Raw genomic sequence first — 230686 nt, 5'->3', positions numbered from 1 at the left:
GTTTAACAGATAAGTTTCCCCAGGCAATGTAAGGCGATAAGCGGCTGCAACCGGTTCTAGCTTCAATTGGTTTACTAATATGAAACATATAATTAGGAACACGATCGGAAAAGAAAGAACGCATATATTTCAATCCTGTGGTTGTACCACCTTTCTGAAAATCTCTAGTATTTAATGTTTTTAGAGGTGTGATTTCGAAATCTTTTTCAAGGTTAATTATTTCTGAAATTGTGAGTAGTTGGTTTTTCTTCGGAAGAAATAAGTGATAGTCATTATTCATGAAATTATTCCAATCTTCAAACCAAGTATTTCTATTATTTATGCCGCGAATAATGGCATTATTGGCATTTTCTAGCCAAATTATATTTTCTTTTTTACAAAATGAATGAAATTGAAGATCACGCTTAAAAGTAGATAGGATTCCTGTTTCTTGATGCGAATATACTTGAGTTATAGTATAGTGTTGCTTTAGTTTTGTAATTATAGTTTGGATACTGTCGTTAACAACCAACACTTGAGAATCTAATGATTTTAGTGTTGCATTTAAATCTTCCAGCGATTGTTTTACAAAATCCCAATGGCGTTTACTGTAATGTTTATCTTCTAGTAAAAATTTTTCAAAAGCATATAACAAAAGTACACGTTTGTTAGCTGCTAAAGCGCGCTCAATAGCCTCATTATCTTGTAAACGAAGGTCTCTTTTAAACCATACTATTTGTAGTTCTTGTTTCATAATTACTTAAGAAATCAGGTGTCTCTTTTTACCCGTTACGTGTTTAAAGGTATTTCGTGTTTTTTGCCAAACGGTTGTCTTCTACTAAAACAGAATTCATCTTCCTTAAGCTTGAGTAAGTAGCTAACCAAACAATTTAAATCAAAAATTATCTGGATTTTCAATAATTTCTTGTGCTCTCAATTTTAGCTCAAATAAAACTTCGGATTTCATTTTATCTAATAAACTATACATCATTTTCATTCTAAAAATATGACTTAATTTTTCGCGTTTATCATCTAAGAAATTCCAATACAAACTATTAAAAGGGCAGGCTTTTGGTCCAATTTTTTCCTTTTTATTATAGTAACAATCATCGCAATAATTACTCATTTTACTAATATAACTTCCGCTAGACACATAAGGTTTGGTTGCTATTTTACCACCATCGGCAAATTGGCTCATGCCTCTAGTGTTAGGTAATTGAACCCATTCCACAGCATCTACATAAATGCCTAAATACCAAGCATCGACTTCGTCTGGATTAATTTGCGTTAATAACGCATAATTGCCAGTAATCATTAATCTTTGAATATGATGAGCATACCCATTATCTAAAGAATTGGTTATTGCGCTTTTTAGACAATTCATTTTAGTATTACCAGTCCAAAAGAAATCTGGTAATGTATTTGAATTTTCTAAATAATTTAAAGTCTTATATTCTGGCATTAATGCCCAATACATGCCTCGCATATACTCTCTCCATCCAATAATTTGCCTTATAAATCCTTCTACTTGAGAAATGTTAATGTCTTCTCCATGTTTCCGCCAATAATTTAATACAGTAGTTACTATTGCTTTTGGTGAAATTAATTTACAATTCATTGCAAAAGAAATACGCGAGTGGAAAAGGTAAACTTCTTCTGTATGCATGGCATCTTGGTAGTCTCCAAAATGAATTAATAAATGCTCGCAAAAATATTTTAATTGGGATAAAGCTTGTTTCCTATTAATGGGGTATTCGAAATAGTCTGAATTAAAATGACCTATAGTCTCTACATTTTTAGATTTTATAACAGCTAAAATATCTGAAACATCGTTTTTAAAAGCCTTAAAATCAGGAATACTTTCTTTCTCTTTCCACTTATTTCTATTACTTTTATCGTAGTTCCATTTGCCACCTTCTGGTTGATTTGCAACCATTAAGACATCATGTTTTTTTCTCATGTCTCGATAAAAACTCTCCATTAGCCATTGCTTTTTATCTTTAAAAAAGCTTGCTAAATCTTGTTTTTTGGTATAGAAATGTTCTGTAGAATAGACTTGGGTTTGTAAAGGCAATGATTTACAGAATATCGAAAGTTGTTCGTCTAGTCTATATTCATCGGGTTCTTGATATTCAAATTTATCAATATCATGTTTCTCAATTAATTGTTCAAGATTATCTACGAGATTTTGAGTGTTCTGTTTGTCATTTAAATTATAATATACTACTTGACAATTTTCAGATTGTAATGTCTTTGAAAATTCTCGCATCGCAGCAAAAAAGCCTAACACCTTTTGGATGTGGTGCTTTACATAATCGGTTTCTTGTCGCATTTCAAATAAACAATACATAAAGTCTTTTTGATCGCCTTGAAACCATGAGTGTTTACTGTTAAGTTGATCACCTAATATTAATCTTAATGTTTTCAAATTTTAATATGTTGTATTTTTTATTTTATAAAGTATTCTACTGCGCTAAGACTGATATTAATTGTTTTAAAACATTGCGTCTTGTAACCACAAACGCTGATACTTGCCTGCGTTATCATAGCGTTCGGCTTGAAGTTTAACGTTGAATGTTCTATCTCGTGGATCGTTACCAACACCAGCAACGTACATCCAATTACCATAATTACTATGCACATCGTAATCAATTAACATAGATTCAAAATAGGCAGCCCCAATACGCCAATCTAGTTTAAGTGTTTTCGCAAAATAACTCGCTACGTTTTGTCTGCCGCGATTACTCATCCATCCTGTCTTTTTTAATTCTATCATATTGGCATTAACAAAAGGTTCGTTGGTTTCTCCATTAATCCATTTATTTATATCTTTTTGGTACGTATTCCATGTGTAGTCTTTATCGAGAATACCTCCAATTTTGAAAATTTTACCACCATGTTTCATAGAGATATATTTGAAATAATCTCTCCATATAAGTTCAAAAATAAGCCAATAAGTAGACTGGTTTTTAAAATGAAGGGTTTCAAATTCTTTCACTTTCCAGTAAATGGTTTTTGCACTCAAACTTCCATTTGCCAACCATGGTGAAAATTTTGAGCTAAAATCCTTTCCTATTAAACCATTTCTTGTTTTTTTGTAAACCCCTAATTTTTTAGTTTCAAAAAAATAATTATTTAAATGTTTTAAAGCTTCAGTTTCTCCACCTTTTAGCGGAAAAGCCGAATTTGGATGTTGCTTAAAATCCTCAAAACCTAAATCTTTTAAAGTAGGTACAACCGTGTTATTAATTACAGAAGTATTTTTGTTTTCTATTTTTAAAATGTCATTTTTAGGTCGAATATCACATCGCTTTTCTACATCTTTTCTGAAATTTGTGAAAACTGCTGGTAGTTTTTGAATATCGAAGTCCAAATCATCTGGATGATATAAAAACTGATTGTATTCATGGTAAATATTAAAGTCTTTATCCCAAGTATTTCTAACCAATTGAAAAACTTTATTTTCGTCTTTAGTCCATTCTTTTTGAAGGTATAGAGCATCAAAATTGTACTGCGATTCTAATTCAGCTATACACATTTCAGTATTTGCATTATAGACATATAATGGAATACCTAGATTTAATAATTGTTGTTTTAAATCTGTAACAGTTTCAATTAGGAATTTAGCTCTATATTTTTCGGTTATTTTAAAGCCAGATTTATTTTCTTTAAAGTATCTTGGTTCAAAACAATAAATTGCAATTACGGTTTCACTATTATTTATGGCATCTACTAAAGTACTGTTATCGTTTATTCTGAGGTCGTTTCTAAACCAAACTAAGCTGGTTTTATTTTGTTTCTTCGGCATTTTTCACTACAATATTTTACGTTATCCCATTCTTTGGCCCACTTTTTTCGCCATGAAAAAGGTAAGTTACAAGTGCTGCAAACTTTAGATGGTAGATTTTGTTTTTTTACTCCTTTAGGCACTTGCAAGTTTCTTTATCATGCCATTAAAGATAAAACCATGAAAAGGCAAAACACTATACCAATACAACCTACCTGCTAAACCTTTAGGCCTAAAAACGGCACGCTGATAAACTTTTCCTTTTGCCACTCTAAATTCCAGCCAAGCTTCTCCTGGTAATTTCATTTCTGCAAAAAGGAGTAAACGTTTATTTTCCTCATCAGCTAAAAGTACACGCCAAAAATCTAAAGCATCACCCGTTTTTATCGTGTTTTTATTTGTGCGTCCTCTTCGTAATCCAATACCACCAAATAACTTATCAATATAGCCACGAATTTGCCATAGAAACGTACCATAATACCATCCGTTTTCTCCTCCGATAGCACATATTTTTGCAAAAGTGCGATCTTCATCTAATACTTTTAATTCTTTAATATCTTTAAAACAACCATATTTTGGAACGTTTATGTATTTTGAAGAGATACGCTTTCTGCTACTACTACTACTACTTGCAAAAGAGTCTTTCCAGCTAGATACAATACTATTTTGCTTAATTTTTACAAATGCTAGCTCTAAAGCTTTATCATAAGACATTGGATGTACATCAAGTATTGTGTTTATTTTACTCGGTTTCCCAATGATTTCAACACCCATACTATTTACTAAAGTTCTCGCTAATTTGTACGATGTAGACGTCACAAAATACAACCAATAACTAGACAATTGAGGTGTCATGATTGGAAATGTAATAATTCTTCTTTTAAGATCTCTCGATTTTGCAAACCGCAGTAAAAGTTCTTTATACGTTAAAACTTCAGGCCCAAAAATATCGAAAGACGTATTATATATTTTTTTTTCCCCTAAACTGCGAGTTAAAAAGGATAAAACATCTCGAATTCCAATAGGTTGTGTTTTTGTATTTAACCATTTAGGAGCAACCATTACAGGTAGTTTTTCTACTAAATCTCTAATAATTTCGAATGAACTACTTCCAGAGCCTACAATAATACCTGCTTTAAAAACAGTAAGTGCGTATTTATTAGAGGCTAACATATTTTCTACATTCTTCCTAGAGAGTAGATGTTTTGAAAGCTTTGTATCGTTTGTAATTCCGCTTAAATATATAACCTGTTTACAATTCGTTTTTTCTATTGCAAGTTTAAAATTAATAGCACAATCGTTTTCCATTTGTTGAAAACTGGAAATAGAATTTGACATAGAATGGATAAGATAATACGCTGCATCTATATCTTTGGGTATATTTTTTAAAGTCTCTTTGTTTAAGAAATCGACTTCAACAACCTGAACATTGTCTTCTTCACTATATCTTTTTTCTGTTCTTAGTTTTCCTCTAACAGCACAAATTACAGTATGTCCTTGCTCTATAAGCAACGGAATAATACGTTTACCTATATAGCCAGTAGCACCTGTAACAAGTATTTTCATATTTATGTTTTTGGTCTTTGGTAAGCTAATCTTTCTTTTAATTTTGGAAATGCATAACCATCTAATCCATTAATGGTTGCTACATTTGCTTCAGATAAATTAATAAATCCATCTTGGGTTATTAATTTATCATTGATATAAAGGCCTTGAATTTCACCTAAAACTAAGATAGTATTATTTTCTTTAATAGTATATTCTCCAACAAATTTCATTTCTATTTGAATAGGAGAATACTCAACAAAAGGAGCGAAGCAGCCTTTTTTATATTCTGATGACAAGCTTGTTTTATCAAATTCTGAGGTCTCCGAATCGTATTTTGCAGAAGTATGATGTGCTTCTTGAAAATTTGATTCATGAATATGATTTATGGTGTATACTCCAGTTTTCTTAATATTTTCGTAAGTATCTCTAGTAACAGTTGTTGGTCTGCAAAAGAAGCCTAAAATTGGTGGATTAGATCCAATATGAGTAATTGAACTAAAAACGGCTACATTTTCAATGCCTTTTTTAGATTTTGTTCCAATTAAGTTTGCACTCTTAAAACCTGAACAACTGTTTATCAGGTTTATTTTGTATAAATGCTGTAAATTATTGATGTCCTCTAAACTAAAATATTGCATCTATAATGTTTTATAATTATTGATTTGAATATTCTTAGCTTTTAAATCAAACATTAAATTATACAAGCCAAAAAAGGTTCGATTTATATAGATAAAATGTTTAGATCCTCTATTACCATTCATCTTGCGTAATTCTGTGCTTTTGCTATATTTTTGCCCTAATTCCGTTATTTTTTCAAAGAATCCTGGATCAGAAAAATCGAAAACATCTTCGTGAAAAGGTTGGGTAAATAGACTAAGCATTTCATGAAATAAGTTTCTGAAGAAAGTCAATTCCTCTGCAGAATCATCTTCACGTAAAATCTCTAATTCATACATTTTAGCATCAAATATTACAGGATTGTCGATACTTTCTTTTCTAGCTAATTCAAAATATGGAACATAAAATTCATCTGGTATAATTTTCATACACCCAAAATCAATAGCTATTAAATCGCTTTCTTTTGAAACTAAAAAATTCCCAGGATGTGGATCTGCATGTACCTTTTTTAAGACGTGCATTTGGTACATGTAAAAGTCCCAAAGCGCTTGGCCTAATTTATTTGCTTTGTCTTGATCGGTATTATAAGCGGTAAATTCTGAAAGATGTTCGCCTTCCATCCAATCCATAGTGATAATACGTTCTGAAGATAATGCTTCATAGTAAGTAGGAAACTTAAGATTTGGGATATGTTTGCATGCTTTAACAATCTCTTTACTTTGCTTAATTTCGAGTAGATAATTAGTTTCTTCAACTAGTTTGTCTTCTACTTCCTTGAAGTATTTATCACTATCTTTTCCTTTAATATTAAACATTTTAATAGCAATAGGCTTTACCATTGCTAAATCACTAGAAATGCTTTCTGCGACACCTGGATATTGAATTTTCACAGCAAGTTTCTTCCCCTCTTTTTCTGCAACATGCACTTGACCAATACTGGCCGCATTTACAGAACTAGAATTAAAGGTATCGAATATTTCATTTGGTAGTTTACCAAAGTATTTTTTAAAAGTTTTAATAACTAAAGGAGGAGATAGTGGTGGAACCGAAAATTGTGCTAATGAGAATTTCTCTACGTACGCTTGAGGTAAAATACTTTTTTCCATACTAAGCATTTGTGCAACTTTAAGCGCGCTACCTTTTAACTGCTTCAATCCATCATAGATATCTTCAGCATTATTTTCGTTTAATCTTACCTTAGATTCTGCTTCAGATTTAGTTAAGCGATCTCCGTAATATTTTATGTAATTTACGCCAACTTTTGCTCCGGTTTTAACCATTTTCGAGGCACGCTGGATTTTAGAAGTTGGTATATTGTCTATCGTTTTCAATAGTAAATGTATTTTAGATTAAAATTGTATTAGGTTTGAGTTAACCGATTACATCTTTTTAATTGGATTGCGCCTTTTGTTTAAAAATAAATTTTCCAAAATCAATTAAACTTTTAACAGGAGAAACATCGAGTACATCAAAACTTGTATTTACAGACTTCTCTATAAAAATATCTGTCTTTTCAAAACTAGTCGATGTGTCATCTAACCAAAATTTAATAGTAAGTAGCAATTGAAGCCACGCCGTTTCTTTTAAGCCTCTATTTTGAATTTTTTCAAGTTGTTCTTGTTTAACATCCAACAAATCAATACCAAGATCCGCAATGTAATGCGTAAAGCTTGATTTTAACTCTTTAAGGACTTCCAATGATTTCATGCTGTTTTTATTCTTGTGTAAAGTATACACAACATAACTTCTGTTAGCAGTTAAGTTCTCGAAAAAGGTAAAGTAGTAGCTTAATAACTTGTTTCTAGGTTCAAAATCGGGATACTCTTTGCTCTTGTGTAAAGCTAACAATGTGTTGTCATGAAACGCTTTAAAAATATGTTTTTCTACAACTTCAAAAGAACTATAAAACTCATAAAATTTAGATTCATCAAAGTTATTATGTTTTGCAAAGCTGTAAACCGATTTTGGTTGCTGATTGTGTTCTAAAACGTAATCCATATAGAATGAAATGATATCATTCTGAGTAATATTTTTCTTTTTTGCCATCATATTAATTTTTAATACGATAAAGATACAAAATGTTTAACTATTTAATTAATTAGTTAAACAAATATTAACATGAGATTATGAGTTAGCAATTGCCATAGGCTCTGTCGTTTTAGTCTTTGACAAGTTTAGAACTATAAGCAGCAGTAATAGCGCCAAGAATTGGAGCAGAAATATATAACCATAAATACTGAAAGTTACCCGTAAAAAGGGCAGGAGCAATAGACCGAACAGGATTCATAGATGCTTTTGTCATAGGTCCAGCAAGCATAGCTTCTAATAAAATTACTCCACCAATAGCAATACCTGCCATTGTACCAATTTCTTTACTTCCTGTTGAGACGTTGATAATCACAAGCATTAAAAAGAAAGTTAAAATAAATTCTAAGATTGCCGCTTTGTATGGTGGAAAACGATCAGCTGGAACGGTTTCTCCTAAAAATTGACTTTCGGGGAATAAAAACCATAATAATCCACTTGCTAAAACAGCTCCAATTAGTTGCGCGAATGCATATTTTGGCACTTCTTTCCACGAAAATTTTTTTGTAATAGCGAAACCTATAGAAACAGCAGGATTGAAATGTGCTCCCGAAATATCTCCAAAGGCATAAATCATGGCCATTACAATAAGGCCCCAAACAATGGCAACACCAACGTGTGAAATACTTCCGTTAGTAATTTCGTTTATAGTCATGGCACCTGTGCCACAAAAAACCATAGCAAAAGTACCTATAGATTCGGCATAATATTTTTTCATTTATTTGACTTTAAGTTGTTGAAAAACATACTTCATTTCTGTAGCAATTTCATTAGATTTTTCAAGATATTTTTGGTCTTGAAAGTCTGTGTTATCAAAAGCTTTCGGATCGTTAAATGTAATAGGAATTCTTTTTTCTGCTCCGCTAATAAAAGGACATTCGCCATCTGCATGCGAACAGGTTAAGATTGCTGCGAAATTAGATTTAGGATTAAACGAATTGTCATACGTTTTAGAGAACCCGATAAGAGGATGCACGTTATCTGCATATTTTATACTGTAAATTGGATTATTACTTTGAGATATGATTTTGATATCGAATCCAATTTTCACAAGTGTTTTTTTTACTTTTGGAAATAAGGCAGTTGCTTCCGTTCCTCCAGAATAGCAGGTAACATTTTCTATAGAAAAGTAATTTGCCATTACTTGAGCCCAAACTTGAGATAAGTGACTGCGTCTAGAATTATGTGTGCAAATAAAATTTAAATCTATTGGTTTATTTTCCTCGCCTTTATGTTTTAAAAAAGCGATTAAGGGTTGTAAAACAACTTTACGATCATTGTTAATAATGTCAATATTTAATGCGTCTATATATTCTTTTATGTTATCAAACATATTCTAATTTTTGGTGTAAGTGCTTACTGTTGTAATGTTCTGAAATTCTATATTTATGCTAACAACATCCAGAACCTGGAGCGCAAGTGTCTTTAGTTTCTAGTTCAGAAAATTGTAGCTTTTGCTTAGGCTCAGGAACTCCGCATTTGTCTCTAGCTAAACAATCTGTAACTAAAGAAGTAAGTGCAAAAGTGTTATTTTTAAATTCTAATCCAAATTTTTCAATAGTAAATTCACCTTGATATTCTACTTCAATTTCTAGATCTTGAAGGTTTAGAGTCTTTTCAGATACATTAATAATTTGTAATAATTTTTCTGGATGTATTCTGTGATCGTAGTCATTTGCATTCCAAAGCTGAAAATTAACTTTCTTTTCTATTCGAAGTGTACCACCACAATCTATAAAGTTTTTCGAAACTTCGCCAATTTCAGTAACGTGAAAATGCTTTGGAACCAAATTTCCATTAGGAAGTTCGAAAGCAATAGTTTCTAAATTATTTAATTTATTTTTAATTTCAGATAGTGTCATGTGTTTTTATTTTAGCAACATTTATTTAAATTTTTATCATCTGCATTTAAGAAGGTATTTATTAAGTTTTTCATGTTTTTCCAGTTTTCTGGATGAATACAATAGCAAACACTTGTACCTTCTACGGTACCTTTAATTAAACCTAAAGCCTTTAATTCTTTTAAATGTTGAGAGATTGTTGGTTGTGCCAATCCTATTTCGTTTACTAAATCTCCGCACACACAAGTATTTATTTTAAATAGATGTTGAATGATAGCTACACGAGCGGGATGTCCAAAGGCTTTTGCAATTAATGCTATAGCATTTTGATTATCTGTGAACATTTCAGTTTTAATTAATCCCATTATAATTTGTTTATCGCAATGTTACGATTAATAAAATTATCAAACAAGTAATACATCCTTATTTTATGGTTTTGTTAACAATAAAAACATTCTCTAATGCGTAAATTTACGCACGTGAAAACTAACAATAACACATTTAAAATATTATGAAAAACTTATTAATGATTGCTTTAGTATTTGTAGCTTCTTTTAGTGCAAATGCTCAAATTGAAACACCGCAGCCAAGTCCATTTGCAAAAGTGGAGCAGAAAGTTGGTTTAACAGACATGACCTTAGAATATTCAAGACCAAACATGAGAGGTCGTGCTATTTTTGGAGAATTAGTACCTTTTGGTAAATTATGGAGAACAGGAGCTAATAAAAACACAATAATTTCTTTTAGTGATGATGTAATGATTGGTGGAACAGAAGTTAAAGCTGGCTCTTACGCTATATTTACTACACCAAATAAGAAATCTTGGGAGGTTGTTTTTTATGCTGACACTGAAAACTGGGGAGCACCAGGAAAATGGGACGACAGTAAAGTAGCTGCTAAAGTAACTGTAGATGTTGTAACAATGCCAATGCAAATGGAAACATTTACAATGCTTTTCGATGATTTATCTAACGATTCTGCAATATTAGGAATCTTATGGGAATCTAGTTATGTGGGAATAAAAATTGGTGTACCAACTTCAAAAAAGGTAGAAGCGGGAATTGCTAAAATTATGGCTGGACCTGGAGCTGCAGATTATTATGCTGCTGCACGTTATAATTTAGAATCTAATGGTAATATGAAGCAAGCTGTAGAATGGATTGATATGGCTATTAAGATGACTAAAGATGAGCCTAAGTTTTGGTATTTACGTCAGCAATCTTTAATCCATGCAAAAGCAGGAAACAAGAGAAAGGCAATAAAAGCTGCAAAGGCATCTTTAGCAGGAGCAAAGGAAGCAAAAAATGCTGATTATGTTAAAATGAATACAGATTCTCTTAAAGAATGGGGCGCTCTATAGATTTAATATTATAGATTTTTTATTTACGATTTCTGAATAAACTAAAAAACTCACAAGTGTAATGCTTGTGAGTTTTTTCATTTTTATAATCTGGAAAGAAACTGTTTTTAATACAATCCGTTACAGTTCATTTACACTTTTTCAAAGACCAATCTATAGTGGTCCATTATCTCTTTTTCAAAACAGACTCTGTTTGGGCTTACATTAAAAATTGCTACCAAGTGTCTAAACTCTTTATCAGTGAAATATCTAGGAATGAGTGATAGGTAGAGCCAATATTTTTTAAGGTGAAATTTTCTGAATCTCTTGCGCCATTGTGCTATGGTTTCAATATAATCCAATCTTCCACTACTTTTAGAAACTAGTTTGAATCCGGGTTTTGCACATTTCTCTACCATCTCAGGTCCATAGGGAAGCCAAGATCCGGGAAATTGTTTTACCATGAGTGCCATAACATAGGCTGCCGAGTCTTTTTTAGCATTGACATCCAACGCCTCAAATTCGATCATATTCTTACTGAAAGTCATCGTTTGCATATAAAACCGTCCTCCAACAGGCAACAAATCATAGAGCGTTTTAAAAAAGTCGCTATAGATTTCTTCTTGTTTACCTTCTTTCCATTCTTCCACCGAACAAAAATGCTCCAATCCGCCAATACAGGTAATGGCATCAAAAGTGCCAAAATCCTTTGGTTTTATATTACGACAATCTTTCACTATCACCTCAAAACCATTTTTTTGACAAGCATCGGCCTGTCCTTGCGATAGCGTTAAGCCAATACTTTTTGCACCTCTTTCTTGAACAATATAACGCGTAAAAGGCGCCCAACCACATGCCATATCAAGTACTTTGCTTTCTTTGGTAATGTTAAGGCTATCTGCTATAAATTTGTGTTTTTCTTTTTGAGCTGCTTCCAATGACATCGAAAAGTCACCATCATATTTTGCTCCACTATAATCTCCCGTTTCCCCCATACTTAAACGGAATATTTCGTCTATAGTGGTGTAGGTAAAATCTAAATCTTTTTGTTCTGCCATTTTTCTATTTCTTAATTGTAACTAACAGTTCTTTAAATATTGAAACCGTATAAATATTGAAACAACTTCAGCATAAGTGTTTTATATTAGTAGTTAGTTCAATCTCGAAGTTCGACTATTTTTTTGACAAAGTCAAGTTTAATAAATGGCACCAATAAAAGGTGGTTCTAACTTCTGTGAATTTTATTAAAGCTATTGGTCTTTTTACTTTATTCGTTGCCTTCTAATTGAAAGATGTCTTCTACAGCGGTTTTGAATAATTCGGCCAATTTTAATGCCAATACTGTAGAAGGCACATATTTGTTTTTCTCCATTGCATTAATGGTTTGCCTACTAACGCCAATTTTCTCTGCTAAACCAGCTTGTGTTAAGTCGTGAATAGCGCGTTGTACTTTTATACTATTCTTCATCACTATTGGATTTAAGTTTTAAGAAATTAAAACGGATGATAAAAAATATTAGGGGTGTAAACATATTAAATACCAGTACTGTGAAAAATGTCATATTATAAATAAAAATAGTAGCTAATAATAAGATAATATAATTAGTAATCATAGCCCAAACAAAAGAGTCTGTTCTAAGCTTATCGACAAATTCGTCTTCAATTTTTTCTTTTGATAGCGCTATTAATAAACCACCAACAATAATAGCGATAATCTCACTTAATACACCAGTTTCAATAATTGTAAAAAAGCGTATGGGATCGCTGTTTAATATTGGGTCGTCAAAAATAGATAACATTGGAAGTGTAATAGTGTCATCATCGACATTCTCTAAGAAAAATAGTAAACCTAAAACGATTCCTGGAAAAAAGAGTAGCCAACCTAAGATTTTGTATTTGTTAGGTAATAAATAATTTGATTTCATAATGATTGTTTTTTGAATGAATAATTAAATTGATTGAACAAATGCAAAGTAAACTTTACTTAATGACAAGTAAAAACGACTTTAAGTTAATTATACTTGTCTTTTTGTGAGGTTTTTTGCATAAAAAAACACAATCGGTTAGATTGTGTTTTTATAGTAGAATAGGTTGTTACTTTTGGTTACTTTTTATTTTATCAAGCTTATTTTTACGCATAAATAAATACATGGGAAATGTAAATGCAATAGCGACTAAAAAGGTTAATGGTATTAAAGCCCACCAATATTTCACTTTTAATTTTAGAGCATCTGGTATATACCAAGTAAAGAAAGCAAATAAAACAACAGTAATATCTGCAGTAATTGATTTTGCTGGAAAGGTTGTTTTTGCTTGTGCTATAAAAATAGCAATAGATGTGTCTTCGGCAGTTTGATAAAACTGAATATTAAAATACCAAGTATATGCTAGACCTAAAATGGCAATTATTAAATAAACGTATTTATATTTCATATTATACTTTTATTGTAAAAAAGAATGATTTATAAACGTAGTATTACTAACTTTTGTAATCAAGGTTAATCTTAGTTTTTATGGTGTCTAAGATTTCCATTAAATCAATACTTGATTGAAAATCCATGACATCACTTTCAGTTTTATTGGCTCTAATTAAATTATTAAAGTGATCAATTTCATAACTGTAGCCAATAGTAGAGTAGTTAAAGTCTAGTTTTATAGTTTCAATAGACACATCATTAAATACTATACTAAGCGTTGAAGCTGCGTGAAAACGACTATTTATAATTAGTTTACAGTTCTCGAAAGTGAAAATAGCTTCGGTTCGTGTATTTTCAATGATGCTACTTTTTAAATAGGCCTTAAAGGTGTTATAAGTAAATGTAATATCGCAAGACGCATCAATACCATTTTTTAACAAAACCGCTTTAGCATCTATTTTATTTGGTTTTCCTAAAATTGATAGTGAGCAGAATACGGGATAAATACCTACATCCATTAAGCTTCCGCCTCCTAGATTTTTGTTGTAAATTCTACCTTCTGGATCTATCTTTGCTTGAAATCCAAAATCTGCTTCTAACTTAATTAGTTTTCCAAACGGAATAGAATTAATTTTTTTGTTAGTAACGATTGCTTTCGCTTCTTTAAAATGTGGTAAAAAAGAAGTCCAAAGTGCTTCCATAAAAAGCGTGTTATTTTGCTTGGCAGCAGCAATCATTTTAGAAACATCTTTGCCATTTAAGGCTAAAGGTTTTTCGCATAAAACTGCTTTTTTAGAGTTTAACGCATCTATAGTATTTTCTTTGTGCAGACTATGTGGTGTTGCTATATAAACCGCATCTATGTCATCATTTTTTAGTAATTCTTCATAACTATCATAGGCATTAGCAACATTATGCTTATCGGCAAATTGATTTGCTTTAGTTAAGGTTCTTGAAGCCACAGCATAGAGTTCGCAATTTGGAACTTGCTTTATATCTGTAGCAAATTTTTCTGCTATTTTGCCTAATCCAATTACAGCCCATTTTATTTTTTGCATAGTACTATTAACTACTAGTTGTTACTTTAGAATTGTTTGACATAAAAGACTGCAACAAACATGCAATACCAATAACGATAACACATCCAATAAAATTAAGCCATAAAAAAGGTAAGTTTATTATGTCATAGTTATCCAATAAGAAAAGAGTAATCACCAAGAATTGCGTAATAAACGCAGCTACAAAAACGGCATTTGCTTTTACAAATTTAAAGAAGAATGCTAACAAAAATATACCTAATACATTTCCATAAAAAATAGAACCAATAATATTTACTAGTTGAATTAGATTCTCCGCTAGATTAGCAACACAGGCGACGCCAATGGCCAAAATTCCCCAAATTAGCGTAAACCATCTTGAAGCACTTACCATTTGCGCTTCGGTTTTTTCGCCGACGCGATGTTTGTATAAATCTATAGTTGTAGTACTCGCTAAAGCATTTAATTCGCTTGCAGTACTAGACATAGCTGCAGATAGGATTACTGCTAGTAATAAACCAATTAGTCCTCTTGGTAAATTGTGTAGTATAAAATGGATAAAAACGTAATCTTTATCATTGCTTTCCACTTTTACATTATTGGCCTCACCAGCTTTTTCAATTAAGGCTTTTCCTTTGTTTCTTAAGACATCGCTTGCTGCATTATAAGATGCAATGTCTGAAGCTTTTATATCTCCATCAGCTGAAAAATAACTGTTTATAGCGTTCTTTTTAGATTCAAAAAGGATTTTTTGTTCTTCTTGAATGGCTTTATATTTTTCGGCATATTCAGAATTTAAAACCACTTCTGTAGCTGTAGGATTAAAGTTTACAGGTGCTTGATTAAATTGATAAAACACAAAAACCATAACACCAACAAACAGAATAAAAAACTGCATTGGTATTTTTAAAAGTCCATTAAACATTAAACCTAATTGCATTTCTTTTACAGATTTTCCAGACAGGTAACGTTGCACTTGGCTTTGGTCGGTACCAAAATAGGAGAGCATTAAAAAAGTTCCACCAATCATACCTGTCCAAAAAGTATAACGGTTATTTAAATCGAAAGAAAAATCTAGGACTTCCATTTTCCCACTGGCTCCAGCAATTTCAATAGCTTTTGAAAATGATATGTCTGCTGGTAATTGATTTAATATTAATACGAAAGCGATTATCATTCCTGTGAATATCACAATCATTTGATGCTTCTGTGTTACGTTAACAGCTTTGGTTCCGCCTGAAACTGTATAAATAATAACCAAAACACCAATAATTACATTCAGTAATAATAAATTCCAACCTAAAACGGCAGATAATATAATAGCAGGAGCGAAGATTGTTATTCCAGCGGCTAATCCACGTTGAATTAGAAATAGAATTGCTGTAAGCGTTCTTGTTTTTCTATCAAATCTATCTTCTAAAAACTCGTAAGCAGTATAGACTTTTAATCTATGATATAATGGAATAAAAACCATGCAAATAACTATCATTGCAATTGGCAACCCAAAATAGAATTGCACAAAACCCATACCATCATTAAACGCTTGTCCTGGAGTAGATAAAAATGTAATTGCACTAGCTTGTGTTGCCATTACAGACAAGCCAATGGTCCACCATTTAGATTGATTTCCACCTTTTAAATAATCTTCTACGTTTTTACTTCCTCTGGTTTGAATAGTACCATAAATGACTATGGTTAATAAAGTTCCTATTAAAACAACCCAATCTAATGCTTGCATATCTTAAAATGCTTTAGTGATGAAATAAAAGGCGACAATGTACGCAGCGTTTGCGACAAGTATTAACGTGTAGAGTTTACTCCACTTGTATTTTGGTTGATTTTCTTTCATATGTTCGTTAGTTTGATATTTGTTATGCTGAGCGCAGTCGAAGCGTTTGTATTTCTAATTTTGATATACAGCGATTACATTTAGTTTAATACTGTTTTATTTCTTAATCTTAGAGTTATTAGTAATATCCTTTTTACCAATGCTTAATAGGTTTGCAAACAACCTATAAGCACCAGATACTCCAGCAGGAAACTCTCTAAAGAAACTTAAACCTGTATAGATATAATGCCCTTTACCATGTTTTGCAACTAGTAAACTTCCTGTTTTTGGTGTTTCACCTTTATCGTGCATCGATAGAATAGGAGTGAACTCTTTTGACCATTCGTTAGGAAAATATAAACCACGCTCTTGTGTCCACCCTTTAAAATCTTCTTGCGTTATCTTATTCGGGCTATTTAATACTTCGTGATTTGGGCTTAAAAAAGTAACTTCGGCAAATTCGTCTGTTACTCGGTCTCTAGAAAGTGTTAAAGGATAAGGAGCTATTTTATCGACTTTAAGTCTGTGTCTTGTGTTGTATTGTACAACCATATTACCACCATTTTTTACAAAATCGAATAAAATCTCTTGTTTAAAATTTAGGGCTTCAACTGTATTATAAGCACGAATACCAACAACGACAGCATCGAATTTCCTCAAGTGTTCTGGAGTAATTTCTTCAGGAGAAATAGTTACTACATTATAACCGATTTGTTTTAAGCTTTCTGGAACAACATCTCCAGCACCTTCTATATAAGCAATGTTTTCACCTCGCTTTTTAATATCTAAACGTACAATTCTACTTTCACTTGGTAATAAAACAGTTTGAAATGGAATGTGATCGTAATCAATTTCTATTAGTTCTTTTGTATACACTTTGTCACCAATGGTAACCTTTGTTGAAAGCAAACCTTCACTTTGGTTTTTAGGAGGAATAATAGTAAAAATGAAAGTTTGTTCTTGACCTTTATGTTCAATGTTTATTTTTTGTTGCTTTGGAAAAACACTCCAATCTTTAGGGTAATTAAATGCGATAAACCCTTCTAAATTATCACGGCCAGCTTTTACAATAACAGGAATTTCTTTTTGTGAATCGTTTTCAAAAATGATTACTTTTTCTGAAATTTTAGCTGAAGCTTCGGGTATAATTTCAAAAGGTTTATAAACTTCACCTTTAACAGGATCATTGGTTTTGTAAATAATTGGCTTTGTGAATGTAATAGGTGAGCCTTCAATGTTTAGATTAAATTGAACAGTAGCAGCTCTTATAGTTTCAGGAAGGCCAATCCAATTTTTATCTTTTACTTTATACATTCCCAAAGTTCCTTTTTCTTCTAGCCAATAGGGAACAGAATAATGATCTTCAGTTGAGACATAAAATTCTAATGCTTCTTTTTGAGAACTATTATTTTTTAAGCTGATATTCTTAAGAATAGCCTTACCATCATCCGATTTAGTTAAAGAGACCAATTCAATATTTGAATTACTTCTGTTTATAACTTCGATATTTATTTTAATTCTATTATTTAATGAGCTGAAGCTTTCTGATGCAGCTGCTTCCAAATACAATCCACTGCAAGCTGCAATTATTTCTTTTATTTCTTTGGTTTTAATTTCTTTCCAATGTTTGTCTTCTAAATTCTGAATTAAATTATAAGCGCTTACTAATTCTTTTATAGAATTTGAAGGCCTATTAAAATCGAAATCCTTTTGTACTTTCTTTAAAATATTCCCAATGGATTCTCCGCCTTTAACACGATTCCAAGACGTGTCAATACCATCGAAAACATTAGATTTATCTTTTGGTAAATCACCTTTTATTAATTCTATATATTCTGTTTGTTCGCCACGTGTTCCCGTATTTCCAAAACCTTGAGATTTATGTTGACTGCGACTTAAAGCAGCAATTTCAGTATTACTTAACCCCGAACTTGGATAAAATACACCAACATCAAAATTTAATAAATTAGTTTTATCTGCAGATTCAAACTTCTCTTTACTACCATAAAACCACCAAGAAGTATTAAAAAATTCACGTTGCGGTTGCCATGTACCATGCTCTTTAACTTGGTTTGGATATGAAGATTTGTCTCCTGCTAAATCAAAAGCTTCAACACTTAACATTGCAGAACTTGTATGATGACCATGAGTAGAACCTGGACTTCTATGATCGAAGCGGTTAATAATAATATCTGGTTTAAATTGTCGAATAGCCAAAACAACATCGCTTAACACTTCATTTTTATTCCAAATAGCTAGTGTTTCGTCTGGGTGTTTAGAATAACCAAAATCGTTAGCTCTTGTAAAACGTTGTTCTCCACCATCTGTTCGTCTTGCTGCTAATAGCTCTTGTGTTCTAATAACGCCTAATAGTTCTCTGATTTCTGGGCCAATAAGGTTTTGTCCACCATCACCACGCGTTAAAGACAAATAGGCTGTTCGTGCTTTAACACGGTTCGCCATGTAAGAAATAAGTCTTGTGTTTTCGTCGTCTGGATGTGCTGCAACATACAATACAGAACCTAAGAAATTTAGTTTTTCTATAGATTCGTATATTTCAGAAGCATTTGGTTTATTTGGTTGTTGGCCGAAGCTATTTATTGAAACTAGACAAATAAATAGGAGTGAAGTAATAATTTTTCGCATTGCTTTTCTTTGATTTGATCTCGAAAAAAGACGAGAAATCAAATATAAACAATCACATTTTTAATTAGGGATTTTAGGTTTTCTTTAACTAAATGAAAATTTAGATGATCTTTTTTATCACGCGAAGTTTGTGAGTATGCATACGTGTATCTACATTATAAATACCAGAATGATCTAATCTGTCTATTCGAACTTTACCATGTGCATGAATGATATAGTTGTCTTTCATGATAATACCAACATGGACGATATTACCTTCAGCATTATCAAAAAAGGCCAAATCTCCAGGTTCACTTTCTTCAATAAAACTTAAAGCTTCTCCTTGTGATGCTTGTTGAGAAGCGTCACGAAGTAATTTGTAGCCATTCATTTTATAAACCATTTGTGTAAAACCCGAACAGTCTATACCAAAAGGTGTCTTTCCGCCCCAAAGGTATGGCGCATTTAAATAGTTAAAAGCAGAAGTAATAAGCTGATTTTTTGCTTTCTTGCCTTCAGCAATTTCACCATCAAAAACATGCTCTAAAAGTGATAAACCATTAAGTTGTGAGCCTAAAGGGATAGAATAAAGTTGTTGGTTCTTATCTTCTATAAACTCTATTAAATCTGAAGATAATTTTGGCATTTCATCACGTAACCTATCGTAATCATCTTTTGTGATTTCGAAATATTGCTTGGTATCGATCCAGCCTTCATATTTGTCGAACGATAATCGGATTTTACACCAAGATTTACGCATTTCAATAATTTTAAACAGGTCACCATACAAAACTTGCGACACCAATTCACTGGTGTCGCTAGCTTCTAGTCTTAAAGGGACAATGCTTAAATTACAAATGCCGTATTGCATTTATTGAAAATTGAATTTATATTATTTTAGTTTTTATGTGAACACATACCAGTAAAACATCTGAGTAAGCAACTGCCAACTGAATACTCTTTTAAGAGCGTTCTAAAACCAATGCCGAAGCACCACCACCACCATTGCAAATAGCAGCTGCGCCTATTTTTGCGTTATTTTGTTCTAGTACGTTTAATAATGTAATTAATATTCTAACACCAGAACATCCTAAAGGATGACCTAAAGAAACAGCACCACCATTTACGTTTACATTACTATCGTTAAGTCCTAATATTTTCATGTTTGCTAAACCAACAACAGAAAAAGCTTCGTTAAACTCAAAGAAATCTACAGCTGCAATATCTAAACCTGCTTTATTTAATGCTTTTGGTAAAGCTATAGATGGAGCAGTTGTAAACCATTTTGGTTCGTGTGCAGCATCTGCATAACCTTTTATAGTTGCCAAAGGTTTTAAGCCTAATTCGTTTGCTTTTTCTCTACTCATTAATACCATTGCTCCAGCACCATCATTAATTGTAGAAGCATTTGCAGCAGTAACCGTTCCGTCTTTTGTAAAAGCAGCACGTAACATTGGAATTTTATCCATTCTTACGTTTTTGTACTCTTCATCTTCACTCACAATCACATCGTCTCCACGTCTTTGTGGTACAGCAACAGGAACAATTTCATTATTAAATTTTCCTGCTTCCCAAGCAGCAGCAGATCTTTTGTAAGATTGCATAGCATAAGCATCTTGGTCTTCACGAGAGAATTCATATTTTGTAGCACAAGCATCTGCACTTACTCCCATTGCTTCTTGGTCGTAAACATCTACTAAACCATCTTTTTGCATGCCATCTATCATAGCGGCAGGACCAAATTTAGTAGCACTTCTTGCGTGAAAATAATGAGGTATTAAACTCATGTTTTCCATTCCACCAGCAACAACAATCTCAGCATCTCCTAAAGCAATAGCTTGAGCAGCTTGCATAACGGTTTTCATACCGGAGGCACAAACTTTGTTAATTGTAGTACAAGGCACTGTATCTGGAATACCAGCAAAAATAGCAGCTTGCCTAGCAGGAGCTTGACCTGTGCCTGCTTGTACAACATTCCCCATTAAAACTTCTTGTACAAGTTCTGGGTTTAAATTGATTTTATCTAATGCGCCTTTTATAGCAATAGCTCCTAATTTTGGAGCTGAAACTGTGGATAAAGCACCTAAAAAACTACCAATTGGTGTTCTCGCAGCCGATACAATTACTACTTCTTTGTTCATTTTATGAGTCTTAAGTTTTGTGTGTTGCGAAAATAATCATTTTTTAGGAAAAATAAGAGCGTTATTATGATAATAACCCATAATGAAATCATAATTTATTACATTTGAATTTAAAGAAAAAAACTAATTTTAAGAATGAAGGACTTCGTAAATTTATTTTATAAAAACCATGCTTTCGTTTATAAGGTGCTTCTGTTTATTGCTACTACTTTTTTAATTGTTTATTTATTTCCTAAAAGCGGAAAATTTAAATACGACTTCGAAAAAGGAAAACCTTGGCAATCTGAAACACTTTACGCACCTTTTGATTTTGCAATTCAGAAAACAAATGAAGAATTAGATCAAGAAAAAATTCAAATTGAAAAAACTGCGATAAAGTATTTTAACCTTGACGAAACGGTAAAAGCCAATGTGTTAAAACAATTCAATGAAAATTTTAATATTTCTTTTCCCGATTCTATCTATCCATCTAAAGATGAAATTAAACGATTTGGTGAAAACCTAATCAAAACGTTTTATGAATATGGAGTTACCAACGAAGATGAGTTGATTGCGAGTAAATCTGCAGTTACTATTTTAAAAGGTCGCGTTGAAATTAGTAAAACAGACTTCTCTAACATTTATAAACAAACTCAAGTAAGACCAAAAATTGATGAAGAGTTAAAGAAGAATAACTTAGAGGACTTTGCTAAGCCATTGTCTATTCTGTTTTTCAATACTATTAAACCAAATTTAGAGTTTAATAGTGATTTATCAGACAAGGCTTTAAAAGTACGGATAAATTCTATAGCATATAACAGAGGAAGCATAGAAAAAGAAACACTTATTATTTCTAAAGGAGAAGTAGTGGAAGGTAATAAATTTTTAATTCTTAAATCTTTAGAATCCGAGTACGAGTCGCAAGTATGGAATGAGTCTAATTATAATTTAATTGTTTTTGCATACACGTTATTAGTTGCACTTGCACTGTTAATGCTATTGCTGTTTTTAAGAAAATACAGGTTAGATGTTTACGATAATAACACGAAAGTTACCTTTATTTTCTTCAATGTAATCTTTATGGTTTTATTAACGACTTTGGTGGTTAATTACGATTCTAAATACATCTACATTGTTCCAATAGCTATTTTACCATTAGTGCTTAAAGCGTTTTTCGATGCGCGATTGGGCTTGTTTACACATGTAATTACAGTACTGCTTTTAGGTTTTATTGTGCCTAACAGTTCCGAATATATGTTTTTACAAATTCTAGCAGGAATAGTAACAATATTAACAGTTTCAGAGTTATATAAACGTGCCAATTTATTTATATCTGTTGGGCAAATCACTCTTATTTATATCATAGCTTATTTTGCATTCTTTCTAATTCACGAAGGAAGTATAGAGACCTTAAAATGGGATACTTTTGGTTTGTTCGTATTATGTGGTTTGGCGACCTTATTTGTGCAACCTCTGATTTATATATATGAAAAACTCTTCGGTTTAGTTTCAGATGTATCGCTATTAGAGTTGTCAGATACTAATACGAAACTTTTAAAACGATTGTCTAATGAAGCACCAGGTACTTTTCATCATTCTCTTAATGTCGCTAATTTAGCTGAAGCGGCAGCAAACGAAATTGGAGCAAATGCAATGCTTATTAGGGTAGGAGCATTGTATCACGATATTGGTAAAATGCAAAATCCTACTTACTATACAGAGAATCAGTCTTCAGGTATTAATCCTCATGACGAATTATCTCCAAAAGAAAGTGCCAAAGTAATTGTAGATCATGTAATTAATGGCATTGAAATAGCGAAGAAAAATAATCTACCTGATCGTGTAATCGATTTTATTAGAACACATCATGGAGATAGTACTGTTTATTATTTCTATATGAAAGAAAAAGCAATAAACGATGCTATTGATATAGCGGACTTTTCTTATCCTGGACCTAAGCCTTTTAGTAAAGAAACTGCAATTTTAATGATGTGTGATAGTGTAGAAGCTGCTTCTAAAAGTTTAAAGGAACCAACATCTACAAAAATTGATAATTTTGTTGAGACTATACTAAATAAGCAAATGGATGATGGTCAATTTTTAAATGCGAACATTACTTTTAAAGAAATTCAAGCCATAAAAAAAGTGCTAAAACGCAAGCTTGCAAATATTTACCATTTACGAATAGAATATCCTGAATAAATATAAAAAAAAACGAATAAAATTGTTGCGTTATAATAGATGTTATCTTACATTTGCACCCGCAATTTATTGCAACGTTCATACAAATAATTGGAGAGGTGCCTGAGTGGCCGAAAGGAACGGTTTGCTAAATCGTCGTAGGTGGCAACACTTACCCAGGGTTCGAATCCCTGTCTCTCCGCAATATTTTTCAAGATTAATTTTTTGATAACCTTTTTCGGGGTGTAGCGTAGCCCGGTTATCGCGCCACGTTTGGGACGTGGAGGCCGCAGGTTCGAATCCTGCCACCCCGACTTTTATTAAATGCTACGGGCTCGTAGCTCAGCTGGATAGAGCACCTCCCTTCTAAGGAGGCGGTCACAGGTTCGAATCCTGTCGGGCTCACAGAATCCTTTTCATTTATTTGAAAGGGATTTCTTGTTTTAAGTCCTTTCTTAATTAAATAACTATTATCTATGGGGAAATCTGGTAGTGCTAAAAACACAAAAAATAAAGCGAAGCATACTAAGCTTATGGATAAGAAGCGTAATAAGCTAAGACAAGAGAAAATGGCAAGGAAGGAACGTTTGCGTGCTATTGTAGCGCGTTCTAAAGATAGTAGTAGCGAAGAAGAATAAAAAATTAAGGATTAGGCCTTTTTACAAATAACAGCCATTTTGTTATTATCTAAGTCGGTTGTAAAAAATAAGTAATCATCGCCACCATCTTTTAAATTGAGTTTTTCACGAATTTGTTGAACAGTGGCAGGAAAGTTTCTAGTGCTTACATTGGCTTTTGTGCTCTTAAATCCGCGTTTAAACTTCTTTTTATTGTATTCTAAAACAGTTTCTATTTTAAAACAGCGACCTGGGAAATTTACTTGTTTTGTAGAGGTATATAAATGAGAATGTTTATGTAATTTCTTTAAATTAAGTTTTTTAGCTAAAATATCAAATGCTCCAGCTTTTAAAATAGCAGCATTTGGCTCGTATAAATAGGTGAGAGGTTCGCTTAAAGAGGCGTTAGCTGGGTATTCTTCATTTAAATTAAAATCAAATATTTGGTTATTTTCTTTTGTGATATTTACAGTTTTAATTGCTATGGTGCCGTTATAATCGCGTTCTAAAATCCATAACAACTCTTTTACTTCATTCTTTACTGCTATGGAATGAATGGTTTTTACGTTGCATAGTTCTGAAATCCCAGAAGTAATATCCAATAGCGGTGATGTCTTAATCATTACATTTTTAGAATATTTAAAAAGTAGTTGTAAATGTTCTGGAACATTAGGAAGGCAATCTTTTAGTAAAAAAACTTTTCCTTTAGTATCATCTCGTCTTGAAGGATCGATGTATACCCAATCGAAATGACGTTTTTCTTGTTCTAAGGCTGTAATACCACTTTCTGCTAAGCATGTAATATTTTCTATGCCAAGCTGCTGGTAATTGTGTTTTACAATTTGAGATAAACTGTTATCGATTTCGCAATGATATACATGATCTATTCGTTTAGAGAAGTAATAACAATCGACTCCAAAACCTCCTGTTAAATCAATTAATGATTCTCCCGAGATTAAATTAGCTTTGTATTGAGCAGTGATTTCAGAGGAGGTTTGCTCTATATTTAGTTTGTTTGGGTAGTATATGTTTTCAGAAGAGATCCACGTTTTTAACTTTTTTTCACAACGTTTTTTTGCTTCTATTTGGTGTATTAATTCTTTAGTTTCTGCAGTTGAAGTTGCAATGCCTTTCAATAATAAATCACTAATATTTGAGTATAAATTACTATTTATAATTAATTGATTTTCAGTATTTAGTAATGCCTTATTCAAAGTATAGATTATATATTTTTTGTGAGTTTTTTTACTATTTTATTATCGGATAAAAACTCTTTTAAAATTACTTTTATAGCAGTATAAGCAGGAATGGCAACTATTAAACCTACAATTCCAAATAACACTCCCGCAACAAGGATAACTAAAAATATTTCTAGTGGGTGCGATTTTACACTTTTAGAAAATATAATAGGTTGGCTTAAAAAGTTATCTATTAATTGACCAATGACAAAACCAATAATAACCCATAGTGTAGCAGGCATAATAACATCATTAAAACTTTCTCCTAAATTACTTGTCATGGATAAAATAATCATTAATACACCACTTATCATTGGTCCAACATATGGTATCAAGTTTAGTAGAGCACATAAAAACGCAATTATTATTGCATTTTCTGTTCCTGAAATTAATAAGAATATGGTGTAAATAATAAATAGAATGAGGATTTGAAATATTAAACCAACAAAATACCTCGATAGCAAATCCTTTATTTTAGTAGAAGAGTTCTCCCAGCGTGATTCTTTAGTATCAGGAATGAATGTTAGTATTCCATTTGCAAACAATTTACTGTCTTTTAAAAAGAAGAATGAAATAAACAATACAGAAAACAAACCTATACTAAAACTACCTAAACCTCCAATTATTGAGTTTAAAAAGTTTGGAATAATAGAATAGTCAATTTTGGTTAAAATATTAGTATCCTTGATAGACTTTTCTACGTCTATATGTTTAAGATCAAAATAGGCAACAGTTTCGTTATATAAATACTCTGTATTCTCTTGCAATTTATTAATATCTAATAAGGATAGATTTTGACCTTGCTCAATAATTAAGGGTATAAACAGCAGTACTAGACCAACAAGTAGCCCAATTAATAAGAGCATAGTAACAATTACTGCTAATGCATTTTTAAACTTTAAACGTTGTCTTAAAAATAACACAATAGGTCTTCCTATAAGAGATATTACTGCAGCTATAGCCACATAGACTATTATAGATTGTATTTTATAAAAGAATAATAGCGTTAAAAATATGCCAACCAATATAGCAATTGCTTTTAAGATTCCGTTAGAGATTGCTTTTGAATTCATGAAGTAAAGATACAGATAGAATTAGAATTATTAAATTACTAATAATTATTTTTTTTATCAAAAATGTAAATTTGTAGTTATCGCAATGTTTATAGTATTTGATAAACTAACAATATCAATTAAAAGCTCTTATTTAAAGACAATGGGTATTGTATAATTAAAAGAATAATAGTTATTGGTTTAAATGTAAAAACCATCTCAATATAGGATGGTTTTTTTTATTTATACAAGTCGTTTTTATTCTGGTAAGTTTTTAATTATGTATTTTAAAAGTATCTTGTGAAACAAATTGTTTTTATCTCCTTTAGAACCCCGAAAGCGTCTGTCCTTAATTTTTGAAATCGAAATTAAAATATGGACTATAAAAGCCATTAAAAAAACTAAAAACACTATTAAAACAATGAGATTTTGATTCATAAATTTTCTAATTACTTCGATTTATATTAACATTTTCTATTACTTCCCGAATGGTATCATCCAAAACAAAACCATTTGAGCTATCTATAGTACCAGAAAGTGTGTCTAAATAGCATTATATAGTACTGTTTTTAACGTTTTACTGTTGGTTAATCCTTATCAAGGATGAAATTAATTTAACTGTCAATTGAAATATTTTTATCCCTTTATTAAATCACAATATTCGATGAACTACGTAAATATACGATTAAAAGACGTATAAAAAAAATAAAAGTGATTAAAATAGGATGTAATCATTGAATTGCACTTTCAATAATAATTACTATTCATCTTTAATGATAGTACTATTGTATTTTTTGTAATTGTTTTGTTATTTCATAGAGTGCAATGTTGGTTGCTTGTGCAACGTTCATACTGCTATTTTGTCCAAACATATTAACATGAAGACTATGTTGGCATTGTTTTAATATGGCTTCCGATACTCCAAAATTCTCATCACCAATAATTATTGCTATTGGTTTATCTGTTGAAAATTCAAACGCATGTATTGGTAAACTATTTTCTGTTATTTCTAAAGCAATGCATTGATAATTTGATGTTATTAAATTTATAACAGCTTCAGAAATGTTCTCAATTACTTCATATTTCACAACTTTTTCAGTCGCACGAGACGTTTTAGTCATTTTTCTCCCTAATGGAATAGCATTACCACAAAAGATGATATTTTCTATTCCAAAAGCATCTGCAATACGAAACAAGCTGCCAATATTTGAGGCATTGGTTACGTTTTCGCAAACTAAAGTGATTGGGAATGTTTTTTTGTTGAAGTTAGTGGTGTAGTGGGTGAGTTGCAAGTATATGAATCTATTTATGGTTAATTTCTTTATCTCACTCTTGATCTATTAAATGTACTTGTTTTTTTATTTTCATTAATCCAAAAATAAAATGGGATGCCTGCGGTTAAAGTAATAATATAGCCTATTCCTCAAAGTGAATTTGTAAATATAACAGCAATAACAATACCTCCAAAGATTAAATAATTATTAGGCTCAGCATGTAATCTATTTATATCTTTTTTTGTGTGATTTCCACAATGTTGACACCTTTCATTTATTTTATTTTTCCCATATTCCTGCAAAAACCCATAGCGTTCATGAGCATTAGTTTTTATGTAATTCTCTTTTTTACACGAAGAGCAATAATAGGATAATTTCAATATCTAAGGTTTAAGGTTGTCTAATTTTCAAACGCATATTTCACAATATTAGCTCCCATTTGCAAAGCTTTTAATCTAATAGCTTCAGGATCATTATGTACTTCTTGATCTTCCCAACCGTCTCCTAAATCGCTTTCAAGAGTAAATACAAGTACTAATCTATTCTCATGAAACAAACCAAATGCTTGTGGTCTTTTACCATCGTGTTCATGGATTTTTGGTAAACCTTTAGGAAATGCAAAAGCAGTTTTAAAGATCTCGTGATTTTTTGGTAATTCTTTTAATTCTTGATTTGGAAAAACTTTTTTTAATTCTTTAGTGATGTATTGTTTCATTCCATAATTATCATCAATATGCAAAAAACCACCAGAAATTAAGTAATTACGAAGGTTTTCGGCTTCATCTTCACTAAAAAAAACATTTCCGTGACCTGTCATGTGCAATAAAGGAAATTGAAAAATATCTGTACTACCAACTTCCACCGTTTCTGGCTTTTCGTTCATTTTTGTATCGATAGTCTCGTTACAGAACTTGATTAGGTTTGGCAAAGCTGTTGGGTTAGAATACCAATCTCCACCACCTTTGTATTTTAGGATTGCCAAGTCTTGAGCAACAGTAAATTGAAAACATAATGCCATTATAAGCATTATAATTACTGAAAGTGTTTTAGATTTTTCTCTACTAAATATCATATTTCAAAAATAAAAAAGAAACCAATGCAAATTGCATTTATCTTAAAATTTATATTGTTGTATAGAAAGGTTCCCAATAGATGTTTTTTACCGGTAAATAGTGTACTTGTATATCTTCGCTTTCTATTTGTTATTTGCGCATTTAGGCGACTGGCTTTATTTCGTTTTACTTTTCAGGTTTCTTATTTCAATAATCATTTTTTGAATATCCTGCTTGGCATTTGCTATAAAAATAATATCATCTTTTGTTCCTCCGTTTAGTTCAATATCTTGACCTCTTTTAGGATTGTCATAGTCATCTTTATTCTTAACGTTTGTCATTATAAAGTCAGAACCCGAATCGTGTGTTATTCCCTCAATCATTGGAATCCAATTTCCTTTAGTCGAATTATTCAGCCTACTTTCTATTTTGTTTAATTGGGATTCAGTCATATTTTTTAAGCAATAATTTGTTCTTTATATTTTTCTACGAATTCTTTTGCATCTTTCATAGATTCTGGATATTTAGCGTAATTCTGATATCCTCTAATGTCTCCGTTTGAATTCTTGAAAATTTTTTCCCAAACGTGATAATAATTAAATCTATTATCTTCCAAAAATTTCACAACATCCCATTTTTTTTTTATCAGTCTGTTTTGGTGGTTGAAACAAGTGATTTAATTCGGTCATTGGTTTTTCGCATTGTGGACAAATTGAGATACGAACCTTTCCAAATTCAAATGGTCTATTAAATGCTTTTCGGCAATCTAAACATACTTTTTTATATCCCATTTCAATTTATCTACTGCTTGTTGCCAACTCGCTATATAGCAGGCAATATGACCAATATCCCATAAATAAGTTAAGGGATGAACACTTTTATGTTGTCGGTTATCCCGTAAGATAAAAAAAGGTTACTCATTTACAAAGGCAACAGAGTGACAAGAAACAATAGCAGCAGTCTCGGTTCGTAAGCGTGTCTCTCCTAAGGTTACAGGAATAAATGTATGCTCTACTAAAGCCAATGCTATTTCTTTAATAGAAAAATCGCCTTCAGGACCAATTAATATAGTTGTCTCTTGATTAGGTTTCAGTTCTTGTTTTAGCGATTTCCTGTTAGTTTCCTCGCAGTGCGCAATAAATAAATCTCCTGTAAAATCTTGTTTTATAAAGTCTTTGTAGGCTATGGCTTCGTTTAATTTAGGCAAATAACAACTTAAAGACTGTTTCATTGCAGATTGTACTATCTTCTCGAAACGTTCTTGTTTAATATATTTGCGCTCGCTATGGTCGCAAATAATTGGTGTAATCTCTTGAATGCCAATTTCTGTAGCTTTTTCAAGAAACCACTCGTAGCGGTCGTTCATTTTTGTTGGCGCAACTGCTAGATGTAAATGGTATTTTGATGGCGTTTGAAATTGTTTCGTTTTTACTTCGGCAACACATTTTTTTATAGTATCCAAAATTATTTCAGCCGAAAACAACCAGCCGCTACCATTTGTAATGTGCATTATATCTCCAACTTTTTTACGTAAAACTTTTACAATATGTTTACTCTCTTCTTTAGAGAAAGAAAATTGCGTGGTGTTTTCGTTAATTTCAGGATTATAAAATAATTGCATTAGTCTCTAGCTTCTTGCACTTTAAGTACGTAAACTTCTTTTATTGTTTTTAGCCTGTGTGTTTTTTTTATAATATAGAATCCATTATCATCTGTAATTCCTACATCAAAAATATCATCTAATTGGTGTTTTAAATTGTTAGCTTCATCTTCAATTTCAATGGGTAACTCTCCATCTTTTACCCAACCAGAATCTCCACCTTGTATAGCATTAGTTGCCATAGAATACTTTTTTGCTAAATCTCCAAAATCGACACCTTTACTGTATTTAATCATAATTTGTTTACGGAGTCTGTAAATTTCGTCTACTGGCATCTTATTGCCATCAAAAAAAATATAGCTTATTCTATAGTGCGGTTCTTTTTCTTTTTTAATGACTTTATAATATATTTTTTTAAATTGAGTTCTTTCGGTTTTCGTGAAACCTGAAGGCATTTCTAAAAGCTCTTTTGCGAGAGAACTTTGATGCTTTTCGGTATTAAAAACCAATAATCTTATCTTTTTAGACTTTGTAGAGTTATTAGCATAGTCTTCGGCTTGCTCAAATGTTTCAATGCTTTTAAGTTCTTTTTTAGCTTTATTTTGTGCAAAAGAGCACAGCGATACACTTAGTAAAAGTAGGATTACGATTTTATTCATTATAATTGAGTATTTCATTTTAATAACACAAAAAAACGAAAAAATAAGGCTTCTATTGTAATAATTGATAAGGTTATTAACAAGGATTTTAACAACGCCATTGCTAAGAATACAGTAATCTTATGTTAGTGAGTTAGAAATTAGTTTTTTATGAATATACCGAACGCCCAAAACTAATACAGAGAACATCAATATACGCAGTGAGATTCCAAATAATATAATTTGAAACCAACTCATATTAATATTATAGATATAATAACTATCTGGTGCGTAATCGCGATGAAAAGAAGTGATTAAAATAATATAGCGCTCAATGTTTGCTCCAGAAGCCAAAGTGAAAAAGAAAATAAAAAACACTAATATGAAATTATGAATACTCTTTTTTTGATATTTATTAAGCCATAATAACTGAATTAGTAAACAGAATACAAAGGGTTGTAGTAGCATTATCCAATACGCAAACCAATAAGGTCCTGCTGCTCTCTTTGAAAATAAGCTTTGATCTTTAGTGAAGTGATAATTAGCTAAATCGAATATGTAATACAATATATATACTATGGCTACAATTCGAATAGTTTTAATAGCATATTGAAAAAAACTACGGTTGATACGTTTTATGTTTTTAAATTTGAAAACCGATAGAATATAACTTATTAGAGAGGTAAAACAAAAGCCATAAACTAGGGCGTCTAAAATGAGGGTAATAGCATTATTCATTAGATCTTTAATCGTGAGGAAGCCATGACATCACTTTTAGCAAAGTCCTTTTCTAAATACTTTAAATACCCAACAATTCCAATCATTGCAGCATTATCTGTAGTGAATTCAAATTTAGGAATATAGGTTGTCCAACCAAATTTTTGTTCACCTTCTTTTAGGGCTTTTCTAATGCCAGAATTAGCCGAAACACCACCACCGATTGCAATATGTTTTATACCAGTTTCTTTAGTTGCCAATTTTAGTTTATCCATTAAAATGCCAATAATGGTATATTGAATAGAAGCACAGATATCGTTTAGATTTTCGGCAATAAAATTTGGATTCTTTTTAACTTCTCGCTGAATAAAGTAGAGCACAGCAGTTTTAAATCCAGAAAAGCTAAAGTTTAAACCAGCAACTTTTGGCTTAGTAAATTGAAATGCTTTTGGGTTTCCTAATTGTGCACGTTTGTCTATTTCTGGACCTGCAGGATAACCTAGGCCTAATGTTTTTCCGCTTTTGTCGTAAGCTTCACCAACAGCATCATCTATAGTTTCGCCAATAACTTCCATATTAAAATGGCTATTTACTTTTACAATTTGTGTGTGGCCTCCAGAAATGGTCATGCCAAGAAATGGAAATGTTGGTTTTGTAAAACCGTCTTCAGCAATAAAATGTGCTAAAATATGTGCTTGCATATGGTTTACATCTATTAGAGGGATATCTAAACCAAAAGCCAAAGACTTGGCGAAACTAGTACCAACTAATAGCGATCCCATTAAGCCTGGGCCTCTAGTAAATGCGATAGCATGAAGCTGCTCTTTATTAATATTTGCTTCTTTTATGGCTTGATGCACAACTGGAACAATGTTTTGTTGGTGTGCGCGAGATGCTAATTCTGGAACAACACCACCAAATTCTTCATGAATTTTTTGAGTTGCTACAACATTACTTAAAACAGTGTCGTTACAAAGTACAGAAGCCGATGTGTCATCGCAAGAAGACTCAATTCCTAGAATATAAATATTTTGTTTAGACATTATATCAAATGAATTTTAAAATGATCCATAAATACTTTAAATTATATTGTGCTTAGATGAAAAATAAGTATTGTAATCAGTTATGGTTTTGTTCTGCACTATAAGTGCAATAGAAACTAATTATATAGCTTATTTTAATGTTTATTTGGTATTAGTTAATATTCGGCATTATAATTGTTAATTTTGAGTTGAATTAAACCGAAAACAAAGGTAGCTTTTTAAACTTAAATTTTTTATCAAGAAATTTCTAAAAATACTAGGCAAACTGTTAGCAATATTATTGCTACTCTTCATCATTCTGGTGTTGTTCTTTTCTATTCCCGCTGTACAAACTAAGTTAGGAAAGTATGCTACAGAATGGATTAACGAAGATTTTAAAACAGATATTAATATTGGTAAGATAGGTCTTCAGTTTAATGGAGACGTAGAGTTAAAAGAAATATTAATATGCGATTTTAAACAGAATACGCTTATTAGTGCTAAAGAATTAAATACTTCAATTTTAAATTTTAAAAATCTATTTAATGGTACTTTAGATTTTGGAGATATAGATATGGAAGGTCTTATCTTTAATGTTGTTACCTATAAAGGTGAAACAGATACTAACCTTGACGTTTTTGTTGCCAGATTCGATGATGAAAATCCAAGACTAGAAAAAAGTGAATTCCTATTGTCTTCAAGCGATGTTTCTATTTACGACGGTTTATTTAGGTTAATAGATGAAAATAAAGAGACCCCCAAGATTCTTGAATTCGATAAATTAGATATTAATGCTACTAATTTCCTTATTAATGGTAGCGATGTAAGCACACGAATAAACAAACTCTCGTTTATAGATAGTCGTGGATTGGTAATTCAAAATATGTCTACTAATTTTCAATATACGCTTGAAAATATGATCTTTGAAAACCTTAATATAAGAACAAAAAACTCTAAACTTAAAGGAAATCTAACTTTTAATTATGATAGAGAAGATTTTAAAGATTTCGAAAACAAAGTAAAAGTAGAAGCTCATTTTAGCGATGCAAATATTGCTCTCGACGAATTGAATGTCTTTTACAACGAATTTGGTGTAAATCAACATGCGCGCTTTAACACTAAAGTTTCTGGTACTTTAAACGATTTAAAACTTAGTGATTTAAGGCTAAATACAAGTGCAAGAACCAAAATCTATGGAGATATAGTTTTTAAGAACCTTTTAAATAGTGAAGAAAATAATTTCGCTATGAATGGTAATTTCTCAAACCTAACGTCAAACTATAAAGACTTAAAACGTTTATTGCCTAATGTTTTAGGAGCTTCAATTCCTTCTATATTCGATAAGTTAGGAGATTTTAATATTAAAGGAACAACCAATATTACACCAACAAAAATTAATGCAGATTTTGATATAGAAACTAATCTTGGATTTATAAAATCTAAATTAAGCATTACAAATGTTGATAATATAGATCAAGCAACATATAAAGGAAACATTATTTTCGATCAGTTTAATATTGGTGAGTTTTTAGAAGACACAAATTTAGGTGAAATATCTTCGAACTTAGATATCGATGGTTTTGGTTTCAAAAAAGAAAACTTAAGAGCTGTAATTAAAGGAGATGTATATGCCATTAAATACAATGAATATAACTACCAGAATATTATTGTAAATGGAGAATACAAACAAAGTGTATTTAATGGTAGGCTTCTTGCCAACGATACTAATCTTAAACTCGATTTTAATGGATTAGCAGATTTATCAACAAATATAAATGCTTTCGATTTTTCTGCTAATGTTGAATATGCCGATTTAAAAAAATTAAATATCTATTCGAGAGACAGCCTATCGCTTTTTAAAGGAAATGTGCAAATGAAAATAAAAGGCACAACCGTAGATGATGCTGTTGGTAATATTACTTTCAAAAAAACGAATTATAAAAATGAAATTGACGATTATTATTTTGAAGATTTTGATGTGACATCAAGTTTTAATGGTAAAGAACATATTATTAAAGTAAACTCTCCAGATATTATAAAAGGTACTATGCGTGGTGAATTCTTGTTTAAAGATGTTGCGAATTTATTCGAAAATTCTATTATGAGTATTTACACTAGCCAATCGCCAAACACTATTGAAACCGACCAGTTTATAAACTTCAACTTTAAAATTTACAATAAAATAGTAGAAGTATTTTATCCAGATATTAAATTAGGAAAAAACACCTTTGTAAGAGGCCGTGTAGAAACCGATGAGAAAGAGTTTAAACTCACTTTTAAATCTCCCAAAATAGAATGGTTAGATTATTTCGCAAATAAAATAGAAGTAGAGGTAGATAATAAAAACCCACTTTTTAACACCTATGTAGAGATCGACAGTTTATATACTAACTTCTACAACATTTCTAAATTCAATTTAATTAATGTCACTTTAAACGATACGTTATATATGCGTAGTGAATTTAAAGGAGGGGATTCTAATACAGACGAATATAACCTTAGCTTTTATCACACAATTAACGAAAAAAATAATTCTATAGTTGGTTTTAAAACGAGTGAAGTTACTTTTAGAAATAACCTTTGGAAACTTAATGAAGCTTCCGATAAATACAACAAAATTGAGATAGCTAATGGTTTCAAAGATTTTAGTATAGACCAGTTAATCTTAAGTCATAATAACGAAGAAATAAGACTCGAAGGAGCTGTAAGAGATTCTACTTATAAAGATTTAAAACTTAATTTTAAAGATGTAGATTTGGCTAAAATCACTCCTCAATTAGACAGTTTGTCTTTAGCAGGAAATGTAAATGGTAAGTTAGATTTACTTCAGAAAAACGGAATATACCTTCCAAGTTCTTCAATAACAATAGATGGTTTAGAGATTAATAGTACTTATTTCGGTTCTTTCGATGCTTATATAAAAGGGAATCAATCGCTTACTAATTATAGTGTAAAGGCAAAAATTAAAGACGATACAAAAAATGCTTTCGAAGCTATTGGAAATATCGATGTGTCTTCAAATAATCCAGTTATAGATGTAGATCTGCGCTTTAACGATTTTAACATCAATATCCTTTCGCCTTTATTAGAACCAGTTCTAAGTAATATTAGAGGAGATGTTACAGGTAAAATTGCTGTTGTTGGAAATTTAAATCAACCTAATTTTAATGGCGCTTTAAATATTAACAAGGGCGGTTTAAAAATACCATATTTAAATGTTGATTTCGATTTTGCTAATAATTCATCGGTAACTTTAGATAGTCAAAATTTTAATTTTAATGATATTAAACTAACAGATGTTAAACATGGTACAAAAGGAGTTTTAGATGGCATTGTAAGTCATGTAAACTTTGCTAAATGGAGATTAAATTTAGGCATTGAAACCGATAGACTTTTAGTGTTAGATACTAAAGCAACCGATGAGGCTCTTTATTACGGAACGGGTTTTATAAGTGGCGTTGCAAATATTTTTGGTCCAACAGAAGCACTTAGGGTAACTGCGGAAGCTGAAACTAAAAAAGGAACAGAATTCTATATTCCATTAAGCGATGTTGAATCTTTTGGAGATAATTCTTTTATTTATTTTTTAACACCTGAAGAGAAATTAGCAAAATCCAAAGGTAAAGTCATTGAATCTAAAGACATTTCTGGTTTAGAACTCTTTTTCGATTTAGATGTTACTCAAGATGCTCTAATAGAAATTGTAATGGATAAGGAGTCTGGAAGTACAATTAGAGGACGTGGAAATGGTTTTTTAAACTTTAATATTAATACTAATGGTAAGTTTAATATGTATGGTGATTTTGTGGTTCATGAAGGTGTCTACAATTTTTTATATGGTGGCGTAGTGCAAAAAGAATTTAGTGTAAAACCTTATGAAAGTACAATACAATGGAATGGAAATCCCTTAGAAGCAGAATTAAATATTCAAGCGATATACAAAACAAGAACAAATCCATCACCTTTATTAGATAGTCCTATAAATAGAGCCATTCCTGTAGAATTAGAGATTAAGTTAACAGGACGACTAGAAAGACCCGAACCGGAATTTAAATTCGAGTTTCCTAACGCAAGCTCTACTATCAAATCTGAATTAAATTACAGATTAGATTCTGATACTGATAAAGAAAACCAAGCATTATATCTATTAACAACTGGAGGGTTTAATCGACAACTACAAGATGTTAACTTCACAGGAACTATAGCAGAACGTATTAATGGGCTAATAAACGGTATTTTCACAGACTCAGATAATAAATTAAAAATTGGTTTAAATTTTGAAGCAGGACAAAGAAACCCAGAATTTAACACAGACGATCGTGTTGGTTTTACACTGCAAACTAAAATTACAGACCGTGTACTTATTAACGGTAAAGTAGGAGTACCAGTTGGAGGAGCCTCAGATTCTGTAATTGCAGGAGATGTGCAAATAGATTTCTTGTTGAATGAAGAAGGAACATTAACCGCCACGGTATTCAATAGAGAAAATAGTATTAGAAACTTTGGAGAAGAAATTGGTTATACGCAAGGTCTTGGTATTGCTTATTCTGTAGATTTTGATACTTTTGGCGAATTACTTCGAAAAATTTTTAGCAAAAAAGATAAAGAAATTACAGAAGAAGAAACTGAAGAAAAACTAGATTCTCAAGAAAAAGACAATCCACTTCCTAGTGGAATTGGCTATAAAAAGAAAGATTAATTCTTTCTCAAATATAATTAAATCGCATTATTTTTTAGCTTAAAGTAATTTACTTGTTATGAGTTAGTTTGGTCTTTCTAAAGAATCCGAAATTACTTATAAAAATTGATTTTTGGTTTTTTTACACTCATGATTCACCATCTTTTTAACCTTTTTTAAACAATTCTATTAACTAAAACGTTATAGTAAAATTACACTTGTTAATTTTTAACAAATACGTGTTATTATATAGATTTTCTTTATTAGTTTAGCTATAAACAAGGTAATTATATGTCTAAAAAGATAAAAAGAATTGGAGTAATGACCTCTGGAGGAGATGCTCCAGGAATGAATGCAGCAATAAGATCTGTTGCTAGAACTTGTGCATTTCATAATATAGAATGTGTAGGTATTTATCGTGGTTATGAAGGTATGATAGAAGGTGATTTCACAGAATTAACCGCTAGGAATGTAAAAGGTATTATAAATAAAGGAGGAACAATTTTAAAATCGGCACGCTCTAAAGAATTTAGAACAGCAGATGGCAGAAAAAAGGCGTATGCTACTTTAACAGCAAATGGAATCGATGGTTTAGTTACTATAGGTGGAGACGGAACATTTAATGGAGCACTTATTTTTAATAAGGAATACGGTTTTCCTGTTATGGGAATTCCAGGTACTATAGATAACGATATTTTTGGAACTTCGCATACATTAGGATATGATACTGCGTTAAATACAGTAGTAGATTGTATCGATAAAATTCGGGATACAGCAAGTTCTCATAACAGATTATTTTTTGTAGAAGTTATGGGCAGAGATGCTGGACACATTGCATTAAATGTAGGTATTGGAGCAGGAGCTGAAGAAATATTAATACCTGAAGAAGATTTAGGCTTAGACCGTTTGTTAGAATCTTTAAGGCGCAGTAAAAAGTCTGGAAAATCTTCTAGTATTGTTGTGGTCGCTGAAGGAGATAAAATTGGGAAAACAGTTTTTGAATTAAAAGATTATGTTGAAGAAAACATGACAGAATATGAGGTGCGTGTTTCTGTTTTAGGCCATATGCAACGTGGTGGACCTCCATCGTGCTTCGATCGTGTTTTAGCCAGTAGAATGGGAGTAAAAGCTGTAGAAAGTTTAATGGAAGGACAGTCTAATTTTATGGTTGGTTTAGTAAGCGATAAAATAGAATTGACACCTTTAGAAAACGCAGTAAAAGGTAAATCAGAAATAAATAAAGAATTAATTCGTGTGTCAGATATCATGACCACATAACATAGAAAGTAGAATTATGTCAAAATTACAATTAGGAATTAACGGATTTGGTAGAATTGGTCGTATCGTATTGAGAGCGGCAGTAAAACGTGATAACGTAGAGGTTGTTGCAATAAACGATTTATTAGATGTAGAGCATTTAGCATATTTATTAAAGTACGATTCTGTTCACGGAAGATTTGATGGTACTATTGAAGTTAAAGACGGTAACCTTGTTGTTGATGGAAAAACAATTCGAGTAACGGCAGAAAGAGATCCTAAAAAATTAAAATGGGATGAAGCAGGAGCAGATGTTGTTGCAGAATGTACAGGTATTTTTACAACTTTAGAAACAGCAGATTACCATATTCAAGGTGGTGCTAAAAAAGTAGTAATCTCTGCGCCAAGTAAAGATGCGCCAATGTTTGTAATGGGCGTAAACGATGCAGATTTAACTGCAGCGCATACTATTGTTTCAAATGCATCTTGTACAACTAACTGTTTAGCACCGATAGCTAAAGTTATTGAAGATAATTTTGGAATTGAAGAAGCTTTAATGACTACTATTCACGCGGCAACTTCTACACAATTTACAGTAGATGCACCATCACGTAAAAACTACCGTTTAGGACGTAGTGCATTAAATAATATTATTCCTTCTTCTACAGGAGCTGCAAAGGCTGTTGGAAAAGTCATTCCAGAATTGGATGGAAAATTAACAGGAATGGCATTTAGAGTTCCAACTGTAGATGTTTCTGTCGTAGATTTAACAGTAAAAACTAAAAAAGACACGTCTTTAGCAGATATTAAAGCAGCTATGAAAAAAGCAGCTAATGGTTCTATGGAAGGTGTTTTAGGATATACAGAAGATGCAGTAGTCTCTCAAGATTTTGTTAGCGAAACTAAAACAAGTGTTTTTGATGCTGATGCTTCTATCGAATTAAATTCAAAATTCTTCAAGTTAATATCTTGGTATGATAATGAGTTTGGATATTCAAATAAATTAGTAGATTTGGCTGAAAAAGTAAATAACTTATAAGCTCTAAACTATTCGATAATATTAATTAGCGTAATAGAGGTCTTTTTAAAAACTTTTATTGCGCTTTTTTATTAATTAAAGAAACTTTTAAATCATGATATTAATAGTTGATAGTGGTTCTACAAAATGCGATTGGATTGCAGTAGATAATGATGGTAATCAATTACTTGAAAAAATAAGAACCAAAGGCCTAAATCCCGCTATTCTTTCTGAGAAAAAACTAAGAAAGACCATTAAAAAAAGTAAAGTATTAAAAGCTAATCGCGAAAAAGTTACTAACGTTTATTTTTATGGTGCAGGCTGCGGTACAGAAAATCCTAGACTAACTTTAAAAATTGTGTTACAGCAGTTTTTTATAAATGCTAACATAGAAGTTAATGAAGATACTATGGCTGCTGTTTATGCAACTATTAACACGCCAAATGAAGCTGCTGTTGTTTGTATTTTAGGGACAGGATCTAATTGTAGTTATTATAATGGTGAAAAGTTAGAACAACGTGTTACATCACTTGGTTATATATTAATGGATGATGCTTCTGGGAACTATTATGGTAAACAGTTAATTCGTGATTACTATTTTAATCTCATGCCTGAAGATATTAAAATTGCATTTGCAGGTAAATATAATTTGGAAGCAGATTTTATTAAATACAACATTTATAAGCAAGCCTATCCAAACGCCTACTTAGCAAATTTTGCTGAGTTTATGATTTTGAATAAGGATTCAAAGTACATAATAGAAATGATTAAAGAGGGTATTCGCTTATTTGCGAAAAATATGATATTACAGTTTAAAGAAGAAATACAAACGGTACCTGTCCATTTTGCAGGATCTATTGCTTTTTTCTGTCAAGATGAAATAAAAGAAGTTGCTCAAGAATTAGGTTTTAAAACTGGGAATTTTGAAAGACGACCTATTGAAGGTTTGGTTAACTTTCACACACATAAATTAAATTAAATCAAAGTGCAATACATTGTGAATAAAAATCCCGATAAACACCGTTTAGCGGGATTTTTAATTCAAGAATAGTTTCTCTTTGCTTTTCCTTGAGGTTTTAGCCGAAGTTGTCATTCCTATGAAAACAAAAATCCAAATTCATAATTTTTATTTTTCCATTAATGGTTAAAATGAAACTATAAAATAGAGCTGTATATCTAACTAGTAGTTGTTTTATTCAATAAATTCTTTACTACAATTATTTTCTTACTTAACTGCAATCATACTAATCTCTACGTTTACAAATTTCGGTAAGTTTGCAACTTCAACGGTTTCACGAGCAGGAGCAGTAGCTTCAATAAAATACTCAGCATAAACTGAATTTATTGCTCCAAAGTTATTCATATCACTAATAAATATTGAAGATTTAATTACGTTTTCAAACGTCATGTCCGCAGCTGCTAGAACAGCTTTCATGTTCTCCATAACTTGTTTGGTTTCAGTTGAAATATCATCTAATACTAATGCTCCAGTTTTTGGATCTAAAGCAATTTGTCCAGATGTGTATAATGTGTTCCCACTTAAAACAGCCTGATTATAAGGTCCAATAGGAGCAGGAGCTTGTGTTGTTGTAATTATTTTTTTCATAGTGAAAAACTATTTTTATACATTCATATTGATTTGAGTATGCACTGCCCACTAAATACTAAATACTTTTTTTAAAGCCTTTGATCTGGCTGAAGGCGTTTTTCGTATTTTAAATCCTTTAATACATTAGATTTTATACCAATAAAGAAATTCCAAGAACTTTGATCACTAAAAGGAACCCATGATAAATTCATTCTCCAGCTTAATAAATCTCTAGCGAAACGTAATTGCGTAAAAGAAAAACCTTGGTTTTTAAAATCGTAACCAGAAGAAGCGCCAACACTCCAACGAGGAGAAAGCTCTATATCTCCAGAAAACATTAATGAATGAGAGGAAATATCGTTCTGTCGTTGTGCATTAGAGTAGTTTACAGCATAAGCTAAATTTAAATTCCATGGCACAGAATAGTTGTAAAGTTCACCAGGTTCTTCATCTTCTTCATTTTCGTCATCATCGCTAAAGCGTTGATCAGCAAAATCTTGAGAGCGTCCAAATAAATCATCATCACGACCACCACTGTCCAGAGTTTCATTTCGACTACGATCGCTGGTTTTAGACTTTTTATTGTTGCCTTTACTGTTTAAGCTGTAGCCCAAAGTAAGGTTAGCACTCGTTAGTCTAAATAAACTTCCACCATTGTCTATATTAAACTCATCTACTTTGTTATTGTTATTGTCAAGAGCATAAGGATCTAGTGTAGCACCAAAATTTACATTCATTTTATTCTCAAATAATTGTGTGCCACCACTCATTCTTACAGGACTAAAACGTAAAGAATCCCCAGCAAGATTATAAGAAGTTGAAAAATTCAAGTTATTTAATAATATTATTTTTTTAGGTTCTGTTTTTGTGCTGTCTTTATCTCTAACTTTAGCTTCAATATTATTACTAAGTGATAAGCCTATAGAGCTAGAATAGGTTTTGTTTGGAGCGCCAAACAGACTGCCTTCAAAACGAGAAAACTCATCTTCACGCAGGGTTTCACCATTTATATCTGTAACCTCATATGAGTCGTAATATCTATCGAAAGCAGGATTAATGTTATAACTAATACTTGGCCGAATAACATGCCTGATTGCTTTAATTTTTTTATCTTCTCCTTCTGCTTCAAAATTAAATTGTCCATAAACCGTAGTACCAAGACTAGCACCAAAATTATAAATTCTATAAGCGTCAAAACCTTTTAAATCTTCAGTTACTGTTTCGTTAGTATCTGAATCGTAAAAGCGATCTATTGTATTTAACGTCCAAGTTTCATCAAAGCTAGCGTTTGCACTCACACTAAAATAATTAAACACTTTAAAATTGGTTGTTACAGGAATAGAGTGTTTCATTCCTATTTTTGCATCATCAAACATTTCGCTCTTAAAGAAAAGAGAATCTGTAGTCTGTATTCTATTTTCTCCTCTAACATTGTACTGAAAGTTTATATTCTGAAGAATCCCTTTCTTAGAACCAACTTTAGGGGCAAAAGGATACATACGTCCAACACTAGCTTGCAAGGTTGGTAGCGTTAAGTTTATTTCTTGGGTTTGCGTGTTTTGAGAATGCGTTGCAGTTAAACTCATATTAATTTGCGGTTCGCCTTCAAAAGTCTTTGAATAGGAGACAGAAGATGCTAATGTGTTATTTAAAGTACTAGCAGCATTTACTTGATTCTGAGATTCTTGGTAATAGTTACTACTTCCTAAGTTTACTGAAGCAGAGAATCGAGAACTCGGATTAGATTTAGAGTCTTGAGTATGAGACCAACGTAAATTGTAAATAGTGGTTTTAGAATAATCAGGGAAACCACGTTCGCTATTAATTTGATTCTCGTATCTAAAACCAAAACGGCCATTAAATTTATAACGTTTTTTATAATTATTCTCTAAACGGAAACCATAACTACCATTGGTATAATAATCTCCTAAAACAGCTAAATCTACATAATCACTAATAGCAAAGTAATAGCCTCCATTTTGAAGAAAATAACCGCGATCATTTTGCTCGCCAAAACTTGGAAAGATTACACCAGACGTTTGTTTTTTACTTAAAGGAAAGTAGGCAAAAGGTACTATAATTGGGGTAGGTACGTTATAAATAAACATTTGTGCAGCGCTTGCTATTATTTTTTTATTAGGAACAAGTTTCGCTTTATCTACCATAAAATAGTACTCAGGATCTTCTTCATTTTTTGAAGTAGTAATGCGCATTCTGTTTAAAAAATATACAGAATCGTTTTCTTTTTTAGACTTTTCGGAAAATATTTTCATTCCATCTTGTTCAGTCCTTGAATTAAAAATAAGCGCTTTTTTGTTTTTAAAATTAAAAATCATAGAATCCGGCTCTACAAGATTATCTGCCTGCTTAAAAACTGGACGTTGAGAATATTCTCCAGTAGAATCTTTTAATCTTCCTGCATATATTAAATTTTTACTGTAATCTATAACTATAGTTCCAGCAGTAATTTCCATATCGAGGTAATTTACTTTAGCTTCATTGTATAAATACATTTTCTGCTCTTTTCTATTAAAAGCATTATAGTCTTTTGCGCTGTAGGTAACAACATCTTGTAAAAAAGCAGGTTTAGGCTTTATAGAATCTGTTTCAGTAGAGTCCGATTCTTTTAAAGCAATAAGTTCTTCAGTTGTAATAACAGTAAAATCGCTAGCCTTTGGAGAAGGAACAACGGTTTCAGTTTCTTTATTAGGTGTAGGCGTAATTTCTATGCTTTCACCTTTAGGATCAACTTGTGCAAAGCTAAAGGTGTTGATAAACACTGTAAAACTTAGGGCAAAAAGTATATGAATTCTATGTGTATGCAATGCTTTTGTGTGTATTTTTGTTAAAGTATGGCTAGGTTATTGAATTCCCAAAATTACATATATTTTTTATGATTAATTTATCATATCTATATAATTTGTAAATCCATACTAAACGACTGTAAAACTGGTTATATCACTATGCAAACGAGACTAAAAACACTTTTCGTATTAATTATAATAACATTAACAGTACCACTTTCTGTTAATGCACAGGCTAACTCCTCTAAATTTATGGTGGTTTTAGATGCTGGACATGGCGGAAAGGATCCAGGGAACTTAGGAAACGGTTTTATTGAGAAAAAGATTGCACTAAACATCATTTTGAAAATTGGTGCTGCTTTAGAGAAACTTCCAGATTTTAAAGTAATCTACACTAGAAAAACCGATGTCTTTATTGAACTTAGAGAAAGAGCAGCAATTGCTAACAGAGCGGATGCAGATTTGTTTGTGTCTGTGCATTGCGATTCTTATACAAATCAAGCGCACGGTGCTGGTACTTTTGTAATGAGTTTAAGTAAAAGTTCACAAAATTTAAGTACTGCAAAAAAAGAAAATGAAGTAATTTACCTTGAAGATAATTATGAGGTAAAATATTCTGGCTTTAATCCAGATAAACCAGAATCATTAATTGGAATAAGTGCACTTGCCGAAGAAAACTTAGATAATAGTATTCTAGTAGCAAATATTATTCAAGAAAAACTGATTAAATTAAAACGTAAAAACAGAAAGGTAAAACAGGATGTCTTTTGGGTACTCCATAATACTTACATGCCAAGTGTTTTGGTGGAAACAGGATTTTTAACCTATAAAAAAGAGGGCGTCTATTTAAACTCTAAGAAAGGACAAACCGAAATGGCTAAAGCAATTAAGGATGGTATTGTTAGTTATAAAAAACAAATAGATGGCAATTTTGTGGACTCCGATTTTATAATTATTGAAAACAAAGAAGAAGAAAATGCTATTTCTTCACCAGAAAAAATAATACCTAACACTGTTTTTAAAATACAAATTGCTGCAGGCTCAAAAAAAATAGAACCAAAATCTTATAACTTTAAAGGGTTAAAGGATGTTTCACGAGATAAAAACGGATCGCTTTATAAATATTTTTATGGTTATACTTCGGACATAAATAAGATTAGGAGAATGCAAAAAGAAGCCAAACAAAAAGGATTTAAAGACGCATTTATTCTTGCATATAGAGATGGGAAGCGTATAAGTTTGCAAAAAGCTTTAAATAGTGGTTCCAAATAGAATCATTCAAGTATATTTATTTTATTTTTGTTACCAAATTAAACACTTTCAATTTGAAAATATCCAGAGAAATTAAAACAGCCATATTAGCTATTGCAGGAATCGTGCTATTTATTTTTGGTTTCAGTTATTTAAAAGGCAATAATCTTTTAGAAGACACTGTAATAATATATGCTAAATACGATAATGTAGAAGGATTAAAATCATCGGCACCTGTAACCGTAAACGGTTACGCCATTGGTAAGGTATTAGATATTTATTTTGAAGATGAAAACTCTGGTGTTTTAATAGTGAAAATGAGTGTTGATACTGGTTTCAAGTTCTCTAAAAATAGTAAGGCAGAATTATTCCAAAACGGATTTATTGGTGGAAAAGAAATTCAAATTCTTCCAGCCTATGATAGTGCTGAAAATGTAAAAACGGGTGACTATCTTCAAAGTACTACAAAAGAAGGAATGATGGAATTAGTAAACGAACGTCTTACGCCATTACAAGAAAAAATAGAAAAAGTAATGAGTGAAACCGATACACTTTTAATGGGTTTTAATAATATTTTTGATGCTAAAGCGCAAGCAGATTTAAAAATTAGTATCTCAACTTTAAATGCAACAGTGTCTAGCTTTAATACTACTGCAAAATCACTAAATAGTTTAATAGATACAAATAAATCTAAATTAGATAGCACACTTTCTAATTTCGAAAAGACTTCTGGAAATCTTTCTACAATAACCAATAAAATGGCACAAGTAGATATAGCTAAAACGGTTCAAGATCTTCAAGCTACTATTAAAAAGTTTGATAATGTAATGTCAAGTATTGAAAAAGGAGAAGGCTCTATTGGTAAATTACTTAAAGATGAAAAACTATATGATAATCTTGAAGGTGCTTCAAAACAAATTGAAGAATTACTTGAGGATATGAAACTTAACCCTAAACGTTATGTTCATTTTTCTTTATTTGGAAAAAAAGCAAAACGTTACGATGAAGATGGAAATGAGATTGAAGAAAAGAAATAAACTAATTAACAACCAACAATGAATTACTTACCAAACATACTATTTGCCATTATTCTTATTGCAGGCATTGGTTACTTTGCAAGGAATGTAAAAAAATTATTCCGTAACATTAAATTAGGAAAAGCTCAAGACATAAGCGATAACAAACCACAACGTTGGAAAAACATGGCTATGATTGCTTTAGGACAAAGCAAAATGGTAAAGCGTCCTGTCTCAGGATTTTTTCATATTATAGTTTATGTCGGTTTTGTAATTATCAATATCGAAGTATTAGAAATTATAATCGATGGTGTTTTTGGTACACATAGAATAGGATCGACAATTTTACCGGCATCAGTTTATGGTTTTTTAATTTCAAGTTTCGAGATTTTAGCAACATTGGTATTTATTGCAGTTGTAGTCTTCTGGATTAGAAGAAACATTATAAAACTGAAGCGTTTTATGAGTGCAGAGATGAAAGGATGGCCAAAAAATGATGGTAATTTTATTTTGTATTTTGAAATGGTTTTAATGACACTGTTTTTAGTTATGAATGCTACAGACAGTTCATTTCAAGCTTTAGAATCTGGAAATATTATTAGCCAATATATCGCTCCATTATTTGGCGATAATCCAGAAACACTGCACATTATAGAAAGAAGCGCATGGTGGCTTCATATTATAGGTATTTTAATATTCTTAAATTACCTCTATTTCTCTAAACATTTGCACATATTATTAGCATTCCCAAATACTTATTTTGGAAAGCTAACACCAAAAGGACAATTTCCAAATAACGATTTGGTAACCAGTGAAGTAAAACTCATGATGGACCCAGATGCGGATCCTTATGCCGCACCGCCAGAAGGTGCTACAGACGAGCCTCCAGCAAAATTTGGAGCAAGCGATGTTCAAGATTTAAGTTGGCTAAACTTACTTAACGCATATTCATGTACAGAATGTGGTCGATGTACAAGCGAATGCCCGGCAAATCTAACAGGTAAAAAACTATCGCCTCGTAAAATAATGATGGACACCAGAGACCGTCTAGAAGAAGTGGGTAAAAATATAGATGCTAATAATGGAACCTTTGTAGACGATGGTAAGCAACTACTAAACGACTATATAACACCAGAAGAATTGTGGGCTTGTACCAGCTGTAATGCCTGTGTAGAGGCTTGCCCAATAAGCATCGACCCATTAAACATTATTATGGAAATGCGAAGCTATCTCGTAATGGAGGAAAGTGCAGCACCTATGGAGCTTAATAATATGATGACCAATATAGAAAACAACGGAGCACCTTGGCCATACAACCAAATGGACAGGTTAAACTGGAAAGACGAATAGTATAATTTGGGCGTTACCTAAAGGTCGCGCTTTCCGCTATATCTTTTTTTTAAGCTGAACATGTTTCAGTATTTTAATAATAATATTTGTTTTTCGAAATAGAGATGAGACTTAAAAGAATCAAAAAAAAGGATGCCGCATCAATCGCTAACGCGCGAATACTAGTTAACTATAGTATTTAAAAACTAAGTTTTAACTATTAAAAAGATGACCAAATAAACAAAAAAAAGAACAACAAGTAAAAACAATGAAACAAACACTTAAATACTCACTATTATTCGTGCTATTTGTATGTTGTACAATGGTTTCAGCTCAAGATTATAGAAAAGATTCTTTACAAATAAAAGTCTATACAGAAATTGAATATAAAGCAGGAATACCAATAGCCATAAAATTAAAAAAAGTCTTTTGCGATTACTGTTCCAAAACGCAGTTAGATTTATTAGGCAAAGATGCTGTTAGACGCACAGAAAGTGAGAAAAACGATCCAAAAAACAAATTAAAAGACGGCAAAAAAAAGATAGCAATATATATAAGAATTGCTAAAAAAGATTTTGCAAGAATAAGAGAAGACGAGTAACAACTCATACAAACAAATTATCATGAGCGAACAACTAATAGTGCCAACAATGGCAGAAATGATGGCCGAAGGCAAGCAACCAGATATTCTTTTTTGGGTGGGTTCTGCTGGAAGTTACGATGATAGAGCAAAGAAAATAACAAAAGCATTTGTTAAAATATTAAACAAAGCGCAAGTAAATTTTGCGGTCTTAGGTACAGAAGAAAGTGCAACAGGAGATCTTGCTAAAAGATCAGGAAATGAGTTTTTGTTTCAAATGCAGGCTGTAATGAATATTGAAGTCTTAAATGCTTACGAAGTAAAGCGAATAGTAACTTGTGATCCGCATTCTTTTAACTGTTTAAAAAATGAATATCCTGGTTTAGGTGGAAAATACGAAGTATTACATCATACGCAATTTATAAAAGAATTAATTAGTTCTAAGAAACTTGAAATTAAAGATAGCGACTACAAAGGAAAACGTATCACTTTTCATGATCCTTGTTATTTAGGAAGAGCAAATTCAGAGTATGAGGCACCTAGAGATGTTTTAAAAACCTTAAACGCTACTTTATTAGAAATGAAACGTAGTAAATCTACAGCTTTATGTTGTGGAGCAGGAGGAGCACAAATGTTTAAAGAACCAGAAAAAGGTGATAAAGATATTAACGAACTTCGTACTGAAGATGCGCTCAAAACCAATCCAGATATTATTGCAACAGGTTGTCCTTATTGCATGACAATGATGTCTGACGGTGTAAAAGTTAAAGAAAGAGAGCACGATATTAAAGTCATGGATGTTGCAGAGTTAATTGCAAGTTCTCAAGGTTTATAAACATGCCTTTGTTAGAAAAAATTAAAAATTCACTAAAATTAGGAGTTATTTATGGGCTTATTTTTGCCGGTGGATTTTATATTTATGATGCTTTTAACGATAAACCTTTCGATTTAAATAAGTTTGTATTCAATTTTATAATATTTACCATATTAATGGTTGTAAAAGAGATTTATTTAATTAATAAAAGAGAAAAGAATAACAATGGCACTAAGTAAAAAAACAAAAACTAGAATTTTATTTGGTTTTACCACTGGACTGATTACTTCAATACTTGTTTTCTTTTTGGACTTATTTACAAACGAACCAACTCAATTATATAAATACATATTCTATTTTATAAGTACTACTATTATTAGTGCAACAATTGTAGGTTATTTTGCTATTAAGAAAGACACTAAAAAAGAATAGTTATGTTTACTAATTTAGAAATTGATATCGACGCGCTTCCAAAAACGGAGGATGTTAAACTTAGACCTATTTCTAAAAGTTATTTAAAAATACTTTTCATAAATATTTTTATCCAGTATGGAATTCTATTTGGAATTTTAACTCTAGGACGTATCTTTATTAAGGAGGAAAGGATTTTGAATGTATTTTGGTATGCTATTTCGCTTTTACTCATATTGTTTATATTCCAATCTATTATTAGTGTTCTAAGTTTTAAAAAGCGTGGTTATGCATTAAGAACACATGATATTATATATGGTAAAGGCTTACTAAACTATAAAAAAACAACAGTTCCTTTTATTAGAATACAACATCTAGAAACCAAACAAAGTTTTATAGCAAAGAAATTTAATTTAGCCTCGCTGCACGTATATACGGCAGGTGAGTCTGGTGGAGATTTAGCTATAAACGGACTTACTTTAGCAGAAGCAACACGCATAAACGAGCTATTAACCACCAAGATTAATTAAGTGTTCGACTTTCAAAATCCATCAAGACAATCTATTAGAGGTATAGCTGTGCTTTTTGGATTTAATAGCTATAAAATAATAAAAAGCCTATTTCTTGCAATTGCAGCATTTTCCTATAGCTTTATAAAAAACGGAAAGGTATTTGGCTTGTCACAAAACAAGATTGTTTTTGTTATTGCACTTGTTTTTTTATTCATTTTATTCCGATCAATACTTGAATATCTAAATTTTAAATTTCATATAGTTGGTGACGATTTTATGCTTTCAAAAGGCATTTTAAATAAAGAGAAAATAACAGTCTCAAAATCGAAAATTCAAAATATCTACATCAGGCAAAATATTCTTCAGCAAATAATAAATGTTGTACAACTCGATATTGAAACTGCAGGAGATGCTAAAGCCGAAGTTAAAATTACTGCATTGAGTAGAAATAAGGCTAAAGCACTTAAAGAAGAATTACTTTCACATGTCAATACTCTAAACAAAACGGAAACTGTTCTTGAAAATAGAATAGAACAACAGGTTTACTATAAAGCCTCAATTAAAAAACTAGTATTAGAAGGTTTTAGTGAAAACCACATTAAGAGTTTCTTAATTATAGCAGGATTTGTTGGTGGGTTATATTCTACTTACGAAGATTTTATAGCAGAAATTAAATTAAATGATAAATTTGATGCACTAATTATTCAAAATGAAAATTCAATTGGTGCTTTAATATTTACAAGTCTTGCAATCTTACTAATGACACTTCTCATATCAATACTCTTTTCAATAGTAAAAACTTTTTTACTCAATTTCGAATTGCAAGTTATTGAGCATAAAAACACAATAGAGATTAAAAAAGGATTATTTAATAAAGTAGCAATCGTTTTATCGCCAACAAGGATTCAAAATATAGAAGTAGTAAACAATAGACTAAAGCGTTACTTTGGATTAAACACCTTGCGTATAAAACAAGCAATGGTAGACAAAAAATTACAGAAACACTTCTCAATTATTGGTTTGGACCAATTACAAGTAAATTACTTAGTAGAAAAGCTTATGCAGCGGTTTTCTCCAATTTTAGAGAATGGAAAACCAGAGCGGTATTATATTCGTGTTTTATTTTTAATAGCACTTATACCTATTGTATTATTTAATGCTATTGGTTTTTTAATATTAGAAAATCAGTTTTGGATAATTAATCTTTTTATAATTCCATTACTAGCTTTAATGATCTATTGGAAATACCAAAAAGCATACTATAACTTAAACGATAACATGCTAATTGTAGGAAGCGGTTCTATTTCAACAATAACAGAATTACTTGAAACACATAAAATTCAAGCTGTATCGACAAATCAGACAGTGTTTCAAAAATTAAGAAACATTGCAACTGTAAAAGTGTACACGGCTTCAAAAGTTACCGAAATCCTGTATGTTAAAGAAAGTAGAGCAAATGCTATTGTTAATTTCTTATTATATCAAGTGGAGTCACAGCGTAAAGATTGGATGTAAAATGCTATTTTTGCACTAATAAATTTTTATATAAAATGCTAGTAGACTTCAATACACTTCCAGACCACTCTAAAATATGGATATATCAAGCCAATCGTTCTTTTTCTGAAACAGAATTAGAAGCCATAAAAGGTAAATTAAACATCTTTGTTACCAATTGGGCTGCTCATGGAAGCGATTTAAACGCAGGTTTCGATATTAGGTATAAACGTTTTATTATTCTAGCAATAGATCAAGACACTCAAGCCGCAACAGGTTGTAGTATAGATGCATCAGTACATTTTATTCAACAATTAGAAAAAGAATACACGGTCGATTTAATGGATAAAATGAATGTATCCTATAAACAAGGAGAGTTTGTGGCTTATAAAACATTAACAGATTTTAGAGCCATGGCGAAGCAAAAAGCAGTCTCTAAAAACACTATTGTTTTTAATAATTTGGTTACTAATATTGCAGAGTTAAACGAAAATTGGGAGGTACCAGCAAGCGATAGTTGGCATAATAGATTTCTAAACTAAACCTACTAATTTACAGTAATTTCTCAGCGTGCTTATGAAGAACGAAATCTTCTTATTAAATATTTCAGGTCAAGATAAACCAGGATTAACATCAAGTTTAACGGCTGTTTTAGCTGAGTCTGGTGCAAAAGTTCTTGATATTGGGCAAGCTAATATTCACGATACCTTGTCTTTAGGTATACTATTCGAAATAGAATCTGGAGTAAATTCTTCACCGGTTTTAAAAGATTTACTCTTTAAATCTTATGAGCTTGGTATTCAAGCTAAGTTTACACCAATTACATTAGAAAACTATGAAAAATGGGTAACGCTTCAAGGTAAAGACCGTTACATTATTACCATTTTAGGAGAGCGACTTTCAGCTGAACAAATTTCTATGGTAACTCAGGTTGTTTCAGAAATGAATCTAAACATAGATGCTATAAAACGCTTAACTGGTAGAACATCACTTGTTAATAAAGAAGAATATCCAAGAGCGTCTATTCAGTTATCCATACGAGGAAAAATTGAAGATAAAACTGATTTCACAAAAAAAATGATGGAAATATCGCGTTCATTAGACGTTGATATTGCTTTTCAAGAGGATAATATTTTTAGAAGAAACAGACGTTTAGTGTGTTTCGATATGGATTCTACATTAATACAAACCGAAGTTATTGATGAATTAGCAGAATTAGCAGGCGTTGGAGCAGAGGTAAGAGCGATTACCGAATCTGCAATGCAAGGTGAAATCGATTTTAATGAGAGTTTTAAAAAACGGATGAAACTTTTAAAAGGCTTAGACGAATCGGTATTACAAAACGTAGCTGAAAAATTACCAATTACAAAAGGAGCCAAACGCCTTATTGATACCTTGCATTATTATGGTTTTAAAACGGCTATATTATCTGGTGGTTTTACTTATTTCGGACATTATTTACAGAAAAAATTAGATATCGATTATGTTTATGCCAATCAATTAGAAATTAAAGATGGTCGTTTAACTGGTGGTTATCTTGGTGCTATTGTAGATGGTAACAAAAAGGCAGAATATTTACAGTTACTTGCAGACAAAGAAGGTTTAAATATTAGCCAAACCATCGCTGTTGGTGACGGTGCAAATGACTTAGCTATGCTAAATCTAGCAGGTTTAGGTATTGCATTTCATGCAAAACCAAAGGTAAAAGACAATGCGCAAAGCTCAATATCAAGTATTGGGTTAGATGGTGTATTGTATTTGTTGGGTTATCATGATCGCCATATTGATTTGGTTGAATAGGTTTCCTTCTTAAAAAAATCACTTTATTTGACTATATAAGGGATTATTTTGTCGTGTCGTTTCGACACAGAATCCAACCTTTATTATACAAAAAGATTATAAAAAAAACACTAACCATACTTTCTTTACTACTAGTTATATTTTCTTGTAAATAATGTCCGAACTTAGTTTTAACACCAACTACAACATCAGTAAATACAGTAACTACTTGCGGAGCTCTTGGAGGTATTTTTATTGGTGATGTAACCTTGACAACCCAAGAAGAAGTCGATGTTTTTGGGTCTTTAGGTTTTACAGAAATAACGGGTTTTCTTAAAATTGAAGGAGCAACCATAAATAGTATTGTAGTATTAAATAACATTGCGACTATTGGAGGAGATTTACAAATTCGTAATAACGATTTATTAACAAGTTTAACTGGGCTAAATAGCTTAACAACTATTTCAGGGTTTATGTCGATTACAAATAATCCTTCGCTAATAAATTTAGGAGGTTTAGAAAATATAACATCTATTGATCAGACTTTTAGTATTAGTAATAACGATTTATTAATCAATTTAACAGCTTTAGAAGCTTTAACTTCTGTTGAAGGCACTCTTAGTGTATCCGATAATGATTCTCTAATCAATTTGTTTGGTTTAGAAAACCTTACTTCTGTTGGTAGTAGTATTCTTATTCATAGTAATGTTTCATTAACTAATCTAGTTGGTTTAGAAAGTATAACTTCTGTTTTTGGAACATTATCTATTTATAATAATACATCATTAAATAGTTTAGAAGTTTTAGAAAGTATAACTTCTATTGGTGGATTATATCTTAGTACTAATCCGTCATTAAGCAGTTTGTTAGGTTTTCAAAATATAACGTCCAATACCGGAGAATTAAATATTTATGATAATGATGCATTAACTAATTTAACAGATTTAGAAAATATAACATCTATTGCTGGATATGTAAGTATTTCTTATAATGATTCATTAACTACTTTAGCAGGTTTAGAAAATATAATTACTATTGGTGAATATCTACAGATTATAGGTAATGATTTATTAACTAATTTAAACAGCCTAACTTCTGTCAATGGACTATCAATTAACGGCAATGATGTATTAACTAGCTTAGAAGGTTTAGGTAATTTAACATTTGTGAATGGAGGACTACGTATTACTAACAATAACTCATTAATTAGTTTAACTGGTTTAGAAAGTATGAGTTCTGTTGATGGAAAATTACAAATAACTAATAATAGTATATTAACAAATTTAATTGGTTTAGATAATATAAATTCTGTTGGTGGAGACTTATTAATTAACCTTAATGCTTCATTAAATAGTTTAACAGGTTTAGAGAACTTAATTACTGTTTCAGAGAATATAATTATTGGAATTGACTCTTCAAGCTCAACCTCAAGTCCAAATCCAAATCTTACAGATTTTTGTGCTTTAACAAATGTATTTACAAATGGTACTTATAGTACTGTTGATATTGCTAATAACCAATACAACCCAACAGTACAGGATATTATTGATGGTAATTGCAGTCAGTAATTAGTTAACAACTTTCTTCATAAAATATACATAAAAGACTTTATTTAAAAGGCTAGAAATACTAATTTGGCATAGATTTAGTTGTACACTATTATAGCAACTCAAATTTATAAATTTTTATGCGCAAATTAATTCAACTACTTACTTTAACCTTAATAACATCTACTATTTACGCTCAGGAGACAAGCAATCCTTTGTTGGCGAAAGATATAGAAGGACAAACAAAATGGGTAGATAGCGTTTATAATTCATTAACATTAAATGAAAAAATTTCGCAATTATATATGGTTCAGGTTTTTTCTAGTCAAACCGAAGCAGAAAAAGCAAAAGTCCTCAATTTAATTAAGAAAAATAAAATAGGAGGTATTATCTATACAAAAGGAGGTCCTTATCGTCAAGCTAAACTAAATAACGAATTACAAGCGGCTTCCCAAACACCTATGCTTATTGGTATGGATGCCGAATGGGGATTAAGCATGCGTTTAGATTCTACATACGCATTTCCTTGGAACATGACGCTTGGTGCTGTAAAAGACAGGGGTTTAATAGAACAAACAGGACGGCAACTAGGAGAACATTGTAAGCGATTAGGTGTTCATTTTAATTTTGCACCAGTTGTAGATATTAACACCAATCCTAACAACCCTATAATTGGAAACCGTTCGTTTGGAGAAGACAGAGACAACGTAACCGAAAAAGCAGCAGCTTTTATGAAAGGGATGCAAAGTGCAGGTGTTTTGGCTAATGCTAAACATTTCCCAGGTCATGGTGATACGGCAGTCGATTCGCATTTGACTTTACCAACCGTTACTTTCGATGAAAAACGAATAGATTCTGTAGAATTGTATCCATACAAAACATTGATAAAAGAAGGATTATCGAGTGTCATGGTAGCGCATTTAAATATTCCAAGTCTAGAGCCGCGAAAAGATTATCCATCTTCTATATCTAAAAATGTTGTCTCAACTATTTTAAAAGAAAAGCTAGGCTTTAAAGGTCTTATTTTTACTGATGCTTTAACAATGAAAGGAGCAGCAGATTATAAGTTCGAAGGTCTAGATGGTATTGCAGAGGGTTCTACAAATACAGTTGGAAATATCGATTTAGCAGCTTTTCTAGCTGGAAATGATGTGATGTTAATGTCTGTTGATCCTGAATCTGGTATAGCAAAACTTGAAAAAGCTTTTAATAAAGGTTTAATTACAGAAGACCGTTTAGCGCATTCAGTAAAAAAGGTATTACAAGCAAAATATAAAGTGGGATTAAATAATTACAAACCTATTTCCACTATCAATTTAAGTAACGATTTAAATCGTTTACGTGATGATGTTTTATATGAAAAGCTAATGGAGCAAGCCATTACCATAGCGCGTGATTCATCTAATTTGTTACCATTACGTCATTTAGAAACTAAAAAAATAGCTTACGTTAAGCTTGGAGATGATGATGGTAAACCTTTTTTAAATGCATTAAAAAAGTATGCTCAAGTTCATGAAATTAAAGCTAATAATTTAAGCAATTTAATAGCTAAACTTCAAAATTATAATACTGTAATTGTTGGCTTTCATAAGTCGAATGCTAATCCGTGGAAATCTTATCAATTTTCAGATACAGAACTTACTTGGTTATACGAGATGGCAAGAACGAATACTGTAATTCTTGATATTTTTGCAAAACCTTATGCTTTACTAGATTTACAAACAGTTACTAATATTGAAAGTGTAGTTGTAAGTTATCAAAATAGCAAAATAGCACAAGAAACGTCTGCCGAAATTATCTTTGGAGCATTGGCAGCCAAAGGAACATTGCCAGTTTCAGCGGGTCCCTTTTTTAAATTAGGTGCTGGAGTGAAAACTAATTCATTAGAGCGTTTAGGTTATAGTATTCCAGAACGCGTAGGATTAAGTTCTGAGCGCTTAAAAAAGATAGATTCTATTGCAAACCATGCTGTTAATGCTGGAATGACTCCGGGAATTCAGCTAATAGTAGCAAGAAAAGGAAAAGTGGTTTACAATAAAAACTTTGGAAAACATACTTATGATGAAGGAGCAGAAGCTGTAAAAGGTGATGATATTTATGATATTGCTTCATTAACCAAGATTGTAGCAACTTTACCATTACTTATGGAAATGGAAGAGCAAGGTATTATATCGCTAAACACTAAACTTTCTGAGATACTTCCATATTACAAAAAATCTAATAAAAAAGACATTACCATTAAGAAAATGCTCTCTCATTACGCACAACTCAAACCTTGGATTCCCTTTTATTACAAAACTTTAGATTCGGTTACAAAGCAACCATCAGCAAAATATTATCGTAAAACGGCATCAGGTAAATTTAACATAAAAGTAGCGAATGACCTTTATATGCGTGAGGATTACAAAGATTCCATTCCTGAAATAATTAAAGAAACGGATTTATTATTGCGTTTACGTTATCGCTATAGCGATTTGCCATATTATATTCTTAAACAATATATTGAAGGGCATTATAACAAACCATTAAACGAATTAGTTCAAGATCATTTTTACAAATCATTAGGCGCAAATAACACAATTTATAATCCATACAAAACGATTAGTAATAAACGTATTGTGCCATCCGAAGAGGATGATTATTATCGTTTTCAAAAAGTGCATGGCCATGTTCATGATATGGGAGCAGCAATGCAAGATGGTGTTGGAGGACATGCAGGTGTTTTTAGTAATGCGAACGACATTGCTAAAATCATGCAAATGTATTTGCAAAAAGGCTTTTATGGAGGTGTAAGGTATTTAAAACCAGAAACTATAGATAAGTTTAACACTTGTTATTATTGCGATAAAAAGGTAAGAAGAGGAATTGGTTTCGATAAACCTCAATTAGATGAATCTGGACCAACATGTGGTTGTTTATCTATGAAAAGTTTTGGTCATTCAGGGTTTACAGGGACTTACACTTGGGCAGATCCGGACGAAGAAATAGTCTATGTTTTTATGGCCAATAGAACCTATCCTTCCTCTAAAGGGAAAAACATGTTACTTCGTGCTGATATTAGAACCAATATTCAAGAAGCTATTTATGAGGCGATTATAGAATAAATGCTTAAAACCACAAGTATTTTGAGTTGTAAAGCCAAATTCAATTGTAAGTATTTATCATTTTAACTACTAATATATAATAGTTTAAAAGTGAGTAGTAACGTCTCTCCATTTTTTTTTTAAAGGGGAATGAATTTTGATTTTTCCAATTGAAAATCAAAAAAGAGGGAAATTTAAAAGTTTAATTTAAAAGATACCTGCATTCGCAGGCATAAAATATGAAAATAGGCATTGTTTGTTATCCAACATTTGGAGGAAGTGGAGTAGTAGCTACAGAATTAGGTTTAGAACTTTCTAAACGTGGTCATACCATTCATTTTATAACTTATAACCAACCTGTTCGCTTAGAGCTTTTAGGAAACAATATTCATTATCACGAAGTTAATGTTCCAGAATATCCATTATTTCATTACCAACCTTATGAATTGGCTTTATCGAGTAAATTAGTCGATATGGTAAAGCTTCATAAAATTGAAATACTCCATGTACATTATGCTATTCCGCATGCTTACGCTGCTTATATGGCTCAAAAAATGTTAAGAGAAGAAGATCTTTATGTGCCCATTGTTACAACGCTCCATGGTACAGATATTACCTTAGTTGGTAACCACCCATTTTACAAACCTGCAGTAACCTTTAGTATTAATAAATCTGATGCTGTTACCGCAGTTTCTCAAAGTTTAAAAGATGATACGCTTCGTTTATTTGATATTAAAAAAGAAATAAATGTAGTCACTAACTTTATTGACTTAAAGAAGTTTGATCACAATTTTACAGATTGCCAGCGCGCCATGATGGCAAGTGATGACGAAAAAATAATTACCCATATTAGTAATTTAAGAGAGGTTAAACGTATTCCAGATGTTATCAAAATTTTCTATAACGTTCAAAAGGAAATACCAGCAAAATTAATGATGGTTGGTGAAGGTCCAGAACGAGAACCAGCAGAACAATTGTGTAGAAAACTAGGCATTAGCGACAAAGTAGTTTTCTTTGGAAATAGTAATGAAATAGATAGAATCCTATGTTTTAGTGATTTGTTTTTGTTACCAAGTGAAACAGAAAGCTTTGGTTTATCTGCTTTAGAGGCCATGGCATCTGGTGTACCTGTAATTTCTAGTAACACAGGTGGAATTCCTGAAGTTAACGAAGAAGGCTTTTCTGGCTATTTAAGCAATGTTGGAGATGTTGAAGAAATGAGTAAAAATGCAATTATGGTTTTAAAAGATGAAACACTTTTGTCTAAACTTAAGCTAAATGCTAGAGCACAAGCAAGTAAATTTGACATACATAATATAGTACCACAATATGAAGCTATTTATGAAGAAACACTGAAAACATGTTTATTTACACAGAAACTATAGTTAATCAGAAAGAATTGCTCCAGGCTTAACCTTGAGGATAGTTGTTTATAAGAAATTATTTATTTACTGGCTTTTAAACGGTTTTGTTGGTCTTTTTGCATTCCGACTATCATCTTTTATATACGTTTTATATTCTTCGGCATATTCTGGATCACTTCCATAATATAACTCTACCAATTGATCTGTCGATAAAGAATATATTAGTAGGCCAAATCCACCAATTATTATGAACCTTAAATAGTTCTCTTTTAAAAACTGTTTGCGTTTAATAAAAAATAATAGGATTACTATTGATAATAGAAAACCTAGAAAAGATAAGGCAATACCTAAGTTTACTTGTCCATAAGGCCAAAACTGTAATTTAAACAGACTGTTTATTACAACAAATGACAATACAAAACCAGTTCCAACAGCTCCAAATAGTCTTAATTTAGAAATAGACTTATAAGATTCTTTTTTTAAAGCTGCTCTTAATCCCATAGAGTTAAGCAATGCGAATCCAAACCAAAAATAGAGCATAGATAAGAACAAAATACCAAAGGTTAATATTTCGCTAGCATACGGCCAATGCATTAATCTAAAAACGAATCCCATTCCAATAATAAAAACAAAAAGTAGCTCAACTTTCTTCATGTAAAAAGTGTTTGACGTAAATAAACAAAATCCATATTAATTATTTTTATACTTGATTTATTATTTTATTCTAATAACTAATCAATTCAAAAAATAAATGATAACTTTCTATTCTAATCAACCAATGTATTATGAACAGAAAATCCTTCCTTAATCTAACTGCTAGAGCAGGCTTATTTCTTGGTGTAACACCATCTTTAATTGCTTGTGCAAACGATGAGAAATCTGAAAAAGAAATACTAGCCCAACTTCTAAAATCTGAAAAAGTACTGGGTACAGCCGTAAATTTATCAACGGAAGCTATCAGTAAAGTACGTGTTGGAATTATAGGCATGGGAAATAGAGGTAGTGTTCTTATTCAAATGTTTGAATATTTAATTAAAAACAATCATGCCGAAATTGTTGCACTCTCAGATATGAGCGAGAAAAAACTTCAAAAAAATCAAGAATATTTAAAAACCATTCAAGATAAAGAAGCGACGTTATATTTTAAAGATAAAGACGATTGGAAGAACCTCGCAAAACGAGATGATATCGATTTAATTCTTATCGCAACACCTTGGGATTACCACACAGAGATGTCTGTTTTCGGCATGGAACAAGGTAAGCATGTGGCTTGTGAGCAACCTATGGCAATGACATTAAAAGAGTGTTGGGAACTTATAGAAGTTGCAGAACGCACAAAAAAGCATTGTATGTACATGGAAAACTGTTGCTTTAATGGCGAGGAACTTTGGGTGCTAAATATGATTGATCAAGGCGTTTTTGGTGATATTAATCATGCAGAAGGAGCCTACATTCACGATTTGCGTAAACACATGTTGGATGACACTTATTATGAAGAACAATGGCGAATAAAACATCACCAAACAACAAATGCTAACCTTTATACAGGACACGGTTTAGGACCCGTAAGTATGTATATGGATATTGGAAGAGGAGATAATTACGACCATTTGGTAAGTATGAGTTCTCGTGAGCAAAGTCTAAGTATTGCTGCAAAAAAGGAAAATTTTAAAGGACCAGAATTTGTTTGTGGAGACATGAACACTACGCTAATTAAAACAAAGAAGGGTAAAACCATTATGCTCCAGTTCGATACGCATACAGGTAGACCATACTCAAGATTAAATACAGTTACGGGCACAAAAGCAGTGCACGAAGGTTATCCATCGCGTTTATATGTTGGACATGACGATTTGCAATGGTCTCATGGCTGGTTAAGGGATGAAGATTATAAAACGTATCGTGAGAAATACGATCATCCACTTTGGAAAAAGCTAAAAGAACAAATAGATGCTAATGCAGTTGGGCATGGAGGAATGGATTTTGTAATGGTTTACAGGCTTATTCGCTGTTTAAATCAAGGAATACCTCTTGATATAAATTTATACGATAGTGTTATGTGGAGCGCTATTACACCTTTATCAGAATTATCTGTTGCTAACCAAAGTGCTAGCATAAAAATCCCAGACTTTACCGGTGGAACGTGGGATAAACAACGTAAACCTGAAGTTTTAAGAGATATCCTTTAAATCAAAAGCAGCATTAGTAATAGTGATTATCTTATTGTAGTTTTTAATGACACTTTTTACTAAAGCAAATTGATTTTTCGTACGTACGAGATTATGATTTTTGTACGCTGTTTTGTAGTATTTATCATTGTTTAGAAAGTCGGTTAAAAATCGTAATCCCATAATATAGATTATGGTTTTAATGCCTAATGGTAAATATTTAATTTCAGTTTTAGTTAATAGTTTTTGTGTGTAAATAGCGTAACCTTTACAATAGGCTTTGTAATAATCTAGTTGAATTGCTATAGTATCGAAATTATCATTATCTTCTTCGGCATTGGAACAAATAGAGCGAATAGAGTCTCCAAAATCAAAATGAACAATCCCAGGCATTACTGTGTCTAAATCAATGATAGCAAGACCTTTATTGTTTTTATCAAATAGTGCGTTAGATAACTTAGTATCGTTATGTGTAACTCTTATAGGAAATGCACTTTCGTTTTTTAATGTAGCTAGTTTGCACATTTCAGATTGATGTTCTACTACAAAATCTATTTCATTTTGTGCTTCTTTTTTTCTCTCTTCGGAAGCATTAAGTAGTGCTTCATTAAATTGATTCAATCTTAAAGGAACACTATGAAAATCTTTAAGCGTTTCTTTAATGTCTAAATTTGATGCATTTGCTGTTAAAACTAAAAAGCTTCCATATAGTTTACCCGCTTCAAAAACAACATCTTTGTTTGGCGCTTTATCGAAAGTAATAGCATCAGGAATATAGTTTTGAAGATTCCAATAGTTCTGTTCTTTATCTTTTACATAAAAATCACCACGTTCGCTTTTAACAAATTGAGCACTTGTAATATTTAAGTCAATTACTTTTAGTCTTTTATTTATTAATTCGCTAATCTTAATTTTGTTTTCAATTAATCCAACAACATCTTTAAAAACATAACTATTTAGTTTCTGTAAAACAAAGTTAGTATTTGTATTTGTTGTTACGAGATAAGTGCTATTTATGTGTCCAGAATTTAAAGTGCTAATATTTTCAATTATGCCTTCTATACAAAACTGATTCGTAATTAATTTTAGTTTTTCTACCATAATAACTCCGGATAAATGTTCTCATTAGTTAACTTCTTAACCCTTTTTTTTACTTCAATAGCATCCTCTTCATAAGTAACACCATACCATTGAGAATCTGTAGGCAACATAGTAAACTGCTGTGTTGACTTATTAATAGAGGCATCTACCACAGTAGCTATATAAAATTCTTTTGTGTTATTATTGCCATAATTATTTAAAAACAAATTGAACTCAGCTTCAGCAAAGTCAAAAATAGTAGCTGTAAATCCCCAAAAGTTCATGGAGACAATTGCTTCTTCATGTATTTCAATTTCAGATTTATCTGCATTTTTATAAAATAAATCCTGGTCTTTTTTATAGATTTGAGTTCTTTCAATAATGGTCCTTAAACTATTGTTTTTATTTAAAAAACATTCACCACGAGAAACGTAACCATTTTTAGATAATGTATTTCCAAGCTTATATCCAATAAAATAATGCTGATTGTTATTATTAGAAAATAAAGCGTTATACATAAGAGTAAATGCAGAACGTCCATAAAAATCGTCTGCGTTAATAAGCGCAAAATTATTTTTCACGGTAGTTTTTAGCATTAAAAGTGCCTGCCCAGTACCAAAAGGTTTTTGTCTCTCAGGATATTTTTTTTCTAATATTGATGATTCTTGTACAATAAATTCTATAGTAATATCAGTTGGTAACTTGCTAGTATAACGTTGCTTGAAAATCTCAAGTGTTTGCTTACTCACGATAATAACAATGGTGTTAAAGCCTACAGAAATAGCGTCAAAAATAGAATAATCTAAAATTGAATAGTTGTTACTACTTATAGAATATAATTGCTTTAAACTCCCAAAACGAGAACCTAAACCAGCTGCCATAATTGCAAGTGTTCTCTTTTCTATCATTTATATAAAATTACAAACATAAATAAACAAAAAAAACACCTCATTAGAGGTGTTTTTTATAATTATAATGGCAATTACATTTTAGCCTTAGCAATTACAAGATCACTAATATCTGTGCTTTCTTCAGCATATAATATAATACTATTTCCATCAATTTCGGAATTAATAATATGTGTAAAATTATTTTCTTTAGCAACTGTTCTAATTAATTCTCCAATTCTTTTATAAATAGGTCTTAGGAGTTCATTCTTTTTGTAATCTATAGCAGTTTGCATATCGACTTCGAAACCTTGAATACCTTGTTCTATTCTTAATAAATCAGTTTGCGTTTTCTTTTTTACTGCCTCAATAAGTGTTGTTTCAGTTTTTTTATAGTCTTCCATTTTTACATTGTAGTCTGTTACAATAGAGTCTCTAGTCTTCTGTAATTTATCTAATATTACATCTAAATCCGCTTGAGCCTTTGCTGTTTCAGGCATATTTCCTAAAATGTATTCAATATCGGCAAAACCAACTTTAATATTTGTTTGCCCGAAAGCAGTAAAAGCTATGAGATTAAATAAAATAATCGAAAGTATTGTTTTTTGTTTCATTGAAAATTTATTTCATTTCCGCATTAGCGCAAATATTATTAATGTTTATAGAATTGTTTTAATTGTAAAAGCAACAACCTTGCCGCAATAAAAAACCATTCCAAATTTATATCTGAAATTGTTTTGCAAAAATACTATATTTTTTAGTTATTAGAATTGATATCTTAGACCTAAAGCAATATCAAAATCTACAGTAATATCAAAACCATCTCTAAAATCTCCAAGACCTAATTCAGGTCTAAAATCTAAACAGAATAGCCACGGACTATCAAAATTATATTCAATACCAATATTTCCAGAAGTAAAAACAAAAGTTTCATTATCTACAGCATTGTTTTTTAAACTATAAAACCCAACGCCGCCACCAACACCAGTATACCAATTAAAGTTACCATCAAATGCCCAAACCCACTGGTATATCCCAGTGAGTTTAAAACCATCAAAGTTATTTCCAGAACGCCAACCAAAATCAGCTTCCAATCTATTATTGCCACCTAAAGCACGTTGATAAGAAATTTCGGTTCCAAAGCCATCTCTATCACCAATCCTTAATCCTATTGCATTTTCAGATACTTCCTGTGCAATTACGGTAATGCCAAATCCTAAACTAGCTATTACTAATAAAAATGCTTTTTTCATTTGTTCAGTTCTTTGTTACAAAAATACAATTTGCATAAAAATATGTCACAATTATAACGTCATTGTATAGTTATTAATTGTTGAGATGTCTTAAATTTGATAACCAATATGAGCGATAAAATCAATAATTCGGCATTAAATATTTTAGAAAAAAGTCTTGAAGGCGAATTGCATTTTAGTGATTTAATGAAACGACTTTATGCCACAGATGCTTCTGTTTATCGTATGTTGCCTTTAGCGGTTGCTTTCCCAAAATCTAATAATGATCTTAAAAAAATAATAGCATTTGCAACAAAACAAGGCACTTCAGTAATACCCAGAACAGCAGGTACCTCTTTGGCAGGACAGTGTGTAGGAAAAGGTATTGTAGTTGATGTTTCCAAATACTTTACTAAGATTTTAAATATAGACGAGACGGCACAAACGGTTACAGTAGAACCAGGAGTAGTTAGAGACGAACTTAATAATTACTTGAAGCCTTTTGGCTTGTTTTTTGGTCCAAATACATCAACTTCAAACCGTTGTATGATTGGAGGAATGGTTGGTAATAATTCTTCAGGAACGACTTCAATTCAATACGGAGTAACACGAGATAAAGTAATAGCTCTTAAAACCATTTTAAGTGACGGAAGTGAAGTTGCTTTTTCGAAATTATCTCAAGAAGCACTTCAAAATAAAACAGCATTACATAGTCTGGAAGGTCATATTTACAAGATGATTACAAATGAATTGTCCTCTGAAAGTGCAAAAAATGAAATACTAAACAACTTTCCAAAACCAGAAATACATAGAAGGAATACAGGTTACGCTATAGATAAACTTGTTAATACATCTGAAGCTTTTAATCTTTGTAAATTACTTACTGGTAGCGAAGGTACTTTAGCTTTTAGTACAGAAATTACTCTAAAACTAGACAAACTGCCGCCAAGTGAAAGTATTATGGTTGCAGCACATTTTAGATCTATTAATGATTGTTTAAAAGCTGTAGAGCCAGTAATGCAGCATAATTTGTTTACTTGTGAAATGATGGATAAAACCATATTAGATTGTACAAAAAACAATAAAACACAAACTGAAAACAGGCAATTTATATCTGGTGATCCTGAAGCCATCTTAATGTGTGAAGTAAAAGCCGAAAATTTTGAAGATGTACAGACTCAGGCCAATAAACTAATAAAGACATTAGAGGAATCTGGTTTAAGTTATGCGAATATTAGTTTGAAAAATGAAGACACAGATAAAGCAAACGAACTTAGAAAAGCGGGCTTAGGTTTACTAGGGAATATTATAGGCGATAAAAAAGCCGTGGCTTGTATAGAAGATACTGCTGTTGCGCTACCAGATTTAACTAATTACATTTCGGAATTTACTTTATTAATGAAAGGCTACAAACAAGAAGCTGTGTATTATGCGCATGCTGGAGCAGGAGAAATTCATTTACGACCAATATTGAATCTAAAAAAAGGAGAAGATGTAACGTTATTTAGAAAAATAACAACAGATGTCGCCGCTTTAGTTAAAAAATATAAAGGCTCCTTTAGTGGTGAACATGGTGATGGTATTGTACGTGCAGAGTTCTTGAATTACATGATTGGTGATGTAAATTACCAATTTTTAAAACGTATTAAATCTACTTTCGATCCACAAAACATATTTAATCCAGGAAAAATTGTAGACGCATTTCCAATGGATAAAAACCTGCGTTATCAAGTAGATAGAGTAGAACCTGAAATAGAGACTTTACTTGATTTCTCTGGGTCTCAAGGCATCTTGCGTGAAGCAGAAAAATGCAATGGCTCTGGTGATTGTAGAAAACTTCCCGAATTTGGCGGTACAATGTGTCCAAGTTATCGTGCTACAAGAGACGAAAAAGATACCACACGAGCGAGAGCAAATGCATTACGCGAATATTTAACACACTCAGAAAAGGCAAATAAATTTAATCATGAAGAATTAAAAGATGTTTTCGACTTATGTTTGAGCTGTAAAGCTTGCGGAAGTGAATGTCCAAGTAGTGTTGATGTTGCCACTTTAAAAGCAGAATTTGAATACCAATACCAGAAAGTTAATGGTGTGCCTTTAAGAACAAAATTATTTGCTTACAACAACGCATTAAATACTATTGGAAGTAAATTTTCTGGACTCACAAACTTTATGTTTTCTAATGGTTTTACGTCTTCAGTACTTAAAAAAGCTATAGGTGTTTCTAGTAAAAGAAGTCTTCCTTTAATTTCAAGTAAAAGTTTATATAGAGAGTATCAAGTTATTAAAAATAAAGAAGTTAATAGTAAATACATTAAGTCAGTGTATTTATTTAACGATGAGTTCACCAACTATTTAGATACTCCAATTGGAATAGATGCCATTACACTTTTACAAGCGTTAAATTACGAAGTGAAGTTGATAAAAAGCAGTGAATCTGGACGTGCTTTTTTATCAAAAGGATTATTAGAGCACGCTAAAAAAGCAGCAAATAAAAATGTTGAAATTTATAAAGATCTCATTTCAAACGAAACTCCACTTTTGGGTATTGAACCTTCAGCAATTTTAACATTTAAAGATGAGTATCTCAAATTAGCAGACGATAATACTTCAGCAAAAACAATAGCAACACATACTTATTTAATTGAAGAGTTCTTAAGTAATGAAATTGCTATAGGAAACATTAAAGCTTCTCAATTCACTTCCGAAGTAAAAACTATTAAATTTCATGGGCATTGCCACCAAAAAGCAATTAGCAATCAAATACATAGTTTCAATGTTTTAAATCTACCTATAAACTATAAAGTAACCATTATACCGAGTGGTTGTTGTGGTATGGCAGGAAGTTTTGGTTACGAAAAAGAACATTACGATATAAGTATGCAAATAGGAGAGCAAACATTGTTTCCCGCTATTAGAAATGCTGATTCAGAAACAACTATTTCTGCAAATGGAACAAGTTGCAGGCATCAAATAAAGGACGGCACGCAACGTCATGCGCTACACCCAATTAGTGTATTGAGAGCTGCTTTAAAACAACAAATCACCTAACTTTAAATTAGGTGATTTGTTATTAAGTAGACTGCTTTAATTAGTTTAAAAGGTAACCATCTATCTCTTGGTTGTTAGTAATAGTAACACTAGTTGGTAAACCAATATCAATACTTAATCCTTCTAAAAATAAAATAAAAGAAGCATTAATAGTATAACCTTGTGTTGCATCTGCTTTTATAAGACCAACATTTTTAGAGAAATAATAATCTATAGACATTACATCTTGAGCATCTAAAACACTTCTAGTTATTTGCTGCCCTAATACACTAAAAGTAGCAGTAACTTCCATGTTTAAACTCATATTAGATTTTATAACATCATTAAAAACTTCACCATCTACCGTCAAAGTATTGCTAGAATTTAATTTTGTTGTCGAAAGCGTATAATTTATAGTTAATGGAATCATAGTTCCATTTAAATCTAAAGTTTCAGTTTCAGATCCAGAATTAGTAAATAATTCTTCATTAACAGCAGCATTTAAGTTATATAATTCCGCATTATTAATAACAATAGCGGTGTCAAAAAAATCTGAAAGCTCTTCAGGCACTTCAATACTACCATTATATAATAAGCTATCATCGGTTCTCGTTAAATTACCATTAACTAAAAACGTGCTCATAGTACCATTGGAAGGAGTTGTTCCATTATTAGCTTCTAAAGTAAAGTTATTTCCTGTTGTAGAATTTACAGTAAGTAAATCTGTTTCAGTAAAATCCAAAGTGGCATCTTCAGAATTAGTACTTTCTACATTATAAATCCATAAATCGTTTAAATTAGAAGGAAAATAATTCCCAGTTAATAATGGGACAGCAACTGGCTCAGGTGTACTATCATCATTACTACTACATGAAACAAATAGTAGTGCTGTGAATAGGATAAAAAATGCGTTTAATCTTTTCATAATAAATATTTAAATATTTTCTGTAAATGTAAAATATTTAAAAGAATATTTAATAAAGTAATGCACAATTTTTGTTTCTGTAATATAACTTTTACATTAGCGTAAATTAAATTTTTATGGCAGGAAATTCCTTTGGAAAACTATTTAATCTCACCACATTTGGTGAGTCTCATGGCATTGCCATTGGTGGAGTAATAGATGGTTGTCCTTCAAATATAGTATTAGATTTTGAAGCGATTCAAAATGAAATGAATAGACGTAAACCTGGTCAATCTTCTATTGTTACCCAACGTAAAGAACCAGACGAAGTCAAGTTTTTATCTGGAATATTTGAAGGTAAAACTACAGGAACTCCTATAGGATTTGTTATTGAAAATGCTAATCAGAAATCTAATGATTATTCGCATATTAAAGATTCTTATCGCCCTAGTCATGCAGATTATGTGTACGATAAAAAATACGGTCATCGCGATTATCGTGGTGGTGGGCGAAGTTCTGCAAGAGAAACAGCAAGTAGAGTCGTTGCAGGAGCGATTGCTAAGCAAGTATTAAAGGATATTAAAATTAATGCGTTTACGTCTTCGGTTGGAGACATTTTTATTGATAAACCCTATCAAGATTTAGATTTCTCTAAAATAGAATCTAACGACATTAGGTGCCCAGATCAAGACATTGCAGAAAAAATGATTGCTCGCGTTAAAGAAATACGAAAAGAAGGCGATACTATTGGTGGTACAATTACTTGTGTTATACAAAATGTACCGGTAGGTTTAGGTGAGCCCGTTTTCGATAAATTACATGCAGATTTGGGAAAAGCTATGCTTTCTATAAATGCTGTAAAAGGGTTTGAATATGGAAGTGGTTTTTGTGGCGCTAAAATGAAAGGTAGTGAGCATAACGATTTGTATCACAACGATGGCACAACCAAAACCAATTTATCTGGTGGAATTCAAGGCGGAATAAGTAACGGAATGGATATTTATTTTAGAGTTGCTTTTAAGCCTGTGGCCACAATAATGCAAAAACAAGAGACAATAAATAAGGATGGCAATACAGTAGAAATGCAAGGCAAAGGACGACATGATCCTTGTGTTTTACCAAGAGCAGTGCCTATCGTTGAAGCAATGGCTGCTTTGGTTTTAGCCGATTTTTGGTTGCTGAATAAGATGTATTAAGTTGAATTTGGGAGAACGGAATAAAGAAAAACGAAAGGATGAGCCATTAACAAGTTCTGAATGGTTGACGTTTTTTCTGCTTCCTTTTAGAAAAAAAGGTGATTGGGATTTTGAGAATACAGATAGATTTAATGAGATTGAAGAAGAAAGGTTTGAAAAATTTGGGTTTCAAAGAAAACAGAAAGAATCTTCTTTAGCTCGAGCTTATGGTTTTATATCCTATTTAATGATTACCATTATTATCATATCTTTAATCTTCTTATAATTTTGCAATAATAGTTCGAATGAAACTTGATATTTACTATACAGCGCTAAAAACGTATGACTCAGATAATAAAAACGGATTCAGTTGGGAGGAGTATAAAAAGTTCTCTGAAATAAATCATTTAAAAGAACTAGTTTCACTGGATGGAATTTTAAATGGATTAGCATTTATACCCGATTTAGACGCTTCGGAAGAGTGGAAATATATGGTTACTGAAAACGGCATGGTCATGTTCTTTTTCAATAATTTAGAATATGTTTTAAGTAAAGTTAATCATTTAGAATTCTTTAATTTATTAGCTGTAATTAAAGAACCAACAAAAGAGAAAGCAGATTTAAGTACTACGTATGATTTTATAGGCTATGATTTAATCGGAATAGGAGGAGATGTTAGTGCTTTAACTAACTGTGGTGGTTTTGACGAGACCTTTTTGCCAAATGATTTAAACGCTTATGGGCTAATCTCTGAATATGATAAAGCTAAAAAAATATTGAAAGAATTGCCAATTAATAATCCAGAAGAACAACATGCAGATTGTAATCTTTATGAAGTTTGGAGGCATAAAATAATAGGAAGAAAAACTAACTAACTAACTAACTAACTAACTAATTAATAAGATTTCTGCCTTCGCGGAAATAAATAAAAAACGGTATGAAACTAGCACTACACTGGAAAATTATAATAGGAATGGTATTAGGTATCATCTTTGGATTCATTATGAATGCTTATGATGGAAAAGAATTTGTTTCAGATTGGATAGCACCTTTTGGAAAAATATTTATTAACCTATTAAAGCTAATTGCTGTACCGTTAATTCTAGCCTCTTTAATTAAAGGAATTTCAGATTTAAAAGACATTTCTAAAATTAAAACAATGGGATTAAGAACCATTGCTATTTATATAGGGACCACACTAATTGCCATTGTTATTGGTTTAACTATAGTAAACACGGTTAAACCGGGAGCTGGAATGTCTCAAGAAACTATTGAGAAAATTAAAATGAAATATGAGAATGATGCTGGTGTTACAGACAAATTAGCAAAAGCCACAGCTCAAAATGATGCAGGACCATTACAGGCTTTAGTAGATATTTTTCCAAGCAATATATTTGTTTCTTTAGGAGAAGCAAAAATGCTTCAGATTATATTCTTTGCATTATTTGTTGGTATTTGCTTACTATTAATTCCGAAGAAAAAGGCAAAACCATTAATAAAATTTTTCGACTCGTTAAATGAAGTCGTAATGAAGATGGTAGATTTAATCATGCTATTTGCTCCTTACGCAGTGTTTGCATTAATGGCAAACGTAATTATTGCCTTCGACGACACCGAAATCCTATTAAAACTATTAAACTATGCTTTTTGTGTTGTTGCAGGTTTAGCACTAATGATTGGTTTCTATTTAATTCTAATTAAAGTATATACCAAAAAATCACCACTTTGGTTTTTAAGACAAATATCACCAGCTCAATTATTAGCTTTTTCAACAAGTTCCAGTGCTGCAACGTTACCTGTAACTATGGAGCGTGTGGAAGAACATTTAGGTGTGGATAAAGAAGTCTCTGGTTTTGTATTACCTGTTGGAGCAACAGTAAATATGGATGGAACCAGTTTATACCAAGGTATTGCTGCAGTGTTTATTATGCAAGTTATTTGGCCAGAAGGTTTAACATTTACTAACCAATTAGTTATTGTTGCCACAGCGTTATTAGCCTCAATTGGTAGTGCTGCTGTACCAAGTGCAGGAATGGTTATGCTAGTAATTGTTTTAGAATCTATTGGTTTTCCTGCGGAATTATTACCAATAGGATTGGCATTAATTTTTGCAGTAGATAGACCTTTAGATATGTGTAGAACAGTTGTAAACGTTACTGGAGACGCTACAGTTTCTATGATAGTTGCTAAATCTTTAGGAAAGCTACACGACCCTAAACCAAAAGAATGGGATGATAATTATGATGCTGTAAAGTAAGCAGAAAACACATTTTTTATTTAAAAAAACGTAGTAAATCCCTTATCCATAGCGTAGTCGAAGGATCTCAATATATTTAAATATTGTTAAGAACAAATCAGAGGGTCTCTCATTATTTTAAGATATCCTGAATTTTCACTACGACTATTAACCTAATGCTTTAGCAGGAAGTAGAGCAAAAGTATTTTGAAATAATAAATTATATGTCAAAAATCACAACATTAGAAAATATAGTTTCTGTAGCATGGTTAAACAATCATTTACAGGATGAAAACCTACTTGTTTTCGATGCTACAATTTCTAAAGTTGTTGGTAATATTTCGGCTTTATCAAATACTCAAATTCCTGGTGCTCAATTTTTCGATATTAAGAAAAAATTTAGTGTTAGTAATGCGCCATTTCCTAATACAATTCCTTCAGAATTACAATTTGAAGAAAATACGCAAGCATTAGGTGTAAATAATGATTCTACGATTGTTATTTACGACGCTCTAGGTATTTATTCTAGTGCAAGAGCTTGGTGGTTGTTTAAAACCTTTGGCTTTAAAAACGTTGCTATTTTAGATGGTGGTTTACCAGAATGGAAAACTAAAGGTTTTCCATTAGAAGATAAAGCAATACACAAAACACATAATAAAGGAAACTTTAAAGCAGAATACAAATCGAGTAATGCTGTGACTTTCGAATCTTTAGAATCCATTTCTAAAGATGACACTTATAAAATTATTGATGCAAGATCTAGTGATCGTTTTAATTGTATTGTCGCAGAGCCTAGAAATGGCTTAAGACGTGGAACAATACCATCATCGTCAAACCTCCCTTTTAACCAAGTTTTAAATAGTAATAAGCTAAAATCTAAGGCAGAATTAAAATCTATTTTTGCTAGTCTAGCAAAAGAAAACCAGCATTTGGTGTTTTCTTGTGGCTCTGGAATTACAGCTTCTGTTTTAGCATTAGCGGCGACTGTTGCTGGTTATAAAAACAGTGTTTACGACGGTTCATGGACAGAGTACGGGAGTTTAACAATAGCATAGATTAATACAAAAAAGCCTCTATTTTAAACATAAACTTAACCTTTCTAATGATTTAAGAGGAACACACTAGTTGTATCGATAATCAACCTAAAAAAAGTCTCAAAACTAATACCTATCCTTTCAGTAACCATTAACTGAAGCTTCTAAAGTCTAGACTAAAAACCCTAAAAGAACTTACTCGTTCTTAATTCACAGGAATTAAGGTAAACTAATTGCATTATGCTTTGAGACTCAAACTAATCTCAATAGCATAAATATACAAGCGATTTATTCTTTTTAAAAAGAAAAATGAGTGAAATTATGCTTTCAATACGTGAGTAGTACTTTTTAATTAGGGAACAAGCTTATGTATTCTCGTGTTAGGAGATAATCTCACCAATAAACTTAGCCTTTAGTTCTGGAGTAGGAATCCAGCACGATTCTTTAGTACCATACCATTTATAGCGATTCTTAGCTATAAAATCGTAAACCCGATTACGAATAAAAGGAGGAACGATTATAAATACAAACATGAAACTCTGTGGAAAACCTAAACTTTTAGCAATGTGCAAAGCTGCCGAAGATTTAATCTTTAAAGATTCCTTTTCAGGAGAATAGAGTAGTATAGAGTCTGTTTTTGAAGGATCAATTTTAAAATGAGAAATTACTTGCTTCCCAACATCACTTTGTAATGCTGCAAACATAAAAACATTGTTTTTATCATGATTAATCACATACTGAACCGAGGCGCTGCAAAGGTTACAAACACCATCGAATAGGATTAATTTTTTGTCTTTTGGAAGTTGTTCTATCACGATACAAAAATACGAATTTAATATGTAAAGCAGTTTATATTAAATTGTCAGTTCGAGTAAAATTTTCTTTTAGAATTTTGTATCGAGAACTTTTTTATGTGACTTCTCGATACCATTTGTTCGTTCCTCTCAAATCACTCGAAGTGACAAGTAGAGTTTATAAGCATACGAATTAGAGTTTGATTGTCAGTTCGAGTAAAATTTTCTTTTAGAATTTTGTATCGAGAACTTTTTTATGTGACTTCTCGATACCATTTGTTCGTTCCTCTCAAATCACTCGAATTGACAAGTAGAGTTTATAAGCATACGAATTAGAGTTTGATTGTCAGTTCGAGTAAAATTCTCTTTTAGAATTTTGTATCGAGAACCTTTATATGTGACTTCTCGGTACAATTCGTTCGTTCCTCTCAAATCACTCGAAGTGACAAACATATTGCATTCCATTCCACGAAGAGTAATCTTTTGAATTAAGTTCTTACATCATGAGATTGCAACGGCGTTCCTTCGTCTCTTCTCGCAATGACACTAAAATTTTAAAACAACCGAATAAGCACTGCCGACCGAACACTGCTTACTTTTTCTTAACAGCCTCAACCAACTCCAATACATCGACATTTACATTGGTAGTAAACATTCCATAATTTACCACAGCTTTCTTTTTTTCAAGTTTATCGATAGTACCAACTGCACGACCATCTTGCATGCGCACGCGGTCTCCAATTTTAAGGATGTGCTTTGGTTGTACTGGTTTTAGTTTTTCTTTGGCCTTAGCATCTTTCTTTTTTTTACGTATAACTTCAACTTTCTTTTCAACTTCTTGAATGACTTGCTTTTCTTTTACTTTTTCAACTTTTGCTTGTTTAACAGTTACTTTTTTACGCTTAGAATTTTCAATTTGAACCAAACGGAACAATTCTGCCATTAAATTTTTTTTCTTTTTATCGTTAAAAAACTTCTCCGAAATATCATTAACCTTTTGTCCTAAGTAAATTAAACGCTGATTACTATCATACAATTCTTGGTAGTTCTCAAGTTTCTTTTGAACCTTAGCATTTCTTTCTTCAAGCTTATCGGCTTCGGTTTGTTTTTTCTTTTCGTTAACTTTTAAAGATTCACTCGTTTTTTCAAGTTTCGCACGTTGCTTTTGCAGCTTTGCAATCGTCGCATCAAAACGGATTTTAGAGCGTTCAATTTTCTTTTTAGATCGGTTAATTAAACTATAAGGAATCCCGTTTTTCTGTGCAACCTCGAACGTAAAAGAGCTTCCTGCTTGACCTAAAGCCAGTTTATACATGGGTTCTAACGTGCGTTCATCGAACATCATGTTCGCATTAATCATTTCATCTTTCTCGTTGGCTAACATTTTAAGATTGGCGTAATGCGTTGTGATTATACCAAAAGCATTTCTAGCATAAAATTCTTCTAAAAAGGTTTCGGCTAAAGCACCACCCAATTCTGGATCAGAACCTGTTCCAAATTCATCAATTAAAAACAAAGTGTTTTGGTTTACTTTCTTTAAAAAGTAATTCATTTGTTTTAAGCGATAACTATAGGTACTTAAATGATTCTCTATCGATTGGTTATCTCCAATATCTGTTAGTATGCGATCGAAAACAGTAACAACACTACGCTCGTGAACAGGAATAAGCATCCCACTTTGAATCATCAATTGCAGTAATCCTACCGTTTTTAAAGTAATACTTTTTCCACCAGCATTGGGTCCAGAAATAACGATAATGCGACTCTCTTGCTTGAGTTCTATGGTCTGCGGAAAGGTTTTTTCTTTCTTCGCTACATTGTTTAAATAAAGTATAGGATGGTAAGCATCACGCAAGTACAATTGCTTGGTATCGCTTATTTCTGGTAAAATACCATCCATAGATTTCGCGTATTTTGCCTTAGCTGCAATAATATCTATATCTATTAAAAAGGCTTGGTAGTGTTCTATTAACGGTAAAAATTCGCGTAAAAAATTAGTCACTTCTTTTAAAATACGAACCACTTCTTCGCCTTCTTCGTATTCTAAATTATTAAGTTCGCGTGTGTGTTGCAACGTGGTTTCTGGCTCTATATAAACAATACTTCCTGTTCTACTGCCTCCCATTATTGCACCTTTAACCTTACGTCTGTACATGGCTTTTACAGCAAGTACGCGTTTGTTTTCGACTACAGATTCTCGAATATCGTCAAGATAATCTAGAGTATGGTATTGGTTTAATGCTGAAGCAAAACTAGAATTAATTTTACCTTTTAGCTTATTCATGGTTTGCCTAATCTCATTAAGTAGAGCAGAGGCATTGTCTTTTACATCTCCAAAACGATCAACTATACTGTCTATTCTTTCTATAATAACAGTGGTGACTTCTATGCGTTGCGAGAAGTGTTTTAAGTTTGGATAATATTCTTCGAATTTATTTAGAAATTTAACGATCTCGTTTGCTGTTAGCGAAATAGAGATTATTTTCTTTAAACTATGCGTTTCTAAATAGGTGTTTTCTATACGTAATAATTGTAATTCTTTGGTAATCGCGTCGAAACCATGGTTCGGTATGCGATTGCCATTATCAAACGACGATACATATTCGTTGGTGAGCTGTAACGCATTTAGTAATTCTGCTTTGTCATGAAAAGGCTCTATTTTAAGCGCTTTTTGGTTAGCCAAACTCGTAACGCAATACGCGCTAACTTGTTCTAAAACCGTTGCGAATTCTAAATCTTGTAATGTTTTTTTGTGAATGTTTATCATACTCTCATTCCTGCGTAGACAGGAATCTCATCAATTATTTCTATTTCTTTTTCTTAGCGGAACAAAGTTACGGAATAGAAGTGAGAATAGGAATTCTGTGCTGATTCGCTTAACGTTTTTTAGAAACAAATGGTTAAAGAAGTCTAAGCATTATAAAAGCGCAAGGTTTTAAAACTTGCGCTGCACTCACTATTAGTTATTAGAAACTTTTAACTAGTCTTCTGGCTCTTTATTGCTTTGTTCTTTTATAGTACGCTACTATACTCGCTTTTACCAAAGTATTGTTCCAAAGGTAATACCCAACGACAGCCGGATTGGTGTTTTCTTTTAATCCCAGCGTATCTGTTTTTAAAGCATAAACAGTAATAATATATTGGTGTAAACCATGACCTTCTGGAGGACAAGGCCCACCATAACCATTCATTCCATAATCTGTTATACTTTGTATAGCACCTTCGGGCGTTAAGTTAAGATCAATATTTCCTGCGCCAGAAAGTAGTTCTGTTGTCGTATTTGGAATATCAAAAACTACCCAATGCCACCAACCACTTCCTGTAGGCGCGTCTGGATCGTACATGGTTACTGCAAAGCTTTTAGTGCCTTCAGGTGCATTTTTCCAGGACAGTTGCGGCGATTGGTTTTCTCCAGTACAACCAAAGCCATTAAATTCTTCGTTAATAGTTGCTTCTCCACCTAAATCTTGACTTGATAATGTAAATGTGGATTGGGCAAATGCGGTAGTTGATAACAGTACTAATAGTCCTAAAATAAGGTTTGATTTTTTCATAAGATTTGTTTTAATTAAGATACAAATCTAAGTATGAAAACCTAACATCTTATGTTTCGTTTAGGTCAAAAAGTAGTGCTAAAAGTTCAATTTGATTGGTATTGTTTTGGAGTCACTCCAAATTTTACTTTAAAAGCGTGAATGAAATTTGAAAGATTTTCATAGCCAATAGCCTCAAAAATATCTGAAGGGCGTTTCGATTTATTTTTTAATAGAAAAGCCGAATGGTCAAGTCTTTGCTCTTGAAACCACTTACTTGGTGCCCTTTGAAAGTGTTTTTCAAATTCTCTTTTAAAAGTTGATACACTCATATTCGATAAAAATGATAATTCTTTTAGCGTTAATTTAGTTAAACGATTACTCTCAACCACCTGAATAAATTTTTGAGTTTGATTATCACTGTTTTCAATTAAGGCGTACAAAAAATCGACACCTTTAGTTTCCATAAGATAGAGCATAATTTCATTAAATTTAGCTTCTAAAATATGTTTCTGAATCGTTTTTGATAGCGTAGAAATCTCTAAAATACTTTTTACAAATGTTTTTATAAAGGAATCGTAATCAAAAGAATAGGTAGAAAAATAGGTTTTACATGCCGTAGGCTTAAGCTCGAATTTTCTTATAAATTTTAATACGGCGTCATTAGAGAAAAAGAGTAACACACTGCTATACGACTCTTGAACATTAGAAAGCTTTTCTGTCATTAAACAATGTCCAGATTTCATTAATAGAAATTGAGCATTAGTAATGGCGTATGAAGAATTATCGAAAAAGACTTCTTTTGTGCCTTCTTGAAGGAAACTAAAGGTATTTTTATTGAGTATGATGTGTTGCTTGGAAATTTCCTGAGTGCTCTCATAATTATAAACCGCAATAGAAAGCGCGGCATTCAAATCTAAATCATCTGGTAAGGTAATTGTTTTCATTGCTATTTCATGCGCTTTTAGATGCTCTGGTGCATTTATTGTAATAGGTGATCACCTTAACATTAGGCGCAAGGTACGCTGTTATTTTTAAATGATACTTTCTGCTATACGCTGTAATAAAAAGGTTTCTCGTGCAATAGACAGGCCTTTTTTAGCACTTGTAGCCATCGTATTTTTATTATGTTTAATCGCGTCATGAATATTAATCCACACGGCTTTCATGCCATTGTTTATTTCGTAAGATTCCATTCTCGATTCACCAAGCGCATTGTTAATGTTGCAAGTATAGCAATAAGAAATCATATGTTGTATGTCGTAGTCTGCCTTATACCAAGGTCTGTACTCTTCGTAAGCCCCAAATGGTTTTATGTTTTTAATTGCTGTAGCTCCAGTTTCTTCATTAAGCTCTCGCATCATTCCCGATATTTTATCTTCGCCATGCTCTAAGCCGCCACCAGGAAGACTGTAATCTTCATATCTTTCTGTATACAATAGTAAAATTTCGTCTCCTTCAATGCCGATACCTCTAGTTGCTAACCTTGTGAAAACAGATTTATTTTCTAAAGTTTTGACTTCTGGATGGTAATGGGTTTTTAAAATGTGCATTTGGGAGGAATCTATTTTTTGTGAAGTAGGAGAGTAGTGGTTATTTGTTTACTTCTGTTTTTAATAGCTGTGGCTTTCTATGAGTAGCAAAGTTATGGAATAGAAATGACAATAAGAGTTTTGAGACGATTCGCTTAATGTTTATGTATATGGAAAGTTGCGCGTTTGAGTGCGAGGATTTTCCGAAGGAAAATTAGACGTTACAAACACGCAACGACCTTTGATTAAGCACTAAACCGAGATTATTTTTATACGGTGTTAGCTAACGTTTTTTTAATTCGGTTAGTTGGTTTGATATTCGCGCTATAAATTCAACTTTATTTTGGTCTTCATTTTCAATATCTTTTGGAATGCTTTTCTCAATTTCCGTTATAATTAGGCTTTTGTCTAAAATTAATGTTTTAGGATATGCAAAGAATCCTAAATTTTTTATATATTCCTTTGATTCAATAACGTGAGTAAAGTCAAATTCATTTGTTTTTAGAAATTCATTAACTTCATTTTGACTTTGGAAAGTAATAGATATAAAATTTACATCATTCACAAATTCTGATTTGATTTTATTTAAAAGAGGCATTTCTTCTATGCAAGGTGCACAATTACTAAACCAAAAATTTATAATGGTCGGTTTACCTTTAAGAGATTCAGAATTGAGTTTTTGACCGTTGATAAGATTTAGTTCAAATTTTGGCAACTCCTTTCCTTTTAAATCATAGATATCTCCTTTAAATAGTTCACTGGATTTTATTTTTTCTAACAGAGCGTTTTTCAACGAATCAGTTGCTTGTCCTAAAGCTGTGTTAGAAGTAAATGCGATTATTAATATTAGAATTATTCTTTGGATTCTCATGTTTTTTTTAATGCCAGCTAACTTCACACGGATAAAGTCTCGTTTCAATGGATTTTATCCATTACTAAAACGAGTGCAGTTGGGCAGTCGTGACGAGTTTTATGCGTGTGAAGTTAGTAACGAATGACGAAAGGAGTTCGTTACTAACGTTGTTGTATTTGCTTTGTTGCGTGTTTTAAGCACTTAATTTAATGAATTATTACCAACCAAGAAAGCCCGTGAGAACTTTCGCAAGTAGCTAATAAGCCAGCAATAAATTGTATACGATGTTGGCGGTAGTTTTTATTTACTAATTTCAAAGCCAATGTTTAAGTTCCTGATAATTTCTTTATCCCATGTCATTCCTTTTCTTATTGAATCGCCTACTGTTATCATTTCAATTTGATTTTTGAAAACATATCTAATAAATGTTTTTGATGAAAAATAATTACTATTTTTCTTTGTTAACAAAGGCCTAATGATAGGATTGGCATCAAAATCAGTGAAAATTGATTTTTCAGAATAATAGCCAATTAATTCAAGTCCAACAAAAATCCCATTCTGTTCTAATTTTATGAGATTGTTAGAAATGTCAAAAACTATTTCGTCTTTTTCAAATGAATTGACATCAATAGGTTCACTACTGTAAATTGAATTTGACGGTTTATTATTCTCAAGCTCGTAGATGTGCAATCTAACATATGCCTTGATATTACTGTCTTTAAGTTCTTTTTTTTCTTTTACTTTTGCAAATCCAATATGAATTTTATCAATGTAATAATTTTTTATTTCATTTGATGGATAAATGGCAGCAAGTATTTCTGACTTTGGCTGAAGAACCCAAGAGCCAAAAATGTTTGGGCTTTTTAATAATTTTAAGTTTTTAGATATGGTCTTGTTGTTAGAAACAACAACTTCATCCAATAAATTAATTTCATTAGACAAAAAAAGGGTGTCTTTAACAGTCGTAGTTTTTATTATTGCTTTTTTATAACCCAACATACTTACTTCAAAAGAATCAGTATCTATTTTATTTATATTAAAATCTCCTTTCTGGGACGTATAAAAACCGTTTTGATTAAATTTTATTACTGTGAATGATAAAGGTTTTTTTGTTAATGAATCAGCAACTATAATGTTTTGAGAAATGCCTCTAAAACAAGAAAATATTATAATAATTATTGTTAAAACTATTTTCATTTTGTTTGAATTAGAATACCTACACCCAATTTGGTTGGGTTTAGAGTAAAGTAAAGTTTTTTGATTGTTCTAATTCCGGATTATTACCAGGAGGATTAGAGCACGCATAAACATCACACTCTGTAATAATACCATCACCCTATAACAATACTTTCTGTTGCAATTCAATACCTATTAATGAAGATAGGGCAGCAGCACTTCCTGAACCGGGAATATGACTTCCTTTTCCAAATTCCTCAAGCAATTTACTTGTTGGTCATTCGAGAAATTTTGTAATTTATTTTTGTTTTTTACTCATTTATTTCTGTTTGTTTAAATGGCTTACAACGAGTTCCTGCATGGCACGTTGTTTTGGTTTAGGACTAAATTAGCAAAAGGAAAGGAGCCAGAGGAAAATCCGTAGGATTTTCCGAGTATACACAGAACCAACACTTATTTATACTCGTTGTTGTGCAATGTTAATCTTTAACTATTTTTCTTGTAATTTGAACATTATTTGGATAATTCATTTTTATCAAATAAAGACCTGGTGTCAAGAACTCTAAATTTATACTATTTTCTTGATAATCTTTTTTTGAAAATATTTTTCTTCCATTCATAGTATATACTTCAATGCTCAAAGGGTCTTGCACGGTTGTGCTCCTCCAACTCAATGTATTTGAAAAAGGAACTGGATAAAAAGTAAAATCATCAGTATTAGTTTCATTTTCTATTATTGATAAAGTTGAATCATTTAGAAAATACTCTACAGTTTTGATAGCTTGAAAACTGGTAATAATATCAGGTGTATTATCATTATTAATATCTTCTAAAATTATATCTCTATCTAAACTACCTAAATATCCTTGGTTATCTACATAAACTTTAGATTGAAAGCTCGTTCCATCATTTAAATAATAAAAAATAGTTTCTTCTATATTGTATGAACCATTTGAAGAGGTTGCACAAAATATATCTTTATATCCATTATTGTCTATGTCTGTAAAAGTTATTCCTGATACTGCTGTTGTTCCTGTACTATCAATATAACTATCATTCCCAATTAGATTTCCTTGATTATTTTTAATTTGTATAATAACAAAATAGGATGCCTGATTGTCATAACGATCGTTATAAAGTATTATATCTTCAAAATTATCATTATCAATATCTTCAACATGTATTTTCTTATTGCTATAGGGAACAATGTTACCATTAACAGTGGCATCTTCGAAAGTAAAGTTAGCAGAACCATCATTTCTCATTATTTTAATAGTAGATATGTTAGATGAACTTAAAATGATATCCATATCTCCATCATTTTCAAGATCATTTTGAGCCATGTCAAAAACTCTATAAAAGCTTGTCCCATTGTGATATGGTATATCAATAATTTGAAGGGTATCAAATGTGTTGTTATTTAGTCTTTTAATGAAACCAATATGATGTTCACTACTAGTTGTAGGAATAGAAACCAAAACATCTTTTAAATTATCTCCATCAAAATCAGCATAAATTGGATTTCTAAATACTGTATATTGAAATATTTGTTCACTAAATGTTTGGTCATTATTATTAGTTAAAATAGAAATATAGTTAACATTAAAACCTAAGATATCTTTGTGGCCATCATTATTGATATCTTCAATAATGATATCGGTAAAGTTCTGGTTAGTTGTATTATTGTTTGAAGAGATAAGTTTATAAGAACTAAAATCTGTTCCATTATTTTCGAACCAAATAATATCATTACCAGCAACAATTATATCTTCATTATTATCATTGTTTAAGTCAGAAATTTTAATCTTATTAGGAAAACCGTAAAAATGATTAATAATTATTTCATCAAAATTAGTTCCATTATTTTCATTTTTAAATAAAGATAATTTATGCTCACTTGATGGATTAGAACTGGATACTATATCATTGAGTCCATCATTATCAATATCTTCAATAGCAAAAGACTTTGAATTATTTATAGTGTCAGAAATAAGATTTGCAGTGCTAAAATTTCCGTTCCCAAGATTTCTATACCAACTCATATTGTCATTTGTCCAAAACGAGACTACTATATCATCTTTTTCATCATTATCAATATCTTTAACATATACTCGATATGGGTCTTGTATTGAATTATCTATGATAATTGGATTGTTGTTATCAAAAGAGTTACCGTTTTGATTCAAAATATATCTAACATTATCTGAGCTGTAATTGTTTGCAGTTACAATATCTAAATAGCCATCTTCATTAGCATCAATAAAATCAAGAGCTGAACCGTTATCTGAAGAACCTGTAATGTATTCTCTGGTACCAAAAACATTATTCCCCAAGTTTTCTGCCCAATATATTGTTCCATTAGAATGACTTGAGATAATATCACTTAATCCATCATTATTTAAATCAGTAGATCTTACTTGTCTAGTAAAAGAATTCCCATAATATAATTTGAGGTGCCTGAAAAGAATCACCATTGTTGTTTTCTATTAGTATTACTGCTTGAGTTGCACCACCAGTTAATATATCAATATCTCCATCATTATCAATATCTATTGTTTCTATTGATGATGCTCCATTTATAGAGTCAGAAATTAAAATTTCAGATGAAAAATCTCCATTTCCCAAATTTTGAAACCAAAAAATGTTATCTACACTAGAATCATTTACTACAATTAAATCTTGAAGTCCGTCGTTGTTCAAATCTGCTGCGGTAATATATTTAGGAATATCAATTTGGTTAATAGATATTATATTTCTTTGGAAATGTCTAAAGTCTCCATTAACATTTTTATACCATATAATTTTATCATCATAAGAGGTGATAATTAAGTCTTTCCAATTGTCATTATCTAAATCAGCGATTGCTATAGCATTTATGTCATAAGTATTGTGAGTGTCATCAATCAGAGTTATTTTATTTTCAAAATTAATTTGAGAAAATGACAATAAGTTTGACATCAAAAATATAAGCGTGAGTTTAATTTTCATATGTTCAGTTTCAATGTTGTACCGCTATTTTATATGGTTTGTTGCGTATTTCAAGCAACTAATTTAGTAATTATTTACCTACCAAGAAAGTCCGCGAGGACTAGCCATTAATTTTATACGGTGTTAGCGCAAGTATTTTATAATTCGTATTTCCATTCCTTTTTTTCTTTATCAAATTCAATTGCTAAATGTCTAATATATGGAACAGGAATATTCGTCTTTTTATGTTTTTTTATTTCCCATTTTGGATTTTTTTTAGTAATTCAATTGCGTCTTCCTCAAATTCAGTTAGTGGTTTTCTTAACTTTATTTTAAATTCAGTTGGAAGGTTGAATATTGTATCAGTTTTAAGTTGATAACCAATATGAGTAGTTACAGAATTCAGATTTCCATTTTCATCAATAAATAACTTTAACCAAGTAAAAGGTCTTTCGTAATCTTTTATTTTTCCAGTCTTTAATATAGAATCAATATCAGAAATTGGTTTAGTATAATTGAAACCGTGTTCAAATTGATAAATGTAATTCTCAAGTTTAAATGAATTACCATTGTCTAATATCTTTTGCTCTCTTAAACCAATCGTTCTATGGTCTGTAACTTTTGAGTTAGAGCATATTCCACTAAAAGTTAAATTTCCGTTGTATTTATATGCGTAGACTAACCAGTTTTGGTTTTTTTTGGCATTCCAGTCGCAAGAAGTCCATTCTCCAGTATATTTACTTTCTGCTGTGACATCAAATTCAAGTTTTTTTGGAAAGTCACCATTTTTATAATGTTTTGAAATGTCAAAAGTAACTTTATAAGTCAGACTATCTTTTGCATAAACTTTTGAAATAATTTTTCCCTCAAAGACATATTCCGATGAATAGTATTCTATTATTGGATTTATTTCATCGCAACTACAAGCAAAAGTCAGAGATGAAATCAGAAGCGTTAATGTTGTCAGGATTCGTTTTTTCATATTTGTGCTAACGTTTATGTGTAATAATAGTTACGGTTTTGTGTGCGAGGATTTTCCTAAGGATAATTAGACATTACAAACACGCAACGACCTTTGATTAAGTACTAAATCGCAATTATTTTTATACGGTGTTGTAAAACATTTTTTAATTCCATTCCACATTTAATTTTCCCAATTCAGTATTCAATTCTGCCAGAGATTTTGGGTCAATTATTTGTGTATTTATAGTTAACTCTTTTTTATCTGTTTTTAAGATATAGTCTCCAGCAAATTTTTTAATTCGTTTAATTTCGGTCAGGTTTATTTTCTTTCCGAAAGAACCATTTATTTTTAAAATTCCGTTTTCAATTGTCAGATATTTATTCCGTTTTTGATAGAAATATAAAATCATATATAATATTCCGAACACTAAATACCTGTAATCATACCAACGGTTTTCTCCACTAAAAATCAAGCTTAATAATCCTAAAATCAGCCAAACTATTCCTAAAATTAAATTAATATTTAAATTTCTTTTTTTATATCCTATTCTCATTTTTGGTCAAATATTTTATAATGTTGTTGTATAAGATTGGTTGCGTGATTAAGTAACTAAATTAGTAAATAAACTCCTAAGTTGCCCATAAACGACTGAAATTTGATAATAATTTTCTTTTTCAATCAATGATTTACAATTTGAAATAATTCTTAAAGAAAAATATAATTCCTTGATTCTTTCAAGACCGCATTTATCTATTGGTTGAAAATATTCCTGTTTTATAATGGTGCATAATGTTTCGTTGATATGAAATCGTTTCAATAATGAAACAAGTTCAGGACAAGTGCTTTATATCAAACACTATTTACTCAATGCTTTCAATATTCTTTCTTCATTAATTACAATATCTCTAAATAAAACATGAGGGAACTCTGTATATTTTGATGTTTTAAAAGCTTCTGAAATATTCGATAGAGTAGAGGCTGTTATTAATGACAAATTCATTTCTGTGTCCATTTCGCAATCCGTCACAAAATCATCACTAAATTCTGGTGCGACAAGCAATATTTTCACAATTCTTAAATTGTTTTTTAATGCTAAATTTTGATAAGATTTTAATTGTCTTGAAACAGAACTAAATTTATTATATCCTCTTTCTTTACTTGTTTTACATTCTACAATTATAATTTCTTGATTACCTAGATTTAAAAGAATATCCATCTTATCCTTTTTTGTATTTAATTGGCTTTTAAATTCATCATCTACATTAAATCCAATTCCGTTAAAAATAACACTTGTTAGTTCCTCAAATTTTAATCCAAGTTCGCTTTCTTTTATTGTTATTCCGTTTTCTTTAAGCAAGTTTAAGTTTCTGTATGCTACATTTTCATAGTTTTCTAAATACAAGTTTTCGACATCTTTATAATGCTCAAGAATATTTAAGATATCATCTCCTCTTTGTTTAATTCCGTTGTCTTTAAGAAACTTTGTTCTGTCTGCTTTGAAGAGTAAATCTAAAATATCTCTTGGTTTTATGTTGTAATCAAGCAGAAAATCTGCTGTTAAAACAAATTCGTCTTGAAGTTCAAATTGTATACGGATTTGGTTGTTTAGTTTTGGTAAAGAAGTGTTTAATTCAGACAAGAGCTTATCAAAGCCATCGCGTGAAATACCAACTTTTTCATCACGTTCTATAGTCTCAAAATAGGCAATTAAACTACTGATTTTATCTTCTAACGTGCTTCCTTTTAGGTTACTAATGTTTAGTCCTTTTTCACAAAGCTCATTTAAAGTTTTCTTTTTTTCTGTAAGTGTACTTCCTACTTTATAAATATCGGACAATAATAAATCTGTAAATGAAACGCCTTCTTTAGTAATTTCCTCTATTTTTTGTGAGTAAGTTAATTTTCGATCAATATTGTGTTCTTTTGAAATTTGATTAATAATAGGTTCTCTCAAAAGTTTTAGTGTTCTACGATAAAATTTTTCTGCAATTTGTTTCTCACGAATTTTTCGTAAAAGCCTAACCATTTCATCAGCAACATAAATGGTATTTTCTTTGTTTGAATAAAAGATTACTCCAATGTTTTTAAGTCCTTTTATAACTTCTTGAATGTCTATTTTTTTAATTGGAAGAATAGAATAATTAATCAACTTAATTTCTTCTTGAGAAAGACCAAGTTGTTTGGAAAGCGTTAGTATTATTGAAAGTTCATCAGAAGTCACTTTAGCTTCTCGATTATTTTCTTGGTCGTTGTAATATGCTGTATGCAAACAAGATTTGTATATTTTGTAATCACGTTTCCTTGTTTCGCTTAATTCAGATTTATTGTTTTCAAAATCTGCATCTAAACCTTTTATTTTCTTTTTTAGGTTTTTTATTTCGTTTTCATATAATCTCGAAAACCAATCTTGTTTTATGATACAATTACCGTCACGAATTATAATATCGATTAAAATATCAAGTTGAGAAGTGATTTCTTGAAACTCACATTTTATGTGTTCTTGAAATTCGTTTGAAGTTAAAGCAAAAACTTTAGCGATATTTTGGCTATCAACCGATTTCAGTCCTTTTTCAGTAGCACTTAAAATCTTGTCAATTTCTTTGCTGTTTTTTGGATTCTTTGAAATGATATTGTCAATGATCTTTATAAAAGAATTCTTTTCTAATGAGCCAAGTTTATCTAATATCTTTTCTAATTTCATAGTTTTTCTTTTTTTTCGAGTGTTGGTTTTGCTTGTGCCTAACGTTTATGTATATGGTTAGTTGGGTGTTTTAAGCACTGAATTTAGTAAATAAAACACGAATAGAAAATCCGCGAGGATTTTCGTAAGTAGGCGAGTACCTATCAATAAATTATATACGTTATTTATAGTTTTTTTAGTAATATATAATCATTATCAAAATCCGTCACTTTTAGGATTCTTTTCGGACTACAAGAACTTTCTTTATAAGTAATTTCTGGGTTTCCATAGTCAGATTTAGTTCGGTTAAAACATCCTTGTTTTTTGAGAACGACATAAATTGTTCCTCTTTTCAAATCGTCATTCGATAATTCAACTCCACAATTGAAAGGAATTGTTTTTGAGTGAGAAAAATCGTTTCCATAATCAGCGTAGTTTCCAAGATAAGAACCATAATCTTTCCATCTTCTAAATTTATATCCTTGTGTTCCCAAATATTTTAATTCACCGTTATTCATTTGGTAAACTAAAATAGGTGGTAAGGTTGGATTATTGTTTTCTGAAGTTACAGAAACTCTTGTCATTATGTGACTATTTCCTCTTTCAGCATCTCGTAAAAAGTATTTATGCCCATAATCATCAAAAGACCAACGTTTTCCTTTCCATATTTTGTCAAATTTTAATGATAAATCACCATATTTTACTCTTGTCGTAGGTTTTAAAATTTTATAACCAAGTGCTTTTTTTCTTTCTGCATCTATTCTTTGTTGTTTAACTGTAGTGTCAATTTTAGAAATTTCTTTGGAAGCAGTTTTTGCGTCATTAGTTCCTTTAAAGTTTTCTACAATTCCCTGAAACTCGATTTTTGCTTCACTCAAGTTATTTTTGGAAAGAAGTTTTCTTGCTCGAATAAATCTATTTTCTGCTGTATTCTTGATTTCAGTCAATTCAGCCGAACAGTTATTCAATTCTGCCTTTGTTTGTACAAGTTCAGTTTTTAATTCAGATAACTGCTTTTTGGTTTCTCCGTCTGAACAACCGAATATTGTTAATATTCCAAAAGTAAGTGCAAGTAGTTTTCTTTTCATTCTGTTGATGGTTTCTAATGATTGTAAATCTAATTCAAAATTATGCTAACGGTTACGTATATGGAAAGTTGTGTGTTTGTGTGCGAGGATTTTCCGATGGAAAATCAAATGTAACAAACGTGCAACGACCTTTGATTTAGCACAACACTAGCAATTTTTTATATACGGTGTTGGCAAATCGTTATTATATCAAATGTTTTGAAATTTCACCTAAAATTTGTCGTATTTCTATGTAGGTTTTATTCGTTGTATTTTCTGTAATGTCAAATTGTTTGTATTTTTCAACATAGCTGAAAGTCAATTCGCCATCTAAAGAGTTCAGCAGTTCTGAAACTTCTTCTCTGAACTTTAAAAACTCTTTTGGTTTTTCTTCAATAGGTAAAAAACCTTTGAAATTTAATATAGCCATGATGTTTTAAGATAAAATATTTTTAAAATTCGGATAGAGCTTTTTTAGTTTTGTTTGCTTTTTTTATTCTTTCAAATTTAGCTTCTATTTCAAAATCCAGATAAGTTATTATAGCGGAGTATTCGCCAACATTCATATGCCAGCATCTTTCTTTTTCAGTTTTCCAAATCAGACTTTTTAGATTTTTATTACTTCCTTCCGATGTTGGTTCGCCATAGGCGATTTTTAAATTTTCAATAACTTCTTGTGACCTCTCAAAATAGATTTTAATTTTATATATTTCGTTGTCAAAAACCCAAATGAAAATTCTTTTAACATTACTATTACCAATATTCTCATATTCTGTATCAATAAAATCATAAGCATAGTCGGAATTATAACCTAAAGCTCCAAAATATTTTAAATTAGTTGTGTCTTTTTTTACAAACCTGTCAAATTCGTTTATGTTTTTTCCAAGTTTAATTTCTTTAAATCCTCTATTCTGACTTAGTCTCTCTAAATTTTGAGAAAAGGAATTGCTACTAAAAATTATAATTAGTAAAGTAAAAAGTTTTATTTTAATCATCGGGTTTCGTATTATGTTTGCCAACTCCTTATATAAATACTAAAGTTCCTCATATCCATAAAACAGATAGCGATAACAATACTTTTAGTATTAAAAAGTGTAAAGCTAAAGTACCATTCAACCTCACTATTTCCTACACGTATAACTACGTGGTTTTCTTATATTAGGTAGTAGTCAAATTTAAATAAACGCATAATGGTATCATTACGGAAACCCGTAACACACTAACATTAAACAAAAAAAAAACACAAACCTTAAGATCCGTGCTATTCATAATCTTTTATCATGTTGTACTTAAATTTTACAACAATTTGTCGTGAAAACAACTTCTTTTTAGCGCTTAAATAATTTAATAACAAGTATTTAAAAACACATGTGGCCATTAATTTATTTCAAATTGCAATTTTTTAATTCGTTTTTTAATTCCATTAAAGAATTAGGTTCAATAATTTGGGTTTCTATAATAAATTCACTTTTTTTCATTATCAGTTTTAAGTCACCTGCAAATTCTCTAATAGACTTTACTTCGGATAGCTTAATTTTTTTGGAAATAGACTGTTTTTTATTAATTCTCCGTTTTTCAGAGTCAGATATTGTTTTCTGTTTTCAAAGTAATAAATTATAAACATAAAAAGTCCAGCTCCTATTTGTTCAATTCCGATAAATGCGAGTGAAATTTCTTTCCATACTGAAGTCATAAAAGATAGCAAAACGAAATAATTCCGATTGCTACAAAGCATATTCCCATTCATGAATTACTTCTTAATCACTCTTTTATATATCTGATTTTCGTCATTTCTTATATGTTTGCCAACGGTTTGGCCATGCTTAGTTGCGACATTTTAGCACTTAAGTTTATAAGTACAAAACCAACTTGTAAAAATCGAATATTTTTCCAAATTAGACACAGACCAAGCAATTAAGTATAGCCGTTGTTAGCAACTGGGATTACATGTTTTTTTTCTAATTCCTTTAATATTTGTTCTATTGTAGTAAACTCTTTTACAATTTTACAATGGATTGAGTTTGGTAAAATTGTAAATGTGTTTGCGGTTTTAAATCTATATATATATATCATTCATTTCTTCTGAAAATTTTAATCATTTGATAGAAAAATCGTTCCATTAATCGTAAATCTTCGGTTATAATATCCGCTGTTCCTCTCATTTCTTGTTTTAATTCAATTTTCTTTTTATACGATGTAATCAAATTTTTAGTTAATGAAATATCTATCGTATAAAAACCTTCTTTATCTGTAATTTCAATATTTACAGTGGCTCTAAACACTTTTTTAATGGATTTTGGATTGTCCCTTCTAAAATTAGAGATGGTATTGTGGTCTGGAACAAGTCCTTTTATAAGCCACATCAATTCCACATTTCTAATACATTCCTTTTCTAATGCTCGAGAAGATCTTATTTTATTAAGATAGCCGTAGATGTAAAGTTTTAATAAATCTTTTGGATGAAATGGCGGGCGACCATTTTTATTAAACCGAATATCTTTAAACCCCAAAGCAACAACATCTTGTGAATTTACAAAGGCATCAATAAAGCGTACAGGATTATTTTCTTCTATTAATTGTTCTATTGTTTCGGGAATTAAAACGGCTTGTTTTCTGTTAAAACCTTGAATGTAGCTCATAACTAAAGATACAAATTATCAATGTTTTATACCAATATTTAAGTGCTCAGTTTTTAGACAGTCTGACATGATGTGTATGGATAGTTGCGTGGTTAAGCAACTAAATTAGTAAACAAATACGGACCAGAGAAAATTCCGAAGGAATTTTCCAAATAAGCACTAACCAAAGCAATTAATTATACACCGTGTTGTGTGCAGTTTTTATTTCATATGTTTTTTAATGTCCATTCTCTGATGTAATATTCTAACTATTTCAACAATTCCATTTTCAATTTTTCTATAAAAAATCAGATGTGATTTGATTTTAGTTACTCTATAATTTTTCCGAGTTTGTTCAGCAGATTTTCCAACCAAATAATTATCGGCAATAAATTCAATTTCTTCGACTATTAGGTCGTAATATCTATCAGCTTGCTTTTTAGACCATTTATGAAAGGTGTAAACCCAAATGTCATTTAAATCATCAATCGCTTGTTGACTTATTCGGTATTGGTTTTTACTCATAAGTGTTTACTATGCAATTCAATTAGGTTTTGTTTCGGATCGAAATTCTCAACAAATCCGCTTTGTTCTCCTTTTTCAAGAGCTTTAATCAATTCTCTTTCTTTTTTTTCTTCATTTTCCAAAATTCGTAAAGCTGAACGAATAACTTCGCTTACAGAACCATATCTGCCAGATTTTACTTCTGATCTTATAAATTCCTCAAAATGATTTCCGAGTGATATTGACGTGTTTTTTCCCATTTGAATTATGTTTTATTCAAATATACCAAATCTTGGTAACGTAGGCAAATGTTTGCCAACGTTCTTGTATATGGTTTGTTGCGTGGTTTAGCACTTAATTTAGCATATAAAAACCGAATAGAAAATCCGCGAGGATTTTCGTAAGTAGGCTAGAACTAGCAATAAATTATATACGGTGTTGTAAGTAGTTTTTATAGATTATTAATTGCTTCTTCAATTGATTTTTTTTCTCGTTCATAAATACCCTTTTCCAACTTATTTTTTTCTAATTCAGTTTCATATTTAAAATACAATTGCATTGTATATTCATAATCTATTTCAATGATACTTAAATTAATTTTTTTATTTCCTATTATCCACTCAGTTCTTGGAAGATTGTCATATTCACTATTATTCGTTGGCTTTCCATATTTTTTAATTATAATATTTCTGAGTGAATTGTAATTATCTATACCAGATTTATAAAAATAATTATAATCCCTTGTTTCACCGTATAATCTTAAATGCCTTAAGCCTCGTTCATCATCATAAAAATCTGGTCTCATTCGGAATTTGAAATACCCGAGTTTGCCCTTTGTTTTTTCTAAGAATATTTTTTCCTCTTTTTTATACTTTTTTTCGGTAATTCCAAAATTTATATTACCAACAGCAATTTTCTGTTGAGATTGAATTAAACTATCTATTTTAGATTCGTTTTTTGTGAACTCTTTTACAATTTCAGAACCATCTTCAAATGTTTGTATTATTTTCAGTTCATTGCCTTTTTCAGAATATTTTATTTTTTCATCAAATTTGGTGTCTCTCCATTTTCCATCACCATTTCCCCAAGTCACTTTATTTCCGCTAATCTTAACTTTGTAATCAAACTTTTTTCCATCATCCTTTCTAGTATATGAAACGTAATAAATTCCGTCATTGTTTTTTACTTTTATTATTTCAGGTGGCTGATTCATAATCGCAGAAACTGTGTATTTGGCAATTTCTGATTCGGTAAAAACTTTCTTAGACAATTCAACCTTTTCTAATTCAGTTTTTGAGTTGGTTTTTTCTTCACTCTTTTTATTTTCACAACTACTAAATGTTATGGTCAGAATTAAAATGCTTATCAATGGTTTTAGTCTACTCATAATGGTTTGGTCAAATTACTTACAAAACTCCTTATATAATTACCAAAGCTCCTCATATCCCTAAAACAATTAGCGATAACAGTATTTTTAGTATTAAAGCATGTAAAGCTAAAGTACAATTCAACCTCACTATTCCCTACACGTATAACTACGTGGTTTTCTTATATTAGGTAGTAGTCAAATTTAAATAAACGCATATTGGTATCATTACGGAAACCCGTAACACACTAACATTAAACAAAAAAAAAACAAACCTTTTGGTCTGTGCTATTCATAATCTTTTATCATGTTGTACAACAATATGTCGTGAAAAAACTTCGTTTTAGCGAATAAACATCTTAAGTACAGGTATTTAAAAATACATGTGGCCATTAATTTATTTCAAATTGTAATTTTTCAATTCGTTTTTTAATTCCATTAAAGAATTAGGTTCAATAATTTGAGTGTCTATAATAAATTCACTTTTTTTCAATATCAGTTTTAAGTCACCTGCAAATTCTCTAATAGATTTTACTTCGGATAGCTTAATTTTTTTCGGAAACAGAGTGTTTTTTATTAATTCTCCATTATTAAGTGTTAGATATTGCTTTTTATTCTCAAAGTAATAAATAATGAACATAAAAAGTCCTGCTCCAAGTTGTCCAATCCCAACTGTTTTAATTGATATATCTCTCCAATCACTAGTTACTAAAGATAGTAAAGCCAGAATAATTCCTAGAGCTGTAAAAAATATTCCTAATCTTAAATTAGATCTTAATCTCTCTTTAGAATATCTGATTTTTGTCATTTTATAAATGCTTTTTTATTTTTTAATAATTATTAAAGTTCCCTATATGTTAAAAAACAGATAGCGATAACAGTGTTTTTAGTATTAAAACAGGTATCGCTAAGTTATAAAATAAGTGCCTATTTACAAGACATAGAACTACTTGGTTTATTTACAATAGTGAGACCTAAAATTAAATATAATCCTTTAAATATTACTACGGGAAACCGTATTTTTTTTTAATATCTAACACACACTCTCTTTCAGTTAAAGTTTATTTTACTTCGAAGATAAAATCACTCCAAACCAACACTTAACAGCTTTACCAAATTATAAGACGCATCTAATGTTAAAAAAGGATACTCAACCTTGCTCAAAAACAAACCATTAGGATGTGCAGTGTAGGTTACTTTCAACTTTTTTTCCTGATTTAAAATTTGCTTAAAGGCTTCTAAAGTTAGCTTACCACGACCAACTTCCAACACATAATACACACAAATACGCACCATACCACGTAGAAAACGGTTGCTGGTGATAGAAAATCGCATGCGACCTTGCGCTTCATTAATAAACAGTTGGCAATTGGTTACCTCACATAAGGTGTTATCGTAGAGATGCGGTTGCTTGCAGAACGCTTTAAAGTCTTTAGTGTCACTAATAATAGCCGTCGCTTTTTTCATGGCTTCGAAGTCTAAGGAATAATCTTCGTAGAAGGCACTGTTAGGGTATAGTATTGGGTTTTTATTCCAATGCAAAAAATAATCGTAAGAACGTGAAACAGCATGATAACGACAATGCTGCTTTACCGTCACTTCGAAGATTTCGAAAACGGCGATGCTATTGGGTAGGTTTTTATTTAATCTAAATTTTAAATCGAAGGTTGGTGCTTCCTCCAAATTAATTTGAATTACATATTGGCTAGCGTGCACGCCAGCATCTGTGCGACCACAACCATAAACACTTACTGTTTTCTTAAAAATCTGTAAAAGTGTTTGTTCGATAACTTCTTGCACAGTGTTAAGCGTGTTGTTTTGACGCTGCCAACCACTGTAATCACTACCATCGAAGCCTAAATGTATAAAATATCGCATTTGTAAATTAGAAAAAAGTAAATCTAGGTATTGTTAAGCTGTTAGCGCCTAAAAATGCAGGATAGTTATTTTGTATATTGCGCTTACTATTGCGCTGCAATTGTTTTACTACTGAACCTACTTAAGCACAAAACCCAAATTTTAGGATTTTGTGCTTTTAATATAGTACTATACTTATATTTAAATCGCTATTGCTTTATTATTTTTTTAATCACTTTTTGATCATTAATCCCATATATTTCCATCAAATAAACGCCTGGATTTAAAGTTTCAATATTTAATTTATTTGTCGCGTTAGTTTTTAATATTTGTCTTCCTGAAGTATCATACAATACAACACTTTTAATAGCAATTGAAGATTGAATATTAATATTTGCTGTTGTTGGATTTGGAAAGATTTTAAAGTTATTTGAAAAGGCGTTTTCTACTGTGCTTAAAGTCGCTATTGAAACACATGCCGAAACATCTGTACATCCGAATTTAGTTAAAGACACAGCGTAATTACCATTTGAGGTCGCGGTAAATGTGCTATTATTTTCTCCTGAAATAGGATTCATACCATTATTGCAATCTAACCATTGGTAGGTTACACTAGATGCATTAGTGCTAATGGTTGCATTATTTAATGTAGTAGAAGTATCTATTGTGATATTACCGACACCTATGTTTGTAGATATTACACAAGAGATAGTAGCATCTGTAAAAGTTACAGTATAAGTGTCTGTTGTTAAACCTGAAGCGTTAGACGCTTGTCCTTGCAATAAATTAATGTCTGTGTCTACTATAGTTCCCATTGAATTTCTCCAAACTGCTGAGTATGGTGGTGTGCCAAAAATACCTACTGCACTTACTGCTCCGTCAGATCCTCCTTGACATTCATTATTTACTAAATTTGGAAATACTTGTAATGTGCATTGCGCATTTAATTGTGGCATGCAGAAAAAGTTGAAATTTATTAATAGAATAATTAAGGCTTTGTAAATTATGTTGGTTTTCATAATAATATTGGTTTTAATTTTTTAGTTATTGATCGTAATATTTTCGAAGCTCAAAGTTATAGTTTTAAGACCAACTAATCAATTGATATATTGCAAATGTTTGTTTACTAATTGCCAAAAAAAAGCACAAACCTTGGGTTTGTGCTTTTTGAAATAACTTAAAATAGTTTTAATTACTCTACATTATAAGTAATTAAATCGCCACATTCTAATGTGTCCATAATTCTATAATATTCAATACGTCTGTCGTTACCTTCAATACCGATAGAGTAGGTGTTATCGCAATGAATAGTCACGTATCTTCTTTCTGTAAGCGCATCGTTTATACTACCATCTTCTTGAAGATATTCAAAATAGTAACGCCCATCGTCTAATGCTGTCCAAACACCATTTGCAACTTCTACATCTACATAACGGCTTATAAAAGTACCATCTTCTCTAAACTCTAAAATTATTCCAGAGTCTTCTCTTGTATTTTGAAACCATTGGTCTACATAAGTCCACTCTGTTCCAGTCCATTCGTCTATAATAGACTCTAAATTTTCATCACGATACATTTCCCAAGTCCCAAGAAGTTTTGCTGGTACAATTTCTTCTTGTTGCACTACTTGTTGTTCTTGATTGTCATCGTCTTTTTCACAATTCATAAATGCCATTGCTAATACTGCAATACATAATAACTTTTTCATAGTAATTTGTTTTAATGATTAGATCTAAATATCTCTTTTTTGTGAAAAATAAGCTTCACGTGTACGGGTGAAACTATCAATTTAACGGTTAAAAGTGAAAAATATTAATTATTAGAGCGTTTAATAGCTTCTGTTAATAGTGCGATTTTTTTATACTTAGTATCTTTAATATCGAAATAATCGTACATCCTTCTTAGTGCAGAACCAATGCCATCGACACTCATAAAGGCTTTTTCGGCAATTTCTTTGTTGGTTATTTCTGGTGTATCTAGTAAAATGTTAAGGACTTTCCAGTCGGTTTCGTTTAATTTTCTATTAATAGAAGCTTCAATGTCTTCTCTAATGAGTTCGAATTTTTTGGAGTCGACAATAATACTTGAACTAGAATTATTTTTAAGTTTTTCTAATTCTTCTAGTAATGCTTCTCTTTTTTTACGATTCTTTTTAATGTGGTTTTTATAATACAGTACAATAAAAAGGATTAAAAGTACAGCTCCCGAAATAATGCCAAAGGTTCTTTTAAGCTGTTTTAGTTCTAATTGTGCTTGTTGTTTTTCGTTTTTAAGTTTGGTTTCATATAGCTTAACATCGAACTCGTTTTTAACAGCTTCTCTTGCGACTGCGAAATTATTTTTTTCTAACTGAATGCTATCATTATAAATGTTATAGCGCTCGTACATTTTTAATGATAAGCCTAATTTGTTTTGTGCTTTGTAGCATTTGTATAATAATTCATATACATTTCGTTTGACCTCATTATTTGCATTGGAAGGTAACTTAGCTAAAATAGCTTCTGCTTTTTTAGTTGCATCACTTGTATTGGTCTCGAAGGTGAGTTGCGCAATAATAATTTGGGCATCAATAATTCCTGTTTCTATGGCAAGCTCTGTATTAAGGTCTAAATTCTTTATTGCATAAAAATTAGCACGCTTTAAGTCCTTTAAATTAAGGTATATCTTAGCTAAAGACTCGTAACAGTTGGCTATAAAGAATTTTTCGTTTTTTACTTGAAGTATTTTTAGTCCTTTTTTGTAATAAAACTCAGCATCTTTGTACAATCCTTTTTCAAAATTTGTCCAACCTATATTCAAATAAATAACAGCTGTTCTTCGGTCTTCAAATGCTCTATTATTTAAAATGTTAAGTGATTTTTTATAGTACTCTAAGGCTAAATCGTAATTATTAATGATGAGATAAACGCTTCCTAAACTGGTAAGCATATGCGATTCTTCCTCTAGATTAGCATCTTCTTGATAAAACTTTAAAGCCTTAGAAAAATACTGTGTTGCTTGACTATAGTCTTGTCTATAAATAAAAATATTACCCATGTTACCCATAATAGCCGCTTGTAACGTTGGATCTTTAAGTTCAATTGCTAACGTTTCGGCTTCTTGATAAACACTCATGGCTTTATCGTAATTACGTTTAAGTCTGTAAATATTTCCGGTTCTTTTAGTAGCCTTAAACATGTGCTTTGTAGCCTTCTTTTCTTCTGCTAATAAGTAATAATACTCTAAAGCTACTAATGCTGAATCAGGTTGAGTTTGATTATTTATTTCATAATAGTTTTCTAAAGCATTAAAACGAACGGAATCTATTCCTTTTTCGTTTTCCCATACTAGTTTTAAAGAATCATTACTGATTTGTGCGCTGACAGAAAGCCCAAACAATACGGTTATAATAAAAACACATTTTCTCATAGTTAAAAGACGCAATTATGTTTAATCATATTTTAGTATAATTAAATAAGCATAAGAATTATAACGCTATAAATTGTTAATTAAAGAAATAATTTAAATATCAAAAAGGATAAAATTAATACGACAACCATTTATAGTGTAGTGGTCTCAAAAGTTAATCTAACAAGAAGAAGATTGTAAATTTTAAGAGTAATAGAACAACACATAACAGCACAAACTTTAATTTGTGCCTTTCAATATACTTAAACATTACTACTGTATTTTAATACATCTGATACCTGCTCCAAGTTGTATTGGGTTATCTCCATATAATATAGCGTTAGTATCAAATAATTGAACAAGTCTTCTTGTTTGAGAACCAAGACTAGTACCATTAACATTTGTTGTTGCCCATGTACATATACCATGCGCTAGAGTAGCTGTTCCAGGAGTGCTAACATAGCCATTTGGTACTGCATTAAAACCATATACGTTTGTTCCGTTTCCAGAGTTAGGTGACCATCCTGCTTCTGTTTTTAATACTGTTGCTTCATGTCCTGAATTACCATCGTTAGCAATAAAGCTTTCTAATGTTAAAAAATCTGCTTCAGTTGGAATTCTCCAACCTGCTGGAGCCAATTTCCCGCTTTCAATTGCAAAATGATTATACATTGCACCATAAGCATCGAAAGTTAACTCTTCGTCAACTATATTACTTAAGTCACTTGTATCTGCCCAACGGTAAAATGCTTCTTGGTTGTTTAAGCTTCCCCAATTATTGCCATGTGCAGCAAAAGTATATTGAGTAATAGCTACGCCGTCATTATATTTTGTTGTTTTTAAATTTTCTTTCATCCAAATTTGATTTCCCATTGTAATGGTCTCGTAAACGTTTCCATCCGCATCCGTTACTGTTTCGGGTTGTATTTCTACTTCTGTTTGCGGTTCTGGAGCATCGTCGTCGCTAGAGCATTGGAAAACTAGTAAAGAGAATACCAGGAGTAACGGTAATTGAATTAATTTTTTCATAGGTTTAATTTTTACTTGTTATTTGGACTATTAAATAATTTCTACTACAAATTTTAGTGAATTTCACTAAAAACACTTCACGTCTGCACGTGAAAAGCAATAAAAAGTATTAAATAAATGAAATATTTTTTTGTAAACTACAAAACACAAATTGTAGCTATTTACTTATATAACAAGCATAAAGCAGTTTTTCCTAGCTATTAAATAGAATTATTATAAAAAAATAAGTTAAGTACTTGATTATAAGAGTTATAAATCGGTAGATTTTTTTATGGAACTGGCATGATCTTTAATAAAGTACCATTTACCATCAGTTTTTTCTAAATCATAACTCACTATCATGCGATTAAAATAAGGTTTCCCATTACGAAGTGGTTCACTATACACAACTTCTACAATTGCCATACCCAGTGTTTCTCCAATATTTGTATTAAGTATTTTGGTTTTAAAAGACCATTGTATTGGCGCTGCAAACCATTCTTTATGATAGTTAATAAAGGCAGTGTTTGTATTTGTAGGCTCTGTACTTGGTAAGATAAGTTGCATGTTTCCGTTTGGAGTTAATGTACTTTTCATAGCTTCTAAATTCTTTTTAGAGACAGCTTCTAAATGTTTGTTTAAAACAATATTAAACTCCTTTTCGTTGCCCTCTTGGCTTATTATATTAGCTTCTATTTGTTCTGTTTTAGTATTACAGTTGAAGCATGATAGGGCAATAATTAAAATTAGTGTGTATTTCATAATATTGGTTTTAATCTTTTAAATCGTAAACAGAATACATGTTTTTGTCTATTAGTTTTTTAGGTACTTTGCTAAATATAATATTTCTAATTGAGTAGCCAGCAGTCATATTTGCTATTTTACCTGTAAACCAAGATTGCATTACAATGCTATTTACACGCTTATAACGTTTATTTTGGAAGTCTTTAAAACTGTTTTTATTTGGGTTTTCAGAAATCATTCTACCCAAATAATAACCATCTTCAATGGCTTGAGCACCACCTTGTCCCATATTGGGAGTTGTAGCATGGGCTGCATCACCAATAAGACAGACGTTTCCTTTTTGCCAGTGTTTTATGGGTTTTAAGTCTGTGATATCGTTTCGCAGAATGTTATCTATTTCTGTATTGCTAATTAATTGGTTTACTAAAGGATGAAAGTCTTTAAAATAGGTGGTAAGTTTTTCTTTTAAAACAGCAGTATTATCTTTTTGAAACGCTTTGCTTTTCTGTACTGCAAACCAAGAGGTTTCAGTTTCTGAGAGTTGAGACAAACCAAACCGGATACCTTTTCCCCACATTTCGATACCTCGTTCTTTATATTCTGAAGGTAATGCACTTTTCATAACGCCTCGCCAACAGGTTTGACCAGAGTAACGAATTTGCGATTTAGGGAATAGTTGCGCGCGTACTTTAGAATCTATACCGTCTGCACCAATAAGGTATTGACTTTCGACTTGTGAACCATCTGTAAAAGTAATAATTACAGCATCGTTTTCTTGCTTAAAATATTGAAACGCTTTATTCCAATGGATTTTTTCTTTGGGAAGCGCTTCAATTAATGCTAATTGTAGTTTTGCACGATGGATAGCAAGGGTGGAGAAACCATATTTTTCTTTTGCTGGTAATTGACTGCTATCCGCTAATGGCTCTAGTTTTTGGTTGGATAAAGTAATACGATTGACTACATTTCCAACTTTAAAGACTGCATCTAAAACACCTACAAATTCTAGAACTTGCAGCGCATTTGGTGCTAGCCAAATTCCTGCACCTAACGCATTTGGTGCTTTTGCTTTTTCAAATAATTGGTACTTAATATTTAATTTTTCGAAGACTAGAGCAGTGGTTAACCCACCAATTCCAGCACCTATGATTGTGTACATTGGAGATGTTTAAATGTTTTGTCAATCGAGTGGTTTTTGTAATAAAAATAACATAAAAAATAATTAAAGTGTTCTCGTTACAATTTCTCATACTTCGAAATCACTCGAACTGACACCTGAATTTATGTCTTGATTTCACTCGAATTGACACCTGATTTAATGTCTTGATTTCACTCGAACTGATACCTGATTTAATAATTTAATGTATTGATTTCACTCGTACTAACGCTACTATTTTCGTTCTATAAATATACTAAAACCGTCATTACTATTAAAGTAAAGGCAACCAAAATAATAAACAAAGGCATGATGAATTTTAGCCATTTATTAAAGCCAACTTTTACTATTGCTAAAGAGGCCAATATTAATCCTGTAGGGTTTATTAAGTAGAATAATCCCATACCATATTGGTAGGCATTAACAACAATTTCTCTTCCAACACCAACACCATCGGCCAAAGGCGACATAATAGGCATAGTTAACACAGCCATTCCTGAAGAACTTGGGATAAAGAAAGAAAGTACAGCATAAATGCCTGTTGTAGCAGTTGCAAAAAGCCCTTTATTCATACCGTTGGTAACACCACTAGCGTAATATAACAAGGTATCACTAATTAAGCCATCTGCCATAATAACTGTAATTCCTCTTGCAATTCCTATAATTAAAGCAACACCCAATAAATCTCCAGCACCTTTAACAAAAGTATCTACAAAGGTTGATTCTTTTATTCCTGTAATAATTCCTATTAAAATAGAACCAACAAGAAAAGTTGCCGTCATCTCTACAAACCACCATTCTAAGAAAACGACACCATAAATCATTATGGCAAAACACATCGTGAAAACAAATAACGCCAAACGTAAACGTGTAGTGAATTTTACAGTTTCTGAAGTATTAGTAGAAAACATTGCTGCAATTTGTTGTTGTTGATCGTAGATAATAGATTTTGTAGGGTCTTTTTTTACACGATTGGCGTAGCGTAAAATGTAAATAATAGAAATCGTTAAACACGCTAGTAACATTAATAGTCTCCCAAAAGCTCCTGTGGTCCAACTTATTCCTGCCGCATCACTAGCAATAATACTACTAAATGGATTTATAGTAGAGCACATAGTTCCTACAGACGAACCAATAAAGATACAAGCAACACCAACTAAAGCATCGTATTTTGCTGCTAAAAACACAGGGATTAAAATAGGGAAGAAGGCAATGGTTTCTTCTGCAAACCCAAAAGTTGTACCACCAGCTGCTACTAAAGTGGTGACTAAAATAATGAGAATAAATTCTCTTCCTTTTAAGGCATTTGCAAGCCATCCAATACCAGCATCAAAAGCACCTGTACTATTTATTATACCAATTAAGCCTCCAATTATTAATACTAGGAAAATAATATCTGCAGCTTCAATAATACCTTTTACTGGCGATTTTATAAACGCTAAAACACCTTGAGGTCTAGCTTCTTGTTTTTTATACGTGTTAGGAATATTAATGGCTTTGTAAATGCCTCCACTGGTAAATTTCTCAAGCGGTATTTTAATAGCTAGGGCATCCAATGTTTCTTGTGTTGCAGGCAGATCAATGGATTTTTCATTGCTCGCTTGCGTGAAATTATTAGTCTCTTTATTATACACTAATGTATCGTATTTGCCAGCAGGGATAATCCAGGTTAGTAGCGTTACCAGTCCTGCTATAATTAATAAAATAGTTTGTGCTGATGGGAATGTTAGGTTTTTCATACGTTGTCATTCCGGCCAAGGCAGGAATGTGCTTTTTAATACTGTTGGTTAGCTTGAATTATTATTCCTGATTGTATTTCGGCTGCGCTCAGCATAAACTCCGAAGTAACAAAATTGATAATTCTCTTTTATAGCACTAAAGATAGTATTATTTTTATTCTGAAATACATAATAATATTATGACAGAAGATATTCACAACAGTTGGAAGCGCCACTTACAATCTGAATTTGATAAACCGTATTTTGAATCATTAGTTCAATTTGTAAAAACCGAATACAGTAAAAATCAATGTTTTCCTTCTAGTGCACTCATTTTTAATGCTTTTGAGAAGTGCCATTTTAATGATTTAAAAGTGGTTATTATTGGTCAAGATCCTTACCATAACTACAATCAAGCCAATGGTTTGTGTTTTAGCGTTAATGATGGTATTAAACATCCACCTTCTCTTATTAATATTTTTAAAGAAATTGAAACTGATTTAAATAAACCCTATCCAGAAAGCGGAAACTTAGAACGTTGGGCTAAACAAGGTGTGTTTTTACTTAATGCAACACTAACGGTTCGTGCTCACGACGCTGGAAGTCACCAAAAACAAGGCTGGGAGACGTTTACCGATGCTGTAATTAAAACGATAAGTGCTAATAAAGAAAATGTAGTGTTCCTGCTTTGGGGAGGTTTTGCTAAGAAGAAAGCAAAGTTGATTGATACAGAAAAACATCATATTTTAACGTCTGGTCATCCTTCTCCGTTAAGTGCTAATCGTGGATACTGGTTTGGTAACAGGCATTTTAGTGAGAGTAATGCCATTTTAAAAAAACTAGGTTTGGTAGAAGTAGAGTGGTAGACTTAATCTACAGTAAACTCGTAACCACCATTTGCATTTGCATTTATAATTGTAGAGTTTATTCTAATATAACCAAACTCAAAAACTCCACCATCAATAGTTAGTTTACCATCATCATGACTATTAAATCTATTACCTGAAAGATAAAATGTACCAGGTTCTAATAGCGTAATGCTGAATTTGTTTGCAAATGAAGAGCCGTTATATAGACTTCGTACGTTTATTAAATCATTCTCAATAATAGTTTGGCCTTCAATATTTTGAATATTGCTTTCTGTTAAAGGTATTCTTGTAATGGTACCAAAATTGGTAAGCTTATACAAGCTTATTGTATTTTGAAAAAATGATTGACCAATTTCAGCATCATTATAATCTGTTAAAAGAATTGTGCTACCACTGTTTGTTAATTGTTGGTTCTCTATAGTCGTTTCTATAGTAATAACATCGTTAACATTAAATGTATTGGTATTATTCTCAATGGCTACCAGTTGATTATTTTCTAGCGTTATTGTTTCCGGGAAATTATCGTCATCTTAACATTGAGTATTTGTTAAGCAAAATGTAACAACAATAAAAAAACTAATGGCTTTAAATATTTCATAATCTTTATTTTCTTTTAAGATGCAGGATATATAAAAAGGTTTCGTGAGAAAGTTATAATTCTTCAACTAAATCCTCATAATTCCATTTTTCAGGAATAATATTCAAAGCAAACAACTCATCTTGAACTTTTGCTATAGTTTCTTTAGAAATATTTTCTTGAGACCATGCTGTTAAACTTAACCACTCTTGAACATCTTCAATTTCTTGCTCGTAGCGATTTGCAATCATTCGATCTATACTTGGAATGTCTTTAAATTCTGAAGTGGTATTATTTACGATATCTAATATGGTTTTTACATCTTCTTTATTTGATTTCAAAAAGTCTTCACGAACGGCAATAACAAAGCAAGGCCAAGGACTTGGACAATTATCAATACGTCTAAATGTGCCATTATCTACTAGAGGTTTTGTGGTAAATTTCTCCCACATAAAATAATCAGCTTTACCTTCAGTTAAACCCTTAACGGCACCATCTAGATTTTCTATAACCTCAAACTCTAGGTCTTCTTCTAAATTCCAACCATTATTCTGAGCATTTATATAGGCCATTAAATGAGAACCTGAACCATAACGACTTATGGCAGCTTTCGTGCCTTTAACATCTTCTATGGTTTTGTATTTTGATTTTGCAGCAACATGAATGCCCCAAATAAGCGGTGTTTCTACAAATACCTGAACAATCTTTGATTTGTTTCCTTCTATAATATCTTTAATAATACCTTCAGTTAAAATAACAGCCATGTCAATATCTCCATCTCGAAGCCCTTTGCACATTGCTCCGGTACCATCAAAATAGTCTTTCCAACGTAGGTTAATATCTGCATCTTTATATTCAGCATTTTTAAGTCCTAAATACCAAGCAAGATTGAAATGTTCTGGAACACCTCCAATGTTTATTTGTTTCATAATTTGTTTTTAGTCTTTCGACTGCGCTCAAGAGTAACTTTAGCGATACTGTCTCTTTTATAAAATCGAATTTGGAAAGTTAAAAACTAATCAAGCTTAACTTAAACAATTCGATTATAATTCTACTAATTTATTTAAAGCATGTAGAATTAAATCCTCAACTACTTTTTTAGGGTTTTTACTAAACGTTCCATTTGGTCTATTAGCAATAATTGCATTTAATGATAATGCGTTATGACCTAATAATTTTGATAAGCCATAAATAGCAGAAGTTTCCATTTCAAAATTAGTAATCCTGAACTCTTTATAAGAAAACGTATCCATTATCTCGTTCAAAGTGGCATCAAATAGCGGCAATCTTAAAACACGACCTTGAGGGCCATAAAAACCTCCTGCTGTAGCAGTCATTCCTTTGTGCATTAATGGACCATCAAAATGAGCTTCTAATGTCTTACTATTATTAATAATTATTGGTCTCGCTTTGTTAATATCCCAATTGGTATATTCTATAAAGGCATTTTCAACTTCGGTATTACAAATCGCATCAATTTGATAGAAGTGAAGCATGCCATTTAAATCTAAACCCTGCGTACTCATTACAAATGAGTCTACTGGTATATCTTTTTGAAGCGAGCCAGAAGTACCAACGCGCACTATATTTAGGGATGTTAGCTTTTCTTTAGGCTTTCTCGTCTCTAAATTAATATTAACTAATGCATCTAACTCGTTTAAAACAATATCTATATTATCTGGACCAATACCAGTAGATAGTACTGTTAATTTTTTACCTTTATAAATACCTGTTTGCGTTTTAAACTCTCGTTTTTGAGTAGAAAATTCTACACTATCAAAATGTTTAGTAATTTTTTCTACACGATCTTGATCGCCAACAAAAATGATGGTATCTGCAATGTTTTCTGGTTTTAAATTTAAATGATAAACACTACCATCTGGATTTAATATAAGTTCTGATTCTTTAATTAGCATTCACAGTATTTTTAATCAATTTATTTGTTTTTTTATCAAACTGAAATTCTCGTTTATTAACACCTCCAAAAACAATATTACAATCCAATGCTTTACGGAAATTTCTTTGGTGCTCTAAAGCTAAATACCCATCTCTATTTAATGTTAGCGTATCTTCAGTTTCAGTATATAATATTTCTAATTCGTCTATTAATCGTACAATTTGCATGTCTCCAAACCCATAATAGCCTTGGTAATGTAATACGTAACCAACCAAATGATGACGCGATTTTATTTTATGTTCCCCAATTAATTTTAAGATATTATACTGCAAAGTACTTAAACCACTTCGAGTATCTGGAAAGCGTTTTAAATGTGCTTTTAAGCAAATACTTAAGTATTTAAAATTTGATGGTCGTGTAATTAAGGGTTTTAATAAATTATGGTCATGGTCGCAGTAAATACGCCAAGCTTTTTGTGCTAATGCAATATCGTCTATACTGAGTTCAATTTTGTCTTTATAATGGGTACTTAATTGTTCTGGAGTTAACTCTGCTAATCCTTTTAAACCTATTTCACCTTCAATACGACCACTACACACTAAAAAAATAGGGATTCTTATTCCTTTTTGTTTTAGTAAACTAATAGCAGCAATAAGGTTTATATGGCAAAACAAATCGTACTCAAACCAAAGTATGACTTCTTGGTAGTCGTTAATATTGTTTGTTTTTCTTATTTCCGATTGCACTTTTAAAATATCGTACTCTGCATTGTAAACCGATTCTAAAAAGACTTTTCGCTTTTCGAAAAAAGAAGTGGTATCTATTTCTTTTTCAGTTGGTCCTTCACATAGCATTTCGTGCCAAGTTAAAATATCTCCTTCATAGTTTTCTTTTTCAAGATAATTAGTAAGGCTTCTACCATTAGTAATATTTAGCGTCTTTTTAGTCATAAAATCTAGCCTCCAACGCGTTTTACATTAAAGCCTTTTTCTTTCAACATTGCCATTATTTTATCGCGATAATCACCTTGAATAATTATTTTTTCATCTTTAAAACTTCCACCAACACTCAGTTTTTGCTTCAACTCTTTAGCTAAGGCTTTAAAATCTTCTGTAGCACCAGTATACCCTTCTAAAATGGTAATAGGTTTCCCTTTTCGTTTTTCGTATTTACAAATAATAGGATCGTCTTGTAACCACAGAGAAGATGCTTCTTTTGAAGGTTCAATAGTCTTTTCTTCGTGCTCGGGAAAAAGGTTTTTTAGTTGATCTTTTAAATCCATCTTCTTTTAGTTTGCAGTCTTCAGTACGCAGTCTTCAGTCAGTTCGTAATGATTACGACTGCCAACTAAAGGCTGTAGACTGCCTACTTTTTAAGTCCTAATTCTATTAAACGTTGGTCTAAAAATGCGCCAGCAGAAATATCGTCAAATTGTTTTGGGTTTTCAGCATCAATACAACTGTCTAAAACATCTAATTTCATTTCACTTATAGGATGCATAAAAAACGGAATAGAATAGCGGCTAGTTCCCCAAAGCTCTCTAGGTGGATTGATTACGCGATGTATTGTAGATTTTAATTTATTATTGGTATGTCTTGATAACATATCTCCAACATTAATCATCAATTCGTCTGGTTCTGCAATAGCATCTAACCATTCGCCTTCATGGTTTTGCACTTGCAAACCTCGACCTTGAGCTCCCATTAATAAAGTGATTAAATTTATATCACCATGAGCCGCAGCACGTTCGGCAGCTTTAGGTTCTTCACTAATTGGCGGATAATGTATTGGTCTTAAAATAGAATTACCATTATGGATATAATTATCGAAATACGTCTCGTCTAAATTTAAATGAAGTGCTAACGCTCTTAATACATACTTTGCCGTTTTTTCCAGCATTTGGTAGGTTTCTTTTCCTACTGCATTAAATGCTGGCAATTCATTTACATCAACATTTTCAGGATATTCTTTAGCACGTTCAGGATCATCCTCAACATATTGTCCAAAATGCCAAAACTCTTTTAAATCGCCTTCTTTCTTGCCTTTCGCACTTTCTTTACCAAAAGACACATAACCACGTTGGCCGCCAATACCAGGAATCTCGTACTTGCGTTTGTCTTCAACAGGTAAAGTGAAAAAGTTCTTAATTTCAGAATACAAACTATTGACTAGTTTTTCATCTAAAAAATGACCTTTTAAAGCTACAAAACCAATGTCTTGATAGGCTTTTCCTATTTCATCTATAAATTTTTGTTTTCTCTTTGGATCTTCAGAAAGAAAATCTTCTAAATTAACACTTGGAATGCTCGTCATCTTTACTAAAATTTATTTATCATGTATATACAAATGTAAAGAAAAGATTGGAGAATTAATAATCAATAATTCTTTGCTTCAATAAACGATTTTTATGCAATAATGTTATATTTGACAAACCTTATTTGGGATATTTAAAACACTTATGAAATACAACAAAACAAAGTTAAGTCCTGAGACAAAAATCGCGCTTTATAGAGCCATGCTTAAACCTCGTTTAATAGAGGAGAAGATGCTTATATTACTACGTCAAGGTAGAATTAGTAAGTGGTTTTCTGGTATAGGACAAGAGGCAATTTCTGTTGGCGTAACTATGAGTATGCAACCTGAAGAATACATATTACCAATGCATAGAAACTTAGGCGTATTTACAACGCGTGAGATTCCATTATATAGACTTTTTAGTCAATGGCAAGGTAAAGCCAATGGTTTTACAAAAGGTCGTGACCGTTCGTTTCACTTTGGTACACAAGAGTTTAATATTGTTGGTATGATATCGCATTTGGGACCACAATTTGGTGTTGCAGATGGTATTGCTTTAGCAAGTAAACTGAAAAACAAAAAGCAAGTTACAGCAGTGTTTACAGGAGAAGGCGGAACGAGTGAAGGCGATATTCATGAAGCTTTAAACGTAGCTTCTGTATGGCAATTACCAGTATTGTTCTGTATTGAGAATAATGGTTATGGACTTTCGACACCAACCTCAGAACAGTATAATTGCAAAGATTTAGCAGATCGTGCTTTAGGTTATGGCATGGAATCGCATATAATCGATGGCAATAACATTTTAGAAGTTTATACTAAAATTTCTGAAATCACAGAAGACATGCGACACAATCCACGTCCTGTTTTAATAGAGTTTAAAACCTTTAGAATGCGTGGTCATGAAGAAGCCAGTGGTACAAAATACGTGCCTCAAGATTTATTAGATGCTTGGGCAAAGAAAGATCCTATAGAAAATTATCAAGCCTATTTAAAAAACGAAGGTATCTTAACGGAAGAGATGGAGGTTAAGTTTAAAACTGAAATTGTTCATGAAATTAATGAACATTTAGCTAGAACTGATGCTGAAGAAAAAATAACTTCAACAATAAGTAATGAGTTAAATGATGTTTTTCAAGAGTTTGACTATAAAGAGGTTAAAGAAAACAAAAACACTGAAGAGTTGCGTTTAGTTGATGCTATTCATGAAGGCTTAAAACAGTCTATGGAAAGGCATGACGATTTAGTAATTATGGGACAAGATGTTGCCGAATATGGTGGTGTTTTTAAAATTACAGATGGTTTTGTTGAAGCCTTTGGAAAAGACAGAGTAAGAAACACACCAATTTGTGAGTCTGCCATTATAGAGTCTGCAATGGGCTTAAGTATTTCAGGAATTAAAAGTATTGTAGAGTTGCAGTTTGGCGACTTTGTAACGTCTGGTTTTAATCCTGTGGTTAATTATTTAGCAAAATCGCATTACCGTTGGAATCAAAATGCAGACGTAGTATTACGTATGCCTTGTGGAGCTGGTGTTGCTGCTGGACCTTTTCACAGTCAAACTAACGAAGCTTGGTTTACAAAAACACCAGGTTTAAAAGTGGTTTATCCTGCGTTTCCTAAAGATGCAAAAGGTTTATTAGCCACTGCAATTAACGATCCTAATCCTGTGTTATTTTTCGAACACAAAGCATTGTATAGAAGTATTCGCCAAGACGTACCAACAGATTATTATACTATTCCTTTTGGAAAAGCGGCAACTTTAAGAACTGGAGAACAGATTACAGTTATTGCTTATGGTCAAGCTGTGCATTGGGCAATGCATACTTTAGACAAGCATCCAGATATTGATGCCGATTTAATAGATTTGCGCTCATTACAGCCACTAGATACTGAAACTATTTACGCTTCTGCTAAAAAAACTGGTAAAGTAATTATTTTACAAGAAGATTCTTTATTTGGTGGTATTGCCAGTGATGTTTCTGCGTTAATTATGGAAAACTGTTTTGAGTTTTTAGACGCTCCTGTTAAACGTGTGGCGAGTTTAGAAACACCAATCCCTTTTATAAATCAATTAGAAGACCAATATTTATCGCGTGATAAGTTTGAAGGTGAGTTGTTGGAGTTGATGGCCTATTAAATTTAAAATATAACTGATAATGTCTGATGATGCAATTTATATTTTAAAACAACGAAAAGGATTATCATCACTTTTTGGTCTTATTAAAAAGCAGAAAGAAATTTTTATTATAGATGATAATTATTTCTATTATAATTCAAGACTGGGCAACATTGGAATAATAAATTGTGATTGGATAGCTTTTATAAATACTTGTAATTTATTTAATCAGGAATGTGTTTCAATAGGTATCAAAGATAAAAATAAAACATCTTTTAAATACAAAATGAATGCTTTCAATCAAAAATTATCTGAATCATTCTTAAACCATACCGAAGCAGAGATTGTTATCACTCAAAGTGAAATCCCTATGTCTTCTAAAGAGTTTGTGATTTTACTTAAATCTAAATTGAATAAATAACAATTTAAACTTTTTCAATAGTAATAAGACACAGCTAAAACACTATTAATAAATCATTAAATGCAAAAAACGGTATTTAAGATCACTAAAATGGATTGTCCTTCGGAAGAAAATCTAATTAGAATAAAATTAGATGGTATTTCCAGTATAAAAAATCTTGATTTTGATATCCCCAATAGAGCATTAACCGTATTTCATGATGGCGAAATAACCCAAATTGAAGCTTCTATTTTAGAACTTAATTTAGGTGGACAAAAGGTTTCTACAGAACAAACAAATCAAACACTCTTTAAAGAAGATAAAAACCAGTATAAACTATTGTGGTCTGTTCTTATCATCAATTTTCTGTTTTTTATTATTGAAATGACTACAGGTCTAATTTCAAAATCGATGGGACTTGTAGCTGACAGTTTAGATATGCTGGCTGATAGTTTTGTTTATGGAATAAGTCTTTTTGCTGTTGGAGGAAGTTTAATAAAGAAGAAAAAGATTGCAAAAATTGCTGGATATTTTCAAATAGTGCTTGCTCTTATTGGCTTTTTAGAAATTTTAAGACGGTTTTTAAGTTCAGAAAAACTTCCAGACTTTCAAACGATGATCATCGTCTCTATTTTTGCTTTAATTGCAAATAGCGTTTGTCTTTATATTTTACAAAAATCTAAAAGTAAAAAAGAAGCGCATATGAAAGCTAGTATGATTTTTACATCTAATGATGTCATTATAAATTTAGGAGTCATTGCGGCAGGAATATTAGTCAATTTTCTAAGTTCTAATACACCAGATTTAATTATTGGAGTAATCGTTTTTGTATTAGTTCTACAAGGTGCTTATCGTATTTTGAAACTTAGTAAATAAATTAGCTTTTTTGAATCTCATAAGCCACAGCCTCAACTTCATCTAAAACTCTAAGTAAATTAACACTCCAAAGCTGCTCGATATCAGATTCTGTATACCCACGTTTTACCAATTCTAAAGTAACATTAAAGGTTTCACTGGCATCTTTCCAACCTTCAATGCCACCACCACCATCAAAATCGCTACTAATACCAACGTAATCAATTCCCATTTTTTCTACTAAGTAATCGATATGGTTTACAAAGTCGGTAACGCTTACATTCTCTGGAAAGTTAGCTATAGTCTTAGATTTCTTTTCAAATAAATTTAGGAGTACTTTAAGCGCTGCGCCATCATTAATTTCTTGTTTTTCAGCTTTTGTTAATGTGTTCCAATGCCCTTCAGAATACCACTTTTTAACAAATAAATTATTGCCGCTCTCATGAATAGAATCTCCAATTTTTTCTAATAATTTTTTTCTTTCTTTTTGATAGATGTCTTCCTTTTTAGTATTCAAATAGCTTTTAAAAGCCACGGTTTGCACAACACCACCATTTTCTTTTAACCATTGTAACTGCTCATCATCTAAATTCCTACTGTGATTACATAAGGCTCTAGCTGAAGAATGTGAGGCTATAATTGGCGCTTTACTCAATTCTATCATTTGTCTCATAGACTCTTTAGAAGGATGTGAAACGTCTATCATCATACCAAGCCGATTCATTTCTAAAACCACCTCTTTTCCTAAATCACTTAAACCATCGTGTAACCAATCGTTTTTTTCTTCACCTGTATTACTATCACATAATTGGCTGTGACCATTATGAGATAAAGACATATAGCGTGCTCCAAGATTATAAAATTTTTCAACATTTTTAATATCTAAACCAATAGGATAACCATTTTCTATCCCAATCATAGCTACCTTTTTTCCCGATTTAGTAATACGTTCAACATCACTAGAACTTACGGCTAATTCGATGTCGTTTGGAGCTATTTCTGTAGTTAATTTATGGATAGCATCAAATTTAGCCATTGCATTTTCGTAAGCGTTTTTATATCCTTTATCTGTTAAAGAGTCTTGACCAGTATAAACTATTAACCAAGCAACATCGAGGCCACCAGCTTTCATTTTAGGTAATGTGATTTGTGTATCTAATTCTTGTGTATAATTTAAAGAATCTGTGAAGTTCTTCACATTAATATCGCAATGTGTATCTAAAGTAATCACACGCTCGTGGATCGCTTTTGCTCGCGCTAATAATTGTTCTTCGGTTTCTGGTTTGATTTCTGTATTACAAGAGATTAGGAGAGTGACAAAACAAAGACTAAGTACAATTATTTTCATTTTTATAATATTGATTAACAGTGTGAAGTTACAAAAACTAGAACAAAAAAAAAGCCAGTGAACTTTAATTCACTGGCTTTCTTTTAAATTAATCGAGCAATTATTAATGTGCATAGCGTTTAGCTCCGCTCCATAATCCGTCTTTTGTGTTACTGAATTTAAAGATTTCTCTACTAACATGTAAACGTTCTTCAGTAATACAATTTGTTTTTCTTAAGGTGTTAATAATTGCTTTCATAATATTAGTCTTTTATTGATTTGTTTGATTAATACCAAATAACTTAAGTATTGATTGATGATTCTAAAATTATCTGTAACGTCTTCTTGTATTCCAAATGTTACTTTTGGTGCCTTTTAATGTTCCTGTTAATTTATTGTTGCTTAAAGTTGTCATACTATATTGATTTAATTTGATTGTTACCGAATAACTTCAGTATTGATTGATGATTCTAAAATTATCTAAAACGTCTTCTTGTATTCCAAGTGTTACTTTTTGTTCCTTTTAATGTTCCTGTTAATTGATTGTTGCTTAAAGTTCTCATAATATTGTGGTTTAAATTTGATTGCTAATTGTTTTGTTATACTAGTAAGACGACAGAAAATAAAATTTGTTACAGTACTATGCATAACAAAGTATAATTTTAACATATTTTAACTAATTAGTGGTGACTTTTGAAGAGTAGTAGCGGACGCATGTTATTTTTTTTTAAAAAATCAAATTAAAATTTATGATTGCTACCAAAGAATTTCAGTATGTATTGATGATTCCAAAATTATCTGTAACGTCTTCTTGTATTCCAAATATTACTTTTTGTTCCTTTTAATGTTCCTGCTAAATTATTATTACTTAAAGTTGTCATATTATATTAATTTTAATTGATTGCTAATTCTGTTTCTATCTAAAGCGTCTTCTTGTATTCCAAGTGTTACTTTTAGTGCCTTTTAATGTTCCTGTTAATTGGTTGTTGTTTAAGGTTCTCATAATATTGTGATTTTTGATTTGATTGATTTGTTTGCTTAATACCAAATAATTTAGGTATTGATTGATGATTCTAAAATTATCTAAAACGTCTTCTTGTATTCCAAGTATTACTTTTAGTGCCTTTTAATGTTCCTGTTAATTCGTTGTTGTTTAAAGTTCTCATGTTATTATGGTTTTAATTTTGGTTGCTAATTATTTTGTTATACTAGAAAGACGACAGAAAACTATCTTTGTTACAGTACTATGTAAAACAAAGTACTATTTTAACATATTTTAACTATTAATTAGCGCTTTAAGAGAGTAGAAGGTGAAGAATTACTTTTTTTTTGTTTCAAACTGCAAATGTTTTAAGAGATTAATAAAAATTTAATACTTAGGTATAGTTTTTGTATTATTTTCGTAAAATAGATTTATATGAACATGAAGTTTAACTTGTTTTTTCTTTTTACATTCTTTTTAGTGCTCTGTGCAAGCGCTCAAATCGATAATGAGAATAAGTCTATAATAATTCCAGCTGAAGACGTTGAAGATCCGAAAGAAGATAATGAACTTATTATAATGCCTGAAAAAAAAACAGTGCAGTTCCGGACGACGAAACAAAAAACGAAATAGTTTTGCCAAAAACAGAAGCACTTCCTGTTGCACAACGCAAAGAGTTTTCAATGATTAAAGAAAACAAGTTTAGAAATCCCGCAGAGTTATATGAAAAGCAATTAAGACGTGCTTTAAAGTTAAAAAAGGACGACGAACGCAGACATAATGGAAGCGAAGTTACGCAGCATTTGGGTGAATATAGTACAAAATCAAAACGCGTAAATATTATATATAGAGACCATCAAGCAGAAGATGGCGATTTAATTCGTGTGCATGTAAATGGGAATATTGCCCAATCTCGCGTACTATTACAAAACCATAGTAAAGGTTTCTTTTTAACATTGTCTCCTGGAGATAATATTATAGAATTTGAAGCTTTAAATCAAGGAACAAGTGGTCCAAATACGGCAGAATTTCAAGTACTAGACGATTATGGAAATCCAATTGTTACCAATCAATGGAATTTAGCTACAGGAGTAAAAGCAACCATAACAGTGATTAAAGCAAAAGACGAAGAATAGTAAACTTTACTATTTCCTTTAATTTCCCAATTGAAAATCGTATTTTTACAAAAATATTTAGCATTTCAGCTAATCATTAACATTACACAGAAGAAGAATGGCAAAGTCGCAACAGACATTTAACAAATTAGAAAAAGAGAAAAAGCGTCTTAAAAAACGTGAAGACAAAAGAAAGAAGATGGAGGCTCGAAAGGCTGAATCAGCAGAGAATGGTTCACAAGGTATCCAGTTTGCCTACGTAGATTTCAATGGAAATCTTGTAGATACTCCACCAGATCCAGAAGATAAAATCAAAATAAAAGCTGATAATATTGTATTAGGCGTGCCTAAAAAAGAAGATTTACCAGAAGTAGATCCTATTAGAAAAGGTAAAGTGTCATTCTACGATTCTTCTAAAGGTTTCGGTTTTATTATTGATGCCGAAGATTCAGAAAAATATTTCTGCCACGTTAGTGGTTTAATTGATGAAATTACAGAAAACGACAAAGTACAATTTGAATTAGAAAAAGGCATGAAAGGCTTAAATGCTGTACGTGTAAAGAAAATATAACATTCTATTAACGTGTAATAAACATGTTGGCCTTGATTAGAAATAATCAAGGCTTTTTTATGTTATACTCATTTTATGCTTTGGATAAATCTAAATTTTTACCTTCCTTCGTATTGAAATAACGTCTTAAAACACCACCTTTTACGTTATTTATATCAAACTCTATAATAAAAGCATCTTCATCTATTGCATTTATAAGACGATACGTTTTTCTAATATCTATACGATTAATAACCGTATGGATTAATCGTGTTTCTTCTTGTATACCAGAACTACCATAACCTGATGCGCCTTTATAAATAGTAACTCCAACTCCCATATCATAAAGTAATGCATTTTCAATAGCTTCTGCTTTTCTTGAGACAATTGTAAATCCTACAAAATCTTCAAAACCTTCTATTATAAGATCAATAACTTTCGCTGTAATAACATAGGTTAGTATAGAATACATCGCAATTTCGGTAGTTAACACCATTGCTGTAATACAGAATAGAATAATATTAAAAAATAAAATTGTTTTACCAATTGAAATTCCAAATCTATCGTAAATAAAAATTCCTAAAATCTCAGAACCATCTAAAACAGAACCATTTCTAATGGCTAAACCAATGCCTGAACCTAAAAACAAACCTCCAAAAAAGGAAATAAGAAGTTTGTCTTCTGTTATTGTTGGAAAAGTTTCTAGACTTATAGAAATAGATAGCAATATGATAGAAATAATAGATTTAATTAAAATGCGTCTAGAAACAGTATAAGCGCCAATAATTAAAAATGGGATACTTACCAATAGCAGTATAATAGAAATATCTATTGTACTTGTTTTACTAATTAATATTGCAATTCCTGTTGCACCACCATCTAAAAAGTTGTTTGGTAATAAAAATGCTTTTAAACCAATACTTGCTAAAAGAATAGCTAATAAAATCTGTGAATATTCTTTTATAATGTCGATAATCTTAGCTTTATTCATCTGTATTTTTTTTTATAAAAAATGTATTATTCGAACATGTAGTGCATAGGTTTTTAAACTTAATTTAAAACAGTTCCTAAGCTATTAAATAGTTTTGCTTTTGTTTCGTAGAACTTATTGGTTAGTTTTATTTGTTTTAATTGTGCATCAATTAAGCTAGACTCGCGATAGTTTATTAAGAATACTGAGCTTTCTCCAAAACTAAATTTACGTTCTTCGGCAGCCAAAAGCGTTTCATAATCTTTTACAACTTGAGCAATAATATTATTTTGTGTAACATAAGACTCTAATTCACGTTTTAGTGCTTCAACTTTATTATTTAAGCTTAAAGCGGTATTTGACCGCTCAAATTTAGAATCCTGTATCTTTAGTTTTGCTAATCTTAAATCTCCACGTTCTTTTCTTAAAAATAATGGAAAAGCTACATTTAATCCAGCCTTATAATTTGAGGTATTAAAGCTATTACTAATGTCTGGGTCTTGAGTTATAAAATTATACTGTACATCTACTTTGGGTAATAGTTTATTTGCTTTTAACCTACGATCTACATTTAAACCACTAATTTTACTATCTAATGCTCTTAATTTAGGATGGGTTTCTACATTAAAGCTTAGGGCTTCATCTAACTTTAAAACGCTATCAACTTCTTCATTAACTAATAACACAGGCTTTACATTTGGATTTATTTCCAAAGGCACCTCATTATCCAACCATAAGAAGTTAGAAACCATCAATCTCTTTTTTATTAATTTCACTTTAGACTGCTCTAAAGCCAATGCACGATTATTAATATTTATGTTTGCTTCTAAGCTATCTATACCAGCTTTATCTCCAGCAAGGACACTTTCTCTTACACCATTATAACGTGTTTTTGCATTGGCAAGAAAACGTTTAAACATTTCGGTTTCATTATAGGCTTGAAGCCAATTGAAATATGATAAAGAGGCTTGATAGACAATATTATTTGCCATTAAATCGCGTTCAGCCTTTGTTTGTATATTAAAAAATTTAGCCTTTTTTAATGTTGCCATACGTTGGTTAATAAACAAACCTTGTCCTAAAGATGCCGAAATTCCAGCTGTAAACAATCCGTTGTTTGGTACATTGTTTTGCGGATTTAAAAAGTTACCACTATTTTCTTCAAAATTAGCTTTTACATCAATTCCATACCAAGTAGGTACTTTAAATGTTGCATTAAATAAATTGTAATAATCTTTATTTTTAAAGTCTTTTCTATTATAATCTACCTCTAATTTAGGATCAAAACCACCACGTGCCTTAATTAAATTAGCCTGACCTTCTTCTAACTTTAAATCGGCTTGTTTTGCAATAGGATGAAACTGTTTAACATAACCCAGATATTCTTCAAAAGTGAGCTCAAGCTTATCATCAATCTGAGCAAAACTGTAAAATGAGACTAGGATTAAAAATAATAAAAAATAGTTTTTCATATTACTTATTTTTTTACTTTACTATTAGACGTTATTGGTTGATAATAGTTAGGAGGGAAGCCATTTAGCTGTCTCCATAACTCAAACCAAATTGGCACGTCTTCCAACAAACCCATTGCTTTAATACCAGAACCTACTCTAATAGCACTTGGCCAGGCATAATCCTCTTTATCTGGTGCTAATAAAATTCTAAATTTGCCGTTTTCACTTATAAAACTTTCAATAGCAACAACCTTTGCACCGTAAGTTCCATAAGACACATTTGGCCAGCCACTAAATACAATTGCAGGCCAACCATCGAACTGAATTCTAAAAGTTTCTCCAATATGCACTAAAGGTAAATCTATTGGGTTTATATAGGTTTCTACAGCAATGTCATAATTAGCAGGCATAATTCCAACTAGTCTTTCACCGGCTTTAAAGCTTTCACCAATACCTGTTTTTATGGCTTTATTAATATAACCATCTAAAGGCGCTTTAATGTGCAACATGTTGCTTCTAATTTCGTAGTTAGAACGGTTATTTTCTAGTTTAGAAACCTGAGCTTCAGCATCAAATTGATTCGATTCTGCAGTAAATTTATCACTTTGTGCTTTACTAATTTTATCAATATACATTGCCTTTATTCGAGTTATTTCTACTCTAGCATTTATGACTTCATTTTGAGCTACTAAATATTTATTTTCATGTGAAATTAATTTCGCCTGAGTTTCTTGTAATTTTAATCGTTTTTGCTCAACATCGGTTAACGGTTTTAAACCTTCCTTTTGTAAAGTTTCAGCACGTATAAATTGTTTTTCTGCAATTTTTAAATTGGTTTTAGAAGCCTCAAAATCTATACTATCACTTTTTACTTTAAGTATACTCTGTAGTAGTTTATTTTCGGCTTGCTGTAATTTTAATTCCCGCTCATTACCAAGTGCTCCAATTTGATTATTTAAAGCATTTACCTTAAAACCGTAACTCTTTACTGAAGCACTTTTTGCATCAATTTGCTGGCCTGTTCTTTGTACAAGGTTAGGATCGAAATAATCACTTTTTACTTCTGAAATAAATAAAATAGTATCTCCTTTCTTAACAAAATCGCCTTCACGAACAAACCAACTTTCTATTCTTCCCGGAATGTTAGATTGGATGCTTTGTGGTCTTTGACCAGGTGTTAAGGTTGTTACGGCTCCAGCAGCACTAATATTTTGTGTCCATGGCAGAAAGAGAATAATAACACCCGCAATTGCAAACACAATAAGTAATCTATTAAACTGCTTATAATGAGATTTACCAAAAGCCTTTTTATAAGACTCCGAAGCGGAAATATCAACTTTAGTATTTAGTTTGTTTTCTGAAATATTTAACATGCTATTTGGTGTTAATTATTCTACCATTACTCATAGTAACGATTTTATTTGCTCTGTTTCTCCATAGACTACTTTGACTAACAACTACTAAAGACCAATTATGCCTCTCGTCTGTTAAAAAATCGATAATACGAATTGCTTCTTTATCTTCAAATTGATCCAAAGGCTCTTTTAGTAGTAATATTTTTGGTTGCTTTACAATACTTCTTGCTAACATAATTTTTTTAGAAATAGTAAAAGAGATGCCTTTGCCTTCAGGGTATAAAGTCGTTTTTAATCCTAATGGTAAGGATTTTAAAAACCCCTTTAATCCCACCACTTTAATAGCTTCATTGACTTGGTCTATTGTAATTAATTTATTCCCAAAGGTTATATTCTCCAATAGTGTACCTTCAAAAGTTGTTTCTTCAGAGAGTGTTTGCCCAAGGTGCGAACGGTATGAGTTTAAATTAATACCAATCAAAGATTTATTGTTTACATAAATTTTTCCTTTAGTTGGTGATATTAAACCAGCGATAAGTTTTAATAAACTTGATTTACCAGAGCCACTTTCTCCTGTAATTAAGACCGTTTGCTTTGGTTCTAAGTTTATAGAGACGTTATCTATAATTGGAGTATCGCGATCTGAAACTTTAAACGTAATATCATCTAACTCCACTAATAAATCTTCATCATTATTAACTTCTAATATTTCTCCTTCTTGAGATTCTAATGGTTTATCTACAATTTTTCCTAATTTCTCTATAGATGTTAATACATCGTAAATAGTTTCTAGACCTAGAATTAGTTTTTCAACAGAGGCGATAACTAAAAGAATAATAATTTCTGCAGCTACAAACTGCCCAATATTCATTTGCTGATTTAAAACCAATAAACCACCAATAATAAGTAAACCAGCTGTTACCAAAAGTTTAAAACCAATAAGCTGAATAAATTGAATTACCAAAATTCTAAAATGACTTTCTCTAGCTTCTAAATAATCTGCTACTAGTTTATCGTTTTTATCCATTGCTAAACTCGTATTTCCTGATAGTTTGAAGCTTAAAATTGAGCGTGCAATTTCTTGTAACCAGTGTACAACTTTGTATTTACTGTCAGATTCTCCTAAGCTTGTTTCTAACCCTTTCTGTGCTGTAAACTTAAACACCACATACATAAGTATTAATAGAAAGAAACCATAAATGATAAAGAATGGATGATAAAAAGACAGTAGAATCAAACCAAAAATAATTTGTAATAATGCGGCAGGAAAATCTATTAATACCTTTGATAGTCCTTTTTGAACCGTTAAAGTATCGAAAAACCTATTCACTAATTCTGGCGGATAATAACCCGTTAAACCACTCATTTTCATTTTTGGAAAACGATAAGCAAATTCAAACGATGATCTTGTAAATATTTTTTGCTGTACGTTCTCAATAATACGTATTTGCATGAGTTGTAGAACACCAACAAATACTACACCTAAGGTTACTAAGCCTACTAACACCATCCAAGAGGTAGTTATTTGTGCGCTTTGTAAAAGGTTAATAATTGCCTGAATACCTAATGGAAGCGATAAACTTACTAATCCAGCAAAAATGGCATAAAAGAAAATTTGTCTAATATCTTTTTTGTCTAATTTTAATAGTCTTACGAAACGCTGCCAAGCATTAATAACATTTTTTGCCATTTATTTACTTATTAAAACATTAAACACTAAATCCTTAAAAAAATCTTTGGGTTGCAAAACGTCACTACATTCTGTAATAGATTGAAAATGATCTTTTAAAAAATGTTGATGCATTGCACCTTCAATAACTGTACTCGCTAATGTTAAAGGATATTTATATGAAACGTCAAACTCCGAAACCATATCTTTTAATCTGTTTACTAATCTTTTGTAAACCGAGAAATAGCCTTCTTTATTTTCGCTATCAACCTCTTTTGTTAGGTAAGATTTAGAATGCTCATTTATTACAATACGCTTTAAAACCACTTCGTCAATATGACTAAATGAAGAATCTAATGTTGTCGTTTGGGTAAGTACAGTAATAGCCTTCTCTAATTTCACCTTTTTGTCTTCCAAACTATTTGTTGATAAAACTAATTGGTATTCTAACCATGTCCAATACCATGACGTTAGGTAGAGTAGTAGCATGTGTTTACTTTCGAAATAACGATAAATAGAACTTTCGTTAGAACCAATTTTTACACCTAATTTTTTAAATGTAAAAGCATCGAAACCAATATCGTCTATTAAAAGAATACTATGCTCGATAATACGCTTTCCCAAATCTGAAGATTCAGGATCTTTTAAATAGATTTTGTCATTGATATTAATTTTAATGTTTGAAAGTAAATATTTCATATTAATAAATTTAATTGCAAATATAATAGTAATACTATTAACACAGGAAAGAAATTAACTAATAATTAACTTTTATTTAAAAATAGGAAAACATTTTAAAGAATAATTATACTTTAAAATTAGTAGAATTAGGGAATTCAAAAATTTCAAGTTCAAAATAGGGCACAGCAGCCAAAATATGATCAAAAATATCTGCCATAATGTACTCGTAGTTTTCCCAACGTTTATCTGCACTAAAAGCATAAATTTCTATTGGCAAGCCTTGAGTTGTTGGAGGTAATTGTCTAACCATTATCATCATATCTTTATTTATACCCGTGTGCTGGTTAACATAAGCATCAATATACTTTCTAAAAACTCCAATGTTGGTAAGATTTCTGCCATTTAAGAGTTTAGTTTTATCTATGTTGTATTCAAAATTAGAAGCTACTATTTTTTCTTGTTGACTTTGTAAATAGTCAGAAATTAAACCAATATTTTGAAGCGCTTCTACCTTATCTGGCGTAAGGTATTTGATACTATTTTGTTTTATTAAAAGCGCCCTTTTAATTCGTCTCCCATCAGAATTAGTCATGCCTCTCCAATTCTTGAAGGAATCGGAAATTAAAGCATAAGTTGGAATGGTAGTAATCGTTTTATCAAAATTCTGGACTTTTACAGTTGCTAGATTTATTTCAACAACATCACCATCTGCACCATATTTCTCAAATGTGATCCAATCACCAATACGAACCATATCGTTTATAGAAACTTGAATACTTGCTACAAAACCAAGTATTGTATCTTTAAATACAAGAATGATAACTGCAGAAATAGCACCAAGACCAGTCATAAATTTCCATACAGACATATCTGTTATAATAGCAAAGGCTAAAATGAATCCTGCTACCCAAACAAATATCATAAAAACCTGTATGTAACTATCTATTGGCTTGTCATTTAGTCTTGGTATGGTTTTAAAGAAATCTTTTAAAGTGTTAAGTACACTTCTAGCAATCCATAATGCCAGCATTATACTAAATACTTTTAATGCTTTTTCTACAGCGTTTTCTGCACCAGGAAAATCAAAAAAGACAGTTGTAGTTGCCTTAAGTGCAACAATAAGAGGAATAATATGTGCTATATTTCTTGGAACTTTATTTTTTACAAGTATATCATCAAAATTAGACTTAGAGCGTTCAGCAAAAGAACTAAACACATTTAATAAGACGCGCCTTAATATAAAATCTATAATAAAAACAACAATTAGCACGACTAATAGTAGTGCCAGCATGTTTAGGTATTTGGCAGCAATTTCAGTGATTCCAATGGATAAAAAATAGTTGTAAAACCAGTGTGTAATTCGGTTCATATTATAAATAGTTTGTTTGCAAAGCTAAAGCGATTAAACCAATTTATAGACTAAATAATAATTATTTAAGATAGTTTACATAGCAATCGAATTAACATCTCCAACTTGTAAATTCTCCAAAAGGATATCTCCAACCCTAACTCTCACTAAGCGTAATGTTGGAAAACCAACGGCAGATGTCATTTTTCGTACTTGTCTAAATTTGCCTTCGGTAAGTGTAATAGAAACCCAAGAGATTGGACCATGACGCATATCTCGAATTTTTTTTGAGCGCTCAGGGAAGTTTGGTACTTCATTTAATTTATAAACCTTGCATGCTTTAGTTTGGTATTTCTTACCATCGAATCCTATTTCTACACCTTTTTGAAGTTCTAATATTTTGTCATCAGAAATATCTCCATCGACTAAGGCGTAGTATTCTTTTTCAATACCACTTGAGTTAATATGATTACTCAATTTTCCATCTGTAGTTAGTAATAGTAAACCTTCACTTTTTTCGTCTAGTCTACCTATAGGCATTGTGCCTGCTGGAAATTGACCTAACTCCCCTAAAAAACGTTTGCGTTTTTGCTTGTTAGCATTACTAGCAAATTGACTTAGCATTCCGTAAGGTTTGTATATTTTAAAATGTTGGTGCAATTATATTTTACTTATTGTCAGTTCGAGTGATTTGTTAGGCACTAACAAATTGTATCGAGAACTATTATTTTATATTTTTATTTAACCTGATTCTCGATACTATTCCTGATACTTCAGAATCACTCGAAGTGACAAAAGAAATTAGTTATCTCTTAATATTTTAAAAACCAAATCCTTTGTTAGTGTTTGTCCGTTAGCTTTTTCTCGAACAGCATCATAACTAAACCTAAAGTCGCAACCTGCTTTATATTCACTACAACCATACGCTGTTTTCCCTTTGATTACGGTTCCTTTATTACATTTCGGGCAACTATTGTCTTTGGAAGCACTCTGTGTTTCAACTTTACCTTTTTTTGGTTCAAATTTTAGTTTGAAATCCGTATCGAATCTAACCAGTCCTTCAGCAGAAGTGTTATTAATATTAAATCCTTTTAAATTTACTGTCGAACCTTTTTGAAATAGCCTTATATATTGTTTTTCGGAAATAGTTTTACCTTCAAATTTAAATGGAATCACAAAGTCGCAAGTCTTTTTAAATTCTGAACAACCATAAGCCGATTTGCCTTTTAGAATTGAACCATTATTACATTTCGGGCATTTCTCAGAGGTAATTCCTGAAGTAATTTTTGTTACTTTTTTAGTTGTCTTTTTTTTAGAATTAATTGGTTTATTATTTACTGCCGAAATATTAGCTTTCTTAGTTTCACTTCTAACTTCATAAACCAAACGGTCTACCATTTGTTTCATCTGCTTAATAAAACTTCCGGCACTAAACATGCCTTTTTCAATGTCTTTTAACTGCTTTTCCCATTTCCCTGTAAGTTCGGCAGATTTTAGTAATTCATTTTGAATGGTGTCAATTAACAGAATTCCTGTAACCGTTGGGATCACCTGCTTTTTATTCCTTTTTATATATTTTCTTCGGAATAAAGTTTCAATAATATTTGCTCGTGTAGAAGGGCGACCAATACCGTTTTCTTTCATAATCTCACGAAGCTCATCGTCATCAACCTGTTTTCCTGCAGTTTCCATAGCGCGTAGGAGCGTGGCTTCTGTAAATTGGTTTGGTGGCTTGGTTTGTTTTTCTAAAAATGAAGGTTGGTGTGGCCCTTTTTCGCCTTTCTCGAATGTTGGTAACATTCCTGCTTCCTTAGATGAAGAGTTAGGCGTTTCAAAAACAATACGCCATCCTTTTTCTAAAATCTCTTTTCCTGTAGTTTTAAACTTTACTTTTTCGGCTTTACCAATAACAGTGGTATTCGAGACTTTACAATCTGGATAAAACACAGCAATAAAACGACGCACAATAATATCGTAAACCTGTTGTTGATTGTATTGCAAATTCATTTGCTGTCCAGTTGGAATAATAGCATGGTGATCTGTTACTTTACTATCATCGAATACCTTTTTAGTTTTCTTTAATTTTTGTCCTTGCAGTGGCTGTGTTAAAGCAGCATACTTCGTTAAATTCTTTAATATTCCAGGAATTTTTGGATACACATCGTTTGGTAAAAAAGTAGTATCTACTCTTGGATAAGTAACTACTTTTTGCTCGTATAATTTTTGAACGATCTTTAAAGTTTCATCTGCAGAGAATCCAAATTTTGTATTACAGTAGACTTGTAACCCTGTTAAATCAAACAATCTTGGCGCATATTCATTTCCTGCTTTTTTTGTAGTAGAAACAATTTCGAAATCATGTTCTTTTACAATGGTTGCTAATTTCTCTCCATCTTCAACTTTAAGAAAACGACCTTCTTCAAAACTAAATAAAGTTTCGCGGTATAAGGTTTGTAATTCCCAATACGGTTGTGGTTTAAAGTTTTCAATGTCTTTAAAACGATTGACCAACATAGCTAGAGTAGGCGTTTGCACACGACCAACAGACAGTACTTGTTTGTAGCCACCATGTTTTACGGTATATAAGCGTGTTGCATTCATACCTAAAAGCCAATCTCCAATGGCACGAGAAAAACCTGCGTAATATAAATTATCATAATCTGCAGATGGTTTTAGATTTTTAAAACCTTCTTTAATAGCTTCTGTTGTAAGCGATGAGATCCAAAGTCTTTCAACCTTACCTTTATAATTCGCTTGGTTTAAAACCCAGCGTTGTATGAGTTCTCCTTCTTGTCCTGCATCACCACAATTTATTACAACATCTGCTTTATCGAATAAACTCTTTACAATTTTAAACTGTTTTCTAATACCAGCGTCTTTAGAAACTTTCGTTTCAAAACGCTCTGGAAGCATTGGTAAATTGTTTAAATCCCAACTTTTCCAATACGGCTTGTAATCGTTTGGTTCTTTAAGTGTGCAAAGGTGCCCAAAAGTATAAGTTACAGCATAACCATTGCCTTCGTAGTAGCCATCACGTTTAGTAGTGGCTCCAAGAACAGCAGCAATTTCTCTTGCTACAGATGGTTTTTCGGCGATGCAGACTTTCACTATATATACTTTAAATTAGGAATGCAAAATAGGAAATCCAAACGTTTGTTTAGTGTGAAGTTGTAGAGAGTTATTAACCGATTAACAATAAAAATTAATCATATAAAAAAAGACAACTATAGAATGAATAATTAATGAACCTTCATTCCATTTCCTGTTCTTTATCAACAGAATAGCGAAAGCATTAATAAACACAACAATTAATGCTATGATTATAGTTATGAACCAAAAAACTAATTTGAACTTAACTATTTCATAGTTCTCATTATCAAAAAAGGTCATTAAGAATAAATACATTATTAAAATAACAATGTAATATATTAAAGTGTGATAGATGCCTTTATTCAAAACGCTTAGATAGTATTATAGGTGCTTTAAACATTAACTTTAAAACATAGTATTTATGATTTTAAAGCATCGTTTATTTTAAACTTCATGCTTTCAATTCCTTTCCAAAGGTTAATTTTTTTTAGACTTGTTAATCAATTTGTAGACAAAAAATAAAGGGACTCATATAAAAAATCCTAAATTCCACGGAATTAAGTGATACTTTTCACAAAGTCAAACCATTAATTTAGTGCCTTATTTAACTTAACCTTAAAAAAAGAAGTTAATTTTTGAATGACATAAAAAGCAAAAAAACCAAATCCTATTCCTGCTATAATTCCAGAAAGACCACCAGAAATTAATGCTGTACTTAGCGTCCAAATTTTCATAGTTTCATGAATTGCATAAAAAAAGGAAAGGCCAACTGTTAATCCAACCACTGCTGATGTTGATACCAAAAAGGTTTTAAACCCTTTTGAGAAAGACTTATTATTTAAACCTACTAAAATAGATGCTGAAAGTATTCCAGCACCAATGAGTACAAAAATGATTAATAATACTAGAGCAGTCAATACAATTCCAGCTCCAATACAAACAAGAGCGAAAATTACAAGGAACAATAGCATAGGAGCGAAGTCGTCTTCATAGACTTCGTCTTGAGATACTAAATTATTTGATGTGTTTTGAATGTGTTGACTACTACTATTTTGTACCGAAACAAAGCAAGGAACTAGTGCACTTGTATTGAAATTGAGTTGCAGTAATACTAGCGTAAAAAAGAAGAGTTTCATTATAGTTTGTTTCGATAACGAAGATACTATTCGAATTTATCTTTGCAAACTAAAATGATCTTTTAGCGATCAAGATATTCCAATATTATCTTTTTAATTCAATAGAAAAATAATACTTTAAAGTTCGCAATGACCTATTATTTACGTTACTATTCACTCCCAAATTATTTTTATTTTCAATTACCTCTAACTAATCTTTTATAAGTTTTTACTTAAAATTAAAAAAATAATTGATTAATTAATATATTTAAAAGCTAGTTTTAATAAATTAGTAAAATAAAAATTGAAGTTAATATTTATTTATGGCGTTTCAAGAGACTTATATTGAAAAAACATTAGAGTTTTTTACAAAAAAAACACAGCATCAAGATCGTGCTGTTTTTTTAGAAAAAATAGTGATCTTTATTGGTGAGTTATTTCAATCTAATTATGTTATAATTAATGAATACTTAGAAGAAAATCCAAAGCAAACCAGAACAAAAGCGCTTTACAACCTAGAAAAAGGCATACTTCCTAATGTTGAATATGGTTTAGAAAATACACCTTGTCAAAACGTGATTTATTCAGAAGATTGTTGTGCGTACCCTGAAGGTGTACAGCTTCTTTTTCCTAAGGATAAAATGCTGTTCGATATGAATGCTGACAGTTATTTGGGAATTCCATTATTTGATTCTTCACAAAACAGAATTGGATTTATAGCGATTTTAGATTCTAAACCAATTGATGTAACTCATATAAACACAATAAAGTTAGTCTTAAAAACGGTAGCAATGAAGGTGTCTCAACTACTAGAAAGAGATATTTTTGAGAAAGGTCAGGAATTACAAATAGCTGAATTAAAGAAGGCAAATGATAAGGCAGAGGAAAATGAGTTGAGATTTAGAAAAGTTTTTGAAAAATCTAATGATGCCATTTGTATTGTTAAAAACAACAACTTTATAAATGTAAATCAATCGGCTTTAGATTATTTTGGATACGATATTCAAGACCAATTAATTGGTCCCGGTTTAGAATTAATCTCTCCAAAATATCAGCCTGATGGCGAATTATCCTCAGTGAAAGCGCAAAGAATGATTGCATTAGCTTTTTCTAAGGGTGTACATAATTTTGAATATGTTCATGAAAAATCGAATGGAAAACTAATTTACTCAGAAGTTACTATAACGATATTAAAAAACATTCCTGGTGATTTGCTTTTTTATTCTTTAGTTAGAGACATTTCGGAAAAACAATGGCTTAAAGAACGAGAAATCTCAAGAACAAAAATTCTAGATAAAATTACCCAAAACACACCATTAGATCACCTTTTAGAATATATAGTAAATAATGTTGAACGAGAAAATGAAGGTCATTTTTGTAGTATTTTATTGGTTAATGAGGACAGTAAAAGTTTAACAATAGGAGCCGCTCCTAGTTTTCCAGATTATATAAATAAAATTGTAGAAGGAACTCCTATAGGAGAAGGTATTGGTAGCTGTGGTACTTCTGCTCATAGAGGAGCTATGGTTATATCTGAGAATCTACAAACAGATCCTTTTTGGGAACCCTATAAAGCGATTACTTTAAAAGCAAATTTACATTCTTGTTGGTCGCAACCTATTATAAGTACTAAGGGCATTGTTTTAGGAACATTTGCTATTTATAAGTCTGAACCCAGTAAACCTAGTATTTACGATATAAAAAAGATAGAGTTTCTAGCCAATATTACTGGTATTGCTATAGAGCGAAGTGAAATGGCTAAAAGCCTGGTTTTAGCAAAAGAAAAAGCAGAAGAAAGCAACCGTTTAAAGTCCGCTTTTTTAGCCAATATGAGCCACGAAATTAGAACACCAATGAACGGTATTATTGGTTTCTCTGATCTTTTAAAAGAACCTGAAATATCCATTGAAGAACAACAAAATTATCTAAGAATTATTGACCAGAGTGGAAAACGAATGCTTAGTATAATAAACGATATTATTGATATTTCAAAAATAGAATCTGGACAGATGTCTGTTACTAAAACACCTACAGATATAAACAGTCTTTTAAAGTTTATACTAACATTTTTTAAGCCATTAGCTAAGGAAAAGAAACTTAAAATTAAGCTCATAAAAAAAGATGCAGTCTATCCTCTTATAGTAAATACCGACAAAGAGAAAGTCTATGCTGTTTTTACTAATCTTGTTAATAATGCGATAAAGTATAGTGACGAAGGAACAATATCATTTGGTTATACTTTAATAGACGAATCTATAGCGTTTTTTGTTAAAGATCAAGGTATTGGAATTGATAACAAAAATCATAAAGCCGTTTTTGAACGGTTTATAAGGGAAAGCAATGCAAATATAATGGCCGTTCAAGGCGCTGGTTTAGGTTTACCAATTTCTAAGGCTTATGTTAATATGCTTGGTGGAAAAATATGGGTAAATAGCAACAAAAAGAAAGGAATAACAGCTTCTTTTACAATTCCTAACCTATCTGTACTACCAAAAGAAATTAATAATTTAGACGTCATTATTTATAAAGATAGAGAGGATAATAAAAGAGGGAAACTAAAGTTTTTAATTGCTGAAGATGATAAGATTTCTGAATTATTGATAACTCTTTTAGTTAAAAACTATAGTCGTGAGATTCTTATTGCTAGAAACGGTAAAGAAGCTATAGAATTATGTAAACTACACAAAGACATAGACCTTGTGTTAATGGATGTTAATATGCCAGAATTAAATGGTTACGAAGCAGTGACTGCCATTAGAAAGTTTGATAAAAATTTAATTATTATTGCACAAACAGCTCATGCTTTAAACAATGATAAAGAAAAACTTATCAGTTTAGGTTTTAACGATTATCTAACAAAACCGATTAAAAAGGAAAGCTTACTTAAAAAGATAGATAATTATATCCCAATAACCATGACAATATAAAAGTAGTTGCATTTTCTATTTTGCATAAATTAAGATTATACACGTAAATAATCTTAATTATTCGTTGTTGTTTTATAGAAAATTATAATCATAAAGTCACAATAAAACATTTAGTAATCTCACCATTATCATTCTTTAACCATAACATTGGAGAATAGCCTTCAGCTCTAAAAATAGAGAGTTCCGGTAGTATTTCATCATGTGTTTTCCAGTTTACATTTGGAGTCACATCTAATAACCAATCTGTTTTTTTTGGTTTATAAAATTTGAAATCTTTAAAATTTGCCAATTCAGAATACTTAAAATAAAAGCCATAAATACATTCTGGGTTTAATGTTTTAAGTTGAATAGTCTTACCGTAAGGCACAAAAATCTGTCCTTTAAAATATATTTTTTGGATACAGTCGTCAGCCTTTAAATTTAAACCATCCAATAAAGGCTTCGTTTCGTTAGCAAAGAGTAGTGGTAATTGCTTTTTTTTGAGCTTTTTAAGTTTTTCGATTAAACTATCACGACGCATTGGTCCAATGCAATGGTCAATTTCGGTTTCGCCAAGCGATTCATCGTACAAGTAAAATTTAAATTGTATTTCTAAATGTACAGGCTGTTCTCCATCTAAATATAAACAGTCCAATTCTCCAAGGGTTTGATTAGTTTCAGTTTGTATTTGTGGATTTTCGCATAAAATGGTAATGTTCTCATTTTGAATGAGCTCAGTCGTAACAAAACGTTCCACACGTTGTCCAAGTCGTATTCTTTCTAATCCTAAACCGTCAAAAACAGGAGTGTTTTGCTTAGGAATTAATAGAGGTTGCATTTCTAAAACAGGCTCTAGAAATAGATGTGGTGTATTGTAGAATCCGCCAAATTGCGCTTGTAAATTATCTGAGATATCTTTCATATTGAAACGCGAAAGTAATCATTTCAAAAATTTTTAAATATTATTCGTAGAAAGCCTTTAATTCGTTGTATTTTTGCACATCGCAAATTTGAAAACAAGTTAATGAAGGTTACAGCTTTAGAATTAGAAGAAAGACAAGAAGGCAAGAGTTTATATAGCTACCAAAAAGGCGCAATTGATAAGATTTTTACGTGTTTTGAAGATGCTCCAGAAGATTATCATTTACTTTATCAACTACCAACTGGTGGTGGGAAAACGGTTATTTTCTCCGAAATTGTTCGTCAATATTTAAAGCATCACAAAAAGCAAGTGTTGGTGATGACACATAGAATTGAGCTTTGTAAGCAAACCTCTAATATGCTTTCTGAATTTGGAGTTACCAATAAAATTGTAGATTCTAAAGCAGATTTAAGTGATCAAGGTGATTTTAATTGCTTTGTTGCCATGGTAGAAACGCTTAATAACCGTTTAACTGATAATAAGCTTGATATTAGTGATATTGGTTTAATAATTATTGATGAAGCGCATTACAACTCATTTACGAAATTATTTAAATTCTTTGAAAAATCTTTTATTTTAGGCGTAACGGCAACACCTTTAAGTAGTAATATAAACCTTCCAATGAAGGACAATTACAACGAGTTAATAGTTGGTGAAACGATACATTCTTTAATTGAAAATGAGTTTTTAGCACGTGCAGAAGTGTATTCTTACAATGTAGGTTTAACCTCTTTAATTGTTGGAGCAAATGGTGATTATACTGTAAAATCTTCTGAAGATTTATATACAAATACAGACATGCTTACCAAGCTTGTTCAGTCTTACGAAGAGCGTTGTAAAGGCAGAAAAACATTAATATTTAATAATGGTATTAACACGTCTTTACATGTTTACGACACCTTTAGACGCGCAGGATACCCTGTAGCTCACTTAGATAATAATAACACTAAAAAAGAGCGTAAAGCCATTTTAAAATGGTTTAAAGAAACACCTGATGCCATCTTAACTTCGGTAAGTATTTTAACTACTGGTTTCGATGAGCCAACAGTAGATTGTATTATATTAAATAGAGCCACGAAATCACTGACTTTATATTACCAAATGATTGGTCGTGGATCGCGTATTTTAAAAAGTAAGAATAAATTTACTGTTATAGATTTAGGAAACAACCTGCATCGTTTTGGACCTTGGGGAAGTGACTTAGATTGGCACAAAATATTTAGATCTCCAAACTTTTACCTTGATGGTATTTTAAGTGATGAAGATTTAGAAGAAAACTTTAGATACGAAATGCCAGACGAGCTTCGTGCAGAGTTTGCAAAATCTGAAGATGTCTATTTCAACATTAAGGCCATGTATATTCAATCGGTAAGAGAAGGAGATTCGTCTAAAGTAATATTAGAACGTTCTATTGTTCACCATGCAAAAATATGTATTGAGAATAGTGAAGATTTATGGGATGCTTTAGGTTTGGCTAAGATGCTAAAAGACGACATAGATTATCGCATACAACGGTATACAAAGTGTATTAGTAAAAGTACGTTTAACTTTGTAGAATGGTTAAAAGACGATTATAAAAAGAAATTGAACGCCTATTTACGTACTAATTTTGATGAAGTTTTCGAGGAAATTAATGGATTTCCACCTGAGGAATAGTAATAAATTTGGCAGTATTCAGTCTTCAGTAGGAGTTGCTTACTCGAATGTGATTCAGTTAAAAAAATAAAGTAGGCCGTGAACAGTCTTAAGTATGCATTAGCTTACTCAAGCGCATAACAAACTAAAGTCTAACGACTATAAACTAGAGACTAATATGACTTTCAAAGACTTAGGATTACATAACGATTATATAAAGTCGCTTAAGGAATTAGGGATTAAAACACCAACTGATATTCAAGAACAAGCGATTCCTGTATTAATAAAATCTAAAACAGACTTTGTAGGCTTAGCGCAAACAGGAACTGGAAAAACTGCTGCTTATGGCCTACCAGCTTTACATAAAGTAGATGCTAGTAAAAACGCAGTTCAAGGACTTATTATAGCTCCAACACGTGAGTTAGTGCAGCAAATTAAAAAGCAACTCTTTAAGTTCACGAAATACAATACCAAAAAGATATTTGTTGAAGGTGTTTATGGCGGTGAAAAAATTGACATTCAAATTCGTAATTTAAAGCGCCCAACACACATTATAGTTGCAACTCCCGGTCGTTTAGTTGATTTATTAGATAAAAAAATCATTGATTTAACACATATTAATACTTTAATTTTAGACGAAGCAGATGAGATGCTAAGTATGGGTTTTAAAAAAGATTTAAATCTTATTTTGGATGCTACTACTAAAAGCGCTCGTAATACGTGGTTGTTTTCTGCAACGATGCCAGACGATCTTAAAAACATTGTATCTCGCTATATTTCTAAAGATGCTGCTCGCGTAGAAATTGACAGAGAGAGTATTGTAAATGCTAATATTTCGCATCATTTTGTTAAATCATCTATTGTAGATAAAGCACATACGGTTATGCGTTTATTAGAAGATAGAGAAGAGGAACGTGGTATTATTTTCTGTAGAACAAAAGCAGGAACACAAGCTTTAAAGCAGCAGTTACAAAAGGAAAACTTTAATGTAGATGCCCTAGAAGGTGACATGACACAGAAAGAACGCGACAAAGTAATGCGTGCTTTTAAGAATACTAATCTACAGATATTAATCTCTACAGATGTTTCTGCTCGTGGTATAGACGTTAATAATTTAGCTTTTATTATACACCACCAATTGCCAGAGCACATAGAATATTACACACACAGAAGTGGCCGAACTGCTAGAGCGGGTAAAAAAGGACAATCTATTGCTTTAGTACTACCAAGTGAGCTTCAAAAAGTGGCTGATGTAGAAAAGGCTTTGGGTATTAAAATCAAGGAACTTACGCTATAATTATGATGTCTCAGTTTACTGAAAGTATCACTTCAAATTACACGCCTAAACGCTTAGCAACCAAGTTAAACGCTAAGGGAGAACAGTTTGTTTTACAAGGGCATCCCTGGTTGTTTAGTGATAATATTACTAAAATTAATGAGGCGGCTAAAAGTGGTGATTTAGCAATTATCTTCGGAAAAAATAAAAACAAAGTTATTGGTCTTGGTTTATATGATGGAAATTCTCCTATTCGTATAAAAATGCTACATAGCGGAAATACTGCTGCAACTATAAATGCTGAATTCTTTAACACTAAAATTGAAGTAGCTTTTGCTAAACGCGAAACTTTACTGCAAACAAACACGAATAGTTACCGCCTTTTATTTGGTGAAAACGATGGTTTTCCTGGACTCATTGCAGATGTGTATGCGCATGTATTAGTGGTAAAAATATATTCTGAAATCTGGATTCCATATTTAGAATCTATTTTAGAAAGCTTACAGACGGTTTCTAATGCTGAAACTATAGTTATTAGACTGAGTAGAAGTTTAGAACAGTCAAAACTTCATAAGCTACAGAATGGAGAAGTTGTTTATGGCATTCTTAAGACTGAAGTTGTTGAGTTTGTAGAACATGACGTTAACTTTTCGGCAAATGTTATTAAAGGTCATAAAACTGGATATTTTCTAGATCACAGAGCCAATAGAAAACAAGTAGGCGCGTGGAGTAAAGGAAAAACAGTATTAGATGTCTTTAGTTATGCTGGCGGATTTTCGGTTCATGCGCTTGCAAACGGCGCAAAAGAGGTTACCAGTTTAGATATTAGCAAACAGGCCTTGCAAATAGCCGTTTTAAATGGAAAGTTGAATCCCTATTCTGGAACACATAAAACGATTGCAGATGATGCATTTGTTGTTATGAAGCAGATGATTAAAGACAAACAAACCTTTGATGTTGTGGTTATCGATCCACCAAGTTTTGCAAAACAACAAAGTGAAATAGAATTAGCAAAAAAGAAATATGCGCAATTAGCCCAATTAGGAGTAAAACTTACTGCTAAAAAAGGTTTACTGGTTTTAGCTTCGTGCTCTTCGCGTGTTTTAGCGGACACCTTTTTCGATATTAATACTCAGGTTTTAAATGAAAGTAGTCGAACGTCAGAATGTATCTTAAAAACGTATCATGATAGCGATCACCCTATTGGTTTTCCTGAAGGCGCGTATTTAAAATGTGGTTATTATCGCTTTGATGGTAATAAGTAAGTAGGCAATATTCAGTTTGCGCTGTTCAGTTGTACTCAAACTTATAAAAAGGAGCTTCGCGATTAACGTAAATCATCCCAATTTTTCTTTAATAAATCTCATCGTCCTTCAGTTTAAAGAAAGAGGCTAAACTCTAGCGACATTGTGTGAAGGAGGAACTTTCCTGAATTGAGATAAAATTGAACAGATTACCACGCTTTTTTTTAATGAAAAAGCTCGTCATGACTATTATTCCATTAGACAATTACGAACAAGAAAAAAGCCACTCGGTAGAGCAGCTTTAATTCAATGTTTTTTATTTATCTTAATTAGTGTGTTTGCATTGTGCTTTTTCGTTTTTCTAATTGTCTTTCTAGTGCAGTAATGACTTCAGCTGCGCTTTTATGGAAAGAATCGCTTGTTGTTTCGGCAAACAATCTAGGTCCAGGAGCACTAAGTCTAATTGAGGTTTTCATTTTTGAATTTCTAGTTGCAGTGTTTTCTGTTTTTAAAAAAACGTCTGCACGCACTATAAATTCGTATTTATTAAATAATTTATCTAGTTTTCCTTTAACGTAAGTTTCCAATTCTTGACTTGCTGTTACGCCATCGTATTCATAGTTCACTGTCATATATTAATGTTTTAAGTTGTACTTAAAGATACAAAAAACTGTAATAAATAGAATAATTTTAACCTAAAATTATAAATTTAATTCCAAATCTAAAAAATAATTTCTTTGTGTTATTATATCTGTTTCATATATAAAACCTGATAATAATCTAACTATCAATGGATAATAAACTGGTTTTCGATATCTATAGTCATTCCTATTTTAACGTATTTAAAAATAAAAAATAATTAGATCACTAGGTCATTTGAAAAATTAAATTCACTGCTATTAATAATTGCGTATTAATTCAAATTTTTTAGATCTTAAAATTGTAATTTTGTTTCAGCTTCTTAAACGATTAATACTGAATTAGAAATGAGTAAAAATTCTAAAAACATATACATAATTGGCGCTGGAATAAGCGGTTTAATTACTGCTTTAGAACTAGAGAAAGCTGGCTTTAGTCCAACTATTATTGAAGCTAGTGCTTCTGTTGGTGGACGCGTAAAAACAGAAACTATTAATGGTTATGTGCTAGATCGTGGTTTTCAAGTATTATTGGAGTCTTACCCAAAGGCTATTAAGCATTTAGATTATACTGATTTAGACTTACAAGAGTTAGTGCCTGGTGCTGTTATTTATAGTAATGGAAAGCAACAAACTATTGGTGATCCCTTGCGTAATCTAGCATTGTTATTACCAACTTTAACCTCTAATGTTGGTTCTATAAAAGATAAATTATCCATTTATAAATTGAATTTAGCCCTAAAGAAAAAAACTATTGATGCTATTTTTAATGACAAGAATAACACTACAACTTTAGAATATTTAAAAACCAAAGGATTCTCTGATACTATTATAAATCATTTTTTTAGACCCTTTTTTGCTGGTATCTTTTTAGAAACAGAACTGCAGACACCAAGTAAACTATTTGAGTTTATCTATAAAATGTTTGGCGAAGGTTTAGCTGTTATTCCAAAAGACGGTATTCAAGCGATACCAAATCAGCTAAAAGCAAAATTAAAAAACACGACTTTCTTATTCAATTCGCCAGTAAATAAGGTAGAGGAGAAACGCATTATACTAAACGATGGTACTGTCATTGAAAGCGATATTACCGTAATTGCTACCGAAAGCGCTAAACTATTGCATACTAATACTACAATAGACTGGAAATCTTGTGACACTTTATATTTCACTGTTGAAAATGATACACTAAAGAAACCTATTATTGGTTTACTAGCAGACGCTAGTAGTATAATTAACAACATCTTTTTTACAACAAGTATAAAAAATAATAACACAAATAAAGACGCTGTGTTATCGGTTACTATTGTTAAAAGTCATGATTTAACCGAAAAAGAACTCATAAAAAAAGTAACACTAGAGCTTGATACCATTTGCAGCATTAAAACGAAACAATTTATAAAACGCTATCAAATTAAACGTGCGTTACCGAATTTAAAGTCGGTTAAATATGCAACAGATGGCAAAGCTTTAAAACATTCTGAAACTATTTATTTAGCAGGAGATCACACTTTAAATGGATCGTTAAACGCGGCAATGACGAGTGGAGAAGACGTTGTAAAACAGATAGTATCTAAGTTTAACTAAACGGCATATTCTTTTAAAAGTGCTAATGATACATAGTCTAAAGCAATGGCATGCGTGGCGTTTAAATCTATTGGAGGAGCTACATTTGCTTTTTCGGCTTCTTTCCACCGTGAAACACATAAACACCATTTATCACCAGGTTTAAGGCCTGGAAAATTCCATTGTGGTATTGCAGTTATCAAATTATTTCCTTTAGATAAAGAATAGTTTAAAAATGCTTCAGTTACAACAGCACAAACAACATGAGTACCAAAATCGTCGGGAGTTGTATTACAAAATCCATCTCGTAAATAACCAGTCATAGGATTACAAGAACAATTTTCTAGAGGTTCGCCTAGAACGTTTAGTGTGGCTTTTGACATTAATTTATTCCATTTTAATTTATCTCGTAAAGATAGTGGTAATCGCGATTATTATAATACTTGATCCGTATTAAATGAAGGGCATTATTAGTAAAACATTATAAATAGATGTAGAGCAACGCAATCTATATTTTATTAGATTTACGATTTATAAAATGCAAAAAAAAGTTATGAATACAAAGGCTTATACGAGATATCCGAAAAAACCTAAGGGAAATCTTTGGAAGAACGAGAAAAGTAATTGGTAATCGAACGCTAGTGTTATTTGTAATTTATTTTTCTATTGTCATGCAATGATATGTTAGAAGCTACTATGGAATTGTTAAACCAATGCTTAATAGAATTGAATACATTGTTTTATAATTTACATTAAGTAGTGGTGATTTAAAATATTCTATTTTACATAATATTAATTATAGTACAAATTACATGTTATATAATTTGGTATCTATAATTAAATATTATGTAAAATATCCCAAAGTGTTTTTGTTTTCATAAGTAGCAATAGAACTTGGGTGTTTTAACATTATTATTTTACTTATTGTTACAATTTAACCTTTTCTGTAATTTTAATATTCTGTACAATGGTTCAACATTTTTCAAATTCGCGATTCTCAACAAACATCATAACTAGCGAATTTGTACTATAATTAGTCGTTATGTAAAATTGCCGCTGCCTTTGCGCTCGATTGCTTTTTTTAAATAATTTATGCTATCGCATTAAATTTTTAAAAACACAATTTCCAACCGCATTGCCAGCGCCAAAAAAAAGCTAGTTTTTAGATGTTATCATAATTCTCGTAGCTTGATGTTTATAGGTGATATTTTTTTCTACGAGATTCTCGTGAATTGCCACAAGAGTATAATTATTTAAAGGAATGTATTTAAAACCAATCATCCACTGGATAATCGATTTTAAATAATCTATACACTTGTTCTATTTTATCTATTATATTTTATTTTCTTGATTATTTTTACTATATTATATTATAGCTTGAAAAGCAAGCTTTAGTAAAAAGTATAACTAGCGACGACCTAAACACAATATGAGCACAATAATTTCAATTATTGTATTGCTTTTAGGTACGTTGAAAATTGTGAAAGCAATTCTAGAAGTACTTAACGAAGTTTTACAAGCAACAAAATCTATCCTCGAATTAATTAATAAAGAGTAATAGATATCTAATTTTAGATAAAAACACCATTCTTTTAAAGAGTGGTGTTTTTATTTAAATTAATTTTTCTGATGCTCTATTTTACATAATGTTTAGAACTAACAATTAAAGATTGTCAATAATATTCTCTAAAGCATATTTACTTAACTCTGGAATTGCATTTGTAAATACGCTTATTTCCCAATTAGATAAATGCGCTAACATTACGTCATTACTTATAAATATAGTATTAGGGTTTAAAAATACTGTTGATGGAATTAGATATAAAACTTTCACTTTGATCTCAATTAAAAGAATTAAACCAATTAAAAGTTTATTATTTAATTCGCCTAAATCTTGTTTTAAAATTTTAATACTTCTTTCTGTATCAAAATCAATTGATTTAAAAAATAATTGATAAGTATTACCTTTTAAAGACTCTATAATAAAGTCTTCGCCTTCACTCCCGCTTTTATTGTCTGAAACTTTAATTTGAGCTTTTAAAAGCTCTGATTTCATAAATTCTAAAGTATTTCTATTAACTAGTTTCATAAGTTGACAATATAAGGTTTTATGTTTGGAACCTTTTAATTGTAATAAAACCTTAGTGGTAATTTTTGACATCGTAACAGATGTACCAGCCTAATAATCTAAATTATCAAACAATTGGATAATACTAAATTAGATAACTCAAAAAAAACGGTTGATTTAATTAAATCTATACTAGAATTAATTTTAATCATATTAAAAATTATTTCAATACTAAACTAAGTAATTGAAAATCAAGGATTAAAAGATAAGTAGAAAAACGCTTATCTTTTTTTCTTGATAAAAAAAGAAACAAAAAAATCAAGACTTCACATAGTTTTGGAAACAATTACGGCTCGTTACGCTATATTTTAGGAAAGTTCTGAACTGATTAAAATTGCTTTGAAGTTATTTTATATTCTCAACTTTTAAGAGGCTTTATTGCTAAACCCCTAAAATATGTACGCTCCACTCACCTATTGTTTTACCAAAATTCTATGAGGTCAAATTCGCGAATACTATTGAGAATTATTCTTTCTCTGGAAAATCAATTTTAATATTATACTTATCCAAAATTTCTAAAAACTTTTTATCTTTATAAAACTCTGCATAAATGCATTCTTCATCATCATCAATAACTTCTTGAAACACTTCACTATTTAACCCAAAAGTAAATGCAAGTTCTAAATTCTTATAAAACTCTCGTTTATTTCCTAAATGTACATGTATTTCAGCTAAAGTAGTAGTAGATGAGAAACTTTGAGGGTTTATTTCAAGAGCTTTGTAAATATAATCAAGAGCTATATCATATTTCCCCATTTTTCTATATGAATCTGAAATAGAGTTATATCCATTATCATAATCAGGATGAAATTTAATTAAATCTTTCTCATATTTCAAAGCGACACCTAATTTATCATTATTATGATAAATTAATCCCATTTGAATTAAAGAACCTAAATGTTTCTTATTCTTTTTCAAAATATCTAAAAATATAATCTCTGCTTCATCAAGTTGGTCAATATTTTTGTAGGTTAAACCTTTTAAATATAAATAATCCAAATTGCTTGGGTTTATTTTTAAAGCTTTCTTAATAGTAGAAAGGCATTTTTGATAATCTCCATTGTCAAAATAAACATTGGCTAAATCAAAATAAGCCTGATTAGACTTAGGGTTTAATTCAATTGCATTTTTAAGTAATTTAATCTTTGTCGATTTATTTGAGGTAACTCTAGCTTGTTCGATTAGAACTTTTGTTTTTCTTAATGTACTAAACTTTTCTCTTTCCGTTTCAGACAATACATCTCTAGTCAACTCTTGAAATAATTCTAGATAATCTATTGCAATCGGAGGTTTATTACTGTCCAAATTTTGCTTATCATGCTCGTAACCTATCTTAAACTTCTCTTCAAGCTCCAATTCTGGGTCTGAATGGATTAAAAATATTTTTTCAAGTTTAAAATTACTATTTTTATTAATCTTTAAGTAATTGTTTATCTCTCTAAAAGCATGGTTTTTAGCATTCTGTACTCTGAATTTTTCTTTTGGTTCCGAAGAATATGGAACTCTTGATAAAACGACATTTAATTTTGGAATACCTTGAATAAAGGTGTTTTCTGGAATTGTTAATGTATTAATTATCTGTTTTGTTCCTTCTAAATTTTCTTTATTGTTAGCAGCCATCAATACCACTTCATCAGCTAGTACAGACATTGTTATGCCAGAGATATCGGTTATTCCTGTTCTAGAATCAATTAAAAGAAAATCCGGATTAAGCTCTTTTTTTATTCTTTCTTTCAAATCAATAAATAAAGCAATTCCCTGACTGTTTTCCTCATAAAAAAGCTCGTTCCATTTAATTGATGAAAGTTTTCTCCAATATTCTTTTGATTCAGTATTTCCTGCTGCAATTAAGTCTATGTCTTGTAAATTTATATTTTGAAATTTAACTTTAGTAACATAATCCAATAAAGTTTCTGGACGAGAATTAAATTCCGAAAATTCATATATATAATCAACAATCCCTTTTTTAATAATTGGGTTTTGAATACTTTTTCTGAATTTATGATGTAATCCAGGAGCTTCTAAATCGAAATCTAACAAACAAACTTTTTTACCAAATTCAGAAAGTCTTTTAGCTATATTAGACAAAGCAAGTGTTCTACCAACTCCACCTTTATAAGAATAAAATGTTATTGTTTTCATCTTTAACTTAATTGTACATTTAATACCATACCATTATTTCTTACTCTATTTGAGTATAAATCAATACATTGTGTAATAGCATCATTAAAATCAAATTGATATAATTCAGTTTTTTTTATTATAACCTTTTCTTCTTTTAACAACTCATAATGTGTGTTTAGAATATCTTGATTTATACCTAAAAATTTTGATAGATTTCGAATCATTACTTTTGATAATCCTCTCTTTTTATTTAATACTTCTGAAACAACACCTTTACTTCCAATAATATCAATTAGATCTTTTTGTATTAAATCCATATAATTCATTTTTAATTTAATTATTTCAATTGGATCTCCTTTGTCTAATTGGTAATTTTCAGTTTCATAATCTGTGATAAGTTTTTCTAATAATTCAAATTCATCTATTAAATTTTCATCATTTTCAAAATCAGGATTATCTCCAGTTTTTTCCAACTGTAAGATTGCTTCTTGATATTCTTTTTCTGATTTTATTAATTTGATAGCCATGGTCAACTGGTTTTATAAGAAATTGTTTATTGTATATTGTTTATTAGTTAGGCATATTTTGTCATAGTCTTTATGAGTTCCTATCCAACAGAGATATAGTCTTGTTTTTTTTAGTTTTGGATGAAATCGATATTTTGCTATTATTCTTAAATTATTACCTCTTATATCAAAAACTACTCTTTCACATGATTCACCTTTAAAATTTGGAAGAATATCGATAGCTTTAGTTCCAAATTCTTCAACTATATCAAGAGGTTTAGTCCAGTCACATTGTTTTACGATTGTAGCCCATGCTTCAATTGCTTTTTTATACTGAGGGTTTCCTTTTAAAAATTCCGCCAAGTGTCTAACGGAAATAATATGAATCATTCGCTCTCATGGTTTTGACAAATATACAATAAGTTCTCAAAACGAGAACTTATATTAAATAATTAACAAAAAACTTAACACATATATCCATTCCACACACATTCCACTACTCTCCTATCGTCGTTTCGTAAAAAGAGTGTTCCATTAACATCGTATAAAAACAATTTAGAAGAAAAAAATAAAGAAAATGTAGAAATTTAACTTCGCTTTTACCAAAGCAAAGTTACATAACGCAGAACATTATAGTACAAATTCATTTCATTAATTGTGATAGCTATAATTAAATATTATGTAAAATATCCCAAAGTGTTTTTGTTTTCATAAGTAGCTATAGAACTTGGGTGTTTTAACATTATCATTTTACTTATTGTTACAATTTAATCTTTTGCGTAATTTTAATATTCTGTACAATTGTTCAAGTTTTTTCAAATTCGCGATTCTAAAGAAGCTTCAGAACTAGCGAATTTGTACTATAATTAGTCGTTATGTAAAATTGCCACTGCAATTGCGCTCGATTGCTTTTTAAAATTTAAATGCTATGGCATTTATTTTAAACACAATTTCCAACCGCATTGCCAGCGCCAAAAAAAAGCTAGTTTTTAGATGTTATCATAATTCTCGTAGCTTGATGTTTATAGGTGATATTTTTTTCTACGAGATTCTCGTGAATTGCCACAAGAACTTAAATTTTTGAAAATAAAAATTCTAAGCACTTGTTCTATTTAGAACTCCTTTTAATGTTTTATTTCTGTTTTCATTAGAAATTCTATTTTACATAATAATTTTAGTCTTTAGAATTTCAATCAATTCTTTAGAACCATATTTATAGATGTCATTAATATTTAGGACAGTTACTTTATTATAATACTTATTACCAAAAAGGGCTTTAATAGCTTTTAAATGCTTGTTTTCCATAACAAACACGTTGATGCTAAATCCAATTGTTCTTCGCTTATATAGTTTGTTCCAAGCTTATTACACGTTTCTTATTAGTTCCAGCAGAATCAAAAGATAAATCAGGATAATGTTTACTAAAATAATCGTCAGCAGTCTTTGAACGGTCTTTATTAGCGGAACAAACAAATAATATACTTTTCATAACTAAAGCTTTACATTTTCTAAAGCATACTTGCTCAATTCTGGTATTGCATTTGTAAATACACTAATTTCCCAATTAGATAAATGCGCTAACATTACGTCATTACTAATAAATATAGTATTTGGGTTTAAAAAGACTGTTGATGGAATTAGATATAAAACTTTCGCTTCGCTCTCAATTAAAAGAACTAAACCAATTAAAAGGTTTTCTTTTAGTTCGCCTAAATCTTGTTTTGGAATTTTGATATTTCTTTCTTTATCGAAATCAATAGATTTAAAGAATAATTGATACTGTTTGCTATTATTAGTCTTGTTATTAAAGTCCACTGCTTCTCTCCCACTTTCATTTTGATTCTGCTCCGTAGATTCTCATTAATGAATCTCTTAATCTTATTGGTGTTTGTTCTGTTTCCCAAATAGTGTCTAAAACTGCAATAAAATTTTCAGTACTATCAATACTTGTTTCGGTTTGTTTTGATTTGTTCTTGTTTGTACAAGAGATTGTTATTAGTAAAAAGAGTATAAATATAAATCTCATCTTTAATTCTAAGTTAGTTGATTTGTTCAGGTTTCGTAATGAATGCCAACAACGTATACAATTTTGTTCAAAGCATAGAGAACCGTTTTTCTTTATGTTAAAATCTATACCCTATTCGTAAGTGCATATTTAATTCGAATTCACTTTTGTCCTTTGAATAACCAGCTCGTTTAGCAAATGTGTGACTAAATCCTGCACCAAGACCTGCTTCAAAATTAAAATGTTCTCCTAAATTTCTTCTAATTCCCCAAGTTGGTATTATAGAGAAATCACTTACTACAGGAGCATTGTCAGTATTGAACAGGACAAACCAATCTGGATGATACCCCATTTTTAAAGCAATAAAATTGCCACTATTTCCATCAATTCGTTTTGAGTTCTCTGAACGTTTTTTGAGGTTGTAATAGAATCTTGGCTCAACAAGTATAACAGGAGCCAGCAGAAATGGAGAATCATAATCATCATAAAAAGTAGTTTCCCATATACCAAAATCAAAACCAATCTCTATTCTTAATGCTATGGTATTTGATAGTTTTACTTCATTATATGCCCAGATTCCTAAAACTCCAGTTTGTAATCCGTATGTTGATTTTTCTACACTTGTGTTTTGAGATTTGGCGATTAAAGTTAGTCCGCACAAAAGTAAGGTCAATAAGGTTTTTTTCATGATTCTCAGTTTAAATATTATTATTCATAATTTATATTAAAGCTTAAAACCAGCTAAATCCTAATCCTACATTAAAGATTGTTGCATCTCTATGTGCATCTCCATCTAATAACGCACGACCAATAACTAATTTGGATTGAACATTAAGAACAAAGTTTTTCTTTTTGTAAATTTCGTAACCTGTACTTGCCATAACAGCGAAACCAAGGTTCCAATCATCATTTACATTGTCTTTAATATCATATAGTGCTGGCGAATCTATTGCTAAGCCAAGTCCGCCATGAATCTACCAACTATCTTTTACCCAATATTAAACAGATGGAATTATACCTCCAAAATGTCTGTCGTTATCCTGAAATTCGTATATATTTCCTGGCATAGAAACAGTAATAGCGAACTTTTCATTTAGCATATAGCCTAACTTTAAATCTGGAAAAACGAACGTTCCTTGAGATGTGTCGAAGGTTTGAATACCTGCACTATCTTCTAGACCTATAACACCTCCACCTACAACAAATTCAAAGATAAAACCATCTCTTTGTGTTGTTGTTTCTGTATTTGTGTTTTGTGCATATGTTATAGTAGATAATAATGTAAAAGCTACACAAGCCACTCTTAATAAAATTTGTTTTTTGACTGTTTTCATTTTAATTGATTTCATAATTGTTCGTTTTTTGATTGTTTAAATTGATGTTTACTTTTCTATATTAAATTTTTTGTTATTTCTGTTTTTTTACTTTTCTGAAAACCTTTTTTGATTTTCAAGCATTTCAAGGAATTTTGTTTTCTCCACTTTTCCAATAGCGTAATCAATTACTTTTCCTTCAGGATTAATAAAAATGGTTGTTGGTGTTGCACCAATATTATATTGTTTTACTAGTGCTTCAGAATTCGGGTTATCAATATTAATCTCAACTGATACAACTTTCGAATTAATAGCTTTCATAATTTCGTTATCAGCAAAAACTTTACGCTTCATAATGCGACAAGGTGAACACCATTCCGCAGTAAAGAATACCATAATGTTTTTGTCAGAATTGTTGGTAAGTCTTTGAGCAGATTTAATGTCATTTGTCCAAGTAATATCATTTGAGGGTGCATAAAATGAGTACCATGCAAACCAAAGAGAAACTACAAGAAAGGTAAGCCAGAAAAATCGCCAAAAAGGATGCGATTTCTTTTTAGAACTGTTTTTTTTATTATTCATTTTTTTGTTTTTTTAATATTTTATACATTCTTTTATTAATGATTTCTGATAAGTTCCAATTGTAAAGTTTAGGATCAGTAGTGTTGTAGAAAGCAACAATTACAGCACCAATATCCTTGTAATATTTTGCAAAACTCTGGTATCCTGGAACCCAACCAGAATGTTCATACTGGTAAATGGAGGAATAGATTTCTTGCTCATCATCATCAAACACAGATCCATCATTTAAAGCTCTAAGGAAAATACCGACGTCTTCTGCAGTAGCAAGCATTCCATGATCATCTGTTTTTAAATCATCTATATGCCCTACATGATAACCACTCATTACATGCTCTAGATTTACTTCTTTTAAAGAACCAAAAGTGTTGTTAAGGTTCAACGGAATTAGTACTTTTTCTTGAATGTATTGAAAATTTTTATAGCCTAACACATTGTCCATTATTTTATTGATTAACAAGTAGTTAGTGTTGCAATATTCATAACCTTCACCAGGTTCAAAATTGGCAGGTTTGCCTTTAATTAATGCAATACTTTCATCAAAATTTTCTGTTGGGTTTGCCCAAAAATTAGGCGCATCTGTAAAGTTTGGCATTCCGCTTTTATGCTGAATCATTACCCGTAACGTAATCTTCTCTGCATTATCGATAACACCTACTAGTTCTGGAAAATAATCTGCAACTGTTTTATCTAAAGAAAGTCTCCCGTTACTTACCAATTTGGTAACAGCAACAGCATCGTACAACTTACTAATACTCGCTATTTTAAAAAGCGCTTCAGGTTTAGCCGGTATTTTAGATTCGCGATTATGCCAACCGGAAGCAAAATATTGAGGTTCTTGATCTGATTGGTCTACATAAACAATCATTCCCTCGAAATCATAATTAGTAATCGCCTCATCTAATTGTTCCTGAACTGAATTTGGTAGTGGCAGTCCCCAAGCTTTTACTAAAGTCCATGGAACGAATGTTAAAGAAAATATGCTGGCAAGAATAAATAGTAATTTAAGCATCTGTTTTGTTCGTTTTTTTGTCATGATATGATAGTTTTTAGATTGTTTTACTTATTGTGATTTTCTTTTTTCAGGCTACAATACACTTCTTAAGTACATCAAAAGTAAAACAATACATTCCTCTAAAATCAAGCATTATTTTAATTTGTGTTTTGTAATTCAGTAAAAGTTTTTTTCAATCTTTCAATTGATTCAATAGCATTTGTATACGCCTCTTGGTTTTGTGCTATAGTCGTCATTCTGGTCAAAACCATATTTTCAAAATAAATATCTTTTCCATAGTTTTCAGAAGAAACACCCATAGTTCTAAATTTAACTTTTGGCATTAAAAAATTCTCGTAATAGGCTTCAATTGCTTGTTGTTCTGAAGACTCCAATTTTTCAATAGGATTGAATGTTTCGTATGTTTCAGAGATAGCGTTACGTAAATTTAAATTATCAAATAGTTTTAAATCACCAGAAAATTTCAAATTTTCATAGGTTATCATTACTGGATAAAACTTTTTAGAAACAATTAGGAAAAAAGATTTAGTCGATAATTTTGGGTTATCATATTCTTTATTTAATAATAATTTGAATATCGTATTTAACTCTTTGAGCATTTGCTTAGCCTCGTTATCTAAAAAGGTTAACTTTTTTAAATTACGATCTGCTTCGTCATTTAATTGAATAATGTATGAGTTACGCAGCTCTACTTTTTTTTCACTATTTGAATGTTCATTGATAGCTAATGCAATAAGGATACCTACTATAACCAAAATAATTTCTCCTGTTGCATAGGCTAAATAGACTCCAAATTTATTCTGAGTGATCATTTTTAGTCTATTTTTTCTAAATAATTTTATCATAACTTATTGAATTACAAAGTTTTTTACTTTTCACTTAACGTCTTTACATTTCTATTAAATTTCCATTTTAACCCAAATAAAGGTCTTATAAATGCAATTCTTTTTAGAATGAATTCATAAATAAGAAAACAAACGATAAAAGTAAATATGGTTATTCCTATAAACTTTAACATAGGGTGAATATCTAATGGAAGTATTAATAATGCCACTGCATATAAAACAAACATATGAATGATATAAACAGGATAAACAGCTGCACTTAAATAGCTTAATATTCTACTTGATTTATTAAGGTAACTATACCCAATTCCAAAAACACCTAATATCCAAGAAACAGATTCTATAGCCGTAAAATACATGTTTGATATAGACTCAAACCCAGTAAAACGAATTATGAAAAGGATAGTTGCTAAACTAATATATAACCACTTCCATTTAGAAACTGTTTGCCAAAAAGTAGTTCCACTGTAGACAAAAATAAATCCAAAAAAGAAAGCAAGTAAGCCAATAAAAAATCCATGCCAATTTTGTGCATACATTTCAAATAGTTGTGGTTTTATTAAAACCACTTCCAACATAAAAAAAGCAGATATGGATATTGGCCCAAAGGCATAACTCATAACTTTTGAAATGATCTTTTTGAATCTTCCATTATCATTTTTTTGTAAATAGAAAAAAAGAGGAGACAACAATAGAACGTATACAAAAATGTTACCTAAAAACCACAAATGCCCACTGCTTGAATAGTAACTTAAAGACATGTTATAATGAGCCTGAAAAATATACACATGTATAGGTGTAATCGCAAAATAGCCAAAAACAAAGGGCAAGAGAATTCTTTTACCACGTTCAAAAAATAGCTGTTTCCAATTTCTTTTTTTCATTGCAAAATATAGCCCCATTCCTGATACAAAAAACAATAATGGTATTCTCCAAACATTCAACATAGTCATTGGTTTCCAAAGTCCTTCTAAAGCTTCTTCACTTCTCATAAAACCTATAAACATTGCCCAAGGCTGAAATATAATAGCTATATGATAAATTAGTAGTAAACCAATGGCAATTACTCTTAGCCAATCTATATCGTATCTTCTTTCTGTTGTCATCTTATTTTATGTTTATTTTAACATCATTGCCACAACAGGACGTGCTTTTTGTAATTCATTAAGATCTAATGTAAACCCCATTGGTTTTAATTGTTGCGTTAGCATTTCATAAATTGGTTTCATTTGAGCGAAATCTACCATAACAGTTTCCCTTGGTGTAGCTCCAAAATTATTACGAATGGTTTTGTCTGCTTTTGCATCTATAAGTAATTGTACAATTTCTAAACGACCAAAGAAAGCTGCTGTATGCAGTGCAGTTCCTCCATCATTATTTATTAAAGACAAATCTGCTTTTGCATTGATAAGTACTTTAGCAATTTCAGTTTTATTAAATGTAGCTGCCGACATTAAAGGTGTAGATCCAGACATAGCCTCTTTTTGATTAATATCAGTTCCTGCTTCAATATGCTGCTTAACTGCTTCCAAATTTCCGGTTAATACAGCACCATGAATATCTATACTTGGTTTGTTTACTGTTCTTGTTGTTTGAACAGCACTATCTGAGCTTGTTTTCTTGTCAGATTGTGCGCATGAGCTTGTTAATAAAAGGGTAAAGAATAACATTTGAATTGTTATCTTGATTGAAGTAATTTGAAATGTTTTCATAATTTAAATTTATATTGATTAATAACTTGATTTTTGTTTCTACAAATATCTGACAAGAAGTAATATTCTCTCTAACCCTTATGCAGCCTATTGTATAAAATTTAATGATAGAATGAAAATTATGACGCAGCTATATAAATTATGACGCAAACGACTATTTTTTGTTAGAAAACTTTGAATTCAGAACCATTTTTGTTTTAATAAAAATTAATACATTTGTTAATATAAAAAGCTGCATGTCTAATATCTCGTATCAAGGAAAATTTATCGAACAAGCTGAATCGTTTATTATAGATAATATCTCTAATGAAAATTTTGGAGTTTCAGAATTGGCAGACTTGATGAATATGAGTCGTTCTAATTTGCTTAGAAAAATTAAAAAGCAAACCAATTTGTCCGCCAGTCAGTTTATCCGAGAAATACGTTTACAGAAAGCGGCAGAGTTATTATTAGAAACTGAACAAACCGCCTCAGAAATTGCATTTAAAGTTGGCTTTCGTAATCCTTCCTATTTTACAAAATGCTATCGCGAATATTATGGCTATCCTCCTGGTGAAACTAAAACCAGAAAAGAAGAAGAAGAAGAAGAAGAAGAAGAAACGAAAAAGCCTGTCACAAAAAACAGAAATGTAAATAGATATATTATAGCAATCACAATGATATCAATCATTGCTATTACGTACTTTTTTAAAGACCAATTCACTTCAAATGAATCAAAAGCAATTAAGGAAAAGTCGGTTGCGTTTTTACCTTTTAAGAACCTAAGTGAAGACAATTCTAATTTGTATTTTATCAATGGTGTTATGGAATCTTCACTCAATAATCTTCAAAAAATTAAAGATTTACGAGTGATCAGTAGAACCTCCACAGAAAAATATAGAAACAATCCTAAAACCGTTTCTCAAATTGCCGAGGAACTAGGTGTGAGCTATTTAATAGAGGGAAGTGGACAAAAAATAGGAAATGAAGTACTTCTAAGTATTCAACTGATAGATGCCAATGATGATAGTCCTATTTGGTCTGAACAATACAAATACAAACTTGACAATGTTTTTGAGCTTCAAAATATCATTGCAAAAAAGATCGCCTTCGCAATAGAAGCGAATGTAACACCAAAAGAATTGGCGCTTATTGAAAAAAAGCCAACAGACAATATTATTGCCTATGATTATTATTTAAAAGGTCTAGAGTATCAACAAGGGAATAAGGCTGACTTAAATGAAGCTATTGCTTATTTTGAAAAAGCGATTCAACAAGATTCAAAATACGCTAACGCTTATGCTCAGATTGCTATTTGTTATTATTATTTAGATTTAAATAAAATTGAAAAAAAATATTTAGACAAATTAAATGAGTATGCAGATAATGCCTTGTTGTATGATTCTACTTCTGAATTACCTCTGATTGCAAAAGCTCTATATTATATAAATACAAACGAGTTTAAGTTAGCGATACCTTACTTGGAAAAAGCACTAGATTACAACCCAAATGCTTCTTCTGCAGTATTAATTTTATCTAATTTATATGCTCGAGCTGTTCCAGACACAAATAAATACCTCACGAATGCATTAAAAGGAATTAAATTGAATATTGAAGCTAACGACTCTGTATCTAAAAGCTTTATCTATCTAAATTTGAGCAATGCCTTAGTCCAAAATGGGTTTGCTAAAGAAGCCTCAAAATACATTGAAGAATCTTTGAAATATAATCCTAGTAATCCTTACGCTCCATATTTAAAAAACTTTATAGATTATGCTAATACCAAAGATTTAAAATCCTTAACAAATAAAATGCTAATAGAATGGAAAAAAGATACTACACGGATTGATATTACTCAAGATTTAGCCAAAATGTATTATTTTCAAGAAGATTATAATAATGCATTATTTTATTATGAAAAATATATTGATATACTTTCTGCCAATAAAATTGATCTATATCCTGAAGAGAATATAAAAATTGCTTACACTTTCAATAAAATGGGGTTTTCTAATAAAGCTGAACAATACCTAAGTAAATATAAAGACTACTTGGAAAAAGATGAGTCAATTTACAGAGAGGGAAGTTTAGCGATGCTTTATCTTTATGAAAACATGCCAGATAAAGCCATAGAAGCTTACAATAAATTTAGTTTACAAGATGGTTTCCAATATTGGGTGATTTTGTTTTTCGAAGAAGATCCTTTATTGAAACGATTGCAAAATCATCCAAAATACGAGGAAACTATTGAGAAAATAGAATTACAGTTTTGGGAAAAACATAAAAAAATTAAAGAAACTTTAGAAAAAGAAAAACTACTATAAGTTGTTGAAATTTAAATATATATTTTGAGTGTGAGTTGTTACTTTGAGAATCTCAGTAATAAAAAATAAATTCTTTTTGATAATACCATTCCACACACATACCACTACTCTCCTATCGTCGTTTCGTGAAAAGAGTGTTTCATTAACATTGAAGAAGAAACTTTTAGAAAGAAAAAAATTAAAGAAGATTTGTTATTATTACTTCGCTTTTGCCAAAGCAAAGTAACATAACGCGGTACATTATAATTCAAAAAAAAGTTATAATCAGACGTTATATAAAATGTCTTTATAACAGTAAAAATGTTAGTTTTATTGTAATCTCGTGTAGAAAAACCTCTACCTATAAATTATTATCATAATCTATACTTTGGTTTAATATACGCACAATCAAAATATCAATATCTGTAGTTAAATAAAAAATAGTGTGCGATTTATATGAGAATCGCTTTAGTGAAAAGACAAACTCTGATGCATCACGTCCAAGGTTTACGTTATCTGCTAATATTTGAAAAAGGTCATGAGTACCTAATAAATATATTTTTGCTTGTTTTAATTCAAATGTTTCGATTCCGTATTCATACATTTTAGAAAGGTCAGTTTCGGCTTTTCGGGAGAGTTTATAAACGCCCATCTGCTTGCATACGTTCTTCAACTTCTTTCATAATATCTGGAACAGATTTATCACTAATACCACTATCCATACCTTCCGTTATAGCTGCTTTAAGTGCTGAGAATTTAGCGTTTTTTGTTTGATCTCGCCTAACTAAATCCCGAAGATATTCACTATCATTAGTAAACTCTCCAATTGTAATTCGTGATTTTATCCATTTATCTTGTTTCTCTGTAAATGTTATTGTTTTTCTAATTGTAGACATATATCTTGTGCTTAAATAATCATACTATTGATGCAAATTAATATATTAGATTGAATACTACAAAAATATAGAGTACTCTTTTATGTATTTAGTAATTATTTCCATTCCATACACATTCCCACTTCACTCCTATGGTCGCTTCGGGCAAAGCGTGTTCCTTTAACATCGTAGAGAAAGATTTGAGAAGAAAAAAATAAGAAAAAGTAGTAATTTAACTTCGCTTTTACCAAAGCAAAGTTACATAACGCAGAACATTATAGTACATTTTATAACAATTAGCGTAATAGCGCTTTTGGGCGATATTTTACATAATTAATGATATAACGCCTTTAGGATTATATCGAATAATTATGTAAAGCTAATTGTGGCTTCGTTAGAATACTTTTAATTGTGTAACTATAATTCTCTATTATGTAAAATATCCCACAATGTGTTGTTTTCATAGGAAACGTTTGTAGTCGGGTCTTTAAACATTCGTTACAAGTACAATTAAACATTTGTCATAACTTTCATATTCTGTACAATTGTACAACATTTTTTAAATAAACGAATTACGAGACTATTCAGAATTTCATTTTTGTACTATAATTAGTCGTTATGTAAAATATCCGCTGCCTATGCGCTCGATTGTTTTATTAAATCAAATTGCTCTGGCAATTTATTTAAAACACAATTTCCAACCGCATGCCAGCGCGATTTAAAAGCTAGACTTTTGCTTCGTTAGAAAATTTGAAGATTCATTAATATTATGTAACAAAAAAAATTACGTGATTCTCGTAGCTTTTTGTAAGAGCTTAAATTTTAAGAAAAATAAAATTCTAAGCACTTATTCTATTTAGAACTTCAATTAATCTTTTTTTTATTCTTTCATTATTAGGTATTTTAATAATTGATACTCAATCAATTCTTTAAAATAGTGTCTTGAAACACTATTCAGCGAAAGCTAAATACTTAAAACAAAAATTCAAGACTTCATAAACTTTTGGAAACAATTACGGCTCATTACGCTATATTTTAGACTATTTAGCGGTAAGAAAATGTACCCAAAGTACATTTTTAGGTAAATACAGTTTGAAGCAAGATTTTAGTTGAGTGTTGTATTCAAATCCAATCATCCACTGGATAATTGGATTCGTATAGCCTAAAATATGTACGCTCGACTCACCTATTGTTTTACCAAAATTTTATGAGGTCTTTTTACCAACGCTACATCAAGGTCAAAGCGCGCTACTCCTATACAATATTTTGCCTTCTTATTGTGTTTTGATGCGTACACAGATAGCATCAAATATATGTTTCTCGGTTCGTGAGATTCAAGGATATAATAAACTTAAGAATTATCCTATTTTAATTTCTTTTTACGTGTAGCATAAAAATATAAAGAGTGATCGTCAATTTTCATATTAAAAACATCTTCAATAGTTTCCTTTATTTCTTGAATTCTTGGATCTGAAAACTCTAGTATTTCTCCTGTATCTGTTAATATAATATGGTCGTGTTTCCCATCGAAAAAAGATTTTTCATAATGTGTTACTTTATCACCAAATTGATGCATACGAACTAATCGAGATTCTATTAAAAGCTCCATAGTATTGTAAAGTGTCGCTCTACTAACACGATAATTATTATTTTCCATTTTAACAAAAATACTATCTATATCTAGATGTTCATTTGTGCTGTATATTTCTTCTAGAATAGCATAACGTTCGGGTGTCTTTCGATGTCCATTTTCTTCTAAGAAAGCGGTAAATCTTGCTTTAATAATATTGAAACTACTGGTGCATGCCATAATATTGTTTTAAATAAGGTTATTACAGATATTTGGTGTTAATTAATATATTAATGAAAGGCTATTACTATTTGATTATCAGAGCCTTTTAAAAACTATAACAACGCTAGAAGTAAAACTATTTAAAGTGAAGAGTCTCCTACTTTAGATAAAAAACATAATTGAATGCTTAATAACATTAACTTCTAGCACTGTTTTAGTTTTCAATTATTGTAATAAGCTATACACAAATTCTGGATAACCACGAACTCCTTCATCATTAGTTAACGCCAAGAATTTAAGTTTGTAAAGATTGCCATCTGCATCGTTTACTATATAAAACACATCGTCTTTTAAAGATGGTAAACTTCCTGGTCCTCCACCATTTCTCCAACTGCTTCCTATACTGCGCTGATCGTTTGTATAATTGGTATCAACAACATCTGTTAATACAAAATCATCGTAAGTTAATCCATCAACAGTAGTATCTATCATGTATGTTTTTGCATTTGTTTTGGTATTATTCAATACATAATCTGTAAATCCATAAGAACCAAAACCATTAATTTCATTTGTAAAAACAGTAAAATTTAAATCCCATTTAGATTTTTCTGGTTCTACATTTACTTCTGCTTCAGTATTAAAACTAAAAAAATTAAAATTGTATGCTGCATCTTTAGATATTATTACTTCTTCATGTGTTGTTGCATTTAAATCTGCATATTGCAACACATAATCATTTCCGCTAATTAGCACTCTAATTTTTTTCCAGCCTCTAGAATCTCCTGAAACGGCAACACTTCCTGTAGATGGTGTGTCTGTTCCAACTTCGTCTCCCAAATTAACTAAATACACTTTGTTGTTTGCAATTGTATTAGATACTTGTGCTATTGCTGGACTTGAGAAAGAACCATCTGGGGCATCTACATAAGTAGTATTTGCAGCATCAAAAGTTCCTACCGCAACTTGACCCTGTAAGCCTTGAACTTCTGTAGAACTTGCACTAACTGCATCTATATCAGTTTCCGAAAGCTCTGCCGCAGCCATAAAAATAGAACTATTAAGCACAACTCTAAAATCTGACCCAGAATAAAAACCTAAATCCCAAGAATCCCTTCGTACACTTGTTGCTGTATTTGTGCTTAAATCTATATAGACTTGGTTTGGCTGGTTTGGCCCACCAACCTCTGGAGCAACTGCAGCACCTTCAATTAAAATTTGAATAGGTTCCATTGGTGCATCATCGTCATTACTACAGCTTGAGAATATTAATGTTACTGCACATAAAATTGTTGTAAAAAATTTGTTTTTCATTGTAATAAAATTTAAAAATTAAGATTATATAATAGTTTTAAGTAATATGATCGTCCATAGCCTAATAAAAGTGAGCTATTATTTCCAGAATGTATTCCTCCAGAATCTGAGTTAGTAACTGCTACATTGGTTACATCTAGTAGGTTTCTAGCACCTAATGTGGTTTGTATTTTGTTATTGTAAAAAGATTTTTGTATTGATGCATCTAGCCAACTAAAAGCGTCTGTTGTGGCAATAGAAAATAAAGAATCTCCATTAGCATCTATTCCTGTGGCAACATAGTTTTGTTGCTGTCCATTGTGTTTTAATAAAAGTGTTAATGCGGTGTCCCATTTTTCTATGTTATAAGTTCCGCTAGTATTAATTTGATAAGAATATAGAAAGTTGTTTTGGGCATTTAGTTCATTATTAACAATTCTAGAAATACCTTGAAAAGTTGCGCCGAAATTAAAGGTCCATTTATTAGATTTTATAGAATTTTCAGATGTAAATCCCCAAAGCTTATAAGCATCAATATTAATATATTCGTATTGTAAAGGGATCGTATTTATAATAGCTAAATCTATTTTATCACTTACATCAATATAACTTAGTTTTATTGCATTTAAGAGGGAAAGGTCGTTTATCCAACTCCGTTTTTTTAAGTTTAAAAATGCTGTAAATCCATTTTCTGGTCTCAGGTTTTCATTACCTCTAACATCATGATTAGAATCTACAAAATAATAGTATAACTCCTCAAAATTTGGGGTTCTGTAAGAAGAACCAATGTTTCCTCTTAATTCAAATCCATTTTTCATTAAATAACGTGCACTTAGTGCGCCAATTAATTTAGAATGAAACATGGAGTTATACTCGAAGCGTACTCCTGGACGAAAGGAAAACTTATCGGTTATATCTATTTCTGAAGAGCCAAAAACAGCATAATTCTCTTGAGATTGCTCTTGGTCTTGTTTCGTTATTTCTCCAGAAGCTTGCGTATCAAAACCTTTAATAAAACGCGTTTCGTAACCTACTTGAAAATTGTATAAATCACTTTTTACGAGGTTATTAATGGCTCCTTTAGAAAAAAACACTTTGCTAGATTGGTAGGTTTCGTCCTTTTCATTACTTCTTTCTTGGGTAAGAATAAAGTAATTAAATTCGTTTAAATCTCTTTGTTGCTGTTGGTAAGATAAAGTAACTTCATAATTTGCGCCAGAATCTAAATTTCCAATTATATTAAAATTATTTACAAACCTATTTGTTGTAAAAATTCTATCTGTAGCAGATGGGTTACTAGTTTGTGCTTGTGTATCTATATTAGCTCTTACGGAAACATCGTAGTAATTTATAAGTTCGTTAAAATATTCGAATTTATAAGAAATGGTGAATTTTTCTTTCTTATAATTTAAAAAAGCATTGGTATTAAGTTGTGTTTTTGGTAACCAATCGTATCCTCTAAAACCATCATTTTTAAAATAGCTTTGACCTTCTCTATTGTTGAAGAAACCAGCAAATTGATTACGGTTTATACCCACTCTAGCAAATAATTTTTCGTTAATGTTGTGACTTACACTTAAAGCTTGTATGTGTCTGCCTTCGTTAAACCAAGCATATTCATCGCTAACGGTTTCTTCTTGTACAAATGTTTGTATGTTCCATTTTTTATCTATGGCTTTTTTAGTAATAATGTTTATAACACCCGAAACAGCATTTGCTCCATACTCTACACCCATAGCACCTTCTACTATTTCTATACGCTCAATATCATCTAAGTTTATTTGCGTAAGGTCAATGTTATTTCCTAAACCATTATCACTAACTAAAGGCACGTTATCTACTAAAATATTGAAGTACTGCGAATCTAATCCGAAAAAGGAAATGGTAGATTTTCCACTCTGAGCATTAGGAATTACATTTAAATTTAGGTTAAAATTTAGCAAATCTGCTAGATTGTTTGCCGCTTGGTTATCAATTTGTTCTCTTTTAATAACAATAACATTGTGCACAGATTTTTTAATTGATTGCGCATTGTATTGTCCTGTAACCACTACCTCTTCTAATGTGTTCACTTTAATACTATCCTGTTTTACTTTTTGAGAGAAACAATAACCAGTAAAAGAAATTAAAAAATAAGTGCAAAAAAGTTTGCTATTTAGAATCATTCTTGATTAAATTTGCTGCAAATATAAAACCTTATTTTTATTCAATCCAAATAAGAATAAGAATAATTTTATTTTTATTTAACTTTATAAAATAAACAACTTGAAATGAAGCATTTACAATTATCATTAGTACTAATTTTCACAATACCATTATTTGTATTTGGACAAACCAAAATACATGAAGACCAAAAAGCAATAAAAAGTATGTGTGGTTGCTATGAAGTAACCTTTAATTTTGCGGAAACATTTAATTATACAAACGACTCTTTATACAAGCCATCTAAAATAAAAATAGATAGTGCTTTAGAATGGGCTCAATTAGTAGTAGATGAAGATGAAAAAGTATCTATACAACACCTTCTTCAAGTAGGAAATCCAGCAGATCCAATGATTGTAAAGCATTGGAGACAAGATTGGGTTTACGAAAATCAAAATTTTTACATGTATAATGGCGATAATAATTGGCAGTACAAGAAAAAAACAGAAGATGAAGTTAAAGGACAATGGACGCAAAAGGTTTATCAAGTAGATGACAGTCCACGTTACGAAGGTTCTGCAACTTGGGTTCATGTAGATGGGAAAAGTTTTTGGGAAAACACGACTAATGCACCATTACCAAGACGAGAATACACTAAACGTAGCGATTATAATATAACGATAAGAGGTAATCGTCACGAAATAACAAAAGACGGTTGGGTTCACGATCAAGACAATGAAAAAGTGATAAGAGAAGACGGAAAAGAAGATACTGTTATTGCTAAAGAAAAAGGATTTAACACCTATAAAAAAGTAGATGACAGCCGTTGTGATGTAGCTTCAAAATGGTGGACAGACCATCAAGAAAAATGGGCATTGGTTCGCTCAAAATGGGATGAAGTTTTTGCTAGAAATACCAATTTAAACTTAGAACAAAAAGTTGATAACAAACCACTTTACAAGCATTTGTTTGATGATGAAATAACTAAAAAAGAACAAATTGAACCTATCGTTGAATCTTTTGTAAAAAAGCCATAATATGAAATTAAAAGGTCTATTTATACTAAGTCTAACACTATTTTTGTCTCTTGAAAGTAGTGCACAGAATAACGTTTTTTTGTCACGAGATTATTGGAAAGCGCATCCATCAGTTTCTAAAGTAGAAAACGATGTGAAAGCTGGCAACGATGCTAGCGAACTTAACGCAAATGCTTTTGACGCTGTTGTGTATGCTTTACTAGAAAAAGCAGATAATAAAACAATAGAATTTCTATTATCTCAAAAAGGGAATAGCGTAAATAAAAAAACACATGATAGTAGAACCTATATTTTTTGGGCAGCTTATAAAGGTAATACCAAAATAATGGAACACCTTTTTAATAAAGGTGCAGTAATTAATATAACCGATAGTCATGGAAACACACCTGTAACTTTTGCAGCTGCTACTGGACAAAAAAATACAGCAGTTTACGATTTATTCGAGAAAAACGGAGCGGTTTTAAGTGAAGAAAAAAACGAAGATGGTGTTAACGCATTGTTACTAATTGCTCCTTATTTAGATAACGAAAAAGAGCTTGATTATTTTATTGGTAAAGGATTCAACCTTAAAACTAAAGATCCTAAAGGAAACAACATTTTTAACTACGCAGCTAAAAATGGGAATATTGAATTTCTTAAACTGCTTATTGAGAAAGATGTCGATTCTAAAATCACAAATAAAGAAGGTGGTAACGCAATATTGTATGCGAGTCAAGGCACACGAAATTCGAAAAACACTTTAGAGACCTATAAATTTTTAGAAAATTTAGGTGTTAAAGTTAATATTGTTGGAGACAGAGGTCGCAACCCATTACACGCTATTGCTTACAGCAGTGATAATTTAGACTTGTTTTCTTATTTTATTGAGAAAGGCGTAGCTATTAACATAAAAGATAATGGTGGCGATTCTCCTTTTATGAATGCTGCAAATAGTAACAACTTAAAAGTAGTAGAATTTCTTTCAAAATATATAACCGATTTTAATGTAAAAGATAAAAATGGACGTTCTGCTTTAGCTATGGCTGTAAACAGAAATACATTAGATGTTGTAGGTTTTTTGCTAAAAAAAGGAGCAGATATTAAAACAATAGATAAAGAAGGTAATTCTTTAGCGTATTATTTATTAAATACTTTTAAAGCTGAAAAGCCAAAAGAATTTGAAACTAAACTAAAATTATTACAAGACAATGGTTTGGTATTAAATCAAATTCAGAATAATGGAAATACATTATTACACATTGCTACACAAAGAAATAATTTAGTGCTAATTAAACGTCTAAAACCTTTTGGCATTGCTATAAACACGAAGAATAAAGAAGGTTATACAGCTTTACAAATAGCTGCTATGAAAGCTCAAGATGCTTTAATACTTAAATATTTATTGACTTTAGGTGCAGATAAAACCATTAAAACCGAGTTTGATGAAACGGTGTTTGATTTGGCAAATGAAAATGAATTACTAAATAAAGAAAACAAAAATTTAAACTTCCTTAAATAAGCTATTAATCTATATACTTAAGGTAGTAAAAGTCCTGCTCGTTTTTTCATTTTACAAGCAGGGCTTTTAAAAAAATAGAAAATTTATGAAACTAATATTTAAAATTTTTCCATTAATCCTGCTTTCAGCATTTACATTATTAGCTTTTAAAACACAAACAAAAAGTACAAATGTAAAATGTATGATCCAAATGACAAATTACACTGGTGAAGGCGCTTACGTTGTAATTTCTTTAATAAACCCAGATGGTAAATATGAAGAAACCTTGTATGTTCAAGGTAAAGACAGCGAATGGTATAGCGAAATACCTGACTGGTGGAAATTCTACGGAAAGCGTAGAGCAAATATCGATGCTATTTCTGGAGCAACCATTAGTGGTGGAGAACGCACCATTAGCGTAGTAAAAATCGCTAACGATAAAATAGATTCTGGTTATAATATTCGGTTTGAAACAGCTGTAGAAGATCAAGAATATTACACAGATGATGTGCAATTTGAATTAACATCAAAAAGTATTAAAAACAAAGTTGAAGGCAAAGGTTTTATACGTTACATACGCATGCTGCCACAATAATTAACAGTTTATGACACTTTCCATTTGGCGCTACAGTCATTTATTACTTGCTATTTCTTCTGCTATATTTCTTATAATAGTTTCAATAACTGGAATAATATTAGCATTCGAGCCCATAAATAATGCTGTACAACCTTATGCTATTAAAAATATTAAAAACGTTTCGGTAGCAGAAACCATTTCTGCATTAGAAAATGAATATAGCGATGTTTTAGAATTTGAAGTTACAGCTTCAGATTTTGTAATGGCTTCTGTAGTTTCAAAAAATGGCGAAAGCGAAAGTATTTATATTAATCCTTCAACTGGAAAAAAATTAGGAAATGTAGCAGAAAAAGCACCAATCTTTAGTTGGTCAACAAATTTGCACAGGTCTTTATTTTTAAAAGGAATTGGGCGCTTTTTTGTTGGTTTTGTATCGCTGTTATTATGCTTTATAGCAGTCACAGGTTTCTTATTACTTATAAAAAGACAAGGTGGGATTTTAAAGCTATATACTAAGGTTATTGAAACAAATTTAGAACAACGTTACCACGTTATTTTAGGAAGATGGTTATTAATACCAATTATTATAATTGCAGTTTCAGGCGTCTATCTTTCGGCAGAAAAATTTTCATTGTTACCAGAAACGACTATAAATCATAATTGGAGCCCTGAAGTTTCAGAAGAATTTACAAAAAAAGAGCTTTCAGAATTTGAGTTATTTAAAAATATTAATTTAGATGAATTACGAAAACTAAGTTTTCCGTTTTCTGAAGATTCAGAAGATTATTTTGAAATTGAATTACAAAATAAATCACTTTTAGTACATCAATATTCAGGTGAAGTTATAAGTGAAGTAAACCATCCTTTTACAACATTAGCATCTCGGTTAAGTATGCAATTACACACAGGAGAAAGCAGTGTTTTGTGGTCTTTAGTGTTATTAATTTCAGGTATAAGTATTTTGTTTTTCATCTACTCAGGCTTTTCTATGACTTTAAAAAGAAGAAAAAATAAAAATCAAAAACTTGCTTTTTCTAATAAAAATGATAGCGAATATATAGTTTTAGTTGGCTCAGAAACTGGTAGCACTTTTATTTTTGCAGAAGCTTTTTGTAAAGCATTAATACATGCAAATAAAAAAGTATTTCTTTCAACTTTAAACGACTATACTACTTACAATAATGCAAAACATCTAGTTGTTTTTACAGCCACTTATGGCGCTGGTGATGCACCAAGTAATGCACGCCATTTTAAAACACTTTTAAATAGTATTAAACCAGTAAATACTATGCAATTTTCTGTTGTTGGCTTTGGGTCTTTACTTTACCCAGAATATTGTCGTTTTGGTATAACTGTAGATAATCTGTTACAAATGCATTCTAATTTTAAGCCTATATTATTTTTAACCAAAATAAACGAACAATCTAATATTGCATTTAATAGTTGGGTAAAGCAATGGTCGCAAATTACAGGTTTATATTTAGATTTAAAACTGCCACAGACTAAAACTAAAAAACGCAAATTACGAACTTTTAAAGTTGTAGGACAAAGTAATTTAAATAGCGATAACACCTTTTTATTAAAACTACAGCCTAGCACAAAAGTTAAATTTCAATCTGGTGATTTAATTACTATTGTACCTAAAAAGGAAACAACAGAACGTCAGTATTCTATTGCTAAAGTCAACAACACAATACTGTTAAGTATAAAAAAGCATGATAAAGGTATTTGTTCTTCATATTTAAGTACGCTTAAAAAAGATGAAACGATACGTGGCTATTTAAAAGACAATAATGACTTTCATTTTCCTAAAAAAGCATCTCAAATTTTACTTATAGCCAACGGAACTGGTATTGCTCCATTTTTGGGTATGCTGGATGAAAATAAGTCTAAAATAACAACACATTTATTTCTAGGATTAAGAACAAAAGCCTCTTTCAAATTATACCAAGAACATGTTTTTGAAATGCTTTCTAAAAAGAAACTTGTAAGGTTGGAAATTGCTTATTCACAAGAAGAACAAAAGCAATATATACAAGATTTACTCTTTAAAGAATCAGCATTAGTTTCTAAGGTTTTGGAAGATGGCGGAATTATTATGATTTGCGGTTCGTTAGCCATGAAACATAGTGTTTTAGATACTTTAGAAGTAATTTCAAAAGATATATTAAAGCGACCTTTAAGTGATTTTGAAAATAATGAACAACTAAAAACAGATTGCTATTAATAAAATTAGAAAAAATGTGTCATAAAACAAAAACAATATCGCAAGTTAGCAACGGAAAATTAACCGTTTGTAAGTCGTGTAATAACTACCAATTAGAGTTTAAAAACTTCTATTTTGAATTTGATGGTCAACAGTATTTACAGTTTAAAAAATATGTTTTAGAAGTTGAAATAGATTATTGGGAACATACAAATGCGTGTCCTAAAATTAAAAGAAAAATACCAATTCCTACATTGCAACCTAACCTTGTCTTAATATTCAATAGACAGGAGATTAAAGCATTGCAGACACTTTTTGGAAAACAGAATAGCCATACTTATTTACAAGTAGATGATATAGATTATACTTTAATAATAAATTAAATTAGTTTTACCATTTCACCCACATTTCACTAAGCTCCTACGTTACTTCGTAAAAAGAGTGTTCCATTACATAGTATAAGAAACATTTTAGAGATTTTTTTAAGTAAAATTATAGTAAGTAAACTTTGCTTTACCCAAGCAAAGTTACATAACGCGGGCCATTATAGGACAAATGCTATTCTTGTTATTTACTAAGAACATACCATTAGTCAACTATAATGATATTATGTAAAATATCCCAGAAGCTTTATTACTATTGGTTTTAATATGCAGTACTTGGGCATTAAACTAGAAACGGATTGCTTCGCAGACCTAAAAAAGCATTAGTCCTATAATTTGACGTTATGTAAAATGTCCGCTGTCAACCACATATTGCGTTGATAAAATCAAATTACTATTGTAATTTATTTTATATGCAATTTCCAGCCGCTTGCCAGCCGCACATAAAAGCTACGTTTTAGTAATCATTAAAATTTTGAGGTATTTATAAAAATTGTACTACATATTTTTTTCTACGCGATTCTCAGAGACTTGCCATAAGAGCTTAAATTTTATGAAGGATAAAATTCTAAGCACTTATTATATTCTTACGTCCTATTTGAATAGTTTTAATAAATTATCTATATATTATGTAAAATAGAACTAGTAATTGTATTTTATAAATTGATACTCAATCAATTCTTTAAAATAGTATATAATTTTGGAAACAATTACGGTTCTCTGCGCTACATTTTAAGCTATTTAGCGTTAAGAAAATGTACCCAAAGTACATTTTTAGTTAAATACGATTTATATCTAATGATTGTAAAAACAATTCATTAGTCTTAATTAAAAAATCTACTCCTTCCCTTCCCACTCTCTTTCGGAATTAATTTTAACTTCTTAAGTTTTAGTCAAGTTTTTGAGGCCAAGTAAAATGTATAGATAAAAGTCTTTTTATTTCAAATGAATTATACCTTTCTTTTTTTGTTAAAAGGTAAGATTTTTGAAATTGAGCTATATCAAGTATTACTCTGTTTTTAAACTTTGCATTAAACTCATAAAAGCAATTATTAGAGATAATTAATTCTGTAATTGAATCTGAAGTTACATTAGCGCTTAAGTTTATAACCAAATGGTCTTTTTCTGTGTATGAATCGTTTAACATAAATTCTACAGCTTTGCCATTAATTTTTACTTCTGATTTTTCATTTATATATTTAGTTAAACATAAGGCTGTCATTTGTTTTATATCACAAACTGAATTGAAATTAAAACCGCCAACTTCTGTTTTATCAATCACAAATTTTAAACTTAATTGATCATTACTTAGTTGATAGCTATACTCAGCTATATGTTCGGCATGAAAAAATGAAAATGCCATTGTAAATAAAAGGATAGATAGTATTTTCATCGTCTGCATTAGTGTATGATTAGTTTTTTAGTAATCTGATTATTATCAAAATCAATTTGAATAAAATACAATCCTTTACTATAATTATTTACTTGTATAGTTTCTTGATAGGTGTCTGAAGAATAAACCATTTTTGCATTAGAACTAAATATTCTAATTCCTTTAATTCTTGTTTGATCTAAATCATTGCTTAATTTAATATTAAAGTAATTGTTAGTAGGATTTGGATATACAGTGAGTTCAATATTTGAATTCAATAAGTCTTGAATAGAAAGCGCTACGTTACTACAATCTATTACAGCAGTTGAATCTGGACAGTTAGGTCCGATTTTAAAAGAATTATCAACATACATTCCTTTCATACATCTTGGAATGTAAGGCCAATTATCTGTGAGTACATAATAATAAGTGCCTTCAGGATAGTCTGGTGTTACACCAAAACGACCTCCACATTCATCTAATTCTGATATGGCATTATTATAGTCATAATCTTCTACATAATTGCCATCATAGATTCCATTTGGCGCAGTGATTCCATCACCTGGTCTGCTACCAGACTTTAGCTGAAAGCTACTGTTAAAAGAAGAAACATTACTATTTACATCATTTGGATCGGAATACAAATACTTATAATAAATAGGAAAACCATCAGCTGCATATCCTAAAAGTGGTGAATGCGTAGAACCATCAATATTCAAATCATTATTAAAATAATCTGTTGGAATATTATGATAATGGTAACGACTTACATTATTTACGTGCCCACCATTTAAATCCATATTTAATGTAAAATCTGCTTCAACATGCCAATCCAAATTTTCTTCCTGTGTATTAGGATTTACCCAATACAAACGCGCAAAAGGAGAATAATTTACACCTTGATCAGAAACTCCGAAAATAGTGCCACCACCACAGCCTTGAGAAGATGGATCTTCTATTATTTCGGTTGCTGTAGTTGTTAACTCTGGATATAAACACATAGAGTATTCAAAGTCTTGTCCTGCAATTGTATTCATTCCTCCAAATGGACCATATTGATGTGCAGGAATATTGTTTGTATAACATTTACGAACGTGATCTACAATATCAAAACAAACAGCATTTGTTGTTTCATTTGCAAAAATAGCTGAAGGATCACAAGTATCAACATCAGTGTTTAAAGAATACGGATCTGTTCCGTTCATAAACTCAGTAATGTTATTATCTCCATCATTATCTGGATCATCGTTTGGGCCATAAGTATAAGAAAGTAATTCTCTAAATTCCCAAGCATCATCTAATCCGTCATTATCTACGTCTGGTTCTGCTCCTGAAAACAATGCATTAGTTGGATCTAAAGTAGGCATTGTAGCATTTACTGCTTTTAAATGATCTCTCAATTTAATGCATAACTCTTGGGCAATACTAGCTTGAGAAGCAGATATATCAGTGGTTTCTCCAATGTCAGTTGAAAGATCATATAAAGAAATGTTTCCTGTTTCATATGTTACGACGAGTTTGTATTGACCATCTATAACCGCAGAACGAGGAGTTTTATTTGGGTTGATATCATAATGTGGCGAATGGAAATAAATAGGTGCTGTTCTATTAAATGTATTTCCTGTTAATAATGGAACCAAACTTTGTCCATCAATATTAGCTGGTAATGCTAGAGAACTTCCTGTTAATTCTGCTATGGTTGGAAATAAATCATATTCAACTACTGCTTCTGTATTATAACTATTAGAAGTAATATTTGGCCCTTTTATAATAAAAGGCACTCGTATTCCTCCTTCATATAAAAATGTTTTACCAAAAGCTAATGGAGTGTTGTCGGTAAGGTTTCCTAACTGTCCACCATTATCCGAAATTAACATTATATAAGTATTACTATCAAGTCCAAGATTTGTTATTTCTGCTAATAACTGACCAATACCATCATCTGTATCCTCAGTCATAGCACCATACTCTATATTTGTATGAAGAGTCCCCAAAGGTCTTTGAGACGGATCATTATAAAGGTCTATAGTTTCTTGTCTAGCCTCTATATTATTGTGTACTGCGTAATGTGAAAGTTGAAGTAAAAAAGGGACTCCATCAGTAACAGCATCTTGGATAAAACTAATAGATCTATTGGTGAGATCAAATATCTTTTTTGGGTCTGTCTGTACTGTACCTCCTTGATTACCATTACTATTATTGGTGTTACCATCGTTAAAATCAAATCCATTACTTGATGGGCTTGATGTTGCTGCACTTCCTAAATGCCATTTACCAAAATGCGCTGTCCTGTAATTAAGACCCGTTGATTTTAACCATTCAGCATAGGTGATATCTGCGCCATCTAATGCTGTTTCAGTAGTCCCTTCAATCAGAATTTTCCCTGTTGCAATATCATTATCTGTACTGGTAAAATTGTTCCGAGCAGTTGTTCTACCTGTTAAAATACTAGCACGAGAAGGTGCACATTTAGGTGCAGGAGCATATCCTTGTGAAAAAGTTATTCCTGCTTGAGACATCGATTCCATTTCGGGTGTGACGTAGAAATCACTTTTAGAACCTAAAATATTAGCATCCATTTGAACAGAAGACCCTGTCCAACCTTGATCGTCAACCACAATAATCACGAAATTTGGTGACTGGGCTGATACTTGATTAAAGCAAAAGAGAATTAGAAACTTTAAGTAAAATGATTTATTCATTTGTAAATTAGGTTTGTTTTGTATGAGACTACTTATTTTTTAAAAGGTTTAATTCATTTACTTTTTTTTAAGTGAATATTATATGTCATTCCACACAAATTCCACTACGCTCCTATCATCGCTTCGTAAAAAGAGTGTTTAATCACAAGGTAAATATTGTTTTAGAGGAGTTCTTGAATCTCGTAAACTCGATTTCATTAAAATCGTAGAGAAACATTTTAGAGGAAAAAAATAAAGAAACTGTAATTTAAAGATGCGCTTTTAACCAAAGCCCATCTTTACATAACGCGTGTACATTATAGTACATTTTATAAATAGGTTTATCCTGTGGATGAAGCTATTTATAACACAGATGGCGCGTTGGCGAAATTATGATATTTAGTACTACACATTCTATTTATAAAAAAAATGATAGCTATAATTCAATATTATGTAAAATATCCCAAATATGTGTTGTTTTCATAAGAAACGTTTGAAGTCGGGTCTTTAAACATTCGTTACAAGTACAATTGAACCTTTGTCATAACTTTCATATTCTGTACAATTGCCGAACATTTTTTAAATTAACGAATTACGAGAATCTTCAGAACTACAAATTTGTACTATAATTAGTCGTTATGTAAAATATCCGCTGCCTATGCGCTCGATTGTTTTTTATAATTAAATTGCTCTGGCAATTTATTTTAAACACAATTTCCAACCGCATACCAGCGCGATTTAAAAGCTAGTCTTTTACTTCGTTAGAAAATTCACGCATTCGATAAAATATACGTAACAAAAAATTTCACGTGATTCTCGTAGCTTTCCGTAAGAGCTTAAATTTTATAAATAAAAATTATAAGCACTTACTATTTTCTATAATCTTATCTACAACTTTACCTATAAGTTTTTAGAGAATACAATGATTTTTCATTGACTATAAAATTTAATTCTCCAACGTTTTTAAATTCGTTTCTTTCATAGAATCTTATGGCTCTAATATTTTTTATGTAAACGGAAAGCCACATGGTATCTAATTGCAATGCTTTGGCTTGCTCTTCAACATAAGTTAGTAACTGTTTTCCAACTTTTAAGGGTATAAAATCATTTAGAATGAAAATTCGTTCTAATCGACAACTGTTTTTTGAAGCCACATTTTCGTTTATAGCATTTACTACTAATTTTGCATAACCAATTGGTAAATCATCTGCATAAATAATATAGAAGAGTTGCCTAGGAGTGTTTATATTCTGTTTCGTTTTAGAAATTGAAAAATTCTCGTCAAGGTATTTTATTAGCATGTTTTTATCATCTAAATAATGAACATGAGATTCTGCCCATGTTAGTCTTCCTAAAAGTGCTAAAACTTCTGTGTCTGCTTCGTTAGCTTTTTTTATTTTAATCATTTCTATTATTTTTCATTCGTAATCTTCTTATATGAAATCCATGCAGAAACACTGCAATTGTGCATCCTATTATTATGGGAGGAGCGCTAATTAATACGCCATAAAAAATGTAACCTATATTCGCAATTAATGAAATTAACCGCAACTTATATTCACCTTTGGTGGACATAGAATATAGATTAATGACTAAAGCACCGTATCCAATACTATCTATTATAACTGGGTTCATATGCTCTTAATTTTTGAAATTTTATACTATACTTTTTATATCTACAATAGTAATTATATTTGCAATAACGGTCAAAAAGGATAGTTTAATTAAATTAGAAATATGCACACATTTAGCGAAAAGGAATATCCCTGCTGTACAAGTTTAGCAATGGGAATTATTGGTGGTAAATGGAAAACAGTTATCATATATCACTTGAAAAACAATACATTACGCTATAATGAACTTAGAAAGAGAATACCCTGGATAACTGAACGCACCTTGAGTTTACAGTTAAAAACATTAGAAAAAGATGGAATAATAAAGCGAAAAGTTTATACGTCAAAACCACCACTGAAAGTAGAATACTCTCTTACTGAGTTTGGCGAAACTTTAATGCCCTTGCTTAAAGCTATTATAGATTGGGGAAATTATGTGATTGAGCATAAAGTAGAATAAGATAAAGAATTCTATTAGATTTTTTTAGAAGTACAATCCATTCCACGCACATTGTACTTCCCTCCCGCGTCATCTCGACTACGCTCGATACAGGTTAGCCTAAAAAGTATACTATTAACATTGCAAAAGATACTTTTAGAATAAATTTAAAAAAAACTTAGTAACAACTTTCGCGTTTAAGCAAAGCTCAAGTTACATAAGAATTAATAATGAAAGTTAGCTGTCTATTTGAGATGGACTTAAACTTACCAACTCAAAAAAACAGCTAGCTTTTAAATGTAATTATTACAATTCTAGAGGCGTAACTTTTTCAAACAGATTAGTTATTAAATACTGAAGTGAATCTGGTGTAACATCTCTGAAGTAGCCTAACAAATCCTTGGTAGTTGGATATCGCTCTGTGTTCATTTTTAGTTTACCATCGATGGTATTCCAATCACTTATAAATCGTTTTAAAGCGAGGTTTACCTTTGCTTCACCAATCTGTTTCTGAAACTCATACATGTTAATTGCGCCTTTTGCATAATAGATATAGTCTTGGTTCTCAACTAATGCCAATGATGGTTCTTGATCCCCTTCGTTGCGTTTCCCTTCTCTATATTTATCTTTTTGAAGCGCTAAAAATTGCTGCACTTTTTCTTCAGAATACTTTTGTTTTAAAACCATTATTGCAGCATATTGTGATAATGTTTCTAATAGCATAAGTTGTCCTTGAACATTAGCAGCTTCTATTTGCATTCCAAACCATTGATGGGCCAGTTCATGTGCGGTCACATAAAATGCCATATCCACATCTTTCTCATCATCAATATTTAAAATGAAACCAATAGCTTCCGAAAAAGGAACTGTTCCGGGAAACGATTGCGCAAATTCTGCGTAACGCGGGAACTCGACAATGCGCATTTGTTTATATTGATATGGGCTAAAATTAGTACTGAAGTAGTCAAACGAAGCCTTCATCGATTCCATCATTCTGTCTAGATTATAATCATGCTCTTTATGATAATAAATCTCTAGGGCTACAGGTTTTGCTGCTGTGTCTGATGCTGCTAACCAAATATCCTTTTTAACTTCATACTCCGCTGAAACGATGGAATAAAAGTTAATCATTTGAATATCCATTTTATAATGGAAATAATTACGATTATTTTCTTTCCAACTCTTTAATAGATTTCCAGGAGCGATAGCTGTCTGGTTTTCATCTGTTCCTATCACAATTTCAAAATGAATACCATCTGAATCCCCTCCAGACCTAGCGTTAACTAACTCTTTATGATCTTCTCTTTTAGCTTTATTTGATCTAGTTGACAAATTATTGTCAATGCGATCATTTTTATCTTGGAGTTCATATTTTTTAGTATACCCTAATGTAGGAAAGTCATTATTGTTAAAAAAGGTACCATTATTTACTATTTTGCTAGAACGGCCTTGCTCAAATCCCTTGGTTGTAAAGCGTTGTTTAAAGCTCATTTTTATGGAATCTCCAGATTGTAAAGGTTGTTTTAATTTGTAATTATAATAATCGAATGCTACATACTGATTATCAGTAGTTGCTCCACCTTCAAAAGTAAGCCCCTCAAGTGCTACCTTTGATTCTAAAAGTTTTTGAATATGAATTTCCTCAATAGCGGTATCGTATGTGTTTTTTAGTATGTAAAAGCCTTCGGCTATATAGTCTCTAGATTTTGGATATAACTCTACCTTTAAGTTAACAGCTACTATTTTAGGTTGCGGCAGGTATTCAAACTTCTTTAATGTTTTCTCATAGCCAACTCTTAATGCTGTCTTTTCAGAATTTGTCCAATGCTCATTTAAGATATTTGTGTTGTAAAATATATAGCTACCAAGCATTATAAAAGCGACCACTGCAACGAGTCCTAGCTTCAGGACTGATTTACTCATTCGATGTTTGCTTGCTCTTATTCGTTTTATTAAATTAGTTTCAGTTCCTCTAACGGAAATAGTAGAAGCTATAATTAGTAGCAGTATCCCAAATAAAAACCAATAAATCTTGATAATTAGGTAAGGCTTCATGAAATGACCAAAGCCATTCATATCTGAATACGTACCTATAGAACTACCTCCAAAGAAGTACAAATCGTGGTCTATCCCCAAGAGAGCCATAGTCATATTTAAGATAAAAAATATGATAACAACCATAATGCCAGCAAATTTATTATTGACTACAACTTGAGCAACGAAGGCAGTAATGGTAAATAAGGCTAGAAACGGTAAGATTTCTAAAACGAAGCCATAAAAGTACACTTGAAAATTATAGTTGTAATATCCGTTGATGGTTTGAAAAATGATTCCTGAAATAATCAAAGAGACAATAAGTACAACATAGATGAGTATAAGCCCAAGATATTTACCAGCTAGGTTTATAAAGTCCGACATTGGACTTGCATCATAAATCAAGTTTAGTTTTACAGATCTCTCCTTCCAAATTATTTCTCCAGAGTAAAAAATAAGGATAATAAAAAAGAAGTAAAAAGACATTTCTCGAAGTTCTTCTACAATAAAATAGGTTGTAGGATAACTATCAACACCATACACAGTACCAAGACTCACCGAATTGATTAAAATTATAATCATCGCACAAATCACAATGGCCCAAAAAGAGGTTTGCTTGCAAATACTCACGAAGTAAAACCAAGAGAAATGCAGTAGCTGAGACCACTTAGATTTAATGCCATGTTCAAGGCTGAATTCTGGAATTTTGATATCGTATTGAGGATCAATTTCAGACTCAAGTACTTGTGAATTTTTCTTTTTAGTACGTTTACTTCGAACTACATTAAATTCAAATTTCTTAGAACCAAAGCCTAAAATAAGTGCACCCAATGCAACCCAAAATAGCTTATTGTAAAGTAGCACTCCACTAAAAGGAATTGCCTCTACACTTATTTCTGCTCCTGTCCAAGATTTTGTAAGAGAGGTGAGTGTTGTTAATGAAAATGGATCTAAAATTGCTTGTAAAGAGTCATTGGTTATTGCCTTAGTTAACATAAAAATAACAAATATGAAAATACCTTGTGTGTATACAACCATCAATTTTCTAGTTAATGCGCCCGTTATAAAAAATAGACAAGCCCCAAAAAACAAAATTGGCAATAGTATCATTACAAATGGCTTCAGATAGGTCAACAAATTAAAAGGCAGGAAATGATCTGGTTGATGCCAAGGCATGTATTCTCCTAAAATCATTCCGAATAAAACTCCGCTAAACACAAAAAGTAAAACCGCAAAAGAACCTAGAAACCGACCTAATAGATAATCTCGTTTCTTTATTGGATTTGAAAATAGGAGAGATTCTATATTATATTCAAAGTCGCGTAAAACGGAGACTCCCATAATCATAGAGGCAATTATCATAAAAAACCCTGTAACTACTCCCATGGTTTTTGCAATAATTAAAGGCGAGTTCTTTTTAACCAAGCCAAAATCCATTCCTTGATATACAAAATCGACGCTAACAATAGAAAATAGTAATAGGAAAATAAAGAAGATGTAAGTATCTGCTCGCTTTACCCTGTATTTTAATTCGAATTTAAATATTTCGTACCACATCATTATAAAACTGATTTAAGGTTAGCGTTACTGCCAAATATTTTCGAGAAATACACGTCTTCTAAATCGGCTTTAACGGGAGTAAAGTCAGCACCAGGATTGGTGTCACTAAGAATATGAATGATTGGTTTCCCGAGAAATAGTTTTTCGCTTATTACCTGATAGTTTTGCTTGTAAGTCTCTAATTCTGATTTTACTATTGTTCTCTGATACACTCGGCCTTCCAAATCTTCGATTATTTTTAAGGGATTCCCTTTCAGCAGCACCTGACCTTGGTTAATCACTGCCATATTGGTGCATAATTCTTTTACATCTTCAACAATATGTGTCGATAGAATTACCACAGTATGCTCTCCGAGTTCACTTAATATATTATAGAACCGGTTTCTTTCTACAGGATCCAATCCTGCTGTAGGTTCGTCTACAATAAGTAGTTTCGGGTTGCTAAGCAAAGCTTGTGCAATACCAAAACGTTGTTTCATCCCACCGGAAAAACCACCAAGATTTTGTTTTTTTACGTTGTACAGATTTGTTTTATGCAAAAGCGCATTTACAAGATCTTTACGCTCACCTTTATTTGTAATACCTTTGAGAACTGCAAAATGATTTAATAACACCTCGGGAGATATTTTAGGATACAACCCAAATTGCTGTGGTAAATATCCTAACACCTGCCTCACCTCATTTTTCTGTGTAAAAACATCTAAATTGCCTAGTGTAATTGTTCCTTTATCCGCCTCTTGTAAGGTTGCAATGGTGCGCATTAACGTAGATTTACCAGCTCCATTAGGTCCTAATAGTCCAAACATTCCCGTAGGAATTTCTAATGAAATATTTTGAAGTGCTTTGACTCCATTAGAATAGGTTTTTGATACATTATCAATAATGAGTTCCATAGTGTTCGTTTTTTGATTGATTGCCGCAAACTTATAACGTATCACTGTTAGTAAAAAGAAAGAGGGATACATTTCATGTTAGGTGTGACACAAACACTTTTGAACGATACAAACGTATTTAATCACTGCTAAATAGAGATTCAACCCTTTATATCTATTGTTTATCAACAAATTTGTATTAGCACATTTATTTAATTAATATTGACATATGAAGATAAAAATATCAGATAGAAAAAAGAAAACTACAAAATGGTTTTATAAAATAATGCTTATAATTATAGGTTTAGTGCTTGTAATATTTAATGACACTTTTGGTAAATTAGAAGGATTTGTAGAGTTTACTGCATTGTACTTCATTCTTTTATTTATCACAATTGCATATTGGGTTTTTAAACAGATCAAATTAATTATTCGATTAAAGAATGAAAAAGAAAAAACAGAATTACTACATTTAAAAAGTCAGGTGAATCCTCATTTTTTCTTTAATACACTCAACAATTTATATGGATTAATGGAGAAAGATTCCAAGGAAAGGCAAATGGTACTCAAACTATCTGATATGATGCGGTATAGTATTTATGAAGGGCAAAAAGATTGGGTAACCTTAGGAGCTGAATTAGAGTACTTAACAAACTATATTGAGCTTCAAGACATTCGTTATCACAAAAAGTCTGATGTACAATTTAATCATAAAATTGATAATCCTCATGCTCGAATTATGCCTTTACTATTCATTATTCTATTAGAGAATTCTTTTAAGCATGGCTTGGAAAATATGGAAAAAAATGCTTATATTCATATAGACTTAACCGAAAATAAAAATGAAGTAAATTTTGTGATTGAAAATAATTTTGAATTACAAGATACGTCCTCTAAAGAAGGAATTGGCTTAAAAAACTTACAACGAAGATTAGAATTAGTATATCCAAATGCGCATTCTCTTTCCTTTGACGTAGACAACAATATTTATAAAGTTAAACTATCTTTAAAGTTAAAATAATGCGATATCTAATCATAGATGATGAACATATAGCCCACAAGATTATAATGGAATATTGTGAAATGCTTCCTCATATGGAGTTACAAAAAAACTGTTATAGCGCTTTGGAAGCTCTTGAGTATATGAATACACATCAAGTTGACTTAATCTTTTTAGATTTAAATATGCCAAAGCTTAAAGGTTTTGAATTTTTAAAGACACTACCTTTTCCGCCTAAAGTTATTGTAACTACGGCATATAGTGAATTTGCGCTAGAAGGCTATGAGCTTAATGTTTCTGACTACTTGTTAAAGCCTTTTAGTTTTGAACGTTTTTTAAAAGCCGTGAACAAAGTTATTGGCTCAAATACCATTATAAATAATCCCATTTCAGGAGGAAATGACACTTCAATAAAACGTATATTTCTTCGTCAGAATAAATCTTATATACAAATAGAATTAGACGCTATTTTATTTATTGAGGCGGCAGGAAATTATACAAAAATTGTTACTAAAAATGAATCGATTACGATACGAGAAAAAATATCTGATATATTAGAATCACTCCCATCAAATGATTTTATACAAGTTCATAAATCATTTGCAATTGCTACAAAATATATTAAAAGAATTGACGGAAATAGAATACACATTGAAGACCATACAATTCCAATTGGTAAATTATATAAAGCCAATCTTAATAAGATTTTGAAATAGAGATTTACTAGAGCAATTATTAAACATTCACACATATTTCACTACGCTCCTATTTTCGTTTCGTAAAAAGAGACTTTATTCACAAGGATTATTTTGTTTTAGAAGAGTTCATGAAGACCTAAGTCAATGTCATTAACATCGTAGAATAAGTTTTTTAGAATAAGAAAATATAGTAATTCAACTTCGCTTTTACCAAAGCAAAGTAATCCCGCATAAAAAAGCGAGGCAGGCGCCACGCAGATCATTTAGTACACTTTTAATATTTCATTACCCTGTGGATAATGAAATATCAAAACATTGTTTAACGTGTCTTTAATGTTATGAATTGTTTAAGCTATAATTCTATACTATGTAAAATATCCCATAGCCTTTAGTTTTCATAATAAAGGTTTGTATTTGGGCTAAGAAACATTCATTTTTTTTATTTCTTATAATTTTAATATCCTGTCCTATCGTCCAATATTTTTTAGATATGCCATTCTCAAGAAACATCGTAACTATTAAAACGTATTATAATTAGTCGTTATATAAAATGGCGCTGGCCTTTGCGCTCGATTGCTTTTTTTAAATAATTTACGCTATCGTATTAAATTTCTAAAAGCACAATTTCCAATCGCAAAAACGAAGATAGCTATAAGATGTTGACGAACAACATTTCGAATATATTCGCTGTCATTTGTGTAATGGCAAGCTTTAATTTGTGCCTTTATTCATTTATCTTGCTGTTCCGCAAAAGTTACCGTTTTACTAAGTGTTACCTTATTAAATAGGTCTGAATCCTGATACTATTGGTTTAATATAGTGCGCTATATTCTAAATGAAACGTATCAATCAATAATATTAAAGTGAACTCATTCCAAACACATTAGCACTTCGCTCCTATTTTACAATTAAGTGCTCGCGCCCCCAAAAGGGTTTCAATATATTTTTTTTAAGACAATTTTAGAAAGAAAAAAATTAATGAAGGTTTGTTATTATTATTTTGTTTTTACTCAATTAAAGTGACATCACGCAAAACAATATAGTACTCTTTTAATCTTTTATTATCCTGTGGAGTATGACATATTAAAACAATGTTTACCGTGTATTTGATGTTATCGATTGTATTAACTACAATTAGTCTTCACTAGTCCCGCATTTTTATTGCGTGATAAAATTGCCGCTGCCTAATACTTGGGTATTTAAACATTATCATTTTACTAATCGTTATAATTTTAAACCGCTTCTAATGTTAAGGGTTTGTAAATTGATGCTGTTTTTTTTTAAATACTATTATTCTTAAATTGCTTGATTAAAAATTAGTATTTTTATGTTAATTTTCAGTGGCAAATTTTTAATTTTACATTATGAATGTTTTAAGTGTTTTTCCAGTATTAAGTGTAATTTTTGGGCTAGTCTTAATCGTTTTTATTCTCTTCAATAAATTTGGACTAGGAAACGACAAAAAGATACGGTATGTTTTATCTTCCTTATTATTTATTTATATAATTACGGCATTAGACTATCATCTTTCCATCACAAACCAAATACCTGTAACCTATTCGGGAGTCACCTATTTTTTTTATCATTTTACAGGCTTGTTATTTTACTATTTTATTGCTCTTTATACCAAATCTGAAATAAATACTAAAAAATGGGTACCCATAGTTCTTGGGTATACCTTACTGAGGATTTTAGTATTTCTCCCTTTTGATAATAATCAGAATTTACAAGATTTTGTAGCCGCATTAGAAACTTCAAACTACGGAATATTCGTATTAGTGGAATATATTTTGGTAAGCTCTATTAATATCGCACTTATGTTTCTTGCCTATAAAAAACTAAAAACAGCGCCATTACTAATTGAATTAAATGAAAGTCAAAAAATTCATTACAAGTGGATTAAGAGTATCATAGTCACAATCATACTTATGCAAATTGTAATTTTTGTGACTACCATTCTAGGTAGTTTAGATATTGGTCATTTTAACTTTTATCTCAAATTTGAAACACTTATCTATTCGCTGTTCTTTTTCATATTCGCGTTTGCCATAATGCATTTTCCCGTATTTGCGTATTCTGGTAATTTTGAAGATCTACCTACTGCTACGCTTGAGAAGTATGCGAAGTCATCATTATCTGATTCTTCAGATCTTTTTGAGAAAATTAAAGCTATTGTCATTGAGGAAAAAATGTATTTAGACTTCGATTTAAAATTGAATACCGTCGCCAAGACATTAAATTATTCAATTCATCATATATCACAGGCTATTAACCAGAACGCAAAAATGAGTTTCCCAGATTTTATAAGTAGCTTCAGAATTGAAGACGCTAAACATAAACTAATGGAGCCTAAACCAGATACCATATTTGCGATTTCCTTAGATGTAGGTTTTAATAGCAAAGCTGCTTTTTACACGGCTTTCAAAAAACATACACAGCTAACTCCTACCGCATTTAAAAAACTTCACAAGTCTAAAAATTAATACAAATTAATGATTAACAATATTTTAAACACATTAAAAGTGTCTTCCCGATAAATGAAGACACTTTTTTTGTTCGGGTTTATAGGGAGAACCATTAAAGTGAAGGCGTCAAAATATATTTACAACTTAATTTAAAAACTAATAAATAGCTGAGTTCAACCCATAAGTGCAACACACTTATTTTTTAGGACTTCAATTGGGTTATTATAATTAAACTTTCTAATGGGTCTGTAATTTAGTAATTTTTCTACTTCTTTTATTCTCTTGACAGATACTTCTCTAAGGTCTGTTTTCTTAGGAAAAAACCTTCTTATCACACCTATTCTATTTTCCACTGTTCCTTTGTCTTGAGAGGTATAAGGTCTTGTAAAATATGTTTTTGCATTCACATCTTTTGCTATTTTATGATGATAGGCAAACTCTTTTCCATTGTCAAATGTTATTGTTTTTATCCAAGATGCGCTAATACCTGTAAGTCTTTCATTCATCTTTCTATAAACTTCATCTGCATTTTTACTGCTGAGTTTTTCTATCATAGTAACCAATGTTGCTCTATCTGTCATCACTAGTAATGCTGATTTATGGTTATTGCCCATCATAAGGTCAACTTCTATGTCGCCAATACGTAAACGTTTTTCTACTACCTTGGGTCGCTTGTCAATACCCACACGACCAGTAATTGCAACACGTTTATCTTTGATATTATTTCTCTTTTGCCTCCTACCTGTGTGGCGTAGATGCTTATGTAATTTTTTACAAGAGCTATGTTTTCTATGATTGCTATGCTTTGCAGTCCATATCCATTTATAAATAGTTTCGTGGCTCACACAAACTTCTGATTCCTTACTAAGCCGCTTTGCTATGAGTTCAGGGCTCCATTTTTCATACTCCATCAAGCCAGCAATTCGCTTTTTGAGGGCTTCTGTCAATAGAATAGACTTGGGCTTATTGCAATGTCTTTGCTCAGTTTTTTGTTGAGCGTTCTTTGCTATATAATTACCAGCTGTTGTACCTCTACTTGGTGTGTTCCTCTTTAATTCTCTCGATACCGTGCTTTTATGAAAACCGATGATCTGCGCAATTTGAGTAATAGTTATTCCTGTCTCTAATAATGCAGAGATTTGATACCTTTGTCACAAGGCTAATTGTTTATAATGTTTCATTCAAAACGAATATAAATATTGAGCCTAAAATAGATGGGGCTAGCCCCATCTATTTTAAATATTCGTGTTGCACTTATAACTTGAACTTAGAATACACTTATTTAATAATATTCCCTGAATTATCTAAGACAAGTTAGGAACCAAATTTTACTAAAGCATTTGATAGAATGTCAATAAATTCTAGAGAATTTCTAGAACGATCTTCACTTTTTGTTAGACATTGTTCAAAATTGCAACAAAACATAAATGAACACGTTTTAAGTAACTAAACCAAACCCAAAAAATGAAAAGAACAGAATTTTTACAAATGTGCACTCTTTTTGGAATTAGTATTCCTTTTCAAGCATCGTTATTATCTTGCAGTAAAGATGATACAATAGGTTTAAATTTTTCTGGAAAAGTAACAATCATTGGCGCTGGTGCTGGTGGATTGGCCGCTGGATATCTACTCAAACAACAAGGAATTGATTTCGAAATATTAGAAGCCTCAGCAGTTTATGGCGGTAGGATGAAAATTAATACTGATTTTGCAGATTTCCCAATTCCACTAGGAGCAGAATGGTTAGAAACAGGTTCCAACATTTTTCAAGAGATTGTAAATGACTCTTCTATTACTGTTCACGTAGATACAATTGCCGACGCTCCTGATCTAAAATTTGTCAATTCTTCTTGGTTCAGCTTCTTTGAGCAATACATCCTGCCCTCAATATCCGATAAAATTGTATATAATAAGATAGTACAATCTATTGATTATTCAGGTGACCAAATTATAGTCAATATGCAAAGTGGACAGCATATGACTGATAAAGTCATTGTTTCCGTTCCACTTAAAATTCTTCAAGATGGAGACATCAGTTTCACTCCAAACTTGCCACAAGATAAATTGAATGCCATAAGTGGCACTACAATTTGGGAAGGTTTTAAAGCGTTTTTTGAATTCTCCGAAAAATTTTATGATGACAATTACGAGTTTGGTATCACTCCATCAACTGCTGGAGAGAAAATATATTATAATGCGGCTTTTGGTCAAAATACAACCAAACATATTCTTGGTTTATTCGTTGTTGGGACTCCTGCACTTGACTTCACTTCTTTATCAGGAGATGCGTTAAGAGATTTTATATTAAATGAACTAAACGGTATTTATTCCAATCAAGCAACTCCTAATTATATAAAACACATTACACAAGATTGGGATAATGAACCTTTTATTAAAGGTGGATATATGACTGATAATGCAGATTGGAGAACTGTAAAAACATTGGGAGAATCTGTAGCTAATAAAATTTATTTTGCAGGTGGCGCATATACCGATGGAGAGGATTGGGTTTCTGTTCACGCTGCTGCTCAATCAGCAAAATCTGTAGTTGACGTAATAATAAATTAAAAACTAATAAAGATAATTGCTGGAATGTTCAAGCATGACCTAGTAAATTCTAACTAATATCCTCTACCCTGTTTCTTTTTGTTATCTTAGTTACAAATCGCAACAATACATATACGCACACATTATATCCACGAGCTAAAAAGTAATGACAATAGATAGAAAGAAACATTGGGAAACCGTTTATGAAACTAAAAATCCAGACCAAGTCAGTTGGACACAACAAACACCAAAAACTTCGCTTAAGTTTATAAAGTCGTTCGGGATAAAGAAAACTGCGAGTATAATAGATATTGGTGGTGGCGACAGTAAGCTTGTGGATAACTTGCTTGCTGAAGGATTTACAAATATTACTGTACTTGATATTTCGGCTCAAGCTCTTGAAAAAGCAAAAAAACGATTAGGAGAAAAAGCAAATCAAGTACATTGGATTGTTTGCGACATTACAGAATTCGAACCCAATACAACTTTTGATGTTTGGCATGATAGAGCAGCCTTTCATTTTCTCACAACGGATACACAAATAAAAAAATATATAAAAACCGCTAGAGCGTCTGTTAGCGGGTTCTTGACAATCGGGACTTTTTCAGAAAATGGACCCGAAAAATGTAGTGGCCTAAAAATAAAACAATACAATGAAGAGGAATTGGCTTTGAAATTTAAAGATGGATTTGACAAAATTAAATGTGTTACAGAAGACCATTTAACGCCATTTAACACAACGCAGAATTTCTTGTTTTGTAGTTTTAAAGCTCGTGGCTACTAAAAATTAAAAACCATTAGACAATAAGAATCTTTAATATTGGGGGTTTTAGCATGTCTTGTTGGAATTGGACTATTCTTTACAGGACATAAACTTATTGGAGTTTCTGGTTCCATAGCTAGTGGAGGACTCGCCTATAGAGGATATACGGAAATGAAAGCATCAAAAAAATGAAATAATAGTGCTATCCTAAATACAAAAAAAATTGCGGTACAGAAAACAAGAATTTCACCCGTACGATTAAACCGAGTAGAAAACAAACATCGAAAGCTAGATTCCTATTTCGATGTATTTTAACATCAAGACATTTTAATCTTCATGTTAATATGCATCATTTTTGTAGGAACGGTATCCGATTTACCGTTAACAATCTTATCATAGTCAATGCCCCAATCAAATAAATTCACTTGTCCTTCAATAACGATGATACTAGCCATAGCTTCTTTTGAGTCTCTAATTCCTGATACAAAAAACTTTACCTCTTTTTCGACTCCTTTTATTGACAGTTTACCGTTCACTTGATACCAATCTAATCCCATAGTATAAACCGCAGTTGATTTAAAGAACATCTTTTCATTATTCTCACTAACAAACAAGCCTGGCGTTTTAATTCGCGCTGTTAATTCATCTCCATCTCTGGCGCAGACATTAAAGGAATTGGGATCTACAGCAAACGAGATTCTCATATTTTCTAATGGATTCCCTAGGTCTTCTCTTGTAGGTACATTCACCATTAAATTGGATACAATGCCGCCAAACGGTGTGCTACAATGTCCATGGGTTACAAACAAATTAATAGTTTGGTTTTGTTTATTTTCTTGTGCAGAAAAGGTTTTATTTTTATTATTAGTTGAAGTGCCCTTAGCATAGCCACTAACAACAATTATTAATAGCAATAACATTAACGGAAAACCTAATTTTTGTATTTTTTTCATAATTTTATATTTAATCTTTCTACAAATATAAATGCCTTTTAGTTTTAAATTTGTCAATGAAATGTGAAAAATATGCAAAATCATTGTGAAAAACCACAGTTTAATCTTTTGGAAGCATTAATGACAACATGTTTCTATTTATTTGGTATCTTAGTTCTGGCGCTACAAACATTCAATCTCTAATAAATTGTAATGTACCTTAAACTCATTATTAATGAAAGACAAAAAAATTTGGGACACGATCTCAGGCTATTATAAATTTCAAATTATTGTTGCTGGTATCGTTTTATTTAGTGTTCTCATTGCACTTATTATAAATTCTTTTATTAATTAAAAATATGTTCAAAAAATACATTTTATTCTCTGTTCTTTCTTTAGCTTTTACAATCTGTTTTGCACAAAAGAATAAGACCGTGTATTTAAATGCTGATAGCGTAGTCATTACAAAACAGGAATTTAAAGTCGCAGATAAATTAAAATTTTATAAGAAGGAAGTTAAGACAGATACACTAACCATCAATACATTAAAATCTAAACGCGCTTACGGCTTTCTGGATACAAAAAACAAAGAGTTCGTATTATCTATTTTAGAGAAGTTGTCTGGTGAATCAACAAGTAGAAATTCTGCTATATATATTCATAGTTTTAAAGACAATGAAAAGGCACTAGAAAAGGCACTAAAAAACAAATGTTATTGGAAGTATCTTAAACGTTATCCAAAACAATATCGTTCGTTTTTATTAACGGATATACTTAATAAAACAAACAAAAGTCGATGTATATACGGGGATGACAAAGATATTCTCCAAAAATTATTTTTCTCTTTTTCAGAATTTGAAGTCAACCATGTCATAATTCAAGCATCAGGAGAGTTTGTAATATATTATGGTACGTATGATTTATGTTATATTTTAGATTCTGAAGTTTAGAAAAAATCAAACTAATAGTATATGTAGTATTAATAACATTGGAAAAATATTGCTATAAAAATAAGATGTAGACAAATGGTATGTCTCGTATTCTAAACAGATTACTGTTCTCAAACTTCCTAAAGCACAGAATAATAACAAAATTAAAAAAGCTACTTATATAGATTAAGTAGCTTTTTTAAATATTGTAGTAGATAAATGTTTCTTTTTAGGGACTTGGAAAGTTTACTTTATGTTTCATCTTAATACTACATTTAAAGTATTTCAATAATTGTACCAATTTAAAAATTTGGTTTAAGAATATTCTGGATTTTTACCAACAACACCTTTATAAAAAGCATGCATAAATTCAAAATCTGCTTCTATATTATCTGTTGGATAAAATGGCTCTGAAATTTTGTTTTGTTTATTCTTAAAATCTAAAGTAAACATGATTATTGGCACCTTTGCAGTTTTCGCAATATAATAGAAACCAGTTTTCCATTTCACTACTTTTTTTCTTGTGCCTTCAGGTGCTAATGTTAATCTAAACTCACCATCGGTTTCAAATAATTTAGCAATAGCTTCTACTTTATTTTGGCCAGGAGTTCTGTCTAAAGCGCGACCTCCAATAGACTTAAAGTAGAGACCTAAAGGCCATTTGAACAATTCTTTTTTACCAACAAAATTGGTTTTAATACCTGATGCTTTTCGTAGTAAAACACCAATATAAAAGTCATGCCAACTCGTATGTGGCACAGCTATTATTACAGCTTTCTTAATAGTATCATTAGAAAAATTAGTGTTTCCCACTATTTTCCATCCTAATAATTTAAAGTAAATAAATTTAGCTAACCAATGCATATTACATTTTTAGGTAGAGTGCTTTCAATTTCTCTCTAGTAATTGTCTTTTTCCATTGCTTACCAATGGCATTCTCCCAAAGTGGTTCTAAACTTAAGGCAACATCAATCATGATGTCGAATTCTTTATCAGAAAGATCCCTACAAATACCTTGAGGTAAAGAGATATTATGCTTCGCTTTCATTGTTTTAAATAATGCAACGCCTTCTGGATAATACGCTTCTAAGTGCTCGAAAACGATACAGTTTCCAATTCCATGTTTTATACCTAACAAGTAGCCTAAACCATAACTTAAAGCGTGTGCAACACCTACTTGAGAATAAGCTATACTCATTCCACCGTGCCAACTAGCCATCATGAGCTTATCTTGTGCTTCTTGTTCGCTTAGTGTATCTCCAATAAAAATCTCTTTACAAAGTGTGTATGCTTTTTCTCCATAAGTTTGGCTAAAAGCGTTTAAATAGGTTCCGTTTAGTGATTCTACGCAATGCACAAAGCAGTCCATTCCTGTATAAAACCATTGGTCTTTAGGAACACCTTTTGTTAATTCTGGATCAAGTACAACCTGATCGAATGGTGTATAATCACTATTAATACCTAATTTTCTTTCTGGTCCTGTTAGAATAGTAGTCCGTGAAACCTCGGCTCCAGTTCCAGAAATAGTAGGAATACCAACATGATAAATAGCTGGGTTCTTAACAATGTCCCAACCTTGATAATTTTTAGATTCGCCCTTGTTTGTAAGCATAATAGACACGGCCTTAGCTATATCTAAAACGCTACCTCCTCCAATACCAATAATACCAGATGGTAATTCTTTAAAATTAAGAATAATTTGTTCTACTAAGTCGTCTATTTGTGACGTTTCTGGTTCTTTAGCTGCGGAGACGTAAATTAATTTATCGTCATAAGACAACGGAATTCTTGATGTTAACCAAGCATTGCCTTTAAAAACATCGTCCACAAAAAATATAAATGGTGCTTTGATATTTAACCGTTTAGGAGACAGAATCTCTTCTAATTGATTAAAACTACCTCGTCCAAAAATAACTTTGGACACCATTGGAAAATTCTTATAACTCATTTAACTATTTGTAATTGTAAAAATATTGTTTTCTAATTTAATATTGAAATTACTTCGCGTAAATTTTTCAGCGTTTTGTAACTTTTAGATTCATTGGTATTAACTAATACTTTTTCATGAGCCCAAGTGGTATGAAATGGAATATGAATTGCCTTTGCTCCTAGTGTTACTAATGGTAAAATATCAGACTTTAATGAATTTCCAATCATTAAAAATGCTGATGGTTTTATATCTAAATGCTTAAGTAATCTACTATAATTGTCTTCTTTTTTATCGCTTAATACTTCAATATGATGAAAATAATCCAGCAATCCAGATTTTTGGAGCTTACGTTCTTGGTCTAGCAAGTCGCCTTTTGTAGCTACAATTAATCTGTATTTTTTAGATAATTCGTCAAGCACTTCTTCTACTCCGTCTAATAACTCAACAGGCTTATTAATCATTTCTTTACCTATTTCTATTATTTTTTCTATGGTTGTATTAGAAACCGTATTATTAGATAATTCTAATGCCATTTCTACCATAGATAGCACAAAACCTTTAACACCATAACCATAAACAGGAAGGTTTTTCATTTCCATTTTAAAGAGCTCTTGGTCAATTTTATTTTCGGTTTCAAATCTGTTTAGCAATTTAGCAAACTCACTTTCTGCATCACGAAAATATGTTTCGTTAACCCAAAGCGTGTCATCTGCATCAAAGCCTATTACTTTTACATTTTGGTATTCTTTATTCAATATCTATTAATAATCTTGTTCTTTATAAATTCCTTTTTTTTTAAAAAAATACACTTCATTATTTCCATAGCTTCTTAGCACGCTCTAAATCTTCAGGTGTATCAATTTCTACACCTTGAACATTTGTTTCCACCATTTTTATACGCTTTCCATACTCTAAATAGCGAATACATTCTATTTTTTCTGAAGCTTCCAACATTAGCATTGGTAAACGATAAAAATCTAATATAGCTTGTTTTCTAAATGCATAAACACCTTTATGTTTATAATACTTAGTAGCAACTTCATTATCTCTAGGAAAGGGAATTGGGCTTCTAGAAAAATACAGTGCAAAGTCTTTTTGATCTACAATGACCTTTACTGTATTAGGATTCTTTATTTCATCAACATCTTCAATATGCACCATTAATGATGCTAAATCCACCTCGTTTTTAGCGTCTTCTTTAAATACTTTAATAAGTTTTTTAAGCGAATCGACCTCTGTAAAAGGTTCATCGCCTTGAACATTAACAACAATGTCCACATCCATAAACTCTACAGCTTCTGCTATTCTATCGCTTCCACATTCGTGTTCTTTAATACTCTTTACAACTTTTCCTCCTATACTTTTAATTTCCTTATATATAATATCACTATCTGTAACCACAACCACATCATCGAATAAGTCTGTAGCAACTGTAGCCTCGTAAGTTCGAGTAATTACAGGTTTTCCTCCCAAATCTTGCATGAGTTTACCAGGAAAACGAGAAGCACTGTATCGTGCAGGAATCATTGCGATTATTTTCATTTATAAAGCTGAAGTATTATCCGAATTATTTACCACCCAAAAATATAATTTTTAAACGGAATTTATGTCTTACTTGATTTAAACTTTTTATAAAGCTTGAATATGATGAATAAAATGATGAACACTAAAAATATTGCGGCTATTGGAAAAACTATTGAAACTACCGACATTACTACTGCTGTTGTTGTTTCTACTGTAGAAACCACAGGATTTGCAATACCACCAGTGGTTACTGTCGATGCCAATCTGGTTGCTCCCGAAGTACTTGCGACTGCGGCTGCCGTTCCTCCTCCTGCAATAATAGCTAATGCCCATGTAATAACAGGACTTAAATCTGCAACTGTAGACACCATAACAGCTGTTCCCGCAATGGCTGCCAAAGGAATAGCGATAGAGTCTAGCAAATTATCTACATAAGGAATATAATATGCGAAAATTTCTACACTAGTGGCTACTCCTAAAACTATTAAAGCCGAAAGACTGCCAACCCATTGCCAAGATTCGTTTAATTCCCAACCGCCTAAAAATGCAGTTAAACTTAATGCGAACAATGGCACAAATACTCGAAAACCAACTGAAGCTGCTAATCCTATGCCTAGGCAAATGCTAATTATTGTTTCGCTCGTCATTTTTTAATTTAATAAGTGATCTTCTATATATGAGGTACATTATAAGTCCGTAAAATACGCCTCCAATTACCCATGTAATTATGCGTTTAGGAAAACTTACCCAGGTAAAGTCATGACTTACAAGATCTAATACAATTGAAAAGATAAACATAACAATTGCAAAAACCAAACCTTCTTTAAGCCAATGAAAGCGCTTTTTCATAATAATAAGTTTCATTACGTTATAAATGTATAACTATTTACTCAGTTTCAAAAAAATCATCTTTAAAACCTATTAAATACAGTTTTTCTTTAGCTCTTGTTACTGCCGTATATAGCCATCGTAAATAATCGCGATTAAGACCTTCTGGTAAATACGGTTGTTCTACAAATACAGTATTCCACTGTCCTCCTTGCGATTTATGGCAGGTAATAGCATACGAGAATTTTACTTGTAAAGCATTAAAATGTTTATTGCTTTTTGTTTTTATAAATTTCTTGTAATTGCTGGTTTCATCTTCATAATCTTTCTGCACTTCTTGGTATAATCTATTGGATTCTTCATAAGGTAATGAAGGTGTTTCGGCGTTTATAGTATCTAATATTAATACCGTTTCTATTGGAATCATTTTTGGGTAATCGACCATTCGTATTTTTACTTCAGCAAAACGAAAACCATATAACTCTTTAATACTAAAGATTTCTAAAACTTCAATAATATCTCCATTGGCGATAAAACCTGCTTCAGACTCTGGTTTCAACCAAAAGTAATTGTTCTTTACAACCATGAGGTAATCACCAGCAGATAATTCATTTTCATTAAATAAAATTCTACTACGTATTTGTTGGTTATACAAGTTTGCACGTTTATTACTGCGTACAATAATTGCCATATTTTCGTTTCCCAAAGTACTATAAGTATCATTAATAGCATCCATAATATCATAACCATCAACGAGTCTAACAATATCTGGATACCCTTTAATGTTAAACTGGAAGCTTTCAAAAAATGAACTAGCAATAGTCTCACGTAATAAAGTAGCATTTTCCAAAATCCCGGAATCTTGACCTTGTCGCACTACTTCGTCAAGCTCTATTTTGGTAACTTCCTTATTATAGGTTAGGCTTAATATGGTTTCGTCTAAAGCTGGACTTAAATCTAATTTAACAGGCGGTAATTGTGCCGTATCTCCAATTAAAAGCAGTTTACATTTATGTCCTTGATACACGTATTGCATTAAATCGTCTAAAAGAGAACCGTTCTCAAAAAGTTTAGAATCTGAAGGTGCATCTGGAATCATGGATGCTTCATCTACAATAAAAATGGTGTTTTTATGCTTATTAGGTTGTAAGACAAATTTAACACCTCCTCCTTTATCTTTTTTTGGAAAATATATTTTTCTATGAATAGTAAATGCTTCCTTTTTAGAATAATTACTAATCACTTTTGCTGCGCGACCAGTTGGTGCCATTAGCACTGCACTCTTTTCTACATGCAATAGATTATTTACTATCGTACCAATAATGGTCGTTTTCCCTGTTCCTGCATAACCTTTTAGTAAAAAGATGTCATTATCATTATCTGCAAAAATAAATTCTGAAAGTTGTAATAATAAAATATCTTGTTTTACCGTTGGCGTAAACGGAAACTGCTGTTTTATAAGGGAATAAAATTGTGAAGACGTCATTAAAGTAATTAAGAATTTAAGAATAATTCAAAGATATAAATGATTTTTACGCTTATTGGTTTTTACGAACAAAAAAAATTGTAGATTTGCGTTAGACCGTTAATTAAATTAATAAAAATTATGATGATAATAATTGGTGTAATAATTGTAATTCTACTAACTGTTGGAATTGTTTGGGCTATAGATAAGTATATTCCATCTAAATTAAAGGCTCCCTTAACCATTTTACTTTGGGCCGCTATTTTTGCTTTAGGTTATTTAACCTTTAATTCTGTTTACGATGAAATTAAATTTCATAACATAAAAAAAGACCGTTATGCTGCGGTAATAAAGAACCTCGTTGATATTAGAGATTCAGAATTGGCTTATAAAGAAGTCAATGGAAAGTTTACTGATAACTACGATAGTTTAATTAAATTCATTGAAACTGGTAAGTTTGCTATTATAGAGCGCAGAGATTCTACAGTTTTAGATGAAGAGAAAACTAAAGCTTACGGTGGAATTGTTTATAATAAAGAAATTACTATTGTAGATACATTAAGTTTTGAGTCTGTAAGAGATTCATTATTTAAAAAGTCTACTCGTTATAAGAAAATGATGAATATTCCTTATGCAAAAGAAGGTACTAAATTTGTATTAAAAGCTGGAGAAGTTGGTGAAGAAGACAAGAAACTATCTGTTTTTGAAGCTGTTGCAATGAAAAAGGATATTTTACACGATCAACCGAAAGACTTAGTAGGTAAAGAAGAAAATGCCTTTTCAGTAGAAGAAATTAATGGTAATACCATTAAAATTGGTTCTATGGAAGAAGTAAAAGTAAATGGTAACTGGCCTAAAGTTTATGATCCAAAAAAAGAATAACGTTAAACATATATCTCATAAAGTATTGTCCATTCAAATAAGTTTGAATGGACTTTCTTTTTGTATCCTAAATACGCTTAACGATTCAGTTTCAAAAATAGAACACATTATATTCGATAAAAAAGTAACACCTTTTGATTTGCTTGATGCTGTAAAGCACACTTTTAATACCGAAGAATGGCTAAGTGATAGTTTTGATGCGATACAAGTTATTCATGTTAATGAATTAGCTACACTAGTTCCAAAACCATTATTTAATGAAGAAGCAATTGCAGATTACCTAAAACTGAATTCTAAAATACTTAAAACAGATTATATAACTTTCGATACTATAGCTATTAATGAAACTGTAAACGTTTATGTACCCTATGTAAATGTAAACAACTTTATATATGAGCGTTTTGGAGATTTCACCTATAAGCACCACTCTACTGTTTTAATTGAAGAACTACTGGCCCAAGAAAAGAATGCTAGTGTAAACAAAATGTACATCCATGTAAATGCAACACATTTTGAAATTATTACTACCAAGGAAGGAGCTTTAACGCTTTATAATTCTTTTGAATACCATACAACTCAAGATTTTATTTATTATATATTATTTACAGTAGAACAATTACAACTGAATCCAGAAGTTATTGAAACTGTACTATTAGGTACAATTACTAAAAACGATACGTTTTACAACATACTCTATAAATACATTAGACATATCAGTTTTGGAAGCAGAAAAGATACATTTTCAGTAACAGAAGGCTTACCAAATAAACATTCACATTTCACACTTTTAACTCGTTTTTAAATGCGTATAATTTCAGGAGAATTTAAAGGCCGAAGAATTACAGCTCCAAAAAAGCTACCTATTCGTCCAACCACAGACATGGCAAAGGAATCGTTGTTTAATATTTTAAATAACCAATATTATTTTAGTGACATTTCTGTGCTAGATTTATTCTCAGGGTCGGGCAATATAAGTTACGAATTTGCTTCTCGTGGTACAGAAAAGATTACGGCTGTAGACCAGAACTTTGGATGTATTAGATTTATTAACGAAACTGCAGAAAGTTTCGAAATGTCTATAAAAACTATAAAAAGTGATGTGTTTAAATTTTTAGAAAAAAGCAAAACTAAAGCGACTGTTATTTTTGCCGATCCTCCTTATGATTTTACTGTCGAACAATTTTCTAAAATCCCGGAACTTATTTTTAAAAATGACTTATTAGAACCTGATGGTTTACTAATAGTTGAGCATTCTAAATACACAGATATTTCGAATTCAAAAAATTTCAACTATTCTAAAGGTTATGGTGGCAATATGTTTAGTTTTTTTAAGCTGCCTAGTAATGAAGAAGAAGAATAGAAAAATAAAATGATAGCACAAAAACAAAGCCCTTTGATTTCTCAAAGGGCTTGTTTATTTAAGTAAATCTATAAGCCGGATTCTGTACTCATACGAGCCCTTATCATTTATCTACGCCTATTGTTACCAATACACTTTAGCTGCCTACCCTCTAGCTTACGCGTGCACGCTCAAACGCTAGTTTACATGACATTGCACCACATAGAGTTTACCTGGTTTCACTACAGCATTACCTGTACATACTTTCTGTTGCACTTTTCCTAATCTCACGACTGGTGGCTGTTAACCACTATATTGCACTATGGTGTCCAGACTTTCCTCGTCTTATAAATAAGACGCGATAAGGCGATTTACTTAGATGCAAAAATAAAACTATACTTTTACTTGGATAGTAATTCTATTTTTTTTTTGTAAAAATTAAACTTTTATCAAACTCAATAATATGAAAAACATCTTTCTATTAATTTTCGTGCTTTTTATTACTTTAACTACTAAAGCCCAAAGTGACAATCTAGATACTATTTATATTGAAAACCTTAAAGAATTAAACTCAAGACCATTAAAAGTTGTGCTTAAAAAAGGTAAGTCTGAGTCAACTAAACAATTCAACAAAAATTATAAAGCAGCTATTTTAAATGAATGGAAAATTACTGAAGATATAGAGTTTATAACTGAAGAAGTATTTAAAACTCATAAAAAAAATAAAAATTCAAAATTTGCTTATTTACATCCTGATAAAGTAAGAAGCAGCGGAGGTTCAAGGCCTGGCAATAAAAGTGGTGCAATTACACCAGGTTATGATGCTTTATTTTATTTGGCTTTAGATGTAAAAAAGGAAATTATTGTTAGTAATATACCGTTCGGTTTTAAAAAAAAACATCATAAAGCTCTTTATTTTGAGGCTGTACAACGTCTATATTATGAAATTTTAGATGACATTGATAACAAAAATAGTATAGAAGATGATATCCTAGAAATTTATAAAAATGGAACAAAAGAAGAGTTAAAAGTATATGCTATAAAAATTGCAGCAAAAGCTAAAGAGGATTTGAAAACTATGACATTATTAATAGATAAAAAATTACTCAAGAAAAATGTAAGCAGTTTAATTATAAAATACTACCCTTATGATTATAAAATAGTTTCTGAAATAACAATTAATAATGCTGTAGTAGCAAATGATAAAACTAAAGCTTATTTGACAAAATATAAAATTACAGATATATATTCTGGAAAATAAATTTTGGGTTTTTTCTTAAATTTAGATAATATTAAAAAGTCAGCAGTATTTCCAATAGGATCATTATTTAGTAGTAAAATTAGCGAAACATCTTTAATAAATCTTCATTCATATTTAAAATAAGTTCTTAATAGTAACTGGACAAAAATAAAGTCTCAAATTGATTATCAATTTGAGACTTGTTTTATTTAAATGATAAATGTGTGTTTTTTTAATTAAGTTAGGAAATACTGGTATTTATACCAAAGAATTTTTTATTACCCTTGATGCCTGTTTGTACTCTTTTTTTAGAATTTCAAGATGCGGTTTTAAAATAAAATCTTCAAAACTTTGCGTTTTTGTATGATGGTCTACTCCCAGTCCACCCATTAGATCTCCAGCTTTCCAATGTATGCCTTTGGGAAGTGGCAGATAGAAACACCATCTTACTTCTTTACTTTTAAAATTTAGGTGGATATAATATTTCACATTAACATCTTGATCTTTAAAATAAACATCTTCTTCTTGTTTGTAATATATTTTTAATTCACCCATTTGTTAGTTTCATTTATGTGCAGATTTTATTAGTATTTAAACTTTAAATAATAAAACAACTTGCTTTACATTTTAGATTCAAATACCAATTTTTCAAGATTTAGTTGTAACTCTTTAAATGTAATAGAATTTTCTGCTACTTTCTGTAACTCTAATTGGTGCCAATGTATATAAGTGCCATATTGTATTACTGTTTTAGAAGACATGTTTTCTTGTAGGTTTTTCCAAGATTTAAGATCATGTTGAGCAGGCACTTCAAAATCATAATGCACTTGTAACATTTGATTTTTACAATTTGGACAAACAACTCTAATTTCTTGAAACGCTTTATTAATATATTTTATAATGTCTTGTTGTGTTCCTGAAGCATAATACTCTTCCATTAGGCCTGAAAAATCTATAGACTTAGTATGTTTCATTTCTTCTTGAGAAGGACTTTTAAAACCTTTTTGACACTTTAAGCAGATATAGTGTCGTTTGTAATTTTTTTTGTGGAATCCATTCAAAACCCATGGTTGCAAATTTTGTTGTGAAGAGCAATTAATACTTCTCTTATAAAATAATGAAATTATTTCTTTAGTTATGTTTGTTTTACTTTTATTAAACAAGTTTAAAAAAATATAAAGTCAATAAAATAAAATACTTCAAAGCTTATATTATTGTTAATAACTCCTATTAAATTTTAGTTTCAAAATTCTGAATTCTGAATTGAATTTTTAACTTTGTTATTCGTTTAAAATAAGTCTTAATCTAGCATCGCAAGATGCTGAAACATGTTCAACATAAATTGGAACCCTTTGTAGTATCGGCCAGAAAGTACAGACCACAATCGTTTAAAGACGTTGTTGGGCAAAATGCTATTACAAATACATTACTTAATGCTATTGAAAACAATCACTTAGCGCAAGCTCTATTGTTTACAGGTCCTCGTGGTGTTGGAAAAACCAGTTGCGCACGTATTCTAGCTAAAATGATTAATAGCGATGGCACAGAAACTGGAGAAGAAGATTATGCTTTTAATATTTTTGAGTTGGATGCAGCATCAAACAACTCGGTAGATGATATTAGAAGTCTAACAGACCAGGTGCGTATTCCTCCTCAAGTTGGAAAATACAAAGTCTATATTATTGATGAAGTACACATGCTTTCCCAAGCCGCTTTTAATGCGTTTTTAAAAACATTAGAAGAGCCACCAAAACATTGCATTTTTATTTTAGCGACCACCGAAAAACATAAGATTATCCCAACGATTTTATCGCGTTGCCAAATTTTCGATTTTAAACGTATTACGGTTAAAGATGCTAAAAATTACTTAAAGTATATTGCAAAAGAACAAGGCATAAATGCAGACGATGATGCCCTTCATATTATTGCACAAAAAGCAGATGGAGCCATGCGTGATGCACTGTCTATTTTCGATCGTGTCGTAAGCTTTTCGGGAAAAGAATTAACACGACAGGCAGTTACAGAAAATTTAAACGTACTAGATTACGAAACGTATTTTACCAGTACAGACTTAATACTGGAGAATAAAATTCCAGATTTATTACTTCAGTTTAACGAAACCTTATCTAAAGGCTTCGATGGACACCATTATGTTGCAGGTTTAGCCTCGCACTTTAGAGATTTGCTAGTTTGCCAAAACCCAGTAACAATAGAATTGCTGGAAGTTGGAGACCAGACTAAAACAAAATATTTAGAACAATCTAAAAAAGTATCTCAAGCCTTTCTACTAAAGGGCATTGAACTGGCTAACGAAACGGATTTAAAATACAAATCCAGTAAAAACCAACGCTTACTCGTTGAACTTTGCCTAATGCAGCTTGCCTCTATCACTTTTGATGGAGAAAAAAAAAATAGCAGTCGGTTCATAATTCCGCCTTCATATTTTAAACGTGTTGGTATTAGACCAGTTACTATTAGTAAACCTTTAGAGCCAACCACTACAAATACAAAGCAAGTCATTGAAAACAAACTAGAAACAGTTGTGGCTTCAATACCAAAAACTGTTACAACTCCGGAGATCACTAAACCAAAAATTGTTTTAAATTCTAAAACAAAACGAACTTCGGGTTTATCCTTAAGCAGTATTCGTGCTAAAAAAGAGCATGAAATAAAGCAAATGGATGTCGTTGTAGATGAAGAAGATTTACCCAAAGAAGCTTTTGATCAAGAGGAATTAACCGAAGTTTGGAACACTTTTGTTTTACAAATTGAAAGCGAAGGTAAAATGAACCTTGCTTCTATTCTATCTATAGACAAACCCAAATTACAAGGCACCACAATTCATTTAACATTCCCTAATGCTACAAATAAAGTAGAAGTTGAAAGACAGTCTTTCGATTTGTTACAATTCCTTAGAAAAAGCCTTAAAAACTACGATATAAGCTTAAATATTGACGTTAATGAAGAAATGCAAAAGAAATTTGCCTACACACCAGACGAGAAATACGAAAAACTAAAAGAGAAAAATCCTAATATCGAGCTGCTTAGAAAGACGTTTGATTTGGATCTTTAAAAGACTAAAAGTCTACTGTGTTTTTAGATACAAAAACAAAGAGTAATTTATATAACCTTTAAAAATTTCAGATGAAAAACAGTCTCATAATTTTACTTATTGTTGCCTTTGCATTTATTGGCTGTGATGGTAGAGATCGTGGACAGAGCTCTAATAATGAAATATTTAGCGGTCAAAATCTAAAACAATCTTTTTCTGATAAAATAATCCATATTCCCGAAAATTATACTGAAGCTGAAAGAGATACTATCTTAAATAATGGTTTTAAAATTACTATTAAAGCTTATACAGATATGGATAATTATGTTTTAAAAACTGAGAAGAAAAGCGCGATAACACACAAATCTTATTATAGAGATGCAAAAATTTCATTAAGAGTATTACTAAAAGACGAAGTAGTTTTTTCTGAAATTATTGATAAAAATTTTATTATCGCACATAATCCAAATTTTAAAAATTATTTAAATAATACTATTCTTAGAGATATTAATTACGTTGAAATTTATGATGATAACATATTAAAAATGAATATCGATTATTACAACCCTTTAAAAAAAGAGTATAATCGATTACACTTAATAATAAATAAAGACAAAACGTATTCAATTAATAGGAATACTATTTAAAATAAAACTAATACAAGTTAATAATGCTAGGACTTAAACTACCAACAGATCCACGTTGGGTAAACATTGTCGAAAAAAATATTGAAGATATTTTAGTTGACCATGCTTTTTGCGAACAAAAAGCAACAAGCACAGCGATTTCACTAATTGTAAGCTTTCCAGAATACTCAGATTTAGTTCAAGAAATGGTGGCTTTGGTAAAAGAAGAGATTAGCCATTTTAAAATGGTTCATGACTTAATATTACAAAACGGTTGGGTTTTAGGCAGAGACCGTAAAGATGAATATGTTGCTAAAGTACTTCAGTTTTTTCCTAAAGGAGGAAGTAGAACTACGCAATTGGTGCATAGATTACTTTATGCCGCATTAATTGAAGCACGTAGTTGTGAGCGTTTTAGATTGCTTTCTGAAGAATTAGTAGATAAAGAATTAGCTGAGTTTTACCGAAAACTAATGGTAAGCGAAGCAAACCATTATACTATGTTTTTAGGTTTTGCTAGACAATATGGAGATAGAAAAGAAGTCGATGAAAAATGGCAAGCACTTTTAGATTTTGAAGCTGAAATAATAAAAAAATTAAGTAACAATGAAACCATTCATGGTTAATATTTGTATAGTAGACGGTTAAAATTTTTATAATAATACATACAAAATAACAGGTATTGGAAATAATGTTTTTTTAAAAAATTAGTAAAAAGCCTTGGTAAAGGGACACAATTTAGCAGGCAGGACTGATCTGTTTTAGAAAATGATGCGCCTATTACATTAAAAATATTTCCAAATCCTACAGAAAACACGCTTTATATTAATAATAAGAAAGCTACTGATTATTCTATACATTCTATTGGAGGCAAAAGAGTTAAGACAGGAAGATTATCTAAAAACGGCAGTTTATTTTTAAGTAAATTAAAAAGTGAGATTTACTTTATTTCTCTAAATACTGGAATTAAAAAAGAAACGATAAGGTTTATAAAAAAGTAAAGGCATAAAAAAACCAATACAAATTGTATTGGTTTTTTAGTTTTATAAATAGTTGGTCTGGTTAAAACTTTACACCAAATCCTAATTGCATGTTATGGTTATTAGCTTTTAAATTAGTGTCATCGTCAAATATATTGGTAAACCCATAATTGTATCTAAAGTCTAAAAAGAATTCATCTGTAATCATGTATTCAGCACCAGCTAAACCTGAAAACGCAAAATTCTGTATACCATCTTCATAACCATGAACTTTTAAACCAACTTGTGGTCCAAGACCTATAGCAAGTTTTTCTCCTACTTTCATCTTAAAAAATAATGGTAATTGTATGTAATCTAAACGTAGTGCTTTTTCTTTTGCTCCTTCTGCAGAGAATTGAATTTCTGGTGCAAAAGACACTTTATCAGATAGCACGTATTCAACAAAAAAACCAATTGCAAAACCATTTCTATGCACGTTATCAATTCCTCCTGGTACGTTAGGCTGAAAATCTAAATTTGAAATATTATAACCAACACGAACACCTGACAATAAATCTTGCGAAAAGCCATAAATTGAAAACATTGCAAAAACTGCGATAAGTATTATTTTTTCATAAAGTATAATTTTAATATTTTTTTTAAGATAAGCAAATATAAATTTTTTTAACATAACTTTAATCAATAAAAAGATAAAGTGCTTATTTTAACTTTGTATGACTTAAAATGGTCTCTTTATACATGCTTTTTATAATCCCATCTGCCAATCCAATCTTTGGTACGTAAATATCTTTTGCGCCACTCCATTTCATTGCAGACAAATAAATGCGTGTTGCAGGTATAATTACATCAGCTCTATCTGGGTTTAGATTAAGCTGTGTAATACGTTCTTCGTAAGAATAGCTTTGTAACATATTATAATACGATGTTAAGTAGAAATACGTAAGTGGCTTTCCCAAAGCTTTTCCAGAAGATTTGAAAATGTTATTAATATTGCCTCCAGATCCAATAACTTCTATAGTATCGTAATGCTTTGTTGCCGTTTTGACCCATTGTTCTAATTCTAGCCAAGTATCTTTTTTAACAATATCATTTAACAACCGAACCGTACCTACTTTAAAAGACTTAGATATTGTTTTTTCTCCATTGTAAATAACACTAAACTCTGTACTTCCACCACCAACATCTACATATAAATAGGTTTTGTTTTTGTCTATAAAAGAGCTTAAATCTGTTGCTGCAATTATTGTCGCTTCTTCCTCTCCGCCAATAATATCAATAGTTATTCCTGTAGATTCTTGAATTAAATCTGCTACTTTTTCACCATTACTTGCTTCTCGCATTGCCGAGGTTGCGCAAGCTTTGTATTTATCTACACGATGCGTTTTCATTAACAATTTAAAAGCTAGCATAGTATCTAACATTCGTTTTGTATTTTCTTTTGAAATCTCATCATTTAAAAACACATCTGCTCCCAAACGAATAGGTACTCTAACTAACGACGTCTTTTTAAAACGTGGTGGTTTGTTTGCCTCTTCTATAACACTGGAAATAAGTAACCTTACCGCATTCGACCCAATATCTATTGCGGCATATTTAAGTATTTTAAGCATTAACTTAATTGGTTTTTATAATAGTTATACGATTCAAATTGTGCTCTTTTACTTTTATTATCGTCACGTTTATAAGTATTAGTTTGATTCTTATCTAAAATTCTTGATTTTACATTGTCTTTCCAACAGATATTAAAAGTATCTAATAATTCGTTTTTAATCTCTTTATCGTAAATAGGACAGCTTACTTCTACTCTATTTTCTATATTTCTCGTCATCCAATCTGCCGATGAAATATACACTTTTGGGTCGTTATTATTACAAAAAACATAAAGTCTTGTATGCTCTAAAAATTTATCAATTATACTAACGACCTTTATATTTTCGCTCATGCCTTTAACACCTGGTACAAGACAACAAATACCGCGAACAATCATATCTATAGTAACACCTGCATTACTAGCTTGGTATAATTTATTAATCATGCTATAGCTAGAAATACTATTCATTTTTAAACGAATATAAGCTGGTTTTCCTGCCTTCTTATTATTAATTTCATTTTCAATTAAGCTAAAGAATGCGTTTTTAGTGTAATGTGGAGAAGTTATAATATGCTTGTATCTGTATACTTTATAATTAACAGAAAAGAAATTAAACACTTTACTGATATCTTTTAATATTTTCTGATTTGCCGTAAACAGTGTGTAATCTGTATATATTTTAGCTGTAGATTCATTAAAATTACCAGTGCTTATAAATCCGTAACGTACAATTTTGTTGTGTTCTTCGCGTTCAATTAAACACATTTTACTGTGTACTTTCAAACCCTGTACTCCAAAAATAAGCTGAATGCCTTCACGTTGCATTTGTTCTGCATAATCAATATTTGCCTGCTCATCAAAACGTGCTTGAATTTCCATAGACACCGTCACTTTTTTACCATTAATTGCAGCATTAATTAAAGAACTTGCAACATGCGAAATTTGTGCTAATCTGTAAATAGTGATTTTTATGGTTTTAACCTTTGGGTCTAATGCCGCTTCTCTTAAGAATTTTACTGTATATGCAAACGTATGGTATGGTGTATATTGTAGGTAATCTTTTTTTGCAATAGCTTCGAATATACTCGTCTCTAAACTTAGTCCTTTTACTGGTAGTGGTTCTATTTTATTATAAAGCAAATCTGTTCTTCCTAAACTAGGAAAACTCATATAATCACGTCTGTTATGGTATCTTCCACCTGGAATGATACTATCACTACTTTCAATACCCATTTTAGCCATCAAGAAACTCAACGTTTCTTTGTCTATGGTTTTATCGTATACAAAGCGCACAGGTTGTCCATCTTGTCTGTCTTTAACACTATCGCTAATTTTTTCCATGAAACTTTTACTCAAATCACTTTCAAGATCAAGTTCTGCATCACGTGTAATTTTAATCATGTGAGCAGAAATGGTATTATAATCGAAAATGTTGAAAATATCATCTAAACAATACCTTAAAAGATCGTCTAACATTATTATAGAATTTTTGTTACCTTCCTTTGGAAGGACTACAAAACGATCCATATTTTTAGAAATCTCTATTAACGCATATTGCTTTTCTCCACTCTCTAAAGACATATTAATGGCAAGATAAGCGGCACTATCTTTAAGATTTGGAAGTTTTATTTTATCATTTAATATTATAGTCACTAATGCAGGACTTACATGTTGTATAAAATAATTTTTTATGAATTTTTTTTGACTTTCACTAATTTGAGTTTCATTAACAATAAATATATCTTTCTCTTTTAGTTTAGACTGTATATTACTTAAAATTTTTAAACTTTCAGATTGTTGTTTAATTACTGTATCGGTTATAATTTCTAGTAAATCTGAAGCCTTAATGCCGCCTAATTGGTTTTTACCTGCTTTTCCAGCTTCGTCAATTCGTTTTACTGTTGCATAACGTACTTTAAAAAACTCATCTAAATTATTAGAAAATATACCTAAAAAACGCAAGCGTTCTATTAGCGGAACACTTTCATCTTCAGATTCTTGCAGGACTCTTCCATTAAACTGCAACCAGCTTAACTCTCTGTTAATATAGGTGTAATTCTGGTTTGATTTTTTTCTCATATTAAAAGCATTTCAACACAAATATATTCTATTATAAGCTTTATACCGTTTCTACATTAAAGTTATTACAGTAATTTAAATGTAGAATTGGTATTATTTTAAATGTTTTGGAAATACAATTTTATCTGTTTTTCCTGCACGTAAATCTTTCCAACTATTAATTTCAAAATTAATTTTCACAAAACCCGAAGTAGGCACGTTTTCGATAAAAATATCTCCAAAATTATTTACAAAATTTGTAAGCGCGTAATTATGTCCAAAAATCATAACACTATTTGCGCTATCATCTATAGACTCGATAACATGTTGAAGTGATTCGCCAGTAAAATCATATAATGCTTTCAAATATTCAATATTTACGTGTGTTAACGATAAATTTTTAATAAAAATATCTGCAGTTAATTTTGTTCTATTTGCGGCACTACACACTATTTTATCAACACCTGTAAATTTCTTTTTTAAGTGGTTAGAGACCAAAGTAGAATCATTTATTCCTCTTTTTTTTATAGGGCGCTCAAAATCTGGTAATTCATTTTTCCAACATGATTTTGCATGTCTTACTAAATACAATGTTTTCATCTTTTAGTTGTTTTTTATATAGCAGTGCTATGGTGCTAATCTATTTTTTATCCAAAAGTAATTTTCGTCAAGCTTATAATGAATCCGATCATGCAATCTATTAGGCCGTCCTTGCCAGAATTCTATTTCTACAGGCTTTATTATAAAACCTCCCCAAAACTCAGGTCTTGGTATTTCTTTTCCTTCAAATTCCTTTTCAAGCGCTATCAATTTAGATTCTAAAACGTCTCGATCTTCTAATATAGCACTCTGTTTAGAAACTATAGCTCCTAATTGGCTTCCTCTAGGTCGAGACTCAAAATAACCATCACTTAAATTATCTGCGATTTTTTCTGCTTTACCTTTTATTATAATCTGTCTTTCGGCTCCAGCCCAAAAAAACGACAAACATACTTTTGGATTCATTTGTATGGCTTGCCCTTTTTCACTTTCATAATTAGTAAAAAAAATAAAACCTTCGTAGGTATATCTTTTAAGGAGTACTACTCTACTTTTAGGAAAACCATTTAAACCTATTGTAGAAATCGTCATGGCATTAGTTTCATCCTCTGGAAAATGAGCATCTATTTCATTAAACCAACTTCTAAATAATTCTAAAGGGTTTTCTGGTGTGTCTTTAAGTAGTAATTCACTTTTCTCGTAAGACTTTCTATAATTTCCTAAATCTTTTTCCATAGTTGCAATTTACGAGAATTAAAAATAATTTTAAAAAAAATAATAACTTTAGAATCTAAATTTTAATTAAATATCGAATTTATGTTTTACATATCATTAGTTAATAAAATTAATAATTCGCTATTCAATTATACTAAGCATAATACCCTTGTAACTAAACAAATAACAATGGTTTAATTAAAGATGTTAATAAAACAAATAGACAAAAGATTAAAAGCAATATATTTATAAGATAATAACAACACCTAAAATGAAATTTGAAGATTCTCAAATAAGTAAAGAGCTTACTTTTACAGTTAAAGAATTACCTTTTGGTAAACTGTATTTCTTTCCTAAATTTATTATTTCAGAAATGGATTATGGTATTCATTTGGACTGGGCTAAAATAGAAAAAGTAATAAAAGCTATTTTTTCACATTATGGAATGAATTGTAAGATTGGGTATATCTCCAATAAAGTTAACTCTTATTCCTTTGAACCAACTTTATGGACCAAATTTTATAAAAATTACGATTTTATTATTGCTAGCGTATCTGTTTGCTATTCACATATTAATTATATTAATGCAACTCTTGAAAAACAGTTTTCGAAGAAAAGCGTAAAAAGGACAGATAACATAAAAGATTCTATAAAATGGATTACAAATTTAAAAGAGTTTAATGTGTAAATAAAGGTTTTTAGGAACCAGCAATCTTATACAAAAAATAAAAATAATTACCGTATTTAAAAATAAAAACCATTATTATTATCTGTGAGTTATACATTTTTAAAATGCTCAATAGTTGTCATTTATAAGAATTAAAAATCATCCTAAAAAAATTCAATAAATTTAGAATTATAATTTGATTCAAAACAATGAAATTCACTTGCGCAATTGATATAAATGCAGACATTAAAACCATTCAAGCAGCATTTTTTAATACTGATGATATGAAATACTATCAAGATGGTTTTCAATCCAAAACGCTTATTCGCGGTAATCCCGGTGAAAAAGGAGCAAAATCTAAATTAGTATTCGATAAACTAGAACTTATTGAGACCATTATTGTTAACGATTTACCAGAGAATTTTCTTGCACTTTACGAACATAAGCACACTACAAATACAATGCACGTAAGTTTTAAGCCTCTTGCTAATAATAAAGTACGCTACACGTCTATAGTAGAATATACTAAGCTTAATGGGTTGGTTATTAAACTAATCGCTAAAGTTTATCCAAGTATGTTTAAAAAACAAATTGATAAATGGCTAAAACAATTTAAAACACACGTTGAAAACAAATGATATACTCGCAAATACTCGTAGGTTTAATATTAATAATCTGTGGCTTTTTGGTGAAAAAACACCCGAATTTAATTGCTGGCTACAATACAATGTCTCAAGCAGAAAAAGATAACGTTAATATTAAAGAGCTTTCTAGCTTTTTAAAACAACTACTTATAGGTTTAGGTCTTTTTTCAATTCTTAGTTACTTCCTTTTACAATACTTTGAAATTGTAGATCATAAAATTCTATATATAAATACTGTAGCATTAGTAATTGGTTTAATTTTAGGACTGGTTTATTCAAACACACATAAGAAGTTTAAGACTTAATTGTAAATTTGCAAAACACAATTCTATTGTTCAAAATATATACAAATTTTACAAAAAACGTTTTAATTAGAATTTTGTGGACTCAATATATTAAAATCTAAAAAACCAATTCCTTAAATGAAAAAAGCTTTTTTTTTATCTCTTCTACTCTTAGTACTTGTGTCTTGTGCAATAGAAGAAAAAATAAATGCTTCTAATATTGAAGAAAACATTGATTTACTTGATTATCCTACAACAGAAATTGAAGTTCCTTTTCAAGGTATCATCGAAGAATATTTAACATTATCAGCAACAAACCTTAAAGCTAATAAGTTGAAATTTAAATTTAATGATATTTTAACTGATGCTTACCAATATAATACAGACACTGTAAAGGTTCAAGTTACCCGAGCTTTAGATGCCGTTAATTCTCAAATAAAGATTTACAAATCTTCTAATGATAGTTTAATACACACCTCTAGTTTTCAATTAAAAGCTCCACTAATTTCTGGAGTTGAAAAAACTATAGTAGAATTTGATGAAAGCATATGGATATATGGTAATAATTTTGATATCGATCCAAGTTATCTTGAAGTTAAACTAAATGGAAACAGTGTCAATATAAACGAAACTTCAACAAATTCCATTCAAATTATAATTCCAAATACTATTAATGATCAGAATATAGATATTTCAGTCTATGCTCAGCTTCAACAAGTTAATGTGCAACAAATTATGAGTTTAAAAGTACCTGAGATAACGAGTACAGACCAAACGGTTAACGTTGGTGGTATTATGGAAATTGAAGGTGTGAATTTTAATACTAATCCAGAGAATGGCCAATTTATTATTAATAATGAAATTGTTGCAAATACAGTCTCTATAGAAAATACAGGTTTAGCAAGAATTAGAGTACCTTATGGACCTTATGAGGCATTTGAAATATTTAAAATAAGCTATGAAACTGCAGGAATGCAAACAGAATTTAATACCAATATTACTATTGATTCTGATTATATTTTATACACTAAAAATAATATTTACCCTTCTTCAAATGTTCGCCATTTTAATAACAAATCTTATGCTTTTGTAAATGATAGTCAAGATGCTAATGGAGTACCAATAAATGATCTGTATGAGCTAGATTATACTACAAGAGCATGGACAAAAATAAACACGGTCTCTTTTCTTGGTTACAGTTTTAGAGAAACAATAACAGATAATGGCGAACTTTTTGTTTTTGCCACGCAATATGGCAGTACTTCTAATTCGTTTTATAAAGTTGATTTAAATAATTTTAGTATTACAACCATTGTTAATCCCATAAATAACTCTCTAAGAAGTTCGCCCGCATTTTTTTATTTTAACAATCAAATTATTTTTGGAAAAGGTAGACAAGGAAATGGCGCCACAGATAACTATTATACAGATTTATATAGTTATAATATTAGTTCTCAGTCATGGACTACATTAGCGAGTGATAACTCAGAGTTTTATTCTGATAATGATTACAATTTTCAAAATAGTAAGTACATCTCTACTTATACAGTACAAACAGGTACTATAGACGAATTAAATATTTTTGACCCTCTAAATAATACGTTTACAGCTGTTATACCTTCAAGTTTTTATCAAACTGAAAACGTTTTTAATTATTTAAATAAATTAATGAGAGTAAATTTGATTCAAAGTATAGACCAATCCTACTTTTATGAATATAATAGTCAAAATTTGATTACTACTTTAGATACGCAACAATTACAGAGTACATCAAAATATTTTGCTAAAGACGATAAAGTCTTTTTTTACTCATCCATTACAAATAATGCTTACGCTCCAAGCAATGGCTTTTATTTATTAAACCCAAATATTAGCAATCAATTTTAAAATTCAAAAACCTTACCATCGTCTGCAAGTTCTACGTTTTTAAAATGTTCCTGAGCTTCAGTTTTAAAGACGTTTAAATCGTCGTAGCGTGTAGAATAGTGTCCAAGTAACAAAGTGCCAACATTGGCTTGCTTAGCAATACTTCCTGCTTCTTTAGCTGTACTGTGTTTTGTTTTAGGCGCTAAATGCGCATGTTGTTCTAAAAATGTAGACTCGTGGTATAACATATCTACATTTTTTATAATAGGTACAATATCTTCCTTATATGCTGTGTCGCTGCAAAAAGCATAGCTTTTAGCTTTATCGGGAGCACATGTAACGGTTTCATTTTTTATAAGTTGCCCGTCATTGTTTTCAACATCAAAACCTTGTTTTAATTTTCTATAATAAGCAACATCAATATTCGCATTTAAAACGGCATTCATATCTAACTTACGTTCTCCATCTTTTTCTTTAAAAAGAAAACCATTAGTATAAACACGATGGTCTAGAGGAATAGTATGTACTTCTACTTTATCATCTTCAAAAATTAATTCTGAATTTTTACTAGTAAGCTCATGAAAAATAAGATTGAAATTTGTCCATGAATTCGCTAATTTCATTTGAAGCGTAATCACTTCTTTTAAGCCTTTTGGTGCATAAACATGTAAATCGGCTTCACGCGTTAACAATCGCATCGTAGAAATTAAACCTACTAAACCAAAAAAATGATCTCCATGTAAATGTGATATGAAAATATGTTTAATACGTGTAAATTTAATCTTATGTTTACGCAATTGTACCTGGGTACCTTCTCCACAATCAATTAAGAATACATGATTTTTAATGTCTAAAACTTGCGAAGTAGGATTAGTAAACGTTCCTGGTGTAGCGCTGTAACAGCCTAATATATTTAACTTCATGTGAGTTGTGAGTTGCGTTTTGGAAAGTTGTTAAGCTGAATTGACATAACGACAAACAACTAAACGACAAACTTTATTAGAATCCTAAATCACGTTCCATATCTTCCATTTCAATAATATCGAAAGCTTCTTTAAGTGTAGGAACAACAATAATTTCATCTGGAGCCTCATTAGCATTTATTGCATTTGTAACGACTACAAACGAATTTTTTGCTTCACGATGTTTATTAGAAAGTCTCAAAAACTCGTTAACGTTTTGTATCGTTATCTTACCTAAAGACGATAGCTTAATGATGATATTATGCTTTTCGAATTTTGGATATAAAGCTTCCAATTTCTTTACTAATTCAATAATAGTAGCCTTTTCTTGCGTAATGATTGAAATATTTTCCTCTTGATCTATTATCATAATTTACTGTTTTATTTTTGAAGCTAATAAATATATTACTGCCATCCTAACTGCTACTCCGTTTTGCACTTGATCTAAAATGATTGCCTGTTTAGAATCTGCCACATCACTTGTAATTTCAACACCTCTATTAATTGGTCCTGGATGCATAATGGTAATTTCTTTATTTAAAGAATCTAGTAATGCTTTATTGACACCAAATTGTTGAGTATATTCTCTGGTTGATGGGAAATAACTAATATCCATACGTTCGTTTTGAACGCGTAACATGTTTGCCACATCACACCATTCTAATGCTTTACGTAAGTTGGTTTCTACCTTAACTCCTAATTTATCTATATACTTTGGTAATAATGTTTTTGGCCCGCAAACCATAACGTTAGCGCCTTGCAATTTTAAAGCGTATATATTAGATAATGCAACACGACTATGCAATATATCACCAACGATTACTACATTTTTTCCAGCAACATCTCCTAAGCGTTCTCGTATTGAATAAGAATCTAAAAGTGCTTGTGTAGGATGTTCATGTGCTCCATCTCCCGCATTTATAATATTCGCCTTAATATGTTTTGAAAGAAACACACATGCACCTGGATTTGGATGACGCATAACGACCATATCCACTTTCATAGATAGAATATTATTTACTGTATCTATTAAAGTTTCACCTTTTTTAACTGAAGATTGGCCTGCAGAAAAGTTTATAACGTCTGCAGAAAGTCTTTTTTCCGCTAGTTCGAAAGAAAGTTTGGTTCTTGTAGAGTTTTCAAAAAACAAATTAGCAATCGTAATATCTCGAAGCGAAGGCACTTTTTTAATGGGTCTATTAATCACTTTTTTAAAATGATCTGCTGTTTCAAAAATAAGTTGAATATCTTTTTCTTGAAGGTTTTTAATTCCTAATAAGTGATTAACACTTAACTCGCTCATATTTTTTAGTCTTCAGTTGGCAGTCTTCAGTTGCCTGTTGTTATTCATTAAAATTGAAATCTATTTCCGAAATTATCTTATTATCTAAACTGTATGCTATCTCGACTTTATTTGTTTATTTCTCTTGTTGTAGATTCCTGCTTGCACAGAAATGATAAACCTATAACCTTTATTACTGTTAATTACTATGAGAACTTCACAGTAATAGACTTGAGAAACTTTTAACTAATACTAACTATTCACTAAATAAACAGCATCTTCTCCATCATTCTCTTTCCAGCTTACTATTACTTTTTCTTCGTTTATAGCATCTACTTGTCTTCCTCTATAATTTGGCTGTATTGGTAAATGTCTACTAAAGCGTCTGTCTATTAGCGTCAACAACTCTATTTCATTAGGTCTACCAAAAGATTGAATAGCAGTTAATGCAGCGCGAATACTGCGTCCTGTATATAATACATCGTCTATAAAAACAACGTTTTTATCTTCAACTATAAAATCTATTTCTGTAGAATTTGCTTCGTGTATTTTATCTCCACGACGAAAATCATCGCGATAAAAAGTAATGTCTAAAAGGCCTAATTGCAAGTTTTTAATCTTGTATTCTGTTGTTAGCATTTGCGCTAAACGATTGGCTAAATACTTACCTCTTGGTTGCAAGCCAATTAAAACGGTATTAGAAAAATCTTTGTGGTTTTCAATTAATTGGCAAGCCAATCTATGAAGAATGATGTTTATGTCTGTTGCATTAAGTAACACTTTCTGACTCATATACGCTGTAAGGGTATTTGAAGAACAAAGTTAGGTTAAATTATTTGAAGTAAAAAGATAAATTGAAAAATGAAAGTTACGATGAGGCGACTTCGCTAGTCACGGGCTTTGTAAAAGACTTTTAAAAAAACCTGAATTAATAAAACCACTTCGATATTAAAATGTTTCAAAAAAAAGCATAAAAAAAGCCCCTCGTTTCCGAGAGGCTTTTAAAATATTCAATAAATATATTCAGAAAATTATTTCTTTCCGTCTAATTTATCTTTTAGAGCTTGTAAAGCTTCATTTGCATCACCTAAAGTTGGTTTAGATTCAGCAGCTTGAGAAGCTTGTTTAGCTTGTGCAGCTTTAACATTTGCCATCTCTTCTTCTTTAAAGATTGCAGTATGCGAAGCAACTACTCTCTTAAACTCTTTGTTAAATTCTATAATTTTGAATTCAGCAGAATCGCCTTTCTTCAATTTCTTACCATCTTCTTTTTCAAGGTGACGAGAAGGAACGAATGCTACGATATCTTCATTAAAATCAATAGTTGCACCTTTATCTACAACTTCAGCAATTTCTGCTGTGTGTACAGATCCTAAAGCGAACTCAGTTTCGTATTTATCCCAAGGATTATCAGTTGTTTGTTTATGACCTAAAGATAATTTACGTCCTTCAACATCTAACTCTAATACTACTACTTCTAAAGTATCACCTACGTTTGTAAACTCAGATGGATGCTTAATTTTCTTAGTCCAAGATAAATCTGAGATATAAATTAATCCGTCGATACCTTCTTCTAATTCAACAAAAACACCAAAGTTTGTAAAGTTACGTACAATACCTTTGTGGTTTGAACCTACAGGATATTTAGTTGTAATATCTGTCCATGGATCTTGCGATAATTGCTTGATACCTAATGACATTTTACGATCTTCTCTATCTAAAGTTAAGATTTGAGCATCGATTTCATCACCAACTTTTACAAAGTCGTTAGCTGAACGTAAGTGTGTAGACCAAGACATTTCAGAAACGTGAACTAAACCTTCAACACCTTCTGCAACTTCGATAAATGCACCGTAATCTGCGATTACAACTACTTTACCTTTTACTTTGTCTCCAACTGCTACGCTTTCACCTAATGCATCCCAAGGATGTTTAGATAATTGCTTAAGACCTAATTGGATTCTTGATTTGTTTTCATCAAAATCAAGGATTACAACATTTAATTTCTGATCTAACTCAACAATCTCATTTGGATGGTTAATTCTTGACCAAGATAAATCTGTAATATGAACTAATCCGTCAACGCCACCAAGATCTATAAAGACACCATAAGAAGTAATATTCTTAACAATACCCTCTAATACTTGACCTTTTTCTAATTGACCGATAATTTCTTTTTTCTGTTCTTCAATATCAGCTTCAATAAGCGCTTTATGAGAAACGACTACGTTTTTGAATTCGTGGTTGATTTTCACAACTTTAAATTCCATAGTTTTATTTACGTATTGATCGTAATCTCTAATTGGCTTAACGTCAATTTGAGAACCTGGTAAGAAAGCTTCGATTCCGAAAACGTCAACGATCATTCCACCTTTTGTTCTACATTTAACGAAACCATTAACGATTTCACCAGTATCGTGTGCATTGTTTACACGATCCCAAGCTTTAATAACACGTGCTTTTCTGTGAGATAATACTAATTGTCCTGTTGCGTCTTCACGAACATCGATTAATACTTCTACTTTGTCTCCAACTTTTAAATCTGGATTGTAACGAAATTCGTTTAAAGAAATAACACCTTCAGATTTTGCGTTAATGTCAATAATAACATCACGGTCTGACATGAAAACTACTTCTCCAGTTACAACCTCATCATCTAATGTGTCAACGAAATTTTCTGATACTAATTTTTCAAATTCTTTTAATTGAGAATCTTCAACCTCATCAATACCTTCTTGGTAATTGTGCCAGTTAAATTCTTCTAAGAATTTTTCAGGGTTTGCTTGAGCTTCAGATATTACTGGAGCTTCTTTTGTTACTGCTGCTTCTTGAGCTTCTGCTGCAACTTCTGTTTGTTTTGCTTTTTCAGCCATTTTAAAGTAATTCTGCGATGTCTTTTTATTAGATTTCTACTTTTGTAAAAACACTATTACATCGCGTTGTATTCTGTAGGTTATGGAAGACTCTAAAGCACTAACACACAGAAGTGTTATAAATAATTTGTTTTAATCCCTTTTTTATCTTTCCTTGAGGTGCTAAAAAGGAGTGCAAAAGTAATACTTTTTAATAAAATTACCTAATACCTATTAAGAAGTTTAAAAGGCCTGTGTTTTAAGGCTATAAAGATTGATGGACTTCTATTATTTAAAACTTAAATTCAACTGTATTAAAGCTTAATCGTTAATACTAATTACAATATCTCATAATTTGAACAACCAGAAAAACACAAATTTTGATTAGGATAATTAAGTGAATAATTACTATCTTGTAATACATACGAGGTTAACAATAAAAAGAACAAATAATTATGGTAAAAGCAAAATATCAAGGTGTACTTGATTTAGGTGAAAAATTAAACATTCAAAACGGAGATGTTTCTGAAGCTAATGGTGTATTAACAGTAAAAGGAACTGCTGCTACACAATATCAAAAGAATTTACTTTGGGATGAAATAAAAGCTTCTGGTGGTGAAAACCCAAGCGATATCGTAGCAGATATTACTGTTGCAGATACAAGCGTTTTTGCACGGCACACTGTTAAAAGTGGAGAAACTTTAGGCGCTATTTCAAAACACTATTATGGAAGTGCTGGGAAATACAACACTATATTTAAGGCGAATACAGATATTTTAAAAAATCCAGATGTTATTCATCCAGATCAAGAATTAATAATACCGCATGCATAGAAATTAATAGCAATTTCTTTAAAAAAGTGAGTTGACAAGTGTTAGCTCGCTTTTTTTTTGTCCAGAACTCATTTTGATATTTTTTGATCCATGAATAAGGTTTCGAATATTTTAAGCATCATTTTGAATAAGTAACGTATCGATAACACGTTTTAAATTAGAAAGCTTCTCGATACAATTCCTCATATTTCGTAAGCACTCGAAGTGACATAAGCATATAACTTGATGTAAACTATTATAAAACAAATCAGCTACTCAAAGTCTTCAAAAGTCATTGCTACCAAACCAAGCACTTTTTCAAACTGTTCTTCTAAAGACAAATCGCTATTATCAATCTCAATAGCATCGTCGGCTTTACGCAATGGAGAATCTTCTCTATTAGAATCTATATAATCGCGTTCTTGAACGTTTTTTAAAACAGCTTCGTAAGTTACATCGTCTCCTCTATCTATTAACTCTTCGAAACGTCTTGTTGCTCTTTTTTCTGCGGAAGCTATCATAAATAGTTTTAACTCTGCATATGGGAATACAACAGTACCAATATCTCTACCATCCATAACAACGCCTTTGTCTTTTCCCATTTGTTGTTGTTGCTTTACCAATTGGTATCTCACTTCTGGAATGGCTGCTACTCTACTAACATAACTAGAAACCTCTAGAGTTCTAACGGCTCTTTCTATATTTACACCATTTAAATGGACCTCAGCAAAACCTAAGGCTTTATTAAATTTAAAAGTAATAGTAATGTCTCCTAGTTTTTCTACTAAAGCATTTACATTAAAATGGTCTTTAGTAATAAAACCCTGTTGCATAGTAAACAAAGTTACTGCACGATACATGGCTCCTGAATCTACATAAATGTAGCCTAAATGATTAGCGAGCTGCTTTGCAACTGTACTTTTTCCTGTGGATGAAAAACCGTCTATGGCTATGGTAATATTTTGCACTTTGTTGATTTGGGTTTAATTATTTATTTTGAAGCGTTCGTTTAACGGTCTTGTGCATGATTTCATTACATGTTTAGGTAACTAATTTAGCAAAAGAAAACGAGTCAAAGGAACATCCGTAGGATTTTTATAGTAATCATTAAACTAGCAATGAATTATACTGGTTGTTAAGTACAGCTTTTATTCCATTACCAATATTCATAGATTCGAGATATTTTTCCTTTTTTAAATTCAAAAAGTGTCATTTGTGCTTCTTCTTCCTTAATTCCGTCATCCTTTTTTTGCACATATACTCTGTGAACAACTACAGCGCTTAATCCTATAATTTTGTTTAATACTTTTATAGTAATGATTGATCCATCGTAACGACCGTTTTTCTGATTCCTAACATAACCATTGTATAAATCTTCTCGCGTATAAGTGCCTCCATATTTAGGATGAACATATGTAAAATCATCTGTAAAAAGTTCAAAAATTCTATCGATGTCTTCTATAGATGAATTAGACTGAAATGTTTTAAGGTTAAGATCATAATATTTTTTAACCAAAATATTTAATGAATCTTTATGAGCTTTTGTTACATCTTGAGCTCTCATTTGTTGCGTAGTAAAAAAAAGAAGTAAAATTGTAGAAACTACTATTTTTAAGTGTATTTTCATAAGTGACCTTGTCTGTTTTAAATTGTACCTAATAATCGTCGATATAAAATTGTTTCAATACTAAAATAAATTCAGCCCAAGTATTTTATAGTATACGTTACACGAAGTTAGCTTATTTTTTTCATAAAGTCAAGCCTTAACAACCTTATCTAACTCTAAAAAAAAGGTAACATTACGCTTTCACTTGTATAGAAAACATAAGTGCTTTGGCAGTATCGAAATAGGTGTCAAAAATCTTTTTTTCCGAATGATAGTACATACAGTAATACCTGTTATTAAAAGTAAAATATGTTCTGTTTACTTTATAAATTGTTTTACCTAATTTAAAGCTTAAAGTATAACTGTAAGTCTCACCAAATTTTGTTTGAAAGACTTCATTTTCAAATTCATAAGCATCGCGATAACTAGCAAAATTATAAAAGTCTTTTTTCGCTACTTTTTCTAGAGGTTTATTTTTAGTATTTAAATACTCTAGATTAAATATTTTTGTAATACTTTTATAATAAGAATTACCCAAAACTGAAGGTGAATAGGCAGCAAATCCATGATCAAAAACAAAGTGCCAACCTTTTGGCATTTCTGCTGTAAAATGGCGATATGCAATGGCATCTTGCAAAGTATTAATGTTTACTTTTTTTGTAGTTTTTGTAATGGACTCTGTTGGTTTACAACTCACTAAAAGTATCATTAATAGAAGTAAGTATCTCATGTTTTATTTTTTAAAATTTGATTTGCAACAATTTTTTTCTGATAAATAAAAAAAAGCTTATGTTAATTGCAGCAAGCCGTAGTCATTTTTTTTAAGATTATTATTTGATATCACTTCCTTTCCAAACCCCATTAACCAGCATTGGTAAAGCATTTAATTGTCCAAAATGTTTATCAAGATTTTGATTACGAGAGAATTGCTTGGGCGGATTACTTGTATATATTTTTACAGTCTCTTTTAATTTCATAATTCCTTCGTCGGCACTAAAACTAAAATCTCTTTCTCTAAGTAGTTTCTCTCCTTGAAAAAGCTGATGTTTTCTGCCATATCCATAATCTCCTAAATCAGAGTTCTCAACTTTTAAAATTTGGTTTCCCTTTTTATAAGAAACAAATTCTCCCATATAATCTCCGCCACTTTCTTCACTCTTGTTAATTTTCTCCCATTCCTTCAAGTTAAAAGTCCCAAAATGTTGAAAATTTAAGTGTGTATCATCAATTATATCATTTCCTTTAATTTCATCTTTATATTTAACGGCGCCTCCAAATACCCATCCTTCTTTGTTGTTAAAGACAACTTTCAACCAGAATTCATTGTAAGAAAGAGATCTAAGAACAATAATTTCTTTTTCGTCTGAAGTCTCTCCCGTGAAAGTTAATGCATCATCTTTATTTACAACTGCTATAGCGTTACTTTTAGAATTAGGTTCAGATCGAATGTTAAGATTATCTACCCAAGAAAAAAGTAGTTTATCGGTTACTTTATCCTCAGTAATTTGTGTTGAATTTTGATCGACAGTTTCAGGAATCGGTTTATTGATTTCAGGGATAGAAACTGGAGTTATTTCTTTTGATTTGGAATTATTTTGGCAAGCAAAAAAGAAACTAAAAAAAGTAAGACAAATAATTGAATGTCGTAATACTATTAAGCTGTGAATTCTCATAATGATTAAAAGTATTTATGGGTTAAAAAGCGCTCTAAAGAGTTTCTAAGATAACAAATCCATAATATACTTTTTACAATAAGATAAAAAAGCTTGGGTGTTTTTTTTTTTACAACTTCAAATATTCATTACCTTAAATCAATCTGCAAACCAAAGAAGTTCGCATTTGAAGCCGCTGTATATTTAGCGTGTGTATAGCTAAAACGCATTTTGTTTAGCTTAATAGAGAAACCAGCAGAAATACCAGAGAAGTTACGTTGATCTTCGATACGTAATTCTTCGGCACGTCTAAAATTATAACCTAAACGAATATTAAAACCTTTATCTGGAAAAAGCTCTGCTCCTAGTATTGTATGTCTAATAACTTGCCCTAAAAACCCAACTTTTTCTTGTTCTTGGTTACCTTCTAAATCTGTAGTTGCTCTCGCTGGATTAGATTCTCCAATTGGCCATTGCTGTAAATTCTCGAAAGTTAAATGCCAACGTAATGGTACATTCTCCAAGGTTTGAGATAAACCTATATCTATTTCTAAAGGTAAAGCTTCTTGTGTGTCTTCGTAAGTTGTAATTTGTGTACCTAGATTTCTAATGACTATAGTACCTTGAAATTCTAAACGCTCATCTCTATACATAAGCGCTAAATCGGTCGCTATACCTATAGAGTTATATTGTTCTAAACTAGAATTAATAATCTTTAGATTTGCGCCACAATAGAAATCGCTATAACCAATTTGTGCTGCATAACCAACAGATAAAGCAACCTCAGATCCTGAAAAATCACCTGTAGATTCTCCGTTTTCATTATAACCAGAAAAATCACCATAATTGATATAAGTAATTCCGGCATGATAGGTTTGTACGCGTCTATCTACAGTATATGCATAAGCAGCAGTCCCATAATTAACACCACCTAAATAGCTAGTGTAATTAAGTGCTAATTGGTTATCCATTTCTATATTAATAGCAGATGGATTGTATAGTGCTTGTGTAACATCCCAATCGATATTAGTTAACACCTTACCTCCTAAAGCGGCTTGCCTTGGAGAAGAGACTAAATTTAAAAATTGATAAGTAGATTGTCCACCTAATTGCGCATAGCAATAGATGTTAAGTAGGACAAAGCAAAAAGTAGTAATTTTTTTAAGCATAAAGTGGCAAAAGTAACTAAATCTATCTTAAAACGTTGAGATGTGTTTTTTATTTTATTATAAGTTCTTGACCAATGCTAATAATATTGCTTTCTAAGTTATTAAGCTGTTTCAACTCTTTAACCGAAACATTAGCATTCTTAGCAATATGGTACAATGTGTCTCCCTTTTCTACCACATAAAACGAGTTCTCAATAATTTCTGACGAAGTATTATATCCAATTCTAATCTTCTGGTTTACACTAATTACGTTGTTTGTAAAATTATTTAAGCTCTTTATCTGAGCCATACTAATTCCATATTTCTTAGAAATGAAATATAACGTTTCTCCTTTACTAACATTATGAACTCTATCTTCCATGAGTTTAGGAGTTGTGTCTCCCTTTTCTACCACGTAAAGCGAGTTCTCAATAATTTCTGACGAAGTATTATTTCCAATTTTAATCTTCTGGTTTACACTAATTAGATTGTTTGTTAAATTATTTAAGCTCTTTACCTGAGCCACACTAATTCCATATTTCTTAGAAATGAAATATAACGTCTCACCTTTACTAACGTTATGAACTCTATCTTCCATGAGTTTAGGAATTGTGTCTCCCTTTTCTACCACGTAAAGCGAGTTCTCAATAATTTCTGACGAAGTATTATTTCCAATTTTAATCTTCTGGTTTACACTAATTAGGTTATTTGTAAAATTATTTAAGCTCTTTATCTGAGCCACACTAATTCCATATTTCTTAGAAAGGAAATATAACGTTTCTCCTTTACTAACGTTATGAACTCTATCTTCCACGAGTTTAGGAGTTATAACATTAGTATTAGTTGTTATAGTGTCTACTGCACTAGTATTTGTGGTTACATACTCGTTTTCAGAAGCATGACTATTTGGAGTACCATCAGTAAATGTATAAACACCCGTTATGGTATTAATTTTCGCGGGTTTACCATCAATAATTACATCTTCTATATTCTCTTGCGAAAATGCAGCTAAACTAATTATGCACGAGAGTGCTAGGAACAATATTTTCATAAATATGTGTATTCTTTATTTTAGTTTTTATGCTAAACTTGTTTCTGTAAAGACAGAAATATAATCTGACTTGTTTTTTTACAGTACCTCTCAATCTCTTACCAATAGCAAGATTGTTATTCTATTTAATTAAAGCATCACCTGTAATATTGTATTGAAATAGCCCAGACCACATTTCATTTTCCCTAAGTTACAATAAGTTCAATTCTCTGCGGCCTTATATTACTCAGCAAAAATTCCCAATTAGATAGATAGCAAACCAAATACAATGACTATCATCCTTACAATTTTTTAGCGTTTTTAACTTTCTGATTTGTTAATGCTAATTTTATTACGTCTTTCATTTCTGTAACATAATGGAACGTTAAACCTTTTAAATAGTCTTGCTTAATCTCCTCGATGTCTCTTCTATTATCTTCACAAAGTAAAATTTCTTTAATTTTTGCACGCTTTGCTGCTAGAATTTTTTCTTTAATTCCACCAACTGGTAACACTTTACCACGAAGTGTAATTTCTCCTGTCATGGCTAAACTCTTTTTAATTTTACGCTGTGTAAATAAAGAGACTAAAGAGGTTAACATCGTTACACCAGCACTTGGTCCATCTTTTGGTGTGGCGCCTTCTGGCACATGAATATGCACATTGTATTTACCAAAAATATCTGGGGCAATACCAAACTCTTCTGCATTCGCTTTTATGTATTCCATAGCTATAGTTGCAGACTCCTTCATGACTTTACCTAAGTTTCCAGTAATAGATAATGTGCCTTTACCTTTTGATAAAATAGATTCTATAAATAAAATATCGCCTCCTACTCTAGTCCAAGCTAAACCAGTTACAACACCTGCAACATCGTTATTTTCGTATTTGTCGCGTTCTAATTTTGGCCCACCTAGAACTTTGATAACTGTTTCATTAGTTACTTTAAGATCGTAATCTTCTTCCATTGCTATATTCATGGCTGCATAACGCACCATTTTTGCAATTTGTTTTTCTAAGCCTCTTACTCCAGATTCTCTTGTATAACCTTCTACTATTTTTTCCATTTGTGGTTTTCCAAGCTTTAAATGGGTGTCTTTTAAACCATGTTCTTTTAGCTGCTTTGGTAATAAATGACGCTTTCCTATCTCTACTTTCTCTTCAATAGTATAACCTGATACATTTATTATTTCCATTCTGTCGCGCAACGCTGGCTGAATGCTTCCTAAGTTATTAGAAGTCGCAATAAACATAACCTTAGAAAGGTCGTAACCCATTTCAAGGAAGTTATCATGAAACTCGCTATTTTGTTCTGGATCTAAAACTTCTAGTAAAGCAGACGATGGATCGCCTTGATTGGAATTAGATAACTTATCTATTTCGTCTAATACAAAGACAGGATTAGAAGTTCCTGCCTTTTTTAAAGACTGAATAATACGACCTGGCATAGCGCCAATATAGGTTTTTCTATGTCCTCTAATTTCTGCTTCGTCTCTTAAACCTCCTAAAGATACACGAACATATTCACGACCTAAAGCCTCAGCAATAGACTTTCCTAAAGAAGTTTTACCAACTCCTGGAGGTCCATAAAGACATAAAATTGGCGATTTCATATCATTACGTAATTTTAGTACGGCTAAATATTCTATAATACGTTTTTTAACATCGTCTAAACCATAATGATCTCTATCTAATATCTTTTTAGCGCGTTTAAGGTCGAATTTATCCTTGCTGAATTCATTCCAAGGTAAATCAAGAAACAAGTCTAAATAGTTACGTTGTATAGAATATTCAGCAACTTGCGGATTCATACGTTGCATTTTTGATAATTCCTTTTCAAAATGCTCCGCTACGTTGTCATCCCACTTTTTGTCTTTAGCACGGTTTTTCATGTCTTCCATCTCCTCTGCATTGCCACCGCCAAGCTCTTCTTGGATGGTTTTCATTTGCTGATTTAAGAAATACTCACGCTGCTGTTGGTTCATATCGCTTTGAACCTTAGATTGAATATCATTTTTTAACTCCAATTTCTGAAGTTCAATATTCATAAATTTTAAAGTTTCTAAAGCGCGCGCTTTTAAATCGTTTATTTCTAAAAGTTTTTGTTTGTCTTCAACAGGAAGATTCATGTTAGAAGACACAAAATTGATTAAAAACGAATCGCTTTCAATATTCTTAATGGCGAAAGAAGCTTCACTTGGGATATTTGGACTATCCTTTATAATTTGAAGTGCTAAATCCTTAATAGAATCTATAATTGCTTGAAATTCTTTATTCTTTTTCGCTGGCTTCGCTTCTGGAACTTCTCTTACTGTCGCATTCATATAGGGCTCCTCAGTAATAACTTCTGCTACACTAAAACGTTTTTTACCTTGAATAATAACCGTTGTGTTACCATCTGGCATTTTAAGCACTTTAAGAATACGAGCAACAGTACCCACTAAATGTATATCTCCTGCCTTAGGATCTTCGACCGCTTCGTCTTTTTGCGATACTACTCCAATTACTTTAGAACCTTTATTAGCATCGTCTATTAATTTAATACTCTTATCGCGCCCTGCTGTGATTGGGATAACTACGCCAGGAAATAAAACAGTATTACGCAATGATAAAATTGGTAATGTTTCTGGTAAATTTTCTTTGTTAATTTTCTCTTCATCTTCAGGTGTCATTAATGGAATTAACTCTGAATTTTCATCAAAATCCTGCAATGACAAACTGTCTAGACTAATAAAATTAGATTTCTTCATATGTTTATATACGTCATTATGTCACCAAATAGTATTTGGCTCATAATGTTCTGTTTGTGAAATTAATATTTATAATGTATAAACACCCTGATTATCAATTAATTATTAATAACCAACTGTGTATAACTTACTACAAAAGTCCAATTAATATGCCAATCTTTTAGTTAATAGTTTAAACTGAAGAGTTAACAGTTTTTCTTACGCATACTCTTAAATAAAATCTAGAGTGAAACAATACAATACGCAGCTTTTACAATAAATTTTTCTCGCTACACTTGCACTTTATATGCATTTTTAAAAAAAATGTACAGAAAGTGTAACAAACTCATTTAACTTGCATCCTTACTACAACAAACCATTAGAATTGACATTAACCAACTACAATATCGAACAGCTCGTTGAGCTTTGTAAAACCGACAACCAATTTGCACAATTGGAACTGTACAATAGGTATTATAAAGCCATGTACAACACTGCTTACCGAATTGTGAAAAACAGTTTTGAAGCTGAAGATGTTATGCAAGATGCTTTTTTACTAGCGTTTTCAAAACTCAACACTTTAAAAGAGATTAAAACCTTTGGAGCTTGGCTAAAACGTATAGTCATTAACAAAAGTATTTACCATTATAACAAGAGTACAAAATTTGATGAAGTACCTCTGGACGATGTGCTTTATAAAGTTGAAGACACCCATGGAATAGCTGAAGATTACGAGTTTACTACTATACAAGCTAAACAAGTAATGGAAACTATGAAAACCTTGAAAGAAAATTATCGTGTAGCCTTAACGCTTCATTTAATTGAAGGTTTCGATTATGATGAGATAAGTGAAATTATGAGGATTTCAAGTTCTAATTGTCGTACAACCATTTCAAGAGCCAAAGAGAGTTTAAGAAAAAAAATGCAAGCCTTAGTTGGTTAAAAATGAATACAATGTATTCTCAGGAGGAGGAAATAAAAAACAAAACAAAAAAATGAAAGAAGATAACATGCATCAGCTTTTTGAAAAATTTCAACATGATTTTGATGTTGAAGTCCCAAGTCATGGTCATAAAAACAGGTTTTTAGATAAATTAAAAGAGCAAAACCAAATGCAAGGCATTGCTGTTACAAAAACAAGCAAGCGTTTATGGAAACCATTTCTTGGTATGGCAGCATCTATTGTATTACTAGTGGTTTTAGCAATTAATTTTAATACGGAATCAGATATTCAAGACTTAGCAAGTGTCTCTCCAGAAATGGCGAATACTCAAAATTTCTTCACATCCGTTATTGCTGAAGAATTAGAAAAAATTAATAACGAACGTACTCCAGAAACTGAAGCACTTATTAAAGATGCTATGCTACAAATGAAAACATTAGAAACACAATACAATCAATTAAAACTAGACCTAACAGAAAGCGGAAACGATAAGCGTGTCATCCATGCCATGATCGATAATTTTGGAAATAGAATTAACATATTAAAATCTGTATTAGAAAACATAGAAGGTATAAAAACATTTAAACTAAACAACAATGAAACAATTACAACACTATAAATTATTCACAGTCTTATTACTATTACCATTAGTAATGCTTGCGAATACCAGTAACGATAAAGATGGTAAACACAAAAAGGAAAAGACCATTACAAAATCTTTTAATGTTAACGATAATGCAACATTGAAAGTAGATAACAGCTACGGAAATTTAGATATCGTAACTTGGGATGGTAATACTATTGATTTTGAAATAACAATTACCACAACTGGAGACAACGAAGAGAAAGTACAAAAAAAACTAGATGGTATTACAGTAGAATTTTCTGGATCTCAAGACTTAGTTACTGCTATTACAAAATTTAGTAAAAACAAGAGTAAATCTTGGTGGAGCTGGAAAAATAGTAATACTGTACAAATGAAAATTAATTACATTATTAAAATGCCTATTACCAATAATGTAAACCTTAGTAACGATTATGGAAACATTAATTTAGGAACACTTGAAGGCCGAGCAGAGTTAAATTGTGATTACGGTAAAATTACAACTAAAGAGCTTTTGGCAGATAATAATAACATTAATTTCGATTACTCAAATAACTGTTATTTCGAATTCATTAAAAGTGGTAAAATTAATGCAGACTACAGCGGTTTTACGGTTTCTAAAGCCAACACATTAGAAATTATTGCAGACTATACAAAATCTAAAGTAGAAGTTGCTGAGGATGTGACTTACAATTGCGATTATGGTGGTATTACTATAGATAAAGTAAACAACCTAAAAGGCAATGGAGATTACTTAACCGTAATCATTGGAGATGTCTATAAAAACCTAGATATTACAGCAGATTATGGCTCAATTAAAATTGAAAAATTACAAAAGAGCGTAAAAAATGTATCTATAGATTCAGATTACGTTGGTATAAAAATAGGTTACGATCCAATGCTAGCTTTCGATTTCGATATAGCATTAGAATATGGTTCTTTAAAAGATAGTGATGATGGTTTCAATTTCGTTAAAAAACGAGTAGAATCTTCAGATCGCTACTATAGAGGCTATTATAGCACTCAAAATTCTGGAAGTTTAGTAAAGATAAACTCAGAATATGGTAGTGTTACTTTTTATCAAAATTAATTAAAATCAATCAAATAATCAATTAAAACACAATTATGAAGACATCAAAAAACACGCTATTAATAGCCATCGCATTATTAACTTTCTCTTTTTCTCAAGCACAATCTTGGGGAAGTAAAAAAATAAAAGGTAATGGGAATATTACAACAATTACAAAATCGACATCAGACTACGACGAAATTAAATGTTCTGGATGGATGGACTTTAAACTAGTAAAAGGAAAAGAAGGTAAAATTATTATTGAAGGAGAAAGCAATCTTTTAGAATATATTATTGTTGAAGTTGATGGTAATACTCTAAAAATTAAAACGGAAAACAATATAAATTTAAAACCAAGCTATAATAAAACTATTAAAATCACTATCCCATTTAAAGATATTGATTATGTAAGTCTATCAGGATCTGGCGATATTACTAATAAAGATAAAATTGTAGCTAACAACTTTACGGCAAGAGTATCTGGATCTGGAGATATTGTATTAGATGTTGATGCTAAAGATATAGATGCCTCTATAACTGGATCTGGAGATTTAACCCTAAATGGCAAAACTAAAGATTTAAAAGCTAGTGTAACAGGCTCTGGAGACTTCCATGGTTATGGTTTAGAAGCTATAGATGTAGCTGCCAAAGTAACAGGTTCTGGAGATGTAGAGATTGTATGCAATGGACATTTAAACGGAAGAGTTACAGGTTCTGGAGATATTGAATATAAAGGATCACCTAAATCTGAAGATACTAAGGTAACTGGTTCTGGTAGTATTGGGAATTAGCAATTAGCAATTAGCAATTAGCAATTAGCAATTAGCAATTAGCAAAATTAAAAAAGCCGCTTTTCTATAGTTAGAAAGCGGCTTTTTCTGTCTTTTTTTATTGAGTACAAAATATTAATATCAACTAAAGAGGCTCTTAAATCTGTACTTCTTCTTTAGGGACTCTAAAAAGTAACACAATCCCAATTAAAAAGAAAACGAATAAGAATAATATAGCATTACGCATACTACCGGTTATTTGATCTATTGTTGCAAAAATCACCATGCCTATAACAATTCCTATTTTTTCGGCAACATCATAAAAACTAAAGTAAGAAGTGGTGTCTTCAGTTTCAGGTAAAAACTTCGAGTAGGTTGAACGTGCTAAACTCTGTATTCCTCCCATTACTAAACCCACAAAACCAGCCGCGAAATAAAATTCCATTGGCGTTTTCATTAAATAGGCATAGAAACAAAGTCCCATCCATATAAAATTAACAGCTATTAATGTTTTGATGTTTCCAAATTTAGCTGAAGCCCTAGAAGTTAAAAAAGCACCAAGTATTGCTACTAATTGAATGATTAAAATACTACCTATTAATCCCAATGTTTTTTCACTATCTCCTCCCCAAGAAATCTCTTCTTCTCCAAAATAAACAGCGACTAGCATAATGGTTTGAACCGCCATACTAAACACAAAGAATGCTGTTAAATAGCGTTTAAGTCTAAGGTTTGCTTTTAATTGAATCCAAACTAATCTCAATTCTTTTAGTCCGTTGAATACTACTGCTTTTGTAACTTTATGTCCACTAGAAACTCCTTTTGGTAATACATAAAAAGTGTATTGACTAAAAACGGCCCACCATATTCCAACGGTTATAAAAGAGATTTTCATTGCTTCTACAGATGCCAAATCTTTTGCTTTACCTAATGCTTCAGAAATTTCGGCTTCAGTTCCTGACGCTCTTATGGTTTCAGAAATACTGATATCGAAACCAAAATATTCTGGAAACATTACCATAGCTAAATTAATAACAAGTAATAATACGCTTCCTATATAACCCAAAGAGAACCCTTTTGCACTAATATTATCTTGTTGTTCTGGAAATGCTATATCTGGTAGATAAGAATTGTAGAAAACCAAACTTCCCCAATATCCTATTAATCCCATAAAATAAAAAAGCAGACTTAAATGAATTTTTTCTGGAGTGATATCAAAATAATACAAACCAATACAGCCAATACTTCCAACGTAACAAAAGAACTTCATAAAATTCTTTTTATTACCTACATAATCTGCAATTCCAGATAATATGGGAGAGGTAAAAGCGACCACCAAAAAGGTAAAAGCTGTTACATAAGTAATTAATGCTGTGCTTTTAAAAACCATCCCAAAGGCTTCAACAGTTTTAACTTCAGAAAGAAACAGCGCAGAATAAAATATTGGGAATATAGAAGATGCAATAGTTAATGTATAAACTGAATTTGCCCAATCGAAAAAAGCCCAAGCATTTAATAATTTTTTATCTCCTTTTTGTAAATTTTCCATAAAAAAACCACTCATTTATAAGAGTGGCTTCGAAAATAAGAATTTATATTTTATTAATATGGTGTTACAGGTCTAAAAGACTTTATACCAAATTTTTTAGCTTCTGATTTTGCTGTTGGCGCTAATGCTTCTAAGTTTGCAATACGTGTAGTTGTTGCTGGATGCGTGCTTAAAAATTCTGGTGGTGCTTTTCCGCCACTTGCCGCGCCCATACGTCTCCATAAATTTGCCGCTTCATCTGGGTTATATCCAGCAAGAGCAGTTAAAATTAAACCTATTTTATCGGCTTCAGTTTCATGACTTCTACTAAAAGGTAACATACCAAGTACATTAGAACCAATACCAAATGCTTGATTGTATAATGCTATATTTTCATCATTTTGAAAAGCTATATTCCCTGCTAATGAAACACCTTGCTGTACCATTCCAGCGCTCATACGTTGTTGTCCATGATTTGCTAAAGCATGTGCAACTTCGTGTCCCATAATTGCAGCAACAGCTGCTTCATTCTGTGCTATTGGTAAAATACCTGTATAGAAAACAATTTTACCTCCGGGCATACACCATGCATTTATTGTTTCGTCTTTAACGAGATTGTATTCCCATTTATAATCATTTAAATAGTCATGATTACCATTTGCATTTAACCAACGTTCTGCAGCTACTGCTATACGCTGTCCAACTCTGGTAATCATTTCTGACTCTTTTGTACCAGTAACCACATTGTTTTCGCCTAAAAACTGATTATACTGTGCAAAAGCTGTTGGAAATAATGAGCTATTTTCTGTGCCTGGTAATGCCATTGTTTTCTTTCCTGTAAAAGGATTTGTAGCACATGAGAAAAATATTAGCATTACAAATGCTAAGGAGATATTCGATTTGAATTTCATACTTTGTTGTTTTTTTAATTTAATACTAATTTACAAAAAGTTGAATAAAAAGCATTCGTTATTTAAAGGCTAAATAGTTATTCGATAACAAATACTTTTAATCGATAAAGACAAGATTTATGCCAAGCTCATGAATTATGATTACAAAATGTTATGATTTACATAAAATTACGACTTTTAATAGATGAAAAAGATATTTACAATTATCTTTAACTAAAAAGAAAAAATTTATGAAAAAAATAGCACTATTGGCTTTCGCCTTTATTTTATTTAACTGTAATGGTAATGCACAAGATTCAAAAAAAGAAGCGAAAACATATAAGGTTACTAAAACAGATACCGAATGGAAACAAGCACTCTCTGAAAAAGAATATTATGTTTTAAGAGAAGCTGGAACCGAAAGCCCTTTTTCTAGTAAACTTAATAAAGAATACAATGCTGGAACTTATGTTTGTTCGGCCTGTGAAACACCTTTGTTTAAGGCTAAAAATAAATTCGATTCTGGAACTGGATGGCCAAGTTTCGATAGAGAAATAAAAGGAAATGTTGAGTTCTCTGTAGATTACAATTTGGGTTCGGCTAGAACCGAAGAACATTGTGCAACTTGTGGCGGCCATTTAGGTCATGTTTTTAATGATGGGCCAAGTAAAACAACTGGTAAAAGACATTGTATAAATGGTGTCTCACTAAAATTTATTCCAAAAAAAGATGAGTGATTTTGAATTTTTTAAGTCTAACAAAGAATGGCAAGACCAACTAACAGACGATGAATACCATATTTTAAGAGAAAAAGGAACAGAAAGACCACATACTGGAGCCTATAATCTTCATTTTGAAGAAGGTATTTATAAATGTGCTGGTTGCAATCAACAATTATTTGAAAGCTCAAGTAAGTTCGATGCGCATTGTGGATGGCCAAGTTTCGACGAGTCCATTAAGGGCGCTGTAAAATACGTTTTAGATAAAGACCACGGTATGACGCGTACCGAAATTGTATGCTCTAATTGCGGTGGACATTTGGGTCATGTTTTTAATGATGGGCCAACAGAAACTGGAACACGTTATTGTGTGAATTCTATATCTGTAAAATTTGATAAACCAAATGAGTAGTTATTTAACAAGCGCTATTAAACAATTTGAATACTACAAAAGTCTTGGCGACAAAACTTTTAACCAGTTAACTTTTGAAGAGCTACAATGGCAAAGCCATGAAGATGCCAATAGCATTGCTATTATTGTCAAACATAGTGTTGGCAATATGCTATCACGTTGGACCAATTTTTTAACCGAAGATGGTGATAAAGAATGGCGACATCGTGACCAAGAGTTCAAAGATAATTTTACCACAACAGAAGACATTATTGCAGCTTGGGAAACGGGTTGGAAATGCTTGTTCGATGCTATTACACCATTGACTGAAGACGATTTAGAACGTATTATTTATATAAGAAATCAAGGCCATACAGTAACAGAAGCAATTAACAGGCAATTAGCGCATTATTCCTTTCATATTGGACAAATTGTATTTTTAGGAAAACTTCTTAAAGGAAATAATTGGGAATCATTATCTATACCAAAAGGACATTCTTATTCTTATAATGAAGCTAAATTTTCTAAGGAAAAAGAACGAAGACATTTTACAGATGATTTGTAAAATTAATAATAGCTAAGCTATAATTTATAAATACTTTGAAACTTTACAACTAGCATTTGCGTGAGTGATAGCAACGGCATCCTTTTGCTTTTTCTGCAAAAGATATAGTGAATAGCACGACCTTTAGGTCACGCCCAAATAAAAATGAAAGTTCAATTTATTATTTCAGCTTTGTTTTGTAAATTCGTTGTTTATTAAAACGACAAAAAATTACACAATGAGTAAATACGATATTATTGTTCTTGGAAGTGGTCCTGGAGGCTACGTAACTGCAATTAGAGCTTCGCAATTAGGGTTTAAAGTTGCTATTGTAGAAAAGGAAAGTCTTGGAGGTGTATGCCTAAACTGGGGCTGTATACCTACTAAAGCATTATTAAAATCTGCTCAGGTATTCGAATATTTAAAGCATGCTAGCGATTACGGATTATCTGTTAAAGAGTACGATAAGGATTTTAATGCTGTTGTAAACCGAAGTCGAAATGTGGCTGAAGGGATGAGCAAAGGTGTTCAGTTTTTAATGAAAAAAAACAAAATCGATGTTATCAATGGTTTTGGTACACTAAAACCTGGAAAAAAGGTTGATGTTGATGGTACCGAATATGCTGCAGACCATGTAATTATTGCAACAGGAGCGCGTTCTCGTGAGTTACCTAGTTTGCCTCAAGATGGCGAAAAAGTTATAGGTTACAGACAAGCAATGACTTTAAAAAAGCAACCTAAAAAATTGATTGTGGTTGGTTCTGGTGCTATTGGTGTTGAATTTGCTTATTTCTATAATGCTATGGGAACAGATGTTACTGTAGTAGAATATTTACCAAATATAGTACCTGTTGAAGATATTGACGTTTCTAAACAGATGGAAAAATCGTTTAAGAAAAGTGGTATTAAAGTAATGACTAATGCTGAAGTTACTAAGGTTGACACTTCTGGTGATGGTGTAAAAGCTACAATTAAAACTAGTAAAGGTGAACAGGTTTTAGAAGCAGACTTAGTATTAAGTGCTGTTGGTATTAAAACAAATATTGAAGGTATTGGTCTTGAAGATGTTGGTATTGCTGTTGATAGAGATAAAATTTTAGTAAACGATTTCTACCAAACTAATATCCCTGGTTACTACGCTATTGGCGATGTAACTCCAGGACAAGCGTTAGCTCACGTTGCTAGTGCTGAAGGTATTTTATGTGTTGAAAAAATTGCTGGACAACATGTAGAAGCATTAGATTATGGAAACATTCCTGGTTGTACGTATGCGTCTCCAGAGATTGCAAGTGTTGGTTTAACAGAAAAACAAGCAAAAGATCAAGGTTTAGATATAAAGGTTGGTAAATTTCCATTCTCGGCTTCTGGTAAAGCAACCGCCTCTGGTGCTAAAGAAGGTTTTGTAAAAGTAATTTTTGATGCTAAATATGGTGAATGGTTAGGTTGCCATATGATTGGTGCTGGTGTTACAGATATGATTGCTGAAGCTGTTTTAGGACGTAAACTTGAAACTACAGGACACGAAGTTTTAAAAACGATACATCCACATCCAACAATGAGTGAGGCTGTTATGGAAGCTGTAGCAGATGCTTATGATGAGGTGATACATTTGTAGAATTTAAAAAGAGAAAGTTTTCTTAGGCTCACTTTTTTAGTTATTTTATATAAAAATGCATAACAAAAGACGATTCAATTGAATCGTCTTTTTTGTATCAAAATTTATATCCTATTCCAACGCTTATTCTGTTATCCCTAAAGTTATTGTTACATGCTCGTCCTTCAAAACCATGTCTAAAACGTGCATCGAGAATAACGTTTTTAGTCCAATGATATTCAGCACCTAGAATACCATTCCATTTTTTAAATCCATTAATATCATTTACCAAAGAAGCAGAAAGGACTTGTGTACCAGAATAGGCTTTAAACTTATTGTCAAAACGATATTTAAAGAATATAGGAACAGTTAAATAAAGCTCATGAATAGAGTTTCTAAAACCTGTATTAAAAAGTCTATCTCTTTTTTCAGACCTCAAATTTAATTCCAACTGAAAACTCCACTTTTTACCAAGATTAATATCAGAAAACACACCTATATAGGGTAAATTAGGCTTGTATTCTAAATTACTGTCGTTAACCTGAAATTCGTAACCAATGCGCAAACCAAACTTTACTCTTTTATCCGTTGGCTTTTCAGAATCTGTTTGTGCTTGCGCGAAACATACTGCAAAAAGAACGCATAATAATAGGATCTGTTTTTTCATAATTCGTTAATGATTATAACTATGTTCCAAAACTATCGCAGAACAGTGTTAATAAATCACAAAGTCTTCACAAACAAATTATAACATCGCGTTAATTGTCTCTTAAAAAGAGTTTAATAAATTATAAAAAATACGATGTGGGCAAATTAAAAACATGTAAACAACTTCTATTTTAAAGTCTTGAAAAATAGCAGCATAATAAACAACTTCAGTTTCTGGATTAGTACCAAAATCTGCTTCTACAAATTTAAAAAAGTAAAATTAACTTGATTTTACGCCGTTAAATAGGCACAAAAAACACAATAAAAATAAATGCCTAATATCCATCTTAGATTTTTAAAAAATACTGCATTACAAAAAACTCTGTATCGCGAGCTCGTAACTCTGTAAACCAAAACCTAAAATTACACCTTTAGCATTTGGAGAGATGAAAGATTGATGTCTAAACTCTTCTCTTGAAAACGTATTAGAAATATGTACTTCTACAACTGGTGTTTCAATTGCTTTTACAGCATCACCAATTCCAATAGATGTGTGCGTATAAGCTGCAGCATTTAATATTATGCCATCGTAATTAAAACCACAGGTTTGTAACTTATCTATTATTTCTCCTTCTATATTAGATTGAAAATGTTCTAAAGCAACATTAGGGTATTTTTCTTTTACGGCATCAAAAAACTCTGTAAAGGATAAGTTACCATAAATATTTGGCTCTCGTTTACCCAGTAAGTTAATATTTGGACCATTGATAATTATTATTTTATACATACTGTAAAAATACAAAAGTTATGGCATAAAAAATA

The 230686-nt window shown here is 31.0% G+C and carries 220 protein-coding genes, 3 tRNA genes and 1 other RNA gene (1 of these 224 cut by a window edge); 78 read left to right on the top strand and 146 right to left on the bottom strand.

Annotation, left to right across the window (positions count from 1 at the left end):
* From RH82_RS05070 to RH82_RS05020, 12 genes are all read right to left on the bottom strand, one after another.
* Positions 1–733 carry the 5' end (the start) of a cryptochrome/deoxyribodipyrimidine photo-lyase family protein gene (locus RH82_RS05070; protein WP_034058672.1) on the bottom strand. The gene continues 752 nt to the left of window position 1, outside the view, so only the first 733 of its 1485 coding nucleotides appear in the window; it begins with the start codon at positions 731–733; its stop codon lies off the left edge, out of view.
* A 141-nt stretch (positions 734–874) separates the two neighbouring features.
* The gene (locus RH82_RS05065; RefSeq protein WP_034058671.1) at positions 875–2407 is read right to left on the bottom strand and encodes a cryptochrome/photolyase family protein; all 1533 of its coding nucleotides are present in this window, start codon (positions 2405–2407) and stop codon (positions 875–877) included.
* 66 nt (positions 2408–2473) lie between these two features.
* On the bottom strand, positions 2474–3787 hold the full coding sequence (locus tag RH82_RS05060) for a DASH family cryptochrome (RefSeq protein ID WP_034058669.1): 1314 nt from the start codon (positions 3785–3787) through the stop codon (positions 2474–2476).
* Complete coding sequence (locus RH82_RS18120; protein ID WP_081979189.1) at positions 3757–3909, bottom strand: DUF2256 domain-containing protein; 153 nt, start codon at positions 3907–3909, stop codon at positions 3757–3759. Before RH82_RS18120 ends, RH82_RS05060 begins: the two co-directional genes overlap by 31 nt.
* Positions 3902–5332: an SDR family oxidoreductase gene (locus RH82_RS05055; RefSeq protein WP_034058667.1), complete on the bottom strand. Its 1431-nt coding sequence runs from the start codon at positions 5330–5332 to the stop codon at positions 3902–3904. The genes RH82_RS18120 and RH82_RS05055 overlap by 8 nt, the downstream gene beginning before the upstream one ends.
* A gap of 2 nt (positions 5333–5334) precedes the next feature.
* Positions 5335–5952 (bottom strand): flavin reductase family protein, encoded by a 618-nt coding sequence (locus RH82_RS05050; RefSeq protein WP_034058665.1) that lies wholly within the window; start codon positions 5950–5952, stop codon positions 5335–5337.
* Positions 5953–7263, bottom strand: a complete 1311-nt coding sequence (locus tag RH82_RS05045; RefSeq protein ID WP_034058662.1) for an ABC1 kinase family protein — start codon at positions 7261–7263, stop codon at positions 5953–5955.
* 58 nt (positions 7264–7321) lie between these two features.
* A complete protein-coding gene (locus tag RH82_RS05040) occupies positions 7322–7978 on the bottom strand; it encodes a TetR family transcriptional regulator C-terminal domain-containing protein (protein ID WP_034058720.1) in 657 nt (218 codons plus the stop codon).
* A gap of 112 nt (positions 7979–8090) precedes the next feature.
* Complete coding sequence (locus RH82_RS05035) at positions 8091–8735, bottom strand: MIP/aquaporin family protein (protein ID WP_034058659.1); 645 nt, start codon at positions 8733–8735, stop codon at positions 8091–8093.
* Entirely contained in the window at positions 8736–9350 is a 615-nt protein-coding gene (locus RH82_RS05030) for a low molecular weight phosphatase family protein (RefSeq protein ID WP_034058657.1), read from the bottom strand.
* A gap of 58 nt (positions 9351–9408) precedes the next feature.
* On the bottom strand, positions 9409–9879 hold the full coding sequence (locus RH82_RS05025; protein WP_034058654.1) for a DUF6428 family protein: 471 nt from the start codon (positions 9877–9879) through the stop codon (positions 9409–9411).
* Between the two features lie 11 nt (positions 9880–9890).
* Positions 9891–10223, bottom strand: a complete 333-nt coding sequence (locus RH82_RS05020) for an ArsR/SmtB family transcription factor (RefSeq protein WP_034058652.1) — start codon at positions 10221–10223, stop codon at positions 9891–9893.
* Between the two features lie 146 nt (positions 10224–10369).
* Between RH82_RS05020 and RH82_RS05015 the strand changes: the two genes are divergently transcribed.
* Complete coding sequence (locus RH82_RS05015; RefSeq protein WP_034058650.1) at positions 10370–11218, top strand: DUF2911 domain-containing protein; 849 nt, start codon at positions 10370–10372, stop codon at positions 11216–11218.
* 131 nt (positions 11219–11349) lie between these two features.
* Here the strand turns inward: RH82_RS05015 and RH82_RS05010 are convergent, their stop codons facing one another.
* From RH82_RS05010 to RH82_RS04970, 9 genes are all read right to left on the bottom strand, one after another.
* Positions 11350–12255 (bottom strand): SAM-dependent methyltransferase, encoded by a 906-nt coding sequence (locus RH82_RS05010; RefSeq protein WP_034058648.1) that lies wholly within the window; start codon positions 12253–12255, stop codon positions 11350–11352.
* A gap of 209 nt (positions 12256–12464) precedes the next feature.
* Complete coding sequence (locus RH82_RS05005) at positions 12465–12665, bottom strand: helix-turn-helix transcriptional regulator (RefSeq protein ID WP_034058645.1); 201 nt, start codon at positions 12663–12665, stop codon at positions 12465–12467.
* Entirely contained in the window at positions 12655–13122 is a 468-nt protein-coding gene (locus RH82_RS05000) for a hypothetical protein (RefSeq protein WP_034058642.1), read from the bottom strand. The genes RH82_RS05005 and RH82_RS05000 overlap by 11 nt, the downstream gene beginning before the upstream one ends.
* A 169-nt stretch (positions 13123–13291) precedes the next feature.
* Positions 13292–13630: a DUF2834 domain-containing protein gene (locus RH82_RS04995; protein WP_034058640.1), complete on the bottom strand. Its 339-nt coding sequence runs from the start codon at positions 13628–13630 to the stop codon at positions 13292–13294.
* 46 nt (positions 13631–13676) lie between these two features.
* Complete coding sequence (locus RH82_RS04990) at positions 13677–14672, bottom strand: Gfo/Idh/MocA family protein (protein ID WP_034058638.1); 996 nt, start codon at positions 14670–14672, stop codon at positions 13677–13679.
* A 7-nt stretch (positions 14673–14679) separates the two neighbouring features.
* Positions 14680–16389 (bottom strand): sodium:solute symporter, encoded by a 1710-nt coding sequence (locus RH82_RS04985; protein WP_034058635.1) that lies wholly within the window; start codon positions 16387–16389, stop codon positions 14680–14682.
* Positions 16390–16596: 207 nt separating this feature from the next.
* The gene (locus RH82_RS04980) at positions 16597–19125 is read right to left on the bottom strand and encodes a PIG-L family deacetylase (protein ID WP_034058632.1); all 2529 of its coding nucleotides are present in this window, start codon (positions 19123–19125) and stop codon (positions 16597–16599) included.
* 100 nt (positions 19126–19225) lie between these two features.
* Positions 19226–19975 (bottom strand): C40 family peptidase, encoded by a 750-nt coding sequence (locus RH82_RS04975; protein ID WP_034058629.1) that lies wholly within the window; start codon positions 19973–19975, stop codon positions 19226–19228.
* A 91-nt stretch (positions 19976–20066) separates the two neighbouring features.
* A complete protein-coding gene (locus RH82_RS04970; RefSeq protein ID WP_034058627.1) occupies positions 20067–21245 on the bottom strand; it encodes an acetyl-CoA C-acyltransferase in 1179 nt (392 codons plus the stop codon).
* A 135-nt stretch (positions 21246–21380) separates the two neighbouring features.
* Here RH82_RS04970 and RH82_RS04965 point away from each other — a divergent pair, with 135 nt between their 5' ends.
* The 5 genes from RH82_RS04965 (at position 21381) to RH82_RS18605 (ending at position 24043) form a co-directional block, all read left to right on the top strand.
* Positions 21381–23426, top strand: coding sequence for an HD family phosphohydrolase (locus RH82_RS04965; RefSeq protein ID WP_034058624.1), 2046 nt, complete (start codon positions 21381–21383; stop codon positions 23424–23426).
* A 92-nt stretch (positions 23427–23518) separates the two neighbouring features.
* Positions 23519–23607: transfer RNA gene (locus RH82_RS04960), tRNA-Ser, on the top strand.
* 37 nt (positions 23608–23644) lie between these two features.
* A tRNA-Pro gene (locus RH82_RS04955) sits at positions 23645–23719 on the top strand.
* A 17-nt stretch (positions 23720–23736) separates the two neighbouring features.
* Positions 23737–23810, top strand: a tRNA-Arg gene (locus RH82_RS04950).
* Positions 23811–23881: 71 nt separating this feature from the next.
* The gene (locus RH82_RS18605) at positions 23882–24043 is read left to right on the top strand and encodes a hypothetical protein (RefSeq protein ID WP_164483827.1); all 162 of its coding nucleotides are present in this window, start codon (positions 23882–23884) and stop codon (positions 24041–24043) included.
* 11 nt (positions 24044–24054) lie between these two features.
* On the opposite strand, the gene RH82_RS04945 is transcribed toward RH82_RS18605, so the two are convergent.
* From RH82_RS04945 to tsaD, 10 genes are all read right to left on the bottom strand, one after another.
* Positions 24055–25236 carry a THUMP-like domain-containing protein gene (locus RH82_RS04945; RefSeq protein ID WP_034058621.1) on the bottom strand — a complete coding sequence of 394 codons (1182 nt, stop codon included), beginning with the start codon at positions 25234–25236 and terminating at the stop codon, positions 24055–24057.
* 8 nt (positions 25237–25244) lie between these two features.
* Positions 25245–26333 (bottom strand): AI-2E family transporter, encoded by a 1089-nt coding sequence (locus RH82_RS04940; protein ID WP_034058618.1) that lies wholly within the window; start codon positions 26331–26333, stop codon positions 25245–25247.
* A gap of 761 nt (positions 26334–27094) precedes the next feature.
* The gene (locus RH82_RS04935) at positions 27095–27604 is read right to left on the bottom strand and encodes a TrmH family RNA methyltransferase (protein ID WP_034058616.1); all 510 of its coding nucleotides are present in this window, start codon (positions 27602–27604) and stop codon (positions 27095–27097) included.
* Positions 27605–27986: 382 nt separating this feature from the next.
* Positions 27987–28613, bottom strand: coding sequence for a DUF4159 domain-containing protein (locus RH82_RS04925; protein WP_052158218.1), 627 nt, complete (start codon positions 28611–28613; stop codon positions 27987–27989).
* Between the two features lie 201 nt (positions 28614–28814).
* Positions 28815–29090, bottom strand: a complete 276-nt coding sequence (locus tag RH82_RS04920; protein ID WP_034058609.1) for a hypothetical protein — start codon at positions 29088–29090, stop codon at positions 28815–28817.
* Between the two features lie 5 nt (positions 29091–29095).
* Entirely contained in the window at positions 29096–29254 is a 159-nt protein-coding gene (locus tag RH82_RS18335; RefSeq protein WP_156112416.1) for a hypothetical protein, read from the bottom strand.
* A gap of 297 nt (positions 29255–29551) precedes the next feature.
* On the bottom strand, positions 29552–30259 hold the full coding sequence (locus RH82_RS04910; RefSeq protein WP_034058604.1) for a 16S rRNA (uracil(1498)-N(3))-methyltransferase: 708 nt from the start codon (positions 30257–30259) through the stop codon (positions 29552–29554).
* Positions 30259–30897, bottom strand: a complete 639-nt coding sequence (locus RH82_RS04905; protein ID WP_034058601.1) for a peptidylprolyl isomerase — start codon at positions 30895–30897, stop codon at positions 30259–30261. The genes RH82_RS04910 and RH82_RS04905 overlap by 1 nt, the downstream gene beginning before the upstream one ends.
* Positions 30898–31017: 120 nt before the next feature.
* Complete coding sequence (locus RH82_RS04900) at positions 31018–31614, bottom strand: hypothetical protein (protein WP_034058598.1); 597 nt, start codon at positions 31612–31614, stop codon at positions 31018–31020.
* A complete protein-coding gene (gene tsaD / locus RH82_RS04895; protein ID WP_034058596.1) occupies positions 31614–32636 on the bottom strand; it encodes a tRNA (adenosine(37)-N6)-threonylcarbamoyltransferase complex transferase subunit TsaD in 1023 nt (340 codons plus the stop codon). The genes RH82_RS04900 and tsaD overlap by 1 nt, the downstream gene beginning before the upstream one ends.
* A gap of 280 nt (positions 32637–32916) precedes the next feature.
* On the opposite strand from tsaD, the gene RH82_RS04890 reads away from it, so the two are divergent.
* The 4 genes from RH82_RS04890 to RH82_RS04875 all read left to right on the top strand — a co-directional run bounded on the left by RH82_RS04890 (position 32917) and on the right by RH82_RS04875 (position 40547).
* Entirely contained in the window at positions 32917–37314 is a 4398-nt protein-coding gene (locus RH82_RS04890) for a translocation/assembly module TamB domain-containing protein (RefSeq protein WP_241148009.1), read from the top strand.
* 270 nt (positions 37315–37584) lie between these two features.
* On the top strand, positions 37585–38571 hold the full coding sequence (pfkA, locus tag RH82_RS04885) for a 6-phosphofructokinase (RefSeq protein WP_034058592.1): 987 nt from the start codon (positions 37585–37587) through the stop codon (positions 38569–38571).
* A 16-nt stretch (positions 38572–38587) separates the two neighbouring features.
* Entirely contained in the window at positions 38588–39589 is a 1002-nt protein-coding gene (gene gap, locus RH82_RS04880; RefSeq protein ID WP_034058589.1) for a type I glyceraldehyde-3-phosphate dehydrogenase, read from the top strand.
* Between the two features lie 94 nt (positions 39590–39683).
* Positions 39684–40547: a BadF/BadG/BcrA/BcrD ATPase family protein gene (locus RH82_RS04875; RefSeq protein WP_034058587.1), complete on the top strand. Its 864-nt coding sequence runs from the start codon at positions 39684–39686 to the stop codon at positions 40545–40547.
* A 246-nt stretch (positions 40548–40793) separates the two neighbouring features.
* On the opposite strand, the gene RH82_RS04870 is transcribed toward RH82_RS04875, so the two are convergent.
* Both RH82_RS04870 and RH82_RS04865 read right to left on the bottom strand, forming a co-directional pair.
* Complete coding sequence (locus RH82_RS04870; protein ID WP_034058584.1) at positions 40794–41174, bottom strand: Rid family detoxifying hydrolase; 381 nt, start codon at positions 41172–41174, stop codon at positions 40794–40796.
* A 71-nt stretch (positions 41175–41245) separates the two neighbouring features.
* On the bottom strand, positions 41246–43981 hold the full coding sequence (locus RH82_RS04865) for a putative LPS assembly protein LptD (RefSeq protein ID WP_052158216.1): 2736 nt from the start codon (positions 43979–43981) through the stop codon (positions 41246–41248).
* A 138-nt stretch (positions 43982–44119) separates the two neighbouring features.
* On the opposite strand from RH82_RS04865, the gene RH82_RS04860 reads away from it, so the two are divergent.
* The 14 genes from RH82_RS04860 to bshA all read left to right on the top strand — a co-directional run bounded on the left by RH82_RS04860 (position 44120) and on the right by bshA (position 59161).
* Positions 44120–45232, top strand: coding sequence for an N-acetylmuramoyl-L-alanine amidase family protein (locus tag RH82_RS04860; RefSeq protein WP_034058581.1), 1113 nt, complete (start codon positions 44120–44122; stop codon positions 45230–45232).
* A gap of 53 nt (positions 45233–45285) precedes the next feature.
* Positions 45286–46248 (top strand): MlaD family protein, encoded by a 963-nt coding sequence (locus RH82_RS04855; RefSeq protein WP_034058580.1) that lies wholly within the window; start codon positions 45286–45288, stop codon positions 46246–46248.
* 18 nt (positions 46249–46266) lie between these two features.
* Positions 46267–47577, top strand: coding sequence for a 4Fe-4S dicluster domain-containing protein (locus RH82_RS04850; protein ID WP_034058577.1), 1311 nt, complete (start codon positions 46267–46269; stop codon positions 47575–47577).
* 247 nt (positions 47578–47824) lie between these two features.
* Entirely contained in the window at positions 47825–48157 is a 333-nt protein-coding gene (locus RH82_RS04845; protein ID WP_241148008.1) for a hypothetical protein, read from the top strand.
* Between the two features lie 22 nt (positions 48158–48179).
* Complete coding sequence (locus tag RH82_RS04840) at positions 48180–48971, top strand: (Fe-S)-binding protein (RefSeq protein ID WP_034058573.1); 792 nt, start codon at positions 48180–48182, stop codon at positions 48969–48971.
* Between the two features lie 2 nt (positions 48972–48973).
* Positions 48974–49189, top strand: coding sequence for a hypothetical protein (locus RH82_RS04835; RefSeq protein ID WP_034058569.1), 216 nt, complete (start codon positions 48974–48976; stop codon positions 49187–49189).
* A complete protein-coding gene (locus RH82_RS04830; protein WP_034058567.1) occupies positions 49176–49382 on the top strand; it encodes a hypothetical protein in 207 nt (68 codons plus the stop codon). The genes RH82_RS04835 and RH82_RS04830 overlap by 14 nt, the downstream gene beginning before the upstream one ends.
* Before the next feature lie 2 nt (positions 49383–49384).
* Positions 49385–49891, top strand: coding sequence for a PH domain-containing protein (locus RH82_RS04825; protein ID WP_034058565.1), 507 nt, complete (start codon positions 49385–49387; stop codon positions 49889–49891).
* Positions 49892–51388: a PH domain-containing protein gene (locus tag RH82_RS04820; protein ID WP_034058564.1), complete on the top strand. Its 1497-nt coding sequence runs from the start codon at positions 49892–49894 to the stop codon at positions 51386–51388. It begins immediately after the preceding gene.
* Positions 51389–51423: 35 nt separating this feature from the next.
* Positions 51424–51909 carry a hypothetical protein gene (locus RH82_RS04815; RefSeq protein WP_034058563.1) on the top strand — a complete coding sequence of 162 codons (486 nt, stop codon included), beginning with the start codon at positions 51424–51426 and terminating at the stop codon, positions 51907–51909.
* A gap of 34 nt (positions 51910–51943) precedes the next feature.
* Positions 51944–53167, top strand: coding sequence for a phosphoserine phosphatase SerB (gene serB / locus RH82_RS04810; RefSeq protein ID WP_034058562.1), 1224 nt, complete (start codon positions 51944–51946; stop codon positions 53165–53167).
* A 248-nt stretch (positions 53168–53415) separates the two neighbouring features.
* Positions 53416–54714: an autotransporter outer membrane beta-barrel domain-containing protein gene (locus tag RH82_RS04805; protein WP_034058560.1), complete on the top strand. Its 1299-nt coding sequence runs from the start codon at positions 53416–53418 to the stop codon at positions 54712–54714.
* 119 nt (positions 54715–54833) lie between these two features.
* Positions 54834–57797 carry a glycoside hydrolase family 3 N-terminal domain-containing protein gene (locus RH82_RS04800; RefSeq protein ID WP_034058559.1) on the top strand — a complete coding sequence of 988 codons (2964 nt, stop codon included), beginning with the start codon at positions 54834–54836 and terminating at the stop codon, positions 57795–57797.
* Between the two features lie 218 nt (positions 57798–58015).
* A complete protein-coding gene (gene bshA / locus RH82_RS04795; RefSeq protein WP_034058557.1) occupies positions 58016–59161 on the top strand; it encodes an N-acetyl-alpha-D-glucosaminyl L-malate synthase BshA in 1146 nt (381 codons plus the stop codon).
* Positions 59162–59224: 63 nt separating this feature from the next.
* Here the strand turns inward: bshA and RH82_RS04790 are convergent, their stop codons facing one another.
* Positions 59225–59794, bottom strand: a complete 570-nt coding sequence (locus tag RH82_RS04790) for a hypothetical protein (RefSeq protein ID WP_034058555.1) — start codon at positions 59792–59794, stop codon at positions 59225–59227.
* Between the two features lie 131 nt (positions 59795–59925).
* Here RH82_RS04790 and RH82_RS04785 point away from each other — a divergent pair, with 131 nt between their 5' ends.
* Positions 59926–61329 (top strand): Gfo/Idh/MocA family protein, encoded by a 1404-nt coding sequence (locus RH82_RS04785; RefSeq protein WP_034058554.1) that lies wholly within the window; start codon positions 59926–59928, stop codon positions 61327–61329.
* Here RH82_RS04785 and RH82_RS04780 read toward each other — a convergent pair.
* From RH82_RS04780 to RH82_RS04765, 4 genes are all read right to left on the bottom strand, one after another.
* Positions 61312–62409: a phosphotransferase enzyme family protein gene (locus RH82_RS04780; RefSeq protein WP_034058552.1), complete on the bottom strand. Its 1098-nt coding sequence runs from the start codon at positions 62407–62409 to the stop codon at positions 61312–61314. The genes RH82_RS04785 and RH82_RS04780 overlap by 18 nt on opposite strands.
* Positions 62403–63296, bottom strand: coding sequence for a sugar phosphate nucleotidyltransferase (locus RH82_RS04775; protein WP_034058551.1), 894 nt, complete (start codon positions 63294–63296; stop codon positions 62403–62405). Before RH82_RS04775 ends, RH82_RS04780 begins: the two co-directional genes overlap by 7 nt.
* A gap of 74 nt (positions 63297–63370) precedes the next feature.
* A complete protein-coding gene (locus RH82_RS04770; protein WP_034058550.1) occupies positions 63371–63889 on the bottom strand; it encodes an OmpH family outer membrane protein in 519 nt (172 codons plus the stop codon).
* Between the two features lie 150 nt (positions 63890–64039).
* Positions 64040–64528: a hypothetical protein gene (locus RH82_RS04765; protein ID WP_034058548.1), complete on the bottom strand. Its 489-nt coding sequence runs from the start codon at positions 64526–64528 to the stop codon at positions 64040–64042.
* Between the two features lie 108 nt (positions 64529–64636).
* Here RH82_RS04765 and RH82_RS04760 point away from each other — a divergent pair, with 108 nt between their 5' ends.
* A complete protein-coding gene (locus RH82_RS04760; protein WP_034058546.1) occupies positions 64637–67561 on the top strand; it encodes an FAD-binding and (Fe-S)-binding domain-containing protein in 2925 nt (974 codons plus the stop codon).
* A gap of 40 nt (positions 67562–67601) precedes the next feature.
* Here RH82_RS04760 and RH82_RS04755 read toward each other — a convergent pair whose 3' ends face one another.
* A complete protein-coding gene (locus tag RH82_RS04755) occupies positions 67602–68465 on the bottom strand; it encodes a hypothetical protein (protein ID WP_034058544.1) in 864 nt (287 codons plus the stop codon).
* Between the two features lie 116 nt (positions 68466–68581).
* On the opposite strand from RH82_RS04755, the gene aroC reads away from it, so the two are divergent.
* The 5 genes from aroC (at position 68582) to RH82_RS04730 (ending at position 72910) form a co-directional block, all read left to right on the top strand.
* Entirely contained in the window at positions 68582–69640 is a 1059-nt protein-coding gene (gene aroC, locus RH82_RS04750) for a chorismate synthase (protein ID WP_034058542.1), read from the top strand.
* A gap of 7 nt (positions 69641–69647) precedes the next feature.
* The gene (locus RH82_RS04745; protein ID WP_241148007.1) at positions 69648–69905 is read left to right on the top strand and encodes a hypothetical protein; all 258 of its coding nucleotides are present in this window, start codon (positions 69648–69650) and stop codon (positions 69903–69905) included.
* A gap of 19 nt (positions 69906–69924) precedes the next feature.
* Positions 69925–70494, top strand: coding sequence for a hypothetical protein (locus RH82_RS04740; protein ID WP_034058536.1), 570 nt, complete (start codon positions 69925–69927; stop codon positions 70492–70494).
* A gap of 62 nt (positions 70495–70556) precedes the next feature.
* The gene (locus RH82_RS04735) at positions 70557–71876 is read left to right on the top strand and encodes a dicarboxylate/amino acid:cation symporter (RefSeq protein WP_034058534.1); all 1320 of its coding nucleotides are present in this window, start codon (positions 70557–70559) and stop codon (positions 71874–71876) included.
* A gap of 203 nt (positions 71877–72079) precedes the next feature.
* A complete protein-coding gene (locus RH82_RS04730) occupies positions 72080–72910 on the top strand; it encodes a sulfurtransferase (RefSeq protein WP_034058531.1) in 831 nt (276 codons plus the stop codon).
* A 359-nt stretch (positions 72911–73269) separates the two neighbouring features.
* Here the strand turns inward: RH82_RS04730 and RH82_RS04725 are convergent, their stop codons facing one another.
* The 29 genes from RH82_RS04725 to RH82_RS04590 form a co-directional block, all read right to left on the bottom strand.
* A complete protein-coding gene (locus RH82_RS04725) occupies positions 73270–73704 on the bottom strand; it encodes a thiol-disulfide oxidoreductase DCC family protein (protein ID WP_034058528.1) in 435 nt (144 codons plus the stop codon).
* Between the two features lie 571 nt (positions 73705–74275).
* A complete protein-coding gene (locus RH82_RS04720; RefSeq protein WP_034058525.1) occupies positions 74276–76450 on the bottom strand; it encodes an endonuclease MutS2 in 2175 nt (724 codons plus the stop codon).
* A 229-nt stretch (positions 76451–76679) separates the two neighbouring features.
* The gene (locus tag RH82_RS04715; protein WP_034058524.1) at positions 76680–77237 is read right to left on the bottom strand and encodes a YbhB/YbcL family Raf kinase inhibitor-like protein; all 558 of its coding nucleotides are present in this window, start codon (positions 77235–77237) and stop codon (positions 76680–76682) included.
* 86 nt (positions 77238–77323) lie between these two features.
* Complete coding sequence (locus tag RH82_RS04710; RefSeq protein ID WP_034058523.1) at positions 77324–78163, bottom strand: helix-turn-helix domain-containing protein; 840 nt, start codon at positions 78161–78163, stop codon at positions 77324–77326.
* Between the two features lie 87 nt (positions 78164–78250).
* Entirely contained in the window at positions 78251–78769 is a 519-nt protein-coding gene (locus RH82_RS04705; RefSeq protein ID WP_034058522.1) for an NUDIX domain-containing protein, read from the bottom strand.
* A 262-nt stretch (positions 78770–79031) separates the two neighbouring features.
* On the bottom strand, positions 79032–79667 hold the full coding sequence (locus RH82_RS17695; protein ID WP_156112414.1) for a TlpA family protein disulfide reductase: 636 nt from the start codon (positions 79665–79667) through the stop codon (positions 79032–79034).
* Between the two features lie 234 nt (positions 79668–79901).
* Positions 79902–80798 carry a peptidase associated/transthyretin-like domain-containing protein gene (locus tag RH82_RS04695; protein WP_034058520.1) on the bottom strand — a complete coding sequence of 299 codons (897 nt, stop codon included), beginning with the start codon at positions 80796–80798 and terminating at the stop codon, positions 79902–79904.
* A gap of 458 nt (positions 80799–81256) precedes the next feature.
* Entirely contained in the window at positions 81257–83251 is a 1995-nt protein-coding gene (locus RH82_RS04690; protein ID WP_034058518.1) for a T9SS type A sorting domain-containing protein, read from the bottom strand.
* Complete coding sequence (locus RH82_RS04685) at positions 83199–83765, bottom strand: FG-GAP repeat domain-containing protein (protein ID WP_081979184.1); 567 nt, start codon at positions 83763–83765, stop codon at positions 83199–83201. Before RH82_RS04685 ends, RH82_RS04690 begins: the two co-directional genes overlap by 53 nt.
* 232 nt (positions 83766–83997) lie before the next feature.
* Positions 83998–84726: a hypothetical protein gene (locus tag RH82_RS04680; protein WP_034058516.1), complete on the bottom strand. Its 729-nt coding sequence runs from the start codon at positions 84724–84726 to the stop codon at positions 83998–84000.
* Positions 84727–84871: 145 nt separating this feature from the next.
* Positions 84872–85261: a hypothetical protein gene (locus RH82_RS04675; RefSeq protein ID WP_034058515.1), complete on the bottom strand. Its 390-nt coding sequence runs from the start codon at positions 85259–85261 to the stop codon at positions 84872–84874.
* 303 nt (positions 85262–85564) lie between these two features.
* Positions 85565–87409 (bottom strand): hypothetical protein, encoded by a 1845-nt coding sequence (locus RH82_RS04670; RefSeq protein ID WP_034058514.1) that lies wholly within the window; start codon positions 87407–87409, stop codon positions 85565–85567.
* A gap of 164 nt (positions 87410–87573) precedes the next feature.
* Positions 87574–88476 (bottom strand): hypothetical protein, encoded by a 903-nt coding sequence (locus tag RH82_RS04665; RefSeq protein ID WP_034058512.1) that lies wholly within the window; start codon positions 88474–88476, stop codon positions 87574–87576.
* A gap of 184 nt (positions 88477–88660) precedes the next feature.
* Positions 88661–88885 carry a hypothetical protein gene (locus tag RH82_RS04660; RefSeq protein WP_034058510.1) on the bottom strand — a complete coding sequence of 75 codons (225 nt, stop codon included), beginning with the start codon at positions 88883–88885 and terminating at the stop codon, positions 88661–88663.
* Between the two features lie 22 nt (positions 88886–88907).
* Positions 88908–89450 carry a hypothetical protein gene (locus RH82_RS04655; protein WP_034058507.1) on the bottom strand — a complete coding sequence of 181 codons (543 nt, stop codon included), beginning with the start codon at positions 89448–89450 and terminating at the stop codon, positions 88908–88910.
* 919 nt (positions 89451–90369) lie between these two features.
* Positions 90370–90528: a hypothetical protein gene (locus tag RH82_RS18330; protein WP_156112413.1), complete on the bottom strand. Its 159-nt coding sequence runs from the start codon at positions 90526–90528 to the stop codon at positions 90370–90372.
* Positions 90525–91094: a transposase gene (locus tag RH82_RS04650; protein WP_052158214.1), complete on the bottom strand. Its 570-nt coding sequence runs from the start codon at positions 91092–91094 to the stop codon at positions 90525–90527. The genes RH82_RS18330 and RH82_RS04650 overlap by 4 nt, the downstream gene beginning before the upstream one ends.
* A 201-nt stretch (positions 91095–91295) precedes the next feature.
* Positions 91296–91598 (bottom strand): type II toxin-antitoxin system RelE/ParE family toxin, encoded by a 303-nt coding sequence (locus RH82_RS04645; protein ID WP_034058506.1) that lies wholly within the window; start codon positions 91596–91598, stop codon positions 91296–91298.
* The gene (locus RH82_RS04640) at positions 91595–91837 is read right to left on the bottom strand and encodes a type II toxin-antitoxin system ParD family antitoxin (protein WP_034058503.1); all 243 of its coding nucleotides are present in this window, start codon (positions 91835–91837) and stop codon (positions 91595–91597) included. The genes RH82_RS04645 and RH82_RS04640 overlap by 4 nt, the downstream gene beginning before the upstream one ends.
* 191 nt (positions 91838–92028) lie before the next feature.
* Positions 92029–92964: a hypothetical protein gene (locus RH82_RS04635; protein WP_034058501.1), complete on the bottom strand. Its 936-nt coding sequence runs from the start codon at positions 92962–92964 to the stop codon at positions 92029–92031.
* Positions 92965–93340: 376 nt separating this feature from the next.
* Positions 93341–93751: a hypothetical protein gene (locus RH82_RS04630; protein ID WP_034058499.1), complete on the bottom strand. Its 411-nt coding sequence runs from the start codon at positions 93749–93751 to the stop codon at positions 93341–93343.
* A gap of 275 nt (positions 93752–94026) precedes the next feature.
* A complete protein-coding gene (gene truA, locus RH82_RS04625; RefSeq protein WP_034058498.1) occupies positions 94027–94821 on the bottom strand; it encodes a tRNA pseudouridine(38-40) synthase TruA in 795 nt (264 codons plus the stop codon).
* A 188-nt stretch (positions 94822–95009) separates the two neighbouring features.
* Positions 95010–95819: a T9SS type A sorting domain-containing protein gene (locus RH82_RS04620; RefSeq protein ID WP_081979183.1), complete on the bottom strand. Its 810-nt coding sequence runs from the start codon at positions 95817–95819 to the stop codon at positions 95010–95012.
* A gap of 173 nt (positions 95820–95992) precedes the next feature.
* Entirely contained in the window at positions 95993–96508 is a 516-nt protein-coding gene (locus RH82_RS04615) for a hypothetical protein (protein ID WP_034058495.1), read from the bottom strand.
* 104 nt (positions 96509–96612) lie between these two features.
* Complete coding sequence (locus tag RH82_RS04610) at positions 96613–98208, bottom strand: tetratricopeptide repeat protein (RefSeq protein WP_034058492.1); 1596 nt, start codon at positions 98206–98208, stop codon at positions 96613–96615.
* A 252-nt stretch (positions 98209–98460) separates the two neighbouring features.
* Positions 98461–99216 carry a fibrobacter succinogenes major paralogous domain-containing protein gene (locus RH82_RS17690; protein ID WP_052158213.1) on the bottom strand — a complete coding sequence of 252 codons (756 nt, stop codon included), beginning with the start codon at positions 99214–99216 and terminating at the stop codon, positions 98461–98463.
* A gap of 249 nt (positions 99217–99465) precedes the next feature.
* A complete protein-coding gene (locus RH82_RS04600) occupies positions 99466–99957 on the bottom strand; it encodes a YybH family protein (protein ID WP_034058489.1) in 492 nt (163 codons plus the stop codon).
* Positions 99958–99967: 10 nt separating this feature from the next.
* Entirely contained in the window at positions 99968–101098 is a 1131-nt protein-coding gene (locus RH82_RS04595) for an FAD-dependent monooxygenase (RefSeq protein ID WP_034058488.1), read from the bottom strand.
* A gap of 242 nt (positions 101099–101340) precedes the next feature.
* Positions 101341–102834, bottom strand: coding sequence for a YfcC family protein (locus tag RH82_RS04590; protein WP_034058486.1), 1494 nt, complete (start codon positions 102832–102834; stop codon positions 101341–101343).
* Between the two features lie 179 nt (positions 102835–103013).
* Here RH82_RS04590 and RH82_RS04585 point away from each other — a divergent pair, with 179 nt between their 5' ends.
* Positions 103014–103679: a uracil-DNA glycosylase gene (locus RH82_RS04585; RefSeq protein WP_034058485.1), complete on the top strand. Its 666-nt coding sequence runs from the start codon at positions 103014–103016 to the stop codon at positions 103677–103679.
* Positions 103680–103681: 2 nt separating this feature from the next.
* Here the strand turns inward: RH82_RS04585 and RH82_RS04580 are convergent, their stop codons facing one another.
* The 6 genes from RH82_RS04580 to RH82_RS04555 form a co-directional block, all read right to left on the bottom strand.
* Positions 103682–104002 (bottom strand): hypothetical protein, encoded by a 321-nt coding sequence (locus RH82_RS04580; RefSeq protein ID WP_034058483.1) that lies wholly within the window; start codon positions 104000–104002, stop codon positions 103682–103684.
* 331 nt (positions 104003–104333) lie between these two features.
* Entirely contained in the window at positions 104334–105188 is an 855-nt protein-coding gene (locus RH82_RS04575) for a substrate-binding domain-containing protein (protein WP_034058482.1), read from the bottom strand.
* Positions 105189–105302: 114 nt separating this feature from the next.
* Positions 105303–106175: a nucleoside phosphorylase gene (locus RH82_RS04570; RefSeq protein ID WP_034058481.1), complete on the bottom strand. Its 873-nt coding sequence runs from the start codon at positions 106173–106175 to the stop codon at positions 105303–105305.
* A complete protein-coding gene (locus RH82_RS04565) occupies positions 106165–107106 on the bottom strand; it encodes a DUF1835 domain-containing protein (RefSeq protein ID WP_034058478.1) in 942 nt (313 codons plus the stop codon). The genes RH82_RS04570 and RH82_RS04565 overlap by 11 nt, the downstream gene beginning before the upstream one ends.
* Positions 107107–107111: 5 nt before the next feature.
* Positions 107112–107438, bottom strand: coding sequence for a translation initiation factor (locus RH82_RS04560; RefSeq protein WP_034058476.1), 327 nt, complete (start codon positions 107436–107438; stop codon positions 107112–107114).
* An 83-nt stretch (positions 107439–107521) separates the two neighbouring features.
* The gene (locus RH82_RS04555; RefSeq protein WP_034058475.1) at positions 107522–108469 is read right to left on the bottom strand and encodes an isopenicillin N synthase family dioxygenase; all 948 of its coding nucleotides are present in this window, start codon (positions 108467–108469) and stop codon (positions 107522–107524) included.
* Between the two features lie 145 nt (positions 108470–108614).
* Here RH82_RS04555 and RH82_RS04550 point away from each other — a divergent pair, with 145 nt between their 5' ends.
* Genes RH82_RS04550 through RH82_RS04540 form a run of 3 tightly spaced genes read left to right on the top strand, consistent with a single transcriptional unit; the run spans position 108615 to position 111846 of the window.
* Positions 108615–110591, top strand: a complete 1977-nt coding sequence (locus RH82_RS04550; RefSeq protein WP_034058473.1) for an alpha-ketoacid dehydrogenase subunit alpha/beta — start codon at positions 108615–108617, stop codon at positions 110589–110591.
* Positions 110592–110610: 19 nt separating this feature from the next.
* Positions 110611–110991, top strand: coding sequence for a hypothetical protein (locus RH82_RS04545; RefSeq protein ID WP_034058471.1), 381 nt, complete (start codon positions 110611–110613; stop codon positions 110989–110991).
* Positions 110992–111051: 60 nt separating this feature from the next.
* The gene (locus tag RH82_RS04540; protein ID WP_034058468.1) at positions 111052–111846 is read left to right on the top strand and encodes a cation transporter; all 795 of its coding nucleotides are present in this window, start codon (positions 111052–111054) and stop codon (positions 111844–111846) included.
* A gap of 1 nt (position 111847) precedes the next feature.
* On the opposite strand, the gene RH82_RS04535 is transcribed toward RH82_RS04540, so the two are convergent.
* Both RH82_RS04535 and RH82_RS18995 read right to left on the bottom strand, forming a co-directional pair.
* The gene (locus RH82_RS04535) at positions 111848–113173 is read right to left on the bottom strand and encodes a dipeptidase (RefSeq protein WP_034058466.1); all 1326 of its coding nucleotides are present in this window, start codon (positions 113171–113173) and stop codon (positions 111848–111850) included.
* Positions 113174–113276: 103 nt separating this feature from the next.
* Entirely contained in the window at positions 113277–113411 is a 135-nt protein-coding gene (locus RH82_RS18995) for a hypothetical protein (RefSeq protein ID WP_262494843.1), read from the bottom strand.
* Positions 113412–114769: 1358 nt separating this feature from the next.
* Here RH82_RS18995 and RH82_RS04525 point away from each other — a divergent pair.
* On the top strand, positions 114770–115270 hold the full coding sequence (locus RH82_RS04525) for a hypothetical protein (protein WP_052158212.1): 501 nt from the start codon (positions 114770–114772) through the stop codon (positions 115268–115270).
* A 97-nt stretch (positions 115271–115367) separates the two neighbouring features.
* Positions 115368–115820: a cold-shock protein gene (locus tag RH82_RS04520; RefSeq protein ID WP_034058462.1), complete on the top strand. Its 453-nt coding sequence runs from the start codon at positions 115368–115370 to the stop codon at positions 115818–115820.
* A gap of 73 nt (positions 115821–115893) precedes the next feature.
* On the opposite strand, the gene RH82_RS04515 is transcribed toward RH82_RS04520, so the two are convergent.
* The 9 genes from RH82_RS04515 to RH82_RS04475 all read right to left on the bottom strand — a co-directional run bounded on the left by RH82_RS04515 (position 115894) and on the right by RH82_RS04475 (position 127502).
* Complete coding sequence (locus RH82_RS04515) at positions 115894–116790, bottom strand: YitT family protein (RefSeq protein WP_034058460.1); 897 nt, start codon at positions 116788–116790, stop codon at positions 115894–115896.
* A gap of 59 nt (positions 116791–116849) precedes the next feature.
* Entirely contained in the window at positions 116850–118241 is a 1392-nt protein-coding gene (locus RH82_RS04510; RefSeq protein ID WP_034058458.1) for a TolC family protein, read from the bottom strand.
* Between the two features lie 5 nt (positions 118242–118246).
* The gene (locus RH82_RS04505) at positions 118247–119596 is read right to left on the bottom strand and encodes an HlyD family secretion protein (RefSeq protein ID WP_034058456.1); all 1350 of its coding nucleotides are present in this window, start codon (positions 119594–119596) and stop codon (positions 118247–118249) included.
* Position 119597: 1 nt separating this feature from the next.
* Positions 119598–121268: a peptidase domain-containing ABC transporter gene (locus tag RH82_RS04500; protein ID WP_034058455.1), complete on the bottom strand. Its 1671-nt coding sequence runs from the start codon at positions 121266–121268 to the stop codon at positions 119598–119600.
* A complete protein-coding gene (locus tag RH82_RS04495; protein WP_034058454.1) occupies positions 121269–121946 on the bottom strand; it encodes a TetR/AcrR family transcriptional regulator in 678 nt (225 codons plus the stop codon). It lies immediately after the preceding gene.
* Positions 121947–122052: 106 nt separating this feature from the next.
* The gene (locus tag RH82_RS04490; protein ID WP_034058453.1) at positions 122053–123297 is read right to left on the bottom strand and encodes a mechanosensitive ion channel family protein; all 1245 of its coding nucleotides are present in this window, start codon (positions 123295–123297) and stop codon (positions 122053–122055) included.
* Positions 123298–123372: 75 nt separating this feature from the next.
* Positions 123373–123936, bottom strand: a complete 564-nt coding sequence (locus RH82_RS04485) for a pseudouridine synthase (RefSeq protein WP_034058452.1) — start codon at positions 123934–123936, stop codon at positions 123373–123375.
* Between the two features lie 141 nt (positions 123937–124077).
* Positions 124078–126384 (bottom strand): type IA DNA topoisomerase, encoded by a 2307-nt coding sequence (locus tag RH82_RS04480; protein ID WP_034058450.1) that lies wholly within the window; start codon positions 126382–126384, stop codon positions 124078–124080.
* A gap of 569 nt (positions 126385–126953) precedes the next feature.
* Positions 126954–127502 carry a hypothetical protein gene (locus RH82_RS04475; protein ID WP_034058447.1) on the bottom strand — a complete coding sequence of 183 codons (549 nt, stop codon included), beginning with the start codon at positions 127500–127502 and terminating at the stop codon, positions 126954–126956.
* 302 nt (positions 127503–127804) lie between these two features.
* On the opposite strand from RH82_RS04475, the gene RH82_RS17685 reads away from it, so the two are divergent.
* Positions 127805–130408, top strand: coding sequence for a hybrid sensor histidine kinase/response regulator (locus tag RH82_RS17685; RefSeq protein ID WP_052158210.1), 2604 nt, complete (start codon positions 127805–127807; stop codon positions 130406–130408).
* 88 nt (positions 130409–130496) lie between these two features.
* On the opposite strand, the gene RH82_RS04465 is transcribed toward RH82_RS17685, so the two are convergent.
* Complete coding sequence (locus tag RH82_RS04465) at positions 130497–131309, bottom strand: DUF1853 family protein (RefSeq protein ID WP_034058446.1); 813 nt, start codon at positions 131307–131309, stop codon at positions 130497–130499.
* Between the two features lie 102 nt (positions 131310–131411).
* On the opposite strand from RH82_RS04465, the gene RH82_RS04460 reads away from it, so the two are divergent.
* From RH82_RS04460 to RH82_RS04450, 3 genes are all read left to right on the top strand, one after another.
* Positions 131412–132965 (top strand): DEAD/DEAH box helicase, encoded by a 1554-nt coding sequence (locus RH82_RS04460; protein WP_034058443.1) that lies wholly within the window; start codon positions 131412–131414, stop codon positions 132963–132965.
* 157 nt (positions 132966–133122) lie between these two features.
* Positions 133123–134241, top strand: coding sequence for a DEAD/DEAH box helicase (locus RH82_RS04455; RefSeq protein ID WP_034058441.1), 1119 nt, complete (start codon positions 133123–133125; stop codon positions 134239–134241).
* Between the two features lie 2 nt (positions 134242–134243).
* A complete protein-coding gene (locus tag RH82_RS04450; RefSeq protein ID WP_316930896.1) occupies positions 134244–135485 on the top strand; it encodes a class I SAM-dependent rRNA methyltransferase in 1242 nt (413 codons plus the stop codon).
* Positions 135486–135793: 308 nt separating this feature from the next.
* Here the strand turns inward: RH82_RS04450 and hpf are convergent, their stop codons facing one another.
* The gene (hpf, locus tag RH82_RS04445; protein WP_034058439.1) at positions 135794–136096 is read right to left on the bottom strand and encodes a ribosome hibernation-promoting factor, HPF/YfiA family; all 303 of its coding nucleotides are present in this window, start codon (positions 136094–136096) and stop codon (positions 135794–135796) included.
* Between the two features lie 354 nt (positions 136097–136450).
* Here hpf and RH82_RS04440 point away from each other — a divergent pair, with 354 nt between their 5' ends.
* Positions 136451–137689 carry a protoporphyrinogen/coproporphyrinogen oxidase gene (locus RH82_RS04440; RefSeq protein WP_034058438.1) on the top strand — a complete coding sequence of 413 codons (1239 nt, stop codon included), beginning with the start codon at positions 136451–136453 and terminating at the stop codon, positions 137687–137689.
* Here RH82_RS04440 and RH82_RS04435 read toward each other — a convergent pair.
* Positions 137686–138051, bottom strand: a complete 366-nt coding sequence (locus RH82_RS04435) for a DUF2237 family protein (protein WP_034058436.1) — start codon at positions 138049–138051, stop codon at positions 137686–137688. The two genes, RH82_RS04440 and RH82_RS04435, sit on opposite strands and share 4 nt — an antisense overlap.
* 1046 nt (positions 138052–139097) lie before the next feature.
* On the opposite strand from RH82_RS04435, the gene RH82_RS18990 reads away from it, so the two are divergent.
* Complete coding sequence (locus RH82_RS18990) at positions 139098–139226, top strand: hypothetical protein (protein ID WP_262494842.1); 129 nt, start codon at positions 139098–139100, stop codon at positions 139224–139226.
* Between the two features lie 105 nt (positions 139227–139331).
* Here RH82_RS18990 and RH82_RS04430 read toward each other — a convergent pair whose 3' ends face one another.
* The 15 genes from RH82_RS04430 to RH82_RS04365 all read right to left on the bottom strand — a co-directional run bounded on the left by RH82_RS04430 (position 139332) and on the right by RH82_RS04365 (position 149895).
* The gene (locus tag RH82_RS04430) at positions 139332–139757 is read right to left on the bottom strand and encodes a hypothetical protein (RefSeq protein ID WP_156112412.1); all 426 of its coding nucleotides are present in this window, start codon (positions 139755–139757) and stop codon (positions 139332–139334) included.
* 504 nt (positions 139758–140261) lie between these two features.
* Positions 140262–141938: a KGGVGR-motif variant AAA ATPase gene (locus tag RH82_RS17680; protein WP_052158209.1), complete on the bottom strand. Its 1677-nt coding sequence runs from the start codon at positions 141936–141938 to the stop codon at positions 140262–140264.
* Positions 141939–141940: 2 nt separating this feature from the next.
* Entirely contained in the window at positions 141941–142447 is a 507-nt protein-coding gene (locus RH82_RS04420) for a helix-turn-helix domain-containing protein (RefSeq protein ID WP_052158208.1), read from the bottom strand.
* A gap of 12 nt (positions 142448–142459) precedes the next feature.
* Complete coding sequence (locus tag RH82_RS04415; RefSeq protein WP_034058431.1) at positions 142460–142816, bottom strand: type II toxin-antitoxin system HigB family toxin; 357 nt, start codon at positions 142814–142816, stop codon at positions 142460–142462.
* 771 nt (positions 142817–143587) lie between these two features.
* Positions 143588–143731, bottom strand: a complete 144-nt coding sequence (locus RH82_RS18660) for a hypothetical protein (RefSeq protein WP_206420409.1) — start codon at positions 143729–143731, stop codon at positions 143588–143590.
* A gap of 186 nt (positions 143732–143917) precedes the next feature.
* A complete protein-coding gene (locus RH82_RS04405) occupies positions 143918–144241 on the bottom strand; it encodes a hypothetical protein (RefSeq protein ID WP_034058430.1) in 324 nt (107 codons plus the stop codon).
* 16 nt (positions 144242–144257) lie between these two features.
* Positions 144258–144452 carry a hypothetical protein gene (locus RH82_RS04400; RefSeq protein ID WP_034058428.1) on the bottom strand — a complete coding sequence of 65 codons (195 nt, stop codon included), beginning with the start codon at positions 144450–144452 and terminating at the stop codon, positions 144258–144260.
* A gap of 97 nt (positions 144453–144549) precedes the next feature.
* Positions 144550–145119: a hypothetical protein gene (locus tag RH82_RS04395; RefSeq protein ID WP_034058426.1), complete on the bottom strand. Its 570-nt coding sequence runs from the start codon at positions 145117–145119 to the stop codon at positions 144550–144552.
* A gap of 43 nt (positions 145120–145162) precedes the next feature.
* A complete protein-coding gene (locus tag RH82_RS18770; protein ID WP_241148006.1) occupies positions 145163–145312 on the bottom strand; it encodes a hypothetical protein in 150 nt (49 codons plus the stop codon).
* 117 nt (positions 145313–145429) lie between these two features.
* Positions 145430–145780, bottom strand: coding sequence for a hypothetical protein (locus tag RH82_RS18765; protein ID WP_241148005.1), 351 nt, complete (start codon positions 145778–145780; stop codon positions 145430–145432).
* Between the two features lie 72 nt (positions 145781–145852).
* On the bottom strand, positions 145853–146326 hold the full coding sequence (locus tag RH82_RS04385; RefSeq protein ID WP_034058424.1) for a thioredoxin family protein: 474 nt from the start codon (positions 146324–146326) through the stop codon (positions 145853–145855).
* Entirely contained in the window at positions 146319–147359 is a 1041-nt protein-coding gene (locus tag RH82_RS04380) for a serine hydrolase domain-containing protein (RefSeq protein WP_034058422.1), read from the bottom strand. Before RH82_RS04380 ends, RH82_RS04385 begins: the two co-directional genes overlap by 8 nt.
* 116 nt (positions 147360–147475) lie before the next feature.
* The gene (locus RH82_RS04375; protein WP_241148004.1) at positions 147476–148150 is read right to left on the bottom strand and encodes a hypothetical protein; all 675 of its coding nucleotides are present in this window, start codon (positions 148148–148150) and stop codon (positions 147476–147478) included.
* Positions 148151–148206: 56 nt separating this feature from the next.
* Positions 148207–149289 carry an acyltransferase family protein gene (locus RH82_RS04370; RefSeq protein ID WP_034058419.1) on the bottom strand — a complete coding sequence of 361 codons (1083 nt, stop codon included), beginning with the start codon at positions 149287–149289 and terminating at the stop codon, positions 148207–148209.
* 12 nt (positions 149290–149301) lie between these two features.
* Positions 149302–149895, bottom strand: a complete 594-nt coding sequence (locus tag RH82_RS04365) for an ankyrin repeat domain-containing protein (protein ID WP_034058417.1) — start codon at positions 149893–149895, stop codon at positions 149302–149304.
* A 236-nt stretch (positions 149896–150131) separates the two neighbouring features.
* On the opposite strand from RH82_RS04365, the gene RH82_RS04360 reads away from it, so the two are divergent.
* Positions 150132–152198, top strand: coding sequence for a helix-turn-helix domain-containing protein (locus tag RH82_RS04360; RefSeq protein ID WP_034058414.1), 2067 nt, complete (start codon positions 150132–150134; stop codon positions 152196–152198).
* A 340-nt stretch (positions 152199–152538) separates the two neighbouring features.
* On the opposite strand, the gene RH82_RS04355 is transcribed toward RH82_RS04360, so the two are convergent.
* From RH82_RS04355 to RH82_RS04335, 5 genes are all read right to left on the bottom strand, one after another.
* Positions 152539–152829 (bottom strand): type II toxin-antitoxin system RelE/ParE family toxin, encoded by a 291-nt coding sequence (locus RH82_RS04355; RefSeq protein WP_034058411.1) that lies wholly within the window; start codon positions 152827–152829, stop codon positions 152539–152541.
* Positions 152816–153073, bottom strand: coding sequence for a type II toxin-antitoxin system ParD family antitoxin (locus RH82_RS04350; protein ID WP_034058409.1), 258 nt, complete (start codon positions 153071–153073; stop codon positions 152816–152818). The genes RH82_RS04355 and RH82_RS04350 overlap by 14 nt, the downstream gene beginning before the upstream one ends.
* Positions 153074–154415: 1342 nt before the next feature.
* Complete coding sequence (locus RH82_RS04345) at positions 154416–154862, bottom strand: Fur family transcriptional regulator (RefSeq protein WP_034058408.1); 447 nt, start codon at positions 154860–154862, stop codon at positions 154416–154418.
* A 207-nt stretch (positions 154863–155069) separates the two neighbouring features.
* The gene (locus RH82_RS04340; RefSeq protein WP_034058406.1) at positions 155070–156155 is read right to left on the bottom strand and encodes an HmuY family protein; all 1086 of its coding nucleotides are present in this window, start codon (positions 156153–156155) and stop codon (positions 155070–155072) included.
* An 11-nt stretch (positions 156156–156166) separates the two neighbouring features.
* On the bottom strand, positions 156167–158206 hold the full coding sequence (locus tag RH82_RS04335; protein ID WP_241148003.1) for a TonB-dependent receptor plug domain-containing protein: 2040 nt from the start codon (positions 158204–158206) through the stop codon (positions 156167–156169).
* 198 nt (positions 158207–158404) lie between these two features.
* Here RH82_RS04335 and RH82_RS04330 point away from each other — a divergent pair, with 198 nt between their 5' ends.
* The 5 genes from RH82_RS04330 (at position 158405) to RH82_RS04310 (ending at position 163956) form a co-directional block, all read left to right on the top strand.
* Positions 158405–159313 carry a DUF6607 family protein gene (locus RH82_RS04330; RefSeq protein WP_034058403.1) on the top strand — a complete coding sequence of 303 codons (909 nt, stop codon included), beginning with the start codon at positions 158405–158407 and terminating at the stop codon, positions 159311–159313.
* Between the two features lies 1 nt (position 159314).
* Positions 159315–160811 (top strand): ankyrin repeat domain-containing protein, encoded by a 1497-nt coding sequence (locus RH82_RS04325; RefSeq protein ID WP_034058400.1) that lies wholly within the window; start codon positions 159315–159317, stop codon positions 160809–160811.
* A gap of 85 nt (positions 160812–160896) precedes the next feature.
* Complete coding sequence (locus tag RH82_RS04320; protein WP_034058397.1) at positions 160897–161385, top strand: DUF2271 domain-containing protein; 489 nt, start codon at positions 160897–160899, stop codon at positions 161383–161385.
* A gap of 10 nt (positions 161386–161395) precedes the next feature.
* Positions 161396–163594 carry a PepSY domain-containing protein gene (locus RH82_RS04315; protein ID WP_052158206.1) on the top strand — a complete coding sequence of 733 codons (2199 nt, stop codon included), beginning with the start codon at positions 161396–161398 and terminating at the stop codon, positions 163592–163594.
* A gap of 14 nt (positions 163595–163608) precedes the next feature.
* Entirely contained in the window at positions 163609–163956 is a 348-nt protein-coding gene (locus tag RH82_RS04310) for a DUF6686 family protein (protein ID WP_034058703.1), read from the top strand.
* A gap of 889 nt (positions 163957–164845) precedes the next feature.
* Here the strand turns inward: RH82_RS04310 and RH82_RS04305 are convergent.
* The 3 genes from RH82_RS04305 to RH82_RS04295 form a co-directional block, all read right to left on the bottom strand.
* Positions 164846–165349, bottom strand: a complete 504-nt coding sequence (locus RH82_RS04305) for a DUF6702 family protein (RefSeq protein WP_156112411.1) — start codon at positions 165347–165349, stop codon at positions 164846–164848.
* Positions 165350–165357: 8 nt separating this feature from the next.
* Positions 165358–168030: a YHYH protein gene (locus RH82_RS04300; RefSeq protein ID WP_081979182.1), complete on the bottom strand. Its 2673-nt coding sequence runs from the start codon at positions 168028–168030 to the stop codon at positions 165358–165360.
* Between the two features lie 875 nt (positions 168031–168905).
* Positions 168906–169415, bottom strand: coding sequence for a GNAT family N-acetyltransferase (locus RH82_RS04295; protein WP_034058392.1), 510 nt, complete (start codon positions 169413–169415; stop codon positions 168906–168908).
* Between the two features lie 331 nt (positions 169416–169746).
* Between RH82_RS04295 and RH82_RS04285 the strand changes: the two genes are divergently transcribed.
* The gene (locus tag RH82_RS04285) at positions 169747–170082 is read left to right on the top strand and encodes a winged helix-turn-helix transcriptional regulator (protein ID WP_034058388.1); all 336 of its coding nucleotides are present in this window, start codon (positions 169747–169749) and stop codon (positions 170080–170082) included.
* A 285-nt stretch (positions 170083–170367) separates the two neighbouring features.
* Here RH82_RS04285 and RH82_RS04280 read toward each other — a convergent pair whose 3' ends face one another.
* Together RH82_RS04280 and RH82_RS04275 are read right to left on the bottom strand one after the other, a co-directional pair.
* Positions 170368–173655, bottom strand: coding sequence for an ABC transporter permease/M1 family aminopeptidase (locus tag RH82_RS04280; RefSeq protein ID WP_052158204.1), 3288 nt, complete (start codon positions 173653–173655; stop codon positions 170368–170370).
* A complete protein-coding gene (locus RH82_RS04275) occupies positions 173655–174548 on the bottom strand; it encodes an ABC transporter ATP-binding protein (protein ID WP_034058386.1) in 894 nt (297 codons plus the stop codon). The genes RH82_RS04280 and RH82_RS04275 overlap by 1 nt, the downstream gene beginning before the upstream one ends.
* 208 nt (positions 174549–174756) lie before the next feature.
* On the opposite strand from RH82_RS04275, the gene RH82_RS04270 reads away from it, so the two are divergent.
* From RH82_RS04270 to RH82_RS04260, 3 genes are all read left to right on the top strand, one after another.
* The gene (locus tag RH82_RS04270) at positions 174757–175548 is read left to right on the top strand and encodes a sensor histidine kinase (protein WP_034058385.1); all 792 of its coding nucleotides are present in this window, start codon (positions 174757–174759) and stop codon (positions 175546–175548) included.
* Complete coding sequence (locus RH82_RS04265; protein ID WP_316930895.1) at positions 175548–176243, top strand: LytR/AlgR family response regulator transcription factor; 696 nt, start codon at positions 175548–175550, stop codon at positions 176241–176243. Before RH82_RS04270 ends, RH82_RS04265 begins: the two co-directional genes overlap by 1 nt.
* Positions 176244–177589: 1346 nt before the next feature.
* The gene (locus RH82_RS04260) at positions 177590–178708 is read left to right on the top strand and encodes a helix-turn-helix domain-containing protein (RefSeq protein WP_034058383.1); all 1119 of its coding nucleotides are present in this window, start codon (positions 177590–177592) and stop codon (positions 178706–178708) included.
* A 155-nt stretch (positions 178709–178863) separates the two neighbouring features.
* Here the strand turns inward: RH82_RS04260 and RH82_RS04255 are convergent, their stop codons facing one another.
* Entirely contained in the window at positions 178864–179829 is a 966-nt protein-coding gene (locus tag RH82_RS04255) for an IS30 family transposase (RefSeq protein WP_156112410.1), read from the bottom strand.
* A 325-nt stretch (positions 179830–180154) separates the two neighbouring features.
* On the opposite strand from RH82_RS04255, the gene RH82_RS04250 reads away from it, so the two are divergent.
* The 3 genes from RH82_RS04250 (at position 180155) to RH82_RS18985 (ending at position 182192) form a co-directional block, all read left to right on the top strand.
* Positions 180155–181258, top strand: a complete 1104-nt coding sequence (locus RH82_RS04250) for a flavin monoamine oxidase family protein (RefSeq protein WP_052158202.1) — start codon at positions 180155–180157, stop codon at positions 181256–181258.
* Between the two features lie 145 nt (positions 181259–181403).
* Entirely contained in the window at positions 181404–182021 is a 618-nt protein-coding gene (locus RH82_RS04245; RefSeq protein ID WP_034058382.1) for a class I SAM-dependent methyltransferase, read from the top strand.
* Positions 182022–182057: 36 nt separating this feature from the next.
* Entirely contained in the window at positions 182058–182192 is a 135-nt protein-coding gene (locus RH82_RS18985) for a hypothetical protein (RefSeq protein WP_262494840.1), read from the top strand.
* A 125-nt stretch (positions 182193–182317) separates the two neighbouring features.
* On the opposite strand, the gene RH82_RS04240 is transcribed toward RH82_RS18985, so the two are convergent.
* Positions 182318–182953 carry a YceI family protein gene (locus tag RH82_RS04240; RefSeq protein WP_034058381.1) on the bottom strand — a complete coding sequence of 212 codons (636 nt, stop codon included), beginning with the start codon at positions 182951–182953 and terminating at the stop codon, positions 182318–182320.
* A 338-nt stretch (positions 182954–183291) separates the two neighbouring features.
* Here RH82_RS04240 and RH82_RS04235 point away from each other — a divergent pair, with 338 nt between their 5' ends.
* Positions 183292–183882 (top strand): hypothetical protein, encoded by a 591-nt coding sequence (locus tag RH82_RS04235; RefSeq protein WP_034058378.1) that lies wholly within the window; start codon positions 183292–183294, stop codon positions 183880–183882.
* Positions 183883–184176: 294 nt separating this feature from the next.
* Here the strand turns inward: RH82_RS04235 and RH82_RS04230 are convergent, their stop codons facing one another.
* The 7 genes from RH82_RS04230 to RH82_RS04200 all read right to left on the bottom strand — a co-directional run bounded on the left by RH82_RS04230 (position 184177) and on the right by RH82_RS04200 (position 189629).
* The gene (locus RH82_RS04230; protein ID WP_034058376.1) at positions 184177–184725 is read right to left on the bottom strand and encodes a 1-acyl-sn-glycerol-3-phosphate acyltransferase; all 549 of its coding nucleotides are present in this window, start codon (positions 184723–184725) and stop codon (positions 184177–184179) included.
* A 1-nt stretch (position 184726) separates the two neighbouring features.
* A complete protein-coding gene (locus RH82_RS04225) occupies positions 184727–185809 on the bottom strand; it encodes an iron-containing alcohol dehydrogenase family protein (RefSeq protein WP_034058373.1) in 1083 nt (360 codons plus the stop codon).
* A gap of 32 nt (positions 185810–185841) precedes the next feature.
* Positions 185842–186546 carry an HAD family hydrolase gene (locus RH82_RS04220; protein WP_034058370.1) on the bottom strand — a complete coding sequence of 235 codons (705 nt, stop codon included), beginning with the start codon at positions 186544–186546 and terminating at the stop codon, positions 185842–185844.
* Positions 186547–186604: 58 nt separating this feature from the next.
* Positions 186605–187333, bottom strand: a complete 729-nt coding sequence (gene kdsB, locus RH82_RS04215; RefSeq protein WP_034058368.1) for a 3-deoxy-manno-octulosonate cytidylyltransferase — start codon at positions 187331–187333, stop codon at positions 186605–186607.
* A 62-nt stretch (positions 187334–187395) separates the two neighbouring features.
* Positions 187396–187962 (bottom strand): DUF4126 domain-containing protein, encoded by a 567-nt coding sequence (locus tag RH82_RS04210; protein WP_034058367.1) that lies wholly within the window; start codon positions 187960–187962, stop codon positions 187396–187398.
* Positions 187940–188164 (bottom strand): hypothetical protein, encoded by a 225-nt coding sequence (locus tag RH82_RS04205; RefSeq protein ID WP_156112409.1) that lies wholly within the window; start codon positions 188162–188164, stop codon positions 187940–187942. The genes RH82_RS04210 and RH82_RS04205 overlap by 23 nt, the downstream gene beginning before the upstream one ends.
* 37 nt (positions 188165–188201) lie before the next feature.
* Entirely contained in the window at positions 188202–189629 is a 1428-nt protein-coding gene (locus RH82_RS04200) for an ATP-dependent DNA helicase (protein ID WP_034058362.1), read from the bottom strand.
* 120 nt (positions 189630–189749) lie between these two features.
* On the opposite strand from RH82_RS04200, the gene RH82_RS04195 reads away from it, so the two are divergent.
* Genes RH82_RS04195 through RH82_RS04185 form a run of 3 tightly spaced genes read left to right on the top strand, consistent with a single transcriptional unit; the run spans position 189750 to position 191850 of the window.
* Positions 189750–190490: a hypothetical protein gene (locus RH82_RS04195; protein ID WP_034058359.1), complete on the top strand. Its 741-nt coding sequence runs from the start codon at positions 189750–189752 to the stop codon at positions 190488–190490.
* Positions 190471–191292: a DUF3822 family protein gene (locus RH82_RS04190; protein WP_034058356.1), complete on the top strand. Its 822-nt coding sequence runs from the start codon at positions 190471–190473 to the stop codon at positions 191290–191292. Before RH82_RS04195 ends, RH82_RS04190 begins: the two co-directional genes overlap by 20 nt.
* Positions 191293–191850, top strand: a complete 558-nt coding sequence (locus RH82_RS04185; protein WP_034058353.1) for an RsmD family RNA methyltransferase — start codon at positions 191293–191295, stop codon at positions 191848–191850. It begins immediately after the preceding gene.
* A gap of 55 nt (positions 191851–191905) precedes the next feature.
* Here the strand turns inward: RH82_RS04185 and rnpB are convergent.
* Positions 191906–192207: RNase P RNA component class A (gene rnpB / locus RH82_RS17700), an RNA gene on the bottom strand.
* Positions 192208–192292: 85 nt separating this feature from the next.
* On the opposite strand from rnpB, the gene RH82_RS04180 reads away from it, so the two are divergent.
* Positions 192293–193090, top strand: coding sequence for a hypothetical protein (locus RH82_RS04180; protein WP_034058352.1), 798 nt, complete (start codon positions 192293–192295; stop codon positions 193088–193090).
* A gap of 237 nt (positions 193091–193327) precedes the next feature.
* Here the strand turns inward: RH82_RS04180 and RH82_RS04175 are convergent, their stop codons facing one another.
* Positions 193328–193624 carry a hypothetical protein gene (locus tag RH82_RS04175; protein WP_034058351.1) on the bottom strand — a complete coding sequence of 99 codons (297 nt, stop codon included), beginning with the start codon at positions 193622–193624 and terminating at the stop codon, positions 193328–193330.
* A gap of 65 nt (positions 193625–193689) precedes the next feature.
* A complete protein-coding gene (locus RH82_RS04170; RefSeq protein ID WP_156112408.1) occupies positions 193690–194043 on the bottom strand; it encodes a hypothetical protein in 354 nt (117 codons plus the stop codon).
* Between the two features lie 368 nt (positions 194044–194411).
* Here RH82_RS04170 and dnaX point away from each other — a divergent pair, with 368 nt between their 5' ends.
* From dnaX to RH82_RS19210, 4 genes are all read left to right on the top strand, one after another.
* Positions 194412–196142: a DNA polymerase III subunit gamma/tau gene (gene dnaX, locus RH82_RS04165; RefSeq protein ID WP_034058695.1), complete on the top strand. Its 1731-nt coding sequence runs from the start codon at positions 194412–194414 to the stop codon at positions 196140–196142.
* A gap of 71 nt (positions 196143–196213) precedes the next feature.
* On the top strand, positions 196214–196768 hold the full coding sequence (locus tag RH82_RS04160; RefSeq protein WP_034058348.1) for a hypothetical protein: 555 nt from the start codon (positions 196214–196216) through the stop codon (positions 196766–196768).
* A gap of 23 nt (positions 196769–196791) precedes the next feature.
* A complete protein-coding gene (gene miaE, locus RH82_RS04155) occupies positions 196792–197373 on the top strand; it encodes a tRNA-(ms[2]io[6]A)-hydroxylase (protein ID WP_034058347.1) in 582 nt (193 codons plus the stop codon).
* Between the two features lie 153 nt (positions 197374–197526).
* The gene (locus RH82_RS19210; RefSeq protein ID WP_081979186.1) at positions 197527–197748 is read left to right on the top strand and encodes a T9SS type A sorting domain-containing protein; all 222 of its coding nucleotides are present in this window, start codon (positions 197527–197529) and stop codon (positions 197746–197748) included.
* A gap of 61 nt (positions 197749–197809) precedes the next feature.
* On the opposite strand, the gene RH82_RS04150 is transcribed toward RH82_RS19210, so the two are convergent.
* The 5 genes from RH82_RS04150 to pdxH all read right to left on the bottom strand — a co-directional run bounded on the left by RH82_RS04150 (position 197810) and on the right by pdxH (position 202651).
* Positions 197810–198397 carry a porin family protein gene (locus RH82_RS04150; RefSeq protein ID WP_081979179.1) on the bottom strand — a complete coding sequence of 196 codons (588 nt, stop codon included), beginning with the start codon at positions 198395–198397 and terminating at the stop codon, positions 197810–197812.
* Positions 198398–198425: 28 nt separating this feature from the next.
* On the bottom strand, positions 198426–199337 hold the full coding sequence (locus RH82_RS04145) for a Ppx/GppA phosphatase family protein (RefSeq protein ID WP_034058346.1): 912 nt from the start codon (positions 199335–199337) through the stop codon (positions 198426–198428).
* Complete coding sequence (gene ppk1 / locus RH82_RS04140) at positions 199337–201397, bottom strand: polyphosphate kinase 1 (RefSeq protein ID WP_034058345.1); 2061 nt, start codon at positions 201395–201397, stop codon at positions 199337–199339. The genes RH82_RS04145 and ppk1 overlap by 1 nt, the downstream gene beginning before the upstream one ends.
* A 93-nt stretch (positions 201398–201490) precedes the next feature.
* Positions 201491–201976: a SixA phosphatase family protein gene (locus RH82_RS04135; RefSeq protein WP_034058344.1), complete on the bottom strand. Its 486-nt coding sequence runs from the start codon at positions 201974–201976 to the stop codon at positions 201491–201493.
* Positions 201977–202003: 27 nt separating this feature from the next.
* Positions 202004–202651 (bottom strand): pyridoxamine 5'-phosphate oxidase, encoded by a 648-nt coding sequence (gene pdxH / locus RH82_RS04130; protein WP_034058343.1) that lies wholly within the window; start codon positions 202649–202651, stop codon positions 202004–202006.
* A gap of 250 nt (positions 202652–202901) precedes the next feature.
* Between pdxH and RH82_RS04125 the strand changes: the two genes are divergently transcribed.
* The 4 genes from RH82_RS04125 to RH82_RS04110 all read left to right on the top strand — a co-directional run bounded on the left by RH82_RS04125 (position 202902) and on the right by RH82_RS04110 (position 206112).
* The gene (locus RH82_RS04125) at positions 202902–203318 is read left to right on the top strand and encodes a hypothetical protein (protein WP_034058340.1); all 417 of its coding nucleotides are present in this window, start codon (positions 202902–202904) and stop codon (positions 203316–203318) included.
* A 188-nt stretch (positions 203319–203506) separates the two neighbouring features.
* Positions 203507–203935: an SRPBCC family protein gene (locus tag RH82_RS04120; protein WP_034058337.1), complete on the top strand. Its 429-nt coding sequence runs from the start codon at positions 203507–203509 to the stop codon at positions 203933–203935.
* Complete coding sequence (locus RH82_RS04115) at positions 203932–204246, top strand: DUF3784 domain-containing protein (protein ID WP_052158201.1); 315 nt, start codon at positions 203932–203934, stop codon at positions 204244–204246. Before RH82_RS04120 ends, RH82_RS04115 begins: the two co-directional genes overlap by 4 nt.
* Positions 204247–204363: 117 nt before the next feature.
* A complete protein-coding gene (locus tag RH82_RS04110; protein ID WP_034058334.1) occupies positions 204364–206112 on the top strand; it encodes an IPT/TIG domain-containing protein in 1749 nt (582 codons plus the stop codon).
* Here RH82_RS04110 and RH82_RS04105 read toward each other — a convergent pair.
* From RH82_RS04105 to rpsA, 5 genes are all read right to left on the bottom strand, one after another.
* A complete protein-coding gene (locus RH82_RS04105; protein ID WP_034058332.1) occupies positions 206109–207014 on the bottom strand; it encodes a ribonuclease Z in 906 nt (301 codons plus the stop codon). The genes RH82_RS04110 and RH82_RS04105 overlap by 4 nt on opposite strands.
* A gap of 76 nt (positions 207015–207090) precedes the next feature.
* Complete coding sequence (locus tag RH82_RS04100) at positions 207091–207423, bottom strand: hypothetical protein (protein WP_034058331.1); 333 nt, start codon at positions 207421–207423, stop codon at positions 207091–207093.
* 3 nt (positions 207424–207426) lie between these two features.
* Positions 207427–208356 (bottom strand): aspartate carbamoyltransferase catalytic subunit, encoded by a 930-nt coding sequence (locus RH82_RS04095; RefSeq protein ID WP_034058330.1) that lies wholly within the window; start codon positions 208354–208356, stop codon positions 207427–207429.
* 231 nt (positions 208357–208587) lie between these two features.
* The gene (gene pyrR / locus RH82_RS04090) at positions 208588–209127 is read right to left on the bottom strand and encodes a bifunctional pyr operon transcriptional regulator/uracil phosphoribosyltransferase PyrR (RefSeq protein WP_034058329.1); all 540 of its coding nucleotides are present in this window, start codon (positions 209125–209127) and stop codon (positions 208588–208590) included.
* Positions 209128–209366: 239 nt separating this feature from the next.
* Positions 209367–211208 (bottom strand): 30S ribosomal protein S1, encoded by a 1842-nt coding sequence (gene rpsA, locus RH82_RS04085; protein ID WP_034058327.1) that lies wholly within the window; start codon positions 211206–211208, stop codon positions 209367–209369.
* Between the two features lie 434 nt (positions 211209–211642).
* Here rpsA and RH82_RS04080 point away from each other — a divergent pair, with 434 nt between their 5' ends.
* Positions 211643–212020, top strand: a complete 378-nt coding sequence (locus RH82_RS04080; protein ID WP_206420406.1) for a LysM peptidoglycan-binding domain-containing protein — start codon at positions 211643–211645, stop codon at positions 212018–212020.
* A 251-nt stretch (positions 212021–212271) separates the two neighbouring features.
* Here RH82_RS04080 and cmk read toward each other — a convergent pair whose 3' ends face one another.
* The 7 genes from cmk to lon all read right to left on the bottom strand — a co-directional run bounded on the left by cmk (position 212272) and on the right by lon (position 220185).
* On the bottom strand, positions 212272–212967 hold the full coding sequence (gene cmk, locus RH82_RS04075) for a (d)CMP kinase (protein ID WP_034058324.1): 696 nt from the start codon (positions 212965–212967) through the stop codon (positions 212272–212274).
* Between the two features lie 188 nt (positions 212968–213155).
* Positions 213156–213626, bottom strand: coding sequence for a nuclear transport factor 2 family protein (locus RH82_RS04070; protein WP_034058323.1), 471 nt, complete (start codon positions 213624–213626; stop codon positions 213156–213158).
* A gap of 172 nt (positions 213627–213798) precedes the next feature.
* Entirely contained in the window at positions 213799–214335 is a 537-nt protein-coding gene (locus RH82_RS04065; protein ID WP_156112407.1) for a hypothetical protein, read from the bottom strand.
* Positions 214336–214435: 100 nt separating this feature from the next.
* Positions 214436–215278, bottom strand: coding sequence for an SH3 domain-containing protein (locus RH82_RS04060; protein ID WP_034058320.1), 843 nt, complete (start codon positions 215276–215278; stop codon positions 214436–214438).
* A 128-nt stretch (positions 215279–215406) separates the two neighbouring features.
* Entirely contained in the window at positions 215407–216426 is a 1020-nt protein-coding gene (gene porQ / locus RH82_RS04055; RefSeq protein ID WP_034058318.1) for a type IX secretion system protein PorQ, read from the bottom strand.
* Positions 216427–216475: 49 nt separating this feature from the next.
* Entirely contained in the window at positions 216476–217456 is a 981-nt protein-coding gene (locus RH82_RS17675; protein ID WP_052158200.1) for a LysM peptidoglycan-binding domain-containing protein, read from the bottom strand.
* Between the two features lie 281 nt (positions 217457–217737).
* Complete coding sequence (gene lon / locus RH82_RS04045; RefSeq protein ID WP_034058316.1) at positions 217738–220185, bottom strand: endopeptidase La; 2448 nt, start codon at positions 220183–220185, stop codon at positions 217738–217740.
* Between the two features lie 364 nt (positions 220186–220549).
* Between lon and RH82_RS04040 the strand changes: the two genes are divergently transcribed.
* The 4 genes from RH82_RS04040 to RH82_RS04025 are packed head-to-tail and all read left to right on the top strand — an operon-like array spanning position 220550 to position 223571.
* A complete protein-coding gene (locus RH82_RS04040; protein ID WP_034058315.1) occupies positions 220550–221107 on the top strand; it encodes an RNA polymerase sigma factor in 558 nt (185 codons plus the stop codon).
* Positions 221108–221159: 52 nt separating this feature from the next.
* Complete coding sequence (locus RH82_RS04035) at positions 221160–221726, top strand: hypothetical protein (protein WP_034058689.1); 567 nt, start codon at positions 221160–221162, stop codon at positions 221724–221726.
* The gene (locus RH82_RS04030; protein WP_034058313.1) at positions 221704–222801 is read left to right on the top strand and encodes a hypothetical protein; all 1098 of its coding nucleotides are present in this window, start codon (positions 221704–221706) and stop codon (positions 222799–222801) included. The genes RH82_RS04035 and RH82_RS04030 overlap by 23 nt, the downstream gene beginning before the upstream one ends.
* 35 nt (positions 222802–222836) lie before the next feature.
* Entirely contained in the window at positions 222837–223571 is a 735-nt protein-coding gene (locus RH82_RS04025; protein ID WP_034058310.1) for a head GIN domain-containing protein, read from the top strand.
* A 136-nt stretch (positions 223572–223707) separates the two neighbouring features.
* On the opposite strand, the gene RH82_RS04020 is transcribed toward RH82_RS04025, so the two are convergent.
* Positions 223708–225099 (bottom strand): MFS transporter, encoded by a 1392-nt coding sequence (locus RH82_RS04020; RefSeq protein WP_034058688.1) that lies wholly within the window; start codon positions 225097–225099, stop codon positions 223708–223710.
* Positions 225100–225152: 53 nt separating this feature from the next.
* Positions 225153–225989, bottom strand: a complete 837-nt coding sequence (locus RH82_RS04015) for a M48 family metallopeptidase (RefSeq protein ID WP_034058309.1) — start codon at positions 225987–225989, stop codon at positions 225153–225155.
* A 230-nt stretch (positions 225990–226219) separates the two neighbouring features.
* On the opposite strand from RH82_RS04015, the gene msrB (RH82_RS04010) reads away from it, so the two are divergent.
* The 4 genes from msrB (RH82_RS04010) to lpdA all read left to right on the top strand — a co-directional run bounded on the left by msrB (RH82_RS04010) (position 226220) and on the right by lpdA (position 229237).
* Positions 226220–226705, top strand: a complete 486-nt coding sequence (gene msrB, locus RH82_RS04010; protein ID WP_034058308.1) for a peptide-methionine (R)-S-oxide reductase MsrB — start codon at positions 226220–226222, stop codon at positions 226703–226705.
* On the top strand, positions 226698–227099 hold the full coding sequence (gene msrB, locus RH82_RS04005) for a peptide-methionine (R)-S-oxide reductase MsrB (protein ID WP_034058306.1): 402 nt from the start codon (positions 226698–226700) through the stop codon (positions 227097–227099). Before msrB (RH82_RS04010) ends, msrB (RH82_RS04005) begins: the two co-directional genes overlap by 8 nt.
* The gene (locus RH82_RS04000; protein WP_034058303.1) at positions 227092–227643 is read left to right on the top strand and encodes a DUF1572 family protein; all 552 of its coding nucleotides are present in this window, start codon (positions 227092–227094) and stop codon (positions 227641–227643) included. Before msrB (RH82_RS04005) ends, RH82_RS04000 begins: the two co-directional genes overlap by 8 nt.
* 217 nt (positions 227644–227860) lie before the next feature.
* Positions 227861–229237 (top strand): dihydrolipoyl dehydrogenase, encoded by a 1377-nt coding sequence (lpdA, locus tag RH82_RS03995; RefSeq protein WP_034058686.1) that lies wholly within the window; start codon positions 227861–227863, stop codon positions 229235–229237.
* Positions 229238–229334: 97 nt separating this feature from the next.
* Here the strand turns inward: lpdA and RH82_RS03990 are convergent, their stop codons facing one another.
* The gene (locus tag RH82_RS03990; protein ID WP_034058301.1) at positions 229335–229883 is read right to left on the bottom strand and encodes a porin family protein; all 549 of its coding nucleotides are present in this window, start codon (positions 229881–229883) and stop codon (positions 229335–229337) included.
* 351 nt (positions 229884–230234) lie between these two features.
* Positions 230235–230651: a type II 3-dehydroquinate dehydratase gene (gene aroQ / locus RH82_RS03985; RefSeq protein ID WP_034058299.1), complete on the bottom strand. Its 417-nt coding sequence runs from the start codon at positions 230649–230651 to the stop codon at positions 230235–230237.
* Between the last annotated feature and the right edge of the window lie 35 nt (positions 230652–230686).

This window comes from Lacinutrix jangbogonensis (assembly GCF_000797445.1).
GTDB lineage: Bacteria > Bacteroidota > Bacteroidia > Flavobacteriales > Flavobacteriaceae > Lacinutrix > Lacinutrix jangbogonensis.
The sequence above is the reverse complement of the archived record's forward strand: the minus strand, read 5'-3'. Positions and strand labels throughout refer to the sequence as shown.

Excerpts from the sequence above, each read along its gene's own strand:
- RH82_RS04450 (WP_316930896.1), top strand. The coding sequence starts at position 134,244 with ATGATGTCTCAGTTTACTGAAAGTATCACTTCAAATTACACGCCTAAA.
- RH82_RS04310 (WP_034058703.1), top strand. The coding sequence starts at position 163,609 with ATGTGTCATAAAACAAAAACAATATCGCAAGTTAGCAACGGAAAATTA.
- RH82_RS18765 (WP_241148005.1), bottom strand. The coding sequence starts at position 145,780 with ATGAAATCAATTAAAATGAAAACAGTCAAAAAACAAATTTTATTAAGA.
- kdsB (WP_034058368.1), bottom strand. The coding sequence starts at position 187,333 with ATGAAAATAATCGCAATGATTCCTGCACGATACAGTGCTTCTCGTTTT.
- RH82_RS04100 (WP_034058331.1), bottom strand. The coding sequence starts at position 207,423 with ATGATAATAGATCAAGAGGAAAATATTTCAATCATTACGCAAGAAAAG.
- porQ (WP_034058318.1), bottom strand. The coding sequence starts at position 216,426 with ATGCTTAAAAAAATTACTACTTTTTGCTTTGTCCTACTTAACATCTAT.
- RH82_RS04365 (WP_034058417.1), bottom strand. The coding sequence starts at position 149,895 with ATGAAAACATTTCAAATTACTTCAATCAAGATAACAATTCAAATGTTA.
- msrB (WP_034058308.1), top strand. The coding sequence starts at position 226,220 with ATGAAAAAAATAGCACTATTGGCTTTCGCCTTTATTTTATTTAACTGT.
- RH82_RS04495 (WP_034058454.1), bottom strand. The coding sequence starts at position 121,946 with ATGAAATATTTACTTTCAAACATTAAAATTAATATCAATGACAAAATC.
- RH82_RS04395 (WP_034058426.1), bottom strand. The coding sequence starts at position 145,119 with ATGAAAAAAACCTTATTGACCTTACTTTTGTGCGGACTAACTTTAATC.
- RH82_RS04900 (WP_034058598.1), bottom strand. The coding sequence starts at position 31,614 with ATGAATAATGCTATTACCCTCATTTTAGACGCCCTAGTTTATGGCTTT.
- RH82_RS04180 (WP_034058352.1), top strand. The coding sequence starts at position 192,293 with ATGAAAAACATCTTTCTATTAATTTTCGTGCTTTTTATTACTTTAACT.
- RH82_RS04465 (WP_034058446.1), bottom strand. The coding sequence starts at position 131,309 with ATGAAAGATATCTCAGATAATTTACAAGCGCAATTTGGCGGATTCTAC.
- RH82_RS04690 (WP_034058518.1), bottom strand. The coding sequence starts at position 83,251 with ATGGTGATTCTTTTCAGGCACCTCAAATTATATTATGGGAATTCTTTT.
- RH82_RS04850 (WP_034058577.1), top strand. The coding sequence starts at position 46,267 with ATGAATTACTTACCAAACATACTATTTGCCATTATTCTTATTGCAGGC.
- RH82_RS04295 (WP_034058392.1), bottom strand. The coding sequence starts at position 169,415 with ATGATTAAAATAAAAAAAGCTAACGAAGCAGACACAGAAGTTTTAGCA.
- RH82_RS04655 (WP_034058507.1), bottom strand. The coding sequence starts at position 89,450 with ATGATTAAAATAAAACTTTTTACTTTACTAATTATAATTTTTAGTAGC.
- RH82_RS04680 (WP_034058516.1), bottom strand. The coding sequence starts at position 84,726 with ATGAAAAAACGAATCCTGACAACATTAACGCTTCTGATTTCATCTCTG.
- RH82_RS04660 (WP_034058510.1), bottom strand. The coding sequence starts at position 88,885 with ATGGCTATATTAAATTTCAAAGGTTTTTTACCTATTGAAGAAAAACCA.
- RH82_RS04210 (WP_034058367.1), bottom strand. The coding sequence starts at position 187,962 with ATGACGAGCGAAACAATAATTAGCATTTGCCTAGGCATAGGATTAGCA.
- RH82_RS04835 (WP_034058569.1), top strand. The coding sequence starts at position 48,974 with ATGCCTTTGTTAGAAAAAATTAAAAATTCACTAAAATTAGGAGTTATT.
- RH82_RS04270 (WP_034058385.1), top strand. The coding sequence starts at position 174,757 with ATGAAGATAAAAATATCAGATAGAAAAAAGAAAACTACAAAATGGTTT.
- RH82_RS04240 (WP_034058381.1), bottom strand. The coding sequence starts at position 182,953 with ATGAAAAAAATACAAAAATTAGGTTTTCCGTTAATGTTATTGCTATTA.
- aroC (WP_034058542.1), top strand. The coding sequence starts at position 68,582 with ATGGCAGGAAATTCCTTTGGAAAACTATTTAATCTCACCACATTTGGT.
- RH82_RS04735 (WP_034058534.1), top strand. The coding sequence starts at position 70,557 with ATGAAACTAGCACTACACTGGAAAATTATAATAGGAATGGTATTAGGT.
- RH82_RS04825 (WP_034058565.1), top strand. The coding sequence starts at position 49,385 with ATGTTTACTAATTTAGAAATTGATATCGACGCGCTTCCAAAAACGGAG.
- RH82_RS04285 (WP_034058388.1), top strand. The coding sequence starts at position 169,747 with ATGCACACATTTAGCGAAAAGGAATATCCCTGCTGTACAAGTTTAGCA.
- RH82_RS04775 (WP_034058551.1), bottom strand. The coding sequence starts at position 63,296 with ATGATAGAAAAGAGAACACTTGCAATTATGGCAGCTGGTTTAGGTTCT.
- RH82_RS04790 (WP_034058555.1), bottom strand. The coding sequence starts at position 59,794 with ATGAAGAAAGTTGAGCTACTTTTTGTTTTTATTATTGGAATGGGATTC.
- RH82_RS05040 (WP_034058720.1), bottom strand. The coding sequence starts at position 7,978 with ATGGCAAAAAAGAAAAATATTACTCAGAATGATATCATTTCATTCTAT.
- RH82_RS04330 (WP_034058403.1), top strand. The coding sequence starts at position 158,405 with ATGAAGCATTTACAATTATCATTAGTACTAATTTTCACAATACCATTA.
- RH82_RS17675 (WP_052158200.1), bottom strand. The coding sequence starts at position 217,456 with ATGAAAATATTGTTCCTAGCACTCTCGTGCATAATTAGTTTAGCTGCA.
- RH82_RS04550 (WP_034058473.1), top strand. The coding sequence starts at position 108,615 with ATGAAATACAACAAAACAAAGTTAAGTCCTGAGACAAAAATCGCGCTT.
- RH82_RS04170 (WP_156112408.1), bottom strand. The coding sequence starts at position 194,043 with ATGAAACATACTAAGTCTATAGATTTTTCAGGCCTAATGGAAGAGTAT.
- RH82_RS04015 (WP_034058309.1), bottom strand. The coding sequence starts at position 225,989 with ATGAAATTCAAATCGAATATCTCCTTAGCATTTGTAATGCTAATATTT.
- RH82_RS04615 (WP_034058495.1), bottom strand. The coding sequence starts at position 96,508 with ATGAAAAAGTTATTATGTATTGCAGTATTAGCAATGGCATTTATGAAT.
- RH82_RS04975 (WP_034058629.1), bottom strand. The coding sequence starts at position 19,975 with ATGCAATACGGCATTTGTAATTTAAGCATTGTCCCTTTAAGACTAGAA.
- RH82_RS04060 (WP_034058320.1), bottom strand. The coding sequence starts at position 215,278 with ATGAGAATTCACAGCTTAATAGTATTACGACATTCAATTATTTGTCTT.
- RH82_RS04225 (WP_034058373.1), bottom strand. The coding sequence starts at position 185,809 with ATGAGTTATAAGAATTTTCCAATGGTGTCCAAAGTTATTTTTGGACGA.
- RH82_RS04545 (WP_034058471.1), top strand. The coding sequence starts at position 110,611 with ATGTCTGATGATGCAATTTATATTTTAAAACAACGAAAAGGATTATCA.
- RH82_RS04570 (WP_034058481.1), bottom strand. The coding sequence starts at position 106,175 with ATGCTAATTAAAGAATCAGAACTTATATTAAATCCAGATGGTAGTGTT.
- RH82_RS04650 (WP_052158214.1), bottom strand. The coding sequence starts at position 91,094 with ATGAGCTACATTCAAGGTTTTAACAGAAAACAAGCCGTTTTAATTCCC.
- RH82_RS04490 (WP_034058453.1), bottom strand. The coding sequence starts at position 123,297 with ATGAACCGAATTACACACTGGTTTTACAACTATTTTTTATCCATTGGA.
- RH82_RS04280 (WP_052158204.1), bottom strand. The coding sequence starts at position 173,655 with ATGATGTGGTACGAAATATTTAAATTCGAATTAAAATACAGGGTAAAG.
- RH82_RS04590 (WP_034058486.1), bottom strand. The coding sequence starts at position 102,834 with ATGAAAAACCTAACATTCCCATCAGCACAAACTATTTTATTAATTATA.
- RH82_RS04905 (WP_034058601.1), bottom strand. The coding sequence starts at position 30,897 with ATGAATAAAATCGTAATCCTACTTTTACTAAGTGTATCGCTGTGCTCT.
- RH82_RS04440 (WP_034058438.1), top strand. The coding sequence starts at position 136,451 with ATGAGTAAAAATTCTAAAAACATATACATAATTGGCGCTGGAATAAGC.
- RH82_RS04300 (WP_081979182.1), bottom strand. The coding sequence starts at position 168,030 with ATGAATAAATCATTTTACTTAAAGTTTCTAATTCTCTTTTGCTTTAAT.
- RH82_RS04350 (WP_034058409.1), bottom strand. The coding sequence starts at position 153,073 with ATGTCTACAATTAGAAAAACAATAACATTTACAGAGAAACAAGATAAA.
- RH82_RS04800 (WP_034058559.1), top strand. The coding sequence starts at position 54,834 with ATGCGCAAATTAATTCAACTACTTACTTTAACCTTAATAACATCTACT.
- RH82_RS04705 (WP_034058522.1), bottom strand. The coding sequence starts at position 78,769 with ATGCACATTTTAAAAACCCATTACCATCCAGAAGTCAAAACTTTAGAA.
- RH82_RS04355 (WP_034058411.1), bottom strand. The coding sequence starts at position 152,829 with ATGGGCGTTTATAAACTCTCCCGAAAAGCCGAAACTGACCTTTCTAAA.
- RH82_RS04710 (WP_034058523.1), bottom strand. The coding sequence starts at position 78,163 with ATGAAAACAATTACCTTACCAGATGATTTAGATTTGAATGCCGCGCTT.
- RH82_RS04230 (WP_034058376.1), bottom strand. The coding sequence starts at position 184,725 with ATGCATTGGTTAGCTAAATTTATTTACTTTAAATTATTAGGATGGAAA.
- RH82_RS04555 (WP_034058475.1), bottom strand. The coding sequence starts at position 108,469 with ATGACGAGCATTCCAAGTGTTAATTTAGAAGATTTTCTTTCTGAAGAT.
- RH82_RS04420 (WP_052158208.1), bottom strand. The coding sequence starts at position 142,447 with ATGGCTATCAAATTAATAAAATCAGAAAAAGAATATCAAGAAGCAATC.
- RH82_RS04455 (WP_034058441.1), top strand. The coding sequence starts at position 133,123 with ATGACTTTCAAAGACTTAGGATTACATAACGATTATATAAAGTCGCTT.
- RH82_RS04595 (WP_034058488.1), bottom strand. The coding sequence starts at position 101,098 with ATGTACACAATCATAGGTGCTGGAATTGGTGGGTTAACCACTGCTCTA.
- RH82_RS04780 (WP_034058552.1), bottom strand. The coding sequence starts at position 62,409 with ATGGTAGAAAAACTAAAATTAATTACGAATCAGTTTTGTATAGAAGGC.
- tsaD (WP_034058596.1), bottom strand. The coding sequence starts at position 32,636 with ATGTCTAAACAAAATATTTATATTCTAGGAATTGAGTCTTCTTGCGAT.
- RH82_RS04670 (WP_034058514.1), bottom strand. The coding sequence starts at position 87,409 with ATGAAATTAGAAAAGATATTAGATAAACTTGGCTCATTAGAAAAGAAT.
- lon (WP_034058316.1), bottom strand. The coding sequence starts at position 220,185 with ATGAAGAAATCTAATTTTATTAGTCTAGACAGTTTGTCATTGCAGGAT.
- RH82_RS04925 (WP_052158218.1), bottom strand. The coding sequence starts at position 28,613 with ATGCTTATAATGGCATTATGTTTTCAATTTACTGTTGCTCAAGACTTG.
- RH82_RS04575 (WP_034058482.1), bottom strand. The coding sequence starts at position 105,188 with ATGAAACAAATAAACATTGGAGGTGTTCCAGAACATTTCAATCTTGCT.
- RH82_RS04030 (WP_034058313.1), top strand. The coding sequence starts at position 221,704 with ATGAAACAATTACAACACTATAAATTATTCACAGTCTTATTACTATTA.
- pfkA (WP_034058592.1), top strand. The coding sequence starts at position 37,585 with ATGTCTAAAAAGATAAAAAGAATTGGAGTAATGACCTCTGGAGGAGAT.
- pdxH (WP_034058343.1), bottom strand. The coding sequence starts at position 202,651 with ATGGAAAAAGATTTAGGAAATTATAGAAAGTCTTACGAGAAAAGTGAA.
- RH82_RS17685 (WP_052158210.1), top strand. The coding sequence starts at position 127,805 with ATGGCGTTTCAAGAGACTTATATTGAAAAAACATTAGAGTTTTTTACA.
- RH82_RS05030 (WP_034058657.1), bottom strand. The coding sequence starts at position 9,350 with ATGTTTGATAACATAAAAGAATATATAGACGCATTAAATATTGACATT.
- RH82_RS04740 (WP_034058536.1), top strand. The coding sequence starts at position 69,925 with ATGAAACTTGATATTTACTATACAGCGCTAAAAACGTATGACTCAGAT.
- RH82_RS04630 (WP_034058499.1), bottom strand. The coding sequence starts at position 93,751 with ATGACAAAAATCAGATATTCTAAAGAGAGATTAAGATCTAATTTAAGA.
- RH82_RS04360 (WP_034058414.1), top strand. The coding sequence starts at position 150,132 with ATGTCTAATATCTCGTATCAAGGAAAATTTATCGAACAAGCTGAATCG.
- RH82_RS04250 (WP_052158202.1), top strand. The coding sequence starts at position 180,155 with ATGAAAAGAACAGAATTTTTACAAATGTGCACTCTTTTTGGAATTAGT.
- RH82_RS18605 (WP_164483827.1), top strand. The coding sequence starts at position 23,882 with ATGGGGAAATCTGGTAGTGCTAAAAACACAAAAAATAAAGCGAAGCAT.
- RH82_RS04125 (WP_034058340.1), top strand. The coding sequence starts at position 202,902 with ATGAAATTTGAAGATTCTCAAATAAGTAAAGAGCTTACTTTTACAGTT.
- hpf (WP_034058439.1), bottom strand. The coding sequence starts at position 136,096 with ATGACAGTGAACTATGAATACGATGGCGTAACAGCAAGTCAAGAATTG.
- RH82_RS17680 (WP_052158209.1), bottom strand. The coding sequence starts at position 141,938 with ATGAAAACAATAACATTTTATTCTTATAAAGGTGGAGTTGGTAGAACA.
- RH82_RS04115 (WP_052158201.1), top strand. The coding sequence starts at position 203,932 with ATGATATACTCGCAAATACTCGTAGGTTTAATATTAATAATCTGTGGC.
- RH82_RS04755 (WP_034058544.1), bottom strand. The coding sequence starts at position 68,465 with ATGAAAAGATTAAACGCATTTTTTATCCTATTCACAGCACTACTATTT.
- RH82_RS04190 (WP_034058356.1), top strand. The coding sequence starts at position 190,471 with ATGATCCAAAAAAAGAATAACGTTAAACATATATCTCATAAAGTATTG.
- RH82_RS04990 (WP_034058638.1), bottom strand. The coding sequence starts at position 14,672 with ATGCAAAAAATAAAATGGGCTGTAATTGGATTAGGCAAAATAGCAGAA.
- RH82_RS05010 (WP_034058648.1), bottom strand. The coding sequence starts at position 12,255 with ATGGCAGAACAAAAAGATTTAGATTTTACCTACACCACTATAGACGAA.
- RH82_RS05025 (WP_034058654.1), bottom strand. The coding sequence starts at position 9,879 with ATGACACTATCTGAAATTAAAAATAAATTAAATAATTTAGAAACTATT.
- RH82_RS04505 (WP_034058456.1), bottom strand. The coding sequence starts at position 119,596 with ATGTTAAATATTTCAGAAAACAAACTAAATACTAAAGTTGATATTTCC.
- RH82_RS04815 (WP_034058563.1), top strand. The coding sequence starts at position 51,424 with ATGCTAGTAGACTTCAATACACTTCCAGACCACTCTAAAATATGGATA.
- RH82_RS05015 (WP_034058650.1), top strand. The coding sequence starts at position 10,370 with ATGAAAAACTTATTAATGATTGCTTTAGTATTTGTAGCTTCTTTTAGT.
- RH82_RS05000 (WP_034058642.1), bottom strand. The coding sequence starts at position 13,122 with ATGAAATCAAATTATTTATTACCTAACAAATACAAAATCTTAGGTTGG.
- RH82_RS04585 (WP_034058485.1), top strand. The coding sequence starts at position 103,014 with ATGACAGAAGATATTCACAACAGTTGGAAGCGCCACTTACAATCTGAA.
- RH82_RS17690 (WP_052158213.1), bottom strand. The coding sequence starts at position 99,216 with ATGAAAAAATTAATTCAATTACCGTTACTCCTGGTATTCTCTTTACTA.
- RH82_RS03990 (WP_034058301.1), bottom strand. The coding sequence starts at position 229,883 with ATGAAAAAACAGATCCTATTATTATGCGTTCTTTTTGCAGTATGTTTC.
- RH82_RS04785 (WP_034058554.1), top strand. The coding sequence starts at position 59,926 with ATGAACAGAAAATCCTTCCTTAATCTAACTGCTAGAGCAGGCTTATTT.
- msrB (WP_034058306.1), top strand. The coding sequence starts at position 226,698 with ATGAGTGATTTTGAATTTTTTAAGTCTAACAAAGAATGGCAAGACCAA.
- RH82_RS04415 (WP_034058431.1), bottom strand. The coding sequence starts at position 142,816 with ATGATTCATATTATTTCCGTTAGACACTTGGCGGAATTTTTAAAAGGA.
- RH82_RS04025 (WP_034058310.1), top strand. The coding sequence starts at position 222,837 with ATGAAGACATCAAAAAACACGCTATTAATAGCCATCGCATTATTAACT.
- RH82_RS04340 (WP_034058406.1), bottom strand. The coding sequence starts at position 156,155 with ATGAAAAACAAATTTTTTACAACAATTTTATGTGCAGTAACATTAATA.
- RH82_RS04520 (WP_034058462.1), top strand. The coding sequence starts at position 115,368 with ATGGCAAAGTCGCAACAGACATTTAACAAATTAGAAAAAGAGAAAAAG.
- RH82_RS04980 (WP_034058632.1), bottom strand. The coding sequence starts at position 19,125 with ATGCGAAAAATTATTACTTCACTCCTATTTATTTGTCTAGTTTCAATA.
- RH82_RS04965 (WP_034058624.1), top strand. The coding sequence starts at position 21,381 with ATGAAGGACTTCGTAAATTTATTTTATAAAAACCATGCTTTCGTTTAT.
- RH82_RS04265 (WP_316930895.1), top strand. The coding sequence starts at position 175,548 with ATGCGATATCTAATCATAGATGATGAACATATAGCCCACAAGATTATA.
- RH82_RS04235 (WP_034058378.1), top strand. The coding sequence starts at position 183,292 with ATGTTCAAAAAATACATTTTATTCTCTGTTCTTTCTTTAGCTTTTACA.
- RH82_RS04160 (WP_034058348.1), top strand. The coding sequence starts at position 196,214 with ATGAAAAACAGTCTCATAATTTTACTTATTGTTGCCTTTGCATTTATT.
- RH82_RS05055 (WP_034058667.1), bottom strand. The coding sequence starts at position 5,332 with ATGAAAATACTTGTTACAGGTGCTACTGGCTATATAGGTAAACGTATT.
- RH82_RS04320 (WP_034058397.1), top strand. The coding sequence starts at position 160,897 with ATGAAACTAATATTTAAAATTTTTCCATTAATCCTGCTTTCAGCATTT.
- RH82_RS04020 (WP_034058688.1), bottom strand. The coding sequence starts at position 225,099 with ATGGAAAATTTACAAAAAGGAGATAAAAAATTATTAAATGCTTGGGCT.
- RH82_RS04315 (WP_052158206.1), top strand. The coding sequence starts at position 161,396 with ATGACACTTTCCATTTGGCGCTACAGTCATTTATTACTTGCTATTTCT.
- RH82_RS04720 (WP_034058525.1), bottom strand. The coding sequence starts at position 76,450 with ATGATAAACATTCACAAAAAAACATTACAAGATTTAGAATTCGCAACG.
- RH82_RS04145 (WP_034058346.1), bottom strand. The coding sequence starts at position 199,337 with ATGCTTAAAATACTTAAATATGCCGCAATAGATATTGGGTCGAATGCG.
- RH82_RS18770 (WP_241148006.1), bottom strand. The coding sequence starts at position 145,312 with ATGGCAAGTACAGGTTACGAAATTTACAAAAAGAAAAACTTTGTTCTT.
- RH82_RS04770 (WP_034058550.1), bottom strand. The coding sequence starts at position 63,889 with ATGAAACAAAAAACAATACTTTCGATTATTTTATTTAATCTCATAGCT.
- RH82_RS04760 (WP_034058546.1), top strand. The coding sequence starts at position 64,637 with ATGAGCGATAAAATCAATAATTCGGCATTAAATATTTTAGAAAAAAGT.
- RH82_RS04150 (WP_081979179.1), bottom strand. The coding sequence starts at position 198,397 with ATGTTAAAAAAATTTATATTTGCTTATCTTAAAAAAAATATTAAAATT.
- lpdA (WP_034058686.1), top strand. The coding sequence starts at position 227,861 with ATGAGTAAATACGATATTATTGTTCTTGGAAGTGGTCCTGGAGGCTAC.
- RH82_RS04910 (WP_034058604.1), bottom strand. The coding sequence starts at position 30,259 with ATGCAATTATTTTATAATCCTGAAATTAACGAAAACACCACGCAATTT.
- RH82_RS04460 (WP_034058443.1), top strand. The coding sequence starts at position 131,412 with ATGAAGGTTACAGCTTTAGAATTAGAAGAAAGACAAGAAGGCAAGAGT.
- RH82_RS04645 (WP_034058506.1), bottom strand. The coding sequence starts at position 91,598 with ATGAGTAAAAACCAATACCGAATAAGTCAACAAGCGATTGATGATTTA.
- RH82_RS04515 (WP_034058460.1), bottom strand. The coding sequence starts at position 116,790 with ATGAATAAAGCTAAGATTATCGACATTATAAAAGAATATTCACAGATT.
- RH82_RS04400 (WP_034058428.1), bottom strand. The coding sequence starts at position 144,452 with ATGAGATTTATATTTATACTCTTTTTACTAATAACAATCTCTTGTACA.
- RH82_RS05050 (WP_034058665.1), bottom strand. The coding sequence starts at position 5,952 with ATGCAATATTTTAGTTTAGAGGACATCAATAATTTACAGCATTTATAC.
- RH82_RS04120 (WP_034058337.1), top strand. The coding sequence starts at position 203,507 with ATGAAATTCACTTGCGCAATTGATATAAATGCAGACATTAAAACCATT.
- RH82_RS04845 (WP_241148008.1), top strand. The coding sequence starts at position 47,825 with ATGAAACAAACACTTAAATACTCACTATTATTCGTGCTATTTGTATGT.
- rpsA (WP_034058327.1), bottom strand. The coding sequence starts at position 211,208 with ATGGCTGAAAAAGCAAAACAAACAGAAGTTGCAGCAGAAGCTCAAGAA.
- truA (WP_034058498.1), bottom strand. The coding sequence starts at position 94,821 with ATGCGATATTTTATACATTTAGGCTTCGATGGTAGTGATTACAGTGGT.
- RH82_RS04840 (WP_034058573.1), top strand. The coding sequence starts at position 48,180 with ATGAGCGAACAACTAATAGTGCCAACAATGGCAGAAATGATGGCCGAA.
- gap (WP_034058589.1), top strand. The coding sequence starts at position 38,588 with ATGTCAAAATTACAATTAGGAATTAACGGATTTGGTAGAATTGGTCGT.
- aroQ (WP_034058299.1), bottom strand. The coding sequence starts at position 230,651 with ATGTATAAAATAATAATTATCAATGGTCCAAATATTAACTTACTGGGT.
- RH82_RS04080 (WP_206420406.1), top strand. The coding sequence starts at position 211,643 with ATGGTAAAAGCAAAATATCAAGGTGTACTTGATTTAGGTGAAAAATTA.
- bshA (WP_034058557.1), top strand. The coding sequence starts at position 58,016 with ATGAAAATAGGCATTGTTTGTTATCCAACATTTGGAGGAAGTGGAGTA.
- RH82_RS04560 (WP_034058476.1), bottom strand. The coding sequence starts at position 107,438 with ATGGATTTAAAAGATCAACTAAAAAACCTTTTTCCCGAGCACGAAGAA.
- RH82_RS04035 (WP_034058689.1), top strand. The coding sequence starts at position 221,160 with ATGAAAGAAGATAACATGCATCAGCTTTTTGAAAAATTTCAACATGAT.
- miaE (WP_034058347.1), top strand. The coding sequence starts at position 196,792 with ATGCTAGGACTTAAACTACCAACAGATCCACGTTGGGTAAACATTGTC.
- RH82_RS04000 (WP_034058303.1), top strand. The coding sequence starts at position 227,092 with ATGAGTAGTTATTTAACAAGCGCTATTAAACAATTTGAATACTACAAA.
- RH82_RS18995 (WP_262494843.1), bottom strand. The coding sequence starts at position 113,411 with ATGAAAGCAATTATTAACACCTTAAGAAAAACAAATTGTATTACTGAA.
- RH82_RS05020 (WP_034058652.1), bottom strand. The coding sequence starts at position 10,223 with ATGGGATTAATTAAAACTGAAATGTTCACAGATAATCAAAATGCTATA.
- RH82_RS04920 (WP_034058609.1), bottom strand. The coding sequence starts at position 29,090 with ATGACTGAATCCCAATTAAACAAAATAGAAAGTAGGCTGAATAATTCG.
- RH82_RS04610 (WP_034058492.1), bottom strand. The coding sequence starts at position 98,208 with ATGAGAAAATGTGTTTTTATTATAACCGTATTGTTTGGGCTTTCTGTC.
- RH82_RS04375 (WP_241148004.1), bottom strand. The coding sequence starts at position 148,150 with ATGATCACTCAGAATAAATTTGGAGTCTATTTAGCCTATGCAACAGGA.
- RH82_RS04135 (WP_034058344.1), bottom strand. The coding sequence starts at position 201,976 with ATGAAAACATTGTATTTAGTAAGACATGCAAAATCATGTTGGAAAAAT.
- ppk1 (WP_034058345.1), bottom strand. The coding sequence starts at position 201,397 with ATGAGAAAAAAATCAAACCAGAATTACACCTATATTAACAGAGAGTTA.
- RH82_RS04695 (WP_034058520.1), bottom strand. The coding sequence starts at position 80,798 with ATGAAAATAGTTTTAACAATAATTATTATAATATTTTCTTGTTTTAGA.
- RH82_RS04875 (WP_034058587.1), top strand. The coding sequence starts at position 39,684 with ATGATATTAATAGTTGATAGTGGTTCTACAAAATGCGATTGGATTGCA.
- RH82_RS18660 (WP_206420409.1), bottom strand. The coding sequence starts at position 143,731 with ATGGAAAACAAGCATTTAAAAGCTATTAAAGCCCTTTTTGGTAATAAG.
- RH82_RS18330 (WP_156112413.1), bottom strand. The coding sequence starts at position 90,528 with ATGATATATATATATAGATTTAAAACCGCAAACACATTTACAATTTTA.
- RH82_RS04110 (WP_034058334.1), top strand. The coding sequence starts at position 204,364 with ATGAAAAAAGCTTTTTTTTTATCTCTTCTACTCTTAGTACTTGTGTCT.
- RH82_RS04535 (WP_034058466.1), bottom strand. The coding sequence starts at position 113,173 with ATGAAAATAATTGTACTTAGTCTTTGTTTTGTCACTCTCCTAATCTCT.
- RH82_RS04275 (WP_034058386.1), bottom strand. The coding sequence starts at position 174,548 with ATGGAACTCATTATTGATAATGTATCAAAAACCTATTCTAATGGAGTC.
- RH82_RS04325 (WP_034058400.1), top strand. The coding sequence starts at position 159,315 with ATGAAATTAAAAGGTCTATTTATACTAAGTCTAACACTATTTTTGTCT.
- RH82_RS04065 (WP_156112407.1), bottom strand. The coding sequence starts at position 214,335 with ATGAGATACTTACTTCTATTAATGATACTTTTAGTGAGTTGTAAACCA.
- RH82_RS04510 (WP_034058458.1), bottom strand. The coding sequence starts at position 118,241 with ATGAAAAACTATTTTTTATTATTTTTAATCCTAGTCTCATTTTACAGT.
- RH82_RS04730 (WP_034058531.1), top strand. The coding sequence starts at position 72,080 with ATGTCAAAAATCACAACATTAGAAAATATAGTTTCTGTAGCATGGTTA.
- RH82_RS05035 (WP_034058659.1), bottom strand. The coding sequence starts at position 8,735 with ATGAAAAAATATTATGCCGAATCTATAGGTACTTTTGCTATGGTTTTT.
- RH82_RS04765 (WP_034058548.1), bottom strand. The coding sequence starts at position 64,528 with ATGAAAAAAGCATTTTTATTAGTAATAGCTAGTTTAGGATTTGGCATT.
- RH82_RS04260 (WP_034058383.1), top strand. The coding sequence starts at position 177,590 with ATGAATGTTTTAAGTGTTTTTCCAGTATTAAGTGTAATTTTTGGGCTA.
- RH82_RS04600 (WP_034058489.1), bottom strand. The coding sequence starts at position 99,957 with ATGAAATACACACTAATTTTAATTATTGCCCTATCATGCTTCAACTGT.
- serB (WP_034058562.1), top strand. The coding sequence starts at position 51,944 with ATGAAGAACGAAATCTTCTTATTAAATATTTCAGGTCAAGATAAACCA.
- RH82_RS04970 (WP_034058627.1), bottom strand. The coding sequence starts at position 21,245 with ATGAACAAAGAAGTAGTAATTGTATCGGCTGCGAGAACACCAATTGGT.
- RH82_RS04345 (WP_034058408.1), bottom strand. The coding sequence starts at position 154,862 with ATGGCATGCACCAGTAGTTTCAATATTATTAAAGCAAGATTTACCGCT.
- RH82_RS05005 (WP_034058645.1), bottom strand. The coding sequence starts at position 12,665 with ATGAAGAATAGTATAAAAGTACAACGCGCTATTCACGACTTAACACAA.
- RH82_RS04385 (WP_034058424.1), bottom strand. The coding sequence starts at position 146,326 with ATGAATAATAAAAAAAACAGTTCTAAAAAGAAATCGCATCCTTTTTGG.
- RH82_RS04640 (WP_034058503.1), bottom strand. The coding sequence starts at position 91,837 with ATGGGAAAAAACACGTCAATATCACTCGGAAATCATTTTGAGGAATTT.
- RH82_RS05060 (WP_034058669.1), bottom strand. The coding sequence starts at position 3,787 with ATGCCGAAGAAACAAAATAAAACCAGCTTAGTTTGGTTTAGAAACGAC.
- RH82_RS04830 (WP_034058567.1), top strand. The coding sequence starts at position 49,176 with ATGGCACTAAGTAAAAAAACAAAAACTAGAATTTTATTTGGTTTTACC.
- RH82_RS04305 (WP_156112411.1), bottom strand. The coding sequence starts at position 165,349 with ATGAAAATACTATCTATCCTTTTATTTACAATGGCATTTTCATTTTTT.
- RH82_RS04685 (WP_081979184.1), bottom strand. The coding sequence starts at position 83,765 with ATGAAAATTAAACTCACGCTTATATTTTTGATGTCAAACTTATTGTCA.
- RH82_RS04985 (WP_034058635.1), bottom strand. The coding sequence starts at position 16,389 with ATGCAAGCATTAGATTGGGTTGTTTTAATAGGAACTTTATTAACCATA.
- RH82_RS04940 (WP_034058618.1), bottom strand. The coding sequence starts at position 26,333 with ATGAATTCAAAAGCAATCTCTAACGGAATCTTAAAAGCAATTGCTATA.
- RH82_RS04370 (WP_034058419.1), bottom strand. The coding sequence starts at position 149,289 with ATGACAACAGAAAGAAGATACGATATAGATTGGCTAAGAGTAATTGCC.
- RH82_RS04715 (WP_034058524.1), bottom strand. The coding sequence starts at position 77,237 with ATGAAAAAATCAAACCTTATTTTAGGACTATTAGTACTGTTATCAACT.
- RH82_RS04995 (WP_034058640.1), bottom strand. The coding sequence starts at position 13,630 with ATGAAATATAAATACGTTTATTTAATAATTGCCATTTTAGGTCTAGCA.
- RH82_RS04205 (WP_156112409.1), bottom strand. The coding sequence starts at position 188,164 with ATGAAAAAGCGCTTTCATTGGCTTAAAGAAGGTTTGGTTTTTGCAATT.
- RH82_RS04175 (WP_034058351.1), bottom strand. The coding sequence starts at position 193,624 with ATGGGTGAATTAAAAATATATTACAAACAAGAAGAAGATGTTTATTTT.
- RH82_RS04675 (WP_034058515.1), bottom strand. The coding sequence starts at position 85,261 with ATGAGAATAGGATATAAAAAAAGAAATTTAAATATTAATTTAATTTTA.
- RH82_RS04380 (WP_034058422.1), bottom strand. The coding sequence starts at position 147,359 with ATGACAAAAAAACGAACAAAACAGATGCTTAAATTACTATTTATTCTT.
- RH82_RS04195 (WP_034058359.1), top strand. The coding sequence starts at position 189,750 with ATGATGATAATAATTGGTGTAATAATTGTAATTCTACTAACTGTTGGA.
- RH82_RS04070 (WP_034058323.1), bottom strand. The coding sequence starts at position 213,626 with ATGAAAATACACTTAAAAATAGTAGTTTCTACAATTTTACTTCTTTTT.
- RH82_RS04430 (WP_156112412.1), bottom strand. The coding sequence starts at position 139,757 with ATGAAACTAGTTAATAGAAATACTTTAGAATTTATGAAATCAGAGCTT.
- RH82_RS04245 (WP_034058382.1), top strand. The coding sequence starts at position 181,404 with ATGACAATAGATAGAAAGAAACATTGGGAAACCGTTTATGAAACTAAA.
- RH82_RS04565 (WP_034058478.1), bottom strand. The coding sequence starts at position 107,106 with ATGACTAAAAAGACGCTAAATATTACTAATGGTAGAAGCCTTACTAAT.
- RH82_RS04185 (WP_034058353.1), top strand. The coding sequence starts at position 191,293 with ATGCGTATAATTTCAGGAGAATTTAAAGGCCGAAGAATTACAGCTCCA.
- RH82_RS04540 (WP_034058468.1), top strand. The coding sequence starts at position 111,052 with ATGCAAAAAACGGTATTTAAGATCACTAAAATGGATTGTCCTTCGGAA.
- RH82_RS04200 (WP_034058362.1), bottom strand. The coding sequence starts at position 189,629 with ATGACGTCTTCACAATTTTATTCCCTTATAAAACAGCAGTTTCCGTTT.
- RH82_RS04095 (WP_034058330.1), bottom strand. The coding sequence starts at position 208,356 with ATGAGCGAGTTAAGTGTTAATCACTTATTAGGAATTAAAAACCTTCAA.
- RH82_RS04500 (WP_034058455.1), bottom strand. The coding sequence starts at position 121,268 with ATGGCAAAAAATGTTATTAATGCTTGGCAGCGTTTCGTAAGACTATTA.
- RH82_RS18990 (WP_262494842.1), top strand. The coding sequence starts at position 139,098 with ATGAGCACAATAATTTCAATTATTGTATTGCTTTTAGGTACGTTGAAA.
- RH82_RS04665 (WP_034058512.1), bottom strand. The coding sequence starts at position 88,476 with ATGAAAAGAAAACTACTTGCACTTACTTTTGGAATATTAACAATATTC.
- RH82_RS04105 (WP_034058332.1), bottom strand. The coding sequence starts at position 207,014 with ATGAAGTTAAATATATTAGGCTGTTACAGCGCTACACCAGGAACGTTT.
- RH82_RS04475 (WP_034058447.1), bottom strand. The coding sequence starts at position 127,502 with ATGAAACTCTTCTTTTTTACGCTAGTATTACTGCAACTCAATTTCAAT.
- RH82_RS04870 (WP_034058584.1), bottom strand. The coding sequence starts at position 41,174 with ATGAAAAAAATAATTACAACAACACAAGCTCCTGCTCCTATTGGACCT.
- RH82_RS04435 (WP_034058436.1), bottom strand. The coding sequence starts at position 138,051 with ATGTCAAAAGCCACACTAAACGTTCTAGGCGAACCTCTAGAAAATTGT.
- pyrR (WP_034058329.1), bottom strand. The coding sequence starts at position 209,127 with ATGAGTCAGAAAGTGTTACTTAATGCAACAGACATAAACATCATTCTT.
- RH82_RS04620 (WP_081979183.1), bottom strand. The coding sequence starts at position 95,819 with ATGAAAACCAACATAATTTACAAAGCCTTAATTATTCTATTAATAAAT.
- RH82_RS04635 (WP_034058501.1), bottom strand. The coding sequence starts at position 92,964 with ATGAGTAGACTAAAACCATTGATAAGCATTTTAATTCTGACCATAACA.
- RH82_RS04860 (WP_034058581.1), top strand. The coding sequence starts at position 44,120 with ATGCAAACGAGACTAAAAACACTTTTCGTATTAATTATAATAACATTA.